Annotated in this window: 200 protein-coding genes, 3 tRNA genes and 1 pseudogene (2 of these 204 only partly in view); 122 read left to right on the top strand and 82 right to left on the bottom strand. The window is 70.6% G+C overall.

Going from position 1 to position 226,233, the window contains the following annotated elements:
* Window positions 1-39 carry the final stretch of a DUF6892 domain-containing protein gene (locus tag ACHFIV_RS31290; RefSeq protein WP_398975984.1) on the top strand. The gene continues 393 nt to the left of window position 1, outside the view, so only the last 39 of its 432 coding nucleotides appear in the window; the start codon falls outside the window, past its left edge; the stop codon is at window positions 37-39.
* 175 nt (window positions 40-214) lie between these two features.
* On the opposite strand, the gene ACHFIV_RS31285 is transcribed toward ACHFIV_RS31290, so the two are convergent.
* The 3 genes from ACHFIV_RS31285 to ACHFIV_RS31275 all read right to left on the bottom strand — a co-directional run bounded on the left by ACHFIV_RS31285 (window position 215) and on the right by ACHFIV_RS31275 (window position 2,847).
* A complete protein-coding gene (locus tag ACHFIV_RS31285; protein WP_398975982.1) occupies window positions 215-1,648 on the bottom strand; it encodes a flotillin family protein in 1,434 nt (477 codons plus the stop codon).
* 86 nt (window positions 1,649-1,734) lie between these two features.
* Window positions 1,735-2,256: a hypothetical protein gene (locus ACHFIV_RS31280; RefSeq protein WP_398976599.1), complete on the bottom strand. Its 522-nt coding sequence runs from the start codon at window positions 2,254-2,256 to the stop codon at window positions 1,735-1,737.
* Between the two features lie 105 nt (window positions 2,257-2,361).
* Window positions 2,362-2,847 carry a peroxiredoxin gene (locus ACHFIV_RS31275; protein ID WP_398975980.1) on the bottom strand — a complete coding sequence of 162 codons (486 nt, stop codon included), beginning with the start codon at window positions 2,845-2,847 and terminating at the stop codon, window positions 2,362-2,364.
* Window positions 2,848-3,007: 160 nt separating this feature from the next.
* Here ACHFIV_RS31275 and ACHFIV_RS31270 point away from each other — a divergent pair, with 160 nt between their 5' ends.
* The 3 genes from ACHFIV_RS31270 to ACHFIV_RS31260 all read left to right on the top strand — a co-directional run bounded on the left by ACHFIV_RS31270 (window position 3,008) and on the right by ACHFIV_RS31260 (window position 6,148).
* A complete protein-coding gene (locus tag ACHFIV_RS31270) occupies window positions 3,008-3,751 on the top strand; it encodes an alpha/beta hydrolase (protein ID WP_398975978.1) in 744 nt (247 codons plus the stop codon).
* Between the two features lie 75 nt (window positions 3,752-3,826).
* Entirely contained in the window at window positions 3,827-5,521 is a 1,695-nt protein-coding gene (locus ACHFIV_RS31265) for a SpoIIE family protein phosphatase (RefSeq protein WP_398975976.1), read from the top strand.
* 219 nt (window positions 5,522-5,740) lie between these two features.
* A complete protein-coding gene (locus ACHFIV_RS31260; RefSeq protein ID WP_398975974.1) occupies window positions 5,741-6,148 on the top strand; it encodes a YunG family protein in 408 nt (135 codons plus the stop codon).
* A gap of 53 nt (window positions 6,149-6,201) precedes the next feature.
* Here ACHFIV_RS31260 and ACHFIV_RS31255 read toward each other — a convergent pair whose 3' ends face one another.
* Window positions 6,202-6,420 carry a hypothetical protein gene (locus ACHFIV_RS31255; protein WP_398975972.1) on the bottom strand — a complete coding sequence of 73 codons (219 nt, stop codon included), beginning with the start codon at window positions 6,418-6,420 and terminating at the stop codon, window positions 6,202-6,204.
* Between the two features lie 564 nt (window positions 6,421-6,984).
* Here ACHFIV_RS31255 and ACHFIV_RS31250 point away from each other — a divergent pair.
* The 4 genes from ACHFIV_RS31250 (at window position 6,985) to ACHFIV_RS31235 (ending at window position 10,082) form a co-directional block, all read left to right on the top strand.
* The gene (locus ACHFIV_RS31250; protein ID WP_398975970.1) at window positions 6,985-7,329 is read left to right on the top strand and encodes a MerR family transcriptional regulator; all 345 of its coding nucleotides are present in this window, start codon (window positions 6,985-6,987) and stop codon (window positions 7,327-7,329) included.
* A gap of 305 nt (window positions 7,330-7,634) precedes the next feature.
* Complete coding sequence (locus ACHFIV_RS31245) at window positions 7,635-7,838, top strand: cold-shock protein (RefSeq protein WP_031090619.1); 204 nt, start codon at window positions 7,635-7,637, stop codon at window positions 7,836-7,838.
* Between the two features lie 302 nt (window positions 7,839-8,140).
* Entirely contained in the window at window positions 8,141-9,706 is a 1,566-nt protein-coding gene (locus tag ACHFIV_RS31240; RefSeq protein WP_398975968.1) for a DEAD/DEAH box helicase, read from the top strand.
* A 64-nt stretch (window positions 9,707-9,770) separates the two neighbouring features.
* The gene (locus ACHFIV_RS31235) at window positions 9,771-10,082 is read left to right on the top strand and encodes an SCO5918 family protein (RefSeq protein ID WP_398975966.1); all 312 of its coding nucleotides are present in this window, start codon (window positions 9,771-9,773) and stop codon (window positions 10,080-10,082) included.
* A gap of 71 nt (window positions 10,083-10,153) precedes the next feature.
* On the opposite strand, the gene ACHFIV_RS31230 is transcribed toward ACHFIV_RS31235, so the two are convergent.
* Together ACHFIV_RS31230 and ACHFIV_RS31225 are read right to left on the bottom strand one after the other, a co-directional pair.
* The gene (locus ACHFIV_RS31230; protein WP_398975964.1) at window positions 10,154-11,233 is read right to left on the bottom strand and encodes an acyltransferase family protein; all 1,080 of its coding nucleotides are present in this window, start codon (window positions 11,231-11,233) and stop codon (window positions 10,154-10,156) included.
* Between the two features lie 28 nt (window positions 11,234-11,261).
* A complete protein-coding gene (locus ACHFIV_RS31225; RefSeq protein ID WP_398975962.1) occupies window positions 11,262-12,170 on the bottom strand; it encodes a zinc-binding alcohol dehydrogenase family protein in 909 nt (302 codons plus the stop codon).
* A gap of 260 nt (window positions 12,171-12,430) precedes the next feature.
* Here ACHFIV_RS31225 and ACHFIV_RS31220 point away from each other — a divergent pair, with 260 nt between their 5' ends.
* A complete protein-coding gene (locus tag ACHFIV_RS31220; protein ID WP_398975960.1) occupies window positions 12,431-13,195 on the top strand; it encodes an SDR family NAD(P)-dependent oxidoreductase in 765 nt (254 codons plus the stop codon).
* Window positions 13,196-13,199: 4 nt separating this feature from the next.
* Here the strand turns inward: ACHFIV_RS31220 and ACHFIV_RS31215 are convergent, their stop codons facing one another.
* A complete protein-coding gene (locus ACHFIV_RS31215; protein WP_398975958.1) occupies window positions 13,200-14,126 on the bottom strand; it encodes a ScbA/BarX family gamma-butyrolactone biosynthesis protein in 927 nt (308 codons plus the stop codon).
* A gap of 90 nt (window positions 14,127-14,216) precedes the next feature.
* Between ACHFIV_RS31215 and ACHFIV_RS31210 the strand changes: the two genes are divergently transcribed.
* The 3 genes from ACHFIV_RS31210 (at window position 14,217) to ACHFIV_RS31200 (ending at window position 16,923) form a co-directional block, all read left to right on the top strand.
* Entirely contained in the window at window positions 14,217-14,861 is a 645-nt protein-coding gene (locus ACHFIV_RS31210; RefSeq protein WP_398975956.1) for a ScbR family autoregulator-binding transcription factor, read from the top strand.
* 93 nt (window positions 14,862-14,954) lie between these two features.
* Window positions 14,955-15,689: a peptidoglycan recognition protein gene (locus ACHFIV_RS31205; RefSeq protein WP_398975955.1), complete on the top strand. Its 735-nt coding sequence runs from the start codon at window positions 14,955-14,957 to the stop codon at window positions 15,687-15,689.
* A 403-nt stretch (window positions 15,690-16,092) separates the two neighbouring features.
* Window positions 16,093-16,923 (top strand): transglycosylase family protein, encoded by an 831-nt coding sequence (locus ACHFIV_RS31200; protein WP_398975953.1) that lies wholly within the window; start codon window positions 16,093-16,095, stop codon window positions 16,921-16,923.
* Between the two features lie 714 nt (window positions 16,924-17,637).
* Here ACHFIV_RS31200 and ACHFIV_RS31195 read toward each other — a convergent pair.
* A complete protein-coding gene (locus ACHFIV_RS31195; RefSeq protein ID WP_398975951.1) occupies window positions 17,638-17,856 on the bottom strand; it encodes a hypothetical protein in 219 nt (72 codons plus the stop codon).
* 175 nt (window positions 17,857-18,031) lie between these two features.
* Here ACHFIV_RS31195 and ACHFIV_RS31190 point away from each other — a divergent pair, with 175 nt between their 5' ends.
* Together ACHFIV_RS31190 and ACHFIV_RS31185 are read left to right on the top strand one after the other, a co-directional pair.
* The gene (locus ACHFIV_RS31190; RefSeq protein ID WP_398975949.1) at window positions 18,032-18,793 is read left to right on the top strand and encodes an HAD family hydrolase; all 762 of its coding nucleotides are present in this window, start codon (window positions 18,032-18,034) and stop codon (window positions 18,791-18,793) included.
* The gene (locus tag ACHFIV_RS31185; RefSeq protein ID WP_398975947.1) at window positions 18,793-21,222 is read left to right on the top strand and encodes a glycoside hydrolase family 65 protein; all 2,430 of its coding nucleotides are present in this window, start codon (window positions 18,793-18,795) and stop codon (window positions 21,220-21,222) included. The genes ACHFIV_RS31190 and ACHFIV_RS31185 overlap by 1 nt, the downstream gene beginning before the upstream one ends.
* Before the next feature lie 33 nt (window positions 21,223-21,255).
* On the opposite strand, the gene ACHFIV_RS31180 is transcribed toward ACHFIV_RS31185, so the two are convergent.
* The 4 genes from ACHFIV_RS31180 to ACHFIV_RS31165 form a co-directional block, all read right to left on the bottom strand.
* Entirely contained in the window at window positions 21,256-21,951 is a 696-nt protein-coding gene (locus ACHFIV_RS31180; RefSeq protein WP_398975945.1) for a class E sortase, read from the bottom strand.
* Window positions 21,952-22,030: 79 nt separating this feature from the next.
* On the bottom strand, window positions 22,031-23,695 hold the full coding sequence (locus ACHFIV_RS31175; protein WP_398975942.1) for an ABC-F family ATP-binding cassette domain-containing protein: 1,665 nt from the start codon (window positions 23,693-23,695) through the stop codon (window positions 22,031-22,033).
* 455 nt (window positions 23,696-24,150) lie between these two features.
* Entirely contained in the window at window positions 24,151-25,269 is a 1,119-nt protein-coding gene (locus ACHFIV_RS31170) for an NADH:flavin oxidoreductase (RefSeq protein WP_398975940.1), read from the bottom strand.
* A gap of 179 nt (window positions 25,270-25,448) precedes the next feature.
* A complete protein-coding gene (locus ACHFIV_RS31165; RefSeq protein ID WP_398975939.1) occupies window positions 25,449-26,195 on the bottom strand; it encodes a DUF1838 family protein in 747 nt (248 codons plus the stop codon).
* Between the two features lie 472 nt (window positions 26,196-26,667).
* Between ACHFIV_RS31165 and ACHFIV_RS31160 the strand changes: the two genes are divergently transcribed.
* Window positions 26,668-27,264, top strand: coding sequence for a hypothetical protein (locus ACHFIV_RS31160; RefSeq protein ID WP_398975937.1), 597 nt, complete (start codon window positions 26,668-26,670; stop codon window positions 27,262-27,264).
* 369 nt (window positions 27,265-27,633) lie between these two features.
* On the opposite strand, the gene ACHFIV_RS31155 is transcribed toward ACHFIV_RS31160, so the two are convergent.
* The 7 genes from ACHFIV_RS31155 to ACHFIV_RS31125 all read right to left on the bottom strand — a co-directional run bounded on the left by ACHFIV_RS31155 (window position 27,634) and on the right by ACHFIV_RS31125 (window position 34,070).
* Complete coding sequence (locus tag ACHFIV_RS31155) at window positions 27,634-28,074, bottom strand: hypothetical protein (RefSeq protein ID WP_398975935.1); 441 nt, start codon at window positions 28,072-28,074, stop codon at window positions 27,634-27,636.
* 316 nt (window positions 28,075-28,390) lie between these two features.
* The gene (locus ACHFIV_RS31150; protein WP_398975934.1) at window positions 28,391-29,224 is read right to left on the bottom strand and encodes a PIG-L family deacetylase; all 834 of its coding nucleotides are present in this window, start codon (window positions 29,222-29,224) and stop codon (window positions 28,391-28,393) included.
* A 374-nt stretch (window positions 29,225-29,598) separates the two neighbouring features.
* Window positions 29,599-30,357 carry an SDR family NAD(P)-dependent oxidoreductase gene (locus ACHFIV_RS31145; protein ID WP_398975932.1) on the bottom strand — a complete coding sequence of 253 codons (759 nt, stop codon included), beginning with the start codon at window positions 30,355-30,357 and terminating at the stop codon, window positions 29,599-29,601.
* 5 nt (window positions 30,358-30,362) lie between these two features.
* A complete protein-coding gene (locus ACHFIV_RS31140; RefSeq protein ID WP_398975930.1) occupies window positions 30,363-31,730 on the bottom strand; it encodes an MFS transporter in 1,368 nt (455 codons plus the stop codon).
* Between the two features lie 110 nt (window positions 31,731-31,840).
* Window positions 31,841-32,425: a TetR/AcrR family transcriptional regulator gene (locus ACHFIV_RS31135; protein ID WP_398975928.1), complete on the bottom strand. Its 585-nt coding sequence runs from the start codon at window positions 32,423-32,425 to the stop codon at window positions 31,841-31,843.
* Between the two features lie 264 nt (window positions 32,426-32,689).
* Window positions 32,690-32,905, bottom strand: a complete 216-nt coding sequence (locus ACHFIV_RS31130) for a DUF6243 family protein (protein ID WP_398975926.1) — start codon at window positions 32,903-32,905, stop codon at window positions 32,690-32,692.
* Window positions 32,906-33,296: 391 nt separating this feature from the next.
* The gene (locus ACHFIV_RS31125; RefSeq protein WP_398975924.1) at window positions 33,297-34,070 is read right to left on the bottom strand and encodes an SCO6745 family protein; all 774 of its coding nucleotides are present in this window, start codon (window positions 34,068-34,070) and stop codon (window positions 33,297-33,299) included.
* A gap of 43 nt (window positions 34,071-34,113) precedes the next feature.
* Here ACHFIV_RS31125 and ACHFIV_RS31120 point away from each other — a divergent pair, with 43 nt between their 5' ends.
* Window positions 34,114-35,025 (top strand): LysR family transcriptional regulator, encoded by a 912-nt coding sequence (locus tag ACHFIV_RS31120; protein WP_398975922.1) that lies wholly within the window; start codon window positions 34,114-34,116, stop codon window positions 35,023-35,025.
* 2 nt (window positions 35,026-35,027) lie between these two features.
* Here the strand turns inward: ACHFIV_RS31120 and ACHFIV_RS31115 are convergent, their stop codons facing one another.
* Entirely contained in the window at window positions 35,028-35,339 is a 312-nt protein-coding gene (locus ACHFIV_RS31115) for an NIPSNAP family protein (RefSeq protein ID WP_398975920.1), read from the bottom strand.
* Between the two features lie 88 nt (window positions 35,340-35,427).
* On the bottom strand, window positions 35,428-35,598 hold the full coding sequence (locus ACHFIV_RS31110) for a hypothetical protein (RefSeq protein ID WP_398975918.1): 171 nt from the start codon (window positions 35,596-35,598) through the stop codon (window positions 35,428-35,430).
* A 212-nt stretch (window positions 35,599-35,810) separates the two neighbouring features.
* Here ACHFIV_RS31110 and ACHFIV_RS31105 point away from each other — a divergent pair, with 212 nt between their 5' ends.
* Both ACHFIV_RS31105 and ACHFIV_RS31100 read left to right on the top strand, forming a co-directional pair.
* Window positions 35,811-36,452 carry an SMI1/KNR4 family protein gene (locus tag ACHFIV_RS31105; protein ID WP_398975916.1) on the top strand — a complete coding sequence of 214 codons (642 nt, stop codon included), beginning with the start codon at window positions 35,811-35,813 and terminating at the stop codon, window positions 36,450-36,452.
* Between the two features lie 369 nt (window positions 36,453-36,821).
* Entirely contained in the window at window positions 36,822-40,040 is a 3,219-nt protein-coding gene (locus ACHFIV_RS31100) for an FG-GAP-like repeat-containing protein (protein ID WP_398975914.1), read from the top strand.
* Window positions 40,041-40,647: 607 nt separating this feature from the next.
* Here ACHFIV_RS31100 and ACHFIV_RS31095 read toward each other — a convergent pair.
* The 10 genes from ACHFIV_RS31095 to ACHFIV_RS31050 form a co-directional block, all read right to left on the bottom strand.
* Window positions 40,648-41,319: a nucleotidyl transferase AbiEii/AbiGii toxin family protein gene (locus ACHFIV_RS31095; RefSeq protein ID WP_398975912.1), complete on the bottom strand. Its 672-nt coding sequence runs from the start codon at window positions 41,317-41,319 to the stop codon at window positions 40,648-40,650.
* Window positions 41,316-41,663, bottom strand: a complete 348-nt coding sequence (locus tag ACHFIV_RS31090) for a transcriptional regulator (RefSeq protein WP_398975910.1) — start codon at window positions 41,661-41,663, stop codon at window positions 41,316-41,318. The genes ACHFIV_RS31095 and ACHFIV_RS31090 overlap by 4 nt, the downstream gene beginning before the upstream one ends.
* Window positions 41,664-42,001: 338 nt before the next feature.
* Window positions 42,002-42,490 (bottom strand): hypothetical protein, encoded by a 489-nt coding sequence (locus ACHFIV_RS31085; RefSeq protein ID WP_398975908.1) that lies wholly within the window; start codon window positions 42,488-42,490, stop codon window positions 42,002-42,004.
* Window positions 42,491-42,531: 41 nt separating this feature from the next.
* On the bottom strand, window positions 42,532-43,095 hold the full coding sequence (locus ACHFIV_RS31080) for a hypothetical protein (RefSeq protein WP_398975906.1): 564 nt from the start codon (window positions 43,093-43,095) through the stop codon (window positions 42,532-42,534).
* Between the two features lie 217 nt (window positions 43,096-43,312).
* The gene (locus ACHFIV_RS31075; protein WP_398975905.1) at window positions 43,313-43,696 is read right to left on the bottom strand and encodes a DUF6193 family natural product biosynthesis protein; all 384 of its coding nucleotides are present in this window, start codon (window positions 43,694-43,696) and stop codon (window positions 43,313-43,315) included.
* Window positions 43,686-48,506: an RHS repeat-associated core domain-containing protein gene (locus ACHFIV_RS31070; RefSeq protein ID WP_398975902.1), complete on the bottom strand. Its 4,821-nt coding sequence runs from the start codon at window positions 48,504-48,506 to the stop codon at window positions 43,686-43,688. The genes ACHFIV_RS31075 and ACHFIV_RS31070 overlap by 11 nt, the downstream gene beginning before the upstream one ends.
* 790 nt (window positions 48,507-49,296) lie before the next feature.
* Window positions 49,297-49,698: a DNA-binding protein gene (locus ACHFIV_RS31065; protein WP_398975901.1), complete on the bottom strand. Its 402-nt coding sequence runs from the start codon at window positions 49,696-49,698 to the stop codon at window positions 49,297-49,299.
* A complete protein-coding gene (locus ACHFIV_RS31060) occupies window positions 49,695-49,943 on the bottom strand; it encodes a hypothetical protein (protein WP_398975899.1) in 249 nt (82 codons plus the stop codon). Before ACHFIV_RS31060 ends, ACHFIV_RS31065 begins: the two co-directional genes overlap by 4 nt.
* Window positions 49,944-50,070: 127 nt before the next feature.
* Complete coding sequence (locus ACHFIV_RS31055; RefSeq protein ID WP_398975897.1) at window positions 50,071-50,622, bottom strand: hypothetical protein; 552 nt, start codon at window positions 50,620-50,622, stop codon at window positions 50,071-50,073.
* A gap of 521 nt (window positions 50,623-51,143) precedes the next feature.
* Window positions 51,144-51,217, bottom strand: a tRNA-Gly gene (locus ACHFIV_RS31050).
* A 491-nt stretch (window positions 51,218-51,708) separates the two neighbouring features.
* Here ACHFIV_RS31050 and dcd point away from each other — a divergent pair.
* Both dcd and ACHFIV_RS31040 read left to right on the top strand, forming a co-directional pair.
* Window positions 51,709-52,284, top strand: coding sequence for a dCTP deaminase (gene dcd, locus ACHFIV_RS31045; RefSeq protein ID WP_033296629.1), 576 nt, complete (start codon window positions 51,709-51,711; stop codon window positions 52,282-52,284).
* A gap of 6 nt (window positions 52,285-52,290) precedes the next feature.
* Window positions 52,291-52,791 (top strand): phosphoribosyltransferase, encoded by a 501-nt coding sequence (locus ACHFIV_RS31040; RefSeq protein ID WP_398975895.1) that lies wholly within the window; start codon window positions 52,291-52,293, stop codon window positions 52,789-52,791.
* Window positions 52,792-52,863: 72 nt separating this feature from the next.
* On the opposite strand, the gene ACHFIV_RS31035 is transcribed toward ACHFIV_RS31040, so the two are convergent.
* The 3 genes from ACHFIV_RS31035 to ACHFIV_RS31025 all read right to left on the bottom strand — a co-directional run bounded on the left by ACHFIV_RS31035 (window position 52,864) and on the right by ACHFIV_RS31025 (window position 57,091).
* Window positions 52,864-53,790, bottom strand: a complete 927-nt coding sequence (locus tag ACHFIV_RS31035) for a Yip1 family protein (RefSeq protein WP_398975893.1) — start codon at window positions 53,788-53,790, stop codon at window positions 52,864-52,866.
* A gap of 206 nt (window positions 53,791-53,996) precedes the next feature.
* Window positions 53,997-56,264: a heterodisulfide reductase-related iron-sulfur binding cluster gene (locus tag ACHFIV_RS31030; RefSeq protein WP_398975891.1), complete on the bottom strand. Its 2,268-nt coding sequence runs from the start codon at window positions 56,262-56,264 to the stop codon at window positions 53,997-53,999.
* Between the two features lie 92 nt (window positions 56,265-56,356).
* On the bottom strand, window positions 56,357-57,091 hold the full coding sequence (locus ACHFIV_RS31025) for a sugar transferase (protein WP_398975889.1): 735 nt from the start codon (window positions 57,089-57,091) through the stop codon (window positions 56,357-56,359).
* Between the two features lie 295 nt (window positions 57,092-57,386).
* Between ACHFIV_RS31025 and dnaK the strand changes: the two genes are divergently transcribed.
* The 4 genes from dnaK (at window position 57,387) to ACHFIV_RS31005 (ending at window position 61,619) form a co-directional block, all read left to right on the top strand.
* Complete coding sequence (gene dnaK / locus ACHFIV_RS31020) at window positions 57,387-59,243, top strand: molecular chaperone DnaK (protein ID WP_398975887.1); 1,857 nt, start codon at window positions 57,387-57,389, stop codon at window positions 59,241-59,243.
* Window positions 59,240-59,893 carry a nucleotide exchange factor GrpE gene (gene grpE, locus ACHFIV_RS31015; protein WP_398975885.1) on the top strand — a complete coding sequence of 218 codons (654 nt, stop codon included), beginning with the start codon at window positions 59,240-59,242 and terminating at the stop codon, window positions 59,891-59,893. The genes dnaK and grpE overlap by 4 nt, the downstream gene beginning before the upstream one ends.
* Window positions 59,894-59,986: 93 nt before the next feature.
* Entirely contained in the window at window positions 59,987-61,171 is a 1,185-nt protein-coding gene (dnaJ, locus tag ACHFIV_RS31010; protein WP_398975883.1) for a molecular chaperone DnaJ, read from the top strand.
* A 1-nt stretch (window position 61,172) separates the two neighbouring features.
* Complete coding sequence (locus ACHFIV_RS31005) at window positions 61,173-61,619, top strand: heat shock protein transcriptional repressor HspR (RefSeq protein ID WP_033296623.1); 447 nt, start codon at window positions 61,173-61,175, stop codon at window positions 61,617-61,619.
* Between the two features lie 53 nt (window positions 61,620-61,672).
* Here the strand turns inward: ACHFIV_RS31005 and ACHFIV_RS31000 are convergent, their stop codons facing one another.
* Window positions 61,673-62,680, bottom strand: a complete 1,008-nt coding sequence (locus ACHFIV_RS31000) for a helix-turn-helix transcriptional regulator (protein ID WP_398976597.1) — start codon at window positions 62,678-62,680, stop codon at window positions 61,673-61,675.
* 189 nt (window positions 62,681-62,869) lie between these two features.
* Window positions 62,870-63,880, bottom strand: coding sequence for a helix-turn-helix transcriptional regulator (locus tag ACHFIV_RS30995; RefSeq protein WP_398975881.1), 1,011 nt, complete (start codon window positions 63,878-63,880; stop codon window positions 62,870-62,872).
* Between the two features lie 101 nt (window positions 63,881-63,981).
* Between ACHFIV_RS30995 and ACHFIV_RS30990 the strand changes: the two genes are divergently transcribed.
* Both ACHFIV_RS30990 and ACHFIV_RS30985 read left to right on the top strand, forming a co-directional pair.
* Window positions 63,982-64,236, top strand: coding sequence for a hypothetical protein (locus tag ACHFIV_RS30990; RefSeq protein WP_398975879.1), 255 nt, complete (start codon window positions 63,982-63,984; stop codon window positions 64,234-64,236).
* Complete coding sequence (locus ACHFIV_RS30985) at window positions 64,233-64,553, top strand: (2Fe-2S)-binding protein (RefSeq protein WP_398975877.1); 321 nt, start codon at window positions 64,233-64,235, stop codon at window positions 64,551-64,553. Before ACHFIV_RS30990 ends, ACHFIV_RS30985 begins: the two co-directional genes overlap by 4 nt.
* Before the next feature lie 189 nt (window positions 64,554-64,742).
* On the opposite strand, the gene ACHFIV_RS30980 is transcribed toward ACHFIV_RS30985, so the two are convergent.
* Window positions 64,743-65,144 (bottom strand): pyridoxamine 5'-phosphate oxidase family protein, encoded by a 402-nt coding sequence (locus tag ACHFIV_RS30980; protein WP_398975875.1) that lies wholly within the window; start codon window positions 65,142-65,144, stop codon window positions 64,743-64,745.
* A 137-nt stretch (window positions 65,145-65,281) separates the two neighbouring features.
* On the opposite strand from ACHFIV_RS30980, the gene clpB reads away from it, so the two are divergent.
* The 3 genes from clpB to ACHFIV_RS30965 all read left to right on the top strand — a co-directional run bounded on the left by clpB (window position 65,282) and on the right by ACHFIV_RS30965 (window position 70,107).
* A complete protein-coding gene (clpB, locus tag ACHFIV_RS30975) occupies window positions 65,282-67,882 on the top strand; it encodes an ATP-dependent chaperone ClpB (protein ID WP_398975873.1) in 2,601 nt (866 codons plus the stop codon).
* A 433-nt stretch (window positions 67,883-68,315) separates the two neighbouring features.
* Entirely contained in the window at window positions 68,316-69,491 is a 1,176-nt protein-coding gene (locus tag ACHFIV_RS30970; protein ID WP_398975871.1) for an MFS transporter, read from the top strand.
* 70 nt (window positions 69,492-69,561) lie between these two features.
* Window positions 69,562-70,107, top strand: coding sequence for a YbjN domain-containing protein (locus ACHFIV_RS30965; RefSeq protein WP_398975869.1), 546 nt, complete (start codon window positions 69,562-69,564; stop codon window positions 70,105-70,107).
* A gap of 158 nt (window positions 70,108-70,265) precedes the next feature.
* Here the strand turns inward: ACHFIV_RS30965 and ACHFIV_RS30960 are convergent, their stop codons facing one another.
* Window positions 70,266-71,447 carry a pyridoxal phosphate-dependent aminotransferase gene (locus ACHFIV_RS30960; RefSeq protein WP_398975867.1) on the bottom strand — a complete coding sequence of 394 codons (1,182 nt, stop codon included), beginning with the start codon at window positions 71,445-71,447 and terminating at the stop codon, window positions 70,266-70,268.
* 126 nt (window positions 71,448-71,573) lie between these two features.
* On the opposite strand from ACHFIV_RS30960, the gene ACHFIV_RS30955 reads away from it, so the two are divergent.
* The 15 genes from ACHFIV_RS30955 (at window position 71,574) to ACHFIV_RS30885 (ending at window position 86,479) form a co-directional block, all read left to right on the top strand.
* Complete coding sequence (locus tag ACHFIV_RS30955; protein ID WP_398975865.1) at window positions 71,574-71,819, top strand: hypothetical protein; 246 nt, start codon at window positions 71,574-71,576, stop codon at window positions 71,817-71,819.
* A gap of 304 nt (window positions 71,820-72,123) precedes the next feature.
* Entirely contained in the window at window positions 72,124-72,645 is a 522-nt protein-coding gene (locus tag ACHFIV_RS30950; RefSeq protein ID WP_398975864.1) for a DUF2617 family protein, read from the top strand.
* A 107-nt stretch (window positions 72,646-72,752) separates the two neighbouring features.
* Complete coding sequence (locus tag ACHFIV_RS30945) at window positions 72,753-74,324, top strand: polyamine aminopropyltransferase (protein ID WP_398975862.1); 1,572 nt, start codon at window positions 72,753-72,755, stop codon at window positions 74,322-74,324.
* Window positions 74,325-74,405: 81 nt separating this feature from the next.
* Window positions 74,406-75,377 (top strand): SRPBCC domain-containing protein, encoded by a 972-nt coding sequence (locus tag ACHFIV_RS30940; RefSeq protein ID WP_398975860.1) that lies wholly within the window; start codon window positions 74,406-74,408, stop codon window positions 75,375-75,377.
* Window positions 75,378-75,405: 28 nt separating this feature from the next.
* Window positions 75,406-76,200 carry an aldose epimerase family protein gene (locus tag ACHFIV_RS30935; RefSeq protein WP_398975858.1) on the top strand — a complete coding sequence of 265 codons (795 nt, stop codon included), beginning with the start codon at window positions 75,406-75,408 and terminating at the stop codon, window positions 76,198-76,200.
* Between the two features lie 30 nt (window positions 76,201-76,230).
* Window positions 76,231-76,770, top strand: a complete 540-nt coding sequence (gene pyrE, locus ACHFIV_RS30930; RefSeq protein WP_398975856.1) for an orotate phosphoribosyltransferase — start codon at window positions 76,231-76,233, stop codon at window positions 76,768-76,770.
* Window positions 76,771-76,936: 166 nt separating this feature from the next.
* Window positions 76,937-77,968: a class II fructose-bisphosphate aldolase gene (gene fbaA / locus ACHFIV_RS30925; RefSeq protein ID WP_398975854.1), complete on the top strand. Its 1,032-nt coding sequence runs from the start codon at window positions 76,937-76,939 to the stop codon at window positions 77,966-77,968.
* A 132-nt stretch (window positions 77,969-78,100) separates the two neighbouring features.
* A complete protein-coding gene (locus ACHFIV_RS30920) occupies window positions 78,101-79,600 on the top strand; it encodes an MFS transporter (protein ID WP_398975853.1) in 1,500 nt (499 codons plus the stop codon).
* A 3-nt stretch (window positions 79,601-79,603) separates the two neighbouring features.
* Window positions 79,604-80,017, top strand: a complete 414-nt coding sequence (locus ACHFIV_RS30915; protein WP_033296606.1) for a DUF3151 domain-containing protein — start codon at window positions 79,604-79,606, stop codon at window positions 80,015-80,017.
* A 153-nt stretch (window positions 80,018-80,170) separates the two neighbouring features.
* On the top strand, window positions 80,171-81,019 hold the full coding sequence (locus ACHFIV_RS30910; RefSeq protein ID WP_398975851.1) for a tryptophan 2,3-dioxygenase family protein: 849 nt from the start codon (window positions 80,171-80,173) through the stop codon (window positions 81,017-81,019).
* Window positions 81,012-82,199: a kynureninase gene (gene kynU / locus ACHFIV_RS30905; RefSeq protein ID WP_398975849.1), complete on the top strand. Its 1,188-nt coding sequence runs from the start codon at window positions 81,012-81,014 to the stop codon at window positions 82,197-82,199. Before ACHFIV_RS30910 ends, kynU begins: the two co-directional genes overlap by 8 nt.
* 116 nt (window positions 82,200-82,315) lie before the next feature.
* The gene (locus ACHFIV_RS30900; RefSeq protein WP_398975847.1) at window positions 82,316-83,191 is read left to right on the top strand and encodes an alpha/beta hydrolase family protein; all 876 of its coding nucleotides are present in this window, start codon (window positions 82,316-82,318) and stop codon (window positions 83,189-83,191) included.
* Between the two features lie 74 nt (window positions 83,192-83,265).
* Window positions 83,266-84,585, top strand: a complete 1,320-nt coding sequence (locus tag ACHFIV_RS30895; RefSeq protein WP_398975845.1) for a sensor histidine kinase — start codon at window positions 83,266-83,268, stop codon at window positions 84,583-84,585.
* On the top strand, window positions 84,582-85,247 hold the full coding sequence (locus ACHFIV_RS30890) for a response regulator (protein WP_033296601.1): 666 nt from the start codon (window positions 84,582-84,584) through the stop codon (window positions 85,245-85,247). The genes ACHFIV_RS30895 and ACHFIV_RS30890 overlap by 4 nt, the downstream gene beginning before the upstream one ends.
* Before the next feature lie 26 nt (window positions 85,248-85,273).
* Window positions 85,274-86,479, top strand: a complete 1,206-nt coding sequence (locus ACHFIV_RS30885) for a cytochrome P450 (protein ID WP_398975843.1) — start codon at window positions 85,274-85,276, stop codon at window positions 86,477-86,479.
* A 129-nt stretch (window positions 86,480-86,608) separates the two neighbouring features.
* Here the strand turns inward: ACHFIV_RS30885 and ACHFIV_RS30880 are convergent, their stop codons facing one another.
* Together ACHFIV_RS30880 and ACHFIV_RS30875 are read right to left on the bottom strand one after the other, a co-directional pair.
* Complete coding sequence (locus ACHFIV_RS30880; RefSeq protein WP_398975841.1) at window positions 86,609-88,267, bottom strand: ABC transporter permease; 1,659 nt, start codon at window positions 88,265-88,267, stop codon at window positions 86,609-86,611.
* Window positions 88,264-89,235 (bottom strand): ABC transporter ATP-binding protein, encoded by a 972-nt coding sequence (locus ACHFIV_RS30875; RefSeq protein WP_398975840.1) that lies wholly within the window; start codon window positions 89,233-89,235, stop codon window positions 88,264-88,266. The genes ACHFIV_RS30880 and ACHFIV_RS30875 overlap by 4 nt, the downstream gene beginning before the upstream one ends.
* Window positions 89,236-89,327: 92 nt before the next feature.
* On the opposite strand from ACHFIV_RS30875, the gene ACHFIV_RS30870 reads away from it, so the two are divergent.
* Window positions 89,328-89,846: a GbsR/MarR family transcriptional regulator gene (locus tag ACHFIV_RS30870; protein WP_398976595.1), complete on the top strand. Its 519-nt coding sequence runs from the start codon at window positions 89,328-89,330 to the stop codon at window positions 89,844-89,846.
* Between the two features lie 11 nt (window positions 89,847-89,857).
* Here the strand turns inward: ACHFIV_RS30870 and ACHFIV_RS30865 are convergent, their stop codons facing one another.
* Window positions 89,858-90,694: a diacylglycerol kinase gene (locus ACHFIV_RS30865; protein WP_398975838.1), complete on the bottom strand. Its 837-nt coding sequence runs from the start codon at window positions 90,692-90,694 to the stop codon at window positions 89,858-89,860.
* Window positions 90,695-90,880: 186 nt separating this feature from the next.
* On the opposite strand from ACHFIV_RS30865, the gene ACHFIV_RS30860 reads away from it, so the two are divergent.
* Window positions 90,881-92,164 carry an adenylosuccinate synthase gene (locus tag ACHFIV_RS30860; protein WP_325750047.1) on the top strand — a complete coding sequence of 428 codons (1,284 nt, stop codon included), beginning with the start codon at window positions 90,881-90,883 and terminating at the stop codon, window positions 92,162-92,164.
* 223 nt (window positions 92,165-92,387) lie between these two features.
* Here ACHFIV_RS30860 and ACHFIV_RS30855 read toward each other — a convergent pair whose 3' ends face one another.
* Entirely contained in the window at window positions 92,388-93,941 is a 1,554-nt protein-coding gene (locus ACHFIV_RS30855; protein ID WP_398975836.1) for a substrate-binding domain-containing protein, read from the bottom strand.
* 264 nt (window positions 93,942-94,205) lie between these two features.
* Between ACHFIV_RS30855 and ACHFIV_RS30850 the strand changes: the two genes are divergently transcribed.
* The 3 genes from ACHFIV_RS30850 (at window position 94,206) to ACHFIV_RS30840 (ending at window position 97,540) form a co-directional block, all read left to right on the top strand.
* Window positions 94,206-95,093 carry a glycoside hydrolase family 19 protein gene (locus ACHFIV_RS30850; RefSeq protein WP_398975834.1) on the top strand — a complete coding sequence of 296 codons (888 nt, stop codon included), beginning with the start codon at window positions 94,206-94,208 and terminating at the stop codon, window positions 95,091-95,093.
* Window positions 95,094-95,357: 264 nt separating this feature from the next.
* Window positions 95,358-95,732, top strand: a complete 375-nt coding sequence (locus ACHFIV_RS30845; protein ID WP_398975832.1) for a hypothetical protein — start codon at window positions 95,358-95,360, stop codon at window positions 95,730-95,732.
* Between the two features lie 350 nt (window positions 95,733-96,082).
* A complete protein-coding gene (locus tag ACHFIV_RS30840; protein WP_398976594.1) occupies window positions 96,083-97,540 on the top strand; it encodes a helix-turn-helix domain-containing protein in 1,458 nt (485 codons plus the stop codon).
* 5 nt (window positions 97,541-97,545) lie between these two features.
* Here ACHFIV_RS30840 and ACHFIV_RS30835 read toward each other — a convergent pair whose 3' ends face one another.
* From ACHFIV_RS30835 to ACHFIV_RS30825, 3 genes are all read right to left on the bottom strand, one after another.
* Entirely contained in the window at window positions 97,546-99,357 is a 1,812-nt protein-coding gene (locus tag ACHFIV_RS30835; RefSeq protein ID WP_398975830.1) for a serine/threonine-protein kinase, read from the bottom strand.
* 74 nt (window positions 99,358-99,431) lie between these two features.
* Window positions 99,432-99,917, bottom strand: a complete 486-nt coding sequence (locus ACHFIV_RS30830; protein WP_398975828.1) for a MarR family winged helix-turn-helix transcriptional regulator — start codon at window positions 99,915-99,917, stop codon at window positions 99,432-99,434.
* Window positions 99,914-100,561, bottom strand: coding sequence for a DJ-1/PfpI family protein (locus ACHFIV_RS30825; protein ID WP_398975827.1), 648 nt, complete (start codon window positions 100,559-100,561; stop codon window positions 99,914-99,916). Before ACHFIV_RS30825 ends, ACHFIV_RS30830 begins: the two co-directional genes overlap by 4 nt.
* A gap of 174 nt (window positions 100,562-100,735) precedes the next feature.
* On the opposite strand from ACHFIV_RS30825, the gene ACHFIV_RS30820 reads away from it, so the two are divergent.
* The 3 genes from ACHFIV_RS30820 to ACHFIV_RS30810 all read left to right on the top strand — a co-directional run bounded on the left by ACHFIV_RS30820 (window position 100,736) and on the right by ACHFIV_RS30810 (window position 103,697).
* The gene (locus ACHFIV_RS30820; RefSeq protein WP_398975825.1) at window positions 100,736-102,109 is read left to right on the top strand and encodes an aspartate aminotransferase family protein; all 1,374 of its coding nucleotides are present in this window, start codon (window positions 100,736-100,738) and stop codon (window positions 102,107-102,109) included.
* Window positions 102,110-102,200: 91 nt separating this feature from the next.
* Window positions 102,201-102,914, top strand: a complete 714-nt coding sequence (locus ACHFIV_RS30815) for a GntR family transcriptional regulator (RefSeq protein ID WP_398975824.1) — start codon at window positions 102,201-102,203, stop codon at window positions 102,912-102,914.
* A gap of 132 nt (window positions 102,915-103,046) precedes the next feature.
* Window positions 103,047-103,697, top strand: coding sequence for a hypothetical protein (locus ACHFIV_RS30810; RefSeq protein ID WP_398975823.1), 651 nt, complete (start codon window positions 103,047-103,049; stop codon window positions 103,695-103,697).
* A 115-nt stretch (window positions 103,698-103,812) separates the two neighbouring features.
* Here the strand turns inward: ACHFIV_RS30810 and ACHFIV_RS30805 are convergent, their stop codons facing one another.
* Entirely contained in the window at window positions 103,813-104,598 is a 786-nt protein-coding gene (locus tag ACHFIV_RS30805) for an SLATT domain-containing protein (RefSeq protein ID WP_398975821.1), read from the bottom strand.
* Between the two features lie 361 nt (window positions 104,599-104,959).
* Here ACHFIV_RS30805 and ACHFIV_RS30800 point away from each other — a divergent pair, with 361 nt between their 5' ends.
* The 7 genes from ACHFIV_RS30800 to ACHFIV_RS30770 all read left to right on the top strand — a co-directional run bounded on the left by ACHFIV_RS30800 (window position 104,960) and on the right by ACHFIV_RS30770 (window position 111,878).
* Window positions 104,960-105,301, top strand: a complete 342-nt coding sequence (locus ACHFIV_RS30800) for a YbaB/EbfC family nucleoid-associated protein (protein ID WP_398976592.1) — start codon at window positions 104,960-104,962, stop codon at window positions 105,299-105,301.
* Between the two features lie 61 nt (window positions 105,302-105,362).
* On the top strand, window positions 105,363-105,962 hold the full coding sequence (recR, locus tag ACHFIV_RS30795; protein ID WP_099173476.1) for a recombination mediator RecR: 600 nt from the start codon (window positions 105,363-105,365) through the stop codon (window positions 105,960-105,962).
* An 83-nt stretch (window positions 105,963-106,045) separates the two neighbouring features.
* Window positions 106,046-106,705, top strand: coding sequence for a DUF5063 domain-containing protein (locus ACHFIV_RS30790; RefSeq protein ID WP_398975819.1), 660 nt, complete (start codon window positions 106,046-106,048; stop codon window positions 106,703-106,705).
* Between the two features lie 427 nt (window positions 106,706-107,132).
* Window positions 107,133-108,404, top strand: coding sequence for an aspartate kinase (locus ACHFIV_RS30785; protein ID WP_398975817.1), 1,272 nt, complete (start codon window positions 107,133-107,135; stop codon window positions 108,402-108,404).
* Window positions 108,401-109,465: an aspartate-semialdehyde dehydrogenase gene (locus ACHFIV_RS30780; RefSeq protein WP_398975815.1), complete on the top strand. Its 1,065-nt coding sequence runs from the start codon at window positions 108,401-108,403 to the stop codon at window positions 109,463-109,465. The genes ACHFIV_RS30785 and ACHFIV_RS30780 overlap by 4 nt, the downstream gene beginning before the upstream one ends.
* 359 nt (window positions 109,466-109,824) lie before the next feature.
* Window positions 109,825-110,403 carry a SigE family RNA polymerase sigma factor gene (locus ACHFIV_RS30775; protein ID WP_398976590.1) on the top strand — a complete coding sequence of 193 codons (579 nt, stop codon included), beginning with the start codon at window positions 109,825-109,827 and terminating at the stop codon, window positions 110,401-110,403.
* Window positions 110,400-111,878 (top strand): hypothetical protein, encoded by a 1,479-nt coding sequence (locus tag ACHFIV_RS30770; RefSeq protein ID WP_398975813.1) that lies wholly within the window; start codon window positions 110,400-110,402, stop codon window positions 111,876-111,878. The genes ACHFIV_RS30775 and ACHFIV_RS30770 overlap by 4 nt, the downstream gene beginning before the upstream one ends.
* Before the next feature lie 418 nt (window positions 111,879-112,296).
* Here ACHFIV_RS30770 and ACHFIV_RS30765 read toward each other — a convergent pair whose 3' ends face one another.
* Complete coding sequence (locus tag ACHFIV_RS30765; RefSeq protein WP_398975811.1) at window positions 112,297-113,085, bottom strand: SURF1 family protein; 789 nt, start codon at window positions 113,083-113,085, stop codon at window positions 112,297-112,299.
* Between the two features lie 92 nt (window positions 113,086-113,177).
* The gene (locus ACHFIV_RS30760; RefSeq protein WP_398975809.1) at window positions 113,178-115,016 is read right to left on the bottom strand and encodes a S9 family peptidase; all 1,839 of its coding nucleotides are present in this window, start codon (window positions 115,014-115,016) and stop codon (window positions 113,178-113,180) included.
* Between the two features lie 88 nt (window positions 115,017-115,104).
* On the opposite strand from ACHFIV_RS30760, the gene ACHFIV_RS30755 reads away from it, so the two are divergent.
* Both ACHFIV_RS30755 and ACHFIV_RS30750 read left to right on the top strand, forming a co-directional pair.
* Complete coding sequence (locus ACHFIV_RS30755; RefSeq protein WP_398975807.1) at window positions 115,105-115,941, top strand: class I SAM-dependent methyltransferase; 837 nt, start codon at window positions 115,105-115,107, stop codon at window positions 115,939-115,941.
* Window positions 115,942-116,000: 59 nt separating this feature from the next.
* Window positions 116,001-116,411, top strand: coding sequence for a nuclear transport factor 2 family protein (locus ACHFIV_RS30750; protein WP_398976588.1), 411 nt, complete (start codon window positions 116,001-116,003; stop codon window positions 116,409-116,411).
* A gap of 103 nt (window positions 116,412-116,514) precedes the next feature.
* Here the strand turns inward: ACHFIV_RS30750 and ACHFIV_RS30745 are convergent, their stop codons facing one another.
* Both ACHFIV_RS30745 and htpG read right to left on the bottom strand, forming a co-directional pair.
* Complete coding sequence (locus ACHFIV_RS30745; protein ID WP_398975805.1) at window positions 116,515-117,309, bottom strand: SGNH/GDSL hydrolase family protein; 795 nt, start codon at window positions 117,307-117,309, stop codon at window positions 116,515-116,517.
* Window positions 117,310-117,701: 392 nt separating this feature from the next.
* On the bottom strand, window positions 117,702-119,615 hold the full coding sequence (gene htpG, locus ACHFIV_RS30740; RefSeq protein ID WP_398975803.1) for a molecular chaperone HtpG: 1,914 nt from the start codon (window positions 119,613-119,615) through the stop codon (window positions 117,702-117,704).
* Window positions 119,616-119,833: 218 nt separating this feature from the next.
* Between htpG and ACHFIV_RS30735 the strand changes: the two genes are divergently transcribed.
* On the top strand, window positions 119,834-121,084 hold the full coding sequence (locus tag ACHFIV_RS30735; protein WP_398975801.1) for a damage-control phosphatase ARMT1 family protein: 1,251 nt from the start codon (window positions 119,834-119,836) through the stop codon (window positions 121,082-121,084).
* Here the strand turns inward: ACHFIV_RS30735 and ACHFIV_RS30730 are convergent.
* A complete protein-coding gene (locus ACHFIV_RS30730) occupies window positions 121,059-121,703 on the bottom strand; it encodes a TetR/AcrR family transcriptional regulator (protein ID WP_398975799.1) in 645 nt (214 codons plus the stop codon). The genes ACHFIV_RS30735 and ACHFIV_RS30730 overlap by 26 nt on opposite strands.
* Window positions 121,704-121,818: 115 nt before the next feature.
* On the opposite strand from ACHFIV_RS30730, the gene ACHFIV_RS30725 reads away from it, so the two are divergent.
* Window positions 121,819-122,376 (top strand): NAD(P)H-dependent oxidoreductase, encoded by a 558-nt coding sequence (locus tag ACHFIV_RS30725; RefSeq protein ID WP_398975797.1) that lies wholly within the window; start codon window positions 121,819-121,821, stop codon window positions 122,374-122,376.
* Between the two features lie 404 nt (window positions 122,377-122,780).
* Here ACHFIV_RS30725 and ACHFIV_RS30720 read toward each other — a convergent pair.
* Together ACHFIV_RS30720 and ACHFIV_RS30715 are read right to left on the bottom strand one after the other, a co-directional pair.
* Window positions 122,781-122,854 (bottom strand) — tRNA-Pro (locus ACHFIV_RS30720).
* An 89-nt stretch (window positions 122,855-122,943) separates the two neighbouring features.
* On the bottom strand, window positions 122,944-123,882 hold the full coding sequence (locus ACHFIV_RS30715) for a metallophosphoesterase (RefSeq protein WP_398975796.1): 939 nt from the start codon (window positions 123,880-123,882) through the stop codon (window positions 122,944-122,946).
* Between the two features lie 79 nt (window positions 123,883-123,961).
* Here ACHFIV_RS30715 and ACHFIV_RS30710 point away from each other — a divergent pair, with 79 nt between their 5' ends.
* The gene (locus ACHFIV_RS30710; protein WP_398975794.1) at window positions 123,962-124,426 is read left to right on the top strand and encodes a GatB/YqeY domain-containing protein; all 465 of its coding nucleotides are present in this window, start codon (window positions 123,962-123,964) and stop codon (window positions 124,424-124,426) included.
* A gap of 84 nt (window positions 124,427-124,510) precedes the next feature.
* On the opposite strand, the gene ACHFIV_RS30705 is transcribed toward ACHFIV_RS30710, so the two are convergent.
* Complete coding sequence (locus ACHFIV_RS30705; protein WP_398975792.1) at window positions 124,511-126,742, bottom strand: transglycosylase domain-containing protein; 2,232 nt, start codon at window positions 126,740-126,742, stop codon at window positions 124,511-124,513.
* A 398-nt stretch (window positions 126,743-127,140) separates the two neighbouring features.
* Here ACHFIV_RS30705 and ACHFIV_RS30700 point away from each other — a divergent pair, with 398 nt between their 5' ends.
* Complete coding sequence (locus ACHFIV_RS30700) at window positions 127,141-127,506, top strand: WhiB family transcriptional regulator (RefSeq protein ID WP_398976586.1); 366 nt, start codon at window positions 127,141-127,143, stop codon at window positions 127,504-127,506.
* Between the two features lie 53 nt (window positions 127,507-127,559).
* Here ACHFIV_RS30700 and ACHFIV_RS30695 read toward each other — a convergent pair whose 3' ends face one another.
* Together ACHFIV_RS30695 and ACHFIV_RS30690 are read right to left on the bottom strand one after the other, a co-directional pair.
* A complete protein-coding gene (locus ACHFIV_RS30695; RefSeq protein WP_398975790.1) occupies window positions 127,560-129,002 on the bottom strand; it encodes an ArsA-related P-loop ATPase in 1,443 nt (480 codons plus the stop codon).
* Window positions 128,999-130,033 (bottom strand): ArsA family ATPase, encoded by a 1,035-nt coding sequence (locus ACHFIV_RS30690; RefSeq protein ID WP_398975788.1) that lies wholly within the window; start codon window positions 130,031-130,033, stop codon window positions 128,999-129,001. Before ACHFIV_RS30690 ends, ACHFIV_RS30695 begins: the two co-directional genes overlap by 4 nt.
* 71 nt (window positions 130,034-130,104) lie before the next feature.
* On the opposite strand from ACHFIV_RS30690, the gene ACHFIV_RS30685 reads away from it, so the two are divergent.
* From ACHFIV_RS30685 to ACHFIV_RS30670, 4 genes are all read left to right on the top strand, one after another.
* Complete coding sequence (locus ACHFIV_RS30685; protein WP_019992579.1) at window positions 130,105-130,263, top strand: DUF4177 domain-containing protein; 159 nt, start codon at window positions 130,105-130,107, stop codon at window positions 130,261-130,263.
* Window positions 130,263-130,733, top strand: a complete 471-nt coding sequence (locus ACHFIV_RS30680; protein WP_398975786.1) for a RidA family protein — start codon at window positions 130,263-130,265, stop codon at window positions 130,731-130,733. Before ACHFIV_RS30685 ends, ACHFIV_RS30680 begins: the two co-directional genes overlap by 1 nt.
* A gap of 115 nt (window positions 130,734-130,848) precedes the next feature.
* Entirely contained in the window at window positions 130,849-131,775 is a 927-nt protein-coding gene (locus tag ACHFIV_RS30675) for an NUDIX hydrolase (RefSeq protein WP_398975785.1), read from the top strand.
* Window positions 131,772-132,602 carry an MBL fold metallo-hydrolase gene (locus tag ACHFIV_RS30670; protein WP_398975783.1) on the top strand — a complete coding sequence of 277 codons (831 nt, stop codon included), beginning with the start codon at window positions 131,772-131,774 and terminating at the stop codon, window positions 132,600-132,602. Before ACHFIV_RS30675 ends, ACHFIV_RS30670 begins: the two co-directional genes overlap by 4 nt.
* A gap of 222 nt (window positions 132,603-132,824) precedes the next feature.
* Here the strand turns inward: ACHFIV_RS30670 and ACHFIV_RS30665 are convergent, their stop codons facing one another.
* Window positions 132,825-133,499 (bottom strand): Crp/Fnr family transcriptional regulator, encoded by a 675-nt coding sequence (locus tag ACHFIV_RS30665; RefSeq protein WP_014046869.1) that lies wholly within the window; start codon window positions 133,497-133,499, stop codon window positions 132,825-132,827.
* Window positions 133,500-133,752: 253 nt separating this feature from the next.
* Between ACHFIV_RS30665 and nth the strand changes: the two genes are divergently transcribed.
* From nth to ACHFIV_RS30650, 3 genes are all read left to right on the top strand, one after another.
* Window positions 133,753-134,595, top strand: a complete 843-nt coding sequence (gene nth / locus ACHFIV_RS30660) for an endonuclease III (protein WP_398975781.1) — start codon at window positions 133,753-133,755, stop codon at window positions 134,593-134,595.
* 163 nt (window positions 134,596-134,758) lie between these two features.
* Complete coding sequence (locus ACHFIV_RS30655; RefSeq protein ID WP_398975779.1) at window positions 134,759-135,496, top strand: NUDIX hydrolase; 738 nt, start codon at window positions 134,759-134,761, stop codon at window positions 135,494-135,496.
* 91 nt (window positions 135,497-135,587) lie between these two features.
* Window positions 135,588-136,793, top strand: coding sequence for a MarP family serine protease (locus ACHFIV_RS30650; RefSeq protein WP_398975777.1), 1,206 nt, complete (start codon window positions 135,588-135,590; stop codon window positions 136,791-136,793).
* A gap of 317 nt (window positions 136,794-137,110) precedes the next feature.
* Here ACHFIV_RS30650 and ACHFIV_RS30645 read toward each other — a convergent pair whose 3' ends face one another.
* The 6 genes from ACHFIV_RS30645 to ACHFIV_RS30620 all read right to left on the bottom strand — a co-directional run bounded on the left by ACHFIV_RS30645 (window position 137,111) and on the right by ACHFIV_RS30620 (window position 145,471).
* Window positions 137,111-137,314, bottom strand: coding sequence for a hypothetical protein (locus ACHFIV_RS30645; protein WP_398975775.1), 204 nt, complete (start codon window positions 137,312-137,314; stop codon window positions 137,111-137,113).
* 105 nt (window positions 137,315-137,419) lie between these two features.
* Entirely contained in the window at window positions 137,420-138,394 is a 975-nt protein-coding gene (locus tag ACHFIV_RS30640; RefSeq protein ID WP_398975773.1) for an alpha/beta fold hydrolase, read from the bottom strand.
* A complete protein-coding gene (locus tag ACHFIV_RS30635; protein WP_398975771.1) occupies window positions 138,391-138,921 on the bottom strand; it encodes a phage holin family protein in 531 nt (176 codons plus the stop codon). The genes ACHFIV_RS30640 and ACHFIV_RS30635 overlap by 4 nt, the downstream gene beginning before the upstream one ends.
* 39 nt (window positions 138,922-138,960) lie before the next feature.
* A complete protein-coding gene (nhaA, locus tag ACHFIV_RS30630) occupies window positions 138,961-140,370 on the bottom strand; it encodes a Na+/H+ antiporter NhaA (RefSeq protein WP_398975769.1) in 1,410 nt (469 codons plus the stop codon).
* 442 nt (window positions 140,371-140,812) lie between these two features.
* Window positions 140,813-142,780 carry an acetate--CoA ligase gene (gene acs / locus ACHFIV_RS30625; RefSeq protein WP_398975767.1) on the bottom strand — a complete coding sequence of 656 codons (1,968 nt, stop codon included), beginning with the start codon at window positions 142,778-142,780 and terminating at the stop codon, window positions 140,813-140,815.
* A gap of 186 nt (window positions 142,781-142,966) precedes the next feature.
* Entirely contained in the window at window positions 142,967-145,471 is a 2,505-nt protein-coding gene (locus ACHFIV_RS30620) for a SulP family inorganic anion transporter (protein WP_398975766.1), read from the bottom strand.
* A gap of 299 nt (window positions 145,472-145,770) precedes the next feature.
* On the opposite strand from ACHFIV_RS30620, the gene ACHFIV_RS30615 reads away from it, so the two are divergent.
* Window positions 145,771-147,099: a hypothetical protein gene (locus tag ACHFIV_RS30615; RefSeq protein WP_398975764.1), complete on the top strand. Its 1,329-nt coding sequence runs from the start codon at window positions 145,771-145,773 to the stop codon at window positions 147,097-147,099.
* A gap of 32 nt (window positions 147,100-147,131) precedes the next feature.
* Here ACHFIV_RS30615 and ACHFIV_RS30610 read toward each other — a convergent pair whose 3' ends face one another.
* Window positions 147,132-148,127: an ATP-binding protein gene (locus ACHFIV_RS30610; RefSeq protein ID WP_398975762.1), complete on the bottom strand. Its 996-nt coding sequence runs from the start codon at window positions 148,125-148,127 to the stop codon at window positions 147,132-147,134.
* Window positions 148,128-148,229: 102 nt separating this feature from the next.
* Between ACHFIV_RS30610 and ACHFIV_RS30605 the strand changes: the two genes are divergently transcribed.
* Window positions 148,230-149,054 (top strand): oxidoreductase, encoded by an 825-nt coding sequence (locus ACHFIV_RS30605; protein WP_398975761.1) that lies wholly within the window; start codon window positions 148,230-148,232, stop codon window positions 149,052-149,054.
* A gap of 490 nt (window positions 149,055-149,544) precedes the next feature.
* On the opposite strand, the gene ACHFIV_RS30600 is transcribed toward ACHFIV_RS30605, so the two are convergent.
* Window positions 149,545-150,384, bottom strand: a complete 840-nt coding sequence (locus ACHFIV_RS30600) for an HAD family hydrolase (protein WP_398975759.1) — start codon at window positions 150,382-150,384, stop codon at window positions 149,545-149,547.
* Window positions 150,385-150,881: 497 nt separating this feature from the next.
* Between ACHFIV_RS30600 and ssd the strand changes: the two genes are divergently transcribed.
* From ssd to ACHFIV_RS30565, 7 genes are all read left to right on the top strand, one after another.
* Window positions 150,882-152,018 (top strand): septum site-determining protein Ssd, encoded by a 1,137-nt coding sequence (gene ssd / locus ACHFIV_RS30595; protein WP_398975757.1) that lies wholly within the window; start codon window positions 150,882-150,884, stop codon window positions 152,016-152,018.
* The gene (locus tag ACHFIV_RS30590; protein ID WP_398975755.1) at window positions 152,015-153,163 is read left to right on the top strand and encodes a TadA family conjugal transfer-associated ATPase; all 1,149 of its coding nucleotides are present in this window, start codon (window positions 152,015-152,017) and stop codon (window positions 153,161-153,163) included. Before ssd ends, ACHFIV_RS30590 begins: the two co-directional genes overlap by 4 nt.
* Entirely contained in the window at window positions 153,160-154,017 is an 858-nt protein-coding gene (locus ACHFIV_RS30585) for a type II secretion system F family protein (protein WP_398975753.1), read from the top strand. Before ACHFIV_RS30590 ends, ACHFIV_RS30585 begins: the two co-directional genes overlap by 4 nt.
* Window positions 154,014-154,826 (top strand): type II secretion system F family protein, encoded by an 813-nt coding sequence (locus ACHFIV_RS30580; protein ID WP_398975752.1) that lies wholly within the window; start codon window positions 154,014-154,016, stop codon window positions 154,824-154,826. Before ACHFIV_RS30585 ends, ACHFIV_RS30580 begins: the two co-directional genes overlap by 4 nt.
* Window positions 154,827-155,132: 306 nt before the next feature.
* The gene (locus ACHFIV_RS30575; RefSeq protein ID WP_398976584.1) at window positions 155,133-155,333 is read left to right on the top strand and encodes a DUF4244 domain-containing protein; all 201 of its coding nucleotides are present in this window, start codon (window positions 155,133-155,135) and stop codon (window positions 155,331-155,333) included.
* Window positions 155,320-155,700 carry a TadE family type IV pilus minor pilin gene (locus ACHFIV_RS30570; protein ID WP_398975750.1) on the top strand — a complete coding sequence of 127 codons (381 nt, stop codon included), beginning with the start codon at window positions 155,320-155,322 and terminating at the stop codon, window positions 155,698-155,700. The genes ACHFIV_RS30575 and ACHFIV_RS30570 overlap by 14 nt, the downstream gene beginning before the upstream one ends.
* On the top strand, window positions 155,697-156,233 hold the full coding sequence (locus ACHFIV_RS30565) for an Rv3654c family TadE-like protein (protein ID WP_398975748.1): 537 nt from the start codon (window positions 155,697-155,699) through the stop codon (window positions 156,231-156,233). Before ACHFIV_RS30570 ends, ACHFIV_RS30565 begins: the two co-directional genes overlap by 4 nt.
* Here ACHFIV_RS30565 and ACHFIV_RS30560 read toward each other — a convergent pair.
* Window positions 156,151-158,664 carry a DEAD/DEAH box helicase gene (locus ACHFIV_RS30560; protein ID WP_398975746.1) on the bottom strand — a complete coding sequence of 838 codons (2,514 nt, stop codon included), beginning with the start codon at window positions 158,662-158,664 and terminating at the stop codon, window positions 156,151-156,153. The genes ACHFIV_RS30565 and ACHFIV_RS30560 overlap by 83 nt on opposite strands.
* Before the next feature lie 79 nt (window positions 158,665-158,743).
* Between ACHFIV_RS30560 and ACHFIV_RS30555 the strand changes: the two genes are divergently transcribed.
* From ACHFIV_RS30555 to ACHFIV_RS30505, 11 genes are all read left to right on the top strand, one after another.
* On the top strand, window positions 158,744-159,097 hold the full coding sequence (locus tag ACHFIV_RS30555; RefSeq protein WP_003967428.1) for an STAS domain-containing protein: 354 nt from the start codon (window positions 158,744-158,746) through the stop codon (window positions 159,095-159,097).
* A gap of 207 nt (window positions 159,098-159,304) precedes the next feature.
* Window positions 159,305-159,754, top strand: coding sequence for an ATP-binding protein (locus ACHFIV_RS30550; RefSeq protein WP_398975744.1), 450 nt, complete (start codon window positions 159,305-159,307; stop codon window positions 159,752-159,754).
* Window positions 159,755-160,657: 903 nt separating this feature from the next.
* Complete coding sequence (locus ACHFIV_RS30545) at window positions 160,658-163,054, top strand: sodium-translocating pyrophosphatase (RefSeq protein ID WP_398975742.1); 2,397 nt, start codon at window positions 160,658-160,660, stop codon at window positions 163,052-163,054.
* Between the two features lie 336 nt (window positions 163,055-163,390).
* Window positions 163,391-164,023 carry a small secreted protein gene (locus tag ACHFIV_RS30540; RefSeq protein ID WP_398975740.1) on the top strand — a complete coding sequence of 211 codons (633 nt, stop codon included), beginning with the start codon at window positions 163,391-163,393 and terminating at the stop codon, window positions 164,021-164,023.
* Window positions 164,024-164,312: 289 nt separating this feature from the next.
* Window positions 164,313-165,818, top strand: coding sequence for a DUF7059 domain-containing protein (locus ACHFIV_RS30535; protein ID WP_398975738.1), 1,506 nt, complete (start codon window positions 164,313-164,315; stop codon window positions 165,816-165,818).
* A 531-nt stretch (window positions 165,819-166,349) separates the two neighbouring features.
* Window positions 166,350-166,547, top strand: a complete 198-nt coding sequence (locus ACHFIV_RS30530) for a hypothetical protein (protein ID WP_398975736.1) — start codon at window positions 166,350-166,352, stop codon at window positions 166,545-166,547.
* A gap of 281 nt (window positions 166,548-166,828) precedes the next feature.
* Window positions 166,829-169,696, top strand: a complete 2,868-nt coding sequence (gene topA, locus ACHFIV_RS30525) for a type I DNA topoisomerase (RefSeq protein ID WP_398975734.1) — start codon at window positions 166,829-166,831, stop codon at window positions 169,694-169,696.
* Between the two features lie 332 nt (window positions 169,697-170,028).
* Window positions 170,029-173,100 carry a dTMP kinase gene (gene tmk, locus ACHFIV_RS30520; RefSeq protein ID WP_398975732.1) on the top strand — a complete coding sequence of 1,024 codons (3,072 nt, stop codon included), beginning with the start codon at window positions 170,029-170,031 and terminating at the stop codon, window positions 173,098-173,100.
* Between the two features lie 141 nt (window positions 173,101-173,241).
* Window positions 173,242-174,447, top strand: coding sequence for a DNA polymerase III subunit delta' (locus ACHFIV_RS30515; RefSeq protein WP_398975730.1), 1,206 nt, complete (start codon window positions 173,242-173,244; stop codon window positions 174,445-174,447).
* 123 nt (window positions 174,448-174,570) lie between these two features.
* Window positions 174,571-176,100: an alpha/beta hydrolase gene (locus tag ACHFIV_RS30510; protein WP_398975729.1), complete on the top strand. Its 1,530-nt coding sequence runs from the start codon at window positions 174,571-174,573 to the stop codon at window positions 176,098-176,100.
* A 98-nt stretch (window positions 176,101-176,198) separates the two neighbouring features.
* Window positions 176,199-176,272 (top strand) — tRNA-Thr (locus tag ACHFIV_RS30505).
* 11 nt (window positions 176,273-176,283) lie between these two features.
* Here the strand turns inward: ACHFIV_RS30505 and ACHFIV_RS30500 are convergent.
* The 5 genes and pseudogenes from ACHFIV_RS30500 to ACHFIV_RS30480 all read right to left on the bottom strand — a co-directional run.
* Window positions 176,284-176,503, bottom strand: a pseudogene (locus ACHFIV_RS30500) (hypothetical protein); the annotation flags it as partial.
* Between the two features lie 123 nt (window positions 176,504-176,626).
* Window positions 176,627-177,460, bottom strand: coding sequence for an energy-coupling factor ABC transporter ATP-binding protein (locus ACHFIV_RS30495; protein WP_398975727.1), 834 nt, complete (start codon window positions 177,458-177,460; stop codon window positions 176,627-176,629).
* Window positions 177,457-178,326, bottom strand: a complete 870-nt coding sequence (locus ACHFIV_RS30490; protein WP_398975725.1) for an energy-coupling factor ABC transporter ATP-binding protein — start codon at window positions 178,324-178,326, stop codon at window positions 177,457-177,459. Before ACHFIV_RS30490 ends, ACHFIV_RS30495 begins: the two co-directional genes overlap by 4 nt.
* Window positions 178,323-179,108, bottom strand: coding sequence for an energy-coupling factor transporter transmembrane component T family protein (locus ACHFIV_RS30485; protein ID WP_398975723.1), 786 nt, complete (start codon window positions 179,106-179,108; stop codon window positions 178,323-178,325). Before ACHFIV_RS30485 ends, ACHFIV_RS30490 begins: the two co-directional genes overlap by 4 nt.
* Window positions 179,105-179,845 (bottom strand): hypothetical protein, encoded by a 741-nt coding sequence (locus tag ACHFIV_RS30480; RefSeq protein ID WP_398975721.1) that lies wholly within the window; start codon window positions 179,843-179,845, stop codon window positions 179,105-179,107. Before ACHFIV_RS30480 ends, ACHFIV_RS30485 begins: the two co-directional genes overlap by 4 nt.
* A 359-nt stretch (window positions 179,846-180,204) precedes the next feature.
* On the opposite strand from ACHFIV_RS30480, the gene ACHFIV_RS30475 reads away from it, so the two are divergent.
* The 7 genes from ACHFIV_RS30475 to ACHFIV_RS30445 are packed head-to-tail and all read left to right on the top strand — an operon-like array spanning window position 180,205 to window position 187,546.
* Window positions 180,205-181,197 carry a thymidylate synthase gene (locus tag ACHFIV_RS30475; RefSeq protein ID WP_398975719.1) on the top strand — a complete coding sequence of 331 codons (993 nt, stop codon included), beginning with the start codon at window positions 180,205-180,207 and terminating at the stop codon, window positions 181,195-181,197.
* Between the two features lie 47 nt (window positions 181,198-181,244).
* Window positions 181,245-183,077, top strand: a complete 1,833-nt coding sequence (locus ACHFIV_RS30470) for a B12-binding domain-containing radical SAM protein (RefSeq protein ID WP_398975717.1) — start codon at window positions 181,245-181,247, stop codon at window positions 183,075-183,077.
* Complete coding sequence (locus tag ACHFIV_RS30465) at window positions 183,074-183,796, top strand: hypothetical protein (RefSeq protein WP_398975716.1); 723 nt, start codon at window positions 183,074-183,076, stop codon at window positions 183,794-183,796. The genes ACHFIV_RS30470 and ACHFIV_RS30465 overlap by 4 nt, the downstream gene beginning before the upstream one ends.
* Complete coding sequence (locus ACHFIV_RS30460) at window positions 183,793-184,605, top strand: HAD family hydrolase (protein WP_398975714.1); 813 nt, start codon at window positions 183,793-183,795, stop codon at window positions 184,603-184,605. Before ACHFIV_RS30465 ends, ACHFIV_RS30460 begins: the two co-directional genes overlap by 4 nt.
* A complete protein-coding gene (locus ACHFIV_RS30455; RefSeq protein WP_398975712.1) occupies window positions 184,602-185,153 on the top strand; it encodes a hypothetical protein in 552 nt (183 codons plus the stop codon). The genes ACHFIV_RS30460 and ACHFIV_RS30455 overlap by 4 nt, the downstream gene beginning before the upstream one ends.
* 50 nt (window positions 185,154-185,203) lie before the next feature.
* On the top strand, window positions 185,204-186,379 hold the full coding sequence (locus tag ACHFIV_RS30450) for a GNAT family N-acetyltransferase (protein ID WP_398975710.1): 1,176 nt from the start codon (window positions 185,204-185,206) through the stop codon (window positions 186,377-186,379).
* Window positions 186,380-186,427: 48 nt separating this feature from the next.
* On the top strand, window positions 186,428-187,546 hold the full coding sequence (locus ACHFIV_RS30445; RefSeq protein ID WP_398975709.1) for a hypothetical protein: 1,119 nt from the start codon (window positions 186,428-186,430) through the stop codon (window positions 187,544-187,546).
* A gap of 56 nt (window positions 187,547-187,602) precedes the next feature.
* On the opposite strand, the gene ACHFIV_RS30440 is transcribed toward ACHFIV_RS30445, so the two are convergent.
* Window positions 187,603-188,502, bottom strand: coding sequence for a phytanoyl-CoA dioxygenase family protein (locus ACHFIV_RS30440; RefSeq protein ID WP_398975707.1), 900 nt, complete (start codon window positions 188,500-188,502; stop codon window positions 187,603-187,605).
* Window positions 188,503-188,614: 112 nt separating this feature from the next.
* On the opposite strand from ACHFIV_RS30440, the gene ACHFIV_RS30435 reads away from it, so the two are divergent.
* Together ACHFIV_RS30435 and ACHFIV_RS30430 are read left to right on the top strand one after the other, a co-directional pair.
* Entirely contained in the window at window positions 188,615-189,931 is a 1,317-nt protein-coding gene (locus tag ACHFIV_RS30435; RefSeq protein WP_398975705.1) for an MFS transporter, read from the top strand.
* Between the two features lie 64 nt (window positions 189,932-189,995).
* Window positions 189,996-191,216 carry an acetyl-CoA carboxylase biotin carboxylase subunit family protein gene (locus ACHFIV_RS30430; protein ID WP_398975703.1) on the top strand — a complete coding sequence of 407 codons (1,221 nt, stop codon included), beginning with the start codon at window positions 189,996-189,998 and terminating at the stop codon, window positions 191,214-191,216.
* Window positions 191,217-191,237: 21 nt separating this feature from the next.
* Here ACHFIV_RS30430 and ACHFIV_RS30425 read toward each other — a convergent pair whose 3' ends face one another.
* Window positions 191,238-191,816, bottom strand: a complete 579-nt coding sequence (locus tag ACHFIV_RS30425) for a GNAT family N-acetyltransferase (RefSeq protein WP_398975701.1) — start codon at window positions 191,814-191,816, stop codon at window positions 191,238-191,240.
* Between the two features lie 530 nt (window positions 191,817-192,346).
* On the opposite strand from ACHFIV_RS30425, the gene ACHFIV_RS30420 reads away from it, so the two are divergent.
* Window positions 192,347-193,564 (top strand): aromatic acid exporter family protein, encoded by a 1,218-nt coding sequence (locus tag ACHFIV_RS30420; RefSeq protein WP_398975699.1) that lies wholly within the window; start codon window positions 192,347-192,349, stop codon window positions 193,562-193,564.
* A 119-nt stretch (window positions 193,565-193,683) separates the two neighbouring features.
* Window positions 193,684-194,553 (top strand): sulfurtransferase, encoded by an 870-nt coding sequence (locus ACHFIV_RS30415; RefSeq protein ID WP_398975697.1) that lies wholly within the window; start codon window positions 193,684-193,686, stop codon window positions 194,551-194,553.
* Between the two features lie 185 nt (window positions 194,554-194,738).
* On the opposite strand, the gene ACHFIV_RS30410 is transcribed toward ACHFIV_RS30415, so the two are convergent.
* Window positions 194,739-195,419, bottom strand: coding sequence for an aminoglycoside phosphotransferase family protein (locus ACHFIV_RS30410; RefSeq protein WP_398975695.1), 681 nt, complete (start codon window positions 195,417-195,419; stop codon window positions 194,739-194,741).
* Window positions 195,420-195,455: 36 nt separating this feature from the next.
* Window positions 195,456-196,511 carry a DUF2804 domain-containing protein gene (locus ACHFIV_RS30405; protein ID WP_398975693.1) on the bottom strand — a complete coding sequence of 352 codons (1,056 nt, stop codon included), beginning with the start codon at window positions 196,509-196,511 and terminating at the stop codon, window positions 195,456-195,458.
* 270 nt (window positions 196,512-196,781) lie between these two features.
* On the opposite strand from ACHFIV_RS30405, the gene ACHFIV_RS30400 reads away from it, so the two are divergent.
* Both ACHFIV_RS30400 and ACHFIV_RS30395 read left to right on the top strand, forming a co-directional pair.
* Window positions 196,782-198,152 (top strand): alpha-lytic protease prodomain-containing protein, encoded by a 1,371-nt coding sequence (locus tag ACHFIV_RS30400; RefSeq protein WP_398975691.1) that lies wholly within the window; start codon window positions 196,782-196,784, stop codon window positions 198,150-198,152.
* A 57-nt stretch (window positions 198,153-198,209) separates the two neighbouring features.
* On the top strand, window positions 198,210-199,091 hold the full coding sequence (locus ACHFIV_RS30395; protein WP_398975689.1) for a dioxygenase family protein: 882 nt from the start codon (window positions 198,210-198,212) through the stop codon (window positions 199,089-199,091).
* Between the two features lie 63 nt (window positions 199,092-199,154).
* Here the strand turns inward: ACHFIV_RS30395 and ACHFIV_RS30390 are convergent, their stop codons facing one another.
* The gene (locus tag ACHFIV_RS30390) at window positions 199,155-200,861 is read right to left on the bottom strand and encodes a bifunctional 3'-5' exonuclease/DNA polymerase (protein WP_398975687.1); all 1,707 of its coding nucleotides are present in this window, start codon (window positions 200,859-200,861) and stop codon (window positions 199,155-199,157) included.
* A gap of 154 nt (window positions 200,862-201,015) precedes the next feature.
* On the opposite strand from ACHFIV_RS30390, the gene ACHFIV_RS30385 reads away from it, so the two are divergent.
* The 4 genes from ACHFIV_RS30385 (at window position 201,016) to ACHFIV_RS30370 (ending at window position 205,851) form a co-directional block, all read left to right on the top strand.
* Window positions 201,016-201,945: an NADP-dependent oxidoreductase gene (locus ACHFIV_RS30385; protein ID WP_398975685.1), complete on the top strand. Its 930-nt coding sequence runs from the start codon at window positions 201,016-201,018 to the stop codon at window positions 201,943-201,945.
* Window positions 201,946-201,973: 28 nt separating this feature from the next.
* On the top strand, window positions 201,974-203,167 hold the full coding sequence (locus ACHFIV_RS30380) for a DUF2786 domain-containing protein (protein ID WP_398975683.1): 1,194 nt from the start codon (window positions 201,974-201,976) through the stop codon (window positions 203,165-203,167).
* Window positions 203,168-203,203: 36 nt separating this feature from the next.
* Complete coding sequence (locus ACHFIV_RS30375; RefSeq protein ID WP_398975681.1) at window positions 203,204-205,285, top strand: FUSC family protein; 2,082 nt, start codon at window positions 203,204-203,206, stop codon at window positions 205,283-205,285.
* Between the two features lie 323 nt (window positions 205,286-205,608).
* Window positions 205,609-205,851 carry a DUF397 domain-containing protein gene (locus ACHFIV_RS30370; protein ID WP_033296523.1) on the top strand — a complete coding sequence of 81 codons (243 nt, stop codon included), beginning with the start codon at window positions 205,609-205,611 and terminating at the stop codon, window positions 205,849-205,851.
* A gap of 50 nt (window positions 205,852-205,901) precedes the next feature.
* Here the strand turns inward: ACHFIV_RS30370 and ACHFIV_RS30365 are convergent, their stop codons facing one another.
* The gene (locus tag ACHFIV_RS30365) at window positions 205,902-206,462 is read right to left on the bottom strand and encodes an ATP-binding protein (RefSeq protein WP_398975679.1); all 561 of its coding nucleotides are present in this window, start codon (window positions 206,460-206,462) and stop codon (window positions 205,902-205,904) included.
* 318 nt (window positions 206,463-206,780) lie between these two features.
* On the opposite strand from ACHFIV_RS30365, the gene ACHFIV_RS30360 reads away from it, so the two are divergent.
* The 5 genes from ACHFIV_RS30360 to ACHFIV_RS30340 all read left to right on the top strand — a co-directional run bounded on the left by ACHFIV_RS30360 (window position 206,781) and on the right by ACHFIV_RS30340 (window position 211,877).
* The gene (locus ACHFIV_RS30360) at window positions 206,781-207,665 is read left to right on the top strand and encodes a helix-turn-helix domain-containing protein (protein ID WP_398975678.1); all 885 of its coding nucleotides are present in this window, start codon (window positions 206,781-206,783) and stop codon (window positions 207,663-207,665) included.
* A 54-nt stretch (window positions 207,666-207,719) separates the two neighbouring features.
* The gene (locus ACHFIV_RS30355; protein WP_398975676.1) at window positions 207,720-209,177 is read left to right on the top strand and encodes an aldehyde dehydrogenase family protein; all 1,458 of its coding nucleotides are present in this window, start codon (window positions 207,720-207,722) and stop codon (window positions 209,175-209,177) included.
* A 215-nt stretch (window positions 209,178-209,392) separates the two neighbouring features.
* Window positions 209,393-210,034 (top strand): PadR family transcriptional regulator, encoded by a 642-nt coding sequence (locus ACHFIV_RS30350; protein ID WP_398975674.1) that lies wholly within the window; start codon window positions 209,393-209,395, stop codon window positions 210,032-210,034.
* An 83-nt stretch (window positions 210,035-210,117) separates the two neighbouring features.
* Window positions 210,118-211,074, top strand: coding sequence for an ATP-binding cassette domain-containing protein (locus tag ACHFIV_RS30345; RefSeq protein ID WP_398975672.1), 957 nt, complete (start codon window positions 210,118-210,120; stop codon window positions 211,072-211,074).
* Window positions 211,071-211,877 (top strand): ABC transporter permease, encoded by an 807-nt coding sequence (locus tag ACHFIV_RS30340; RefSeq protein WP_398975671.1) that lies wholly within the window; start codon window positions 211,071-211,073, stop codon window positions 211,875-211,877. The genes ACHFIV_RS30345 and ACHFIV_RS30340 overlap by 4 nt, the downstream gene beginning before the upstream one ends.
* Before the next feature lie 17 nt (window positions 211,878-211,894).
* On the opposite strand, the gene ACHFIV_RS30335 is transcribed toward ACHFIV_RS30340, so the two are convergent.
* Genes ACHFIV_RS30335 through ACHFIV_RS30325 form a run of 3 tightly spaced genes read right to left on the bottom strand, consistent with a single transcriptional unit; the run spans window position 211,895 to window position 214,359 of the window.
* Entirely contained in the window at window positions 211,895-213,319 is a 1,425-nt protein-coding gene (locus tag ACHFIV_RS30335; protein WP_398975669.1) for a glutamate decarboxylase, read from the bottom strand.
* Between the two features lie 10 nt (window positions 213,320-213,329).
* The gene (wrbA, locus tag ACHFIV_RS30330; RefSeq protein ID WP_398975667.1) at window positions 213,330-213,953 is read right to left on the bottom strand and encodes an NAD(P)H:quinone oxidoreductase; all 624 of its coding nucleotides are present in this window, start codon (window positions 213,951-213,953) and stop codon (window positions 213,330-213,332) included.
* Window positions 213,954-213,993: 40 nt separating this feature from the next.
* A complete protein-coding gene (locus tag ACHFIV_RS30325; RefSeq protein WP_398975665.1) occupies window positions 213,994-214,359 on the bottom strand; it encodes a YbjQ family protein in 366 nt (121 codons plus the stop codon).
* A 149-nt stretch (window positions 214,360-214,508) separates the two neighbouring features.
* On the opposite strand from ACHFIV_RS30325, the gene ACHFIV_RS30320 reads away from it, so the two are divergent.
* On the top strand, window positions 214,509-215,897 hold the full coding sequence (locus ACHFIV_RS30320) for a DedA family protein (RefSeq protein WP_398975663.1): 1,389 nt from the start codon (window positions 214,509-214,511) through the stop codon (window positions 215,895-215,897).
* Between the two features lie 62 nt (window positions 215,898-215,959).
* Here ACHFIV_RS30320 and ACHFIV_RS30315 read toward each other — a convergent pair whose 3' ends face one another.
* Both ACHFIV_RS30315 and ACHFIV_RS30310 read right to left on the bottom strand, forming a co-directional pair.
* Window positions 215,960-217,669: a threonine/serine exporter ThrE family protein gene (locus tag ACHFIV_RS30315; protein ID WP_398975661.1), complete on the bottom strand. Its 1,710-nt coding sequence runs from the start codon at window positions 217,667-217,669 to the stop codon at window positions 215,960-215,962.
* 199 nt (window positions 217,670-217,868) lie between these two features.
* Window positions 217,869-218,363 (bottom strand): inorganic diphosphatase, encoded by a 495-nt coding sequence (locus tag ACHFIV_RS30310; protein ID WP_003968257.1) that lies wholly within the window; start codon window positions 218,361-218,363, stop codon window positions 217,869-217,871.
* Window positions 218,364-218,449: 86 nt separating this feature from the next.
* Here ACHFIV_RS30310 and dacB point away from each other — a divergent pair, with 86 nt between their 5' ends.
* The 7 genes from dacB to ACHFIV_RS30275 all read left to right on the top strand — a co-directional run.
* Window positions 218,450-219,937, top strand: coding sequence for a D-alanyl-D-alanine carboxypeptidase/D-alanyl-D-alanine endopeptidase (gene dacB, locus ACHFIV_RS30305; RefSeq protein WP_398975659.1), 1,488 nt, complete (start codon window positions 218,450-218,452; stop codon window positions 219,935-219,937).
* Window positions 219,938-219,985: 48 nt separating this feature from the next.
* The gene (locus ACHFIV_RS30300; protein WP_398975658.1) at window positions 219,986-221,131 is read left to right on the top strand and encodes a zinc-dependent metalloprotease; all 1,146 of its coding nucleotides are present in this window, start codon (window positions 219,986-219,988) and stop codon (window positions 221,129-221,131) included.
* Window positions 221,132-221,321: 190 nt separating this feature from the next.
* A complete protein-coding gene (gene tilS, locus ACHFIV_RS30295) occupies window positions 221,322-222,395 on the top strand; it encodes a tRNA lysidine(34) synthetase TilS (RefSeq protein ID WP_398975656.1) in 1,074 nt (357 codons plus the stop codon).
* 99 nt (window positions 222,396-222,494) lie between these two features.
* Complete coding sequence (hpt, locus tag ACHFIV_RS30290) at window positions 222,495-223,034, top strand: hypoxanthine phosphoribosyltransferase (protein ID WP_398976581.1); 540 nt, start codon at window positions 222,495-222,497, stop codon at window positions 223,032-223,034.
* A 210-nt stretch (window positions 223,035-223,244) separates the two neighbouring features.
* Window positions 223,245-225,296: an ATP-dependent zinc metalloprotease FtsH gene (ftsH, locus tag ACHFIV_RS30285; protein ID WP_398975655.1), complete on the top strand. Its 2,052-nt coding sequence runs from the start codon at window positions 223,245-223,247 to the stop codon at window positions 225,294-225,296.
* Window positions 225,297-225,479: 183 nt separating this feature from the next.
* Entirely contained in the window at window positions 225,480-226,085 is a 606-nt protein-coding gene (gene folE / locus ACHFIV_RS30280) for a GTP cyclohydrolase I FolE (RefSeq protein ID WP_398975653.1), read from the top strand.
* 140 nt (window positions 226,086-226,225) lie between these two features.
* On the top strand, window positions 226,226-226,233 hold the beginning of the coding sequence (locus ACHFIV_RS30275) for a VOC family protein (protein ID WP_398975652.1). It continues 343 nt past the right edge of the window; only the first 8 of its 351 coding nucleotides appear in the window; the start codon lies at window positions 226,226-226,228; its stop codon lies off the right edge, out of view.

The raw sequence follows: 226,233 nt of genomic DNA, 5'->3' as shown, positions 1-226,233 counted from the left end.
GAGGTCTTCGCGGCACGCGGTGTAGCGGTGGTCTGCTGAAGGCCGCCCCGGGCGTGCGGGCCCCCGGCACGGCCAGCAGCCGGGGCCGCCGACCGGTCGGGGCCCCGCTCGAGGTGCCGCGTCGCCTGCCGCCCGGGCGCCGTGGGGGGGGAGTGGACACGGCTGTGCCCGGCCGGACGAACGGATGCCCGGCCGGGCACGTGAGGACGTCCGGTCAGTCCTTGATCTCGATCTTCTCGCCGTCCGGCGCCGGGGCGGGGACCGTCGGCGCGGGGCCGCCCGCCTTGCCCTGCAGATTCCGGAGCAGGGCGCCCAGGTCGACCCCCGTGGTGGAGTTGAGGAGTTCCAGGCCCTGGACCACGTTGTCGGTGACCGTGCGGGACAGCTGCCCGGCGCCGTCCGTCGAGATGACCGTCATCTTGTCGATGGCGCTCAGGGGCTCGGACGCCTTGGCGACGACCTGGGGGAGCACCTCGACCAGCATCTGGAGCACGGCCGCGTCGCCGTACCGGGCGAAGGCGTCGGCCTTCTTGTGCATGGCCTCGGCCTCGGCGGCGCCCTTCGCGGCGATGGCCGCGGCTTCGGACTCGCCCTCGATGCGTACGGCCTCGGCCAGGGCGGAGCGGTGCAGCTTCTCACCCTGACCGGTCAGGCGCGAGCGCTCGGCGTCGGCCTCGGCCTCCTTGACCTGGGCGATGCGTCGGGCCTCGGCCTCCTGCTCAGCCCGGTAGCGGGCGGCGTCCGCGGGCTTGCGGACCTTCGTGTCGAGCTCGCGGTCGGTCAGGGCCGCCTGGCGCTGGGCGACCTTCTCCTGTTCCGCGAGGACCTCCTGCTGGCGGGCCGCCTCCGCGAGCGGGCCCGCGGCGTTGGCCTTGGCAGCCGCGGCTTCCGTCTCCGCCTTGATCTCCGCCTGCTTGAGGTAGAACGTCCGCTCGGCCACGGCGATCTCCTCGGCGGCCTTCAGCCGGGCCTGCTCGGAGGCGCGCCGGGCGATGGCCTCGGCGATGTCGGCCTCCTGCTTGGCGCGGGCGGCCTCGGGGCGGCCGAGGTCCTCGAGGTAGGAGCCCTCGGTGGTGATGTCCTGGATCTGGAAGGCGTCCAGGATGAGGCCCTGACCCGAGAGGCTGGCCTCGGCCTCCTCGGCGACCTGGCCGGCGAACGCGGCCCGGTCGCGGATGATGTCCTCGACGGACATGCGGCCGACGATGGCGCGGAGGGCGCCGGAGAGCACTTCCTGGGTGAAGCCGACGATGCCGTTCTGCTGCTGGAGGAAGCGCTGGGCCGCCGCGCGGATCGCGTCCTCGCTGCCGCCGACCTTGACGATCGCGACGCCTTCCAGGTTGGACTTCACCCCGCGCAGGGTGACGGCGCCGCGCACCGCGACGGGGATGTGCCGGCTGGAGAGGTCCAGGGTGAACTTCTGCTGGACGAACGGCACGACGAAGACGCCGCCGCCGACGACGACCTTCTGACCGCTGTTGTCGATGCTCGTGCGGCCGGTCACGGGATCGGTGGACTTCTTGCCGCGGCGGCCCGTGATGATGAAGGCCTGGCTGGGGCCCGCGACCTTGTACCGGGTGATCACGGCGAGGGCCAGGAGAACGACTAGTACGACGATTCCGATGATGGCGATCACTACTGGACTCATGAGCGGTTCCCCCCTGCCCTCCCGACGGGACGGCAGTGTGTTCGGCTGTACGGGTTTTCGGACAGGCGTCTGTGTGTCGGTGATGGTCAGCGCTCGACGGGGCGGACCGTGACCGCGGTGGTCGAGAGGGTGGACTCCACCCAGATCTCCGCGCCGCGTTCCACCGGGACGGCGCTCTTCGCGGAGAACTTGACGGTCTGGCCCGCGAGTCGCAGCAGCACCTCGCCGTAGCCGTCGGCAGGGATGGGCGTGACGACGGACCCGGAGGTGCCGACGAGATCGTCACCGCGTGGTGTGGCCGTGGTCTGGTCCCGCATCAGGGCCTGGCTGAACTTCCAGGTCAGCCAGGCCGCGACGAGGCCCGCCGCGGCACCGGCCGCGAGCGCCACGGGGATGCCGGCACCGGTGGTGCCGAGCACGATCGCGCCGCCGAAGCCGAGCATGGACAGGAAGCCGGCGATGACCGGCAGCGAGAGCAGGCCGTCGAAGAATCCGTTCAGCAGCCCGCCCAGCGCGTCACCGAGGAGCCCTTCCAGGATGCCGTCGAAGATCAGGGAGAGGGTGAGCAGCGCTATCCCCGCGATGCCCAGACCGAGAAGAACGGTCACGTGATCACTCCCCCGGTGTTCGCTGTCCCCCGACAGGCTTCCGTCGAACTGGCTGAATGGTCCCATGAAGGGCGTTGTGGGGGTACTGCCGGAGTCCGGCAGTTTTCACGGAGTTCCGATGCCGGAGAGATGTTGCGCGAGGGTGTCGAGCGACTGGAACGTGGCACCGAGCAGAGCGACGTGCTTCCACCGCAGCACGCCGTCCGGCCCGATCAGGAACACGGACCGGCGTACGCCGATGCCGGGAGCGGCGACCCCGTAGGCCCTGGCGGCCTCCCGCCCCGTGTCGGCCAGCAGCGGCATGCGCAGACCGTGCCCGCGGGCGAAGGACTCGTGGCTGTCCACACCCTGTGGACTGATTCCCCAGACCTCGGCGCCGAGGCCCTCGAAGGTCTCGAAGCCGGAGGAGTAGGAGCAGAGCTGCTTCGTGCAGACCGCCGTGTCGTCACCGGGATAGAAGGCGAGGACGACGGCCCTGCCGCGCGCGGCGGACAGCGTGAAGTCGCGCCGCTCGAAGGCGTCGTCGGCGAGGGTGCCGCCGGGAAGGGTGAAGTCCGGTGCGCTCGTGCCGATCCGGGGTCCTGCCGCCATGTCCGCACTCCTTGGGTCGCGTAGGTGAGGGGGCCGTTCCCCGTACAGTGAACGGCACGTCTGACGCATCGACACGCTCGCCCCGTCCGCGGGCCTTCCGGGCCCGAACACGGGGGGAGTGCGAGGGCGTCGGCCCCCGCACACCTGTCTGGAGGTACGTGTGGCCGGAAGACCGCCGTCGGCAGCCGTGCTCGTCCTCCACGGCGGATACGAGACGGGCCTGGCCGCGCCGGCGCCCGGAGCCCTGAACCTGCCCGGTCTGCGGATGCTGCCGGTCGCGCGCGTGGTGGCCCGAGCGGTACGCGGGGACTCCGGTGTGCGCGTCCAGCGGGTCCGCTACACGCACCGGGGCTGGAACGGCTTCCGCGAGGACCCCCTGCACGACGTCCTGCGGGTGCTGGACGCGCTGCGGCGTGAGGCGGGGGACATCCCCGTGGTCCTTCTCGGCCACTCCATGGGCGCCCGCGCCGCCCTCCACGCCGCGGGCCACCCGCTGGTCCGCTCCGTGGTGGGCCTCGCCCCGTGGTGTCCGCCCGGCGATCCGGTGACGCAGCTCGCGGGCCGGGACGTCGTCCTCCTGCACAGCACCCGGGACCGGGTGACGAGTCCTCTCGCGTCCCAGTCGCTGATGGCCAGGGCACGCCGCGCGGGTGCCCGGACCTGTCTGGTGACGATCCCGGGCAGTGACCACGCGATGATCCGCCGGGCGCCGGCCTGGCACCATCTGGCGGGCCTGCTGGTGACCGGACTGCTGGGACTGACACCGGTGCCGAAGCGGGTCGAGGCGGCGTTCGGACTGCCGCCGGGTGCCGCGGCCTCCGAGGGCACGCTGTCGCTGGACGGGCTCGACGCCGGCGGGCCCGGCCCGCGGAGATGCGGGGCGTGGCGGGGCGGGAAACGATGAAGGACCGGGTGCCGGACGGCCCGTGAGGGCCGACCGCTCCGCACACGTCGGGCACGTATCCCTCGGGAGGCTCCGTTGCAGGCCGAAGAGCACGCCGACCCGCCGCGCCCCGACGCGGCAGCGCTGGCCGCGCTGATCGGCAGCAGCCCGGCCGGGGTGGCCGTCTTCGACACGGAACTGCGCTACGTGTACGTGAACCCGGCACTCGAACGGCTCAACGGCGTCCCGGCCGCCGCGCACCTCGGCAGGAGTGTCGCCGAGGTGCTGCCGGACATGGACGTGCGGACGGACGTCATGCGCCAGGTGCTGGCCGACGGGCGGTCCCGCGAGATCACCACCAGCGGGCAGACCTGGGTGGACTCCGTCATCGAGCGGCGGTACTGGCGTGTCGCCCTGCACCGTGTCGAGGAGGAGGGGCGGGTCAGGGGACTGATCGGCATCGCCCAGGAGGTCACGGCCACCCGGGACCAGCGGGACGAGCTGAGAAGGGCCAGGAGCTACCTCGCGCTCCTCGACAACGCCGCCGTCAGCATCGGCACGACGCTCGACGTCGACGCGACCTGTCAGGAACTCGCGGAGTTCATGGTGCCCGTGATGGCCGACGCGGCCGTCGTCGAGATGATTCCCCAGGACGACGGGCACAGACGGCGCGAGCCGCCGGCCGGGGTGCTGCGGCTGCGGCGCGCCGGGGTGGCGTCGACCCCGGAACTCGCCGGAATCCTGGCCCGGTTCGGTGAGTCCGGCTCGGACATCGACTACCAGGAGGACGCGGCGGTGCCGCGCTGCCTGGCCGCCGACGAGCCGGTGATCGAGAACCTGGCGGGCGACGAGCGGTCCGGCCGTGCGGCGGACGCCGCCGAGCGGGCCGCGGCCTACCGTGCCGTCGGCCTGCACTCGGCGGTCGTCGTGCCGCTCACCGCGCGGGGGCGACCGCTCGGGGCGCTCAGCCTGCTGCGGGCCGGGGACTCACCGCCGTTCACCGAAGGGCTGGACGTCGTGGTCGCGCGGACGCTCGCGGGCCGTGCGGCCGTCGACGTCGACCACGCCTACCGCTACGCGCACGAGCACCACGTCGCCCGGGAGCTCCAGCGGTCCCTGCTCGCCGAGCCGCGCGGGCCCGACCCGGGCATCGAGATCGCGTCCCTGTACCTTCCGGCGGGCGAGGGGGCCGTGGTCGGCGGTGACTGGTTCGACGCCATCCCGTTGAAGGGGGGCCGCCACATGAAGGTGATGGGCGACGTGATGGGCCACGGCGTGGAGGCGGCCGTCGCCATGAGCAACTACCGCTCGATGCTGCGGCTCATGGCCGAGGACGACCTCCCGCCGCACCGTGTACTGGCCCGCCTCGACAAGGCCGTCGAACAGTCCGGCCTCGACCGGGCGGCGACATGCCTGATCGCGGTCGTCGACCGGCGGGAAGGAGTCTGCGAGGTGGCCAGCGCGGGACATCCGCCCCCGGTGTTCATCGACCCGGGGGCCGGCCACGCGCGGGTGGCACGGATGCCCGTCGGACCACCCCTCGGCACGGGTCTCGGCGGGTACACGACGACGGTGGTCCCCTGCGCGCCGGGGACGGTGCTGTTCATGTACACCGACGGGCTGGTGGAGCGGCGGGGCGAGGACATCGACGTGTCGATCGGGCGGCTCACGCGGCTCACCCTGCCGGCGAGCGGCCGGCTCCAGGACCTGCTGGACGAGGTCGTGGACCGGTTCGCGGAGACGGCCGAGGACGACATCGCGGTACTCGTCTCACGGAGCCGCGGCTACTGAGGGCCGCCCCGTGATCCCTGGTGGATCAGCGGGCGCGCGGCGTCGGATGCGCTACGCCGCAAGGCGGAGGGACGTCCGCACACCGGATGTATCCGGGCGTTCCGACAACACGGCGGGGTGCCGTAGCTGTCGTCGTGCACCCGCCGGGGACGACGGGACAGCCCTCAGGGCCCGTTCGCCGCGGGGGCGTTGTCAGTGGCGGGTGCGAGCATCCCGGTCATGGGACCTCTTCTCCTCACCGACATCGAAGCCGCGATCCGCAGCAGTTGGGGCGCGGACACCACCACCCCCGTGCACCGGGCGCACTGGGACCCGGGTAACCCGGCCCGGGACCAGTGCGGCGTCACCGCGCTCGTGGTCAACGACCTGCTGGGCGGGGAGCTGGTCCGGGGAGAGGTGCGGGTCGACGGCGAGCGCGTCGACTACCACTGGTGGAACCGGCTGGGCCCGCTCCTGGAGATCGACCTGACGCGGGAGCAGTTCGCTCCGCACGAGATGGTGTCCGGGGGCGTGGTCGTCGAGCGTCCGGCGGAGATCGCACGCCTCCGTGAGGAGTACGAACTGCTGAGCGCCCGGGTGCTGGAACGGCTGCGGGGAAGGGCGCACGCGCGGGCCGGGACGGTCTGAGAGCGCTGCCGCCTACTTCCCGCCCGGGAGCGCTCCCGGGCGGGACGGCCCGTTCAGCGGGAGTGCCGCCGGGACCGTCCGCGCAGTCGTCGCAGGACGATCGCGGCGGACGTGAGCAGCGGCAGGAGGCCCGTCACGGTGTTCGCGGCGGTCAGCCCTCCCTGGGTTGTCCTGGCCCGGCGCAGCTGCCTGACGGCGCGCGCGACGGCGATCACGCTGCTGCCCAGGCTCAGGAGCAGGCCGGCCTTGGAGTTCGCGGGTTTCCTGGACATGTGTCCTGCCTCCCGGTGACATCGCTGCGCCCCCGGTCCACGTAACCGGCTCCCGGGCGGCTCCGCAATCGGGCCCGGGCGGGCGCGGGGCCCGACGGCCGGACGGGCGGGAAGCCGGCCCCCGTCGCCGAACCCACCGCCGCGCCGGCGACCGCGCGGGCCATCGGGTGGTCACGCAGCGCGACGTGCGACCCGCACACGGCGAGGGCCGCCGCACCCGCGCACGTGTGTGCTCCGGGTCTCACGGGGCCGTGCGGGCCGGGACGCCGGTGCCCGCGCATACATGTAGCCCTTCACGACGGGGGATGCGTGAAGGGCTACCCGTGCAGTATGACCGGTGACGGGTCCGCCGACAACTGACCGGTCGGTCAGTGCCGTTGGGGTGTCCGGGCGGCTACGGAGGGCTTCCGGCCAGCCCCGCGCGGGAGGCCGTCCCGGCCCGGACGGCGCCCGGAAAGACCGAAACCTGTTCCGGTGGCGTTAGACATGACTTTTCCGTACGCCTAGGCTTTCTCGTGCAGCTGGACCATATCGGTGGCCCGGCGCGCAGCAGAAGAGGTGCAGATGCCCCCGGAGTCCCCGTCGCAGCCCACGGACCGTCTCGACGACGACGACTACCCCGCGTACACGATGGGTCGGGCCGCCGAGATGATCGGTGCGACGCCCGGCTTCCTCAGGGCGATCGGCGAGGCCCGTCTGATCACCCCGCTCCGCTCCGAGGGGGGCCACCGCAGGTACTCCCGCTACCAGCTCCGCATCGCCGCCCGGGCCCGTGAACTGGTGGACGGCGGCACCCCGGTCGAGGCGGCCTGCCGCATCGTCATCCTGGAGGACCAGCTCGAGGAGGCCTTGCGGCTCAACGAGCAACTGCGGCGGCCCGCGGCCGGCCGGGGCGGCACCGATTCCTGACCGGCGTACGGACGCATATCTGTTTCGGCGGGCACAGAAATACGCGCAAAGCGCAGTCAGAGTTTATGCCTCGCAGGATGGAGCGAAGGCATAGTGATATGGCGTACAGCTCACTTGTGCCCGAATCGTGCTACTGTTGATCTCAGTTGCAGTTGTGGTTCCCAAAACTTCAAGTGCACTCGTCGGGTTCACCCCGGCGGGCGCACTTTTGTATTTCCGGTCTCTTCCGGACGGGGCAATCATTTGCGGCGACGTAGGGCTCGCACAGTGTGGGCCCACGGGCAACGCCCCGAAGGAGATATGACATGGCTACTGGCACCGTGAAGTGGTTCAACGCGGAAAAGGGTTTCGGCTTCATCGAGCAGGAGGGTGGCGGCGCTGACGTCTTCGCCCACTACTCGAACATCGCCGCCCAGGGCTTCCGCGAGCTGCAGGAAGGCCAGAAGGTGAACTTCGACGTCACGCAGGGCCAGAAGGGCCCGCAGGCGGAGAACATCACCCCCGCCTGATCACTCAGGCGTACGGCGCAGCTGGGGCCCGCACCTTGGGGTGCGGGTCCCAGCTCGTTGTGTTTTCCCCGGCCGTTGTCACGGCCGTCACACCGGTGGAGTAATTCCCGGTGGGTACGCGTCATGACGCGTACGGTTATCCGCAGTCATATGGAGTGCCGAATCCGACTGGTTCACCCGGCGGACGGACTTCGTTTTTTCGTTATTCATCGGCTCGTTCTTGCGATTCTTGGCGCCGTACATGGCTGCAGCCGCCCGGAAAGAATCCCTCGATACGTGCCATTCGAGGGAAGGGTTCTTCTTTGAACCGCGATCGCACAGCTCGCACGAACGACCGATTCGCCCGGACGCGCTCCGGCGGTTCCACCGGCAGTCGCACCGCCAACGGATTCCGCTCGGCGGGGTCCGGCAGGCAGGGAGCCCCTGGCTCTCAGGGCCGGTCCGGCGGACCGAAGCGCTCCGGTGGCTACGGCCGCCGCTCCTCCTCCGTCACGGGCGAGTTCGCCCTGCCGGTGACCATCACCCCCGCGCTGCCCGCCGTCGAGTCCTTCGCGGACCTGGACATGCCCGCGCCCCTTCTGGCGGCGCTGGCCTCCGAGGGCATGACCGTGCCGTTCCCGATCCAGGGCGCCACCCTGCCGAACTCGCTCGCCGGGCGGGACGTCCTGGGCCGCGGCCGCACCGGATCGGGCAAGACGCTCGCCTTCGGCCTGGCCCTGCTCGCCCGCACCGCGGGCAACCGCGCCGACGCGCGGCGCCCGCTGGCCCTGGTCCTCGTCCCCACCCGGGAACTGGCCCAGCAGGTCACCGACGCGCTCACCCCCTACGCCCGCTCGCTCAGGCTCCGGCTGGCCACGGTCGTCGGCGGTATGTCGATCGGACGGCAGGCCAGCGCGCTGCGCGGTGGCGCCGAAGTCGTGGTCGCCACTCCGGGCCGGCTCAAGGACCTGATCGAGCGCGGCGACTGCCGGCTGGACCGGGTCGCCATCACCGTCCTCGACGAGGCCGACCAGATGGCCGACATGGGCTTCATGCCCCAGGTCACCGAGCTGCTGGACCAGGTCGGGCCCGACGGTCAGCGGATGCTGTTCTCGGCCACCCTGGACCGCAACGTGGACCTGCTGGTCCGCCGCTACCTCAACGACCCGGTGGTCCACTCGGTGGACCCCGCGGCGGGTGCGGTGACGACTATGGAGCACCACGTGCTCTACGTACAGGGCGCCGACAAGTACGCGACGACCACCGAGATCGCCGCCCGCGAGGGCCGGGTGATCATGTTCCTGGACACCAAGCACGCCGTGGACAAGCTCACCGACCACCTGCTGCACAGCGGTGTGCGGGCTGCCGCGCTGCACGGCGGCAAGTCCCAGCCGCAGCGCACCCGCACCCTGGACCGGTTCAAGACCGGTCACGTCACGGTGCTGGTCGCCACGAACGTCGCCGCCCGGGGCATCCACGTCGACAACCTCGACCTGGTCGTGAACGTCGACCCGCCGAGCGACCACAAGGACTACCTGCACCGCGGCGGCCGTACGGCCCGCGCCGGGGAGTCGGGCAGCGTCGTCACACTGGTGCTGCCCAACCAGCGTCGTGAGATGACCCGCCTCATGGCCGACGCCGGGATCACGCCGCAGATCGCCCAGGTCCGCTCCGGCGAGGCGGAGCTCAACCGCATCACAGGGGCCCAGGCACCGTCGGGTGTGCCCGTCACGATCACCTCGCCGGTGACGGAGCGCAGGAGCAGCGGTACCGGTCCCCGGGGCCGCCGCGGCGCGCGTCCCGGTCAGGGGCGTCGCTCCAACGCCAACACGGCCACGCCCCAGGCGCGTGCCGCGGCGGCGCAGCGCCGGTCCAACAAGGCCGCGTAGTCACCCGGCCGGGAGCCCGGCCGACCCTGTCCGGCTTTCTCCACGATCACCCTGTCGAGGCACCATGCGCTGCGTCATCGCCCGTTTCCCCTTCGACCTCTTCAAGAACGAGGTCGAGGAATCGATGAAGGGCGTCAAGCCCGAACCCGTCACCGGTGACGCGGTGGTCATCAGCCGCCGCGTCTACCCCGTCAAGCAGGTCGGCGAGATCATCACCCGGCAGGACCGCCGGGACTTCACCGCCGGCGAGGTGACCAGGGCGCTGACGCGTCTCGGCTTCACCTGCCGGCCGGCGGAGGTGCCCGCCCCCGCGGCGCCGCCCCTCACGCCGCTCGAGAACGCGTCCGCCCTGCTGGGGACACCCGGCGACGCCTGAGCCGCCGCACCGTCCCGCGTGCCCGCACCCCCGAGGCCTTCCCGGCCCGGGGGTGCGGTGCGTCCGGGGCCTCAGGGCGAGGGCGCGGGCTTCGGCTTCCTCGCCCAGTCGAGCCGGGGCTCGACGGCGTACCGGAACACCCGTCGGGCGGGGGGACTGCAGAGAGCCGTGACCATGGCGGCGGCGGCGACGGACACCAGGATCCGGCCCGGCTGGGTGGAGACGACGTCCGCCTCGTAGAGGCCCGCCTTGACCGCGCCCTTGATGACGAAGCCGTGCAGCAGGTAGCCGTAGAGCGTCCCCGCGCCCAGCGCGGTCATCCACAGCCTGCGGTTCGGCACCCAGGCGAGGAAGCAGGCGCTGAGCACGAGCGCGCAGGCGAACAGCAGCAGTGTCACCAGGGCGCCCGTCCAGGCGGGCGAGCCGAGCTCTTCGGCGCCGTACCGGCGGAAGAACCACGAGGTCGTCGTGCGCGGCACGGCCCAGTACGCGGCGGCCAGGGCCACCAGGCAGACGGGGACGGACGCGACGCGCGCGGCGCGGCGGCGTACGAGGTCGAAGTGCGCGGGCCGCAGCTGGAGGCCCAGGACGTAGTACGGCAGGAACTGCAGGATCCGCTGGAGGTGCAGGTCCCCGCCGATGTTGCTGGAGACCGCGCCCATGGCCGCGATGAGCAGGGCGACCGCCACCGGCCACCGGACCGTCTGCCAGAAGGGGGTGGTGAGGCGCCAGAGGAAGAGGGCCGGCAGGAACCACAGCAGCCAGTACGGCGTCAGGGGGCTCAGGGGGAAGGCGGGGGAGCCGGTCAGCCGCTCGAAGAGGGTGTAGGCGATCTCGAAGACGGCGTAGGGCACGGCCAGGCTGGTGACGAGCCTCCACACCCGGTCGGAGCGCAGCTCCAGGCCCCGCGAGAAGTAACCGGCGATGATGATGAACACCGGCATGTGGAACGTGTAGACGAAGGTGTAGACCGCCTCCACCACACGCCCGCTGCCGGGCAGGGGTTCCCAGCTGTGACCCATCGCGACGAGGACCATGGCCAGGTACTTCGCGTTGTCGAAGAACGGGTCACGACCGGGGCGGGGCGGTGCGGCGGTCCGGGCTCCGGTTCCGGCGGCCGGCCCCGGCGGGCGCGAGGTCAGGGAAGGCATCGGGCCACCCTAGTCCCGCCGGGTCTGCTCAGGGCGTGAGGACCACCTTTCCGGTGGTCCGGCGTGCGAGCAGGTCCTCGTGGGCGCGGGAGGCCTCGGCGAGCGGGTAGCTGCCGCCGGTGACCGGCTTGAGGCGGCCCTCGGCGACCAGGGCGAAGAGTTCCTTCAACGGTCCGCCGACCGCACCCGGAGCGGCGAGTGCGGGGCGCAGCCAGAAACCGACGACGGAGGCGTTGAGACGGCCCAGCCGGGCCGGATCCACCGGTGTGAAGCCGGTGCGGGCGGCGTTGCCGTAGCTCACCAGCCGGCCGAAGGACGCCAGCGAGTCCAGGGCACGGTCGAAGAGGTCCCCGCCGACGGCGTCCAGGACGACGTCGGCCTTCTCCGCGAGGGGGTAGGTGATCACCGCGTCGGCGCCGAGGTCCAGGACGAGCCGTTCCTTCGCGGGGGTGGAGACCTGGGCGAGTACCCGGCCCGCTCCGAACTCCCGGGCCAGCTGGACGGCGAGACTGCCGACGCCACCCGCCGCGGAGTGCACCACGACGCTCTCGCCGGGGCGCAGCCGGGCCGCGGACCGCAGCAGGTGCCAGGCGGTCAGCCCCTGCGTCATCAGGGCGAGGGCCTGGGCGGCACCGAGCTCCTCGGAGATCTCCAGGAGGCCGGACTCCCTGGCGGCCACCTGCTCCGCGTACCCGTGCGCGACCCGGGTGACCACCCGCCTGCCGTCAGGCGTGCGGCCCACGACCTCGCTGCCCGGGACGTGGGGCAGGGCGTCCGCGCCGAGGTAGGAGCCGTCCACCAGATGGGTGTCCGCGAAGTTCACCCCGGCGGCCTCGACGGTGAGGAGAACCTCCCCCGGGCCTGGCACGGGAGCGGAGAGCTCCACGGGGCGGAGCACTTCCGGACCGCCGAAGCGGTCGAACTGGATGGCGAGCATGCCGCACGATATCGCGAGCCGGTCAGGCCGCAGGAGCCTCCGGGCCCGCTGTCGGTCATGTGCGCGCGACGGGACAAAAACAGGACGTATGGTTTGTTATCGTCGTCACGCTGGGTCGGGGTCCGGGGGTGCGGAACGGGCAGGCGTCGCCATTTCGTACGGCCTCCCGCACGCTCAGGAGCCGCCGGTCGTCCGGGGAGGGAACGCGCGGTACGCGCACGGCTGTGGTCCGGGACCGGGCGGCCTGCCAGACTGCGGCCATGAGCGATCTTCTCCACAACAGAGTCGTCCTGATCACCGGGGCGAGCAGCGGTATCGGTGCGGCGGCGGCACGGGTGTTCACCGAGGAGGGCGCGACGGTCGTCCTGGCCGCGCGCAGGGAGGACCGGCTTGCCTCGCTGGTCGGAGAGTTGAGGGACAAGGGAGCCCAAGCGTCGTACGTCGTCTGCGATGTCACGGTGGCCGAGGACGCCGCCAGGGCCGTCGGTTTCACCGTCGACACCTACGGACGGCTCGACTCGGCCTTCAACAACGCGGGGCTGGGCGGTGACCGGACTCCTCTGCACCTCATGGGTGATGACGTCTACGACGCCGTCATGGACACCAACGTCCGAGGCGTCTGGAACTGCCTCCGGGCCGAGATAGCGGCCATGCTGGAGAACGCCGGGGGCTGTTCCATCGTGAACAACAGCAGTGTCGGCGGGCTGGTGGCCATACCGGCGGCGGCGCCCTACATAGCCGCCAAGCACGCCGTCGTGGGCCTCACCAGGGCTGCCGCGGACGAGTACGCCCAACAGGGCATCAGGGTCAACGCGGTGGCGCCGGGCACCACGCGCAGCGAGATCACGGCCGACTGGTTCGGGCGCAATCCGGGCCTGGAGGAGATGGTCAACAGCCGTACGCCTCAGGGGCGTACGGCCGAACCCGAAGAGATCGCCAACGCGGCGGCCTGGCTGCTCAGCGACCGCAGCCCCTTCCTCACGGGGACGGTCCTGCCGGTGGACGGCGGCTTCATCAACCAGTGAGCCGTCAGCCGCAGGGCCCGCTCAGCCGTCCCCGGAAGACCGTCTCCCCGTCCTGCTCCGCCGTGACCAGGACCGAGGTCTCCCCGGGTCCGGCGAGCAGGACCTCCGCCTCGATCCAGCAGGGCCGGTCGAACTCGGCGTACCGCTCGAACGCGCTGGTGACCGTCGTCGCCTCGAAGGGGGCGGGATACAGGGCGGCGTGCGCGGCCTGATGGGCGGCCTCCATGAGGACGAGTCCCGGGACGTGGTCGACCGGGTGGTCGTACAGCACCAGGTTGTGCACGTCGTTGCGGAGCAACCAGTGGCGCGGGTGGCCACCGGCCGCCAGGACCACGTCGGCCGTGGAGGACCGGCCCACCGTGCGGGGGTCGACGGGAGCGGGCAGTGGCCACGCGTTCCACGCGACCCCGGCGTGTTCACCGCGGAGGCGGCGGTAGGCGCGCGGAGAGATCCAGCCGAATTCGGAGTCCGCGCGGGCCACCATGCTGTCACCCTGGAACACGCGGACGTCCATACCGAGCGAACTGACGGACCGGCCACGCTTCTTGGGCTGGGTGACGGACACCTCGACAGCCAGGTCGCTGGGTCCGACGGGGGCGACGCCGAAACCGGGAGAGACGGTGAAGTCGAAGTAGTGGAGCAGGGTCTGGTCGCAGAGGGGAACGCCGTACTCCGCGTGCGCGATGACCAGGCCGCTCTGCCGGATGGTCTGGGTCAGCACCCTCGGGTCGTAGGGGAGCCCGTCGGCCGGTGCCGGCCACCTCGCCGCGAGCGAGAACTCGCCGTCCCCCCGACGCCGCCAGCCGGTGAGGAAGACCATGTCGGAGCGTCTGAGGTGGACGTACTCCCGGGGTACGCCGTCCCGGCCCTCAGCTGCGACATGCGGCGGGCGCGGAACAACAGGTATGTCGGGCACAGCCCTCCCGGACATGGCGCAAAATGGTCATTACGGCGCTGATATGATACCGGTTCACCGGTACTTTTTGAAGAAGCCTCAGGCCACGTTCAAGGGGAGCGCGAGTTGGCACGACAGCAACGGGCGATCCGCACGCGGCGGATCTTCCTTGAAGCCGCTGCCGAGGTCTTCGACGAGCACGGCTACGACGCCGCCACGATCGCCGCGATCCTCGACCGGGCCGGTCTCACGAGGGGCGCTCTCTACTTCCACTTCACGTCGAAGGAGGAGCTCGCCCGCGGGGTCCTCCAGGAGGCCGTGACCTCGGACGGGGTCACCCCGCAGACCTTCAAGCTGCAGGAGTGGGTCGACATAGCGCTCCTCCTCGCCTACAGGCTTCCCCGGGAACCCCTGCTCAGCGCCTCGATCCGGCTGTCCGTCGACCCACGGGCCCGGGGGCTGTTCGGCACCCGCTGGCCGGACTGGATCACCCTGGGCACGGAGATACTCACCGAGGCCAAGGAGCGGGGGGAGCTCCTCCCGCACGTCGACCCGGGCGCCACCTCCCGGCTCTTCGTCGGGGCCTGGACCGGTGTCCAGCTGGTGACCGAGTCCATGGCCGAGCCGCCGGAACTGGTCGCGGAGATCTCCGCGCTCTTCGAGCTCATCCTCCCCAACAACGCGGTTCCGGGCGTGCTGGCCCGGCTCGACACGTCCCCGCACCGCGCGGCGCGCATAGTGGAGCAACAGCGGGCGGTAGCCGCTTCCTGAGCGCCCGGATACCGCTGCGGGCCCCGTGGCGCCCTGTCACCCGATCGGGTGCGGGTCCCTGCGAAGTGGCTGGTCAGCGCGCATGGTGGCTCTATGTGGCTTCGCCGAACAGCCGTGTGCGCCATGGTCGTGCCGCTGGCGTTCCTGGTGTTCCGGGACGCGCCGGTGCGGCTCGCCGCGCCGGCGCGGGCCACCGCGAAGCCCGCGTCGCCGGCCGGGGCGGAGCGGCCCGCGATCGTCAGCCGGGCCGAGTGGCACGCGGACGAGAGCCTGGTGAAGGAGGACGCGGTGTACACGGGGACGGTGAAGGCCGTCTTCGTCCACCACACCGGCCACACCAACGCGTACGACTGCGCCGACGCCCCCGGGATGCTGCGGGCGATGGAGGAGGCGCACGTCCGGGGCGAGGGCTGGGACGACATCGGCTACAACTTCGTCGTCGACCGTTGCGGGACCGTGTACGAGGGCAGGGCGGGCGGGGTCGGACGCTCGGTGCGCGGGGCCCACGCCACCGGGTTCAACGCGCACAGCGTGGGAATCGCGGCCCTCGGGACCTTCGACCCCGGCGTGCCGGTGCCGAAGGCGCTCGTCGAGGGGATCGCGAAGGTGGGCGCCTGGAAACTGGACCGGGCCGTCGACCCGCGGGGCATCGTGCGGATGGTCTCGACGAACGACGAGAGCCTCTACCGGCGCGGTGAGGTCGTCTACCTCCATGCCGTGGCCGGTCACCGGGACACCTTCCAGACGTACTGCCCCGGTGAGGCCCTGTACGCACAACTGCCCGCGATCCGGGCGGAGATGGTCAGGCTGAGGGCCCTCAAGCGTTGACGCTGCGCCTGCTCTCCCCACCCGGCGGCATACCGGGTGAGGACGGCCCGCGCCGTCGTGGATGCCGACGCCCTCGGTGGACGCCTCCCGGACCGGCGCGCAGGAGCCACGGACCCGGATCTCCCGCTCGGCGTCCACGGCGGAGGGTCCCGCCCGTCGCCGCAGAGAGTGCGTGACGCTCCGGTACGGCACGCAGTGGTGCTCCGCCGGGGAGCCGTGCGCAGTCGCGCCGCGCGGCAGCCGGACCGACGGAGTACGCGAGGGCGGAGAGTGCCGTGAGGGGCCTCCACCCGGGTGAATGTGCGGGCGTTGGACGCGTCAAAGCCCCATAAAAAGATTATCGGCGGCTTATCTGTTCGTGCCCTTGCACACCTTCTGGAGCTCACAGCGGAGGAATACCGTCATGCCGGCATCACCCCTCGCCAAGCGGCCCGTCGAATCGGTGCTCGCCCTTCTGCTCGTCCTCCTGAGCGTGCTGGGCCTCTCCGGCCGCAGCGCCGCGGACGCCCCGGCCCAGGCTCCCGCCCAGGGCCCCTCCCAGGCGGTGCCGGCCCAGGCCGCTCAGACCCGGACGGTCACCGCGCCGACTGTCACGGCGGGCACGGACTGGGACCGCATCGCCGAGTGCGAGAGCAACGGCCGCTGGAACATCAACACCGGCAACGGCTACCACGGGGGGCTGCAGTTCGCTCCCTCCACCTGGAAGGCCTACGGAGGCGGTCAGTACGCACCGCGCGCCGACCTCGCCACCCGGTCCGAGCAGATCGCCGTCGGTGAACGCGTCGCCCGCTCCCAGGGAATGGGTGCCTGGCCCACCTGCGGGCGCCTCGGTGCGAACGGAACGTCGTCGGGCTCCTCGTCCTCCTCCTCGTCCTCGTCGAACGGCGCCGACCGGAGCGACAGCGCTCAGGCAGCCCCGGAACGGCACTCGACCGGCAGTTCGAACAGCGGTTCCTCGTCCGGCAGCGGTTCGTCGTCCGCCGGTTCGGCCGTCGGCACCGGTGGCAGCACGGACAGCGGTTCCTCCGGCAGCGACAGCGGCGTGACGCACCACTCCGAGGACCTCGTCGACGCGGAGACCTACGTCGTCGAACCGGGCGACTGCCTGTCGGTCATCGCCGAACGCGCGGACGTACCCGGTGGCTGGCACGCGCTGTACGAGCTGAACCGCGAGGTCCTGGACCGGGGACCGCACCTCATCTTCCCCGGTCAGCGCCTCCGTCTGAACGTCTGAGCGTCTGAGCGGTGACGGGTCACGGTGATCCACCGGACCGGCATCGCAGGAGCGTCCGCAGGGAGCAGCCGGCGCGCTACGCCGGTACCCGGGACCGGCGGGAAGAGCCGGCGGGCCTGAAGCGGACAGGCGTGAACGGCCGCGATGACGACGACGTCGTCACGGTGGCCCCAAGAACTTGAGCAGTGTCTCCACGGCTTCGCGACCGGAGCCGGAAGTCACCACACCACCCTCGGGAGTGAGGGCACGGACCTCGTCGACGACAGCACACCACCCAGGGCGCTTCGAAGAAATCCCCGGTGAACCGCGCGGTGCGGCCGAGGTACCGGCCGGCACGATCCGCGTACCACCGTCACCACCCGGCCCCGGGGCGGCAGAAGCTTCGGGAAGTGGACGCCAGACCGGCGCGCAGGCATCGGACTACAGCGGTCCGGCGGCCTCGTGGCGCCAGGAGAAAGCCAGGAGGGACATCAGGTGGTTGAGCTCGCGTTCGACCGCGGCCCCGTGAGCCACGGCGCAGGCCCCGGACAGGAGTCCGGTGGAACCCGGAACGTCCGTGGAGGGAACGAAGGCGCGGCGGACCGCACGCGTGTGGCCGGACCCGGCCCCGCGGAGCGAAGCGGCGCACGGACCCGTAGCCGGCGGACGACGTCGCGGAGGTGCTCTCCCGGTGCTGAGGCCGTCCCCGCCCCGGAACGGGACACGGGAGCGACCTCAACGGCCGACGGAACGCGCGTCCCGGGAGGAGCCGGACACGTCCCCGGCCTCCGCCTCGTAGCTGCGGCAGTCAGGGTTGTGACACGGCCCGGGGCCCCAGTGCGGGACGAAGACTCCGAGGGTCTTGTGCCGCGCCAGTACGGTCGCGACGGGCTGCTTGCAGGCCGGGCACACGTACTCCGCCTGCCGATCGGTCTGACGCTCGGTTCTGGCCATGCTTTTACGGTAGACCCGAAGGGGACATTCACAAACTTTTCCGGCTTTTTACCCGGACCGGACCCCTGTCCTGCCCCGGAGGCCGGAGAACCCGCTCCGTACGCCACGAGGAGCGGCCCGGCCCGGAACCTGGTGCCATGGAACGGGGGACGTCTCGACGAAGGGACCACCGGTCATGGCTCGCGCACCGTCACCGGCCGCTGTCCTGCTCTCCGTGCACGCCGTGGTCTTCGACACGGACGGCGTGATCACCGACTCCGCACCGGTGCACGCCGCCGCCTGGAAGAAGGCGTTCGACGCCTGTCTGTCCGCCCACGGAAGCCTGCGGCCCTTCGACGAGGGGGAGGACTACCGGCGCCACGTCGACGGGAAGTCCCGCCTGGACGGTGCCGCCGCCTTCCTCGCGTCCAGAGGCCTCCGACTCCCCGAGGGCACTCCCGACGACCCACCGGGCACCGCCACGGTCCGGGCGGTCGCCGCACGCAAGGACGAGGAGTTCACCAGGAGCCTGCGCACCCGGCCGATCGAGGTCTGGCCGGGAACCGTCCGCCTCCTGCACGTGCTGCACGACGCGCGGGTGCCGTTCGCGGCGGCGTCAGCGTCCCGGCACGCGACCGAGCTCCTGGCCGGGGCGGGGCTCCTGGACCTGTTCACCGCGGTGGTCGACGGCAACGAGGCACGTCGCCTGGGACTGCCCGGCAAACCGGATCCCGCCCTCTTCACCGAGGCGGCTCGGCGCCTGGGGGTCCCGGCCGGGGAGACCGCTGTCGTGGAGGACGCGCTCGCCGGAGTGGAGGCGGGGCGGCGCGGCGGCTTCGGACTGGTCGTCGGAGTGGACCGCACGGACACCCCCGAGGGAGCCGCGGGGCTGCGCCGTCACGGAGCCGATCTCGTCGTGGCCGATCCCGGCGACCTGCTGATCGACGGGGAGGAATGATGGCGCGCGGCTGGACCTGGGCGTACGAGGGCTACGAACCAGGGAAGGAGCGCCTGCGCGAGGCGCTGTGCACCCTCGGCAACGGCTACTTCGCCACCCGGGGGGCCGCGCCCGAGACGTCCGCGGGCACGACGCACTACCCGGGTACCTACGTGGCGGGCTGCTACAACCGGCTCACCTCCTCCGTCCAGGGGCGCCAGGTCGAGAACGAGGACATGGTCAACCTCCCCAACTGGCTGCCCCTGCGCTATCGCATCCGCCCCGCCGGCGCCGGTACCGGCCCGTGGCTGACCCCTGACCACGCGTACCTGGTGGACCACGGGCAGTGGCTCGACCTGCGCGGCGGGACGCTGACCCGTCGCTCGGTGTACGAGGACGAGGCCGGCCGGCGGCTGACCGTGGAACAGCAGCGTCTGGTCCACATGGGCGACCCCCACCTGGCCGCGCTGCACACCGTGTTCACCGCCCACGGCTGGTCGGGGGAGCTCGAGGTCGAGTCCGGGATCGACGGCGATGTCCGCAACTCCGGTGTCGCGCGTTACCGGGACCTCGCGAACCGCCACCTCACGGGCTGGGAGACCGGCACGGAGCCGAGGTCCGCGGTGTGGCTGCGCTGCCGCACGGTGGAGTCGGACATCGGGATCGCCCTGGCCGCCCGCACCACCGCCTCCTGCGGGCGGGAACGCGACGGGGATCACCGGGCGGAACCCCGGCAGGAGCCGCGCGCGGTCCATCAGACCCTGCTGCTGCCGCTGGCACCGGACGCCGAAGCGGTCGTCGACAAGACGGTCGCGCTCTTCACCTCACGGGATCCGGCGATCGGCAGTCCGCTGCGGGCCGCCGTGTCCGCGGTCGACGCGGCGCCGGAGTACTCCCGGCTGCTGACGTCGCACCGCCGGGCCTGGGCGGATCTGTGGCAGCAGGTCAAACTGGAGGTCCCGGGCGAGCCCGGACGCATCCTGCGGCTGCACCTCTTCCACGTGCTGCAGACCCTCTCACCGCACACCGCGGAACTCGACGCGGGCGTGCCGGCCAGAGGCCTGCACGGTGAGGCGTACCGGGGGCATGTCTTCTGGGACGAGCTGTTCGTCCTGCCCTTCCTGAATCTGCACCTCCCGGAGATCTCCCGGGGGCTGCTCGACTACCGTCACCGGCGGCTGCCCGCGGCCTGCGCCGCCGCCCGTGCCGTGGGCAGGGGCGGGGCGATGTACCCGTGGCAGAGCGCCGACGAGGGACGGGAGGAGACGCAGCAGGTCCACCTCAACCCCCGCTCGGGTCGCTGGCTGCCCGACCGGTCACGGCTGCAGCACCACGTCGGCTCGGCGGTCGCCTACAACGTGTGGCAGTACTGCCAGGCCACCGGCGACACGGAGTACCTGTACTCCAAGGGCGCCGAGATGGTGCTGCAGATCGCGCGCTTCTGGGCGGACAGCGCCGTCTGGGACGACTCCCTCGGGCGGTACCGCATCCGTGGGGTCGTCGGCCCCGACGAGTACCACGACGCCTATCCGGACTCCGACGCGGCAGGGCTGGACGACAACACGTACACGAACGTGACGGCGGCCTGGGTGCTGGCACGGGCCGGTGAGCTGTGCCGCGACCTCCCCGAGATCCGGTGCCGGCAACTCCTCGACCAGATCGGGACCGACCCGGCGGAGACGGACCGCTGGGACGACATCTCCCGGCGGTTGTACGTGCCCCACCACCAGGGTGTCGTCAGCCAGTTCGCCGGCTACGGGGAGCTGGACGAGCTCGACTGGGAGGGGTACCGCAAGCGGTACGGGAACATCCGTCGCCTCGACAGGATCCTGGAGGCGGAAGGCGACACCGTCAACCGCTACCAGGCGTCCAAGCAGGCCGACGTGCTGATGCTGGGCTACCTGTTCGCGCCCAGGGAACTCGCCGCGCTGTTCCGGCGGCTGGGCCACGAACTCGACGACGAGACCTGGCGGGCCACCGTCGACTACTACGTGCGGCGCACCAGCCACGGCTCCACCCTCAGCTCCCTCGTCCACGCCTGGGTGCTGGCCCGGGTCCACCGCGACGACGCCTGGGCGTACTGCGAGGAGGCACTGATCGGCGATGTCGCCGACATCCAGGGCGGTACGACGGAGGAGGGCATCCACCTGGGCGCGATGGCCGGCACCCTCGACTTCGTCCAGCGCGGCATGACGGGGCTGGACACCCGCGACGACGCCCTGTGGCTCGCGCCGGCCACCCTGCCGCAGCTCTCGAAGTTCCGGATGCGGCTCCGCTTCCGCCGGCACTGGGACGTCGACCTGCGCATCCGCGCCGAGCGCCTCAGGATCGCCGTGCCCGACTCGGAGCGGCCGGGGGTCCGGGTGAAGCTGGACGGCAGCGCGTACGTCATCGAGCCCGGGACGGCGCGGTGGCTCGAGCTGCCGACCGACATGCCCGGAGGGTCGTGAGGGCGCCCGCGCGGGCTTGCGGTGCCCGTCCGCTCAGGCGGGCCGTGAGGACACCAGGACACCGATCTTGTCGATGCGGTGCTCCGGATTGTGGTGGGCGTCGCGCCAATAGTTCCCGGCCGCGTCGTCCTCCGGGGTCGCGCAGGTGGAGAGGGTGATCATCGCCCGGGTCGGCTCCTCACCCGGTTCGCCCGGCACCTCGGCCCGCTGCTCGGCGAGCGAGCGTTCGGACCGGAACGACGTCTGGCGGGTCCCGGTGATCCGGTACTCGTACACGGTGCCGCTCTCCTCGACGAGGACGGCGTCGCCCTTCCCCAGTGACGGCAGGTCCCTGAGCGGGCCCCCGGCGGAGAGCCGGTGGGCCGTCACGAGGTAGTTCCCGGTCTCGCCCGGCCCGACGCCGCCCTCCGGGCCGTACGGACTGGCGGCCACGCCCCGGTCCTGGACACGGGTCCCCGGGCCGTCGTCCGTCGTGCCCTCGTACGGAACCACACGCAGCTCCGCCACGCCGATCGCCGGGATGGTGAGCTCCGCCGTCGCCGTACGCGGATCGGTCCGGTCCGACGGTGCCCCGGCGGGCTCACCCGCCACGGCCGGCGCGGCAGCGGGAGAGGGCGTGGGAGGTCCGCCGGCTGCCACTGCCACCGGACCGCCGGCGGCCAGCAGGACGACGACGGCCGCGCCCGCGAGTGACCGGGGAACGCCTGACAACGCGTGGAGTCGGTGCATGACGGGATCCGGGTCGGTGGCCGGCCGCTGCCGGGGCGAGCCGTGGAGCGCGGCCCGCACCCTTCCAGTACACCACCGGTCACACGCTCGCGTCGGGTGCGCCGAGCAGCTCCCGCACCTCCTCGGCCGCCATCTCGGTGAGCTCCTCGCCCACGAGCAGCCAGCGGGTGACACCGGCCGACTCCAGGAACGCCAGGTCGTGGCCGGCGATCATCAGCGCCCCCTCGTAGGACTCGAGCGCACCCGTCAGCTGCCGCACGCTCGCCAGGTCCAGGTTGTTGGTCGGCTCGTCCATCAGCAGCAGCTGCGGGGCAGGGGTGGCGAGCATCGTCGCCGCGAGGGCGGCGCGGAAACGCTCGCCGCCGGAGAGGGTGCCGGCCTGTTGCTCGGCGCGGGCTCCCTTGAACAGGAACCGGGCGAGCTGTGAGCGGATCTCGTTGTCGGTGGTCCCGGGCGCCATGCGCGCCACGTTCGCGGCGACGCTCAGCCCGTCGTCCAGCACGTCGAGGCGTTGCGGCAGGAAGCGCAGCGGAACGAAGGCCCTGGCCTCGCCGGACTCCGGCGCCAACTCCCCTGTGAGGGTGCGCAGCAGCGTCGTCTTGCCCGCCCCGTTGCGCCCGATGAGCGCGACGCGTTCAGGCCCCTGGACGTGGAGTTCACCGTCGCGCAGGGCACCGTAACGAGGGCGCAGGCCCCGCACGCTCAGGACCGTACGGCCGGCCGGGACGGCCGTGTGGGGAAGCCGCACACGGATCTCGGCGTCGTCACGGACCGCCTCCGCCGCCGTGTCGAGCCGCTCCCGTGCCTCCTGGAGCCGGTCCTCGTGCAGACCGCGGAGCTTGCCCGCCGCCTCCTGGGAGGACCTCTTGTGCTCGCCCGCGACGATCCTCGGCGCGCGCCGCTGTGCGTCCATCTTCTTGTTGTGCCGCTGGCGGCGGGCCACCTTGATCTGGGCCTCCTCCAGTTCCCGTTTCTGCCGGCGTACGTCGGACTCGGCGGCCCGCACCATGCGTCCGGCCGCCTCCTGCTGGGTGGCCAGCGCCTCCTCGTAGGCCGACCAGCCACCGCCGTACCAACTCACCGAACCCGCACGCAGATCGGCGATGCGGTCGACCCGTTCCAGCAGGTCGCGGTCGTGGCTGACCACGACGAGCACGCCGGACCGCCAGGAATCGACGGCCTCGTACAGCCGACGACGCGCAAAGACGTCGAGGTTGTTGGTCGGCTCGTCGAGCAGCAGGACGTCGGGGCGTTTCATCAGCAGCGCGGCCAGGCGCAGCAGCACGGTCTCGCCGCCGGACAGCTGGCCCACGGTGCGGTCGAGACCGACGTCGCCGAGGCCGAGCGAACCGAGGGTCGCCAGGGCCCTTTCCTCGACGTCCCAGTCGTCACCGACCGTCTCGAAGTGCTCCTCGGCCACGTCGCCGGCCTCGATCGCGCGCAGCGCCGTACGCCGCTCGGTGACACCGAGTGCGTCCTCGACGCGGACGTCCGTGTCGAGAGTGAGGTTCTGCGGGAGGTAGGCGAGGTGGCCTCCCGCGGTCACCGAGCCCGCGGACGGTTGCAGCCGGCCGGCCAGCAGCCGCAACAGGGTGGACTTACCGGAGCCGTTGGTACCGACGAGCCCGGTCCGGCCCCGGCCGAAACTGAGGGACAGCCCGTCGAAGACCTCTGTGCCGTCCGGCCACCGGAAGGACAGGGCGGAGCAGCTGAGGGAGGCGGCGGGCGCGGCGGGATGTGACATGTGATCCTCGCAGTCGAAAGCGTGTGAACAGGGGCTTCGTTTGCGAGCACCACGCGGCGACCGGCCGGGAGAGGGGAGGGTGCGGTCCTCCGGGGAGACGGGGGACGGCGTATGCACCGAGGTCGCATCCACGCGGGCGGGTCACGGGGCGGCAGGAGAGCCGACAGGACGTGACGGGCTACGGCAGGGGCCGTACCGCGCGATGATCGCGGACCTCAGATGCGCAACGTCCACCTCTATCGGAGACGACAGGACACGAAAACTGTACACCGAGCGCCGTCGCGGGGGCGGGAACATCGGTCCGGAAGGGACGTACGGGAACGGGGGCCTTCTCGCACGGCCCGCGCCCGCCACCGGGTACGGAGCCGGGGATCCGGGCCCGGGGCGGCCGCCGTGCGGGCGGCCCGCCCCGGGGCCACGGCAGGTGATCTCCGCGGTGCCCGGTCACCGTCCTGTCAGCGCAGGGTCTTGAGCATCTCCGCGCTGAACGGCGTGATGTCCTCGGTGCGTCCGCGCAGCGTCTTCGCCGCCCACTCGGGGTCGGCGATCAGCGCGCGGCCGACGGCGACCATGTCGAACTCGTCGCGCTCCATCCGCTCCAGCAGCTGACCGATGCCGGTGACCGAGGAGCTGTTGCCCTGGAAGGCGCTGAAGAAATCGCCGTCGAGGCCGACCGAGCCGACGGTGACCGTCGGCCGGCCGCTGATCTTCTTCACCCACCCGGCGAGGTTCAGGTCGGAGTCGTCGAACTCGGGCAGCCAGTAGCGGCGGGTCGACGCGTGGAAGACGTCGACGCCGGCTTCGGCCAGCGGCGTGAGGATGCTGTCGAGCTCCTCGGGCGTCCGGGCGAGCTTCGCCTCGTAGGCGTCCATCTTCCACTGGGACATGCGGAAGAACAGGGGGAAGTCGTCGGACACGGCCGCGCGGCACGCCGCCACGATCTCCGCCGCGAAACGGGTGCGCGCCACGATGCCGCCGCCGTACGCGTCGGTGCGGCGGTTACTGCCCGCCCAGAGGAACTGGTCGATCAGGTAGCCGTGCGCTCCGTGCAGTTCGACGCCGTCGAAGCCGAGACGCTCCGCGGCGGCCGCGGCGTCCGCGAACGCGGCGATGACCTCGTCGAGGTCCTTCTGCGTCATGGCGCGCCCCTTGGGCTCGCCCGCCAGGGAAACGCCCGACGGGCCGACCGGCTCCGCCTCCGCCACGGGCGGGGTGCCCTCGGCGCGGGTCACGCCGACGTGCCACAGCTGCGGGATGACCGCGCCGCCCTCCCGGTGGACGGAGTCCACCACACCGGCCCAGCCCGCCAGCGCCTCCTCGCCGTGGAAGAGCGGGACGCTGCCGCTGGTGCCCGCGGACGCGTGGTCGACGTAGGTGCCCTCGGTGATGATCAGCCCCACCCCTCCGGCGGCGCGGCGGGCGTAGTAGTCCGCCACGTCCTGACCCGGCACGCCGTCCGGGGAGAACTGCCGGGTCATGGGCGCCATGGCGATCCGGTTGCGCGAGGTCAGTCCGCGTACCGCGAACGGGCGTGAGAGAGCGTCTGCCGCACGGCCTGCATATTCGTCTGTCACTGTGTGTCCTGTTCATGGGGTGAGGAGTGGTGCCTCTGGCGCAACCGGCGGACGCCACCCCGGAATCCCGTGCGCACCCCGATGTGGTCAAACTCTCCCGGCCGCCGCCCCGTGCCGCCGTTCCCGACCCCTCCGGCAGCAGGTGGCCACTGCCTCCGCCGTGGTGGAAGGGCCCGGGGCTACTCCGGCGGGTGCAGCTTCCGGAAGTACGTCCAGCTGGTCTCGTTCGGCTCGCTCCACTCCTGCGGGGCGTGGGCGAACTCCGGGTGCCGGTCGGCGATGTAGGCACGGATGCGCTCGGGGGCCTCGGCGTACGAGCCGAGTTTCCGGCCCCGGCAGTGGAACGTGAGGCCGCCGGGCGCCTGGCCGCGCGCCATCCACGGGAGCCACGGGGACATCCGGGACCACGACATGGTGGCGGGGACGCCGGCCGCCGGACCGGCGAGAGCGGCCCGGTCGGCGAAGAACTGGAAGAGCTCCAGGGCCTTGTACGTGTCGCCGGACGAGTGGACCGGGTACTGGGCCACCGGCAGCGGAGAGGGGTAGGCCAGCGGGATCTCCAGGCTGAAGCAGACCTGTCCGCCGAGCTCGGTCACCGGGACGGGAAACGCCCCCCACCTCTGGTTCGCCGGGTCGTTCCAGACGTGCACCACCGGCAGGTCCTGCCACGTCTCCAGGATCCCGCGCGTCGCGGGGTCCAGATAGAAGGCCGCCTCACGGCTCAGCAGCCGGTAGGAGTCAGGGCCGGCTCCGGGGTCCTGGACCAGACGGGCGACGTTGAGCCCTTCGAAGCCGAAGACGCGCCGGTAGGGCTCCTCGGGGGCCCAGGAGTACACGTCTCCCGACCACCAGTACGTGACCTCCTCGCCGTCGAGCGAGGCGCGGGTACGGGCGAAGGCGCGGAGCCGATCTGCCGGTGTCGTCATACCGACCACTCTGCGCCGCCACCGAGGCGGCCGTGCGGAAACGCGCGGACCGGGGCGGAAACGACCGGAAGGAGCCGTTCCCCGGGCTCCGGGGCCGGCCGGAGACTCCGGGACCCGGGCCTGGTGAGGAACGACGGCCCCCGGCCCATGGGCTTCGTCGCCGGCGCCGGTCCTGCGGACGAAGAGCTGTCGGACGCGCCGACGAACCCGGCGGACCCCCGGCCCGGAAATACCGTACGAAACACTGCGCGGGCCGAATACGGTCTGGCCGCGAATATAGCCGCGCTTTCTACGGGTGCTGCTTTTATCCGGTGCAGGGGAAGGGGTGTGTGCCCTTCCTGGGGCGAAATTGTTCGGCGGGCAGAGATGCGCTGTCCTGGTCGTGAGAACATCGAGTAATAGTAAGTGGGTGATCGATTTCGTGATAGAGTCTGAATGCATTCACAGGACGCCACGATAAAAGGGGAATGGCGTGAACACCGAGAAGGTCACGGCTCGACGTCTTACGGCCGAGGACATTGCAGAATTGGGACTCCAGGACGGCATCTTCGTCTCGGCAGGGACGGACGGCCTTCCTCTCGACTGCTACGCCCCGGCTTTCCTCACCAAGCCGGGCAAGGAATTCGAGGGAGGGGCCTTCACCGCGAGGACGATCTTCGGTGAGGAGGTCCAGGTCCTGCCGGGCAACGCCGAGGAGGGCGGCATCTGGATCGCCGACAAGGCGGGGGAGGAGATCGAGGTACTGCAGAGTGCGGGCGTCCTCTTGAACCTCGCCCTGTTCGTTCCCGGCGGGAACAAGGAGTCCCTGGAGTCGCTCTACTCGGCCGCGCGCGACGCGTTCGGCGCGGGGGTCGTCCAGCGCTGGAGCGAGGAGATCGTCGCGGTGCCGGACGTCAAGGTCGACCTGTTCGAGGAGCCTGCCCGGGGCCGGAAGAGCAACAGCCAGAACCGGGACCGACGCGCCCTGGACATCTACCCGACCCGCGTGCGGTTCCTCGAGCCCAGCGAGGGCTGGAAGTTCGTCGTCGAACCGCACCAGGAGATCGTCGACGACACCCCGACCATCTGACCTGACGTCAGGTCGGACGCCGGTCGTCCACGGGAGCCCGTCAGCTCGCTGGCGGGCTCTTCCCCGGTCGAGCTGACCGAACTGCGGCTCAGGCAGGGCCCTCCCTGTGCTGTGCCATGTCCGCCCGCCCCTCTGCCGTCTCCGCCGATGCCGTGCACCCATGGGGACACACGTACGGCTGCGCGGGATGCCTCGGTTACCGAGCCCGGACGAACCCGCAGGGGACCCACGACAAACACCGAGGCGTCACGACAGACACGGAGGGGATGGCACGGCCGGCTTCTCGCGGCAGGACCTGACCGCCGACGCGAGGCAGCTCCGCCCGGTCAGGCCGTGCCTAGGTGCCCCTCACTCCGGCGTGACGCGTTCTCAGGGCGGCACAGGCGGAAGTGTGTCGGCGAAGGGATGGGAAATGCTTCCCCATGTGAAAACGAATCCGTGCTCTGCGGTGTCGTAGCGGACGCCGGCTCCCGAATCCCGCAAGGCGAACCGCTCATGAAGCCACCCGTTCATCGCGAGTGCCACTGCTTCGGACCGGTAATGGGCCGGCGGGCATTCCAGTGAGGAGACGTGGACGAGAATCCCCTCGGGAAAGAGTTCACCCAGCGCGGGGGCGTTGAGGGATACGCCGAACGCCAGCCAGGCCGCATCCTTCCAGTGCAGGCCCGACGCGGGAAGGCCGAGCCAGATGTTGCCGTGGATCTGGATGCTGTGCGGAGGGATGCCGTCTTCGGTTGCTCGGGTTTCTGCCCGCAGGTTCACCGCGAGCCCGCCCCTTGGCCCTCGATATCGAAAGGCGAATTCCTGCATCGCGTTCCCCTCCGGACTGTTCGTTCGCGACGGCTGCACATTCGCCTGTGAGTACAGGCTGCTGCAGCTGCTCGATGGTCGGGCGGAGGCCGTGCGGCGGTCGTTCCACCGGCCGGAAGGGCGGAGCCGTGTACGCGGCGCGGGGTGATACGGCGTCCCGGTGCGACGTGGCCTCGCGGCGGAGGGCCGGCGACCGGCTGAGTCACCTGCTCCAGCAAGGAGCCCCGGGCCGGCGGCCAGGGGCTCCCCTCCGTCGTCCGGCCCCAGGGCCGAGACCGATCACCCGGGCCGGGCCCCGGCCGGGTGAACGGGCCGGTCAGCGCAGTCCGGCGAAGAGGTCGCTCTCGGGTACCGCCGTGCCGGTGGCGTCCTTGACGCGGAGGAACGTCTCCGTGCCCATCAACTCGCCGAACCGCTCCTTGCCCATCCTGAGGAAGAAGATGTTCTCGCCCTGACTGGCGTGCGCGGCCAACGCGTCGAACTTCTGACCGCTGAAGGCGGTGGTGTCCACCCACGTGGTGATCTCGTCGTCGGGGAGGCCGATCTCGGCCATCGCGGCGGTCTCGGCGGGATCGGGCTCCGGCATGTCCTCCTGGAACTCGCGCATGGTCTCCCCGAACCGCCGCATCATCGAGCGGGGCATCGTCGTCCAGTACACCTTCGGTGTCAGGGCGGTCATCTCCAGGGCCGCCATCGTGATGCGGTGGGCCTGGATGTGGTCGGGGTGCCCGTAGAAACCGTTCTCGTCGTAGGTGACGACCACATCGGGCCGGTAGTGCCGCATGAGTTCCGCGAGCCGGGCGGCGCCCTCCTCCACGGGCGTCCGCCAGAAGGATCCGGGGGCGTCGTTGGTCGGCCAGCCCGTCATCCCGGAGTCGGCGTAGTCCAGCATCTCCAGATCGCTGATCTTCAGGACGTCACAGCTGGCCTCGAGCTCCTTACGGCGTATCGAGGCGACAGCCGCAGGATCGTGCCCGGGATCGCCTGGCTTGACACCCCCCGGTCCGTCACCGCATCCGCCGTCGGTACACGTCACGAGAACCGTGCGGACACCTTCCGCCGCGTACCGGGCGAGGACCCCTCCTGTCCCGGTGGCCTCGTCGTCGGGGTGGGCGTGTACTGCCATGAGCGTCAAGGGCCGGTCAGTCATGAAAAACAGTCCTCCTGCGGAACTACGTCGTCGTCCGGGTGCGCGGGCGGGCCACCGGCCCCAGGGGCCCGGTCTCGGGTGGGGTGGACGACCGCGCGGTGTCGGTGCGCCCCCCGCCCGTGCGGCGCCGGCCCCTCGGTCGGTGCAACCGCGCGGGCGGGGCCAACTGTTCCCGCCCCGCCGCCCGGCCCTCCATGCGTCTGCGTCCCGCAGTGAGGCGGCACCGGGGCCGCGCCCCGCACGGCTCGCCGCCGCGCCGCGCGGAGGTCACGGGCAGGGCACGTGCCGGCGGTGCCGCACGTGCTCCCGCGCCCCGGTGGAGCCTCAGTGGAGGTGTTCGTCCCGCCGGACGGGACGTGGCGTAAGGCGAACCGTCAGGCTGACGCCCCACTGTCGACGACCAGGTCGGTGCCGACCACCGCGCCGGCCATGGGCGAGGCGAGGTACAGCACCGCGGCCGCCACCTCCTCCGCCTCCGCGACCCGGCCGAGCGGGTTCTCCGACTTCACCCGCTCCGCACGGTCGGCCTCGCTCTCACCGGGCCGTAGTGACATGGGCGCGGCGGACGCGCCCGGGCTCACGGCGTTGATGCGGATGCCCTGGTGCACGTGGTCGAGGGCGGCGGCGCGGGTCAGCGCGGACACTGCTGCCTTCGAGGTGATGTACGCGGCGGCGTTCGGGACGCGCAGGTGTGCGCCCAGGTTGGAGGAGACGTTGACGATGACCCCGCCGCCGTTCTCCTTCATGTGGGCGATCTCGTGCTTCATGGCCAGCCAGACGCCGGTGACGTTGGTCCGCAGCACCGCGTCCCAGTCCTCCTCGCTGACCTCTCCGACCGGTACGGTGCCGCGGAGTATCCCGGCGTTGTTGACCGCGATGTCGAGCCCGCCGAAGCGGGTGACAGTCGCGTGCACGAGATCCCGGAGCAGGCCGGAGTCGGTGACGTCGGCGGTGACGGCGGCAGCCGTGCCACCGGCCGCCTCGATGAGGCCGACGGTCTCGTCCAGGGAGGCCGCGGTGCGGCCCGTGGCGACCACGGACGCACCCTCGGCGGCGAATGCGAGCGCGATGGCCCGGCCCAGGCCGGAGCCCGCGCCGGTGACGAGCGCGGTTCTGCCGGTGAAGCGGTTCATTTCCGTCAACTCCTTGGATCAGCGGATGAGATGGTGCGGTGGTTCAGGAGGGCGACGACGGCGAGGGAGACGCCCGTCGCGCCGAGGGACCAGGCGTCACTGCCGAGCGTGAGCAGGACGGCGAAGAGGACGGTCGGGCCGAGTTCCATCGCACTGTTCAGCACGCTGCCCGCCAGCCCGGTCTGCTGCTGAGGTACGTCGTCGGCAGCGAGTACGGCGGCGCCCCCGAAGGAGGCCGCGGCGCCGACCGGCAACAGCACGAGACCCGGCAGCAGCGCGTACGCGTAAGGGATGTGCGCGTGGAGTCCGGTGCAGGCCAGGAGAGCGATCCCGGCCGCGCCGGTGACGAGTCCGGCGGTCGTCACGGCACGGGCTCCGTACCGGACGATGAGCGGGCCGACTGCCCGGCCGGAGGCGATCAACGCGATGGCGAACGGCACGAAGGCGACGGAGGTCTGCAGAGGTGACCAGTCGCGTGTCTGCTGCAGGTGGAGTGAGAGGACCACGAAGGTCATCCCGGTCCCACACGCGCTCAGCGCGATGGCCGCGAGGGCGAGGGCCCGTCGCCGGTCGAGCAGGAAGGCGGCCGGTAACAGCGGGTCGCCGCTCCGGCGTTCGGTGATCACGAAGGCGACGAGCAGCGCGGTCCCGCCGAGCAGGGGCACGAGCACGCCGGCCGATGACCAGGGCCGGGTGTCGGTGACGACGAGCCCGTAACTGGTGAGGACGATCCCCGCTGTGGCGAGCACGGCACCCGGCACGTCGAGAGCCCTGCCCCGGTGCGGAGCGGTGGGCGGCAGTAACCGGGACGTGAGGGTGAGGGCCGCCGCCGCGACCACGAGGGGCACGGCGAAGGTCCAGCGCCACGAGAGCACCGACAGGATGACGCCCGAGAGCAGGTTGCCGGCGGTCGCGCCCAGTGCGGAGAGCCCGCCCCAGGTGGCCATGGCCCCGCGGTACGCCGTGGGGGAGGGGGATATCGCGCGCAGCACCGCCATGGCGGCGGGCGCGATGAGGGCCGCACCGGCGCCCTGTGCGAAACGGGCCGCGAGCAGGGCCCCGATGCCGGGAGCGAACGGGGCGACGGCGGAGGCGACGCCGAAGAGAGCGAGTCCCGCGGTGAGGACGCGGCGCCCGCCGCAACGGTCGGTGAGGCGCCCACCGAAGAGCAGAAGCCCGGCGAAGGTCAGTCCGTAGGCCGAACTGAGCAGGATCAGGTCGGGCCGCTGCAAGCCGAACTCCCGGCCGATGTGAGGCAGCGGCACGGCGATCGCGGAGAGCGTGAAGATCAGGGAGACCTGGATGCTGCCGAGGAGGGCGAAGGCGTGCCGGCGCCGCACGTCGACGACGTGGGTGGCTCCTTGGGCGGTCATGCCTCTCCCTCATATTTGAACGAACGGTCTAGTATTTGGGCATGGGCATGAGTCGCTGGCGTGAGTGGCGGGCGTGAGTGGCGGGCCGGAACCGGCCCGGCGCGCGTGGGTCAGTCCAGCAGGGTCAGTGCCTGTTCGGCCGCGTCCCGCACCCGGGCGGGATCGCTGGACGCCTTCCCGACGACGCGTACGCCTTGCAGCAGGACGAGCAGCATGCGGGCCAGCGCCCGGGGGTCGCGATCCTCGGGAAGCTCACCCTGGGCCTGGGCCCGTACGAGCGCTGAGTGCAGCGGGATCTCGAGGTGCTCCCAGCTGATTTCGACCCGCCGTGCCGCCGCGGAATCGTGCGGGGCCAGCTCGGCCGCGGTGTTGGTGATGAGGCAGCCGTGCAGCCGGCCTTCGGGGGAGCCGGCTTCCGAGGCGAAGCGGCGCACCACGGCCCGGACGGCGGGCAGTGCGGGCCCCGGTCGGGAGAGCTCGGCCAGGAGGATCGGATCGTGTCCCTCGGAGTACCGGTCCATGGCCTTCAGGTACAGCTCGTGCTTGTTGCCGAAGGTGGCGTAGATGCTGGCGCGACCGATGCCGAGGTGCTCGACGAGGTCGGCCATCGACGTCGCTTCGTAGCCGCGCTGCCAGAACAGCTCGACGGCCGCCTGCAGTGCGGCGTCCGGATCGAATTCCTTGGTCCTGGCCACATCGAGACCCTAGACCGATGCAGAACGATCGGTCAATAAAGGGGGCGCGTGACCGACACGTTCGCATGCCAAGGGTGCGTGAGGGCGGGGCACGGCGTACCGGCTCGGCCGGGACGGGAGGGGCCCCCGGGCCGGCAGAGACGCGGGTGGGGGGCCGGGAGCTGGGCCGGAATGGCCGCACCCGGACGTCGGCAGGGCCCGCACCGCTACGCGCGGTACGGGCCCTGCCGACGTGGTGCGGTGCCGCCGCGCGGCGGCGGTGCGTCAGCTCTGTGCGGTGTCGTCGTCCGTCTGCCCGGAGCCTTCGGCCGCGCCTGCCTTCTCGCGCATCTTGCGCACCAGCTCCGCCTTCTGTTCGGCCGCACCTCGGCGGTCGAGGTTGCGGTGCGGGCCGTTGTTCTGCCGTTCGGCGCGGGACAGCTTCTTGCGCTGGCCGCCGCCCATGCCCACGGGGTTGTTGATGTTCTTGCTCACGGTCACGGGTTCTCCCGGTAAAGAAGTGAAGTGGTCCACGGATTGATCGGTGGGGGCCGGGCGATGACGTCGAAGGGCGTCCGCGTGGCCCCTCATGGTCTCACCCGTGGTGCGGGCCGCCGGACTGGTCCAGATCACGCGGAAGGCCGTGACCGCGGCCAGGGATCCGATCACGGGCGGGTGACGAGGGCGGCAGCCGAGCCCCGAGCTCGGGAACCGACGGTGCGGGGGCATGGGCCGCGCCGATGCGACGGAGCCCGCCGGTCCCAGGTCCACCGGGCCGCGTCCGCTGCCCCGCACCGGGCGAGGGATCTGAGGGGCCTGCCAGGCGTGCCTTCAGCGCGGTCGGCGCAGTCCGCGGACGGGCTCGCGTTCCGTCGTTGCACCTGGGGTCCGGTCATGGGGTCGGAGGTGCGGTCAAGGCGTCGACCATCCGGGCGAACTCAGCGCGTTGCCGGTCGTTCAGCGTGCCGTACAGAGGCGCTTGCAGCTCGTCGGTGAGCTGCTCGGCACGCCGCCACCGGGGAATCAAGGCCGCGGTGACGGGGTGGGGCTCCTGCCAGCCGTAGTGGGTTGCCCGCTCGGCGCCGAGGTTGATGATCATGGCCGCGCGGGCGCTCAGCCCGCACAGGCGTACCGCCGCCAGGTGGCAGGCGCCGCGGTGCTCCCGCAGCACGTGGACGCGCTGCATGGCCGTGCCGACCGGATCGTCCGCAGGGCAGGGCTGCGCGCGCCAGCCGGCGAACAGAGGCAGTGCGTCCCCGTCGGCGGCATCGATCAACTGCTGTGCCAGGCGGTTGAAGTGCTCCACGTCGACGCGGGCGGGGATGTGGTCGCGCCCCCACGTACGGACGGCCTGTGCGTAGCAGGAGGCGGCTTCCTCCGCCGGCATCACGGCACGTCCGTCCAGCCAGCCCGCGGTGACCAGGTGGGGGCCGAGGAAGCCCTGCACCGCCTGTACCACCGGGGCCGGAGCCTCGCCGAGCACCCCGAACCGGCCGCGGCAGTAGAAGCCGCGCCCTGGGGAGAACCCGGCACGCAGCCCCAGGGCGGCGGTCACCTCGTCGGACATGAACTCATCCCCGAAATCGTGGATGGGCCGGGCAACCGCGGCGATGCAGTCGAAGATCTCCATGCGCTGACGGTCGCCCACCGTGACGTAACAGGTCAAGGGGGTATTTCCTGAGGGGACCTTTTAGTTAATCTATTGATTCATGTGGGATATCCGCCGTCTGCACACACTCAGGACCGTTGCCGCCCGTGGCTCGATCACCGCGGCCGCCCAGTCGTTGGCGCTGACCGCCGGTGCCGTGTCCCAGCAGCTGTCCGCGCTGCGGAACGAGGTGGGCGTCGATCTGCTGCGCCCTGACGGGCGGACCGTGGCACTGACGGAGGCGGGCCGGGTGCTCCTCGAGCACGCCGACGGGATCTTCGCGGCCGTGCACCAGGCCGAGAACGCCGTCGCGGCGGTCAAGGGCACAGTCGGCGCCGCCCTCACTCTCGCCGCGCTGCCGTCGACCGTCGCCCGCATCGTGGCACCCGCACTGACCGCGCTGGGTTCGCACCACCCGCAGCTGACCGTGACCTGCCTCGTCACCGACCAGGCGCAACTGCGGGAACTGACGCTCGGCACCGTCGACGTGGTGCTCGGGCAGAGGTACCACCACCTGCCCGATACCGCACCCAGGGGCATCGACGTCACGCCGCTGCTCGACGATCCGTTGCTCGTCGTCACGGCGGCGGACCAGGGCGATGAGCGGCCCGTCGCCTTGCGGGAACTGGCCACGCACAACCTCGCCGTGCCACCTCCCACCACGGACTGCGGACAGGCCGTCCAGCACGCCTGTCAGCAGGCAGGCTTCACCCCCACGGCGCGCTACCTCACCGCCGACATCGCCGCCCAGCTCACCCTCGCACAAGCCGGCCTCGCCACCGCGCTCGTTCCCCGGACGGCCATCGCCCCGGACACACCCGGAATCCGCAAGGTGCCCATCGGCGATCATCCGATCCTTCGCCGGCTGTTCGCCGCGACGCGTCACACCGGGACCGCGAACCCCACGACCGCGGCTGTCGTCGCAGCGCTGGACGCAGCCGCGCGGCGGGACAGCACCACCTACCTTCCGTAGACCTAGGACAGACCGTCGAGCGGCCTGAGGAAGCGGCGCTCGTAGCGTTTGATGCAGCGGGTCTCACGCGCCAGTTCGAACGCCTGCTGGCACTCCGGGTCGGTCATGCTGTCCGACCGGTACTGCTCGTACGTGGCCAGACTGGGGAAGGAGAACAAGGCGTACGCGATGTCGCTGTCGCCCTCACTCGGCAGGAAGTAACCGTGGTGCGTCCCGCCGAAGCGGTTGACGAGCCGGACCCAGCGACGACCGTACTCCTCGAAACTCTCGAGCTTGTCGACGTCGATCTCGTACTTCAGATGAATGGTGATCACGCCTGCATGATGCCGCGTCCCGCACGGGCAGCAGCACGGCCGCCCACCGCCACGACGCCACGGGGCATGAGGGGGATGTCCTGGACGCTCACGGCGCAGGTTCCAGCACCCCCCGTACACCTGGCGCCGTCAGGCCCCTGATGGCGCGGACTCCTGAACCGGAAGCCCGGGTGACGACGATCTGCGGGTCGGCGTGGCGGCGCAAGAGGGTGTGGACGAGCGAGCCGCGTCCGCCCGTCAGATCCACGAACTGGGCCACCGGGGGCTCATGGAGGCCAGCAGCGGACGGTCGTCCAGTGCGGGAGCGAGGCGTCGGGCGTCACTTGCCCAGAAGTACGCGTCTTCGGCAGTGACCGGTTCCGCACGGACACGCCTCACCGGGCCACCGCCTGTCAGTCGGAGGCTTCCAGGCACAGCCGCCGAACCGCTGTGCCCGGAGGCTGTCAGTCCCTGGTGGCAGGATGCCGTGCCATGGCATCACCGATCAGTGAGTCGTGGACGCGCATCGAGAACTGGCTGGCCGAGCACGCGCCGACGACCTACGCCGCGCTGGCACCGCCCGCAAACCCGGCGGACATCGCCGCGACCGAACGCCTCGTCGGGCGCCCGCTCCTGAGGCCTTTGGTGACGTCACTGCTCCGGCACGACGGACTCCTCGACCGCTGGTGCTCGCTGCTGCCAGGGTCCTACCGACCGATGAGCGCACGTGAGATGGCGGATGAGTGGAAACTCCTCACCGGCTTCTACGACAAGCGCACGGCGGACGAACAAGGAGAGGAGGTGGACCACGACTTCATGACCGTCGGGTCGAGCAGCGTCCTGTACGGACATCCGCAGTTGATCCCCATCGCGCGGGAGTCCGGCGGAGGTTACCTGGTACTGGACCACCGTCCGGAGCCGGACCGGGGGCGCGTCCACGAAGCCGAGGCGACGGACGGTGTGCTGCGTCGATCACACCAGGTGTGGACTTCCTTGCCGGTCCTCATGGAGGCGATCGCCACCTCTTTCGAGACCGCCCGGCCTCTCGACGACTACACGCCCGTGGTGGACGAGGAGCAGAGACTGCACTGGAGCTTCACGCCGTTGCATGCCCGGACCATGCGCCCGTCATGACCCGGCGGCGGACCATTGCGACGTCTGAACGCCCACCCTTCCTCGTACGGAGGTGCTCACCGCCCATCGCCGCCTCGCACGTGACTACGAGACCAGTCCGGCCGCTCTCGTCCGGTACCACCGCCCGCCCGGGAAGGCGGTCGTCCTGCGTGTCGACGTCAAGGCCCGGATGCAGCACTGGACCCGTCCCAGCGCGTGCTGCCGTCCGGCAGGCGGCCCGGGACAGACCGGCTGCGACCAGTTCTTGAACGGGTTCGAAACCAGCTGCCGTGTGATGATCCCCCCTGGTACTGTCGCCCTCTCGCGCGGGGACGAGTGGCCGTTCCACTGGCGCCCCCTGCGGTGATCACCTTGGGGAGGGGCTCTTTCATGATTCGTTCGCTGCACAGACGGGCCACGCGCCGGAAGCGCGTGCTCGGCCGTATCGCTCTCACCGTCACGCTTGCTGTGACCGCCGGAATGGGCACCGCTGTGGGAGCGGCTGTCGCCGAACCCGGCGGCGCGTCCACCGATGCCGTCGTCGTCAGCCCAGGCGCACGTTTCGTGCCCCGTGCCACCATCGTCCTGAACGCCGGCGAGACCGGATTCCTCACCGCGCAGGAGGGAGACGACCGCCTCCGTTGGATCGACTACGCCACCGGTGCGACGACCGTCCTCGACCACCGGCTGCCCGAGCCGCTCGCCTACGACGTGGACGAGTTCCGCTTCGCCCAGTACCCGGCGGACTTCGGCCACGGCTCCGACACCGTCGCCCTCTACGCGGAGTCCCCGACTCCGCACGTGTCGCTCCAGCAGCGGGCCGACGGCGGATCGTCGACCACGGTCGCCATCCCGGAGGGCCAGACGTACGTCGCGACCTACGGCGACACCGTCATCACCCGGACCGGTACCGAGAAGGCCGTGACGGGCCTGCACCTCCTGCGCCTGGAGAACGGCGAGGTGCGGGACCGGAGCCTGGAGGGCCTGCCGGAGGGATGGAACCTGTCCATCAGCGAGGGTGACGCCCGGTCCGTGGCCGTCCGCGGCATCAAGTGGGAGGACACCACGATGTCCCAGGGGTGGTGGGTCGTCGACCTCGCCACCGGAAGCGTGAAGGCGCTCTCCACGCAGGGAGAGAGCGTCTCCTTCGACCGCGACACCGTCTTCCACGTCGGCGCCCCGTCCAGCGACGCCGCCCAGGTGTACCGCCGTGACGACCTGGACGCGGAGCCGGCCACCGTCGACCTGCGGGACGTGGCCTCGTACGACGACGTCGTACGGCGACTCGGCGACGGCTTCGTCACCGTGACCCCGCCCAGCCCGGGCAACGAAGGCGGGTACCGGGGGAACCACCTCGTCCTGCGCGACGCCGGGGGGAGCTGGGAGTCCCTGCTGGCCGTCGCCTCCCCCTCGGTGCACCGCACGCCCGACGGCTCGCTCATGGTCGCCGGCGCGGAGGAGAAAGCCACTTACGGTGCCCTCGACTGGGGGTACTACCTCTTCACCCCCGCCGCGGACGGCACCGTCACGCGCAAGCGCCTGGCGGACATAGAGGACCGGGAAGCCAAGCCGGCCGGCATCTCGCTGGGCAGCGGCATCCTCACCACGGCCGATGACTCGAAGCACTACGACCCCGGTACGACCATCGGCGGCTACCGGAGCACCTGGCTCAAGACCTCCGGACGTCCGGAGGAGCTCGAATCGACCGTCGACGGGACTGTGTCCGGCCGGGACGAGGACTGCAGCCCCACCCAAGGCATTCACTGTGTGACCATGTTCGCCGGCGGCGACGGGCATCACGGCCGCAGGGCCGGGACCGAGCAGGACGTCACCATGCTCTACCGGAACGGCGCAGCTCCGTGGGGGCCGCAGGTGGACTCCGGACTCTTCAGCCCGCAACTCATCGACCTCTCCGGCCGGTTCGGCGTCGTGAACCAGGCATCGGGCGGCCGGCAGGCGATCCTGCACTTCAAGGACGCCGCCACCGGGGAAGTGCTCCAGAAGCGGGAGCCGGTCGCGGCCTCCGTCTGGGGCAACACGCTGTGGAGCGCCCTCGGCCGGTGGGACGACACCAGCTCGGGCGTGCCGACCGGGGTAACGGCGCAGAACCTCTCGACCGGTGTCGCCGGTGAGTCCTTCGATCCGGGTTGTGTCGCCAGTGACGTGCAGGCCGTGGGCCGTTGGGTGTACTGGCGTTGCAGCAACTACTGGCACGACTTCAAGGGCGCCGGCGTCTACGACCGTCAGGCCAAGCGTTCCCTGAAGCTCGGGCCCGACGAGACACTCCTCGGCGACGGCTACCTGGTCCACCGCTCGGAAGCGGCCGGCCTCACCCTCGTCGACCTGCACGACGGACTCCCGGCCAGCGGCAATGAGGCCGACCTGCCGCGGCGCGTGGTCGCCACCGCAGCCGAGCTTGGTGACCGCACCGGCCGACGCTCCGGGTGGACCGTCGACCGCTTCGGCGGTCACGTCGCGTACACGGGCGCGGATCGCCGGGTGCGGGTCGTCCCGTCCGGCGTTCCGGCCTCCCCCATCGCCGTCATCGACGCAGACACCCCCGCCATGGACATCAACGCCGGTGCGTGGAAGCCGCGCTGGTGGCTGTCGAAGCCTGCGGGGTCGTGGACACTGACGCTGAAGAACAAGGCGACCGGGCAGACCGTACGGACGCTCTCCGGTGGGGAGGCCCGAGGGCTGGTCGCGCCGTCGTGGGACGGCAAGGACGCGGCCGGCAGGTACGTAACGAGCGGGGACCACACCTGGACCCTGACCGCGAATCCCGCTGACGGTGTCCAGGCGGAGCTTTCCGTCCTCGGGACGGTGCCGGTGACCGGCGGTGCGGCCGTGCGCCGCGACTATGTCGGCGACGGCGGCCACCCGGACCTCTACGCCCGCGGCACCGACGGCTCCCTGCTCGTCTACCAGGGCAACTCCTCCAGCACGGTGTCGGCGAAGGCCGACGGCGGCATCTGGCCGACCACCTCCACCATCGTCCCCTTCGGCGACTCCGTCGGCGACGGCGCCAACGACACCCTGGTCACCGACCAGGACGGCTACCTGTACCGCTACTCCCCCGAGCGCGGCAAGGTCGTCACCCCGGGCGCCCCGCACACGAAGATCGGCAGCGGCTGGAGGGCCTTCGACGGCCTGACCTACTCGGGCGACCTCACCTGCGACGGCATCCCGGACCTGGTGGCCCGGCAGACCGCGACGGGTGACCTGTACCTCTACGCGGGCACCGAGGCGGGCGGCTTCACCCGCACCGGCCGGATCGGCACCAGCTGGAACAGCCTGACCATCGTCGGAGCGGGTGACCTCAACGCCGACAAGCACGCCGACCTCGTCGCCCGTGCCACCAACGGCGACCTCTATCGCTACTACGGCACCGGCAAGGGCACCATCTCCTCCGGTACGAAGATCGGCTCCGGCTGGGGTGGCATGGCCGACTTCGTCGGCATCGGCGACCTCACCGGCGACGGCAGGGACGACATTCTCGGCCGCACCAAGACCGGCTATCTGTACCGCTATGCCGGCAACGGCACCGGAGGCATCGGCTCCGGCGTCAAGATCGGCAGCGGCTGGACGAGCTTCTCCAGCGTGCGATAGGGCACCAAGGCGTAGGTCCCGCTGGACGTCCGTCCAGCGGGACCTACGCCTTCTCTGCGGCTGCTCGGCTCCGCCTGGGTGGAAGACAGCCGGGACGGGAGCCCACCACTCTCGTCACGTATCCGCCGATCCTCCCGGACGGCACCCCTCCTATGCCGGGGTGGGAGCGACCCCACCCGACCTGAGGCCGCATGGCGCCTGTCCGGGGGGCAAAGGGGTCTGTCCATCCACCGCCGTAAGTGCCGCCGATCACCTGCATTCGGTGACGAAGCGCGCAACGTCGCAGGGCCGATGGCGTCGAGGTGGTGTGCGTTCCCCTGGCTGGGGCGTGGTCGGGATGAAAGCCCCCGGCCACTGGCCTGGGGCTTTTTCATGGAGCGGGTGACGAGAATCGAACTCGCGCTCTGATCTTGGGAATCAACGGTTCTTGAACTGCTGTGCGGCTCTGACCTGCATGTTTGCTTGGATCGGTCGAGGCTTACGTGGTCTCTGGGCGCTGTGCTTGACCGCTGTTGTCCGCTCCGAAGGGCACGGATGGGGCACAGCCGTTGTGGGCTGAGCAGCATGAGGTGCGTCCTGCCGAGCGTGGCCGGTCTGTGTGCGGCCCTCAGTCTTCGTGCGGAGCCTCCTGCTCCTGGAGTCGTTCGCCGATGTCGCCGGCCCATGTCTGTGCCCACTGCCGCAGCCTGGTGATTGTTTGCTCGTTGAGTCCGTAGGCGGCGAATTCCGTGTCGTCGATCCAGTCGGCTCCGCCCAGTCGAGCTTGCAGCTCGCTCAGGTCGAAGGAGTCGCGGGCATGGCGCCGTCCGAGCTCCTCGAGTTCGACGTGACTCCAGTGGTTCGCTGCGGCCTGAACGTCGATCAGGTCTCTGGCGAGCCCGCGGTCGGACAGTGCGCGGACCTTGGTTCCAACGACATCTTCGAGTGACAGCACCAAGCCGTGCTCGGTGTGCACAGGCGGTCGCCAGAGGGCTTCCTTGAGGATGTCGACTTCGCACTCTTCACGGCTGGTGGGATCGGTGACGATCAGGCGCGCGGACAGCGGGTCTGTTTCCAGAGCGCTGACCTGCCACCCGCGCTGCTCCAAGCCGATGCGCACAGCAGTCGCAATGTCCTCCATGCGCTCGGGGTTCTCGGTCGCGACGTCGAGGTCCTGGCTGAGTCGGTCGACCAGGCCGTGCGCTTGGACCGCGTAGCCACCGGTAAGCGCCAGAGGGTATGCACCGCCTACGGCAAGCACGTCTGCGAGCAAGCGACGGTGCAGGTCGGTGAGGTTCACGCCGCGGCCCGGGCGCTGTGAGCCAACTCGTCGAAGGAGCGTTCCCAGACTTCACGAACATCACGGCTGATCAGTGTGCGCAATGTGGGCCACAAGCTGACTAGGAGGCCACGATTGAGATATCGGACCAGATCATCGTGCTGGCCCTCGGCCAGCACGATGCGGTAGTAGCTCATCCGCAGCCGCGGCTGATCGAGGTCGAAAGTGGTCAGTCCCGACCACGCCAGGTGGAGTGGCAGGCTCACTGTGCCGTGCTCGGGGCCGGCGAGCTCGGAGAGCGCCGCAGGTGCGCGCCGGGCAAACTTGGCACGGCGGAGATCGGAAGGGCTGGGCTGTGATGCCATACCCCGATTATCCAGGGAGGAGGCGCTGGGGGCCGACCGGACGGTGACAAGGTGCCGCATACAAAGAAGCCCCCGGCCACTGGCCTGGGGCTTTCATGGGGCGGGTGACGAGACTCGCACTCGCGCTCTGACCTTGGAAATCAACGGTTCCTGGGTAGCCAAAGCAGCTCTGAGCTGGATGTTTGCCCCGGGTGGGCGTGGTTGGTGTGGTCTCTGGGCGCCGTACACGACCCCTGTTGTCCGCTCTGCTGGGCACGGATGGGGCATGAGCGGGGGCGCCTGGGATGTCCGCTGCGGTGCGCACCGGCGTCGGTGTGGACGCCGGTGCGCGCTCACGCTCACCACCAGTGAGAGCAGTCCTCCGCAGAGAGCTCCGCGACCGCTGCGTCAGTCACGCCCTCGAGGTCCGGGATGTATGGGCGGACTTCGGGCAGTGGTGTGCAGAAGGTGACGTTGGAGGTCAGGTGTGCCTCGTCGGTGTCGGCGAAGGAGAACGAGACGTAGGACTTCACCGCTGTGTCGCCGAAGTGCTCCTGTGCGGCATGCAGGCAGGCGGCGACGTAGGCCAGGCACCTCCGTACGAGAAGCGGCGCGCGTTCGTCCGTCGCAGTGGGCAGGTCGTAGTCCGTCATTCCCCTGCCGTTGACCGTGGTTTCCTGCGTGAGCCTGTCGGAGTACTCCGGGAGGTTCTCAGGGAGGAGGTCGGTCAGTACCCGCCCGCCGGCGGGCGTCAAAGACCATCCTCGCTCCGCGACTTCACGGAACATGGGAGGGATGTCCTGGACGCTCAGTCCTGCGGTGTCCGTCTCCTGCAGGAGCGCCCTCATTCGAGCATTGCTTCGCATATACCAGTCACCGCCGAGCGGTGTCAGCGCGTAGGTCCCCGCTCTGCAGACCACACCGCCAACTTCTGGAGCACAGGGCCCTCGACCCGGACCGCGCCCGCGGTGTATGCGGCCCAGAGCAGTTCCTGGCAGCCGAAGAAGGATTCCCCCCAGCTGTCCACCCAGATGTGGACGAGGGACGATCCGGCCGGTGTGGCGTCCCACCACTCCCAGCCCCGGGAGTCTTCGTCAGGGTCGAAGCGGTACAGCCAGTCCTGCAATTCCCACGGCCGGCCTCCCCCCGTGTGCTCCACGTATCCCTCGAAACCGGTTCTGGCGAACTGCGGGGCGCGCTCTTCGTTCCGGGAACTGACGGCCGCGAACCAGACCGGAACATCGTCGACCGGCAGGCTCTCCTGCTCGAAGTCCGCAGTGGCCCCCAGCCGGACAGCAGGCGCAAGGGCGGAACGCAGACGCTGCCCGTACTCCGCGGCGTCGCCGGAGACATCGACGACGAAGAGAGAAAGGACGGGCGGAGCGGAGTCCCCACTCGGCCGCTCCTGGAGCCGCCGGAATTCTTCGGCCAGGCTGTCGCTCGTGTGCATCATTTGAGAAATTTACCCTTCTTGGACCACGCGTCCCGAGCCCGGAATAACTTGCTGGTGTTTCAGCAGCGGCATGAGGACTGCATGGGCGTGCACCGGATCGTCGGTGCGACGATCCGGAGCCCATCCACGATGCGCTCGGCCTCTTCAGGCCGCCAAAACAAACAAGCTGCCTGGGGCCGCGAGGAGTGCTGCCCTTGTTGCCTTACGGAGGCTGGGCTCACAGGTCGTCAACCGTTCCCTCGGTTGCAGGCCCCCAGTCCCCGGGCACGGTTGCGGCAAGTAGCGCGACCGCCTCCGGGGCCGTGTCCGCCACACCTACTTCGCGAAAGCCGGACTCACCCGTTTCCCACATGCGAATGACGGAGTAGCGCCCGTCGCGCCGCCTGAAGAGGGAGGGTACGTCCCGGGACCACGGGTACCGCGTGCAGCGGCTGAACTGAAGAGATCCGTGACTGATGAGCGGGAAGAGTGAACGCAATTTTGAATTCGCGAAAGCTGCTCGCGTAAGGGTCGGATCGATCACGCTTGATGGTTCCGAAAGTACGCTTTGCCACTCCCTGGCAACTGATTCGGGGACGCTGGCATCAATCTCATCCGCCATTCGCTTGCTCTCTCTTGAGTCTGAGGTACTCGGGATCCAATTCCATGATGTTTGGTTTATCGATATGGATGGGCTCGTTGCCCGAGTACCAAGATCTTTCTTCCCATGGGCGCCCGTCGGGTTTGGCGTAACCATCGGCCACGTCGGTTTCGTAGGCTCGAACCGCACGGGCCACCACGCTCATCTCCCATGCCGTGCCATTACCTGCATCGGGCCAGCGGTCTCTGTTCCCCAGGCCGTATTTATCCCCTTGCTCCACGGCTACTCTGAATGCTTCGACAATGGTTTCCGGCGTATTCCAATTTCCGGACTCCTTGGCTCGATTGGGCATTCCGTCCAGGGTTATGGAAAGTGTCGTATCGCGGTCATTCACCGCAGAGGTGACATTCGTCATCCATACAGGCCCCCCGGGCCCTTCGTCGCCATAGTTGCTGTCATTGTATGTGTGGGCGCCGGGATCTCCATTATCGCGCAGGTGTGCGGCGAGGTTGTTGGAATGCCCACCAGGGCGGTTGACGCCGAGCACCACGCTGTGCCGGTGCTCTCCGCTCCGGTGGGGGCAGCCTGCCAGCCCCAGCGGGTCGATCCACCGGGTCGGGTTGTCGACGTAGGTGACCGGGTTCGGGGCCGGGATCAGGCCGAGTGGGTCCGGGGAGAGGTAGCGTCCCGACTCGGGGTCGTAGTGGCGGTGGCGGTTGTAGTGGAGGCCTGATTCCGGGTCGAAGTACTGGCCCGGGAAGCGCAGCGGGGTGTAGGCGTCGGCGCCGCGGTTCCATGAGGTGGCTCCCCACAGGGTGGCGCGGGTGTGCCACGCGATCTCGCCTTGCTCGTCGATGAGTTCGCGTGGTGTGCCGATGAGGTCGGTGACGATCGCGAAGAAGCGGCGGTCGACCTCCCCCCGGCCCAGAAGGCGGCGCTCCACCTGGGTGACCGGCTTCACCCCGTCGTGGTCCCAGGTGAGGGCGACGGAGTCCGTGGAGCCCGTGATGGTGGTGGTCTGTTCGCAAAGGGTGTCGCCGTCCCAGGTGAAGGTCACTTCCTCGGTGACCGTCGTCCCGTCCGTCGACAGGCGCTGTTTCGTCGTGCGGCGTCCCAAGGCGTCGTAGTGGTAGCGCCAACGCGTGCCGTCCGGTGTGGTGACGGAGACTAGGCGGTCCTCGGCGTCCCAGCCGTAGTGCCAGGTGTCGGGCTTGCGGGAGAGGCGGGCCTTCTGGCGCAGGGTCACGCGCCCTTGGACGTCGTGTTCGTAGCGGACGCGGCCCGCTCGGGTGATGCGGGTGCCGGCGTACTCGCGTGGACCGGTGGCGTCGTCCGCGCCGGGCCAGGTGGCGGAAGTCTGGTTCCCGGCCTCGTCGTACGCGTATCGCTCCGACCAGTTCTCCGCTGTGACGCCCGTGACGCGGCCCTCACGGGTCACTTCCAGCTGCTTGTGCCCGCCGGTCAGTTCATCGACCGAGGTGAGGTGGCCGTCGGCGCGATACGTGTACGAGCGGCGCTGGAGAATCCGGTCGCCGCGGGCGCGGACACGCTGATCGGTGAGGCGGCCCGCAGGGTCGTAGGCGTGCTCTACGGTCAGGGCGTCGCCGATCCGGCGGGTCGTCTCGCGGCCCGTCTCGTCGAAGGCGAAGACGACCTGATGGCCCGAGGTGTTCAGCTCGGCCTGCGGACCGGTTGGGAAGGACCAGGTGCTGACCGCGCCGGACGGGGTGACCCGGCGGGTACGGCGCCCGGTCTCGTCGTAGGTGTTGGTCAGTGTGCGGCCGTCGCAGGTTTCGCTCAGGACTCTGCCCGAGCTGTCCCGTACGTACGAAAGTTCGGTGTCCGGGCCCGTCGCCGAGGCGAGACGGCCGTGGACGTCGTAGGTGAATCGGGTGACCGCGCCGTCGGCGTCCTTGGCGGTGACGCGGCCCGCCGTGTCGCGCTCGTAGCGGACTGTCTGGCCCGCGGCGTTCGTGCGGGAGGTGAGCTGTCCGCAGGCGTCGTGTGCATAGCGGAGCGAGCGGCCGTCGAAGTCGGTTTCCGAGCTGAGGCGGCCTGCCGAGTCGTAGGTGTAGCCCCAGGTCAGCCCCTCAGGGTCGGTGACACGGGAGATGCGCAGCTCGGTGTCGTGCGTGAACTCTTGGCGCACTCCGTCGGGTGTGGTGCGGGCGGAGACCAGATCGAAGTGCGTGTACTCGAAGCGGGTCTCACCACCGGCCGCGTCGGTGTGGGTGAGGCAGTTGCCCTCGCCGTCGTACGTCCAGGACTGCTGTGCGCCGTCCGGGTCAGTACGTCGGGCGAGTTTGCCTTCGAGGGTCCATTCCAGCTCGGTGGTGCGGCCCTGGGGATCGGTGATGGTTATCGCGCGTCCGAAGGCGTCGCGGGTGTAGTGGGCGACCGCGCCGAGCGGGCCGCGGATGGCCAGGGGGAGGCCGGCCGCGTCGCAGCGCAACCGGTCCAGCGCGCCCAAGGAGTCGTCGACGCCGGTGAGGTGGCCGTTCGGGCCGTGGGAGAGTCGAGTGGTGGACCCGTCCGGCCGGGTGAAGAGCGTCGGGTTGCCTCGGTCGTCGTACTCCTGCCGTGAGGTGGCGCCGTCCGAACCGGTGACAGCGGCGAGCTGGTTCAGCTCGTTGTACTCGACCGTGGCCGAGCTGCCGTCGGGGTGCTGGATGCGGGTGGGATTCCCGTGGTCGTCGTAGGTGTAGGTGGTGGTCCGGCCGAGCGGATCCGTCCGGGAGAGGAGCCGGTCGTAACGGTCGAAGGTGCGGTGGGTGACACAGCCCAGCGGATCTGCCTCCGCGACGGCCTGCAGCCGGTCGTTGAAGTGGTGGACCTTGGTCGCCCCGAGGGAGTCCGTGTACCGGGTGACGCGATCGCCCGTCTCGGGGTGGGTGTCGTACGTGAATGTGGACGAGAGGTAGCCGTCCGGGCCGGTCGTGCGGACGACGCGGCCGGCATCGTCGTACACGTAGCGGAACGTGGAGTCGTTGCGGTCGGTCCAGGAGGTGATCCGGGCGTCCGGGTCGTACGTGAAGCGAAGCGGCAGCCCGGAGGAGTTGACCACGCCGTCAAGATTGCCCGGAGCGTCGTAGTAGTAGCGCATGACGGTGACTAGGCCGTCCGGGGTGCGCAGCGCCAGTTCGCGCACCCGGGCGTCCTCGATGACCAGGGCGACCCGGTAGCCCCCGGAGTGGACGACTGCTGTGGGACTGCCGTCGCTGAGGCGCGCGAAGCTGATGCGGTTGTGGTTGCGGTCCTCGATCGCCCGGAGCCAGTAAGCCGGGGACGCGTTGTACGGTCCGCCCTGGAAGGAGCGGGTCAGGCCCGAGTGCGGGTCGGTGACGTAGTAGGTGGTCTGCCCGTTGTACTGGCCTCCGTGCAGCAGGGGCAGCCGAGCGCCCTCCACGGGCATGACGCCGCCGGTGTCGTCGGGCAGCGGCAACTGCGGATAGATGAGAAGCGAGCCGTCCTCACGGGCCCAGACCGCACCGGCACCGAGCGCGTCGAGCTCGATCCCTTCGTCCAGTGTGGATGCCCAGCTCCGGCCGAACCACTGACCGTACCGGTAGGCGGAGAGGTGAGTGCGACGGAGGACGAGAGGAAGGGTCCCCGGCAGTGACAGGTCGGTCTGGGGCAGGGTCATCTCGCCGGTGGCGACGTCTACCGGGTCGTTCTCGCAGGTCTTCTTCTCCAGCGATATGGCATTGCGCCGGGGCTCGTCCTTGGAATTGTTCAGAGCGTCCGGCTTGGTGCGGGTGGAGTCCCGGCGTTCCTCGGGGCGGTGGTCAGTGGCGTCGCCCTTGTCGCGAACCTTGCCCGGGGGGCCGATCCCGTCCTTGATGTCGAGATCGATCTTCTTCTGGATGGTGGAGATCTCTTTGACTGCCTTCGGCAGTGATTCGCCGAGGTGATCTCCCATCGCTTTGTTCGCCTTGCCGAGGGCTTTCATCGCCTTGTCGATCACCGGGTCGAGCGCACCGGCGATGTCGTCCTTGCCCCGGGTCCGGCCATGGTGGGACTTCGCAGTGGCCAACCTGCCCGCGGTCTTGCCGTGCATGTCGATGCTGACCAGGTGCAGCTTCGTGCCCGCGCGGTCGTGCTCCGAGTGCTCGATATGAACACCCTTGCCGGACACAGGACCGGGCGCCGTGCCGGCGGAAGCGAGCTGCAGGGAATCCTTGGCGCCCTCCACGCCCTCCTTGAAGCCCTCTTTGCCCGACTGGCCGACCTGGTTCATGTCGACGCCGTTCTGGAGCCCCATCGCGTTGGCGCCGATCTGCACCACCAGGTCCGCGGCCATGTTCTCCAGGGCGGCGACGGCGGGCTCGGTCATCGCGGAGACGATGTAGCCGACGACCTCTTCCATGCACTCCTTGATGATGCGGCGGATGGCCTGCTGGGCGACTGCGATCGCCGCTCCGCCGATGAGCATGGACAGCCCACCGGTCACCGGTATCAGCGCCATTGAGATGCCGGCCTTGCCGGCAAGGACGCCCAGGTGGACGATCGCCGCATACTTCATGGCCTCGATAGCCATTGCCGCGTTGTCGAGGGCGCCTGCGATCGTGCGGGCGGCGCCGGCGATGTCCTTGATGTGCTTGTCCTTGACCTTGCCCCAGTGACCGCTGAGCGCATCAAGGGCCTCGCCGTGGCCGGACGACAGCAGACGCTGCACATGCTGGTTGGCGAGGAAGCCGTCGTCCTCCATGTCATCTGCGAACTCACGCAGGGAGACGGCCATGTCCCGATATGCGTCCTCGTCGACGTTCGGCCAGTTGATGCCGATGACGTCGAGCATGGTGTCGGCCCAGTCGGGCACAGTTACGGCCACAGTGTGAAATCCCCCCGTACCAGACTGCGTTCGCAGAATGCGTAAGCGAACAGGATGTCATTCTGACGCTGTGAGGCCAAGGTCGTTCTTGGCCTACCCGCACCGGCAGGTGATGCGGTGGTGTCTGCGTCTCGGCGAAGCGGACCACGTCTTCATAGGACCGGGCGCCGAAGCGCGGCTATGTGCACTTTCCGTGAGAGTCTGCCGGATGGCCTATGGCCGAGCTGGCAGCCCGAGTGGCCCTTCAGCGGGGTCGTGGTCGAGCGGCGACGAAGGCCCGAAAAGTGTCCTCACAGTGCATTCGCTAATGGCCAAGGCGCTCATAAGCCGTGCTGACGGTTCCAGAGGGCAACGAGCTGACGGCTTGCGCTCCGCGGTCTTCGCGAGATCCGTCGCGCCCTGTTGGTCGGTGCCATTCCGCGGAACGCTGTGTGCCGGTGGCCTGGGTGACCCCGCGCACACCGCCGGGCGAAGGCTGACGAAAAGACTTCAGGTGTGGGTATGGCACGAGGTGCCTAAACTGGTCCGGACAACAAAGAAGCCCCCGGCCGCTGGCCTGGGGCTTTTGGTTCGAGCGGTGGAGCGGCTGACGAGAATCGAACTCGCGCTCTGAGCTTGGGAATCAACGGTTCTTAAACGGTTGCAGGGGCTCTGACCTGCGGTTTCGGATTGGGCAGGTGGATGGCTCCCGGTCTCTGGGAGCCGTATCTGACCGCTGTGTCCGCTCTGCTGGGCACGGATGGGGCACGAGAGCTGGCAGTGCGACGCGTGCTCCGGGCGTGCGGACTGGTCACAGGGGGATGATGCGGACGTGGTTGCCGCAGAGCTTGGTCATGTCATCGCTGTCGGATGTCAGCAGGGCGAGGGGCTTCGGCTGGCGGAGCGCGACCTCGGCGACCGTGGCGTCGATGGCGTACTTGTGCCCGTGCAGCCCGGCGGCTTTGAGGAGCTCAGCCGCCGCTTTCGCCGCTTGCTCGGTGACGGGCTCCACCTTGATGCGGGAGAGGGCCCAGTTCAGGCGGGGCATGTTGGTGCGGGAGTGGGTGGCTTCCACGATGGTGTTGGCCCCGATCACGAGGTCGGCTCCCATGTCGTGGAAGACCTGAAGCATCGCGAGGAGCTTGCGGTCCTGCGCGATCCAGGCAGAGAGTCCTTCCGAGTCCAGGACAACGGTTTCGATGCGCTCGCTCACGCGGCATCCGCGCCCGTGGAGGTGCCGGCGGAGCCGAAGATCTTCGCGCGGGCCTCGGCGAGCTCCTCGTCGCTGAAGCCGCCGTGCTCTTCCTCGTGACGGCGGAGGTCGTCGCCCAGAAGCTGGTGGCGGATCTGGCGGGCCACGGCTTCCGCTACATAGCCGGAGACGTTGTCCGTGAGCTTGCGGATCTCCGCCACCTGGTCGCTGGGGAGCGTGACGGTGATGCGAGTCGTTGAGGACATGCGGTAAGCATACTGGAGTATGCGTGCAGGCATTTTGCGGCACCGACCCTTCTGGTCAAGGTTTCGCGACCGGAGGGTGCGGTTTCCGGCGCCGGGAGTACGAGCCCGCCGACCATGCGCGTATCGGTCAGAAGGGCGGTTCGAGATAGCTGCGGCCATCACCGTGCGGCCCCCAGTCCCAGGACTCCTCCAGGAAAGGCTCGGAGTCGGGGGCTTCGTGGCCCCACGCTTCGAGCGTCCTCCGGGCAACACGCCGGTTGGGGTCGTCGCCGCTGGTGTCCAGGATGGCGCGCGCGTGCACGGCGAGGTGATCGCGGTGTTCGGCGAGCGCGGGGTGCTCGGCGAGGATGAGCGCGGCGATAACGGCGGCTTCGCGCACGTCCTCGTGGCTGTCTCGGAGGAAGGGCGAGACCGCCCGGTAGAGCATCGGGCGCAGGTCCCAGAAGGACGCCACGACGGTGCCGGGGGTCAGGAAGCCAGGGAAGTACTGTTCCATGCGGCTCGCAACCTCGTCGGAGGCGTCGTAAGCCGTGGAAACCAACCAGTTCAACAGTGCCGCGCGGATGGGGACCTTGCGATAGGGCCGGGGGGTCGTAGCCGACGGGTGGGTGAGGATGCCGGCGACATACATGGCGACGGGAGCGGTGGCTTTGTAGATGGTGTTCTGGTGGCCGACCATCTCACCTAGCTCTGACAGAGCGTTGACCTGGGCCCTGGGGTCGGGTGTCAGCAGCCGTGTAAGGACCTCGGGGAGGTCCTCACCGTTCCCGAAAGGCGTCTCGAGCGAACCCCAATCAGTCTCCGACAGGACTATCTGGTAAGGCGGCAAGTCGGGCTCGCGGGGTGCGCCGCCGGCAGCTGTGGTTCACAGGCAAAACCTAGACCAGACGGCGGATGCAATTCTCATGGTCTACGGCGGTGCGGACGGACGTCGCCGTCTGTGCCAGGCAGGCCGCGGAGTTGACCACGGGCAGGCCTGCTGAAGGGGCCACCACGCCGGAAGCGGGCATGCGGGCCGTCGTTCTGTTGGCCTTTCTCGCCTGGAGCGGCAGCGCGAGGTGGCGGCCGGCCTCGACCAGCTCGTGCGAGCCCGGCGTGAAGCGGCGGATGGCCAGGCATCTGGCACGGATATGGCACGAGGTACCTGAACTGATCCAGAGAACAAAGAAGCCCCCGGCCGCTGGCCTAGGGGCTTTTTCATGGAGCGGGTGACGAGAATCGAACTCGCGCTCTGAGCTTGGGAAGCTCATGTTCTACCATTAAACTACACCCGCGTAGCTGCCGGTGATCGGCGATGCATCGTCCCACACTGTACCCCATCGCAGGCCCCCGGCGTGGCCGCCGCAGGGTCCCGGGGTCTTTCCGGAGTGTGGATGCGGGTGCGGCCCGGGGGAGTTGGGGGCGTAGCCTGGGCGACCGGAGAGCCGCCTGGAGCGGCGTCCTGTTCATCCCCTAATGTGGCGGTCTCGTCCAAGGCTGGTTGGGGAAGGGACTTGATGTCGTCGATGGAGCGCACCGTCGTCCGCTGTGCCGAGGGGCACGTGTTCACCACCTCTTCGTTCCCGATGCAGCAGCTCGGGTCCGAGCGGATCGGTCCCGGGCGGCTCATCCGCTGTCCGCGCTGTGCGCGGTTGAGGCAGGCCGTCCCCGTGGTGCTCGGGGAGCGGTAGTTCCTGTGGCGTTCGAGGAAGCGCCGCAGGTGTGAGTCAGGCGCGCGGGGCGGTCCGGTTGGGGTCGGCTCGCGCGTTCTGCGTATCCTCGGTGCGTGCTTCTCTCAGATAAGGACCTCCGGGCCGAGATCGATGCCGGGCGGGTTCGCATTGACCCGTTCGACGCTTCGATGGTGCAGCCCTCGAGCATCGATGTGCGGCTCGACCGCTACTTCCGGGTGTTCGAGAACCACCGCTATCCGCATATCGATCCCGCCGTCGAGCAGGTGGACCTGACCCGTCAGGTCGAGCCGGACGGTGACGAGGCGTTCATCCTCCACCCCGGGGAGTTCGTCCTGGCCTCGACCTACGAGGTCATCTCGCTCCCCGATGACCTGGCGTCGCGGCTGGAGGGGAAGAGCTCGCTGGGGCGGCTCGGGCTGGTGACGCACTCCACGGCCGGGTTCATCGACCCCGGGTTCTCCGGGCACGTCACCCTGGAGCTGTCGAATCTGGCGACGTTGCCGATAAAGCTCTGGCCGGGAATGAAGATCGGGCAGCTGTGCATGTTCCGGCTGACCTCCTCCTCGGAATTCCCGTACGGATCCGAGCGCTACGGATCGCGCTATCAGGGCCAGCGAGGGCCGACCGCCTCGCGTTCTTACATGAATTTCCACAGGACTCAGGTGTGATGCGGCATGGCTGGTGAGACGCGGGAGAATCTGACGTACGAGGCCTTCGGGCACGCCGTACGGGAGCTGGCGCAGGCGGTGGCCGACGACGGCTACGAGCCGGACGTCGTGCTGAGCATCGCGCGGGGTGGTGTGTTCGTCGCGGGCGGGCTGGCGTATGCCCTGGACTGCAAGAACATCCATCTGGTGAACGTCGAGTTCTACACCGGGGTGGGGACCACGCTGGAAATGCCGGTCATGCTGGCGCCCGTCCCGAACGCGATCGACTTCACGCGGAAGAAGGTCCTCATCGCCGACGACGTCGCCGATACGGGCAAGACGCTGAAGTTGGTCCGCGACTTCTGCATCGACCACGTGGCCGAGGTCCGCAGCGCGGTCATCTACGAGAAGCCGCAGTCGCTCGTGAAGTGCGAGTACGTGTGGAAGAAGACCGACCAGTGGATCAACTTCCCGTGGAGCGTGGAGAAGCCCGTCGTGCGCCGTGAGGGCCAGGTCCTCGACTCCTAGGCGGGACCGGACGCGGAACGGGAGGGACCCCGGTGCGACGCACCGGGGTCCCTTCCACGCGTCGGGCCCGGATCAGATCGTGCCGAGCTTGATGATCGAGAGCAGGGCGATCAGCTGGATCGCGGAGGCGCCCAGGGCCTTCGGCCACGGCAGGTCGTGCGACTTGCTGACCATCGAGGTGAACAGCGCTCCGGCCGCCAGCCAGGTGATCCAGCCGAGGATCTGGACCAGGGAGTTCTCGCCGCCGAGGAAGAGGGCGAAGATCAGGCGGGGTGCGTCCGTGATCGACATGATGAGCATGGACAGGCCGACGGTCGGCTGCCAGGAGCCCGTGCCGCCCAGCTGGCGGGCCAGGGTGTGGGTGACCGCGCCGAGGACCAGTCCGCCGATGACGAAGCCGACGCCCGTGAAGATCACGTACGGGGCGGCCGTGGAGACCTCCGCGTGGATCGCCTCGTCGCGCGCCTGGTCGAACCCGAAGAGCGCGAGCAGGCCGTAGACGAACGTGACGACGATCGCGGTGCCCCAGACGGGGTAGTCGCGCATCTGCCAGAACGTCGGGCCGGGCCGCATCACGATGCCGCTCAGGAGCTGCTTCCAGTGCAGCCTGGGCCCCGAGGGGTGCGCGGGGGCCTGGCCGGCCTGGTAGGTGCTCCCGTCGCCGTACGGGTCCTCGTTGATGCTGAACGCCTGGGTGTGACCCGGGGCGTTGGCATACGGGTCCTGCTGCGAGGGCCGGTGGTGCGGGTCGCCGAAGTACTCCGGTTCGCCGTGCCCGCCTGCGTTCCCGTTCCCACCCCCGTGTCCGTTGCCGCGTTGCCCGCCGCCGTAGGAGGCGCCCTGAGGGCCTCCGTACGGTGCGCCGGTGCCTCCTGCCGGGGGCCACGACTGCCCGCCGTACGGCGGCGGTGAAGCCTGTGCGCCGTACGGCTGTTGCTGCTGCGGGTGTTGTTGCGGTGTGCGGTTGTCCCGGCCGCGTCCGATCCTGAATCCAGCCACACATCGAACGTACCTGGTCCGTGCGGGTGCGGTGTGGGGGCCGGGGGAACGCGGGGCCCTTTGCGGCCTAGCTGTGACATCCCCTAGGGGAACCCCGGGGGGCCCGCACCACCTCCCGGAGGGGTCCCCGGCAGCCCCCGGGCACACACGGAAGCGGCCGGTCCTGCCCCCGAGGCAGGTCCGGCCGCTTCCGTGGTGGGAGACAGCTACTGGACGGGTTCCGGTTCCGGCTGGTCGGCCGTGTCCGTCTCCCCGGCCGGGTCGGCGGGCGTCTTCACCGACTCCAGGAGCAGCTGGGACACGTCGACGACCTGCACCGATTCCTTCGCCTGGCCGTCGTTCTTCTTGCCGTTGACCGAGTCGGTCAGCATGACGAGGCAGAACGGGCAGGCGGTGGAGACGATGTCCGGGTTGAGGGAGAGGGCTTCGTCGACGCGCTCGTTGTTGATGCGCTTGCCGATCCGCTCCTCCATCCACATCCGGGCGCCGCCTGCGCCGCAGCAGAAGCCGCGCTCCTTGTGGCGGTGCATCTCCTCGTTCCGCAGACCCGGGACCTTGGCGATGATCTCGCGCGGGGGCGTGTAGATCTTGTTGTGACGGCCCAGGTAGCAGGGGTCGTGGTACGTGATCAGACCCTCGACCGGCGTCACGGGGATCAGCCTGCCCTCGTCCACCAGGTGCTGGAGGAGCTGCGTGTGGTGGATGACCTCGTACTCGCCGCCGAGCTGCGGGTACTCGTTCGCGATGGTGTTGAAGCAGTGCGGGCAGGTCGCGACGATCTTCTTCGTCGCCTTCGCCTTCTTGGTCGAGTCGTCCTCGTCGTCCTCGCCGAACGCCATGTTCAGCATCGCGACGTTCTCCTGGCCGAGCTGCTGGAACAGCGGCTCGTTGCCGAGGCGGCGGGCCGAGTCACCGGTGCACTTCTCGTCGCCGCCCATGATCGCGAACTTGACGCCCGCGATGTGGAGGAGCTCGGCGAAGGCCTTCGTGGTCTTCTTGGCGCGGTCCTCGAGAGCGCCCGCGCAGCCGACCCAGTAGAGGTAGTCGACCTCGCTGAGGTCCTCGACGTCCTTGCCGACGATCGGGACCTCGAAGTCGACCTCCTTGGTCCACTCGACGCGCTGCTTCTTGGCGAGCCCCCAGGGGTTGCCCTTCTTCTCCAGGTTCTTGAGCATCGTGCCCGCCTCGGACGGGAACGCGGACTCGATCATCACCTGGTAGCGGCGCATGTCGACGATGTGGTCGATGTGCTCGATGTCGACCGGGCACTGCTCCACGCACGCGCCGCAGGTGGTGCAGGACCACAGCACGTCCGGGTCGATGACGCCGTTCTCCTCGGCGGTGCCGATGAGGGGGCGCTCGGCCTCCGCCAGGGCGGCGGCGGGAACGTCCTTGAGCTGCTCCTCGGAGGCCTTCTCGTTGCCCTCCATGTCCTTGCCGCCGCCGGCCAGCAGATACGGGGCCTTGGCGTGCGCGTGGTCGCGCAGGGACATGATCAGGAGCTTCGGGGAGAGCGGCTTGCCGGTGTTCCAGGCGGGGCACTGCGACTGGCAGCGACCGCACTCGGTGCACGTGGAGAAGTCGAGGATGCCCTTCCAGGAGAACTGCTCGACCTGCGAGACACCGAAGGTGTCGTCCTCTCCCGGGTCCTCCCAGTCGATCTCCTTGCCACCCGTGGTCATCGGCTGGAGGGCGCCGAGAGCCGACGAGCCGTCCGCGTTCCGCTTGAACCAGATGTTCGGGAAGCCGAGGAAGCGGTGCCAGGCGACACCCATGTTGGTGTTGAGCGAGACGGTGATCATCCAGATCAGCGACGTGCCGATCTTGATCATCGCGGTGAGGTAGATCAGGTTCTGGAGCGTGCCGAGGGCGAGTCCCTTGAAGGCGAGCACCAGGGGGTACGAGACGAAGTAGGAGGCCTCGTAGCCCTCGACGTGGTGGATCGCGCCTTCGAGGCCGCGCAGGGCCAGGATGGCGAGGCCGATGATCAGGATGATGTACTCGACGAAGTACGCCTGCCAGGCCTTGGAGCCGGCGAACCGGGACTTGCGGCCGGCCCGTGAGGGCAGGTTCAGCAGTCGGATGGCCATCAGCGTGACGATGCCGAGCACGGTCATGATGCCGATGAACTCGATGTACATCTCGAACGGCAGCCAGCCACCGACGACCGGCAGCACCCAGTCGGCCTGGAAGAGCTGTCCGTACGCCTGGAGCAGCGTCGGCGGCAGTGTCAGGAAGCCGATCGCGACGAACCAGTGGGCGAAGCCCACGATCCCCCACCGGTTCATCCGGGTGTGGCCGAGGAACTCCTTGACCAGGGTGATCGTGCGCTGCTTGGGGTCGTCGGTGCGACTGCCTGCCGGCACCGGTTGTCCGAGACGGATGAACCGGTAGATCTGCGCGACGGCTCGGGCGATGAGCGCAACGCCGACGACAGTCAGCACCAGCGACACGATGATCGCGGCGAGTTGCATTTGGGGGCTCCTCGGGCCTGCGAGGGTGGGATCCAGCGCGTACAAGCGATTACTAAGCAGTAACTTAATCAGTCTGTGCTGACACTATCCACTTATTCCGCCACGCTGTAGCCGGGCAGGCGGTGATCTGTGTCGCTCAGGTGAGCCTTCCCCCGGCGTAGCGGGCGGTGGAGTGCCGCACGCAGGGCGATGCGTGCGGATCGCGCCAGGATCGCCAGGTCGAGTCCCGTCCCATGATGCTCCGCGTAGTGCGCGTCGAGGAGGGCGGGTTCGTCCCAGGGCATTCCGGAGCGGGCGCGTACCTGGGCCAGCCCGGTCAGGCCCGGCCGCAGTGCGTGCCGCCGGCGCCCGGCGGAGGGGTCGAGCAGAGCGGCATCGCCGGGGCTGAGCGGCGGCGGGCCGACCAGGGAGAGTTCCCCCCGTACGACGTGGGGCAGCCGGGACAGCAGGTCGAGCCGGAGCCGGCGGGTGCGCAGCGAGCGCAGCTCGAAGGGGTGGCCGCCGAGGCCGACTCTGGTCTCGCGCCGCAGGACGCCTCCCGGGCCGCGGAACTCCCTGAGGGCGAGGGCCGCGGCGGCGACGGCGAGGGCGGGAGCCGCCAGGAGCAGGAGCGCCGTGCCGAGCAGCACGTCCAGGCTCCGTTTAACGGTCAGGGCTTGCAGCAGGCCTGCGGCCCGGGCGGCGGTCAGCGCCGTCAGGCGTCCGGCGGCCCGCCCGGCGGTGCCGGCCGCCGAGGCGGCGTGAACCCTGGAGGGCCCCGGTGCCCAGGCCGCCGTGGCGGGGCGGCCGCGCTTCCTTCGTGCCGCAGTCTGCTTCGCGTTCCGCATTGCACCTGCCCGGAGTCGAATGGAGTGACGGTATGACCGTCTCGGTCCATTTTGTGACAGAACGATCCCACGGTGCGAAGGTGGGAGTCGTGTGTGCGACGCGCCGCGCACGCCAGGTGTCGCGGATCGAGCGGCCCCGGCGGGTCCCGGTAGTCGTCCGGAGTTGCGTCATGCCAGGTCAGCGCGGGTGTGAGCATTTAAGTTGAGCGTAAGTGGCTCAGGTCCTTTGACTCCGGGGCGGGTGTGATGCATCCTTGAGCCAGATCCACTCAAGTAGTCAGTTGGAGGAATTGAAATGGCACGTGCGGTCGGCATCGACCTGGGCACGACTAACTCCGTCGTCAGCGTTCTCGAAGGCGGCGAGCCCACCGTCATCACCAACGCCGAGGGCGCCAGGACCACGCCGTCCGTCGTCGCCTTCGCGAAGAACGGCGAAGTGCTTGTCGGTGAGGTGGCCAAGCGCCAGGCGGTCACCAACGTCGACAGGACGATCCGTTCGGTCAAGCGCCACATGGGCACTGACTGGAAGATCGAGCTCGACGGCAAGAACTTCAACCCGCAGCAGATGAGCGCCTTCATCCTGCAGAAGCTGAAGCGGGACGCCGAGTCCTACCTGGGCGAGAAGGTCACCGACGCGGTGATCACCGTCCCGGCGTACTTCAACGACTCGGAGCGCCAGGCGACCAAGGAGGCCGGCGAGATCGCGGGTCTGAACGTCCTGCGCATCGTCAACGAGCCGACCGCCGCCGCCCTGGCGTACGGCCTCGACAAGGACGACCAGACGATCCTCGTCTTCGACCTCGGCGGCGGCACCTTCGACGTGTCCCTGCTCGAGATCGGCGACGGCGTCGTCGAGGTGAAGGCCACCAACGGTGACAACCACCTCGGTGGTGACGACTGGGACCAGCGGGTCGTCGACTACCTGGTGAAGCAGTTCGCCAACGGGCACGGCGTGGACCTGTCCAAGGACAAGATGGCTCTCCAGCGTCTCCGCGAGGCCGCGGAGAAGGCCAAGATCGAGCTCTCGTCCTCGACCGAGACCACGATCAACCTGCCCTACATCACGGCGTCCGCCGAGGGCCCGCTGCACCTGGACGAGAAGCTCACGCGCTCGCAGTTCCAGCAGCTGACCTCGGACCTCCTGGACCGCTGCAAGAACCCGTTCCACAACGTCATCAAGGACGCGGGCATCCAGCTCTCCGAGATCGACCACGTGGTCCTCGTCGGTGGCTCGACCCGTATGCCGGCCGTCGCCGAGCTCGTCAAGGAGCTCACGGGCGGCCAGGACGCCAACAAGGGTGTGAACCCGGACGAGGTCGTCGCCATCGGCGCCTCGCTCCAGGCCGGTGTCCTCAAGGGCGAGGTCAAGGACGTCCTGCTCCTCGACGTGACCCCGCTGTCCCTCGGCATCGAGACCAAGGGAGGGATCATGACGAAGCTCATCGAGCGCAACACCACGATCCCGACCAAGCGTTCCGAGATCTTCACGACGGCCGAGGACAACCAGCCGTCGGTGCAGATCCAGGTCTACCAGGGCGAGCGCGAGATCGCGGCGTACAACAAGAAGCTCGGGATGTTCGAGCTGACCGGTCTGCCGCCGGCCCCGCGCGGTGTGCCGCAGATCGAGGTCGCCTTCGACATCGACGCCAACGGCATCATGCACGTCGCCGCCAAGGACCTCGGCACCGGCAAGGAGCAGAAGATGACCGTCACCGGTGGCTCCTCGCTGCCGAAGGACGAGGTCAACCGGATGCGTGAAGAGGCCGAGCAGTACGCCGACGAGGACCACCGCCGTCGCGAGGCCGCCGAGTCGCGGAACCAGGGCGAGCAGCTCGTCTACCAGACGGAGAAGTTCCTCAAGGACAACGAGGACAAGGTCCCCGGTGACGTGAAGACGGAGGTGGAGACCGCGCTCACCGAGCTGAAGGAGAAGCTCAAGGGCGAGGACACCGCCGAGATCCGCACCGCCACCGAGAAGGTCGCGGCCGTCTCCCAGAAGCTGGGCCAGGCGATGTACGCCAACACCCAGTCCGAGGGCGCGACGCCGGGTGCCGAGGCGCCGGGCGACGGCGAGGCCAAGGCTGCCGACGACGACGTCGTCGACGCCGAGATCGTGGACGACGAGAAGGACACGAAGGGTGGTGCGGCGTGACCGAGGAGACCCCGGGCTTCGAGGAGAAGCCTGACGTCCCCTCCGGCGCCAGCCCCGACGACGCCGAGCCGAAGGAGGCCGCCCCCTCCGAGAAGGAGGAGGCGGCGGCCCCGGCCGGGGACGTACAGCAGACAGCGGCTCTGACGGCTCAGCTGGACCAGGTCCGTACCGCGCTCAACGAGCGTACGGGCGACCTCCAGCGGCTCCAGGCCGAGTACCAGAACTACCGCCGCCGGGTCGAGCGCGACCGGGTCACGGTCAAGGAGGTCGCCGCGGCGAACCTCCTGACCGACCTCCTGCCGGTGCTCGACGACATCGGCCGGGCGCGGGAGCACGGCGAGCTGGTCGGCGGCTTCAAGGCGGTGGCCGAGTCCGTGGAGACCGTCGTCGCGAAGATCGGCCTCCAGCAGTTCGGCAAGGAGGGTGAGCCCTTCGACCCGACGATCCACGAGGCCCTGATGCACTCGTACGCGCCGGACGTCACCGAGACGACCTGCGTGGCGATCCTGCAGCCCGGGTACCGCATCGGGGAGCGCACCATCCGCCCCGCACGGGTGGCCGTGGCCGAGCCGCAGCCGGGTGCCACGCCCGCGGCGGCGAAGGAAGAGAAGGCAGACGACGAGGAGAGCGGTGGCACCGAAGAGGTCTGACATTCCGTCCGACCACTGCGGTGAACGCCGACGGGGCGTGCGGCCGGCCGAGGGGCCGGCCGCACGGCCGATCGTCCGGAAGGAGGGACGTCGATGAGCACGAAGGACTTCGTCGAGAAGGACTACTACAAGGTCCTCGGCGTCCCCAAGGACGCCACCGACGCCGAGGTCAAGAAGGCCTACCGGAAACTCGCCCGCGAGTACCACCCGGACGCCAACAAGGGCGACGCCACGGCCGAGGCGCGCTTCAAGGAGATCTCCGAGGCGAACGACGTCCTCGGTGACCCCAAGAAGCGCAAGGAGTACGACGAGGCGCGCGCCCTCTTCGGCAACGGGGGCTTCCGGGCGGGTCCCGGTGGCGCGGGCGGCAACTTCAACTTCGACCTGGGCGACCTCTTCGGCGGAGCCCCGGGCGGTGGCCAGACCGCGGGTGCCGGCGGCTTCGGCGGCGGCGGCCTGGGCGACGTGTTCGGCGGACTGTTCAACCGCGGTGGTGCGGGCACACGTGTGCAGCCGAGGCGCGGCCAGGACATCGAGTCCGAGGTGACGCTCAGCTTCACCGAGGCGGTCGACGGGGCCACGGTCCCGCTGCGGATGTCCAGCCAGTCGCCCTGCAAGGCGTGCTCGGGCACCGGTGACAAGAACGGCACCCCGAGGGTCTGTCCGACGTGCGTCGGCACCGGCCAGGTGTCGCGCGGCACCGGCGGCGGGTTCTCGCTGACCGATCCCTGCGTGGACTGCAAGGGCCGGGGCCTCATCGCCCAGGACCCCTGCGAGGTCTGCAAGGGCAGCGGCCGGGCGAAGTCGGCCCGCACGATGCAGGTCAGGATCCCCGCGGGGGTGCTGGACGGCCAGCGGATCCGGCTGCGCGGCAAGGGCAGCCCGGGCGAACGCGGTGGTCCGGCGGGCGACCTGTACGTCGTCGTCCACGTCGACGCCCACCCGGTCTTCGGCCGCAAGGGCGACAACCTCACGGTCACCGTGCCCGTCACCTTCCCGGAGGCGGCTCTCGGCGGCGAGGTGAAGGTACCCACGCTGGGTGGGCCTCCGGTCACCCTGAAGCTCCCTGCCGGCACCCCCAACGGGCGTACGATGCGGGCCCGGGGCAAGGGCGCCGTGCGCAAGGACGGCACCCGGGGAGACCTTCTGGTCACCGTCGAGGTGGCCGTCCCCACGGACCTCGGCGCGGACGCTCTGGACGCGCTGGAGGCCTATCGGAAGTCGACCGCGGGGGAGGACCCGCGGGCGGAGCTGTTCCAGGCCGCGAAGGGAGCTTGAGATGGACGGCCGTCGACGCAATCCGTACCAGCTGACCGACGAGTCACCGGTCTACGTGATCTCCATCGCGGCTCAGCTCTCGGGCCTGCACCCGCAGACACTGCGCCAGTACGACCGTCTCGGCCTGGTCTCGCCCGACCGCACGGCCGGGCGGGGCCGGCGCTACTCGGCCCGTGACATCGAGCTGCTTCGCACCGTCCAGCAGCTGTCCCAGGACGAGGGCATCAACCTCGCGGGCATCAAGCGCATCATCGAGCTGGAGAACCAGGTCGCCGCGCTCCAGCAGCGCGTCGCCGAGCTCTCGGCGGCGGTGGACGGCGCGGCCGTGGCCATGCAGCAGCGCGAGGCCCAGGTCCACGCCTCCTACCGGCGTGACCTGGTGCCGTACCAGGACGTGCAGCAGGCCGGCGCGCTGGTGGTCTGGCGGCCCAAGAGGCCCAAGGACTGAGCCGGCGGCGGCCGACGGACCGAGCCGGCCCGGAAGGGGCCCGCCCGGGAGTCTCACGACTCCGGGGCGGGCCCCTTCCCGGTGGCCGTGGTGGTGTCCACGATGCCGGACCGCATGATCAGGACGCCGAGGTGGGTCCGGCTCGTCGCGCCCAGGGTCTGCATGAGCTTGGCGATGTGGGAGCGGCAGGTCCGGACGCTGATGCCCAGCTTGCGTGCCACCACGTCGTCGACGTGGCCCTCGCCGAGGAGCCGGGCGATGCTCTGCTGGACGGCCGTGACCTGGGCGCCGGGGGTGGGAGCGGGCAGCTGCTGCGCGAAGGGTGTGGCCTGGGCCCAGAGGACCTCGTAGACCTGTATGAGGTAGTCGACCAGGGCGGGGTGCCGTATGCGCAGGGCTGTCCGGCGGTCGGGCGCCGCCGGGATGAACGCGACGGTCCGGTCGAAGATGAGCAGCCGTTCCACGGTCTGCTCGGTGGTGCGCACCTGCAGGTTCTCGGACGGTATCTGGTCGAGGTAGGCCCTGATGGTGGTGCTGTAGCGCGCCGGGTGCTGGTAGATGTGCCGCAGCCGGGCGCCCCGCGCGATCGCCGTCAGGGCGTTGGCTGTACCCCGCCGCATCCCGTTGAGGGGCCGGTCGCTGCCCGGCTGGGCCGTGAGGACCTGCTCGGTGACGGCGGAGGTCGCGTCGCGCAGGGCAGCCTCGATCACCGGTTGCCCCTCCAGGACCGTGAACGCCAGATCGGGGTCGGCGCTGGCGACGGACGACAGGGGGGTCAGCGCACTGCTGAGCGCGGCGGCGAGCTGTACGCGCTCGTCGAGTTCGCGGGTGATCGGCTGGAGCAGGTGCGCCAGGGCGGCGGACGGGGGGACGGGGCGCATCCACGCGGAGTCGGCCGGCTCGGGCTGGACAAGGCCCATGTCGGCCAGGCAGGGGGCGGCCGTGAGAGCGGTGCGGGGGATGCGTCCCGCGACGACTGCTTCCTCGTAGAGCCTCAGACCGGTGGCACAGAGCTCTCTCGGCCCGTGCGAATGCTGTGTGTTTGCGTCATCGGTAGTGATTTGACGACCCCTCACTTCCTGCACTGCAACAAGATGACCGTGGCGCGTGGGCGGCTGCGGGGGGAGTGTGGAGCTGTCGGGAGGGAGCGGGGGGCTCTCCCGGTCCGTTCCGGACGTGCCGTGGCCGTCACTCCGCCTGCGCGGTGGTACCCGTCGGCCCGGGGCGGCGGCGCTCCGGGTGGCGTGCGGTCAGGAGTCCTGGTCCAGGATGCCTGACCGTGCGATGAGATAGCCCAGCTGCGCACGGCTCGTGCTGCCGAGGGTGGCGGACAGCTTCGCGACGTGCGCCCGGCAGGTACGCACGTTCATGCCGAGCCGGCGGGCGATCGAGTCGTCCACGTGCCCTTCGACCAGGAGTTGAGCTATGGAGCGCTGAACACCGCTGATGCCCTTGGTCGGTGGATCGTACTGCAGCTCTCCGAGCAGGGGGGACGCACGGCTCCACAGCTGCTCGAAGACCTTCACCAGGTAGTTGACGAGCCCCGGGTGACGGAGTTCGAGGGCGACCTGGTCGTCGTTCTGGGCGGGTATGAAGGCCACGGTCCGGTCGAAGACGAGGAGGCGTTCGATGAGCTCCTCCAGGGTGCGGATCTCCACCTTGTCGTTGGCCAGGCGCGCGGCGTAAGCGAGTGTGCCCTGGCTGTGCCTGACGGTGTGCTGGTACAGCGTGCGCATGCTGACGCCCCGGTCGACCACCGACAGGGCGCGTTCCAGGCCCTCACTGAGACGGTCCTCGCCCCGGTCCCCGCCCGGCTGGACGGTGAGCACCTCCGTGTGGCACTCGGCGGTGGCGAGATCGAGCGCGGCGTTGATCCTGTTGCCGCCCTCCAGCACGGTGATGGCGTGGGTGGTCGGCGGGTCCTGGGCACTGATGTCCATGAACGGCTCGAACGACTCCGCCAGCTCCACGGAGCGCCTCCTGCGCTCCTTGATCTCCCGTTCGATCGGGTGCAGTCGCTGGGCCAGCGCAGCGGACGGAGGGACGGGCCTGAGCCAGGTCGTGTCGTCCGGGTCCGGATGCAGGAGGGCGAAGTCCATCAGGCAGGGGGCCGGGCCCACCTCGGCGCGGGAAATACGGCCGGAACGCAGCGCACTGGCGTACAGGCGCTTTCCGTCGTCGCATAGGTCGGTGACCCCGTGAGGATGTGTCCCAGTTGTGCCGCTTGTGGTCATATCTCCACCCCCCAGGTTCCTGAACATGCAGGAACATGATGCATCGTCCCGGTGGCGTTGTGTGGCCTGGGTGAGACATCGTCGTGGATGCGGGGGAGAGGAATCCACAAGTGAGGACGAAGCCGACTATGGATAAGCGAAAGCTTCGCTCGGTGCTTGCTGCCGCTTTCGCCGCGGCCCTGGCCTTTGGCGTGGCGGGCGGCGTGGCCGGCAGCGCATCCGGGCCCGGTGAGATCAGCTGGTCGGAGCAGGCGGCGGGGGCGGGTGAGATCAGCTGGTCCGTGCGGGCGGCAGATGCGCCGGGCGAGATCAGCTGGGGTATGCCCACGAAGGCTGGGGACGAAATCAGCTGGAGTGCTCCGACGGGCGCAGCGAGCGCATGACCACCCCTCCGGACGACCGCACCTTCCGGCGGGAGATGGCCACTGCCTACCGCTCAGGGTGGCACTTCATCGATCTGCTCACGGCACTCACCCGCCAGGGCGATTCGTTGATGGTCACCCTGTTCGGAGAGCCCGTCGTCGTCGTGATGGAAACGGATGACGACATCCGTGCCTATCGCTGTCTTCGCCGGCCGCGCGGAGCACCGCAACCGGTTCGCTGTGCCGTGAGGTACGGCATGATTTTCGTAAATCTCGATCAGCGCGACCATGAGCTGTTCGACCAAGAAGCCATTTCCGCCACCCCCCGCAGTGCCTGAACGATTCCCCCGTCGTTCCATATCGTTCCGGCACTTCCCCCACACAGCGGCGCCATCGTGACCTGAACACGATGGCGCCGTTGTGCTGTCCGGAATCAATTCCGCATTCCTGGAGACTTTCCGTCGTCCCCGACGGGCGCGCGCGACGGCATCAGGCATTATGGGGCATCAGGAATTGCGGGATAGCCCTCAGGCGTTTCCGAGAGCCCTGTCGACGGCGATCTCGATGACGATCCGCTCCGGATTGTGCCGAGGGGTGCGCTCGTAGCGCTCCGCGTAGCGGCGCACCGCGTCCTCGACCTCCTCGGGCTCCGCGCGGACGACGGCCCTGCCCTCCAGGGTCGCCCAGCGGCGCCCCTGCATCTGACAGACCGCGACCCGTGCCCCCTCCGGGCCCGCCGCCAGGACATGGGCGGCCTTCCTCGTGTTCCTGCCGGTGATGACGCGGGCGAGCCGTGTCCCGGGGTCGTACGTCACGCCGACGGGCACCACGTGGGGCGTGCCGTCCGGACGGAGCGTGGTCAGGGTGCACACGTGGCGTTCCCGCCAGAAGGCGAGGTACTCGGGGCCGGGGTTGCGTACGTCAGGCATGGGTCCAGCCTAGAGACCTGGGGCGGCGGACGGCCGGGGGAGGCGCCGAAACCCCCTTGAGTGGAATAGACTCAACTTTGTACCCGTTGTTCGAGTCATAGTCCCGAAGCACCAGACACGAGGAGGAGACAGCGCCCGTGGACGCCGAGCTGACCAACAAGAGCCGGGACGCCCTCAACGCGGCCACCAGCAGGGCCGTGAAGGACGGACACCCCGATCTGACCCCCGGGCACCTGCTGCTTGCGCTGCTCGCGGGCGAGGACAACGCGAACATCATCGATCTGCTGGCCGCCGTCGAGGCCGACCAGGTGGCCGTGCGCACGGAGACCGAACGGCTCCTCGGCTCCCTGCCCAGTGTCACCGGGTCGACGGTGGCACCCCCGCAGCCCAACCGCGAACTGCTCGCCGTCATCGCCGACGCCGACCAGCGGGCCAAGGAGCTCGGCGACGACTACCTCTCGACCGAGCACCTGCTCATCGCCGTCGCGGCGAAGGGCGGCCGTGCCGGTGAGATCCTCGACGGGCAGGGAGCCAGTGCGAAGAAGCTGCTGGACGCGTTCGAGAAGAGCAGGGGAGGGCGCCGGGTGACCACTCCCGACCCCGAAGGGCAGTACAAGGCGCTGGAGAAGTTCGGTACGGACTTCACGGCCGCCGCCCGCGAGGGCAAGCTGGACCCGGTCATCGGCCGTGACCAGGAGATCCGCCGTGTCGTGCAGGTGCTGTCGCGCCGTACGAAGAACAACCCCGTGCTCATCGGCGAGCCCGGTGTCGGCAAGACGGCCGTGGTCGAAGGGCTCGCCCAGCGCATCGTCAAGGGTGACGTCCCCGAGTCGCTGCGGAACAAGCGGCTCGTCTCCCTGGACCTCGGAGCGATGGTCGCCGGCGCCAAGTACCGAGGTGAGTTCGAGGAACGCCTGAAGACCGTCCTCTCCGAGATCAAGGAGAGCGACGGCCAGATCATCACCTTCATCGACGAGCTGCACACCGTCGTCGGCGCGGGCGCCGGCGGCGACTCCGCGATGGACGCGGGCAACATGCTCAAGCCGATGCTCGCCCGGGGTGAGCTCCGCATGGTCGGTGCCACCACCCTGGACGAGTACCGCGAGCGCATCGAGAAGGACCCCGCGCTGGAGCGCCGCTTCCAGCAGGTCCTGGTCGCCGAGCCGTCGGTCGAGGACACCATCGCGATCCTGCGTGGCCTCAAGGGGCGCTACGAGGCACACCACAAGGTCCAGATCGCCGACTCCTCGCTGGTGGCCGCAGCGACCCTCTCCGACCGCTACATCACCTCCCGCTTCCTCCCCGACAAGGCCATCGACCTCGTCGACGAGGCGGCCTCCCGGCTCCGCATGGAGATCGACTCCTCGCCCCTGGAGATCGACGAGCTCCAGCGCTCCGTCGACCGGCTGCACATGGAGGAGCTGGCGCTCAAGAACGAGACCGACGAGGGCTCCAAGCAGCGCCTGGAAAAGATCCGCCGCGACCTCGCCGACAAGGAGGAGGAGCTGCGCGGTCTCACCGCCCGCTGGGAGAAGGAGAAGCAGGGCCTGAACCGCGTCGGTGAGCTCAAGGAGCGCCTCGACGAGCTGCGCGGCCAGGCGGAGCGCGCCCAGCGCGACGGTGACTTCGACACCGCCTCCAAGCTGCTGTACGGGGAGATCCCCGGCCTGGAGCGGGAGCTGGCGGAGGCCGACGAGGCCGAGCAGGAAGCCTCCAAGGACACCATGGTGAAGGAGGAGGTCGGCCCGGACGACATCGCCGACGTCGTCGGAGCATGGACCGGTATCCCGGCCGGACGCCTCCTGGAGGGCGAGACCCAGAAGCTCCTGCGGATGGAGTCCGAGCTGGGCAGGCGGCTGATCGGCCAGGCCGAGGCCGTGCGCTCCGTGTCCGACGCCGTACGCCGCACGCGCGCGGGGATCGCCGACCCCGACCGGCCCACCGGCTCGTTCCTCTTCCTCGGTCCGACCGGGGTCGGCAAGACGGAGCTGGCGAAGGCGCTCGCCGATTTCCTGTTCGACGACGAGCGGGCCATGGTCCGCATCGACATGAGCGAGTACAGCGAGAAGCACAGCGTCGCCCGCCTCGTCGGTGCCCCGCCCGGCTATGTCGGCTACGAGGAGGGCGGCCAGCTCACGGAGGCGGTCCGCCGCCGCCCGTACAGCGTGGTGCTGCTGGACGAGGTCGAGAAGGCCCACCCCGAGGTCTTCGACATCCTGCTCCAGGTGCTCGACGACGGCCGGCTCACCGACGGGCAGGGCAGGACGGTGGACTTCCGCAACACCATCCTGATCCTCACGTCGAACCTCGGCAGCCAGTTCCTGATCGATCCCCTGACGGAACCCGAGGTGAAGAAGGAACAGGTCCTGGAGGTCGTACGGGCGTCGTTCAAGCCGGAGTTCCTCAACCGGCTCGACGACCTGGTCGTCTTCTCCGCCCTGTCCGGCGACGAGCTGGCCCACATCGCGGGTCTCCAGGTGGAGCGCCTGGCCAAGCGGCTGGCCGACCGGCGCATCCACCTCGACGTCACCCCCGGGGCGCTGGCCTGGCTGGCCGTGGAGGGCAACGACCCGGCGTACGGCGCGCGGCCCCTGCGCCGGCTCATCCAGACCGCCATCGGGGACCGGCTGGCGAAGGAGATCCTCGCGGGCGAGGTCAAGGACGGCGACACGGTCCGGGTGGACCGGGCCGGGGACGGGCTGATCGTGGGGACCGCCGCCGCGGCGAAGACGCTGTAGCGGGTGCCCGGGTCCCCGGCCGGGAGAGGTGGTCTCCCGGCCGGGGACCCGTGCGGGCGGTTCCTTCCGGGACGGCGGGTGCATCCGACACATAAGGCTCGAGCGGGCTGCCCTCGAAATCGAGCCGAAAATTCGCATTCCGTGGCTGAACAACGGATGTGACGACGTCCTGACCGCCTTTTTTTGTACCGCGCCGATACATATCCGCACCCTCGGTCCCCATCGGTGCGAGGGGTGCTCCGAGTGATCGCGTTCCCCGTCAATACCGGGACACTCCGGGGCCTTTTCCTTTTGCGGCAGCAGCGTCTGCGGCGAATTCGGAAACCGGTAGGGTACGCGCATGACGGAGCGGATACCCGGCGAGGCGAGTGCGGAGCCGAAGGACGGAACAAGCGGCAGTCTCATTCGTCTGAGCGAATTTCGCACATTGTGGGTGGCTTTTGCTCAGTCGGTCCTGGGTGACCAGTTGGCCCGGGTCGCGCTGTCGCTGCTGGTGTTCGAACGCACCGATTCGGCCGGCTGGACCGCGGCGACCTACGCGCTGACGACTCTGCCCGCCCTGGTGTCCGGGGTGCTCCTCTCCGGTCTCGCCGACCGCTTTCCCCGCCGTACGGTCATGATCGGGTGCGACCTGGTGCGTGCGGTCCTCGTCGGACTGATGGCCCTGCCCGGAACACCCCTGCCGCTGCTGGCCGGGCTGCTGGTGCTGGCACAGCTCGCCGAGTCGCCGTTCGGGGCGTCGCAGGGTGCCCTCATGCCCGCCGTCCTGGGCGAGCGCCTGTACGAACGGGGGCAGCGGGTCATGCTGATCACCCACCAGGCCGGACAGCTGATCGGGTTCGCCGTCGGTGGCGTGCTCGTCGTGTGGCTGGGCAGCCACCTCGCGCTGGGGCTGAACGCGGCGACGTTCCTGATCTCCGCCGTCCTGATCGGAGTCGGCGTCAAGGCGCGGCCCGTGGACCCGGGCACCGACGCGCGGCCGAAGCGGGTACGCACCCAGGTGGGCAGGGCGGCCGCACTGATCTGGTCGGACCCCCGGCTGCGGTCGCTGGTCGCGCTCGGCTGGCTGGCGGGGTTCATCATGCTGCCGGAGGGCCTCGCGGCGCCCTTCGCCGAGGAGGCCGGCGCGAGCGCCGCGGCGGTGGGACTCCTGCTCGCCGCGCATCCCGCCGGGATGGTCCTGGGGGCGGCTCTCTTCGGGCGTGCGGGCTTCGGTGCCGAGCGGCGCCGGCGGCTGCTCGGACCGCTGGCCGTGGGCGCGAACCTTCCGCTCGTCGTCTACTGGGCCGGACCCGGCGTCGGGGTGGCCCTGCTGGTCCTGCTGGTGTCGGGGGTCTGCTCGGCCTACCAGATCACCGCGGGGGCGACCTTCGTCCTGCTCACCCCTGCCGATCAGCGCGGCCAGGTACTGGGACTCGCCAGGTCGGGGCTGACCGCCATGCAGGGGATCGGTGTCGCGGCGGGCGGTCTGGCGGCGGAGCTGTCCGGTTCCACGGCCCGGACGATCGGCGGTGCGGGCCTCCTCGGCACGCTCTGCGCCGTCCTGGTCGCGGTTTCCTGGGCGCGGGCCGGAGGGAGGAGAGGGGGGACGATTCCCCTGAGCGCGTAGGACTACCGGCCGCGATCGCGGCTAGGGTCGAAGCCAGGAAACCACGTGCGATCCACAGGAGTACCCAGCGATGTCTATCGACCCGTCCTCGATCCCCAACTTCGGGGGCCAGCCCGAACCGCAGGCGGCCGGACCCGAGGGCCCCGTGGTCCCCGACCAGGACCTCGTCAAGCAGCTTCTCGAGCAGATGGAGCTGAAGTTCGTCGTCGACGACGAGGGCGACCTCGCCGCGCCGTGGGAAGACTTCCGGACGTACTTCATGTTCCGCGGCGAGGAGGAGCAGCAGGTCTTCTCGGTCCGCACCTTCTACGACCGTCCCCACGCCCTGGACCAGCGCGCCGTCCTGCTCGAGGCGATCGACGACTGGAACCGCCGCACCCTGTGGCCCAAGGTCTACACGCACGCCCACGAGGGCGAGGAGGGCACCGCGGCCTCCGTGCGGCTGGTCGGTGAGGCGCAGATGCTCATCGGCACCGGCGTCAGCCTGGAGCACTTCGTCTCCTCGACGGTCAGCTGGGTGCGGGCCTCGATCGAGTTCGACAAGTGGCTCGTGGAGCGCCTGGGCCTGGAGCCCGCGGAGAAGAAGCCCGAGGGCGAGGAGCCCACGGAGGCCTGACCCGGCGGACGAACGGCAGAGGCCCGGTCAGGAGCGCGGCAGGCACACGGCCCGCGCCCCGGCCGGGCCTCTCCTGTGCGGCTCCCGTGTGCGAGGGGGAGTCCGGGCCACTCCTGTCCGCGGCGGCCTGACCGGTCCTCCGGCCCGGCCGCCGGAGGTCAGGACACCCGGAGGGTCTTCAGCCGGGTGACCGCCTCGGTGAGCACGTCCGTACGCTTGCAGAAGGCGAAGCGCACGAAGGGCGCGCCCTGCTCCCGGTGGTCGTAGAAGACCGCGTTCGGGACGGCGACGACCCCGCAGCGGCCGGGGAGCGCACGGCAGAAGGCGAAGCCGTCGGGCCCGCCGCCGAGCGGGCGGATGTCGGTGGTGACGAAGTACGTCCCGGCGGGTCGGTAGACCTCGAAGCCGGCCTCCGCGAGACCGGTGCTGAGCAGGTCCCGCTTGGCCCTCATGTCCGCGCGCAGTTCCTCGAAATAGCTGTCGGGCAGGCGCAGCGCCTCGGCGACCGCGTACTGGAGGGGGCCGCCCGAGACGTACGTCAGGAACTGCTTCGCGGAGCGGACCGCGGTGACCAGCTCCGGGCTCGTGGTGATCCACCCGATCTTCCAGCCCGTCAGTGAGAACGTCTTTCCCGCACTGCTCACGGTGACCGTGCGCTCCCGCATGCCGGGGAACGAGGCGAGGGGGATGTGCTCGCCCTCGAACACGAGGTGTTCGTAGACCTCGTCGGTGACCACCAGGAGATCCCGCTCGCAGGCGAGCGCGGCGACGGCCGCGAGTTCGTCCCGGGTCAGGACGGTCCCGGTCGGGTTGTGCGGCGTGTTGAGGAGGATCAGCCGGGTGCGGGGGGTGACGGCGGCGCGCAGCTCGTCCAGGTCCAGCCGGTAGGCGCCCTCGTGGGGGCGGAGCGTGACGGGGACGCGGGTGCCGCCCGCCATGGCGATGCAGGCGGCGTACGAGTCGTAGTACGGCTCCAGGGCGATGACCTCGTCGCCGGGCTCCAGGAGGGCCAGCAGGGAGGCGGCGATCGCCTCCGTGGCGCCCGTGGTGACCAGGACCTCGGCGTCGGGGTCGTACTCCAGGCCGTAGTGCCGCCGCTGGTGCTCCGCGACGGCGGAGCGCAGCTCGGGGATGCCGGGGCCCGGCGGGTACTGGTTGCCGTGGCCCGCGCGAAGGGCCCGGACCGCGGCCTCCAGGATCTCCCCGGGGCCGTCGGTGTCGGGGAATCCCTGGCCGAGGTTGATCGATCCGGTCCGCACGGCGAGCGCCGTCATCTCCGCGAAGATCGTCGTGCCGAACTCGGTGAGGCGGCGGTTGAGCAGCGGTCGTCCCTGTGTCATGGGCGCCATCCTGTGCCGAACCTCTGGATTGGCTCAAGTCTGCTTTGGGCCCGGCGCGGCTCGGGAATCCCACGGTCAGCCGAGAAGCGGGGACCTCGCTTCGGGGGAGAGAAGGATGTGAGGTCGATGGAGTTGTTCGTCTTCATCGTGTTCCTGGTGATCGTGGTGGTGGGGATCGCCGCGCTGGCCATGGGATCGGGGGGCCGCAGGAGGGCCCCGTCCGGACGCGCCGGGCGCCGTGGCTCGGACAGCGGCGGCGGCGGGGGCGGGGGCAGCTGGTGGGCCGGCGACAGCGGCGGTGGTGACTCCGGCGGGCATTCCTGCGGCGGCGGCAGCAGCAGCTGCGGTGGTGGCGGTGGCGGCGGTAACTGAGACGGGTCCACCGCTCCGTGCGGGACGAGTGGGTCAGAGGTGTCCGGTGGGAGTGAACTCCCCCCGGGCGCCTTTTTGTTGGGGTCACGGGGAACAGGTGAACCGTCCTGTCCCCTGAGGGATGGAAACCACGGCAAGTTGGGTAAAAGCGCTGTGAGCGCGACGTACTTCGTGATTGCATCGATGTAGAGAACATTCAGCCCCCGGGCCCCAGTTGGGCCGGATCGGGCTCCCCCTCCCCCACGTGCGCCGCACGGGGGTACCTCCTGTCCACGTGTCCCTGTGTGTCCTGCGGAGCCGATCCATGCTCACGACCCTTCAGACCGCCTATTCCGACACCCGAGCCGCTGATCTGGCATGGACCCTCGGGCGGGAGCCGCTGCCCGCCCTCGCCGTCCTCAACCTCGAACTAGCGGGCGCGAAAGTGCAGTTGCGGCTGCTCGGCGCCTCTCATCAGGTCCTGTTGGAGGAGGAGCGCCGCACGTGCTCCGAGACCGTCGCCTGCCTTCCGGGCAGCAGCACGCCGCTGCCGCTGGGTGTCGCCGAGAGCCTGGGTGACTGGGACTACGAGTTCGCGGCCCGCGTCGAGACGCTCTCGGAAGGCTCGTTCGCGGGGCGCGCACAGGAGTTGCTGGCGCTGGTCGCCGACCATCCGCACGGCCTGGCGGGGACGTTTCCCGGCAGCCCCTACGCCTTCACCGCGATGCTCGCCCAGCGGGCGGAGGGCCAGGTGCGCTGGCGGACCTGGCACGCGTACCCCCAGGAGGGGCAGCTGGTGGTGACCAGGACACGGGTGGGGGCGCGGGTGCCGGCGGCAGTGGCGTGAGGGGGGTGCGCGGGCCTGTCCGGGGCGGCGCGCCGGGGGCGGGCGTGCGTCACTTGCACCCTTGTGGGTGACAGGCGGCGCTCGTCCCGTCACGTAGCGTTCGTTTCATGATCGACCAGCAGACGCGGCTGCGAGGGGGCGCGGCGCGGCTACCCGTGAGGCCGAGGACCGGCCGGTTCCTCGTTCTGGCCGTGGTCTTCGTCTGCGCCGCGTGCGGTCTTGTCTACGAGCTGGAACTGGTCGCGCTGGCCTCCTACCTCGTCGGTGACTCCGTCACGCAGGCATCGGTCGTGCTGTCCGTGATGGTGTTCGCGATGGGGATCGGGTCGCTGCTCGCGAAACGTTTACGCAGTCGCGCGGCCGTGGGGTTCGGGCTGATCGAGGCCGCGCTCGCGCTCGTCGGAGGCACCTCGGCGCTCGTCCTGTACGCGTCCTTCGCCTGGCTCGGGGAGTCGCGTCACGCGCTGGTCGGCTTCTCGCTCGCGATCGGGATCCTGATCGGCGCGGAGATCCCGCTGCTGATGACGCTGATCCAGCGGGTCGACCGGCAGGACGCGGGCGGGGCGGTCGCGGACCTCTTCGCCGCCGACTACGTCGGCGCGCTCGTCGGGGGGCTGGCCTTCCCGTTCCTGCTGCTGCCGACGATGGGCCAGCTGACCGGGGCCCTGTTCACCGGTGCGGTCAACGCGGCGGTGGGCGGGGCGCTGGTGCTGTGGGTGTTCCGACGCGATCTCAGCCCGCGCTCCCGCCGGCTGCTGATCGTGGTCAACGGCGCGGTGATCGCCCTGCTGGCCACGGCCTCCGTCCTCGTCGACGACTTCGAGCGCGCGGCGCGGCGCGCGGTGTACGGGGACGAGGTACGGGTCGCCGTGCAGACCGAGGTCCAGGAGGTCGTCCTCACCGGTCCGGGCCGTGGTGCGCTCCAGCTGTACCTGGGCGGCCGGCTCCGGGTCAGCTCCCGGGACGAGCACCGCTACCACGAGGCACTCGTGCACCCGGCCATGAACGGGGCGCACGGGCGGGTGCTGATCCTGGGCGGGGGCGACGGCCTGGCCGCCCGCGAGGTGCTGCGCTATCCGGATGTCACGTCGGTCGTGGTGGTGGAGCTCGATCCGGTGGTCACCCGCTTGGCCCGCACGGACCCGGCGCTCTCCGAGTTGAACGCGCACGCGTACGACGACCCCCGGCTGACCGCGGTCACCGGGGACGCCTTCGCCTGGCTGCGTGCCGCGCGCGTCCGCTTCGACGTGGTGATCTCGGACCTCCCCGACCCGGGGATCTCGGCCAGCACCAAGCTCTACGCCGCCGAGTTCTACGGGCTGGTCGCCGGGGTTCTGGAGCCGGACGGGCGGCTGGTGGTGCACGCAGGGCCGCCGAGCACCCGGCCGACGACGTTCCGGACGGTGGAGGCGTCGGTGCGGGCGGGTGGTCTGGCGGCCCGGACCTACCGGGTGGAGGGGCGCACGGGTGGGCCCGTGGCGGGGGCACCGCGGGACTGGGGATTCGTGCTGGCCGCCCGGCAGGCGGTGGGGCGGATCGGCATGGACCCGGGCGCGCCGCCCCTGCGGACGCTGGGGGAGCGGGAGCTGCTGTCCGGACGGCGGGCGGCGGAGCGGGTACCGGCGCGCGGTGTGCTGCCGTCGACACTGGTCCACCCGCGGTACCGGGAGGAGCCATGAGCGCGACCGCGGGGCGCGGTCCGCCCGGCCCGGGGGTGGAAGCGCTGACGGGACGGCCGGGGCTGAGTAGGCTCGGGCGGTATGGAGCATGAGGTGTTCGTTCCGGTTCCGGTTCCGTCCCTGCGGGAGACGCTGGGTGATCCCGCCCGCGTCGCGCGGTGTGTGCCGGGACTCCAGCGGGATGCCGACGCGTCGGCGGGGCCGTTGGCGGGCCGGCTGAGATTCCGGGCCGACGGCCACACGATCACGTACCGCGGGGCACTGACGCTGCGGCCCTCCGGCGGGGGTTCCTTCTCGGTGTCCGGGGAGGGGTCCGAGGCCCGGGGCGCGGGGTCGGCGAAGCTGGCACTGACCGTCGGACTCACGGAGACGGACGGCGGGACGACGATCCGGTTCAGCGGCACGGCGAGCGGCGACGGGCGCATCGTGGACCTGGACGCCTCCGCGGCGCTCGCTGCGGCGCAGCGGTTGCTGGACCGTTTTACGCAGCAGCTGGTGACGGAGTCGCTGGCGGCGCGTGGCGGGGCGACGGGGCCCGACGGGCCGGCCGCGGAGCCGGAGCCGGCGTCGTCCTCGGGGCCTCCGGCCGCGGAGCCGCACTCCCCGGAGCCGGCGTCCGGACAGGAGCCGTCCCCGGAGGCGGGACCGGCGTCGGATACCCGGCCCACCGAGTCGCCCTCGCCCGAGTCACCGTCCACCGAGTCGCCGTCACCCGAGTCGCCGTTCTCCGAGGGGTCTGCCGAGCTCCCGTCGGACGACACGAACTCCGTGTTCGACGGGCCGGTGCCTCCCCCTTCACTCGACCCCTCCGCGGAAATGGAGTTCACCGTGCCGGACGAGCCGCCCGCCGAAGCCGCGCACGCCCGCCGCACCATGATCGGTCGCAGCACGGAGGAGGTCGACCACGCCCCGCCGCGCGGCCGGTACGCCCCCGTGCCGTCGCCCGAGGCGGGCGCCGCGGGCATCACGCTGCGCTGGGCCGCCCCCGCAGCCGCTCTGGTGATCGCCTCGGCCGTGGTGGTCGGCAGGGCTCTGCGGCGAAGGAGGCCGTGAGCAGCCGCCCCGCCAGTAGTGTCGGGGGGTGAGCAGAGTTGTGAAGAACGCACGGCTGACCGCCGGCGCCGTCGAATTGACCGTTGACCCCGTGAACGGCTGCCGGATCAGCAGCCTGTCGATCGGGGGCACCGAACTGCTGCGCCAGGGCGAGCGGTACGGCTGCTTCCCCATGGTGCCGTGGTGCGGCCGCACCGAGAACGGCCTGTTCCGCAACGGTGGCGAGCTCCATCGGATGCCGCTGAACTCGCCGCCCCACGCCATCCACGGCACCGGCCGCGACACCGCCTGGAAGCAGGCCCGCCATGGCGACGCGGAAGCGGCCTTCTTCTACGATCTGGCCGACCCGTGGCCGTACGAGGGCCGGGTGACGCAGTCCTTCGAGCTGACCGAGGAATCCCTGACGCTGAGCCTCGGCATCGAGACGTACGGCGACTCCTTCCCCGCCCAGGCCGGGTGGCATCCCTGGTTCCTCAGGAACCTCGGTGGCCAGGACGTGCGCATCGCCTTCGACGCGGAATGGCAGGAGGAGCGGGGTGACGACCACCTGCCGACCGGGCGCCGGATCGATCCTCTCCCCGGCCCCTGGGACGACTGCTTCGGGATGCCCGCGGGCGTCGACGTGCGGCTCACCTGGCCCGGACAGCTGGATCTGACCGTCAGGAGCAGGGACGAGTGGGTGGTGATCTACGACGAGCAGGCGGAGGCGGTCTGTGTGGAGCCGCAGTCCGGGCCCCCGAACGGGCTGAACACGGCCCCCCGGCTCGTCACCCCGATCGAGCCCCTGGAGATCACGACGACCTGGAGCTGGGTACGGCTCTGACCTCCCGCACCAGCCCTTACCCTCGTTGACATGACTGACCTACGCGCTGAGCTGCTCCAGCAGATCAAGGACAAGGCCGTGGTACACGGCAAAGTGACCCTCTCCTCGGGTCTGGAAGCCGACTGGTACATCGACCTTCGCCGCATCACGCTGGACGGCAAGGCCGCGCCACTGGTCGGCCGGGCGATGCTCGACGCGACCGCCGAGCTGGACTACGACTGCGTCGGCGGACTGACCCTGGGCGCCGACCCGGTGGCCACGTCGATGCTGCACGCCTCGGCGGCACGCGGGAAGAGCCTGGACGCGTTCGTCGTCCGTAAGGCGCAGAAGGCGCACGGGATGCAGCGCCGCATCGAGGGCACGGACGTCAAGGGCCGCCGCTGCCTCGTCGTCGAGGACACCTCGACGACCGGTGGTTCGCCGCTGACCGCGGTCGAGGCGGTGCGCGAGGCCGGCGGTGAGGTCGTGGCCGTCGCCGTGATCGTGGAGCGCGGCGCCGCCCCGGCGATCGCGGAGGCCGGACTGCCGTACGTCCACGTCTACTCGGTGGCGGACCTCGACCTGTCCTGACCTGGGATTTCACGTTACCGCTCCCTGTTTCACGTGAAACAGGGAGCGGTACCCGACGGGCAGCGCGGAGCCGAAGCGAGAGTCTGGGATGATAAGGGCGACGATGACGTCGCCCCCAGGTCAGGGACCAAGCACTGCACACCCGCACATCCCAAGGAGCGGACAGATGCCCATCGCAACCCCCGAGGTCTACGCCGAGATGCTCGACCGGGCGAAGGCAGGCAAGTTCGCCTACCCGGCCATCAATGTGACGTCGACCCAGACCCTGCACGCTGCACTGCGCGGCTTCGCGGAGGCGGAGAGCGACGGCATCGTCCAGATCTCCACCGGTGGTGCCGAATTCCTGGGCGGCCAGCACAACAAGGACATGGTGACGGGCGCCGTCGCCCTGGCCGAGTTCGCGCACATCGTCGCCGCCAAGTACGACGTCACGGTCGCGCTGCACACCGACCACTGCCCCAAGGACAAGCTGGACGGTTACGTACGTCCGCTGCTCGACGTCTCCGCGGAGCGCGTCGCCAAGGGCCTCAACCCGCTGTTCCAGTCGCACATGTGGGACGGATCGGCCGAGACCCTCGCCGACAACCTCGCCATCGGCCAGGAGCTGCTGGCCAAGGCCGCCGCCGCCAAGATCATCCTTGAGGTCGAGATCACCCCGACCGGCGGTGAGGAGGACGGCGTCACGCACGAGATCAACGACGAGCTGTACACGACCGTCGACGACGCGCTGCGTACGGCCGAGGCGCTCGGCCTGGGCGAGAAGGGCCGCTACCTGCTGGCAGCGTCCTTCGGCAACGTCCACGGCGTCTACAAGCCGGGCAATGTCGTCCTGCGCCCCGAGCTCCTCAAGGACCTCCAGCAGGGTGTCGCCACCACGTACGGCAAGCCCGCAGGCAGCCAGCCGTTCGACTTCGTCTTCCACGGCGGGTCGGGCTCGACGGCCGAGGAGATCGCCACCGCGCTGGAGAACGGCGTCGTGAAGATGAACCTCGACACCGACACCCAGTACGCCTTCACCCGCCCGATCGTGGACCACGTGTTCCGCAACTACGACGGCGTGCTGAAGGTCGACGGCGAGGTCGGCAACAAGAAGGTCTACGACCCGCGCAGCTGGGGCAAGTCCGCCGAGGCGGGCATGGCCGCGCGCGTCACCGAGGCCTGCGTCAACCTGCGCTCCTCCGGCACCAAGCTGAAGTAACCGCGTCACAGGCGCACGGACGGGCCCGGCCTCCCTCGCGGAGGTCCGGGCCCGTTCCATGCCCGGGGGCGGGCGTGCGGCCGGGTGGGGGCATGAATGGCCGCCCGGTCCGGCAGCGGAGATGCTGCTCGTATGACTGACGCGGAGGGTGCGGACGGCGACGGGATCCGGGTTGCCTCACCCGTGGGGCGATGGGTGGTCCTGACCACCGTGCTCGGGTCCAGCATGGCCCTCCTCGACTCCACGGTCATCAACGTGGCCCTGCCCCGCATCGGCGAGGATCTCGGCGCCGATCTGGCCGCCCTGCAGTGGACCGTCAACGCCTACATGCTGACTCTCGCCGGACTGATCCTGCTCGGCGGCGCGCTCGGGGACCGGTTCGGGCGGCGGAGGGTCTTCGTCGTCGGCGTGGTCTGGTTCGCCGTGGCCTCCCTGCTGTGCGGGATCGCCCCGAACGCCGAGGTGCTGGTCGCCTCGCGGGCGTTGCAGGGGGCAGGGGGCGCGCTGCTCACGCCCGGCTCGCTCGCGATCATCCAGGCGAGCTTCCACCCCGACGACCGGGCGCGTGCGGTGGGGCTCTGGTCCGGACTCGGTGGGGTCGGGGCGGCCGTCGGACCGTTCCTCGGCGGGTGGCTGGTGGACGGGCCGGGATGGCGGTGGGTGTTCCTGCTCAATCTGCCGCTGGCCGCCGTCTGCGTCCCCGTGGCCCTGCGCCACGTGCCGGAGTCCAGGGACCCGGACGCCCACGGCCGGTTCGACGTGCTCGGCGCCGCCCTCGCCGCGTTCGCGCTCGCGCTGGTCACCTATGCGCTGATCGAGGTGCCCGAGCAGGGCGCGTCCGTGAGGGTGATCGGCGCGGCCCTCGGCGGTGTGGCCCTGGGCGCGGGCTTCGTGCGGGTGGAGCGGCACCGTGCCGATCCGATGGTCCCCCCGTCGGTCTTCGCGTCGCGGCAGTTCACCGCCGTCAACATCGTCACGTTCTGTGTGTACGCGGCACTGGGCGGGTTCTTCTTCCTGTCCGCGATCCAGCTCCAGGTGGTCGCGGGTTACTCGGCGCTCGGCGCGGGCACCGCGCTCCTGCCGACGACAGTGCTCATGCTGCTCTTCTCCGCGTCGGCGGGCGACCTGGGCCGGCGCATCGGGCCCCGTGTCCCGCTCACCGTCGGCCCGCTGCTGGCCGCCGCCGGGATGCTGCTGATGCTGCGGGTCGGCCCCGGCGCCTCCTACCCGCTGGACGTCCTTCCCGCCGTACTGGTGCTGGGCCTCGGCATGGTCACCCTCGTGGCGCCCCTCACGGCGACCGTGCTGGCCGCCGTGGAGACAGGCCGGGCCGGTCTCGCCAGCGGCATCAACAACGCGGCCGCTCGTGCCGCCGGACTGCTCGCGGTGGCCGCGCTCCCCCTGCTGGCCGGCATGGGCCCTGAGGCGTACCGCGAGGCGGGGGAGTTCGCCTCGACGTTCCGGCGCGCCATGCCGATGTGCGCCGGTCTGCTGGTGGCGGGCTCCGTGATCGCCTGGTGGGCCGTACGGAAGCCTGCCGAGTCCCGGCCGGAGCGCCGTCCGGAGTGCTCGGTGCACTGCGGGGTCACGGCCCCGCCATTGGAGCCGGACCCCCGCCCCAGGCACACTTGAACCATGTCCATCCACGAGAACCTTCTCGGGGGCCCTGCCCCGACCCATCTGCCCGACGACCCGGAGCCGCGCGAGCTGCTCGCGAGCGGCACCGCGCCCGCCGATGTCGCGGCGAAGTACCCCACGTCCTCGCTGGCCTGGGCGCAGCTCGCCGACGAGGCGTACGAGGGCGGCCGGGTCGTCGAGTCGTACGCGTACGCGCGCACCGGCTACCACCGCGGCCTCGACGCCCTGCGCCGCGCGGGCTGGAAGGGCCACGGCCCCGTCCCGTTCGAGCACGAGCCGAACCGCGGTTTCCTGCGGGCCCTGCACGCCCTCGCGCGCGCCGCTCAGGCGATCGGTGAGCAGGAGGAGTACGAGCGCTGCTCGTCGTTCCTGCGCGACTCCTCGCAGACCGCCGCCGACATCCTGGGCTGAGACCGGGCCGCCTTCGGGCCCCGCGGGCCGCGGCCCGCGGGGCCCGACGCGTTCCGCGGAAGGCCGTTAGGATGCCGAGCAGGGGACCGGAGCTCCACCACCTCAGAGGAAGGGGCGGACCGCTACCCGGAAGCTCGTGTCGAGGAGACAGAAATGTCGACCAACCACCCCGACCCCGAAGCCACCGGTGCGGAGAACCCGCACCTCGACTTCGCGGGAACGACTCCGTACGAGGACTACGTCCAGGCGGACGTCCTGACCCACCTCCAGCATCTGCGCTCGGACGATCCCGGCGAGATGGTCTTCCTGGTCACCACCCAGGTCATGGAACTGTGGTTCACGGTCATCGTCCATGAGTGGGAGACGGCGGCGCACGCCCTGCGCGAGGACCGCATACCGGTCGCCCGCGACGCCCTGAAGCGCTCGCTGCGGGAGCTCGAGGCGCTGAACGCCTCCTGGAAGCCGCTGGCCGGCCTCACCCCCGCCCAGTTCAACTCCTACCGGGGCTCGCTCGGCGAGGGGTCCGGATTCCAGTCGGCGATGTACCGCCGGATGGAGTTCCTGCTGGGCGACAAGTCCGCCTCCATGCTCGTGCCGCACCGGGGCGCGCCCCGGGTCCACGCCGAGCTGGAGAAGGCGCTCCACGAGCCCGGACTGTACGACGAGACGCTCGCGCTCCTCGCCCGCCGCGGATACGCCGTGCCCCAGTCGGTGCTGCAGAGGGACCTGTCGCAGAAGTACGAGCCGTCACCCGCCGTCGAGGCGGTCTGGGCCGAGATCTACGCCAACGCCGACCAGAACGACGAGCTGGTCCGGCTCGGTGAGGTGCTGACCGACGTCGGCGAGCTGGTGTGGCGATGGCGCAACGACCATCTGACCGCCACCCGGCGGGCGATGGGGTCCAAGACGGGAACCGGCGGGTCGGCCGGGGTCGCGTGGCTGGAGAAGCGGGCCACCAAGAGCGTGTTCCCCGAGCTGTGGACGGCGCGTAGCCATGTCTGACTTCAAGGAGCGCGCCGAGGCGCTCGACACCGCCGACGAACTGGCCGCGCTGCGTGAGCTTTTCGTCCTCGACGACACCGTCTACCTCGACGGCAACTCGCTGGGTGCGCTGCCCCGCCACGTGCCCTCGCGCGTGCAGGACGTCATCACGCGTGAGTGGGGCGCGTTGCGCATCCGCTCCTGGGACGAGAGCGGCTGGTGGACCGCGCCCGAGCGGATCGGCGACCGGATCGCCCCGCTGGTCGGGGCGGCCGCCGGACAGATCGTGGTGGGGGACTCCACCAGCGTGAACGTCTTCAAGGCCGTCGTCGCCGCGACCCGCCTCGCGGGCGAGGGGCGCGACGAGATCCTCGTCGACGCGACGACGTTCCCCACGGACGGGTACATCGCCGGGTCGGCGGCCCGGATGACGGGCCACCGCATCGTCCCCGTCGCTCCGGCCGACGTGCGGGCGGCGCTCGGTCCGCGCACCGCGGCCGTCCTGCTGAACCACGTCGACTACCGCTCGGGCAGGCTGCACGACCTGCCCGGTCTCACCGCCGCCGTGCACGGGGCGGGCGCGCTCGCGGTCTGGGACCTGTGCCACAGTGCCGGTGCCCTGCCGGTGGGTCTCGACGCGCACGGCGTGGACCTGGCCGTCGGCTGCACGTACAAGTACCTCAACGGCGGCCCCGGTGCTCCCGCCTACCTGTACGTCGCCGAGCGTCATCAGGCGGCTTTCGACTCGCCCCTGCCGGGGTGGACCTCGCACGCCGACCCGTTCGCGATGACCCCCGGCTACGCCCCGGCGGACGGTTCCGTACGGGGCCGGGTCGGTACTCCGGACATCCTGTCCATGCTGGCCCTGGAGGCGGCGCTGGACGTCTGGGACGGGGTGTCGGTGGACGCCGTACGTGCCAAGTCCCTCGCGCTGACGGACTTCTTCCTGGAGTGCGTCGCCGCCTACGCGCCCGGGGGCCGGGTCGCGCCGGTCACCCCGGCCGCCCACGCGGAGCGCGGCAGCCAGGTCTCGCTGCGGTGTGACGACGCGGAGGCGGTGATGCGTGAGCTCATCGGGCGCGGCGTGGTCGGCGATCTGCGCCGCCCGGACATCCTGCGCTTCGGTTTCACCCCGTTGTACGTCGGTTTCGCCGACGCGGAGCGGGCCGCACGGATCCTCGCCGAGGTGCTGGCGGTCTGAACCCCCCGCCGCCGTACGGGCCCGCCGTCCGGGCCCGTACGGCGGCGGTCCGGCGTACTGGTACCGTCCCCGCAGGTCAGGCGAGTTGGGCACAGGCCCAGGACGGTTGGTGCAGCATGTCGGATTCTGCCGCGCGTGATCGCGACGCCGCCGAGACGGAGTCGGCGTTCGCCCATCCGGTGGTCGCCCCCGACGGGTCCGCGGCCTACGGGAGCCACCCCGACCAGGTGATCGACTTCTTCGCGCCGCGGGACGGCCGCGCCGGGGCACCGCTCGTCGTGCTCCTGCACGGCGGCGCCTGGCGGGCGCCGTACGACCGGCAGCACGTTTCGCCCTTCGCGGACTTCCTCGCTCGGCGCGGCTTCGCCGTGGCCAGCGTCGAATACAGGCGCGGTGGCGGCACCGCTCGGCAGGGCACGGCCGGCCCGGTGGCGGGGCGCTGGCCCGAGACGTTCGACGACGTGGCGGCGGCGATGGACGCCCTGCCGGAGCTGGCGGCCCGGGAGCTGCCGGGGGCCGATCCGCGCAAGACCGTGGTGACCGGCCACTCGGCGGGCGGCCAGCTCGCCCTGTGGGCAGCCGCCCGGCATGTGCTCCCGGAGGGTTCGCCGTGGCGGCTGCCGGCCGCGCCGCCACTGCGCGGGGTGGTCGCCCTGGCACCGATCGGTGACTTCGCGAGCGCGGTCGAGCTGGATGTCTGCTCGGGTGCGCTGCACCAGCTCCTGGGCGGCGAGGAGAACGCCGAGGCGCGGGCCGCGCACGTCGATCCGGCCCTGCTGCTGCCGACCGGCATCGCGACGGCCGTCGTGCAGGGCGTGGACGACATCACCGTGCCGCAGGCCGTCACGGACGCGTTCGTCGACGCGGCGGCGAAAGCCGGGGAGATGGTGGGGCTCACGCTGCTGGACGGGGTGGGGCACTTTCCGCTGATCGATCCGTCGGCGGACGCCTGCGCCGTGGTGGCCGAGGAGATCGCCCAGCTGGCCTGGTAGTACTTGTGACGGACGGCCGAGGATCCGCATCACTGCTGACGACCGGGGCACAGGACGGCGCCTACCGTGTGAGCGTGACCGAGACGAAGACCAGAAGCCCGGAATTCCGGCTGGCCGCAGGGGCGATAGACGGCCTGCGGCAGGACCTCTTCCACCATGTGCTCGACTACCGTCCGATGGGGCCGCTGGGCTCCGACGGCCCGGTGATCCGACGGCTTCCGAAGCCGGTCAGGACGCGGGCCGTCTGGTTCCCGCACGCGGTGGTGGCCGCGGTCGCGCTGATCGCGCTGCTGGGAGGCGTCTTCTCGGCGAACACCTACTCCCCGTTCGGCATCGCGACACTCATCACCGCTTTCCTGCCGGCCGCCGTGTTGCTGATGACGCTGCTCCGCCCCGTCCTCGCCTTCTGGGCGTCGATCGCCCTGGTCCCGGTGACGGTCGTCGTGGGCGGCGGGGACTGGCCGTGGTCGCCGCACACCTTCGTGTGCCACCTGGGCGTCCTGATCGTCGTCGCGGCGCGGACCAGGCCGCGTACGGCGGCCTGGATGTGGGCGATCACCCTGCTCCCCGGCTTCCTCTCGGCGGCCCTCGGCCCCTACAACCCCTCGTCGACCGCCGGGGGCATGGCCTTCACGTCGGCGGTCGCCCTGCTCGTCGTGACGGTCGTGCAGACCCGCCGCGAGGCCCAGCGCGAGGTGACCGTGCAGCGCACCGTCACCGCCGTCGAACGTGACCGGCGCACGCTCCTGGAGGAGCGCACCACCATCGCCCGGGAGCTGCACGACGTCGTCGCCCACCACATGTCCGTCGTCGCGATCCAGGCCGAGGCCGCCCCGTACCGGGTGGAGAACCCGCCGCCCGAGCTGGAGCAGGCCTTCGTCACCATCCGGGAGAACGCCGTCGCCGCGCTCACCGAGCTGCGCCGCGTCCTCGGTGTCGTACGGGCGGAGGACTACGAGGCGCCGGACGCCCCGCAGCCCACCCTCGCCGAGATCGGCCGGCTGCTGGACAACGTCCGCGAGACGGGTCTGGAGACGGAGAAGACGGTCACCGGCGCGATACGCGAGCTTCCCCAGGGCGTCGAGCTGTCGGCGTACCGGATCGTCCAGGAGGCGTTGAGCAACACGCTCCGGCACGCGCCGGGCGCCACCGCCAAGGTGGAGATCGGCTACGTGCTCGGCGGGCTGGGGCTGCGCGTCGTCAACGGTCCGCCCAGGGGGCTGGTGAAGCCCTCGCCGGGTGCCGGGCACGGGATCACGGGGATGCGGGAGCGGGTCGCGATGCTGAACGGCGAGATGACGGCCGGGGCGACGGAGGACGGCGGCTACGAGGTCGCCGTGTTCCTCCCCGTACCGGCGGCCGAGACCGCCACCACGAAGGGCGGGACGGCATGAACGACACCATCCGGGTCCTGATCGTCGACGACCAGATGATGGTCCGCGAGGGCTTCTCCGTGCTGCTCAACGCGATGCCCGGCATCGAGGTCGTCGGAGAGGCCGTCGACGGGCGGCAGGCCGTCTCGCAGGTCGCGGCACTGCGGCCCGACGTGGTCCTGATGGACATCCGGATGCCGGAGCTCAACGGCATCGAGGCGACGCGCGAGATCGTCGCCGCCGACGCGGACGCCAAGGTGCTGGTCCTGACCACGTTCGACCTCGACGAGTACGTCTACCAGGCCCTGCGGGCCGGGGCCTCCGGCTTCCTGCTGAAGGACGCGTCGGCCCGGCAGCTCGCCGAGGGCGTGCGGGTGGTGGCGTCCGGCGAGGCGCTGTTGGCTCCGACGGTGACCAGGCGGCTGATCACCGAGTTCTCGAAGATCGCCGAGGCGCCCCGGCCGCCGGCCATGGCCAGGATCGGCGACCTCACGGAGCGGGAGACGGAGGTTCTGGTGCTGATCGCGCAGGGGCTGTCCAACCTCGAGATCGCCTCGCACCTGGTGGTCGCCGAGTCGACGATCAAGACGCACGTCAGCCGCATCCTGGTGAAACTGGGTCTGCGGGACCGGACCCAGGCGGCCGTGTTCGCGTACGAGGCGCGGCTGGTCACCCCCGGATAGCGCCACCCCCCGGATAGCGTCGGCCCATGCATGTGTCCTTCGACCCCTGGTCCCCGGCGTTCGTCGCCGATCCGTACCCGGCCTACGCCGCGCTGCGCGCCACCGGCAGGGCGCACTACTTCGAACCGACGCGGCAGTGGCTCGTCCCGCACCACACCGATGTGTCCGGGCTGCTGCGCGACCGGCGGCTGGGGCGGACGTACCTGCACCGTTTCGGCCACGACGAGTTCGGCGTGACCGCCCCGCCCGCCGCCCACGAGCCGTTCCACACGCTCAACGGGCACGGGATCCTCGATCTGGAAGCCCCCGACCACACCCGGATCCGGCGGCTCGTCGCCAAGGCCTTCACGCCCCGCAGGGTGGAGGCGCTCGCCCCGACCGTGGAGCGGCTAGCCGCCGGGCTCGTCGAGGACTTCGTCGGGGCGGGCGGCGGGGATCTGCTCAGCGCGGTCGCGGAGCCGCTGCCGGTGGCCGTCATCGCCGAGATGCTCGGTGTCCCGGGGGCCGACCGGGCTCTGCTGCGGCCGTGGTCGGCGGCGATCTGCGGGATGTTCGAGCTGAACCCGCCGGAGGAGACCGCGCGGGCGGCCGTACAGGCGTCGGTCGAGTTCTCCGGCTATCTGCGGGAACTGATCGGGGCACGGCGAAGGGATCCGGGGGCCGATCTGATCTCCGGGCTCATCGCCGCCCATGACGACGAGGACCGGCTGACCGAGCAGGAGATCGTCTCCACCTGTGTCCTGCTGCTCAACGCCGGTCACGAGGCGACCGTCAACGCCACCGCCAACAGCTGGTGGATGCTCTTCAGGCACCCGGAGCAGCTGGCAGCCCTGCGCGGTGACCACAGCCTGCTGCCGACCGCCGTGGAGGAGCTGCTCCGCTACGACACCCCGGTCCCGATGTTCGCGCGGTGGGTCCTGGACGACATCGAGGTCGACGGCACCGTCATTCCGCGCGGCTCGCAGGTCGCGCTGCTCTTCGCGTCGGCCAACCGGGATCCGGCACGCTTCGCCGACGCGGAGACACTGGACCTGTCCCGGAAGGACAACCCGCACATCTCATTCGGCGCGGGCATCCACTACTGCCTGGGCGCCCCACTGGCCCGCCTCGAACTGGCCGCGTCGTTCGGCGCGTTGCTGCGCTCGGCCCCCGGCATGCGGCTGACGGCCGAGCCGGAGTGGAAGCCCGGCTACGTGATCCGGGGGCTGCGGGAGCTACTGGTCGAGATCTGAGGCAGCAGCCCCCGGAGCCGTTGCGGGCCGGGGTCGCGCACCCGCCGTACCCCGCCGGGTCAGGTGTCCCCGGACGCGGGACGGCCGGACGCGGGGGCGGACGGTTTCCCGCTCGGCCCGCGTGCCCCGTCACTTGGTCTGGAGGTCACGTCGCCGGAATCCTTCCAGGCCGAGCAGGACCAGAGCGGCCGCGACGACCGTGAGGACGGCCAAGGGCGTCCAGCTCATGGGGGACGCGGGAAGCCGGGGGACATGGCCGAAGGGGGAGAGGTCGCTCATCCAGGCCGGGAACCGGAGGAGCGGGCCCAGGTAGCCGGTCACGAACGCGTACACCGGGACCGCCCAGGCCGCGTGGGCCGCGCCCGGCAGCCAGCCGAACAGGACCGCGGCGATCCCGGCGGTGACCCACAGCGCCGGTGCGTAGGCGAGCGCCGCGCCCACGAGGGAGAGCACCAGCCCGGAGTCGCCGGTCGACGCCGCCCCCGCGAGGCCGGACCCGAGTCCTGCCAGCAGGAGCAGCGCCGTGCCTCCGGCCAGGGCGACCGCGAGGTGGCTGCCGGCCCACCGCGCACGGGAGAGACCGGTGGCCAGGAGGGGCTCGGCGCGGCCGGCGTTCTCCTCGGACCGTGGCCGGAGGGCCGCCGTCACGACGTGGACGGAGGCGGCCACCGCGAGGATCACCATGATCATCGAGGCGAACGACTCGGCCGTGCTCGCGCCGCCGGTCCTCCGGAGCGCCTCCTGGAGGCCGTCGATGTTCTGCAGCATGGCGTCGGCCTCGCCCAGGATCGCCCCGTACATCGCGCCCATCAGGAACAGACCGGCGCCGAACCCGGCCAGCAGGGAGCGGTGCAGCCGCAGCGCGAAGCCCACCGGACGCACCAGCGCGCCGGACGCCCTCGGGCTGCCGGGCCGTGGGGCGCGTAGCCCCGCACCCACGTCCCTCCGTGTCGACAGGAGGAATCCGGCACCGGCGCCGAGGACGGCGAGTGCCACGCAGAGCAGCAGCGGCCACCAGCGGTTGTCCACGTACGGGTAGGTGCGCTGGACCCATCCGATCGGGGAGAGCCAGGAGAGGACGTCGTCGCCGCCCGCGTCACCGGCTGCCCGCAGGGCGTAGGCGACACCGATCGCGGCCAGGGCCATGCCGGACGCGCCCCGGGTGTGGGCGGTGAGCTGTGTGGTGATCGCGGCGACACCCGCGAAGACCAGGCCGGCGGCGGCGTGCGCGAGGCCGTAGAGCAGTGCGCCCGTGGGACCGCCGGGGGCCAGGTCCATGGCCCCGAGCCCGGCGGCGAGCAGCAGGGCGAGCGCGAGGTCGGCGACGACCGCCACGCAGAGCGCGGCGGCAAGAGGCGCGTGACGCCCGACGACGGTGGAGCGGACCAGCTCGGCTCGGCCGGTCTCCTCCTCGTCGCGGGTGTGGCGGGTGATGACCAGGACACTCATGAGGCCGGCCAGAACGGCCGTGAAGCCGAGCATCTGGTGGCCGAGCATCGAACCGAAGGTGTAGTCGGCCAGGTAGTGCCGGGGCCCGGTCATGGCGAGCCCGGCCGGGCTGTCCATGGTGCCGAGGACGGAGGCGCGGTCCTCGGGGGTGGCGTACAGCGTCCTGAACTGGCCGGCCGTGGACAGCGTGCCGAGGGCCAGGGCGAGGATCCAGGCGGGCAGCCGGACACGGTCCCTGCGCAGGTTGAACGCGACCAGGGCGCGGGTCCCCGTCAGTGTCCCCATGCCCGCGGAGGCGTGGGCCGCCGAGGGGGTGCGGGTGGCGGTGGCGGCGCTCATCGCCTGCTCCCGTGCGCGGCGGCCCCTGGGCCGAAGACACCGGCCGGGGTGTGGCCGTCGGCGGCGAGCTCGTCGCCGTAGTGGCGGAGCATGAGCTCCTCCAGGGTGGGCGGGTGGCTGGTCAGGCCGCGGACACCGAGTTCGGCGAGCTTGCTCATGGCGCCGGCGAGATGGCCACCGTCCACGGCGAACCGCACCCGGCCCCCGCTCCCGGTCCCGTCGTCGGTGACCTCCAGGGAGTGCACGCCGGGCAGTCGCCCGAGTTCTCCGGCCGGCCGGTCCGTCTCGGCCTCGATCGTCGTACGCGTCAGATGCCGCAGCTCGCTCAGCGAACCGGACTGCACGGTCCTGCCGAGCCGGATGATGCTGACCCGGTCGGCCAGTTTCTCGACCTGGGCGAGGACGTGGCTGGAGAGCAGCACGGTCCTGCCGGCGGCCTTCGCCTGAAGGATGACGTCCTGGAAGACCACCTCCATGAGGGGGTCGAGGCCGGCGGTCGGCTCGTCCAGGAGCAGCAGCTCCGCGTCCGAGGCCAGCGCGGCCACGATGGCCACCTTCTGGCGGTTGCCCTTCGAATACGCCCGGCCCTTCTTCGTCGGGTCGAGGCCGAAGCGTTCGATGAGCTCGTCCCGGCGCCGCCTGTCCGCGCCACCGCGCAGACGGCAGAGCAGGTCGATGGCCTCGCCCCCGGTGAGTCCCGGCCACAGCTCCACGTCGCCGGGCACGTAGGCGAGGCGCCGGTGCAGTTCCACGGCGTCGTGCCACGGGTCCCCGCCGAGCAGCTGTGCCGCGCCCGAATCGGCGCGCAGCAGCCCCAGCAGGACTCGGATGGTGGTGGATTTCCCGGCGCCGTTGGGCCCGAGGAAGCCATGGACCTCACCCGTCCCGACAGTGAGGTCGAGGCCGTCCAGTGCGCGTGTCCTGCCGAACGACTTGTGCAGTCCGGCCACGGAGAGTGCCTTCGTCATGTTTCTGAACGTACGCGTATTTCATAAACTTGTGAAGTTAAGGAAGCGTATAAAGTTGGCTCGTGATCGGAGCAGGGGAGACGGCAAAGACCATGGCCAGCGGGACCGGGGAACCGGGGAACACGGCGGGGAGCAAGGACGCCGGGCGCGACGGAGAGGCGGTGGCACGCTTCGTCGAGCGTTTCGCGGCCGAGATGACCGAGGCCGGGATGCAGCGGATGGCCGCCCGCGTCTTCGCGTCCCTCCTCGCCGACGACGACGGTTCCATGACCTCGGCGGAGCTCGGCGAGCAGCTGCGGATCAGCCCGGCGGCGGTGTCCGGTGCGGTCAACTACCTCACCCAGGTCAGCATGGTCGGCCGCGAACGCGACCCCGGCTCACGCCGCGACCGCTACCGCCTGCACGACGAGATCTGGTACGCCACCTTCGCCAACCGCGACCAGGTGCTCACCCGCTGGGAGCGCACGCTGAGGGACGGCGCGCGTTCCCTGGGCGAGGACACCCCGGCCGGTGCGCGGCTCGTGGAGACGGCGGACTTCTTCGCGTTCATGCAGGCCGAACTCATCGGCGTGCTGGACCGGTGGCGCGAGAGCCGCAAGCCGTCCGCGTGAGGCGCGGGGCCTCAGGCGTCCGCCGCGGGGAGCACCAGCCCCCAGGCACCCGCCCGCACCGTCCATGTGCGGGTCCTCACGGGACCCGCGACCTGTATGTCCGCGCGGTAGCGGAAGTCCGGACCGGAGACCGTGACCGCCTTGGCCTCCACCGTGTACGTCTCGCCGGAGGCCGTGTGGATCACCACGTCCGCCAGGCCTCCGTCTCCCTGGGCGGTCACCGAGACGTCCCCGACGAGCCGGTCCAGGTCGTTCAGCAGGGCTCCGTCCGCCTCGACCCGGAGCCTGTGGGCACCGGAGGCGCCGGAGGGGGAGGGCGGGGCCGGGCGGACGAGCGAGGCCACGAGCGTGCGGCACGTGCCCCAGACCGTGTGGGGCGCGCCCGGTGAGGGCCTGACCGCCGGGATGCGCAGTTCGCCGAGCACGACCCCGTCGCTGTCGTCGACGAGCAGGTCCAGCCTGCGGGCGGTCCCGTCGAGCGCCGTGCGCGCCGCCGCGACGGCCCCCCGGGGCACGCCGAGGGCGTGGGCGAGTTCCAGCGTGTGCGCCGCGCCGACCGGGATCAGGGAGAGGGTGCTGTCCGCGAGCTCCCGTTCACGGTGGAGCTGGGACACGGCGCGCAGCAGCGCGTGGTCGTCGCCGACGACGACCGGCCGCCTGGAGCCCCGCCGCGACAGGGCCCTGGCGAACTCGTCAGGGCCGTCCGCGAAGCAGATCTTGGCGTGCGCGCCGGCGCTCAGCACGTCCTTCGCGATGCGCACGGACTCGCCGTCGTAACGGCGGGCAAGGGGGTCGATGAGCACGAGTAGCTGGTGGTCGCCGTCGCCGGGGGGCTCTGCAGCCGACACCTCGGTCCTTCCTCGGGTAGCATCTTGGTGCAAGAGCCCCTTGCGCTATTGCGCCAGGGGCTTCGTCTATTCCGGGGCACCCGGTTCGACGGCTCAGGCTTTGCCGTACATCGTCGTGCGGCAGGTACGACCTTTACGTACGCCCCCTGACCTTGGACATGCCCCGCCCGGAAGGGGTGTACGCCTGTGCCCGCACTTGTGCTGCTCGGTGCTCAGTGGGGTGACGAGGGCAAGGGGAAGGCCACCGACCTCCTCGGTGGATCCGTTGACTATGTGGTGCGTTACCAGGGCGGCAACAATGCCGGCCACACGGTCGTCGTAGGCGACCAGAAGTACGCACTGCATCTCCTCCCCTCCGGAATCCTGTCGCCGGGGTGTACCCCGGTCATCGGTAACGGTGTCGTCGTCGACCCGGCGGTCCTGCTCTCCGAGCTGAGCGGTCTGAACGAGCGAGGCGTCGATACGTCCAAGCTCCTGATCAGCGGCAACGCTCATTTGATCACTCCGTACAACGTCACCGTCGACAAGGTGACGGAACGCTTCCTCGGGAAGCGCAAGATCGGCACGACCGGGCGCGGTATCGGCCCGACCTACGCCGACAAGATCAACCGCGTGGGCATCCGCGTCCAGGACCTCTACGACGAGTCGATCCTGGAGCAGAAGGTCGAGGCGGCGCTGGAGCAGAAGAACCAGCTGCTCGCCAAGGTCTTCAACCGGCGTGCGATCGAGCCCGGCAAGATCGTCGAGGAGATGCTCCAGTACGCGGAGCAGATCAAGCCGTACGTCGCCGACACGACGCTGATCCTGAACGACGCCATCGACGAGGGCAAGGTCGTCCTCTTCGAGGGCGGCCAGGGCACTCTGCTGGACGTCGACCACGGCACTTATCCCTTCGTCACGTCGTCGAACCCGACCGCGGGCGGCGCCTGCACCGGAGCCGGCGTGGGCCCGACGAAGATCAGCCGGGTCATCGGCATCCTCAAGGCCTACACCACCCGGGTCGGTGCCGGACCCTTCCCGACCGAACTTCTCGACGAGGACGGCGAGGCGCTGCGCCGGATCGGCGGCGAGCGCGGTGTCACCACCGGCCGTGACCGCCGCTGCGGCTGGTTCGACGCCCCGATCGCGCGGTACGCGACGCGGGTCAACGGCCTGACCGACTTCTTCCTCACCAAGCTGGACGTACTGACCGGCTGGGAGCAGATCCCGGTGTGCGTGGCGTACGAGATCGACGGCAAGCGCGTCGAGGAGCTCCCGTACAGCCAGACCGACTTCCACCACGCGAAGCCGGTCTACGAGATGCTGCCGGGCTGGTCCGAGGACATCACGAAGGCCAAGACCTTCGGCGACCTGCCGAAGAACGCGCAGGCGTACGTGAAGGCGCTGGAGGAGATGTCCGGCGCCCCGATCTCCGCGATCGGTGTCGGCCCCGGCCGTACCGAGACGATCGAGATCAACTCGTTCCTGTAGGGACTCCGGTAGGGACCCCGGTAGGGACCCCCGCAGGAACGGATGGGGCACGACCGCGGCGGCGGACGGCGGGCACGACGCGTCGACCGCCGCCGTACACCCCCGGCCCGGACGCGGCGCACGAGGCGGATGCGGGGTGAGGTGCGGTCGTCGGCTGCTCACGGGGGCGGATGCCGGAAGCGGGTCCGATCGCACCGCCGGACACCGGGTGTCGCTTCGCCCCCTACTCAGGCACGACCCAGCCCTCCCCGCAGAGCCTCATCCCCTCGGGCGTCGCGCAGGGCAGGTGTCCGTTGGTGCGCATGATCTCCTCGCCGTAGTTGTCCAGGTAGTTAAGGAATCCGGCCACCAGGGAGTTCGCGGGCGGCGACCCGTAGGTGTACGCGTACTCGATCTCCCGGTACGGGTAGCTGCTGGTGGCGATCGACTTCAGGGACGGCGTGGTGCCGTCGATGGCTGTCCGGTGGGCGCCGTCGGGCACCGCACCGCCCCGCAGTTCGGTGTAGCCGATCGCTCCGTCGAGCTCGGCCACCTCGCTCAGGACCTGGTCCGTCCCGTCGAGTTCGCAGCGCAGGACCGGGGCATCGGCGTAGTCCTTGGTGACGCAGTCGCGCGAGGACGTGGCGAGCTCGTTGGCGCCCAGCACGCGTCGCTGGAACACCTCGCGGGTCCCGGAGTCGGCGTCCCGGCTGACGAGCCGGATGTCGAGGTCGGGGCCGCCCTCGACGACCTCGTTCCAGTTGCGGACCTCACCGCGGTAGATCCGTCTGATCTGGTCGAGGGACAGGTCCTTCACCGGCACGGTGTCGTTGACGACGAGCGAGAAGAGCGAGATCGCGACCCGCTTCCCGTGCAGCTCGGTGAGGGCGGCAGGCCTGGGGCCGTCGGACAGGGCGATCATGGAAGGGGAGCCGTCGGAGCCGGCCTCGAGGCCGGTGGCGGCGAGCTTGCGCACACCGGCGTTGCTGCCGTGGATCTCCAGGCGGATGCCGGCGCCTTCGCACTCGTCCTCGTACTTCTCCTTCAGTTCCTCCATGACCGGCTCGAACGCGGTGGAGCCGGTGACCGTGAGGGTGCCCTGGGCGCAGTCCATCGGGGGCGGGGAGTCGTCCCGTACGAGGATGATCCCGGCGAGTGTGACGACGCAGGTGGTGAGGGCCACGGTGATGATCCTGGCCGCCGGGCCGAAGAGCGGGGGCTTCTCGTCGGGGCGGGCGGCCTTGTTCCGCGCCACGACACCGTCCCTGATGCCCCCGGAGACCCTGATCGGACCGCCCACGTGCGAACCGGTGAGCAGGACCAGGAGCTTGAAGTGCTCGTTGCGGTTGAGGGGGACGCGCGGCAGCCGGATCACCGAGCCGTCGTGCCGCAGGCCGGCCGCCGGGGTGAAGTGATCCATCAGGTGCTCGGCGTCCGGGGAATGGGTCACGGCGATCCCGCGGACCGTCCGTCCGGTGAACTCCGCCGTGAGACCGTTGAGTTCACCGCGCCCGGTGTAGTCCTCGTCGCCGATCGACTGCGAGCCGTCGTTCTCGACGCGCAGCAGGACGAGGGTGGCGTCGGCCATGTCGGGGGTCTCGTTGAAGAGACCGAGCCGCACACTGGCCCGGCCCTGGCTGACCTCGCTGCCTATGGGGGTGTCCATCTGTACGCGGTAGCCGATGCGTTTGCGGCGCGGGACGCGGCGTTCGTACCAGAGCACGCCCGCCGAGGTCGCGACGCCCAGGAGGGCGGTGAGGAGGGCGATGACGTTCTCGGGGGTGAACAGCGAACCCATGGTGCTCGCGCTCCCTCGTGGGTGCGGTGTGCCGGATGGCTCACCGTACGGCGGGAGGTCCTGTGGTGGGTGCGCCTCCGTTTTCCTTCCGGTGAAGTTCGCCTCGCGTTCAATAAGCCTGCTGTTCCGGTCAGTTGGGGTGCAGGGAAAGAGGCCGAGTTTTGGTCTAGACCTTGACAGGTCCAGACCATCGACGCTTGAGTGGCCGCAACCCCCCATGACGGCGCCCGCTCAGCGCGGGCTCCGCGCCGAAGGAGTGATCACGTGGCCAAACGTGTCATGAGCCTGATCGTCGCGCTGGGCGCACTCATCGCGACGTTCGTCTTCCTCCCCGTCTCCACGGCCTCGGCCGCCGCCTGCGCCCCGGCCTGGAGCGCCTCCGCCGTCTACTGGGGCGGTGGCACCGCCTCGTACAACGGGCACAACTGGTCGGCGAAGTGGTGGACCCAGAACGAGCGGCCCGGCACGGTCGACGTCTGGGCCGACCAGGGCAGTTGTGGCACCGGCGGCGGGACCGACCCGGGGACCCCCTCGGGCTTCGTCGTGAGCGAGTCGCAGTTCAACCAGATGTTCCCGAGCCGGAACTCCTTCTACACCTACAACGGCCTCAAGGCGGCGCTGAGCGCGTACCCCGGATTCGCCAACACGGGCAGTGACACGGTCAAGAAGCAGGAGGCGGCGGCGTTCCTCGCCAACGTCAGCCACGAGACCGGCGGTCTGGTGCACATCGTCGAGCAGAACACCGCGAACTACCCGCACTACTGCGACACCAGCCAGTCGTACGGCTGCCCTGCCGGTCAGGCCGCCTACTACGGGCGCGGTCCGATCCAGCTCAGCTGGAACTTCAACTACAAGGCCGCCGGTGACGCACTCGGCATCGACCTGCTCGGCAACCCCTGGCAGGTGGAGCAGAACGCGGCAGTGGCCTGGAAGACCGGCCTCTGGTACTGGAACACCCAGTCGGGCCCCGGCACCATGACGCCTCACAACGCCATGGTCAACGGCGCCGGCTTCGGTGAGACCATCCGCTCCATCAACGGCAGCCTGGAGTGCAACGGCGGCAACCCCGGCCAGGTCCAGAGCCGCATCGCCAAGTACCAGGCCTTCGTCCAGATCCTCGGCACCACACCCGGCTCGAACCTGAGCTGCTGACCCGGCCCCACCCCGGGGAGAGGGGGCGCGCCCGGCTTCGGCCGGACGCGCCCCCGTTTCGTGCTTCCGATCCACCGTCCGGCCGGCACCCGGGCGGCCCGCCCTGGCTGTGCCGCCCCCGGCCGGTCCTCCCGTACGGGAGGTCGGCAGGATCACGCGCCATGAACCCGGACAGCGCCACGACCCGCCCATGACCGCCTCGCCCTGATCGACAGCACCCTCGTCCTGCCGTTCCCGGCGGGGGAGGAGAGCGAGGACGTCGGCGTGCGCAGCGGCGGCCCCGGTCGTCATCCGCTGGTCCTGATGGCGAGCCGGGACTTCTGGGACGACCGGTCCCGCGAGCTCGTGGAGCCCGCCCAGCTGGAGATCGAGGCGGAGTCCAGCGCCCTGGCAGGCGCGTTGAGCGAGCGGTGGGGCGAGCCGGAGTCCGTCGGACTCCGGCCGTACCTGGAGCGGGACGAGGGCGTGGACGCGGCTCCGGAGCCGGTGCGGCGGCTCAGCAACCTGGCGGGCAGCATGCAGGTCTGGCGCGCACCCGGCGCGTCCCGCCGGCTCGGTCTGGCCGTGGGCCAGGCGGATCCGCAGTTCCCCGTCCGGCTGCTCGCCGCCGTCGGGGAGACGGCGACGCTCCCTGGGTGAGGCGGCCTTGCCCCTGTGCCTCGGGCCGCTGGGCCGCGCGGAGTCCGGTGCCGCCGCGGGCCGACGACAGCGACCACCCCCGTGAGCCGCTGCCGCCGTGCCGTCCGGACGTCCCCCGACGTCCTCCGGCCCCCGGGCCCGGGGTGTTCCGACGTCCCCCGACGCCTCCCGGACTTCCCGGAACATGCTGGGGACTCTAGGGGGGATGAGCGCCGGGCCGGGAGCTTCAATTCGCACTGCGGGGCCCGCGACGGGTATCAAACGGCACAGCCGGACCGGTACTCTGCACTCCGGTTCCAGGGAGGAGCGGAGACGTGCGTGCGCGCGAACGGGCCGACGACGTACTGCTGATGTACCGCCTCGCGCGGACCGGCGGATCGCCCGAGCTGCTGCGCAGGCTGGCCCAGCGGGCGGAGGGCTGGGCAGGGATCCTCGACGGCGGGGGCACGGTGCTCCAGGCCGTGGCCGGGAACGTCCGGTGGCCCGGGCACGAGGCGGCCGGGCTGGCCTCCACGGCGGCGCGGGAACTGGCGGCCCGGGGAGCCGGTTCGTACTCCCTCGACTCCGACGAGTGCTCCGCGCTGCTGCTGCCCCTCGACCGCACACCCCGGGACGGCGGCCCGGTCCTGGCACTCGTCGCACCGAAACCGCTGCCCGGCGGGCTGACCACGCTGATGGCCGACGCGGTGATGCCCCTGGCCCTGGCCTGGGCGTCGGAGAGCGTCGAACGCAAACGGCGGCGGGTGGACCTCGCCGAGTCCCGCGGCCGTGAAGCCGTGCTGCACCTGCTGATGACGGGTCAGCTCTCCATAGCCCACCAGGTGGCAGGTGCCCTGCGGCCGAAACTCCCCGATCCCGTACGCGTCTGCGTCGTCGAGTGCTCGGGCGGACAGCGGGACGAGGTCGCCCGGATCTGCGCGGACGTCTCCGGCGGCCGGACCTGGATCGTGCGCTGCCCGGTGTACGCCCGTCATCTGATCCTGATCGTGCCGGCGGACGAGGAGACGCAGGCGGAGGGGCAGGACAGCGGCCGCACCCTGGGTCTGGTGGTCGCCGGGCTCGTGGACGACTGCGTCGTGGGTGTCAGTGAGGAAGTGCGGCTGCCGGACACGGCGACCGCCTACCAGCAGGCCTTCCACGCCCTCGCCGTCGCCCGTGGGGTCCCGGGGCGCCACGCCAGGTTCGGAGCGGCGCAGGAGCCCGCACTGGTCGTAGGGGCCGCCGGAGCGCGGTGGGCCGACGCCCTCCTCGGACCGCTCCTCACCCATCTGCCGCGCCGCTCGCAGGACCCCGGCAGTCAGGAGCTGTCGGCGACCGTCGCGTCCTGGCTCGCGTTCTCCTCCCACGCCACCCAGCACCTGAAGATCCACCGCAACACCCTGGCCTCCCGGCTGAAGCTCGTCGGTGAACTCCTCGGCCTGGACCTGAACCGGGTCGCGGACCAGGCTGCCGTCGACCTCGCCCTGCGGATCAGGGCCACCCCCGCGCTGCACCGCACGCGCCCCGGCGATCCCGTGGCGTCCGCGGACCTCGACACGGTTCTGCGCGCCCCCGGCGTCCGGGACTGGGCCGTCCAGCAGCTGCGGCTCCTCGGCCCGGCCGGGCCCACGGGCGAGGAGACGCTGCGCACGTGGCTGCGCTGCGAGGGCCAACTGAGCCCGACCGCCGCCGAGCTGGGCATCTCGGTGCCCGGTGCGCGCAAGCGCCTCACCCGGCTCGAGGCACTGCTGTGCCGGTCGCTGCTCCGGACGCCGAGCGCGAGGTACGACCTGTGGCTCGCCTTCCGGGCCGTGGACCTCGCGGCCTGAGCCGCTCAGCCCGTCCTCGTGTACGTCAGGCTCTTGCCGGTGGTCGTGCTCTCACGGTGCAGGGTGCCGTCGGGCAGCAGCGTCAGGACGGTGGGTTCCCCCGGGGCGCACGACGACATCGGTTCTCCCTCGGTGACCCGGGAGGGGCCGATGCGGACCGGCCCCCCGGAGGGCGGCTCGCTCTCCAGGTCGGCCTGGAACACGCAGTGGTAGGTACCGCCCGTGCCCAGCGGCCCCTCGGCGGTGAGGGACAGGACGGGGTCGCCCACCCCGCCCTGCTGGACGACGAGTCGGCGTGTGGATGCTCCCGAGCCGCCCTCGATGGCCCCGGACCAGGTGCCCAGGTATCCGGAGGGGACGGTACCGTCCGTGCCCGGGGAGCCCTCGCCGTCCGGGGTCGTGGCGTCGTCCCCCTTCGCGCCCGAACGGGAAGGGGAGACGGTGTCCACCGTGGTGCCGCTGCCGTCCCCGCTCCGCAGGAAGGCGTGGACCCCCCAGCCCGCCCCGACCGCGACGAGCAGCGCGACCGCCCCCAGCAGCAGGACGGAACCCGCTCCGCGGCGGCTCCCGGGGCCCGGAGGGGCGAACCGGGCCTGCGGGACGCCCGGTGGGGTGGACCCGTAGCCGTATCCGCGGGCGTGCTGCTGCGGACAGCCGTACGAGGGCGGTGGGGCCGGCTGAGGCGTGGGCGGCCCGACCAGCGTGGGAAGCGCGTGCACGACGCCGGGAGGGCGCACCGGCGCGGGGGGAGCGTGCCGTGTGGGTGTGGGCGGCACGGATGCCCCCGACGGCACGGGTCGCGTGCCCTGCTCAGGTCGGACGCCCGCTGGTCCGGCGCCCGCAGGACCGGTGCCCGCTGGTCCTGTGCCCGCAGGACCGGGCTCCTCCGGGTCCTCGGAGTCCAGCAGTTCCACGGCGTGCCGGCCGAGTTGGGCGATGAGCGCACCCGGCAGCCACGGCTCCGCCGTGTCCGTATCGCCCAGCCGCTCCAGGACGGCGTCCGTCGAGGGCCGCGCGGCCGGGTCCTTCGCCAGGCAGTCCCGGATCAGTTCGACCAGGTCGACCGGTACGCCGGTGAGGTCGGGGTCCTCCTGCGCGATCCGGAACATGAGTGCGTGGATCCCGCTGTCCGCCGCGCCGAACGGCATACGGCCGGTCGCCGCGTACGCCAGCACGGAGCCGAGACAGAACACGTCGCAAGCGGTGGTCACACGCTCGCCCCGCACCTGCTCGGGCGCCATGAACCCGGGGGAGCCGATCATCGCGCCGGTACGGGTGAGGCCGCCGTCGGCGACGGTATCCAGGGCACGCGCGATACCGAAGTCGATGACCCGGGGCCCGTCGATCGTCATCAGGACGTTGGACGGCTTCAGGTCCCGGTGGATCAGCCCCGCTCGGTGGATGTCCTGGAGAGCCCCGGCGAGCCCGGCGCCCAGGATGCGGACGGAACGCTCGGGCAGCGGCCCGTACGCCCCCGACTCGGCCACCGGGGCGCCCGGCCGGCCCGAGACGATGCGGTGCAGCGAGGGACCGGCGATGTAACCGGTGGCCACCCAGGGCACCGCGGCGTCGACGCCGGCGTCGAGCACCGGCGCGGTCCACGACCCGCCGACCCGCCGGGCGGCCCGCACCTCGGCCCTGAAGCGGTCGCGGAAGTGCTGCTGTTCGGCGAGCTCGGGGCGGACCAGTTTGATGGCGACGGTGCGCCCCCGGGCCGAGCGGGCGAGGAACACCTGCCCCATCCCGCCGGCTCCGAGGCGCCCGAGCAGCCGGTAGGTGCCGATGCGTTGCGGATCGCCGGAGCCCAGTTCGTCCATGGTGCGCTTCCCTCCCCCGTACGGCCGTGGCGGACCGTGGGTCGAGAATAGCGGCGCGTCCCCGGAGGCCGGCCTCAGTCCGCGGAGGGTTCCGGTGGCGCTCCGGCGGAGGACGTCAGGGTGTCCATGGCGGCCGAGAGCCGCTCCAGCACGTGAACGGTCCGGGCGAACTCCTCCTCGCCCAGTTCCTTCGCCAGCCGTTCCGCGAACTCCGCGTGGGCAGGGTCGATCCGGCGGACCGCGGCCCGTCCCTCGGCAGTGGGGCGGAGCAGCTTGGCCCGCCGGTGAGCCGGGTTCGCGACGTACTCGGCGAGGCCGTGGTCCACCAGCAGATCCGCGATCCGCTGCACGCTCTGACGGGTTATCCCCATGGCGCGGGCGACGGCGGACACGGGGAGCGGCTCTGTCAGGACCGCGCCGAGGACCTGCCACCGGGACGCCGTGAGGCCGGCGGGCCCTGCCAGTTCATCGGCGACGGACAGGAACCTGCCGTTGAGCCGGAACACCGCGAGCGCGGTGCGGCTGAACCGGCCCGGGTTTCCGGAGTGCTCCCCGCTCATCCCGCGAACACCTCGTAGGCGCTCGCGTCCGAGTCGTGGAAGAGCCGGTACCAGGCGTCCAGCTTCTCCGGCCCGAACACTCCGAGCAGGGCGAGGATCTCGCGGGCGAAGGCGATCGGTTCGGTCGGCCCCGCCGTGACGACAGCCCCACGCGCCGACCCGCCGGAGCCGGTGCCCGTGCCGGAGTCCGTGTCTCCGCCGGCGTCGGTCACCGCGTCGGCCTCCACGTAGTGCGCGCCACCCGCGTATCCCGTGGCCGCGAGGTAGAAGGACACCGCGCTGGTGTGGGCGCGGTCGTCGAGCAGCCCTTCGCGGGCCAGCCCCGCGGTCGCCCCGCAGATGGCCGCCACGGGCACGCCGGCGTCCAGGAAGGCCCGCGCCGTCCGGGCGAACGGGGCGAGGGTGTCACCGGTGTCCCAGAGGGCGGCGCCGGTGAGGATCAGCAGCTCGCTGTCCCCGGGGTCCAGTCCGCCGAGCGCGAGGTCGGGCTGGACGCGCATCCCGCCCATGGTCGTGACGGGCGCGGTGGTGAGGCCGACGGTGCGCACGGTGTGGCCCTGCTGGGTGAGCTGGGTCGTGGCGAAACCCGGCTCGCAGTCGGCGAAGGTGTCGTAGACGGCCAGGTGAACGGTCCTGCTGGTCATGATGACCTCCGGTGGCGAAGCACGGAACCTATGACAGCAGAGTGTCATGATGACAACATGCTGTCAAACGATGCCGCTGATTCCGGCGGGGACCCGACACCCTGCCGAGCCGGGCGGCCCACGCCGTACACAGTGGCCATGGAGGACCGCCGTACCGCCGCCTACGCTCGCCGTATGAGCCCCGATGCCTCTCGCGCCCCCTACACCGACCCGGCGGCGGGCGCGGCCGTGAAAGCCGCCGACCGCGCGCACGTGTTCCATTCCTGGTCCGCCCAGGGCCTGATCGACCCGCTCGCCGTCGCCGGCGCCGAGGGGGCGTACTTCTGGGACTACGACGGCAACCGCTACCTCGACTTCACCAGCGGCCTCGTCTTCACCAATATCGGCTACCAGCACCCCGCAGTGGTCGCCGCGATCCAGGAGCAGGCGGGCAGACTCGCCACCTTCGCCCCCGCGTTCGCCGTCGAGGCGCGTTCGGAGGCCGCGCGCCTCATCGCCGAGCGCACCCCCGGCGACCTGGACAAGATCTTCTTCACCAACGGAGGTGCCGAGGCCGTCGAGAACGCCGTCCGCATGGCCCGGCTGCACACCGGGCGCCACAAGGTGCTGTCCGCCTACCGCTCGTACCACGGCGGCACCGCCACCGCGATCAACCTCACCGGCGACCCGCGCCGCTGGGCGTCCGACACCGGGTCGGCGGGCGTCGTCCGCTTCTGGGCCCCGTTCCTCTACCGGTCGCCCTTCCACGCGCGGACGGAGGCCGAGGAGTGCGCCCGCGCCCTGCAGCACCTGGAGGACACCCTCGCCTTCGAGGGCCCGGCGACCGTGGCCGCCGTCGTCCTGGAGACGATCCCCGGCACGGCGGGGATCATGTCGCCGCCGCCCGGATACCTCGCAGGCGTCCGCGAGATCTGCGACCGGTACGGGATCGTGTTCGTGCTGGACGAGGTGATGGCCGGCTTCGGCCGTACCGGCAAGTGGTTCGCCGCCGACCACCACGACGTCGTACCGGACCTGATGACGTTCGCGAAGGGCGTCAACTCCGGTTACGTGCCGCTCGGCGGCGTCGCCATCAGCGCGGAGATCGCCGCCACGTTCGAGACCCGCCCCTACCCCGGCGGGCTCACCTACTCCGGTCATCCGCTGGCCTGCGCCGCCGCCGTCGCCACGATCAAGGTGATGGAGGAGGAGAACATCCTGGAGAACGCCGCACACCTCGGCGAGCACGTGCTCGGCCCCGGTCTGCGCGCGCTGGCCGAGCGCCATCCCTCCGTCGGCGAGGTGCGGGGGCTCGGCGCGTTCTGGGCGCTGGAACTGGTCCGTGACAGGGAGACCCGCGAGCCCCTGGTCCCGTACAACGCGACCGGCGAGGCGAACGCCCCGATGGCGGCCTTCGGCGCGGCCTGCAAGAAGAACGGGCTGTGGCCCTTCATCAACATGAACCGCACCCACGTCGTCCCCGCCTGCAACATCACCGAGGCGGAGGCGAAGGAGGGTCTCGCGGCCCTGGACGTGGCTCTCTCGGCCGCCGACGCCCACACCGTCTAGACGACACCGGACGGGACGCCCTCACCCGTGCCCGGTTCCGGGCACCCGCCCTGGCTTATGGTGACCCAAGCCGAGAACGGGAGGGGGCGTCGTGGGTGCCAGCGGAGGCGTGACCCGCAGCACGCTGCGGCAGCAGATCGCCGACGCACTGCGTGACGAGGTGCTCGCGGGACGTCTGCGGCCACGGCTGGAGTTCACCGTCAAACAGATCGCCGAGCAGTACGGCGTCTCCGCGACGCCCGTCAGGGAGGCGCTCTTCGATCTCTCCGCGCAGGGACTGCTCGAATCCGACCAGCACCGCGGCTTCCGGGTCCGTGAGTTCACCGTCGCCGACTACCGGTCGATGGTGGAGGCCCGCGCCCTGGTCATAGACGGGGTCTTCCGGTCCATCTTCGACGGGACCGGCTCGGCGCCCGCCGTGCTCGGCGCCCACCGGACCGCCCTCGTCTCCGTACGCCGACGGGCCGAGGAGGCCGCGCGGGCCGCGCGCAGCGGCGACCTGGACATCCTCATCGGCTACGACCTGCGGTTCTGGCGGGAGCTCGGCGCGGTCATCGGCAACACCTACATCAACGAGTTCCTGCAGCGGCTGCGGATGCAGGCCTGGGCCTTCGCCGTTCCCTATCTGCGCGGGGACACCGACGTGTGCGACTGGCTGTGGAACGGCCACCGGGAACTGGTGGAGGCGATCACGGCCGCCGACGGGCCCGCCGTACGGGCGGTGCTGGACGACTACTACGCCCACGGGCTGAACTGGGCGGACCGGCTGGCCGCCGGCGATCCCCCGCACCCGGGCCACGGCTGAGCGCACACCGCCCCCGCCTGGCTGCCCCGGCCCGCCCGTACGTCGCACTCGACCGCCCGCACCCTGTGCGCGCGGTGCCGTCCGCATTACGCTTGCCCGACCATCGCACGAACCGTTGGAGAGCGAGACTTCGTGGCCTGTGACCTGTGGCTGGTCCCCCTCGTCGATGTGCTGTGCCACAGCCCCGACAACCCGTTCGCCGAAGAGATCGCCGTCTACGACAAGGCGCTGACCGAGGCGGGGCTGCCGCCCGTACCGGTCTACGCGTACATGCCGGGACTCACCGGGGACGTCGCCCCGGTCGCGGGCTTCGACTACGACGCCCTGCACTTCCTGCGCCGCGCCTACCTGCTCCAACTGAGCGGTCTCGCCGTCACGCCCGTCGGCGAACTGGGCGGGGACTACGAACAGTTGCTGGAGATGTTCGAGCAGAGCGCGCAGGAGTCGCACCTGGTCTGGCACTACGACCACGCCGGGGCCTACGTCCCGGTGGACTTCCCCCATCCGCTCTCCGACGACCAGCTCCTGGAGGGTGGCGGCCCGCTGGGCTCCTCCCACGGCTTGCTGCGGGAGCTCGAGTTCGTCGCCCCGTCCCTCGGCATCGACCCGGCCAACCCGCCCCCGGCACCCCTGCCGCCGGCCGGTCCGACCACGCTGGAGGAACGGGCCGCCCCGGTTCCGTACGACGACAGCCCCTTCGCCCGGGAGCGGCACGTCTGGCTGGGTCTGCACGCGGCGGCCACCCGCAGCCTCGCGCAGGGCTCGATGATCATCTTCAGCTGACCCGCACCGCCCGCCGCGCCGCCCGGCTGACGAGCACCGCCCGCCGCACCCGGCTGCCGTCCCGCCGCCCGGCCGGCTGCCGTCCCGCCGCTCCCGCGACGGGTGGTGCCCGGGCTCAGCGGGGCGGCTCCGGAGGACGCTGGCGCGGCATGTTCGGCCGGGCCACCGGCAGGGTGAGCCGGCCGGGGGCGGCCCCCGGCTCGGGGCGGCCGCCGGGCCCCCCCGACACCAGCGACTGCATTCCCATGGGTGCGGGCCCGGCCCGGAACTCCACCATCCAGTCCGCCGTCTCCATGCGGACGAGTTCGGTGATGTCCTCGGAGAAGCGGCGCAGGACTCCCAGGCACCGCTCCGCGGCCTCGCTCGCGGTGCCCTCCGTGGGACCGAGCACCTCCCGGACGCACTCGGAGGACCAGTCGAACTGCAGCACCTGCAGGCGCCGCTGCACGGCCTGTGCCGTCGCGAGGTTCCTTATCCAGCCGGACGTCAGTCCGAAGTACCGGTCGCACGCCATGCAGGCCGCGCCCAGCAGCAGCGACAGGTAGCCCCAGCCCGCCGAACCGTGCAGTTCCCCGGTCAGGTCGAGCAGCGGGAGAGCCGCACCCGCGACCACACCCGCCGCCGTGCCGAGCCGGAGCAGTCTGGCCGTACGCCGCTTACGGACCCGGTCACGCAGGTACCAGTCGGCGGTCTCCATGGCCCCGGCCTCCACCCAGCGGTAGAGCTCGTCGAGCCGTTCGGCGGGCTCGCCCCAGTCGCCGAGGGGGAAGGCGCGGCCGGTCAGGTCCCGGGGGCTCGCACCGCTGCGCGGACCGGACCGATCGGTTCCGGTGCCTGCACCGGATCCCGCGCCGGGCTCCTTGCGGGGCGGCCCTTCGGGCTGCATCTCCGGCTGACTCACCGGGGCACTCCTCTGCACTCTGCGTTCGGCGCGTATCGACGCGGGATCGGCACGGTTCTCGGTCACGGGAGGACGTCTACCGGCATATGACCGGGGTTCCCGCCCGTGTAACTCTGCGTTACCTTCACTATGTGTATGGGTACGGATACGCATGCTCTTCCTACCGCCGAATGGTGGGCCGCGTGGTCGAAATCGCGGGATTCCCGGATGGGTACGGCCTCTGGTCAGGTATAGGAGCAGGGCAGGCAGTTTCCAGAACTCACCCGAAAGAGTTGGTCCCCGGCGGGTGGGGCGCGGCGTCCGGCGAACACGTAGGCTCGGCATACCGAAGCATTCCGTCGTCGATGTGCCAGGAGTGACCGTGATTCCCGGTGGTGGCCAGCCCAACATGCAGCAGCTGCTCCAGCAGGCCCAGAAGATGCAGCAGGATCTTGCCGCGGCCCAGGAGGAGCTGGCCAGGACCGAGGTCGAGGGACAGGCGGGCGGTGGCCTCGTGAAGGCGACCGTGACCGGTTCCGGCGACCTCAGGGCCCTGGTCATCGATCCGGGCGCGGTGGACCCGGAGGACACGGAGACGCTCGCCGATCTCGTCGTCGCGGCGGTCCAGGCGGCGAACGAGAACGCGCAGCAGCTCCAGCAGCAGAAGCTGGGCCCGCTGGCCCAGGGCCTCGGCGGCGGCGGCATGCCGGGCCTTCCGTTCTGACCCTGTAGCTACTCAGGCGTTCCGGATACGGTACGAGCAGGAAAAAAGGAAAGGCGTTCCGTTGTACGAAGGCGTGGTTCAGGAGCTGATCGACGAGCTGGGCAGGCTGCCGGGCGTCGGTCCCAAGAGCGCGCAGCGGATCGCCTTCCACATCCTGCAGGCCGAGCCCACCGACGTGCGCCGCCTGGCCCATGCCCTCCTCGAGGTCAAGGACAAGGTCCGCTTCTGTGAGATCTGCGGCAACGTCGCACAGCAGGAGCAGTGCGGCATCTGCCGGGACGCGCGCCGCGACCGGTCGGTCATCTGCGTGGTGGAGGAGCCCAAGGACGTCGTCGCCATCGAGCGGACCCGTGAGTTCCGGGGTCGCTACCACGTGCTCGGCGGCGCGATCAGCCCGATCGAGGGCGTCGGCCCCGACGACCTGCGCATCAGGGAACTGCTGGCCCGGCTCGCGGACGGCTCCATCACGGAGCTGATCCTCGCCACGGACCCCAACCTGGAGGGCGAGGCCACCGCGACGTACCTCGCCCGGATGGTCAAGCCGATGGGGCTGCGTGTCACGCGGCTGGCCAGCGGGCTGCCCGTGGGCGGCGACCTGGAGTACGCGGACGAGGTCACCCTCGGACGCGCCTTCGAGGGAAGGCGGCTGCTCGATGTGTGACCCGGCGTCTGACTGTGGCTTTACGTGTGGTGGCGCTATGTTCTACCCACCGTTCGCGACCCTGCCCACGGGAGGTCCCCTCGATGTCTGACGCCACGCTGAACACCGTCACGCAGGATCCGGACGACTTCGCCGTCCAGATCGCGGATCAGATCAAGACGTTCATCGTCGCGGTCACCGAGGTGTCGAAGGCCGAGGAACCCGAGAAGGCCGTCCCGGTCCTGCTCCTCCAGGTCTCCCAGCTCCTGCTGGCCGGCGGGAGGCTCGGCGCCTACGAGGACATCCTCCCGGACGAACGCTACGAGCCGGACCTGGACGACGAACCGGACGCCGACGGGCTGCGTGAGCGCTTCGCGGAGCTGCTGGAGCCCATCGACGTCTACTCCGAGGTCTTCGACCCGTACGAGCCCCGCAAGGCCCCCGTGCCCCACCGCATCTCCGACGATCTGGCGGACCTGGTCACGGACCTGGGCCACGGACTCGCGCACTACGAGGCGGACCGCACGGCGGAGGCCATGTGGTGGTGGCAGTTCTCCTACTTCTCCAACTGGGGCTCCACCGCGTCGGCCGCCCTGCGCGCGCTCCAGTCGCTGATCGCCCACATCCGGTTGAACCAGCCCCTCCAGGAGCTCGACGGCCTGGACACGGACCAGGATCCGGACGACGGGGACCTGGCCGAGGAGGCGGGACGTGTGATGGCGGAGGAGATCGCGGGGCCGCTGGGCCTGCGGCCGGTCCTGTAGCTCCTCCAACCCCTCATGCCGTCCGTCCGGGGCGCTTCCGGCGCCGTCCGTGCGGGGCGGGTGGGGCTGCGTCCCCGTTCGGCGGTGTGCGCCCCGGTGGGCCCCTTGAGCGGCCCTGTACCGCCTGAGTCCCGCCCTGAGCCTTGGCCGGGACGGCTTCGTGACCGCTGAGCCTGCTCGTGCGGCCCTGTGCCGGTGTGCGGTGGCCTGCGGAGTGCGGCTCTGCGCCTCGTCGGTGCCCGCTGTGTCCTGAAACACAAAAGGCGTGCGGAGGGGGTAAGAGGGCAGCAGCCCCCGTACGAGCAGTTCGGGACGACGGTCCGTACCAGGTGGTGGGCGGGACATCTCACCATCCGGTACCGACGGGTTGATTCCGGGCTGCTCGTTAGACTGAGCCGACCGCACCATTATTGAGCGAGGAGCGCACGTGGGCCTTGTCGTGCAGAAGTACGGAGGCTCCTCCGTAGCCGATGCCGAAGGCATCAAGCGTGTTGCCAAGCGAGTCGTCGACGCCAAGAAGAACGGCAACCAGGTGGTTGTCGTGGTGTCCGCGATGGGCGACACGACGGACGAGTTGATCGATCTCGCCGAGCAGGTATCCCCGATGCCGGCCGGGCGTGAGTTCGACATGCTGCTGACCGCCGGAGAGAGGATCTCCATGGCGCTGCTGGCCATGGCGATCAAAAACCTGGGCCACGAGGCCCAGTCGTTCACGGGCAGCCAGGCCGGTGTCATCACCGACTCGGTCCACAACAAAGCGCGCATCATCGATGTCACGCCCGGTCGCATCCGGACCTCGATCGACGAGGGCAACATCGCCATCGTCGCCGGGTTCCAGGGTGTGAGCCAGGAGGGCAAGAACATCACGACCCTCGGTCGCGGTGGTTCGGACACGACCGCTGTCGCCCTGGCCGCCGCGCTGGACGCCGAGGTCTGTGAGATCTACACCGACGTGGACGGTGTCTTCACCGCCGACCCCAGGGTCGTGAAGAAGGCCCGGAAGATCGACTGGATCTCCTTCGAGGACATGCTGGAGCTGGCGGCGTCCGGTTCCAAGGTGCTGCTGCACCGTTGCGTCGAGTACGCACGCCGTTACAACATCCCGATCCACGTCCGCTCGTCCTTCTCCGGACTGCGCGGCACCTGGGTCAGCAACGAACCACAAGGGGACCAGCAGGTGGAGCACGCCATCATCTCCGGAGTCGCCCACGACGTCTCCGAGGCCAAGGTCACGGTCGTCGGTGTTCCCGACAAGCCGGGCGAGGCCGCAGCGATCTTCCGCGCCATCGCGGACGCCGAGATCAACATGGACATGGTGGTGCAGAACGTCTCCGCCGCCTCGACCGGGCTGACGGACATCACGTTCACCCTGCCCAAGGCGGAGGGCCGCAAGGCCATCGACGCCCTGGAGCGCAGCCGCGCGGGCATAGGGTTCGAGTCCCTGCGCTACGACGACCAGATCGCGAAGATCTCCCTCGTCGGTGCGGGCATGAAGACCAACCCCGGGGTCACCGCGGGCTTCTTCGAGGCGCTGTCCGAGGTCGGAGTGAACATCGAGCTGATCTCGACGTCGGAGATCCGTATCTCGGTGGTCACCCGCGTCGACGACGTCAACGAAGCCGTGCGCGCCGTGCACACGGCCTTCGGTCTCGACAGCGACTCCGACGAGGCCGTCGTCTACGGCGGCACCGGCCGATGACAGGACGCCGCCCTTCGCTCGCGGTCGTCGGCGCGACCGGGGTGATCGGCGGCGTCATGCTCCAGATCCTTTCGCAGCACGAGGACGTCTGGGGCGAGGTCAGGCTGGTCGCCTCCCCCCGTGCGGCCGGCATGAAGCTGGTCGTCCGGGGCGAGGAGACGGAGGTCCTCGCGCTCGCCGAGGACGTGTTCGACGGGGTGGACGTCGCCCTGTTCCTCGTGCCGGACGAGGTGTCGGCGCAGTGGGGGCCGGTCGCCGCCGCCCGGGGTGCCGTGGTCGTGGACGACTCGGCGGCGTTCCGGCTGGACGAGGACGTGCCCCTGGTGGTCCCCGAGATCAATCCCCATGCCGCGCGGCTGAGACCGCGCGGCATCGTCGCGTCGCCGAGCTGTACGACGTTGTCCCTGATCGTCGCGGTCGGCGCGTTGCACGCCGAGTTCGGACTGCAGGAGCTGATCGTCTCGTCCTACCAGGCGGTGAGCGGTGCAGGCCGGGACGGTGTCGCCGCACTACGTGAGCAGCTGGCCCTGGTGGCGGGCACGGAGCTGGGCACGCGCCCGGGAGACGTGCGGCGGGCGCTGGGGGACGGGGACAAGAGTCCTTTCGCCGCCCCTGTCGCGCTGAACGTGGTGCCGTGGGCCGGGGCCGACGCCGGCGACGGCTGGTCGTCCGAGGAGTTGGCGATCCGCCAGGAGTGCCGGAAGGTCCTGGGCCTGCCGGATCTGAGGGTGGCGGCGACCTGTGTCTACGTACCCGTCGTCGCGACGCACTCCATGTCCGTGCACGCCCGGTTCGAGAACGAGGTGTCCGTGGCCCGGGCACACGAGATCCTGGCGACCGCCCCCGGAGTGGTGCTCTTCGACAGCCCGGCGGCGGGCGACTTCCCCACGCCGTCCGACGTCGTCGGCACCGATCCGACCTGGGTGGGCCGGGTCCGCCGGTCGATGGACGATCCTCACGCCGTCGAAATGTTCATCTGTGGCGATAATCTCCGAAAAGGCGCGGCTCTCAACGTGGCCCAGATCGCCGAGTCGGTGGCCGGGGAATTCTCTCGTACCTGATCGAACCTGTTTTGTAGGATCTGTGTGCGCCCTGTGGGCAAGTTGCCGGTCTGAATCTCTTGAGCTGGGGCGTTGTCGTATCCGACGATGATCTCCTGGCCCCCCGCAACCGCTAGACGGATGCGAAGCGTCTAAGCCGTCACTTCTTGCGTGGCTGGATACGTTTTCGGGGCATTCGGGGAAGAGCAGGTACGAATGAGGGCATGTCGCACAGCATCCAACGCGGTGCCGTACGCGTACAACCCTGACGGGGGGAAGCGTGTCCAACTGGCGTGGCAGAGGTTCTCGACATCACAGTGGCGGGCCCGTTGCGAGGCGCTTCGGTGCGTCCGCTCCGGCGGCCCCGCGCAGCCGGCGGTATGCCGGTGATCGCGCCCATGCCCGCCGCACGACCCACCCGGCTGCCGTCGCAGCGCGGCGGGGGCGTTGAGGAGACCGTGGCGGCAGGAACGACGGTCGACCATCTCACCGAGACCTACCGCGCCCACTACCGCTCACTGCTGGGCCTCGCCGCGCTCCTGCTCGACGACACCGCGTCGTGCGAGGACGTGGTGCAGGAGGCGTTCATCCGGGTGCACTCGGCGCGGAACAGGGTGCGCGATCCGGAGAAGACGCTCGCGTACCTCCGCCAGACCGTGGTCAACCTGTCCCGCTCCGCGCTGCGCAGGCGCATCCTCGGGCTCAAGCTCCTCTCCAAGCCGATGCCCGACATGGCCAGTGCGGAGGAGGGCGCGTACGACCAGCTGGAACGGGACGCGCTGATCAAGGCCATGAAAGGGCTGCAGCGCCGCCAGCGTGAGGTGCTGGTGCTGCGCTACTTCTCCGACATGACGGAGGCCCAGGTCGCGGAGACGCTGGGGATATCGCTCGGCTCGGTGAAGGCGTACGGCTCCCGGGGCATCGCGGCACTGCGCGTCGTGATGGAGGCGCAGGCATGAGCGGGCCCGAGCACAGGCACGACGATGACCGGACTGGAAACGACATTGTGAACCACGCGCCGGATGACACCCCGAACACCGAACCGGAGCAGGACGGTGAACGGAAGCAGGATCAGGACGCGGTCGACAACGGGGAAGCCGCCTCAGAGCCCGCCGCACGAGGTGCGGACTCGCCCGACGCCGGAACGGGCACCCCGGCCCCCGGTAGCCGGGCGTCGGACGGCGAGGCGTCGGAAGTTGAGGCGCCGGACGGCGGGATCTCGGACGGCGGGGTCTCGGACGGCGGGGTCTCGGACGGCGGGGTGTCGGACGGCGAGGATGTCGCCGCACCTGCTTCGGGCGGTCGGGCCGCCGGGTCCGACGGCGGCACGCTGACCGATCTGTTCGCAGGCACAGGAGCAGGCACAGGCGGCGGAGGCGGGAAAGGCGGCCCTGCTGCAAGCGGCTCCGGCGGCATGAGCGGCGGCGGCAGCGGGGACATGGACGAGGTCGCGCTGCGCCGCATGCTGCGCGGGGCGGTCCAGGGCCTTGAGCCTGCCGACGGAACCCTCGATCATCTGCACCGCGCGGTGCCCGCCCGGCGCGCCAGGCGGCGTCAGGGAGTCGTGGGTGCGGCGGCCGCGGCGCTGCTGATCGGCACGGCGGTCCCCGCTTTCGTCCACGTGGCGAACTCGGACGGTGCGGCCAACGCCAACCCCGCCATCGCCGGTCATGGTCAGCAGGCGCAGGGGGGCAGTGGCGACGACGCCGGCGCCGAGGCCGATGGAGGAAAGACGGCGGGTCCGGAGAACCGCCAGAGCGAAGGTGCCGAAGGAGAGACCGGTAACCCGACGGCGCCGACGCGAGGAACCGTCCCGGGATCCGAGAGCAGCGGCGCCGAGGGCCGTGACGAACCTCCGGGCGCCGAAGCGGCCGCCACCACGGCCTGCGATCCCGACCAGCTCGGGGTCGCCTCAGCGGACGCGGGTGCGGCCGGCGCGGACGGCACGGTGTACGGGACCTTCAGGATCGCCAATGTGTCCGGCGACGCGTGCTCGGTCACCAGCAACGGCACGGTCGGCTTCCAGGCGGCGGGCGCCGCCGACCCGATGAAGATCACGGTGGTGCAGCACACTGCGGGCGACCCGGCGGGCGGGCTGCCCGATCCCTCGCTGGAGCCGGGAACCGTGTTCCTGAAACCGGCGATGACGTACGAAGTGCGCTTCGCCTGGGTGCCGTCGGACACCTGTCCCACCAGCGGCGGCTCCCCCAGCCCGACGCCCACGGACGGCGGTGGGGGCGGTGGCGAGGGCACCGGGACGGACGCGGGTACGACGGACACCGCTGTGCAGTTCGGCAGCACGGACGACGGCCCGGCGGACGGCAGCATCGCGGTCACACACACTCCGGAGGCGGGTGCGCCGACCGCGGAGACCACGATCGCCAATGCGTGCGCCGGCACCATCTACCGCACAGGTGTGCTGGACCCCTCATAGCGGAGTTTCGAATTCCGGGTTCGGTACGGGGCTCGGAGACACAGAAACACGGAGACGGGCGGGCCCCGCCAGGCACTCACGCGCCACGGTGGGCACGCCCGTTCCGTCCTGGTGCCGTCCGTCCGGTTCCGTGGCCGGCGGCCCCGGCGGGTGCAGCGGCGATGCAGGCACTTCGGCGCAGAACCCCGGTTGTGCGTGCTTTCAGTCAGTCGCAGGTCCCGACGACTCGCCTGCCGCGAGTGATCCCTGCGGTGCCTGCTGAGTTCGGCGTTGCCCTTGCGTGTCTGCTGGGTGCGGCGTGATCCCTGCGGTGTCTGCTGGGTGGGGCGTGATCCCTGCGGTGTCTGGTATCTGTCGGGGGTCCCGATGGTCTCTGCTGTGCGTCGCGCAACCCCGGCGGTGTGCGCCCCGGGGTCCGTCAGTCGGCGTCGGCGGCGAGTCCGAGCTGCACGTCGCGAGCGGCTTCCGCCTCGCGACGCATCAGCCGGAACCACATGAAGAGCACGAAGCCGCCGAAGACGAACCACTCGCCGGTGTAGCCCAGGTTCTGGAAGGCCTTCAGGTCGAGCCCACTGCCCTGCGCCGCCGCCGCGGGCACGGGTCGCAGGCCGCCGCCGTCCGTGCCCCCCGCCTTCGCCTCCGACGCGGGCAAGGTCACCCAGGCGTCGTAGACGTCGTACGGGACGAGGTTCACGAGGGACGCCGCGCTGATCATGCCGAGCTGCCCCTCGGGGAGCCCGCCGTCGAGGTCGACACCGGTGGTGCCGCTGTTCTCCGAGGCCTGCAGATCACCGGTCACGGTGACTTCGCCGGCGGGCGCCGGGGGCACCGCGGTGCTGTCCGGCGTACCCGGCAGCCAGCCCCGCACGACAGGCAGTGCCTTGCCGCTGTCGGTACGCAGCAGATCCAGTACGTAGAAGCCGCTACGGTCGTCCAGCTCGCGCCCGGGGACCAGGAACTGGTCGGCGTACGTCCCGCTCGCCACGGCCGGACGGCCGGAGGTCTCCGTACTGACGGGGAGGAGATCGTCCAGCGGCTCCGGGGAGCGGGTTCCTGGATCGGGGCGTTCCTCCGCCTCCTCGTGCGTCTGCACACGGTCCTCGAAACGTCCGAGCTGCCATGTGCCCATGAACACGCAGAAGGGGATGGCGAGCACGACGAAGAGGTTGATCCCCCACCACCGCGGGGTCAGCAGGAACCGGTACACCCCTCCACGGTACGGTTCCCCGCTCCGGGCCCCCGGAGCGGGGTGCACCATTTATCCGGTCCTTATGCCGTAGGCCACTGCCCTTCGCGGCGTCACCCCTGGTCCCCGGCCTGCACCGGCCCGAGGTGGCGCAGCGCGAAGTCCAGCTCCAGCCGCACCTGCTTGATCCGCTCCTCGACGACGAGCGAGCCGTGGCCAGCGTCGTAGCGGTAGACCTCGTGGACCGCGCCCCGGGCCGCTAGGCGGTCCACGTAGTTCTCCACCTGACGGATCGGGCAGCGCGGGTCGTTGACGCCTGCGGAGATGTAGACCGGGGCGCGCACCGCGTCCACGTAGGTCAGCGGCGACGAGGCCTCGAAGCGTTCGGGCACTTCCTCCGGCGTCCCGCCCAGAAGTGTGCGGTCCATCGCCTTCAGGGCTTCCATCTCGTCGTGATAGGCGGTGACGTAGTCGGCGACCGGGACAGCGGCCAGCCCGAGGGCCCAGGCATCCGGCTGTGTGCCGAGTCCGAGCAGGGTCAGATAGCCGCCCCACGAGCCACCGGCCAGCACCAGGCGTTCCGGGTCCGCGAGCCCTGACTTCACCGCCCAGTCCCGGACAGCCGCGATGTCCTCCAGCTCGATCAGCCCGACCCGGTGCTTCAGCGCGTCCGTCCAGGCGCGGCCGTAACCCGTGGAACCCCGGTAGTTGACCCGCACGACGGCGAAGCCGTGGTCCACCCACGCGGCCGGGCCCGAAGCGAAGGCGTCACTGTCGTGCCAGGTGGGCCCACCGTGTATCTCGAAGACCGTGGGGAACGGGCCGTCGCCGGTGGCCGGAGTCTGCACCAGGGCGTGGATGCGGCCCCCGGGGCCGTCCACCCAGGCGTCCCGCACGGGCACCGAGGCCGGAGCCTTCGCACCCGGAGGATCGAGAACGACCGAGCCCGTGGTGGACCGCACGGCGGGCGGTTGTGCGGCCGAGGACCACAGGTACTCCACCGTGCCGTCCGGGCGGGCCGTGGCGCCCGACACCGTCCCGGGGGGAGTCTCGACCCGGACCGGCCCGGGGGCGCCCGGCTCGTACCGCCACAGCTCGCTGCGCGCCTCGAAGCTGTGCTCGATCAACAAGGCTGATCCGTCCGGATACCACTCGGCACCGGCGTCACCGGGCAGATCGACGTGCAGGTCCGTCTGCGTCCTCGCCACCGGGTCCCAGATCATCGGCTCCCACCGCCCGCGCCGCTGGTGCCCGATCAACAGCCGGGTGTCTCCGGCGACCGGCGCGAAGCCCAGCACCGAGAGGCCCAGTTCCTTCGTGCCGCCCTCGGTGTCGTCCAGTTCGGCGACCGTCGAACCGTCGGCGCGCACCACCCGCACCGCGGAATGCATCGCGTCGCCGTGCTCCGTGTGTTCCAGGGCGATCAGCGATCCGTCGTGGGACAGGTCACCGACCCCGGCGGACTCCCTGTGGCGGTAGATCTCGACCGGCTCCTTCCCGGGGCGCACCAGGTGAACGGTCGTGCCGTCCTCGTCCGTGGAGCGGCCCACCACCGCCGTACCGTCACGGCCGATCGCGAGGCCGGCCGGGTAGGAGGGCTCCAGGCCGGGTGTGGCCGGCTCGTCCGCACCGCCGTCGAACGGCTGCCGCATCCACACGCCGAACTCGTCGCCGTCGGTGTCGGCGAACCACCAGATGGCCTGGCCGTCCGGTGTCAGCACTCCGTCCGTCGTCCCGTTTGGCCGGTCCGTGACCTGGCGCTGCCTGCCGGTCGCCCGGTCCCAGGCGTACAGCTCGTACGTCCCGGTGGCGTTGGAGACGAAGAGTGCCCGGTCAGGAGCGTCCTCGGCCCAGTCGGGCAGAGAAACCCGCGCAGCGCGGAAACGCTGTTCCCACTTCGGAGGCCCTTGCTCCCGCTCCGGCACGGACGCGTCGTTCTGTGTGTCGCTCATGCCCCCATCCAACCCGATGTGACGCATCACCGGGCGGCCTGTGGATAACCGTTCGCACGCGTCCCGGCCTGTGGGTAACTTTCCCGGCATGTACTCATCGACGCCCGACGACTGGCGCGAGGCCAACCGCGCCCGCTGGGACGAACGCGTCCCCATCCACGCGGCCAGTGACTTCTACGACCTGGACGCCTTCCGGGCTGGCAAGGACGCGCTGCGCGACTTCGAGCTCACCGAGGTCGGCGACGTCACGGGCCGGACGCTGTTGCATCTGCAGTGCCACATAGGCCTCGACACCCTCTCCTGGGCACGCCAGGGCGCCGCCCAGGTCGTGGGCCTGGACTTCTCCGAGCCCGCGGTCGAAACCGCCACCGGGCTCGCCAGGTCGCTGGGCCTCCCGCCGGAGCGGGCCGTGTTCGTCACATCCGATGTGTACGACGCCGCCCAGGCCGTTCCGGACTCCGCGTACGACATCGTCTACACCGGGCTCGGTGCGCTCAACTGGCTGCCGGACGTGGACCGCTGGGCAGAGGTCGCCGCCTCCCTGGTCGCACCCGGCGGTTTCCTGTACCTGGCGGAGTTCCACCCGCTGACCGACTGTCTGGACGACGACACCGGCTCCACGGTCGCGTACGACTACTTCAGCGGCGACCCGTGGGTCGATGACACTCCGGGCACGTACGCCGACTCCGACGCGGCCACCGTCCACAACCGCAGCGTCGAGTGGCAGCACCCTGTGGGACAGGTCGTCTCGGCTCTCGCGGCGGCAGGGCTCCGGATCGATTTCCTGCACGAGCACGATGCCTCCCTCTTCGCCCGCTATCCCACGCTGGTGCGCCATGCGGACGGCTACTACCGCTTCCCCCGGGACCGTCCGCGCATTCCGATGATGTACTCGATCAAGGCATCGCGGCCGGTCGGCGGCTGACGCCGGCCTCCGCCCGGGCAATTGTCAGTGCCGGGCGCCACACTCGGGGAATGACTGACATGCGCGACAGCGCCGGCGCGGCGTGGGGTACGGCAGAGATGCGTGCCGCTCTGAAGGCCTACTGGGCGGCGGCGGACGCCCGCGACTGGAGCGCGTTCGCCGACACCCTCGCCGAGGGGGTGGTCTACGACCTGCCGCAGAGCCGCGAGCGGATCGTCGGCAAGGAACGCTACGTGCAGTTCAACCGGGAGTACCCGGGGGACTGGCGGGTCAGGATCGAGCAGATCGTGGCCGACGGGGAGGCCCGGCAGGCTGCCGTCAGGACCCTGGTCACCGTCGGGCCGGAGGAGGTACCCGCGATCCACTTCTTCGCGTTCGACCCGGACGGCAGGATCACCGCGGTGACGGACTTCTGGCCCGAGCCCTACGAGCCCCCGGCGGGCCGCGGGCATCTGGCCGAGCGGTACTGAGCCCGGCCCCCCTCCGGCACGGCGCCCGCCCGCCGCACCCGGCACCTCCGGCAGATGACCGGTGGGGCGCCGTCGCGCGTCGGACGGGTCGGTTAGGAGCGGTCTATCCAGCGGAGTTGAAGGCCGGGAGGTAGCCGTTCGACTGGCCGACGGCCTTGGGATGGTACGAGTTGGTGATGGGGATCGACACGCTGTGGATCCACGCGTCTCCCGAGCACAGCTCGTGGCCGGTGAATTCGTCCACCACGCTGGAGTAGGTGAACCCCGCGTCCGCCGCCCGCTTGGCGAGCACCCCGTTCAGCACGTCCGAGGCGTTGTTGATGGCTCCGCGCTCCGTCTCCGTCAGGCCGGCGATGCAGGTGCCCGACAGCTTGTAGAAGCGCGGGTAGCCCAGGACGACCACGTGGGCTTGGGGAGCGCGCGAACGGATGCCCGCGTACAGGGAGTCGAGCCTCCCCGGCAGCGAGTTCCGCATCGCGGAGACAGCCGTGTTCACCCTGCTGACGCAGTTGGCCTCGCTCTGCAGGACGCATGTCTGCATGACGTCCGCGAACCCGACGTCATTGCCTCCGGCCGTGAGGCTGACGAGGGTGGTCGACGACCTCAGAGCGCCCAGCTGGCCGCTGGACACGGAGGCCGTCGTCGCACCGGAGCAGGCGACGAACGCGAACGACGAGGGAGCGTTCGCGTTCCTCCACAGGTAGGGGTAGGCGTTGGTGCTGCGCATGCAGCCGCCGCTCTCCGACGTGTAGCTCCCGGCGCCGACGCCCGAGGAGTAGGAGTCACCGAGAGCGACATAGTTGTCGCCGGCGGCGGCTGCGGGTTGCGCGACGCCGAGTGCGGCCACGGCGGCGATCGCGAGAGCGAAGACGGACGCCCGGAAGGTTCGTACTGACATGGCTGCCAGCCCTTCGAAATGTGGGGGGTGAGTGGGGAGTTCGTGGGGCGAGCACGTTTGTAGCAGCTCCCGGTACCCGGCGGTAATGGCCTCGTCGAAAGTCGTCTGATATGCCCGAAGGATCGTTCGGTAGACGGTGCTCCGCGCGTAGATAAACCCTGAACAGGTCCTCGAAATGGTGAAGTTACGTGTCGCTCCGGGACCCCTTGTGACTTCTCTCCGTCACTTTGGGGGGAGGGTCAGCCGTTCGAACGACAGCCGTGGCCGTGTCCCTCGCGCCCCCCACGCGCGCCCGCCCGGCAGCCCGGGGACCGCCCTGACGGTAGGCGCCGCGCACGCCACTGCGGCCGCCAGGAAACCTGGCGGCCGCAGTGGATGGGAACGGTCGGGGACTACAGCGTGCGCTCCAGGCGGTCCGCCATCAGCCTGCTGAAGCGCGAGGGATCACTCAGTTCGCCGCCGTCCGAGAGGAGCGCCAGCCCGTGGACGAGCTCGGCCGTCTCGGCCAGTTCGGTGCCGGGGCCCTCCTCGCCGCTCTGCTCGGTGTACGCCTTCTTCAGCCCGCTGATCAACGCGTGCGAGGGATTGAGTTCGAGGATGCGCTTGATCTGCGGCACTTCCTGGCCCATGGCGCGGTACATGTTCTCGAGGGCCGGCGTCACATCGTGCGTGTCCGAGACGATGCAGGCAGGCGAGACGGTGAGCCGGGAGGAGAGGCGCACCTCCTTCACGGTGTCACCGAGCTGCTCCGTCATCCAGGTCAGAAGGCCGGCGTAGTCCTGCTGCTGCTTCTCGCGCTCGGCCTCGACCTCCTTCTTCTCCTCGTCGGTGTCCAGGTCGACCTCGCCCTTGGAGATGGACTGGAGCGGCTTTCCGTCGAACTCGGGAACGGACTGGACCCAGACCTCGTCGACGGGGTCGGTCAGCAGGAGGACCTCGAAGCCCTTGGCGCGGAAGGCCTCCATGTGGGGCGAACTCTCCATGGCCGCACGCGACTCGCCCGTCATGTAGTAGATCTGCTCCTGGCCCTCCTTCATCCGCTCGACGTACGAGCGCAGGGTGGTCAGGCCTTCCTCGTCCTGGGTCGAGGCGAACGAGGAGATCTCCAGGATCGCGTCGCGGTTCTCGAAGTCCTGGAAGAGCCCTTCCTTGAGAACCCGGCCGAATTCCTTCCAGAACGTCGCATACTTCTCCGGGGCGCCGGACCTCATGTCCTTCACCGTGGAGAGCACCTTCTTGACGAGGCGGCGCCGCATCATCTCGATCTGGCGGTCCTGCTGAAGGATCTCGCGCGACACGTTGAGCGACAGGTCCTGTGCGTCGACCACGCCCTTGACGAAGCGCAGATACGTCGGCATCAGCGCTTCGCAGTCATCCATGATGAACACGCGCTTCACATAGAGCTGAACTCCACGCTTGTGGTCCTGCATGAACAGGTCCTGCGGGGCGTGGGACGGCAGGAAGAGAAGAGCCTGGTATTCGAAGGTGCCTTCCGCCTGCATGCGGATGGTTTCGAGCGGCTCGGTCCAGTCATGGCTGATGTGCTTGTACAGCTCGCTGTACTCCTCATCGGTCACGGAGTCCTTCGACCGGGCCCACAGGGCCTTCATCGAGTTGACCGTCTCGACCTCGGGTTCGGCTCCCTCCTCGCCACCCGCCGCCGCCATGCGGATGGGCCAGGTGATGAAGTCCGAGTAGCGCTTGACGATTTCCCGGATCTTCCAGGGCGAGGTGTAGTCGAAGAGTTTGTCCTCGGCGTCCTCGGGCTTGAGCCGCAGCGTGACCGAGGTGCCCTGGGGTGCGTCGTCGACTGCCTCGACGGTGTAGGTCCCCTCGCCGCTGGACTGCCAGCGGGTGCCCGTGTCCTCGCCCGCGCGCCGGGTCAGCAGGGTGACCTCGTCGGCGACCATGAAGCTCGAATAGAACCCCACACCGAACTGTCCGATCAGTTCCTCGGAAGCGGTGGCGTCCTTGGCTTCCTTCAGTTCCTGGAGGAATTTAGCGGTACCGGAATTCGCGATCGTCCCGATCAGCTGCACGACCTCGTCGTGCGACATTCCGATGCCGTTGTCGCGCACGGTCAGCGTGCGCTTCTCCTGGTCGGCCTCGATGGCGATATGGAGGTCGGACGAATCAGCCTTGAGCGTGTCGTCGCGGAGAGTTTCCAGTCGCAGCTTGTCCAGCGCGTCCGAAGAGTTGGAAATGAGCTCACGCAGAAATACATCCTTGTTCGAGTAAATCGAATGGATCATCATCTGCAGGAGCTGGCGCGCTTCTACCTGAAACTCGAACGTCTCGGCCGGCATGGGTGCGGGTTCCCTTTCCTGGGGTAAGTAATCTGAGCCGTTGCATATCGTAACCAAGTGCCGTGCCGCGCATGTGCCGGATCGGCCAAGGCCGTTGTGCTCACAGGCAGCGGGCGCTCGCAGCGCGCACGGGTCCGGCAGCGGGCGCGGGTTCCGCTGCGGACACGCGCACACCCGCCCCGGGGCGACGCGGCCTCCTCGCCGGGCAGACTGGGCTCATGGGCGACACACGAGCGACTTCGCGGGCCGGGCGGGACCGCGGCCTCCCACCTGTGATCACGTGCAGGGAGCCCGGCAGCTTCGCTCGGGGCGTCATGGCCGAACGCCATCCGGCGCTGATCGGGCAGGTACGCGAAGCCTTTCCGTACGGCCCCCGGCAGCGGCGTGCCCTGGACGCCCTGCTGCGCGAGATCGTCCACGGAGTCGTCGAACCGCTCGCTGCCGGGAGCCCGGACCGCGAAGTCTGGCTCGAACAGGGACGGGAGCACTTCGGGCGCCCGTGGTTCGAGGCCCCGTTCCTCTGGGCCGAGAGCTACTTCTACCGCAGGCTCCTCGAGGCCGTCGGTTACGTCGAAGAGGGGCCGTGGCAGGGAATCGATCCCTTCGCCCCCTTCAAGCGCGCCGAGCTCCGCGGCGCAACGGTCGAGGAGGAGCTCCGCTCGCTGGACGACCTCGCCGGCGCGCCCGCGGACAAGCGGGCGACGGCCCTTCTCCAGGCCTCCCTGTGGGGCAACCGGGCCGACCTCGGTTTCCGGGGGCCGACGGGCGGGACCGCTCCGGGAGCGGCAGTCTCCCGTCTGGTCGCCGACGACAGTGCGGTGCTCTGGTCGCTCCTGGCCCCGGAGGCCCCGGCCACCGCCACCGTCGCCGTGATCGCGGACAACACCGGCCGGGAGCTGATCCCCGACCTCGTCCTCATCGACCATCTCCTGGAGCACGGCCACGCAGGCCGGGTGGTGCTCCACGTGAAGCCCGGCCCGTACTACGTCTCCGACGCGACGACGGCCGACGTCGTCGACTGCCTGCGCCGACTGGGCCGGGCTCCCGGCGAGGCGGGCGCGATCGGCGGACGGGTCTGGGAAGCCATGGGTGACGGCCGTCTCGATGTCCGTACCCACGCGTTCTTCTGCGCCCCGTTCCCGTACGAACGCATGCCCGAGGACCTGCGGGCGCAGTTCGGCACCGCGACACTGACGATCCTCAAGGGGGACCTCAACTACCGTCGTCTGGTGGGCGACAGGATGTGGCCGGCGACCACGTCGTTCGCCGACCTCACGGCGCACTTCCCGGGCGCCGTCGCCGCTCTGCGCACGCTGAAGTCCGACGTCGTCGTGGGCCTGGAACCGCGGACCCTGGACAGCCTGGAGCGGTCCGGCAGCGCCTGGCGTACCAGCGGCACGCACGCGCTGATCCAGGTGCGGGCGCGGCCCGGTGGCGCCACCCTCAGCGCGTCACTCCGTACCGGGTGAGCAGATCGTGCCAGCCCTGCTCCAACCTTTCGGCGGCTACGCCGCGTTCGCACGTCAGATGGTGGACCAGGGGAGTGTCGATCGATCCGAGCAGGGTGTGCGCGAGGAGTTCGGGCTCGCCTTCCGCATGTGCCTGACGCAGCAGGAGGGCGACATGGCTGAGCCTCAGACGCTGTGCGGGCACGGCGTAGGTGCGCAGGGGATCGGTGCGGGACGCGAGGATCAGCTCGTGGTGCTCGTGTTCGTGGCGCATCACGGCGGGCCCGAACGCGTGCAGCCGCTCGGCTGCGGGGGCGCCCGGGCCCATCGGGGGCGGCCCGGAGAGGAAAGCGGCCTGCAGCAGCGCCTCACGGTGGTCGAGCAGCGCGATGAGCAGGCCGGTGCGGTCCTTGAAGCGTCGGAAGACGGTGCCCTTGCCGACTCCCGCGGCGGCGGCCACCGATTCCATCGTGAGGCCGGCCGCCCCGCAACGGGCCAGGAGGCGGGAGGCGGCGTCCAGCAGCAGCACCCGGTTACGCGCCGCGTCCGCCCGCAGCGGCTCCGGTTCGCCGGCGGCGGCGAGCGTGAGAGCCGTCCGCGCCGCGCCGGGGTCGGGCGGCGGGGGCAGAGGAGTGGTCATGGCTTCAGAGTAGCGCGGGACGACCCATAAGTGGACCGCGGTCCGTTTAGGTGGTACAACTTTAAACGGACCACGGTCCGCTTACTTCTGCCGTCTCCGTCACCCGGGAGCCCTCATGTCTGTACGCATCCTCGCCCTCGTCGGCAGCCTCCGCGCCGGATCCCACAACCGTCAGCTCGCCGAGGCCGCCGTCAAGCACGCCCCCGAGGGCGTCGAGGTCGTGCTGTACGAAGGCCTCGTCGACGTCCCCTTCTACAACGAGGACATCGACGTCGAGGGCGGTGTTCCGGCTGCCGCGGCCCAGCTGCGCGAAGCGGCCGGCCGCGCCGACGGGTTCCTGCTGTTCTCGCCCGAGTACAACGGCACCATGCCGGCTGTCCTGAAGAACGCCATCGACTGGCTGTCGCGCCCGTACGGTGCAGGCGCTCTGACCGCCAAGCCGGTCGCCGTCGTCGGAACCGCCTTCGGCCAGTTCGGCGGCGTGTGGGCCCAGGACGAGGCCCGCAAGGCGGCCGGTCTCGCGGGTGGGGCGGTCCTGGCCGACGTCAAGCTCTCCATCCCCGGCTCCGTGACGCGCTTCGCCGAGCTCCACCCGGCGGACGACGCTGAGGTCGTCACCTCCCTGACCGAGGTGCTCCGCCAGGTCGCCCAGGGTGCTGCGGCGGCAGCCTGACCCGCCTTCGGCGGCCTGCCGAGCGCCACGCCGCCGACCCCTGCCATCCGGCACCGTCCTGCGGGCCCGGCCCGGTTCCTCTCCCGCGAGAGGCCCGGGCCGGGCCCGTACGTCATTGGCCGGCCTTGCTCGTGAAGGCTCTGCCGGGCCACCGCCGCCACCGTCCGGCGACACCACGTCCGTGCGGGGCAGGTCGCGCCGGCGCCCCCGTCGGCACCCTTCGCTGTCAGTGACCGTTCGCGCACCAGCCGGTCCCCGTGCGGCAGCGATCGGACCTGTATGCGCGCGGCGCGCTGGTGAAGGATCCGGCCCCTGGCTCCCCGCTCAGCCGTGAAGGAGCTCCAGGTACGGCAAAGGGCACGTACTGGAATCAGTACGTGCCCTCTGACCTGCTATTTCAGCTGTCGGGGTGGCGGGATTTGAACCCACGACCTCTTCGTCCCGAACGAAGCGCGCTGCCAAGCTGCGCTACACCCCGATGTCCACCGAGTGTCCCGGCGACATCGATTACTTTAGCCCACCCACGCCCGGAGGCGAAATCCGGTTTTTGTGCCCGGGCGGCAGACGTCAGTCGCGCGGCGTCAGAGTCAGCAGGGTCGCCTCGGGCGGGCAGGCGAAGCGGACCGGGGTGTAGCGGTTCGTGCCGCAGCCCGCGGAGACGTGGAGGTAGGAGCGCCGTTCTCCGACCGTGTGGCCGGAGAGGCCCTTCACCCGGTCCGTGTCCAGGTCGCAGTTGGTGACGAGGGCGCCGTAGAAGGGGATGCACAGCTGGCCGCCGTGGGTGTGACCGGCCAGGATCAGTGGGTAGCCGTCGGCGGTGAAGGCGTCGAGGGAGCGCAGGTACGGGGCGTGGACCACGCCGATCGAGAGGTCCGCGCCCGTTTCGGGGCCTCCTGCGACCTCCGCGTAACGGTCCCGCTTGATATGGGGGTCGTCCAGACCCGTGAACGCGATCTCCAGCCCGTCCGCCTTGATCCGGCCCCGGGTGTTGGAGAGGTTCAGCCAGCCCGCCTCGTCGAAGGCGTCCCGCATCGGCTCCCACGGGTTGTGGACGACGCCCACCGCCGGAGCGTTCCCGTTGAGCCCGTGCTTGCCCTGCGTCTTCTCCAGGAGGTAGCGGACCGGGTTACGCAGTTTCGGGCCGTAGTAGTCGTTGGAACCGAAGACGTAGACCCCGGGGAACTCCATCAGCGGGCCCAGCGCGTCCAGCAGCTCCGGCACGGCTTCCGGGTCGGAGAGGTTGTCGCCGGTGTTCACCACGAAATCCGGGCGCAGCCCTGCCAGGGACTGCAACCAGGCGCGCTTCTTGCGCTGGCCGCTCACCATGTGGATGTCGGAGACCTGGAGCACGCGCAACGGGCGTGCTCCGTGCGGAAGTACGGGAATCGCGATCCGGCGGAGGCGGAAGGACCGTGCCTCGAATCCGGCCGCGTACACGAGGCCGGCAGCACCGACCGCTGCGCCGACTGCCGTTGCTTTCAGGGGTACTCCGTAGCGTGCGCGCATGCGCCCATCGTCGCAGAAACGGTGCGGTGGGAGGAAAACAGGCGGGCGGGAGGAGCTCCGTACCTGTCACAATCGCGGCATGACCACGCTCAAGTCCAAGCTCAAGGAAGACCTCACCACGGCCATGAAGGCGCGTGACGAGCTCACCTCGTCCACCCTCCGGCTCACCCTGACCGCGATCACCAAGGAGGAGGTCAGCGGCAAGTCGTCGCGCGAGCTCTCCGACGACGAGGTGCAGAAGGTGATCGCCAAGGAGGCGAAGAAGCGTCGTGAGGCGGCCGAGGCCTTCGCGCAGGGCGGCCGGACCGAGCAGGCCGAGCGTGAGAGGGCGGAGGGTGCGCTGCTCGACGCGTACCTGCCCAAGCAGCTCTCCGACGACGAGCTGGACGCGATCGTCGCGCAGGCCGTCGCGGAGGCGAAGGCGGCTGGTGCCGAGGGACCGCGTGCGATGGGCGCCGTGATGAAGATCGTCAACCCGAAGGTGGCTGGACTCGCCGAGGGCGGCCGGGTGGCCGCCACGGTCAAGAAGCTGCTCGCGGGCTGAGAAGCCGGTACATGACGTGAAGGCGGGGTGCCCCGGCCCGGGGGCACCCCACCTTCACGTCATGCCGTCGTGTGACCCGGACGGTCAGGGACCGTTGCCGCCGCGTCCGCGACCGTCGTTACCGCCGATGATGCCGGGCGGCAGGGTGATGCCGCCGATCGGATCGGCGCCGGGCTTGCCGTTGTCGTTCCCGCCGCCAGCGCCCCCGTCGCGGCCCTTGTCCTCCTCCTTCTCCTTCTCCTTGCCTCGCGGCACCGCGATCGGGTTGAAGGAGGGGGTCTCGGAGGCGTCCAGGGCGCCGGTCATCGCGGTCTTCCAGATGGGGCCCGGGAGACAGCCGCCGCAGACCTTGTCGTAGTACCGACCACCGATGGTGATGTCGTACATCTTGGTGGTCTTCTCGCCGATGTCGTCACCGACCCAGACCGCGGTGGAGAGATTCGGTGTGTAACCGACGAACCAGGCGTCGAGGCGGTCGTTCGTCGTACCCGTCTTGCCCGCGTTGTCGCGGTCGGTGAGACCCGCCAGGGTGCCGGTGCCGTCCTCGACCACGCCCTTGAGCATCTGGCTGATGGTGTCCGCCGTCGGCTCGCTCATGGCCCGGGAGCACTCGGTCTTCGGTACGCCGACCTTCTTGCCGTTGGCGTCGGTGATCGACTCGATGGCGATGGGGGAGCAGTAGGTGCCCCGGTTGGCGAACGTGGCGTACACGGAGGCCATCGACAGCGGGGTGCTCACTTCACCGCCGAGGGTGATCGAGGCGTTCTCCTCGATCTCCTTGCCGTCGCCCCGCTCGTAGCCCATCTTCTTCGCCATCTCGACCGTCTCGCAGAGTCCGGTCTTCTGTTCCAGCTTGGCGAAGTAGGTGTTGATGGACTTGCCGAGCGCGCTCGTCATGTCCCAGGAGCCCTTCTCGGACTCCATCTCGTTCTGCAGGTCCCAGTTGTCACTGCCGGTCGGGGCGCCCGAACAGTCACGGAAGGAGCTCTTGGGCAGCGAGATCTTCCAGTCGGTGGCGTAGCTCTCGGCCGGGCTGATGCCCTTCTCCAGGGCGGCGGCGGCGGTGATCGGCTTGAAGGTGGAGCCGACCTGGAAGCCGTAGGTGCTGCCGCCCATCTTGTTGTTGACGCCGAGGTTGAGCATCGTCTCGTGCTTCTTCTGGTCCAGGCCGTAGGGCCTGGACTGGCCCATCGAGAGGATCTTGCCCGTGCCGGGCTCGACCTGCACGACCGAGGCTGCCACCTTGTCGTCCTTGTGGACCTTCGAGGTCGCGGCCTCGTTCGCCGCCGCCTGGGCGCGCGGCGACAGAGTCGTCCTGATGGACAGACCGCCGAGGTTCCAGAGCTTGGCGCGCTCCTCCTCGGTCTTGCCGAAGGTCGGGTCGGTCAGGATGACCTTGCGCACGTAGTCGCAGAAGAACCCGGCGCCGCTGACGGCGGTGATGCAGCCGTTCTTCGGCCTGCTGACCTTCAGTTCGAGAGGGGCGGCGATGGCCTTGTCGGCCTCGCGCTGCGAGATGCTGCCGACGGCGGCCATGCGCTGCAGCACGACGTTGCGGCGTTTGGTCGCCTCTTCCGTGTCGTTGACCGGGTCGTAGCGCGTCGGCGACTGGACGAGGCCGGCGAGCATCGCGGCCTCCCCGACCTCCAGGTCCTTCGCGGGCTTGGAGAAGTAGCGCTGGGATGCGGCCTCGACCCCGTACGCCTGCTGCCCGAAGAACGTGATGTTGAGGTAGTTCTCCAGGATCTTCTTCTTGCCGAGCTCTTCCTCGACCTGGATGGCGTACTTGAGCTCCCGGACCTTGCGGCCCAGTGTCTGCTGGGTGGCCTCGGCGACCTTGTCGGGGTCGTCGCCCGCCTCCTCGACGAAGACGTTCTTCACGTACTGCTGGGTCAGGGTCGACGCGCCCTGCGCGGCACCGCCCTCCTGCACGTTCCGGTTCATCGCGCGCAGGATGCCCTTGAGGTCCACCGCGCCGTGTTCGTAGAAACGTGAGTCCTCGATCGCGATGATCGCGTCCTGCATGTACGGCGAGATGTCCTTCAGCGGGACGACGGTGCGGTCACGCGAGTACACCGTGGCGATCGCTCCGCCCTCGTTGTCCAGGATCGTGGTCCGCTGGCTCAGCGGCGGTGTCTTGAGGTTGGAAGGGATCTCGTCGAATCCCTCGACCGTCCCTTTGGCTGCGAGCCCGAGTGCGCCGGCGGCCGGCAGCGCGATGCCTGCCAGCACAGCTCCGGAGAGCGCGGCGACACCGAGGAACTTGGCGGCCTGCTGGGTCGTCGTCAGACCCCCGCCTGAGCGCTTCTTTGGCATGGGGGCAGCCTACGTTCTCATTCGCCGGACACGCGTATAGGCCTTGGCCTAAGCTGCTCTCAACTGTCACAGCAGTCGGATTTTGTATCAACCCCCCTGCATGGCTCTCAATGGAATTCAGCCACCTGTCGAGGCGTTCCCGAAATCGCCTTAGATGTCACTGGATGTCCGTTGCGACTTGCGCTTATCGTCCCGATTTAGTCGGGATGGTCACGCATGTCCTTGCGTCACTCCCCTGGGTGATCTGCCGCATACGCATAGTCCGTTCGGGCCATCCAAGATTGGGCCCGAAGGGGGTGTTGTGGTGTCGCCACCTTCCGTAACGTCCTCAACTGGCAGCGGTGAATATGCCGCTGCCGCCGTGGGGGAGCCTCGATTCGGGAGAGGACGGCGCCGGAATGGGCTGGGTAACCGACTGGAGTGCGCAGGCAGCCTGCCGCACTACCGATCCGGATGAATTGTTCGTACAAGGGGCAGCGCAGAACAGGGCCAAGGCGGTGTGCACCGGATGCCCGGTGCGGACCGAGTGCCTGGCCGATGCGCTGGACAATCGCGTCGAGTTCGGCGTGTGGGGCGGAATGACGGAACGGGAGCGCCGCGCGCTACTGCGCCGACGGCCCACCGTGACGTCCTGGCGCCGCCTGCTGGAGACCGCGCGCAGTGAGTACGAGCGGTCCACAGGCTTGCTGCCCGCAGGGGTGGGCCTGGACGACGACGCGCTGCACGACGACGAACTGCACGAGACGTTCGCCGCCGTGGGGTGAGGGGGCCGTGGGATAAGGGGGCACGGGCTGCCCCCTTGTGACCAGGCGTTGCCCTACACAGCTCCGGCCGGGGTGGAAGCGGAACCGGCCGCGAGCAGTTCTCCGATGGCCCTGAGGCCGGAGAGGTCGTGCACGTCACCGGGCAGCGCGGCCACCTCGGCCACCCGGACCTCGGGGTGGCGCGCGGTGAAGCGGGCGCGCGTGTCCTGTTCGCGTGCGACGACCTGCATCCGCTCGGCGTGCAGGCGCAACAGGCCTGCGGTCAGCTCCTCGACGGACACCTCGACGGATGCGCCGTCGGAGGGTGTGCTGTCCTCGTCCGTGCCCGTGGATGGCCCGGACGGGTCAGACGACTTTCGGCCACGGCCGTGCTGCTCGGGGGTATGCGCTGTCAGGTCGTGCTGAGGCGACTCCTGCTGTGGCTGCTCGTGTGGGGAGAGCTCGTTGCCGCGCTCGGGGGAGGACGGCGACTCCGGGGCTTCGGGAGAGGTGGCGGTCACCGGTTCCGCCGACTCACCAAGGCCAGCCTTCCCGGGCGTCTGATCCACAATGCCGACGCCTTCAAGATTTTCCGCAGCCGCCAGCGCCTGCTCCGCGGACAACCGTGAGGCGTCGCTGCCGTGCACACGGTTGAGGACCATGCCGGCCAGCGGCATGTCCTCCGCGGCCAGCCGTTCCACGAAGTACGCGGCCTCACGCAGCGCGTCCCGCTCCGGCGTCGCCACCACGAGGAACGCCGTACCGGGCGCCTGGAGCAGCTTGTACGTCGCGTCGGCCCGGGTACGGAATCCGCCGAACATGGAATCCATCGCCGCGACGAAGGTCTGTACGTCGCGGAGGAACTGACCGCCGAGCAGTTTCCCGAGCGTCCCCGTCATCATCGACATCCCGACGTTGAGGAACTTCATCCCCGCCCGCCCGCCGATCTTCGCCGGGGCGATCAGCAGCCGGATGAACTTCCCGTCCAGGAAGGAGCCGAGACGTTTCGGCGCGTCCAGGAAGTCCAGCGCCGAACGGGACGGCGGGGTGTCGACGATGATCAGGTCCCACTCGTCGCGCGCCCTCAGCTGCCCGAGCTTCTCCATCGCCATGTATTCCTGCGTGCCCGCGAAGCCGGCCGACAGCGACTGGTAGAAGGGGTTCTCCAGGATCGCGCGCGCCCGCTCCGCGTCCGTGTGCGCCTCGACGGTCTCGTCGAAGGTGCGTTTCATGTCGAGCATCATGGCGTGCAGCTCGCCCTGGCCTTCGATGTCCTCGACCCGGCGCGGGACGTTGTCCAGCCGGTCGATGCCCATGGACTGGGCGAGCCGGCGGGCCGGGTCGATCGTGAGGACGACGACCCTGCGCCCACGCTCGGCCGCCCGCACACCCAGCGCCGCCGCGGTCGTGGTCTTGCCCACGCCGCCGGAGCCGCAGCACACGACGATGCGGATATCCGGGTCGTCCAGGAGCGCGTCGGTCTCCAGTCCCGGTGCGATGTCCGTGCCCAGTGTCATGACCCCACCCCTCGTCCGGAGCCGCGTCGCTCCCCGCTCGGGGGCTGCTGCCCCGCAGCGTCCGCGGTCTCGTCGCCGACACCTTGTTTGCGGAACTCCTCCGCCAGCTCGCGCAGCGCGGGCAGGGTCACTCCCTCGCCCATCAGCGGAAGCTCGGCCATGGGCAGTCCCAGCCCGGCCAGCACCGCGCGCTGCTCACGCTCCAGGCCGACCCGCTGGGCATGCTCGGAGGCCTGGGCGACCAGCGGTCGCACCAGTCCGGCGGAACCGGTCACGCCGGCGCGGGTGAGCGTCTTCGCGATCTCCTTGCGGCGGCCCCCCGAAGCCGTCCGGAGCGCGTCCTCGTCCAGCAGGTGGGGCCGCACCATGTTCACCACGACCCTGCCCACGGGAAGGTCCGCGGCCCGCAGCTCGGCGATGCCGTCCGTGGTCTCCTGGACCGGCATCTCCTCCAGGAGCGTCACCAGGTGGACCGCCGTCTCGGGGGACTTCAGTACCCGCATGACGGCCTGCGCCTGATTGTGTATCGGGCCGATCCGGGCCAGCCCCGCCACCTCGTCGTTCACGTTGAGGAAGCGGGTGATGCGCCCGGTGGGAGGCGCGTCCATGATCACGTAGTCGTAGACGAACCTGCCCTGCTTGTCCTTGCGGCGCACGGCCTCGCAGGCCTTGCCGGTCAGCAGGACGTCCCGGACCCCGGGGGCGATGGTGGTGGCGAAATCGATCGCGCCGAGCTTCTTGAGCGCCCGGCCGGCACTGCCCAGCTTGTAGAACATCTGGAGGTAGTCCAGGAGCGCGCGCTCGGCGTCGATCGCCAGCGCGTGGACCTCTCCGCCGCCGGGCGCCACGGCGATCCTGCGTTCCTCGTAGGGGAGGGCCTCGGATTCGAAGAGCTGGGCGATGCCCTGCCTGCCCTCGACCTCGACGAGGAGAGTGCGCCTGCCCTCGGTCGCGAGGGCGAGCGCGAGTGCGGCGGCGACCGTGGTCTTACCGGTCCCGCCCTTGCCGCTGACGACCTGGAACCTGCTCACGTCTTCGAGCCTAACCAGTCGGCAGGCAGGCTACGCACGAGGCCGCGTGTGCCAGGCATTACAGTCGGCTCATGACCAAGTGGGAATACGCGACCGTGCCCCTTCTCGTGCACGCGACCAAGCAGATTCTGGACACCTGGGGCGAGGACGGCTGGGAGCTGGTCCAGGTCGTTCCCGGCCCGAACAACCCCGAGCAGCTCGTGGCCTACCTGAAGCGGGAGAAGCCGTAGTGGCGGGCGCCGTCGAGGCGAAGCTCGCCGAACTCGGCCTGACGCTCCCGGACGTCGTGCCGCCGCTGGCCTCCTACCAGCCGGCCGTGGCGTCCGGGGTGTACGTCTACACCTCCGGCCAGCTCCCCATGGTGGACGGCAAGCTCGCGGTGACCGGCAAGGTCGGCGCCGAGGTGACCCCGGACGAGGCCAGGGAACTGGCGAAGACCTGCGCGCTGAACGCCCTGGCGGCAGTGAAGTCGGTCGCCGGTGACCTGGACCGGATCGCGCGGGTCGTGAAGGTCGTGGGCTTCGTCGCCTCGGCCTCCGACTTCACCGGCCAGCCAGGTGTGATCAACGGGGCCAGCGAGCTGCTGGGCGCGGTCCTCGGTGACAAGGGCGTGCACGCGCGCAGCGCCGTGGGCGTCGCCGTGCTGCCGTTGGACGCACCGGTCGAGGTCGAGGTCCAGGTCGAGCTCGTCGACGCCTGATCCGTCTCTCTCCGATCCCGTCCGGTCCCCCGACCGGGCGGGATCATGCGTGTAAGGGGCAGACGGTGATGGCCGGGCTCTCGAACATCGTCGCGGTTCCGGATAGCCTCCGGCCATGTCCAACGGTCAGTGGTACCCACCGGAATGGCCCGCCCGGATCCGGGCCCTCGCCAGCGGAGAGCTGACGGCTGTGACTCCCAGGCGTGCCGCCACGGTGATGCTGCTCCGCGACGACCCGGGGGGACCGGACGACGCCGGTCCCACGGTTCACATGCTGCGCCGGCGCACCTCCATGGCGTTTGCCGGGGGCGCGTACGCCTATCCGGGTGGCGGGGTCGACCCACGGGACGACGACCACCTCGTGGGCTGGGCGGGGCCGTCCCTGGAGACCTGGGCCGCCCGTCTGGGCGTCGGTACGGCCGTCGAGGCCCAGGCCGTCGTCTGCGCCGCTGTCCGTGAGACCTACGAGGAGGCGGGCGTCCTGCTGGCCGGGCCGACCGCCGACTCCGTCGTGAGCGACACCACGGGCGCCGACTGGGAGGCCGACCGCGAGGCCCTGGTGGCCCGCGAGCTGTCCTTCGCCGGGTTCCTGGACCGCCGTAACCTCGTTCTGCGCTCCGACCTGCTGGCCGCGTGGGCGCGCTGGATCACCCCCGCCTTCGAACCGCGACGTTACGACACCTGGTTCTTCGTCGCCGCGCTCCCCGAGGGCCAGCGCACCCGCAACGTCTCCACCGAGGCCGACCGGACGGTCTGGGTCCGGCCCGGTGACGCGGCCGACGGCTACGACAAGGGCGAACTGCTGATGATGCCGCCCACCGTGGCCACCCTGCGGGCCCTGAGGCCGTACCGGACGGCCGCGGAGGTGTTGGAGGCTGCGGACTCCCAGGACCTCGCCCCCGTGCTGGCAGAAGCCCGTATGGAAGGCGACGAGCTGGTGCTCAGCTGGCCGGGCCACGACGAGTTCACCCGACACGTCCCGACTGCCGGGCATCCCGCGTCTCCCGTGGCAGGGGACGGCGCGGACGGGAACCGCTCATGAGTGACGCGGCCGCACTGCCCGGCCAGCCCCGTGGCGGGGTCCTCTCCGGGCCTGCCACCACCCGTACGGTCAACGTCCTGGCTCCCAACGCCTCAGCGATGACCCTGGACGGCACGAACACCTGGATCGTCGCGGAACCAGGCTCCGACCTCGCGGTCGTGATCGATCCGGGCCCCCTCGACGACGGGCATCTGCGGGCCGTGATCGAAACCGCGGAGAGGGCGGGCAGGCGTGTCGGTCTCACCCTGCTCACGCACGGGCACCCCGATCACGCGGAGGGAGCCGCCCGGTTCGCCGAGCTCACGCGCACGAAGGTGCGCGCTCTGGACGCGGCGCTGCGTCTGGGCGACGAGGGGCTCACGGCCGGTGACGTCATCACCACGGGAGGACTTGAACTCCGGGTCGTCGCCACACCGGGCCACACCGCGGACTCCCTCTCCTTCCATCTGCCCGCCGACCGGGCCGTACTGACGGGCGACACGATCCTGGGGCGTGGCACCACCGTCGTCGCCCACCCGGACGGCCGGCTGGGCGACTACCTGGACACGTTGCGCCGCCTGCGGTCGCTGACGGTCGACGACGGGGTGCACACGGTCCTGCCGGGGCACGGGCCGGTGCTGGAGGACGCGCAGGGAGCCGTCGAGTTCTACCTCGCCCACCGCGCACACCGCCTGGCCCAGGTGGAGACGGCCGTGGAGGCGGGGCACAGGACGCCTGCCGAGGTCGTGGCGGCGGTCTACGCGGACGTGGACCGCTCGCTCTGGCCCGCCGCGGAGCTGTCCGTACGAGCCCAGATGGAGTACCTGGCCGAGCACGGCCTGATCTGAGCGGCACCCGGCCGGGAGGACGCACGCGAAAGGCCCCACCGTGCGGTGGGGCCTTTTCGGGTCTGCCGTACTGCGGCCGGTCGCGGCAGCCGTCCGGCCGCTGCCCGGGACCGCGGTCGGCGACCTGGCGTCACGGCACCGGCGGCGTACGCCGCGGGGCGTCAGCGGGCGGACGCCGCCCGGGCGTGTCAGCAGACATGCGGGGCCGGAGGCCGCGCGGCGTCAGCGGGACCGCTTGGCCAGCCGCTCCACGTCCAGCAGGATCACGGCCCGCGCCTCGAGCCGCAGCCAGCCCCGTCCCGCGAAGTCGGCGAGCGCCTTGTTGACCGTCTCGCGGGAGGCGCCGACCAGCTGGGCCAGCTCTTCCTGCGTCAGGTCGTGCACGACGTGGATGCCCTCCTCCGACTGCACACCGAAGCGGCGCGACAGGTCGAGGAGCGCTCGGGCGACACGTCCCGGCACATCCGAGAAGACCAGGTCGGACATCTGGTCGTTGGTCTTGCGCAGGCGCCGGGCGACGGCGCGCAGCAGCGCGGTGGCCACCTCGGGCCGGGCGTTCAGCCAGGGCTGGAGGTCTCCGTGGCCGAGGCCGAGCAGCTTGACCTCGGTGAGCGCGGTCGCGGTAGCGGTGCGCGGACCCGGGTCGAAGAGCGACAGCTCTCCGATCAGCTCGCCGGGGCCGAGGACGGCCAGCATGTTCTCCCGCCCGTCCGGAGACGTGCGGTGGAGCTTCACCTTCCCCTCGGTGACCACGTACAGGCGGTCACCCGGGTCGCCCTCGTGAAACAGCGCGTCACCGCGTGCGAGGGTCACCTCACTCATCGAGGCGCGGAGCTCCGCGGCCTGCTCGTCATCGAGCGCCGCGAAAAGCGGGGCGCGCCGCAGAACGTCGTCCACGAGTTCTCTCCTTGTCGGCCTGTTCAGGGAAGCGTGGTTTCCATGATGCCGGACGGTAAAACAGTGCGATCGATCACAAACCAGTTTGACGCACGAGCGTGCCGGACCCTACGGCAGGGGGCCGATCGGGCGTGGATACGCGGTGACCGGGGCAGATGTCAGCCCCTGGCTCTAGGCTGGCCGGGTGTCCGGAACGTCGGTGAGAGCGCAGGCCGAGGGGGCTGATGGGGTGTCGGGAGACAAGGATTCCGCTGTGGGCGAACAGGATGTACGAAGTAAGAAAAAAGCCGCACATCGCCTGCCGGGGGCGGCATCGGCCAAGCCCGCGAAGCCGGAGTCGCGTCTCGCGATGGTCCGCCGTGCCCGCCGGATCAACCGTGAGCTCGCCGAGGTCTATCCGTACGCCCACCCCGAGCTGGATTTCCGCAATCCCTTCGAACTCCTGGTGGCCACGGTTCTCTCCGCCCAGACCACCGACCTGAGGGTCAACCAGACGACCCCGGCGCTCTTCGCCGCCTACCCGACGCCTGAGGACATGGCCGCCGCCGTGCCCGAGAAGCTCGAGGAGATCATCCGGCCGACCGGCTTCTTCCGGGCCAAGGCGCGGTCACTCATGGGTCTGTCGGCCGCCTTGCGGGACGACTTCGGTGGAGAGGTCCCGGGCCGCCTCGCGGATCTCGTGAAACTGCCGGGCGTCGGGCGCAAGACGGCCAACGTGGTCCTCGGCAACGCCTTCGGCGTTCCCGGCATCACGGTGGACACCCACTTCGGCCGGCTGGTCCGCCGCTGGAAGTGGACCGAGCAGGAGGACCCGGAGAAGGTCGAGGCCGAGGTCGCCGCCATCTTCCCGAAGAGCGAGTGGACGATGCTCTCGCACCGCGTGGTCTTCCACGGCCGCCGCATCTGCCATTCCCGGAAGCCTGCGTGCGGCGCCTGCCCGATCGCCTCCCTCTGCCCCGCCTACGGGGAGGGTGAGACGGATCCCGAGAAGGCCAGGAAACTCCTGAAGTACGAGATGGGCGGCTATCCGGGCCAGCGCCTCAGCCCGCCCCCGGACTACCCGGGCAGTCCCGCACCGCCGCTCGGAGCCGGGTGAGCGGCAGACCTCCCATGGGCCGGGTGACGAGCGGCGCCCTCCCGTCCGTAACGGGGCCGGGGGGCGGCTGCCGGCCTCATCGGCCCGTGTGGCGGGTCCGCGCGGAACGAATCCGCGCGGAACGAAATAGCCGACGACAGGCGTTGGAAAGACGGGGGTGCCCATGACGCACGCACAGAGCACACGGGCCGCTGCCGACGCGGCCGCCACGGAGACAGCCGTGCCCGGCCAGGACGCGCTCACCGTCTCCGCCGACGGCCTGCCCGCCTGGCTCGAACCCGTGGCCCGGGCGGCGCGGACCGTGCGGGCCCAGCAGCTCAGCCGTTTTCTGCCGCCGGAGAGCGGGGCGGGCCGCCAGTCCGCCGTCCTGGTCCTGTTCGGTGAAGGCGAGCGTGGTCCGGAGCTGCTCCTGATGGAGCGTTCCGGCACCCTGCGCTCCCATGCCGGCCAGCCGTCCTTCCCCGGAGGCTCCCTCGACCCCGAGGACGGCGACCACATGACGACCGGGCCGCTCAGGGCCGCACTGCGGGAGGCCGAGGAGGAGACCGGCCTCGATCCGAGCGGTGTCCAGCTCTTCGGCGTGCTGCCCCGTCTCTACATCCCGGTGAGCGGCTTCGTCGTCACGCCCGTCCTGGGCTGGTGGCGGACGCCCAGCCCGGTGGGGGTCGTCGACCCCGCCGAGACCGCGCGGGTCTTCACCGCGCCCGTGGCGGATCTCACGGACCCTGCCAACCGTGTGACAGCCGTCCATCCGAGCGGCCACCGGGGCCCCGCGTTCCTGGTCGAATCGGCGCTGGTCTGGGGGTTCACAGCCGGTGTGATCGACAGGATCGTGCACTACGCGGGGTGGGAACGCCCCTGGGACAGGACCAGGCAGGTGCCGCTCGACTGGCACGCATGACAGGCTGGCTCCCCTGCTGCGCTGTTCCGGGCCTCGCCCGGACCCCGTCGAACCTGACGGGCCTGGTGACGAATCTGCGAGGCTATAGACGGTGAACGTGCTGGACATCCTGCTGCTCGTCGGCGCCGTGTGGTTCGCGGTCATCGGCTACCGCCAGGGTTTTGTCGTCGGCGTCCTGTCCGTGATCGGTTTTCTGGGGGGCGGCCTCGTAGCCGTCTACCTGCTGCCGGTCATCTGGGACCAGGCGACCGACGGATCGGAAGTCTCCTCCGCCGCCGCCATCGTCGCGGTCGTGATCGTCATCGTGTGCGCTTCCGTGGGCCAGGCGTTCACCACTCACCTCGGCAACAGACTCCGCCGCTACATCACGTGGTCGCCGGCGCGTGCCCTCGATGCGACGGGCGGCTCCTTGGTCAACGTGGTGGCCATGCTGCTGGTGGCCTGGATGATCGGGCTGCTGCTGGCCGGTACCTCGTTGCCGACCGTCAGTAAGGCGGTCCGCAACTCGTCCGTCCTGCTCGGAGTTGCCCGGGTGATGCCCCAGCAGGCACCCACCTGGTTCCAGGACTTCTCCTCCGTCCTGGCACAGAACGGCTTCCCCCAGGTCTTCAGCCCGTTCGCCAACGAGCCGATCACCGAGGTCGAGCCCCCGGACCCGGCCCTGGTGGGCAGTCCGGTCGCCGCCCGTGCCAAGAAGTCCATCGTCAAGGTGGTCGGTATGGCGCCTGGCTGCGGGAAGGTCCTCGAAGGTACCGGCTTCGTCTTCTCCGAGCGCCGGGTGATGACCAACGCGCACGTCGTCGGCGGCGTCGACGAGCCCACCGTCCAGATCGGCGGCGAAGGCCGGCTGTACGACGCCAAGGTCGTCCTCTACGACTGGCAGCGCGACATCGCCGTCCTGGACGTCCCCGATCTCGAGGCGAGGCCGCTGGAGTTCACCGGCACGGACGACGACGCGGCGAGCGGCGACAGCGCGATCGTCGCGGGCTTCCCTGAGAACGGCGCGTACGACGTGCGCTCCGCCCGGGTCCGCGCCCGCATCGACGCCGACGGCCCGGACATCTATCACCGGAGCACGGTCCGCCGCGATGTGTACTCGCTCTTCGCGACCGTCCGCCAGGGCAACTCCGGGGGCCCGCTGCTCACCCCGGACGGCAAGGTGTACGGCGTCGTGTTCGCCAAGTCACTCGACGACCCGGACACGGGTTACGCGCTGACGGCCGACGAGATCCGCGAGGACATCGAGCTCGGCGAGTCCACGGCCCAGGAGGTCGACAGCCAGGGCTGCGCGCTCTGAGGTGCGGTGTCCGGCTCATACCGGACAAGCAGCCCGCACCTCTTCTGGCGTGCGTGACGCGGATCCCGGGGAGGGGAGCCCGGGTGGCAGCAGTGCCTCGGGCCGGTCCCAGTTCCCTGGAGACCGGTCCGGAGCCCGCCGTCGGCCGGCTCGGAGGGGGCGGCGGACGGCACGGGTGAGATGTCGGCGGGTGTGGCAGGCCGCCCGGAAGCAGAAACCTCCTGTTCCCGGGCTGCTGTTGCACTGATGCCACGCGGGGCCCTGGGTCTCAGCGGCCCCAGAACCGGCGCGTGGTGTGTTGTCCGGCCGTTTGTGCGTCACCCACGGGTATGGCGCAGGCGCGCCGAGACCCAGCGGGCCCGGCGGTGGAGAATACGCGGAATGCCCAGCCGGAGATCATGGAGATCGCCCATCTCGTGCACCCGGCTTGAGGAGTCGCCCCCCTCGTGAACGCTCGGACCGACAGGAGCGGTCGAGCGGCGGTTGCGTGCTACGTCATTGAAGTCGCGCGTCCAGCCCATACCTCGACGTCTGCCCGTGACCCAAGGTCGGTAATCGCGCGTGAGTCAGCCAATTGGCTTATGCGGCGGGCAATTGGCTGTTCGTCGGACACCCGTTCCCCTCGACTACCGGTCGGGCTCGGGGTCCTTGAGCCAGTTGATGAGTTCGGTCGAGAAGCCGACCGGGTCCTCCTCGTGCGGGAAGTGCCCCAGACCGTCGAAAAGTCGCCATCGGTAGGGCGCCTCGACGTACTCGCCGGACCCCGCGGAACTGCGGGTCCGGATCGCCGGGTCGAGCGAGCCGTGGAGGTGCAGAGTCGGGACCCGCACCGGACGCTTCATCCGCCGGTTGAACTGCACGCCGTCGGGGCGTGCCAGGGAGCGCACCATCCAGCGGTACGGCTCGATCGAGCAGTGGGCCGTCGACGGGATGCACATCGCGCGCCGGTAGACGGCCACCGTCTCGTCGTCGGGGAAGTCGGGACTGCGCGGCCCCGACCAGTCACGGATCAGCCGCCCGACCAGAGTCGCGTCGTCCGCGACGAGCTGGCGCTCCGGAACCCACGGCCGCTGGAAGCCCCAGACGTGCGATCCGGCCCGGGACTGCGCGAAGTCGGAGAGCATCGAGGAACGCCAGCGACGTGGATGGGGCATCGAGGAGACCACGAGCCGTCGGACCAGCTTCGGCCGCATCACGGCTGCGGTCCAGGCGAGATAGCCCCCCATGTCGTGCCCCACGAGGGCCGCGTCCGGCTCGCCGAGGGAGCGGATCACACCCGTGACGTCGAGCGCCAGGTTCGCGGGGTCGTACCCCCTGGGTGTCCGGTCGCTGCCGCCGACCCCGCGGAGGTCCATCGCGACCGCGCGGTAGCCGGCATCGGCCAGAGCGGTCAGCTGATGGCGCCAGGTCCACCAGAACTGCGGGAAGCCGTGCAGCAACAGCACCAGTGGCCCGTCACCGAGCTCGGCGATGTGGAAGCGCGCGCCGTTGGCCGCGACGTCACGGTGAGTCCACGGCCCGTCGAGGCGGACGGGGCTGCCGGAACCGGAGGCCGGTCCCGGCAGCTCCACCGGGCCTGATGCGAAATCGGGGTCGGTCATGTGGACGAGCGTGTCACAGGGAGCGCCTCGTCCTGGACAGGGCGGTTCTCGATGGCCTTGTCGGCGAGCGTGCTGCCCTGTGCCTGTTCGATCGCCTGCGCGCTGACGGAGGGGCGAGGATGCGGCTTGACGCCCTGCAGAACCGCAGCGGTCTGCTTTGCCGAAGCGATCGACTTCTCCGGGGGCTTGACCTTCTTGAACTTCGCGAGGCCGAAGAGGGCGAGCAGGATCCCGAGCAGGATGAACGCCCCGCCCACGATCAGGAACGACCAGGCGAGACCGAGCCCGAGGTTGTGGATGCCGTAGGCCGCGGCGAAGCTCAGCACCGGGATGGCGAACAGGATCAGCACTCCGGTGACGATGAATGCCACGCTGCCGATCACGCCGCGTTTGACGTCCTGACGTACCTCGGCCTTGGCCAGGGCGATCTCGTCGTGCACCAGCGCGGACATCTCAGCGGTCGCCGAAGCGAACAGCTGTCCGAGACTACGGTCGGTGCTGCCCGCGTAGTTGCCGGGGTCGCTCATCCCTGACTCCCTCTCCTCTTCCGTACATCCGATGTCAGATCATGCCGGACTGTCCGGCTTGCTGCTCGCTGCCCCCGCCCGTTCGGCCCGTTCGGCGAGGCGGCGGTGCTCGGCAGCCTTCCTCTCGTAGATCGCGGCCATGCGCAGGTGGTACCCCGGGTCGTCCTGCTCGTAGACGTCGGGCACTCCCGATTCGTCCGCGTCGAGTTCCTCGGCCTCGTACAGCGCCCTGTATCTGCGTACCCGCAGTTTGAGCAGTACACCGGAGAGTACGGCGGCGATCAGCGAACCGATGAGCACCGCGGCCTTCACTTCGTTGATCATGTCGTCCTCGCCCGAGAAGGCGAGCTCGCCGATGAGCAGCGAAACGGTGAAGCCGATACCGGCCAGCGTGGCCATGGCGAAGACATCGGCCCAGGCCAGGTCCTTGTTCAGCTCGGCCTTGGTGAAGCGGGCGACGAGCCAGGTGCCGCCGAAGATGCCGATGGTCTTGCCGACCACGAGTCCGAGCACCACGCCGAGCGTCTCGGGCCGCGTGAAGACCCCGGCCAGGGCGTCGCCTGTAAGGGTGACACCGGCGGAGAACAGGGCGAACAACGGCACCGCGATGCCGGCGGACAGCGGGCGCACCAGGTGCTCGATGTGTTCGCCGGGGGACCGTGTCTCACCTTCGCGCCGGGTACAGCGCAGCATGAGGCCCATGGCGACGCCGGCGATCGTCGCATGGACGCCGCTGTTGTACATCAGTCCCCAGATGGCCAGGGCGAGCGGCAGGTAGATGTACCAGCCCCGCACTCCCGTGCGCAGCAGCACGTAGAACACGGCCAGACCGGCGAGGGCGCCGCCGAGCGCGAGGAAGTCGATGTTCTCGGTGAAGAAGACGGCGATGATCAGGATGGCGAAGAGGTCGTCGACGACGGCGAGAGTCAGCAGGAAGGCCCGCAGCGCCGCCGGCAGAGAGGTGCCGATGACTGCGAGAACGGCGAGTGCGAACGCGATGTCCGTGGCTGTGGGGACGGCCCAGCCGGCGAGGGACCCTCCACCCAGCACAGCGGTCAGCGTGTAGACGACTGCGGGTACGGCCATGCCACAGAGCGCGGCGGCGACGGGCAGAGCCGCGGCCCGGGGATCGCGGAGTTCCCCGGCGACCAGTTCACGCTTCAGTTCGACGCCCGCGACGAAGAAGAACACGGCGAGCAGGCCGTCGGCCGCCCAGTGCGACACCGAGAGGTTGAGGCCCAGTGATTCGGGGCCGAAGTGAAAATGGCTGACGGACGCGTAGGCGGATCCGAAGGTGTTCGCCCAGATCAGCGCGGCGACGGCGGCGACCAGCAGAAGGACCCCGCCGACCGTCTCTGTGCGCAGCGCCTCGGCGACGTAGTTGCGTTCGGGGAGGGAGAGCCGGCCGAGCAGAGTACGGCGGTCGGAAGGAGGGACGGACGGGGTCACGAGGAAGTCCTCCGGGTCGGGTTACGGCAGTGGTGGCATGGCGGACACACATGCCGACCAGACTTCCCGGCGCCCCTGTGTACTTCTTCTATGAGGTTGTCGCTGGATGCTCGTGCGCGTTCCGATGTGTGCACCTGTGTGCACCTGGCGCGCTGACGATCGTCCACGAACTGACCATGCTACCTGGGGCACCGAAACGTGCCCGCGTCCTCCCGGGCCCTCAGCCCGGCGACCTGCACCGCCTGGTCCTGTCTCCCGGCGCCCGCTTCCGACCAGGGAACCGTGGCACCGCGCCGACGAACGGCAGAGGGCGCCCGGGTCACTTCCGGGCGCCCTCCGAGGACAACGGCGTGGAACGGGCCTTCGACCGGGACCCGTGATCGACGCCCCGGCGGCCCTCCCCCGACCGTCCTCCGCCGTCCTGCTCCTACCTGTACCGCCCTCAGTCCTCGGCGGAAGCTGAGGGGAGCTGGGTCTGGATGAGGGACATGACCGAGGAGTCCGTGAGCGTGGTGACGTCACCCAGCTCGCGGTTCTCGGCGACGTCACGCAGCAGACGACGCATGATCTTGCCGGAGCGGGTTTTCGGCAGCTCAGCCACCGGCAGGACGCGCTTGGGCTTCGCGATCGGCCCGAGCGTGGTGCCGACGTGGTTGCGCAGCTCGGCGACCAGTTCGTCGGAAGTGGTGGCAGTGCCGCGCAGGATCACGAAGGCGACGATGGCCTGACCGGTCGTCTCGTCGTTCGCGCCGACCACGGCCGCCTCGGCGACTGCCGGGTGCGAGACGAGGGCCGACTCGACCTCGGTGGTGGAGATGTTGTGGCCCGACACGAGCATGACGTCATCGACCCGGCCGAGCAGCCAGATGTCGCCGTCCGTGTCCTTCTTGGCACCGTCGCCGGCGAAGTACTTACCTTCGAAGCGCGACCAGTAGGTGTCGATGAAGCGCTGGTCGTCGCCCCAGATGGTGCGGAGCATCGACGGCCACGGCTCGGTGAGGACGAGGTAGCCACCCCCGCCGTCCGGTACCTCGTGTGCCTCGTCGTCGACCACCGTGGCGCAGATGCCGGGGAGCGCCCGTTGGGCCGAACCGGGCTTGGTCGCGGTGACCCCCGGCAGCGGCGAGATCATCATGGCGCCGGTCTCGGTCTGCCACCAGGTGTCCACGATCGGGCAACTGTCGGCACCGATGTGCTTGCGGTACCACATCCAGGCTTCGGGGTTGATCGGCTCACCGACCGAACCCAGGACACGTAGCGACGACAGGTCGAACTTGGCGGGGATGTCGTCACCCCACTTCATGAACGTACGGATCGCGGTCGGCGCGGTGTACAGGATCGTGACCCCGTACTTCTGGACGATCTCCCAGAAGCGTCCCTGATGCGGGGTGTCGGGCGTGCCCTCGTACATCACCTGCGTCGCGCCGTTGGCCAGCGGCCCGTAGACGATGTAGGAGTGGCCGGTCACCCAGCCGATGTCGGCGGTGCACCAGTACACATCCGACTCGGGCTTCAGGTCGAAGACCGCGTGATGGGTGTACGCCGTCTGGGTCAGATAACCACCGGAGGTGTGCAGGATCCCCTTTGGCTTGCCCGTCGTCCCCGACGTGTAGAGGATGAAGAGCGGCTGCTCCGCGTCGAATGCCTCTGGCGTGTGCTCGGCAGACTGCCGGTCCGTGATCTCGTGCCACCACACGTCCCGGTCTTCGAACCAGGCGGTGTCCTGCCCGGTGCGCCGGACCACCAGGACGTGCTCGACGCTCTCGATGCGCGAGACGGCGTCGTCCACGGCGGGCTTCAGCGCGGACGGCTTGCCGCGCCGGTATCCGCCGTCCGCGGTGATAACCACCTTGGCGTCGGCGTCCTGGATGCGGGCGGCGATGGCGTCCGCGGAGAACCCGCCGAAGACCACCGAATGCGCTGCGCCGATGCGGGCGCAGGCCAGCATCGCGACGGCGGCCTCCGGGATCATCGGAAGGTAGACGGCGACCCGGTCGCCCTTGCCGACACCGAGCTCGGTGAGGGCGTTGGCCGCGCGGGAGACCTCGTCCTTCAGCTGGGCGTAGGTGATCGCGCGGCTGTCGCCGGGCTCCCCCTCGAAGTGGATGGCGACCCGGTCGCCGTTGCCTGCTTCGACGTGACGGTCCACGCAGTTGTACGCGACATTGAGCTTGCCGTCCGCGAACCACTTCGCGAACGGCGGGTTGCTCCAGTCGAGCGTCTCGGTCGGCTCCGTGGCCCAGGACAGGCGGCGGGCCTGCTCGGCCCAGAAGCCCAGCCGGTCCGCCTCGGCCTGCTCGTACGCCTCCACAGTGACGTTGGCGTTCGCGGCCAGATCGGCAGGCGGTACGAACCGCCGCTCCTCCTTGAGCAGATTGGCCAGACTTTCGTTGCTCACGACATCTCCCATTCCCAGGGTGTCCGTTGTGTCCCGGAGGACAGCTCATCAGGCCGCGGGCCGAGTGACAAGTGTCTGCCGGGAATTGGTTTAGACCTGTGTCCTCCTGTAAGGAGCCACAGGTCCCGCTTCCGTCAGCAAGGCTGTGCCAGGCGAAAGCGGGACCACAAGGTCTCACGGACCGGGTGGGGCGGTGGTTCAGGCGCCGACGGGTGTACCGGGGGCCGCGAGCAGTGTCTCCGTGCCGGTTTCCGCACCCCACGCGGCGCCTGGGGCGACCCGCACGAAGACCTCGTCGGGCCCCGTTCCGCTGCTGGCGCCCTCGGTCAGCAGATAGGCCTGTGCCTCACCGACATGGAAGTACATGCCGTGCAGCTGCAGTGTGCCTGCGGCCAGTCGTCGAGCCACCGAGGCGTGCGCCCGCAGGTGCTCCAACTGCTGCACCACGTTGGTCAGGCAGAGTTGCTCCACCGCATCCGCGGGCAGCCGGCCGGCGATACGCGCCCAGGAGTGCTGACGGGAACGCATGCGCTCAAGGCTCGGCAACCCGTGCTGCAACCAGCGCAACAGAGGCGTTCGAGGCGTCTCGGGGTCGGCACCCAGCAGGGCCTGCATGGCCCCGCATCCGGAGTGGCCGCAGACAGTGATGGACTCGACCCCGAGTACGTCCACCGCGTACTCGATGGCGGCGGCCACGGAGTCGTCGGTGCTCGTCGCGCCGGTGTCGGGCGGTGGCACCAGATTGCCGACGTTCCGCACGGTGAAGAGATCGCCCGGGCCGCTGGCGGTGATCATGCTGGTGACCAGACGCGAGTCGGAACAGGTGAGGAACAGCTGCGAGGGCCGCTGGCCCTCGGCGGCCAGCCGTGCCAGCTCCTCACGGACCAGGGGAGCGGTGGTCCGCTGGAAAGAACTGAGGCCGCTGAGAAGCCGGTGAGCACCGTGCCGCTGCCCTGGGGAACCTCCCGAGGCTGCGTCAGAGGCGGCCTCCGGGGCGACATGCGGGGCGGGGTGGGCGGTGGTCGGTGGCTCGCCCTTCACACGGTCGTGGCAGTGATGGTTGCGCCACGGTGTCCAAGGGCGACAGCACGAATGGGCCGCCGACGCGGGCTCGGCGATCCGGCCACCGGATCGCCCGGTGAATTCGATCGTGCCGCCCAGCGCCGTCTGCGCCGTGTACCAGTCCTGGATCGTCTCGTACGCCGCGTGGTCCATGAAGGAGCCGTCCAACTCGACCACTGCGTCGACGCCTTGCGGGAGCCTCCCGAGCAGTCGACTGAGACGGGGAACGGCGAGGAACGTCAGCTGACCCCGAGCCGACACCAGGTAGCGGCCGTCCTGCTCCGTCACGGTGATCCGCGTGCGTGCCAGCCGGTGAAGGGCGACGGCCACCGCCACGACGATGCCGATCGCGACTCCCTCGAGCACCCCGGCGAAGACCACGCCGCTGATCGTCGCGCCGTACACCAGGAATTCCCGGTGTCTGTGGACCTTACGGATGTGCGCGAAGCTGACCATCTGGATGCCGACCACCATCACCAGAGCACCGAGCGCCGCCAGTGGGATCATCTCGAGGGCCGTGACGAGCAGGAGGGATGCCAGCAGCACCCAGACGCCGTGCAGCACGGTGGAGGCGCGGCTTTCCGCGCCCGCCCGCACGTTCGCGGAACTGCGCACGGCGCCTCCCGACACGGGAAGCCCGCCGGCAAGCCCTGACACCGCGTTGGCGACCCCCTGGGCGCGCAGCTCCCGGTCGAGGTCGGATCGCTTGACGGACCCCGGCCCTGCCGGCCCGGTGCTGCTCGCGGCCATGGACCTCTCCGCGGCCAGCTTGTCCACGGAGACCGCGGCGAGCAGGGATTCGAGGCTGGCCACGAGCATGACCGTGAACACCGCCGTCGCCAGCGCGGCCACCGGGCCCCGGGGCAGCTCAGGCAGCGCGTGCGAGTGCCACGACGGTAGATCCACCCGGGCGATTCCGGGGGTGGCCACGGCCGCCACAGCCGTCGCGATGACCACTGCGGCGAGCGCGGCAGGAATTCTGCGCAGTGTCGCTCCACATCGTCCGGGCAGGCGCGGCCACGCGACGAGAAGAACGATCGTCAGTGCTCCGATGAAGGGGGCGGCCGGCTCGAGCTCCGCCAGGTGGGAGGGAAGCGACGAGACGTTGTCGAGCGCCGAGCTCCGGGGTGCTCCTCCGAGGACGATGTGCAGCTGGGCGAGGGCGATGGCCACCCCGATGCCGGCAAGTGTGCCGTGCACGATGGCCGGGCTGACGGCAAGAGCGCTCCGGGCCGCCCTCAGCGAGCCCAGCAGGATCTGCAACAGCCCCGCGCCGATGGTGATGGCGCAGGTGGTGCGCCAGCCGTAGATCTGGATCAACTCGGCTGTCACCACGGTCAGCCCGGCGGACGGGCCGCTGACCTGAAGGGGGGTGCCGCCCAGCAGGCCGGCGACGATGCCGCCGATCGCCGCCGAGACCAGGCCGGCGGCGAGGGGGGCGTCCATGGCGACAGCCAGCCCGAGCGACATGGGAACAGCGATCAAAAAGACGGTGATCGATGCGGACAGATCCGCGCCAGACAGGCGGAGACGTCCGCGAGGCGGCGGTGGCGGACTGTGAGGACGCTTGAAACCCGAGGCGCGGGAAGGGCGCGAGCTGCGGGATGAGTGATCGTTGCGGGTGGGGACGCAGGCAGACATGTTCCCGTCTCCTCCGGGGCAGCGCGGTCGCGGTATGGGAATGACGGCGGCCGTGGGTCACGGCGTGCAGCGGTGGGGTACAACGGCGGGATTTCTCAACTCTCCGTAAACGAATCGTAATGGAGAGTAAAGAATGGTGTCCATGTTTTCGAGCAAATAGCCCTTTGCCTCACTCGTTCAAGTGAATAAGCAGCTTTTCATCCGGCTTGTCGTACAAATCCCGGCAGTGCTGTGTGTGAGGTTGACCGCGCCGTGTCAGCACGTCAACGCACGAATCCTGCAAGGAAGAGGGTGGACGGATGATGGCCGCCACGAAGAGGATCGCCCTGGGTGCCGTGGTCACGGCGCTGATCGCCGGCCTGGCCGGCTGCTCGGGTCCCGGAGGGGGGTCCGCTGGCCCCGCTCCCGGTGCTGGGGAGAAGTCGGCTCCCGGTGCGGAGGGGAACTCCCCGGCTGCCGCGCCGAAGGGGGCGGTCAACCTCATCGGCGACGGTTCCACGGCCTTCACGGGGGCCCAGCCGAAACTTCCCCGCGCCAAGCGGCTCAAGCCCGGCCAGAAGCCCCCGCAGTTCGTGGTGTTCTCGTGGGACGGGGCCGGCGAGGACAGCCAGAAGCTGTTCTCTCACTTCCGCGCGGTCGCGAAGAAGTACGACGCCAGAATGACGTACTTCCTCAGCGGGGTGTACCTCTTGCCCGAGGAGAAGAAGGAACTCTACGAACCGCCCCAGCGTGCGGCGGGCCGCTCCGACATCGGGTTCAACGACGCCGAGGGAATTCGCGACACGCTGACGGAGCTGCGTGCCGCCTGGCTGGACGGCAACGAGATCGGAACCCACTTCAACGGTCATTTCTGCGGACCCGACGGTGTCGGTTCCTGGTCGGTCGAGGAGTGGAAGAGCGAGATCAGCCAGGCGAAGTCGTTCGTGAAGAGCTGGAAGACCAACGCCCCGGCCCTCAAGGGCGAAGCGCCGCTGCCCTTCGACTACGAGAAGGAGCTGATCGGCGCCCGAACCCCCTGCCTGGAGGGGCAGAAGAACATGGTCGCGGCAGCGCGGACCATGGGGTTCCGATATGACTCCAGCGGCGTCGGGAACCAGGTCTGGCCCGCGAAGAAGGAAGGGCTCTGGGACCTCCCCCTGCAGCTCGTCCCCGTGCCGGGCCGCGCTTTCGAGACGCTTTCCATGGATTACAACTTCATGTTCAACCAGTCAGGGACCACGCAGGGAGACCCGGACAAGCACCAGTACTGGGGCAATCAGATGCGGGACGGTCTGCTGCAGGCATTCGACCGCGCTTACAACGGGAACCGCGCTCCCCTGATCATCGGCAACCACTTCGAGTCGTGGAACGGTGGAACCTACATGCGCGCGATCGAGGAGACGATCAAGACGGTGTGCACCAAACAGGATGTGCAGTGCGTCTCCTTCCGCCAGCTCGCCGACTGGCTGGATGCCCAGGACCCGGAGATGCTCGCCAGACTCGGGACGTTGAAGGTCGGCCAGAAGCCCGAGCCGGGCTGGACGGCGTTCCTGGCGGGCACGACTCCGGGTAAGGCCGCCGGCAGCCCCGTGCCTGCCAGGCCGGCGGACCAGCCTGCAGACAAGGGCTCCGAGGGGAACGCGGGCTAGGTTGTCCTGGCCGGGGAGCCGTTCCTTCCGGTTCAGGCCGGCTGGCTGGCCCCGACCTGCCCGCAGTGCTCATGCAGGACGAAGGCGGGGTCGACCTGGGCAGCCAGGTCGGCGCCCGTCTTCTCGTTGCCCCAGCTCTCCGCGTTCCTCAGGTGGAAGTGCACCATCTGGCGCGTGTAGCGCTCCCAGTCGCGCAGCTCGTAGGAATCCTCCGCGGTGTCCTGCAGAGCCTGCAACGCCATCCGGTTGTCCGCCTCCAGCAGGTCGAACGGGGCCGGACGGCCCTTCTCCATCGTCCGCACCCAGTCGGACTGGCCGACACCTACCAGCAGATCGTCACCGACCTCCGCGCGAAGGAAGTCGAGGTCGTCGGCCCCCTGTACCTTGTTGCCCACCACCTTCAGCGCGATCCCGAAGTCCTGCGCGTACTCCTTGTACTGACGGTAGACCGAGACGCCCTTCCTGGTCGGTTCGGCGACCAGGAACGTCATGTCGAAGCGCGTGAACATCCCTGAAGCGAACGAGTCCGACCCCGCTGTCATGTCGACCACCACATACTCCTCCGGGCCGTCGACCAGGTGATTGAGGCAGAGCTCGACTGCCCCGACCTTCGAGTGGTAGCAGGCGACCCCGAGATCGGACTCGGTGAACGGCCCGGTGGCCATCAGGCGGATCTCTCCGTCATCGAGACGCACCGTACGGGCGCAGGCCTCGTAGACCGGGTTGTCCTCGCGGACGCGCAGAAGCCTGGATCCTTCCCCCGGCGGTGTGGTCTTGATCATCGTCGCGGAGGAGGTGATGCGAGGGTTGGTCCCGCGGAGATAGTCCTTGATGAGAGGCAGCTGGGCGCCCATGGCGGGCAGGGAGGCGGCCTCGTCCTCGTCCAGGCCGAGAGCGGCTCCGAGGTGCTGGTTGATGTCGGCGTCCACCGCGATGACATGGGCTTCATTGGCGGCGAGGTGGCGGATGAAGAGCGAGGACAGCGTGGTCTTGCCGCTGCCGCCCTTCCCTACGAAAGCGATCTTCATGTTCACCTAGGGTAGCGGTGTAATCGCTCAGTGCTGTCATCCTTCGTGAAGAAGACCACTCGCGGGCGGTATCCGTACCGGGGGCGCGTAGCCTCCTTACTTATGAGTACGACTTCCTCGGATCCGCTTGCCGCCCTGGGTGACCTGCCGGGCGTCGCCGACGCGGTGGACTCCGTACGCAAGGCCGTGGACCGGGTCTACGGGCATCGGGTCATGCGGCGCCGCAGTAACGAGGTCACCGCGGAGGCGGCCTTGCGGGGAGCTCGCGGTTCGGCGGCGCTCGCGGGGGCCGACTGGAACCTGGAGGAGGTGCGTCGGCGTACGGACTTCAGCGGTGAGAGCGAGTCCCGTGCCATCGGTGCGGCTCTGAGGCTCACCGCTGAGGCGGGGCAACTGCTCTCCATCTGGCGGCAGTCGCCACTTCGGGTGCTTGCCCGGCTGCATCTCGTGGCGGCGGGCGGTGCGTCTCCGGACGACGCGGTCGGCAGGCCGCGACTGGAGGGTGAGCCGGTCGACGAGCCGTTGATCGAGGCTCCGGTCCCGAGCGCGGGCGAGGTGTCAGGGCGCCTCGAAGGGTTGTCGCGACTGATCATCGCCGGCGGTTCGGCGCCCGCCCTGGTGACGTCCTCGGTGGTGCACGGTGAACTGCTCGCGCTGCGCCCCTTCGGCTCGCACAACGGTCTGGTCGCCCGGACCGCCGAGCGGATCGTGCTGATCGGCAGCGGCCTCGATCCGAAGTCGATCTGTCCTGCCGAGGTCGGTCACGCGGAGCAGGGGCGTGCCGCTTATGCGGCTGCGTTCGAGGGATACCTGTCGGGCACGCCCGAGGGGATGGCGGCGTGGATCACCCACTGCGGGCGCTCGGTGGAGCTGGGTGTCAGGGAGTCCACGGCGGTGTGCGAGGCGCTGCAGCGAGGCGCTGCGTAGAGGCCTGTCGACTGGGCCCGGTGGGACGAATTTCCGCTCGCATGCCCATGTGGGACGAGGGCGTGGCGCGAGCAGGGTACGGGCCCCGGACAGGGTTGCGGCGGTACCGGTGCCGGTACCGCCGCTGGCATGTCCGCCCAGTTACCAAGCGTCCTCGATAGGTGCCCATCAGGTCGGGTTCCTTGCCCGTCACCTGGTGCGGCTGGCCCGTAATCGACGGGTCGACGTCGCGTGGGTGCTCGACTTCCATGCGCGGTCCGTGGGGCCTTCTGGCGTGAAAGGTGATCCTCTCGGATGTCCTTGGTCTCGCGGGCCGTTGAATCCTTTGTACTCCTGCAGCCGGGCAAGCGGAAGACCTGCCCTCACTTCTTTACTTTCATGTTCAAATACGGTCAGGTCGGACATCGGTACGTGGGCGTGGCCGGCTGAGCGCACAGCTATGACGCTGCTGGGCCGCGCGCAGGCGCGGCTCGACGGTCAGGCCACACCGTCAGGTGGTGAGTGCGGAGGCGCGGCGACGGTTGGCGTACCAGACCAGGCCGGCTGTTACTGCGGCCGCTCCCAGTGCGGCTGCGGCAACGAGCGCCGGCCGCGGAGGCATCGAGAACGCGGGCAGGCGTTGCTTGAGCCTGACCGGGCGGTCGAAGACGAGAATCGGCCATTCTCGGAGGAGAGCTTCGCGTCGCAGTGCCCGGTCGGGGTTGACGGCGTGGGGATACCCCACGGACTCCAGCATCGGCACGTCGGTGGCGGAGTCGCTGTACGCGTAGCAGCGCGAGAGGTCGTAGCCCTCCGATTCTGCGAGAGCCCTGACGGCCTCCGCCTTGGTCGGTCCGTAGGCGTAGTACTCGATCTCGCCGGTGAAGCAGCCGTCGTCGCCCACCACCATCCGGGTCGCCACGACCCGGTCGGCGCCGAGGAGTTCGCCGATCGGCTCGACGACTTCGGCGCCGGAGGTCGACACGATGACCACGTCGCGCCCGGCGGTATGGTGCTCCTCGATGAGGGTGGCGGCCTCGTCGTAGATGATCGGATCGATCAGGTCGTGCAGGGTCTCGGCGACGAGGTCCTTGACCTGTTGGACGTTCCACCCCTTGCAGAGCGCGGAGAGATACGCGCGCATCCGCTCCATCTGGTCGTGATCGGCACCCCCGGCGAGGAACACGAACTGTGTGTACGCGGTGCGCAGTACGGCACGGCGGTTGATCAGCCCGCCTTGGTAGAAGGACTTGCTGAAGGTCAGAGTCGACGACTTCGCAATGACCGTCTTGTCCAGGTCAAAGAAGGCTGCTGTGCGAGGCGAGAAGCAGTTTTCCACAAAGGTGAGCATAGGGGCCCGCCATTCGGCGTAAAATCCGGCAGGCGGGTTTGCTTGAGAAGGCGCTCGGGTACACCATGGAAGTCACGGATCGTTCGCGACCGTGCTAACCCCGGTCCGACTCCTCCCCCCCCCGAGTCGGCCGTGGGGACGACCCCCGCTCTCCCCCCCGGCGGGGGTCGTCGCATGTCCGGATGCATTTGTCCGCAGGCGCACCTGACCTGCCCTCGCGCATCGGTGCCAGTGGCGGCCCCTTCTGCACGTGTACTCCGATCATGCCTCGTCACCGTACGTAGCGGAAGGGCTGCGCTGCGAATGTCCCCTGTACGAGCTACCGGGATATTCACAACCAGGGCGCCGTCCACAGTTTTCGAGCAAGATCCACAAGTTTTCCCGTACCGATGCATGTTGATTCCACCCGCGAAGTCCGCGGGTTCCGGAATCGCGCATCTCGGAAGTGGGATCGCCGCGAAACCGCACTGATGGGGCAGTGGGAGAGGGCGGAGATCGTGGCTGGATCTTTCGCGGGCGAAGGCCCGCCGAGCGCCGAAGGGCGGCGGGACGGACCGCTGATCGTGACCGAGGACGCGGATTTGCTGGACGATCTCCTCAGACTGTGCGCGGCGGCGGGGGCGGTGCCCGAGGTGCATCACGGGCCGCCGGAGGCCAGAGGCGGCTGGGAGCGGGCCCCGATGATTCTGGTGGGCGACGATGCGGCGCACAGGTGCCGCAGGGTGTCCCGCAGGCCTGGTGTCATGCTCGTGGGCCGGGATCAGGATGATCCCGATGTCTGGCGCCGCGCGGTCGAGATCGGGGCCGAGTACGTGCTGAGGCTGCCCGACTCCGAGGGTTGGCTCGTCGACCAGATCGCCAATGCGGTGGAGGGCGTCGGCCGGCCCGCTCTCACTGTCGGAGTGATGGGGGGACGCGGCGGTGCGGGTGCGTCCACACTCGCCTGTGCGCTTGCTGTGACGGCGGCACGGTCGGGCCGACGGGCCCTGCTGATCGACGGTGACCCCTTGGGGGGCGGCATCGACGTACTGCTCGGTGGCGAGGAATCCGAAGGCGCGCGATGGCCTGATTTCGCCCGTTCGAAAGGAAGGTTGGGCGGAGGTGCGCTGGAGGAGTCATTGCCCGCGCTGCACGGCCTACGCGTGCTCAGCTGGGGGCGGGACGACCAGGTGATCGTTCCACCGCAGGCCATGCGGTCGGTGCTCGCCGCAGCCCGCCGGCTCGGTGGGGTGGTGGTCGTGGATCTGCCGCGGCGGGTGGACGAGAGCGTGGCGGAGGCGCTGGCGCAACTGGACCTCGGGCTGCTGGTCGTGCCCGGGGAGCTGAGAGCGGTCGCGGCAGCCCAGCGCGTGGCGTCTGCCGTTCGCATGGTCCTTGAGGACCTGCGGGTCGTCGCTCGGGGCCCCTACACGGCCGGCCTGGATGAGCAGTGGGTGGCGCAGGCCCTCGGGCTGCCGCTGGTCGGCGATCTGCCCCCGGAGACCGGGTTGCCATCGGCTCAGGACAATGGCGTGCCCCCGGGCGGAAGCCCCCGCGGCGCACTGGCCCGCTTCTCCGCGGCGTTCTGGGATCTGGCGGATGCCCCGGGCCGTGTGCACGTCCCGGCCCGGCCCGGTGGGGGAGGGGTGTCATGACCGAGGCCTTGCTCGATGCCGTGCGTCAGCGGCTGGCCCGAAGTGGTGCGGCCCCCACCCCAGCCGGAGTGGCGGCCGCGTTGAGGGAGCAGGGCCGTCTGCTGGGTGATACGGAGGTTCTCGGCGCGGCCGAGGAACTGCGGGGTGAACTGGTCGGTACGGGCGTGCTGGAGCGGTTGCTGGCGGACCCGGCGGTGACCGATGTGCTGGTGTCCGCTCCGGACAGGGTGTGGGTGGACCGTGGTCGCGGCCTGGAGCTGACCCGGGTCACCTTCCGGGATGCCGCGGCCGTCCGCAGGCTGGCCCAGAGACTGGCTGCGGTGGCGGGGCGCCGTCTGGATGACGCCCGGCCGTGGGTGGACGCCCGTCTGCCCGACGGGACACGTATGCACGCGGTCCTGCCACCTGTGTCCGTCGGCTCGACGTGCCTCTCACTGCGGGTGGTCAGGCCCAGAGCCTTCACACTGGCGGAGCTCGTCACGGCGGGAACGGTCCCGCCGGGCGGCGACCGGATGCTGAGAGCTCTGGTCGAGGCCAGGGTCTCGTATCTGATCAGCGGAGGTACCGGCGCTGGGAAGACGACTCTGCTGTCGAGCCTGCTGGGAGCGGTCGGTGAGCGGGAGCGGATCGTGCTGGCCGAGGACTCGGCCGAATTGCGCCCTGATCACCCGCACGTGGTGCGCCTTGAGTCACGACCCGCCAATCAGGAAGGCGCTGGGCGGGTGACGCTGCGGGACCTGGTGCGCCAGGCCCTGCGTATGCGTCCTGACCGGCTGGTGGTGGGGGAGGTCCGGGGTGCCGAGGTGACGGAGCTCCTGGCGGCTCTCAACACAGGACACGAGGGCGGGTGCGGCACGGTGCACGCCAACGCGGCCGAGCATGTTCCGGCACGGCTTGAGGCACTCGGGACGGCTGCGGGCCTCGATCGGGCCGCGCTGCACAGCCAGTTGGCCGCGGCGTTGTCCGTAGTCGTCCACCTCGCACGGGACCGGGACGGGCAGCGGCGACTGGCTGAAGTACACGTACTGGAGCGGGATTCCGCCGGCCTCGTCGTCACCGTGCCCGCGTTGCGGTGGGGCGTCGGGGGCTTCGAGGTACAGCGGGGATGGGAGCGGCTCCGGACGCTGATCGGAGGGGCTTCATGACGGCGGTGGGCTCCGACGCGCTGGCGTGGACGATGGCGGGATGCGCGGGCCTGGCGGGTGGGCTGGCCGTGGCGCGGGACCCGGGGGTGCGGAGGGCCCGGACACTGATGGCTCGGCGGCGTGAGGAGCCGTGGATGCCGCTCCTGCGCACCAGAGCCCGCGCGCACTTCGACGGGCGGCGGGAGTGGCTGTGTGCGCCGGTGGCGGCGCTCGTCGCGGTGCTGGGCGAGTCGGTGCTGCCGCTGTTGGTGGGAGCTTTAGCGGTGCCGCTTGTGAGGCGCTGGCTGCGGGGGCGGGCCCGGCGGCGTGAACGTGAAGTGGCGGCTGACGCGGTGACGGCGCTCTGTGGGGCGGTGGTCGGCGAGCTGCGGGCAGGGCGGGAACCCGGGCAGGCTCTGCTCGCCGCCGTGCGGAGCGCCGGCGCGTTGGGTGGTGCCGAGCCAGCGGTGCTGGCTGCTGCACGGTTCGGCGGTGATGTGCCGGGCGCGTTGCGGCAGGCGGCGGCAGGGCCCGGCCTCGACGGGTTGGCGGGGATGGCGGCCTGCTGGCGGGTGGCGGTGGACGGCGGAGCCGGGCTCGCGGCAGGTCTCACGCGGCTTGAGAGCTCACTACGGGGCGAGAAGCGGAGGCGGGACGAGCTGAGGGCACAGCTGGCGGGTGCGTGGTCGACCGTTGTGGTCCTGGCACTGCTTCCCGTGGTGGGGCTGGGGCTCGGCGCGGCACTCGGAGCAGATCCCTTGGGAGTTCTGCTGCACAGCCCGGGCGGGCTCGTCTGCCTCGTTACGGGCAGCGTGCTGGAGGCTGCGGGGTTGCTCTGGGCCTCCCGGATCGTGCGGGCGGGGGAGGCGGCGTGAGTGGGCTGCCCGGTGCGGCGGCGCCGTTGCATCCGGCCGGGGCGCTGGGGGCGGCACTGGGCACAGTCGCATTCGTCATCCTCGAGCTGATCGTACGGCGCCACGGGCGGACGATACGCAGGCGTGGGGCGCTCCTGACCGGGGCCTGGGTAAGCGGGCAGCGGCGGGAGTGGAGGGCCCTGCGGGTGTCGGGCGGGAGCGGTTTCCCGCACTGGGCGGTGTTCACGGCCGTGTGGGCAGCCGGCTGGGTTCTCGTGGGCGGGCCGGCTGGATGCGGGGTCGGTCTTGCGGCGGCTGTCGGGGTTCGGCGATTTCAGCGCTCCGTGAGGCGGCGTGGCTCCGCCGACCGAGAGGCCGAGGACGTCCTGATCGCCCGGCAACTGCCGATCACCGCGGATCTGCTGGCCTCCTGTATCTCTGCGGGTGCAGGGCCACGGGAAGCGGCGGAGGCGGTTGGGGAGTCCATCTCCGGTCCGGTCGGCGAGCGGCTGGCTCGCACGGCGGCCGAAATCCTGCTCGGGGGAGAACCGGCTGAGGCCTGGGGCCGGTTCGGGGAGTTGCCGGGCGCCGCGCCACTGGCCCGCTGTCTGGAGCGTGCCGCATCGACGGGCGCACCCGCGGCGGAGCCGGTTTCCAGGCTGGCCGACGAGATGCGCGCCGAGCGGACGAGCGCCGCTGTGGCGCGTGCACAGCGAGCCGGTGTGCTGATCACCGCGCCGGTAGGGCTCTGCTTCCTGCCCGCCTTTCTGGCGGTGGGAGTGGCGCCGGTGGTGATCGGCCTGGCGTCCGGCTTGCTGCACCGCAGCTGAACGGACGCCGGTCTCAGTCGGCCTTCGGACCAAGAAGACCGGCGCCGGAGGCCTGCTGAACGGGAACCGGCGGGTAGCGCAGCTGGAATCCGGACCGTGCCCTGGCAGGTCACCCCTGAGGGAAGCCCTGGCCGGTACCGAGCGGAGGGTGCCGGCATCCGGTTCGCCCGGAGCGCCGGTCGACGTTCCGGACGAGACCAAGAGACCACGAGACCACGAGACCACGAGACCACGAGACGACGTGGCGTTCTGACCATGGGGGTCCAGATGAGCATGTTGAAGGCGACGGAGCAGTCCTTGGGCACGATGTGTCGGGCCGGGAAGGCCTGGTTCGTCAGGCGTGCCCGGTCCAGCGTCCTCGACCGGGGGATGACGACGTCCGAGTACGCGGTGGGCACCATTGCCGCCTGTGCGTTCGCGGCGGTGCTCTACAAGGTGGTCACCAGCGGAGCAGTGTTGTCGGCGCTGCAGTCGTTGATCAAGGACGCTCTCGATGCGAAATTCTGAAGCTCCACCGAAGGGCCGGAGGGGTGAGCAAGGAGCGGTCACGGCGGAGGCGGCTATGGCTCTTCCCGTGCTGGTGGCGTTCGTCGTTGCCCTCGTCTGGGCGCTGGTGGCCGCATCGGACCAGATCCGCTGTGTGGACGCCGCGCGTGCCGGAGCGCGGGCAGCGGCTCGATCGGAGCCGGAGGGCGCGGTCCGGTCCGCGGCGCTGGAGGCGGCGCCCGGCAGGGCCCGGGTCGCCGTCGAACGGACCGGTGGACTGTGGCGGGTGCGGGTGGAGGCTCCCACGCCGGGTCCAGGGTCGCTGGGCCTCACCCTGAGTGCGGAGGCCGTCGCGGCGGCCGAGGACGTGGTGGGGACGCGGCCATGAGGAGGCCGGGAGAGGGCTTCCAAGTCGGAGACCGAGGGCTGGCGACGGTCTGGGTGGCCATCACGACGGCGACACTCTGTGCGGTGTTCGCGATGGTGCTGGCCCTCGGCCAGGCCGTGTCCGCCCGACACAGGGCGGGCGGCGCGGCGGACCTGGCCGCGCTCGCCGCAGCCGACCAGGCTTTGCGGGGAGCGGAGCTGGCGTGTGGGGCGGCCGGTGTGGTCGCCGATGCCCAAGGGGCGGAGATCGTGCGCTGCGACGTCGTGGGCGAAATCGCCGACGTGACTGCCCGTGCGCGCTTCGGCCCGTACGCACCCGAGGTCAGATCGAGAGCCGGGCCTCCGCACATATCGCCGCCTTCGTCGCGTGCGGCGGTACCGTCGCCTCCGTCGTCTCCGTCGCGTGCGGCGGTGCCGTCGTCCGTCGGCGGGCCCGCTCGCACGCGCGGCCTCACCCCTCTTCGCGTTTCGGCCGTGGGCCCTCCGGGTTCTCTGCCGGGTGGCCTTCCGCCGGTTCCGTCGGCGCGGTTCTGAGCAGTTCCGTCAGCAGACGTACGGCGCCTCGTTTGTGCAGAGGGTCGTTGCCGTTGCCGCACTTGGGGGACTGGATGCAGGACGGGCAGCCCGCCTCGCACTCGCAGGACGCGATGGCCTGACGTGTCGCGGTGAGCCATGAGCGGGCCGTGTGGAAAGCACGCTCCGCGAAGCCGGCGCCACCGGGGTGGCCGTCGTAGACGAACACCGTCGGCAGGAGGGTGTCCGGGTGCAGTGGGACGGAGACCCCGCCGATGTCCCAGCGGTCGCAGGTGGCGAAGAGAGGGAGCATCCCGATGGAAGCGTGCTCGGCGGCGTGCAGGGCGCCTCCCAGGATCTCCGGAGTGATCCGGGCGGTATCGAGCTGGTTCTCGGTGACCGTCCACCACACAGCACGGGTGCGCAGGGTCCGGGGCGGCAGATCCAGTCTGGTCTCGCCCAGGATCTCGCCGGTGATCAGGCGGCGGCGCAGGAAGGAGACGACCTGGTTGGTCACCTCGACGGAGCCGAAGCAGAGCCGGCCGTCACCCCAAGGGATCTCGGTGTCGGTCTCCAGCACGGCGATCGCGGTCGTGTCGCGGGCATTGGTCGAGTAGGGAGGGGTGGCTTCCTCCACCAGGGCCACCGAGTCCTCGAGGTCCAGCTTCCGGACCAGGTAGGTCCGGCCCTGGTGGAGGTGGACGGCGCCCTCGTGCACGGCGGTGTGCGCGGCCGATTCGTCAACGGTTCCCAGCAGCCGGCCGGTGCCTTCCTCGACGATCTGGACCGGGCGGCCTCCCCCACCGCGGATGTCGGTGAGGTCGGCGGCGCGTTCACGGCGGGTCCAGTGCCAGCCGGTGGTCCGCCTGCGCAGCAGCTTCGCGGCCTCCAGCTGTGGCAGAAGCCCGGGTGCGGCGGGGCCGAAGAGCGCGAGGTCGAATTCCGTGAGGGGGAGTTCCGCGGCTGCCGCACACAGGTGTGGAGCAAGGACGTAGGGATTGTCGGGGTCCAGGACGGTTGACTCCACGGGCTGCTGGAACAGCGCCTCGGGGTGGTGGACGAGGAAGGTGTCGAGCGGGTCGTCCCGGGCCACCAGGACGGCGAGGGCGCCCTGCCCGGAGCGTCCTGCGCGGCCCGCCTGCTGCCAGAGGGAGGCGCGGGTGCCGGGGTAGCCGGCGATGACGACGGCGTCCAGGCCTGAGACGTCGATGCCGAGCTCGAGGGCGGTCGTGGCGGCGAGCCCGAGCAGTTCTCCGGAGTGCAGCGCGCGCTCCAGAGCCCGGCGCTCTTCGGGCAGGTAGCCGCCCCGATAGGCCGCGACACGTCCGGGCAGGGAGCGATCCACCTCGGCCAGCCGCTCCTTGGCGATGACCGAGACGAGCTCCGCTCCGCGTCGGGAGCGGACGAAGGCGACCGAGCGCACGCCCTGGAGAGTCAGGTCGGTCAGGAGGTCGGCTGTCTCAGCCGTGGCGGTCCGGCGTACCGGGGCTCCCTTCTCGCCGTGCAGATCGGTCAGCGGCGGCTCCCAGAGGGCGAACACCATCTCTCCCCGGGGCGAGGCGTCGTCGGCGACCTCCTTGACAGCCAGGCCCGTGAGACGGCCCGCCGCGACCGAGGGTTGTGCCGCGGTGGCGGAGGCGAGGAGGAAAACAGGTTCGGAGCCGTAGCGGGCGCAGAGGCGGCGGAGGCGGCGCAGCACCTGGGCGACGTGAGAGCCGAAGACGCCTCTGTACGTGTGGCACTCGTCGATGACGACGAAACGGAGGGAGCGGAGGAAGGAGGCCCAGCGGGGGTGGGAAGGAAGGATGCCCCGGTGCAGCATGTCGGGGTTCGTCAGTACGTAATTGGCGTACTGACGCACCCATTCGCGTTCTTCCACCGGCGTGTCGCCGTCGTAGACCGCCGGCCGGATCGCGGAGCCGAGAGGTGCCGCGAGGGCCTTGACGGCGCGGCGCTGGTCGGCGGCCAGGGCCTTGGTAGGGGCGAGGTACAGGGCGGTGGTCCCACGGCCGTTCGGGGCATGGGCGCCATCGAGGAGGGTACTCAGTACCGGGGCGAGGTAGGCGAGGGACTTGCCGGACGCCGTTCCGGTGGCGATCACGACGGATTCGCCGTCCAGGGCGTGCTCGGCGGCAGCGGCCTGATGCGTCCACGGATGGTCGATCCCGGCCTGACCGATTGCCGTGATCACTTCTGGCCGGATGCGATCCGGCCAGATGGCATGGGTTCCCGCGCGCGGGGGCAGGTGCTCCGTATGAGTGATGCGCGTTGCCCGGCCCGCCGTTGCGGCGAGCCGGTCGAGAACCACCCTGGGAGAGGGGCGCAGGCCCGCGTTCTCGGGTGGTCGACTGGGGCGGTGATTCTTGGCCATCGGCACCGAGTGTGTCACTGGCGTGACGGACAATGGTCCCAAGGCGTCGTGCATGGCTGCTGGTAAGTGATTGAATGCCATCGCGGCTGGCGATCCGTCCCCTGGCCTCCGTCGGGGAGACCGAGGGGCGACCGCTCGATAGCAAGGTGCTGGAGGATCCGTGGACCTGTCCCTGTCGACTCGCAATGTGTCCGGGCCTGGTGGCGACCGTACGGTCGTCGAGGTCGGTGGCGAGATTGATGTGTATACCGCGCCCAAGCTGCGCGAGCAGTTGGTCGAGTTGGTGAATGACGGCAGCTACCACCTGGTTGTCGACATGGAAGGCGTCGACTTCCTCGACTCCACCGGCCTCGGCGTGCTCGTGGGCGGCTTGAAGCGTGTCCGGGCCCATGAGGGCTCACTGCGTCTGGTGTGCAACCAGGAGCGCATTCTCAAGATTTTCCGGATCACAGGTCTGACCAAGGTGTTTCCCATCCACACCACGGTCGACGAGGCTGTCGCTGCTACCGACTGAGGCGTCGGGTGCGGGTCGGCGAGTTCCATGCCGACAGGCACGTAGTGACAGACCGGCAGGCGGCAGCAGACGGGCCGCCACAAGCAGGCGGTCGGCCAAGTGGTCGGCTGCCGGCTTCGTCGGTCTCCGGAGGAGAATGAGAGCAGGGGTACCGGGCGCCACGCCCGGGCCCCTGAGATGCACACCCATACGTTCGAGGGGGATGGCATGCCAACCGTTGAACTCCGCTTCAGCGCTCAGCCTGAACACGTCAGGACGGCCCGCCTCGTGGCAGCCGCCGTGGCGCGCCGGGCCGGCGTGGACGAGGCGGTGCTCGACGAGGTCAGGCTCGCAGTCGGCGAGGCGTGCAGTCGCGCTGTCGGGCTGCACCGGAGCAATGGCATCACTTCCCCGGTCACGGTCGTCCTGACCGAGGAGGAGAAAGCGTTCTCCATCGAGGTCGGCGATGGGCTTCCCGCCCCGGGAAGTGCCGCCTCGGCGTCGGGAGCGCCCGGCGGTGGAGGCCCGGACGAGCCGGAAACCGACGCCGACAGCGAGGACGAGATGGGCCTCGCGGTCATCAGTGGCCTGGTGGACGACGTCGAGGTGAGTACGGGTGCGAACGGCGGAGTGATCCGTATGACCTGGCCGACGACTCCGGCCGTAGTTCTTCCTTGATCTGCCCGCGCGCTCCGCTCCCTTCCCGCCGGAAGGCTCTGACCTGGCCCGGCGCCTTCCGTTTCGGGGTGCAGTAGCTCTCCGAATCCGAAGTGGCCCAGCGCATTTCGTTCGGGCCGAGCTGTACCTCCGAACTGCCTCAGCACGTTCTGCCCCCCGCCCGCACGCCACGCGTCCTGACGGCTGTGGGGCTTCCCGCGCGCCGCTCGGTGCGGCTTCTTCTGCCTGAGAGGTCCAGGGCGTCTTGTGCGGCACCGTCCGCCGTCCGCCTGCGGCACCGTCCGTCGTCCGCCTGCGGCGCCGTCCGCCTGAGCTGCCAGCCCTGCCGGCTGCGGTGGTCCGTCCGTCCGGTACGGCCCTGCTGTTCCGCCCCGCGTGCCCGCTTCGGTGGGTGTTCTCCGTCCTCCTCGGGATGGTTGTTCTCGGGGGTTACCTGCCCACTCGGCGCATACCGCTCCTGGCGACGTGGGCTGCCGGGGTTCGGAGCGCCTGCCCGGAGCCAGTCAGGCGGCCCCACGGCTCGTGTTCCTCATGCGACGCACCGGTCCCGCCATGGCCAAGACCTTCGAAAAGTCCGTCTCAGCCCGTGTCGAGTGGTCGCGTTCGTCCCCGTGCCCTGGCCGTACCCTGGCCCTCCCCTGGCCGTGCCGTCTTCGGTGGCGCCGAGAGCGCTGATCTCGGACCGTACTGAGCAGGTCCTTTTTCCTTTCGCCTGATCAGTGATCTCTCGAATTCGGTGGGTGCCGCGCGTCTGCCCCATTACTGCATTCGGGTCCACGGGGCGGCGAGATCGTTTGCCATTGGGTGGACGAAAGTCGATTTCATTGACCACCCACTGTTTTGATCAGGTTCCTCTCCCTACAATCCGTCCACGTCTTGAGCGCTCAGCGTCAAGGAGGACGTATGGCGGAGTTCTTCAACACCTCAGTGGCAGAACTGACGCACGTTTCCGTACCTTCCGGCCGGTCCACCTCATTCGCAGCCGCAGTTCTCACCGATGGCAACCGGTTGATCGTCGTTGCCGTCGCGGTCGTCGCCCTGGCCGCACTGATCGTCGCCCAGCTGCTCGCACGCCAGGTCCTGGCGGCCGGTGAAGGCACCGAACGCATGAGAGAGATCGCGGCGGCCGTCCAGGAAGGAGCAAACGCCTATCTGGCTCGTCAGCTGCGTACCGTCGGCATCTTCGCCGCAGTCGTGTTCTTCCTGCTTCTGCTGCTTCCGGCCGACAACTGGTCGCAGCGCGCAGGACGCTCGCTGTTCTTCCTGGTGGGAGCGCTGTTTTCGGCGGCCACCGGATACATCGGTATGCGGCTCGCCGTCCGCAGTAATGTGCGCGTGGCCGCCGCCGCGCGCGAGGCGACTCCCGCCGAGGGGGGACCGGAAAAGGATCTCACCACCGTTTCGCACAAAGCGATGAAGATCGCTTTTCGCACAGGTGGTGTGGTCGGCATGATCACGGTGGGCCTCGGACTCCTGGGCGCCTCCTGCGTGGTCCTCGTGTATGCCGCCGACGCGCCCAAGGTGTTGGAGGGGTTCGGCCTCGGTGCCGCGTTGATCGCCATGTTCATGAGGGTCGGGGGCGGCATCTTCACCAAGGCCGCCGACGTGGGTGCCGACCTCGTGGGCAAGGTGGAGCAGGGCATCCCCGAGGACGACCCGCGCAACGCCGCCACCATCGCCGACAACGTGGGCGACAACGTGGGGGACTGCGCGGGTATGGCGGCAGACCTCTTCGAGTCCTATGCCGTGACGCTCGTGGCGGCACTCATCCTGGGCAAGGTCGCCTTCGGCGACGCGGGGCTCGCCTTTCCGTTGATCGTGCCGGCGATCGGGGTGGTCACCGCGATGATCGGCATCTTCGCTGTGGCTCCCAGACGCTCCGATCGCAGCGGGATGAGCGCCATCAACCGCGGGTTCTTCGTCTCGGCCGTGATCTCGCTCGTCCTCGTGGCGGTGGCGGTCTTCGTCCATCTGCCGGCCTCGTACGCCGGACTGGACGGGGTCACCGACGTGGCCATCACCTCGCACGGCGGCGATCCGCGCGTCTTCGCCCTGGTCGCGGTGGCCATTGGAATCGTGCTCGCCGCCCTGATCCAGCAACTCACCGGCTATTTCACCGAGACCACCCGGCGCCCCGTCCGGGACATCGGGAAGTCCTCGCTCACCGGTCCGGCAACCGTCATCCTCGCGGGTATCTCCATCGGCCTGGAGTCGGCTGTCTACACCGCGTTGCTGATCGGCCTCAGCGTCTACGGGGCCTTCCTGCTCGGCGGTACGTCGATCATGCTGGCGCTCTTTGCGGTCGCCCTGGCGGGAACCGGCCTGCTCACCACCGTCGGCGTCATCGTCGCGATGGACACCTTCGGCCCGGTCTCCGACAACGCCCAGGGCATCGCCGAGATGTCCGGCGACGTCACTGGCGCGGGGGCCCAGGTACTCACGGACCTGGACGCCGTCGGCAACACCACCAAGGCCATCACCAAGGGCATCGCCATCGCCACGGCGGTCCTGGCGGCCGCCGCGCTCTTCGGCTCGTACAGGGACGCCATCGCCACGGCCGTCGACGACGTGGGGGCCCGGGCGGGAGAGCTCGGGCTGAGTCTGGACATCTCGCAGCCGAACAACCTGGTAGGCCTGATCCTCGGGGCCGCGGTCGTCTTCCTCTTCTCGGGGCTGGCCATCAACGCGGTCTCCCGCTCTGCGGGGGCCGTGGTCCACGAGGTGCGGAGGCAGTTCAGGGAGCACCCCGGGATCATGGACTACACGGAGAAGCCCGAGTACGGCCGCGTCGTCGACATCTGCACCAAGGACGCGCTGCGCGAACTGGCCACTCCCGGGCTGCTCGCGGTGCTGGCGCCGATCGCCGTGGGGTTCACCCTGGGGGTCGGGGCCCTCGGTTCCTATCTGGCGGGTGCGATCGCCACCGGCACGCTGATGGCCGTCTTCCTCGCCAACTCCGGTGGCGCGTGGGACAACGCAAAGAAACTCGTCGAGGACGGCCACCACGGCGGCAAGGGCAGCGAGGCGCATGCCGCCACGGTCATCGGCGACACGGTCGGCGACCCGTTCAAGGACACGGCTGGGCCGGCCATCAACCCGCTTCTCAAGGTGATGAACCTCGTGGCGTTGCTCATCGCCCCCGCGGTGGTGCAGTTCAGTTACGGCGATGACGCGAGCGCGGGGGTGAGGGCGGTGGTGGCCGTCATCGCCCTCGTCGTCATCATCGGCGCGGTGTATGTGTCCAAGCGGCGAGGAATCGCCGTCGGTGACGACGACGGCCCGAGCGGCAGCGGGGGGTGACGGCGGCGGTGGCGGCCCCACCGAGTCCTCCGGTCCGGCCGCTGTTTCATGAGGCGGGCGGTCGCGGGGCGGACGGGCTGATCGCGTAACCCCTGCTCAGGAAGGCTGCGGACGACGCACGCTGACGTGTCGTCCGCTTCTCCGCCCCCCCAGGCCGGCCGCAGCCTCGGGAGGGGATCCCACAGGGGTGTCCTGGCGCGCAGGTGAGTTGTATCTCCCTCATTTCCCTTGGTGCAAATGGCTTCAAAAGAATACATATCGGATGCACGGCGCCTGATTGTCGCCCACTTGGCGTGTAAGTTCCGGGGCCGAGAGCCTTGGAAGGGACCCAATCCGGTGAACAAGAAGCTTGCAGCCGCACTGTCCGGCGGTGCGGTACTCGTACTGACGCTGTCGGGTTGCAGCGACGACAGCGACAACAAGGTGAACGACTGGGCGAAGAAGGTCTGCGACCAGGTCCAGCCGCAGTTGCAGAAGATCGCGAACGCCAATGCCGCGATTCAGCAGCAGACGGCCGACAACAGCAAGCCCGCCGACGTGCAGAAGACCGACTCGGCGGCCTTCCAGCAGATCTCGCAGGCCTACAAGGCCCTGGGCGCGGCAGTGCAGTCCGCGGGCGCGCCGCCCGTGGACGACGGGGAGACCACGCAGAAGGAGGCCGTGAAGGAACTCAACGCCTCTTCGGTCGCCTACGCGAATCTGAAGACGAAGGTCGACGCGCTGGACGCGAAGGACCAGGCGAAGTTCGCCGACGGTCTCAAGGACATCGCGGACCAGCTGAACAAGATCAGCACCAATGGTGACCAGGCACTGAAGAAGCTCCAGTCCGGCGAGGTCGGCTCCGCGATGGCGAAGCAGAAGGGCTGCCAGAAGCCGACGGCCTCGGCGCCGCCCGCCTCCGCTCCCTCGGCCCCGGCCCCGGCGTCGACGTCCGCATCGCCTTCGGCCTCCGCGACGAAGAAGGCCTAGCTGTTCCGTCCGGGAAGGCGCGGGAACGCGTGGCGCGGGAGGGCGTGGCGCGGGAGGGCGTGGACCGGCCACGGCGCTCGTGCGTGGAGTCGTGGGCGGCCGTGACGGCGGTCGTGCGTGCAGGCGTCACGCCGGGTCCGCAGCTGGCCGCGCCGACCGGAGGGCCTCACCGCCGAACGCTGTGAACGGAGCCCGGACGTGGCGGGGGAGCCCCTCCGCCAGTGGCCCGGCCGCCCCTCTCGGGCGCCGGGCCGCTGCCGTTGTCGTCGGGAGCGGACACAATGGGCGGGTGAGTACGACCAGCCTCCCCGCATCCGACCGTGCCCCCCGGCTCCGCGAAGCCCTGATCGCCGCCGCCTTCACCGCCGATGGCCTCCTCGAACGGCTCGGCGCGCCCGCGTACGCCGCCCTCGCCCGTAACGAGACCGTCCCGGCGCTCCGCGCCACCCGCGGTGATTCGCCGCTCGACACGCTGGTGCGGCTGTTCCTTCTGCAGCACGCTGTGCCGGCCGCCGCGGCCGCCGCGGCCCTCCCGCTCGAACAGTGCGTGGAGGACGGCTGGACGGTCCACGACGGCAGCATGGTCAGAGCGACCGTCGACGTACGGCCGTACGGCGGGCCTGAGGGCCAGGACTGGTTCATCGTCTCCGACCTGGGGTGCGCCGTCGGTGGCGCCGGCGGCATCGGCTCGCACGAGGAGGGCGTGGTCCTCGGCGTCGGTGGAGCCTCCACCACGCTCGCCGGGATCACGGTGCGAAAGCCCGTGACCTCCGCCCTCGACCTCGGTACGGGTTCCGGCATCCAGGCCCTGCACGCAGCCCAGCACGCCACCCGGGTCACGGCCACGGACGTCAATCCGCGTGCTCTGGAATTCACCCGACTCACCCTCGCCCTGTCCGGTGCGGCCCCCGCCGAGCTGCGGGAGGGCTCCCTCTTCGAGCCGGTCGGTACGGAGAAGTACGACCTGATCGTGTCCAACCCGCCCTTCGTCATCTCGCCCGGCGCCCGGCTGACGTACCGCGACGGCGGCATGGGCGGCGACGACCTGTGCCGGACACTCGTGCAGCAGGCCGGGGACCGGCTCGAGGAGGGCGGGTACGCGCAGTTCCTCGCCAACTGGCAGCACGTGGAGGGTGAGGAGTGGCAGGACCGGGTGCGTTCCTGGGTGCCCGCCGGCTGCGACGCCTGGATCGTGCAGCGTGAGGTGCAGGACGTCACGCAGTACGCCGAGCTGTGGCTGCGGGACAGCGGTGACCACCGCACCGACCCCGCCCTCTACACCGAGCGGTACGAAGCCTGGCTGGACGAGTTCGAGGCCCGCAGTACCAAGGCCGTCGGCTTCGGCTGGATCACGCTCCGGAAGTCCGCCGCTGCGGCCTCCGGGGTTCCCTCGCTCGTGGCGGAGGAGTGGCCGCATGCGGTGGAGCAGCCTCTCGGGCCGGCCGTCGAGGCCCATTTCGCACGGCAGGACTACCTGCGTGAGCACGACGACGCGGCGCTGCTCGCCGCGCACTTCACCCTGGCCGAAGAGGTCGTCCAGGAGCAGGTCGGGCTACCGGGTGCCGAGGACCCCGAGCATGTGGTGCTGCGTCAGCACCGTGGGATGAGGCGGGCGACCAAGGTCGACGCCGTCGGGGCGGGGTTCGCCGGAGTGTGCGACGGCTCGCTGCCCGCAGGCCGGATCCTGGACGCCATCGCCCAGTTGATGGCCGAGGACCCGGTGCTGCTGCGCGACCGCACCCCGCAGGCCATCCGGCTCCTGGTGGAGGAGGGCTTCCTCGACCCCGTACGGTGACGCGCCCCGTGCGGTGGTGATCCCGTGCGGTGACGTGCCCGTACGGTGCGTGGCCCCGTGCGGCAGGCGTGCCGGCACCGAGGCGTGGCGCCGCGTCACCGGGGGTGCCAGGTCACGGGGAGTGTCAGGCCCGGAGTACCAGGCGCAGGGGGTGCCAGTGTCCCGGGGGTACCAGGCCCCGGGCGTACCGTCCTGCTCCTGGGATCCCGTACACCGGAGCGGTACCCTCCCGCACTCGACGCTCCCGTGACCAGGGCCTTCTCGTCTGCCAGCAAGGTGTTCCGGTCCGGCCCGCGCGGTTCCGCCCACAGTCGTTCAGCCGGGCGGTCGCGCGCGTCCAGCGGTCCGTGGACGGCAGTTCCCCGGGCGGCTGCGCGGTGTTCATCCGGGGTTCGTGCCGGTGACGTCGTGGGGTGGCAGCCTCCCCTCTGCCGAGCCGCCCGCACAGGGCGGCGGCACCGCGGCCACGGGCAGCCCCCGGCGCACGAGCGCCGCGGTGGCGGCCGGGCGGAGAGCGTGAGGGGTACGGACATGGAGAGTGTCACCGGAGCCTTCGCCGGTGCGGCCTTCGCGCTGTTCGGTGCCGCCCTCCTCGTCTGGACGGGGGCGCGCACCATCCAGCGTGCGCCGGTGGCTCTCGGTGTGAGCCCCGTCGCCTCCGCCGCTCTCGCCACGCTCTTCGGCGTACTCTTCCTCGTTCTCGGCGTGTGGTGCTTCACCCGCATCTGATCCACGTCTCCGGCGCGGACCCGTGGTCGTCGGCCGGCCGCCCGCAGGCCCTCCGACAGGACGCAGGAAACCGGCAGGCGACAGGCCCGCGAGGAGCGGACCGGGCAGTCCGGGCGGCAGGAATGGCGGAAGTCGGGTTACCGTTCGAGTGGCCGTTGCGGGCTTTTGCCGTTTGACACGGGGGCGGGTTGTACCGTCACACTCCGCAGCGACAGCACCGCAGGCAGCGTAAGAGCGCTGCCCGGATGCCCCATGAGTGTCGACCGGAGAGAAGAGCGAAGTTGTCCCCGACCAGCGAGACCGCAGGCCGCCGACTCGTCATTGTCGAGTCGCCTGCCAAGGCGAAGACGATCAAGGGCTATCTCGGCCCCGGATACGTCGTCGAGGCGAGCGTCGGGCACATCCGCGACCTGCCGAACGGCGCCGCCGAGGTGCCGGACGAGTACACCGGTGAGGTACGCCGCCTCGGCGTGGACGTCGAAAACGACTTCCAGCCGATCTACGTCGTCAACGCAGACAAGAAGGCCCAGGTCAGGAAGCTGAAGCAGCTCCTCGCCGAATCCGACGAACTCTTCCTCGCCACCGATGAGGACCGCGAGGGCGAAGCCATCGCGTGGCACCTGCAGGAAGTTCTCAAGCCCAAGGTCCCGGTCCACCGGATGGTCTTCCACGAGATCACCAAGGACGCGATCCGGGCAGCCGTCGCCAACCCGCGTGAGCTCAACCAGCGGATGGTCGACGCCCAGGAGACCCGCCGGATCCTCGACCGTCTCTACGGCTACGAGGTGTCGCCGGTCCTGTGGAAGAAGGTCATGCCGCGGCTCTCCGCGGGCCGTGTCCAGTCCGTGGCCACCCGCCTCGTCGTCGAGCGGGAACGCGAGCGCATCGCCTTCCGTTCCGCCGAGTACTGGGACCTGACCGGCACCTTCGCCACGGGCCGCACCGGTGACGCGTCCGATCCCTCGACGCTCACCGCGCGCCTCAGCGCAGTCGACGGGCGTCGCATCGCCCAGGGCCGCGACTTCGGTCCGGACGGGCAGCTCAAGCAGGGTTCCGCCCAGACGCTGCACCTGGACGAGGCGAACGCCCGCGCCCTGGCCGCGGCGCTGGCCGACTCCGCGTTCGCGGTCCGGTCCGTCGAGTCGAAGCCGTACCGCCGCTCGCCGTACGCGCCCTTCCGCACGACGACCCTCCAGCAGGAGGCGAGCCGCAAGCTGGGCTTCGGGGCCAAGGCCACGATGCAGGTGGCACAGAAGCTGTACGAGAACGGCTTCATCACCTACATGCGTACGGATTCCACGACTCTCTCGGACACCGCGGTCTCCGCGGCCCGGGCGCAGGTCACCCAGCTGTACGGGGCGAACTACCTGCCCGACAAGCCCCGCACCTACGCCGGGAAGGTCAAGAACGCGCAGGAGGCGCACGAGGCGATCCGCCCCTCCGGCGACCGCTTCCGCACCCCGGCCGAGACAGGCCTCACCGGCGACCAGTTCCGGCTCTACGAGCTGATCTGGAAGCGGACCGTCGCCTCCCAGATGAAGGACGCCACGGGGAACTCCGTCACCGTGAAGATCGGTGGACGGGCGAGTGACGGCCGCGACGCAGAGTTCTCGGCGTCCGGCAAGACGATCACCTTCCACGGCTTCATGAAGGCGTACGTCGAAGGCGCGGACGACCCGAACGCGGAACTGGACGACCGCGAGCGGCGTCTGCCGCAGGTCGCCGAGGGTGACGCACTGACCGCGGACGAGGTCACGGTCGACGGCCACGCCACCAAGCCGCCGGCCCGTTACACCGAGGCCTCGCTGGTCAAGGAGCTGGAAGAGCGCGAGATCGGCCGGCCGTCGACGTACGCCTCGATCATCGGGACCATCCTGGACCGCGGCTACGTGTTCAAGAAGGGCACGGCCCTGGTGCCGTCGTTCCTCTCCTTCGCCGTGGTCAACCTGCTGGAGAAGCACTTCGGCCGGCTCGTGGACTACGACTTCACCGCCCGCATGGAGGACGATCTCGACCGCATCGCGCGGGGCGAGGCCCAGTCCGTGCCGTGGCTGCGGCACTTCTACTTCGGCGCCGGTGACGACACGACCGGTGCGGGTGCCGCCTCCGCCGCGGGCAACGGTGACGGGGACCACCTCGGTGGCCTCAAGGAGCTCGTGACGGACCTGGGCGCCATCGACGCCCGCGAGATCTCCTCGTTCCCCGTCGGCAACGACATCAAGCTGCGCGTCGGACGTTACGGTCCGTACATCGAGCGCGGTGAGAAGGACTCGGAGGGCCACCAGCGCGCCGACGTGCCGGAGGACCTGGCACCCGACGAGCTGTCCGTGGAGCTCGCGGAGGAGTTGCTGGCCAAGCCGAGTGGCGACTTCGAGCTCGGAGCCGACCCGGTCAGCGGCAACCAGATCATCGCGAAGGACGGGCGCTACGGCCCGTACGTCACCGAGGTACTGCCCGAGGGGACCCCGAAGACGGGCAAGAACGCGGTGAAGCCGCGGACCGCGTCCCTCTTCAAGTCCATGTCGCTCGACACGGTGACCCTGGCCGACGCGCTCAAGCTGATGTCCCTGCCGAGGGTCGTCGGTGAGGACGCCGACGGCGTCGAGATCACCGCGCAGAACGGCCGCTACGGGCCCTACCTCAAGAAGGGCACGGACTCGCGTTCCCTGACGTCCGAGGACCAGCTCTTCGACATCACGCTCGAGGAGGCCCTGGCGATCTACGCACAGCCGAAGCAGCGCGGCCGGGCAGCCGCCAAGCCTCCGCTGAAGGAACTGGGCACGGACCCCGTGAGCGGGGCTCCGGTCGTCGTGAAGGACGGCCGCTTCGGCGCGTACGTCACCGACGGCGAGACGAACGCGACGCTGCGGACCGACGACAGCGTCGAGGACATCACGCCGGAGCGCGGCTACGAGCTGCTCGCCGAGAAGCGTGCCAAGGGGCCGGCGAAGAAGAAGACGGCCAAGAAGGCCCCGGCCAAGAAGGCGACCGCGAAGAAGGCCACGACGGCCAAGAAGGCCACTGCGAAGAAGACGGCCGCCACCAGGACGACGGCCGCGAAGAAGGCGACCGCCGCCAAGAAGGCGCCTGCCAAGAAGGCGGCCACCGCCGCGAAGGGGACGGCTTCGGCTTCGTCCGAGGAGAGCTGACCGCCTGACCTCGGACGCGGGGAACCGGCCGGCCAGGGACCGGCGCGGGGACCCGCCCGTGTGCACTGCCGTCGGCTGCGCGGTGACGAGGAGCTGACCGTCGGCCTCGAACGCCGGAAGGGCCGGGACGACCCCGGCCCTTCCGGCGTCCGTGTGTGGTGCTGGGACGCTGCGCCTCCGGCGTCGGCGTGCGGTGCTGACCGCGCGTCCGGCGTCCATGTGCGGTGCGGCCCGCGCATCCGGCTTCGGCGGGCGGTGCTGACCGCGCATTCGTTGGGCATATGTTCGGACGCGGCCCCCGGGCACCGCGCGGCTGCCGATAGGCTGGGCGGATGACGCGAGCCGAGCAGCCATTGGTCGTGAGCCCCACCTCCGACACACTTGCCGCAGACTCACGCGAGCGCGCCGTACGGGCCCTGTTGCGCGTCCCCCCGCTCAGGCGGTTGTGGAGCGCCCAGCTCGTCGGCAGTATCGGCGATTCACTCGCCCTTCTCGTGCTTGTGCTGTTGTCGCTGCAGGCGGCGGTCCTCGAGGGCTCCTTCGGGGCCGGGTACCGCGGGGCGGCCTTCGCCGTCGCCGCCGTGTTCGGTGCCCGGATTCTCTCCACCGTGCTCTTCGGAGCCGTACTCCTGGGGCCTCTGACGGCGCTCACCGCGCCCGGTGGTCCGGTCGACCGGCGCTGGCTGATGATCGGGGTGGACGGGCTGCGGCTCGCTCTGCTGGTCGTCGCCCCGCTGTGGATCGACTGGATGCCGGACAAGGCCCTCCTGATGATCCTGATCACCGTCTTCGTGGCCGGTGTCGGTGAGCGGCTGTGGACGGTGGCCAAGGAGAGCGCGGCTCCCGCCCTGCTTCCCGCCCCGCCTCCGGAGGGTGCCGCCGTGCGCCCTCTGCCGGACCACCTCGACGCCCTGCGCAGGCTCTCCCTGCGGACGAACTTCCTGGCGGTCCCCGCGGCCGCCGCCGTGCTGGTGGTCGCCGCTCTGATCGGTGAACTTCTCGGCACCGGCTTCGACTGGTTCTCCTTCCACCAGGCCGCCCTCGGCGCCTACGTGGCGGCGGGGCTCTTCTCCGCCTCGGTCTCGACCCTGTACTTCCTGGAACTGCCGGCCACCCAGACGCCCCGCCCGCGCTCTCCCCTGGAGGGCCTGCGCCGTCCGGCCGCCGCCACGGGGTCCGACAAGGGCCGCACCGGCAGCATCCCGCTGGTCGTCGCCGCGTGCTCCGCCGTCGCCGGGGCCATCGCCGCCGCGGCCGCCGTGTCCGTGCTGCACGCCGCCGACCTCGGTGGCGGGCCCGCCACCTTCGCCCTGCTGATCCTGGCGCTGACCGGCGGTACCGCACTCGGCATCCGCACCGCGCGAAAGGTGCTGCCCGCCCTGTCGCGGCGTCGGCTGCTGTCCCTGGCGGTCGCCGTCACGGGCCTCGCGCTCCTCGCGCTCGGCCTGGTGCCCGACACCGCGACCGGTCTGCTGATCGCCCTGCTCGCCGGTTACTCGGCGGGGGTCGCAGCCCACATCGGGCATGCGGTCATCGACCAGGAGACGGAGGCCTTCCGGCAGGCCAGGACCACCGAGCACCTTCAGGCAGTCGTCCGTGTGCTGGTCGCGCTCGGTGCGGTGGGCGGTCCGCTGCTCGCCGCCGCCATCGGACGGCACCGTCTGGGGTCCGGTGACTTCGTCTTCGCGCACGGTGGCGCGGCCTTCGCGCTGATGCTCATCGGTGCACTGCTGCTGCCCGTCGCGGTGATCGTCCTCGCCAGGACCGACGACCGGGCCGGTGTGCCGCTCCGCCGTGACCTGCGTGAGGCACTGCGCGGTGGCGACCCGGCCGTCGCTCCTGCTGCGAACGGTTTCTTCCTCGTCCTGGAGGGCGGTGACGGGGCCGGCAAGTCCACCCAGGTCGAGGCCCTCACGGAATGGATCCGTGCCAAGGGCCACGAGGTCGTCGTGACACGCGAGCCGGGGGCCACTCCGGTCGGCAAGCGGCTGCGTTCGATCCTGCTGGACGTCTCGTCGGCCGGTCTGTCGAACCGGGCCGAGGCACTGCTGTACGCCGCTGACCGGGCCGAGCACGTGGACTCGGTCGTCCGTCCCGCCCTGGAACGCGGCGCGATCGTCATCTCGGACCGCTACATCGACTCGTCCGTCGCCTACCAGGGCGCGGGCCGGGACCTCGCCCCGACCGAGATCGCCCGTATCTCGCGCTGGGCGACGAGCGGGCTCGTCCCGCATCTGACGGTGCTTCTGGACGTCGATCCGGAGACCGCACGGGAACGCTTCACCGAGGCACCCGACCGGCTGGAATCCGAGCCGGCCGAATTCCACACCCGGGTGCGGTCGGGTTTCCTCACTCTCGCGGCGGCCGACCCGGCCCGCTACCTGGTGGTGGACGCGGGGCAGGAACCCGAAGCCGTCACCACCGTCGTACGCCACCGGCTCGACCGGCTCCTGCCGCTCTCCGAGGCCGAGATCAAGGCCCAGGAAGAGGCGCGCAAGGCGGCCGAGGAAGAGGCCAGGCGCAAGGCGGAGGAAGAGGCGGCACGCAAGGCGGAGGAGGAGCGGCTGGAGCGGGAGCGGCAGGCTCAGCTCGCGAAGCTCCGTGCCGAGGAGGAGGAGCGCAAGCGCCGCGAGGAGGAAGAGGCGCGGCAGCGCGAGGCCGAACGGCAGGCGGAGGAGGCCCGGCAGCGTGCCGAGGAGGCGCGCCGCCGTGCTGAGGAGGAGCGGGCCCGCCTGGAGGCCGAGGAGCGGGAGCGCGAAGCCGAGCAGGAGAGGCTGCGCCGCCAGGCCCAGGAGGAAGCCCGTCTGCGCAAGGAGGCGGAGGAGCTGCGCCTGGAGAAGCAGCGCAAGGCGGAGGAGGCGCTGGTGAGGGCCGAGGAGGCCCGCCGCCGCGCGGAGGCCGAGGCAGCAGCCCGGGCCGAGGAGGCCGCCGCTGCCGCGCGGCGATCCCCCGGACCGTCCGCGCCGGACAACGAGCTCACCGTCCCGACCCCGGTCGTCAGTCCGAACGAGATCACGCAGCCCGTGCCGGTCGCCAGGCCGGACCGCCCTGCGGACGAGACTGCTGTTCTGCCGCCCGTGCGCGACGCGGACGAGACGGCCGTGCTCCGGCCCGTGCGGGACGAGGATCCGTCGGACCGCGTGCCGCCGGGTGTCTTCCGTGACGAGCGTCGCGCTTCCGCCGCCGAGAGCGAGAACGAGCGCACGCGTGAGCTGCCTCAGATCGACGACCCGCAGGCCGGGCGGACGGCCGAGGACGCCGCCGGCCACCGGAAGCGGCCGCGTTCCGACTGGGCCGAGGAGACACCGCTCGACGATCTTCCTTCCCTCGCCGACGAACTGCTCGGAGGGCAGGACGAGGAGCAGGGCGGCTCCGGACGCGGTGGGCGCCGGCCCCGCCGCTGACGGGCGTGTGCGCCGGGCCGGCCGTCGGCGGACGGTGGTGAGCCCGAGGACGGGACGCCGGGATTGTCAGCCCCTTCCCGCACAATAGGGAGGCGCTGGGATCCCGGCGTTCCGCAGCACGCCACCGGAAGGGCGGTGACCATGACCGTTTGGGACGACCTGGTCGGACAGGACCGGGTGCAGGAGCAGCTCGGTGCCGCCGCCCGGGACGCGGATGCGCTGGTCACGGCCAATTCCGCGGGGGAGCCGGTCCCCTCGGGCTCGAAGATGACCCATGCCTGGCTGTTCACCGGTCCGCCGGGCTCCGGCCGGTCCACGGCCGCCCGCGCCTTCGCCGCGGCGCTCCAGTGCACCAGCCCCGACCGGGCCCTCGGCGGGGCCCCGGGCTGCGGCTTCTGCGACGGCTGCCACACGGCGCTGATCGGCACCCACGCCGACGTCGAGGTGATCCGCACGGACCTGCTCTCCATCGGTGTGAAGGAGACCCGTGAGCTCGTCCGACGGGCTCAGTTGTCCCCCGCCGTCGGCCGCTGGCAGGTCATCGTCATGGAGGACGCGGACCGTCTCACGGAGGGGGCGGGGAACGTCCTGCTGAAGGCGGTGGAGGAGCCCGCGCCCCGCACGGTGTGGCTGCTCTGCGCTCCTTCCCTGGAAGACGTGCTGCCCACCATCCGCTCCCGCTGCCGGCACCTCACGCTGCGCACGCCTCCCGTGGACGCGGTGGCCGACGTGCTGATCAGGCGCGACGGCATCGACCCCGATCGGGCTGCGGCCGCCGCACGCGCCACTCAGGGGCACATCGGCCGGGCGCGCCGTCTGGCCACGGACGAGCGGGCGCGCGCCCGCCGCGCCGCGGTGCTCAAGCTGCCGTTGCGCGTCCACGACGTCGGAGGCTGTCTCAAGGCGGCCCAGGAGCTGATCGACACGGCCACCGACGACGCCAGGCAGCTCGCCGAGGAGGTCGACGTCAAGGAGACGGAAGACCTGAAGGCCGCGCTCGGGGGTGTGGCCGGGGGCCGGATGCCCCGCGGCACGGCGGGCGCGATGAAGGAGCTGGAGGACAGGCAGAAGCGCCGCAGGACGCGTACCCAGCGCGACAGCCTCGATCTCGCGCTGAGTGAGCTCACCGGTTTCTACCGTGACGTGCTGGCCCTCCAGCTCGGCTCCCGGATCGCCCTCGCCAACACCGACGTACGGGACGCCCTGGACCGGATCGCCGAGTCGTCGACCCCGGAACGGACCCTGCGCCGGATCGAGGCGGTGATCGCCTGCCGCCGTGCCCTCGACCGCAACGTCGCGCCCCTGCTCGCCGTGGAGGCGATGGCGGTGGCGCTCCGGGCGGGCTGACGCCCGGCGTCAGCCCGCACGACCCGTGGTCCCGCCCGTTCCGGACGGTCCATGCGGCTGAGTGAATTCACCCGTATGGGCAGGGAATCGATTGAGTCGTCCTACGGCGGCTAGGCTCCCGGGATGGACTCCAGGCGCCTGCTCCGTATCTTCGCCACCGCGCTCGGCACGGCCGGCCTTCTCGTCTCCGGCTGCAGCAGCGGGGGTTCGACGCCGAGTGCGTCGGCGACGGGTTCGGCCGTGGCGGAGGAGCTGAAGCCGTACTACGGGCAGAAGCTGCGCTGGCGGGACTGCGGTGTCGAGGGTTTCCAGTGCACCACGATGAAGGCCCCGCTGGACTACGGGGAGCCGGACGACGGAGACGTCAAGCTGGCCGTCTCCCGCAAGAAGGCCACCGGGCCGGGGAAGCGGATCGGCTCCCTCCTGGTGAATCCCGGCGGCCCCGGGGGCTCGGCCGTCGACTACCTGCAGGGTTACGCGGGCATCGGGTACCCCGCTCCCGTCCGCGCCCGGTACGACGTGGTGTCCGTCGACCCACGCGGGGTCGCCCGGAGCGAGCCGGTCGAGTGCCTCTCCGGCAAGGAGATGGACGCCTACACGCAGGTGGACCAGACCCCGGACGACGAGGGCGAGGTCGCCCGGCTGAGCAAGTCGTTCAAGAAGTTCGCCGAGGGCTGCCAGAAGCGGTCCGGCAAGATCCTCCCGCACGTCTCCACGGTCGAGACGGCGCGCGACATGGACATCCTGCGCTCCCTGCTCGGAGACGAAAGACTGCACTACGTCGGTGCCTCGTACGGCACCTTCCTCGGCGCCACCTACGCCGAACTGTTCCCCTCCCGGGTGGGCCGTCTGGTGCTGGACGGGGCGATGGACCCCTCGCTCCCCGCGATCGACATCAACCGCGATCAGACCGCGGGCTTCGAGGGAGCCTTCCAGGCCTTCGCGGCGGACTGTGTGAAGCAGGCGGAGTGCCCGCTCGGCACCACGTCGACGGCCGACGCGGCGACCGCCCTGAAGAAGCTCTTCGCCGACCTGGACTCCGAGCCCGTGCCGACCGGCGAGAAGCGGCAGCTGACCGAGTCCCTGGCGACCACGGGTGTGGTCATGGCGATGTACGACGAGGCGGCCTGGCCCCAGCTCCGCGAGGCTCTGGCAGGCGCGCAGCAGGGTGACGGGTCCGGCCTCCTCTCCCTGGCCGACAACTACTACGAGCGTGAGCCGAGCGGCGAGTACGCCAATCTGATGTTCGCCAACGCCGCTGTGAACTGCCTCGACCTGGCCCCGGCCTTCACCGGCCCCGGTGCGGCGGAGAAGGCACTGCCCGAGTTCGAGAAGGCCTCCCCGGTCTTCGGCCGGGGTTTCGCCTGGGCAGCGCTGAACTGCGGCTCCTGGCCCGTGGCTCCCACAGGCGCCCCGCACCGCACCGAGGCGAAGGGAGCCGCCCCGATCGTCGTGGTCGGCACCACCCGCGACCCCGCGACGCCGTACAAGTGGGCCGAGTCCCTCGCGGACCAGCTCTCCTCCGGCACCCTCCTCACCTACGAGGGTGACGGGCACACGGCGTACGGCCGGGGCAGCGACTGCGTCGACACGGCGATCAACACGTATCTGCTGGACGGCACCCCGCCCAAGGACGGCAAGAAGTGCACGTGACCTGCGGATACGGCCGTGCGGGCGGGTGGTGCGAAGCACCCCTGGAAACTGTGTAGACTTGGCGTCGCTGCTGACCGCACCATGGTGCGACAGAGCGTGCCGCCTTAGCTCAGTTGGCCAGAGCAACGCACTCGTAATGCGTAGGTCTCGGGTTCGAATCCCGAAGGCGGCTCTGTGGAAGCCTCAGGACTCACTCGCCGTGACCTGGGGCTTTTGCTTTTGTCGGATGCGGCGACGCCGCCGGGCGCGTGCTGTCCGGGTCTCGGTGATCTCGGTTCCGGTCTCGGCCAGGATCCGGCTTCGACGGCGCGGGGACGAAGAACTCGCCCATGCGCCGCCCGGCGTCCTTCGGCAGGTGTGACCGCCCCTTCACGTACCGCCGGGTCTGACTGATCCGGGTGTGCGAAGGATCTCCCACGAAGTGTCGTCCTCGGTAGGTCAGCGCCGCCGCACTTCGGGAGAGGACGACAGCGGCGCGCCCGGTCCAAGGAGAGGGGCCGGACGCGATGGCCCGGGGCGCGTCGTGTCAGGGAGCGGTGGACACAACCGGTGCGGGGCCGGCCCCGGGGGCGAGGTGTTCCAGGAAGCCCGTCACGGTCGACACCGATCCCTCCCATCCCAGGCGGCGTCCGAGCCGGGTCATCTGGGGCAGTTCGAATGCCTGGCCGGCCGTGTCCGCGGCCTGCGCCAGCCAGCGGTCGACCGGGCCGTCCCAGGAGATCCGGCCGTCCTCCAGAAGGATCACCCGGTCGAAGTGCTCGGCGCAGAAGTCCATGTCGTGCGTGATGGCGAGGACGGTCCGGCCGTCGGCGCCGAGATCGTCGACCAGCTTCCCCAACAGGACCACCGAGGCGTGGTCCTGTCCGGTCGTCGGCTCGTCGAGGACGACGACCGGGGTGTCCATGGCCAGGACCGCGGCCAGGGCGACCCGTTTGCGTTCGCCGAGAGACAGGTGGTGGGGGTGGGCGTCGCGCGACTGCGCCAGTCCCGTCCTCCGCAGGGCGGACTCGACCAGCTCCTTGCGGCGCGCGGCGGGGAAGCGGAGGTTGCGCGGGCCGAACTCCACCTCCTTGGTGATGCTTGCCGCGTGGAGCTGGTCGTCCGGGTTCTGGAACACGAACCCCACGGTGCGGGCGAGTTCGGCGATGCTGAGCCCGTCGGCCCGCCGCCCGGCGATCTCGATGGTTCCCGAGGCCGGGCGTTCGATGCCGACGAGGTGACGGGCGAGGGTGCTCTTGCCCGCGCCGTTGGAACCGACGATCGCCACCCGCTCACCGGCCGCGACGGAGAAGGACACCTCGTCCAGCGCCGTGGTCCCGTTGGGGTAGCGGAAGGTCAGGGAATCGATCCGCACGATCATCGCCGGTCTCCTCGGTCGAAGTGGGCCACCGTCGCGCCGAACCCCTCGGCGGCGGCGTCGAGCGTGACCGGCAGCGGCCTGGCGTCCGGCCAGAGTCCCCGGGACGCGGCACGGCGCGCGGCCACGGTGTAGCGCAGTGGGGCGACCCCCCATTCCTCCAGCCGCTCGTCCGCCAGCACCTCGCCGGGTGAGCCCTTCGCCACGATCGTGCCTCCGTCGAGGACGAGGACATGGTCGGCGGCGCGGGCCAGGCGCTCCATCCGGTGTTCGATCAGCAGGATGGTGACGCCCTGCTCCCTGAGGGTGCCGAGCGCTTCGAAGACCAGAGCGCTGCCGGCCGCGTCCAGCTGCGAGGTCGGTTCGTCGAGGACCATGACGGCCGGACGCATGACCATGACGGATCCGATGGCCAGCAGTTGCTGCTGTCCGCCCGAGAGCTCGTACGGTGACCGGTCGCGCACCTTGGTGAGCCCGAGGTCCTGCAGGACGGTGTCGACCCGGGCCGCCATCTCGTCCCGGGGCACCCCCATGTTCTCCAGGCCGAAGGCGATTTCCTCGCGTACGGAGAAGCGGGCACCGGATATCTGGTTGAACGGATTCTGCATGACCAGCCCGACCTCGCCCACCAGCCCGGACAGCGAGGTGTCGGCGAGATCCCGGCCGTTGACCTGGACCAGCCCTTCTGCCGAACCCCCGGTGAGATGGGGAATGGTGCCGCTCACCACGCCGGCCAGGGTGCTCTTGCCCGCGCCGCTTCCGCCGACGACGGCGCAGAGTTCGTGCGGCCCGACTTCGAATCCGATGTCGTGGAGGGCCGGCCGGGAGTCGGTCGGATAGGTGAAGGAGAAACCCTTGACTTCGATCAACGCATTACTCCCCACACGTTCACGGTGACCGCGACCACGGCACAAAGCATCATTGCGGCGCGCGCGCTCCGCTGCACCGCGCTGTCAGGAACCGTGATGAGGCTCGTAGGGCGCCGGGTGGCGCCGAAGCCCCGGGTCTCCATGGCGGCGGCGCGCTCACCCACGTCGGTGAAGGCGCCGAGAATCAGCGGGCCCACCAGGGGCACCAGGGCACGCACCCGTCCGCGCAGTCCGCGGATCACCTGGCCGCGTGCCTGCTGGGCGTGGAGGATGCGCGTGGCGCGCCGGCTGAGTGCCGGCACGATCTGCAGTGCCGCCGACACGATGTAGATGAGACTCGGCGACACATTGCGCTCGCCCAGTGCGCTCATGAGGGTCGCGGCGTGCGTGGTGAGGAGCAGCAGGAAGAATCCGCTCATCAGCACCAGGATGTGCAGTGCCGTCAGGAGGGCGTAGTCGACCCCCTCGCTCTTGAGTTCCAACGGGCCGAATCGGGCGATGACGTCATGTGCTTCGGGGAAGAAGAAACCTTGGACCACGAAGAGAACTGCGGCCACCGGAACCCAGAACGTGGCGAGCATGAGCACGAAACGGCGCAACACTTTTGCGTAGATCGCAGCCGGAAGGAGCAGAGCGCAGAACAGAAGTAGGGGCCACCGGTAATCCACCACGGCGAAAGCGCAGACGGTCACGGTGACGGCGAAGGTCAGTTTGGTCAGCGGGCTGAGCCGGTGGACAAGTGAATTACCCGTTGTGTGAGGGCTGGCATGCACGGCGCTCATCCCGCCCTCACCAGGTCGGGCCGGGGCGCCAGGACATGCCGGTCGCGGGCGAAGGGGAAGCGGTGCAGGAAGCCTGGTGGCAGCCCTTTGAGGATGGCCATCGCGAGTACCACCGTCAGCGCCTTGTCGAGGGGGTCCGCCACAAGTCCTTGCAGCGTGGCGGCCTTGAGCATCCCGTTACCGAACGCCTGGAAGGTCGCGATCAGCGCGGACTGGCCCACTGATCCGCTCGCGTTGCCGAAGACGAAGGCGGTGATGGGGGCGGAGACGACTCCCGCGACCACCCCGATCAAGCCACCGGCGAGCACCGCGGTGGGCAGCCGTCGGAACAGTCCCGAACGTGCCAGCATGCCGGCGGTGAAGCCGATCATGGCCGCCGTCACGGCGTACGGCAGGGCGCCGGGCGTGATCGTCATGCCGACGATGACGCTGGCGAGTGCCCCGGTCGCGGCACCCGCGGCAGGTCCCGCGATCACTCCCACCAGCACGGTCCCGATGGAGTCGAGTTGCAGGGGGAGGCCGCTGAAATAGACGACCTTGCCCATCACGATGTTCACCGTGATGGCCACGGGCAGCAGGGCCACGGTGGTGGCGGGCAGCCGTGCCACGGCGCCGGAGACGATCAGCAGAGCACCGAGCGTGTAACCCACCAGAGCCAGCAGCGCGATCGGGCCACCCACCCCGTGCTCCGAGGCGGGGCGGACGGCGATGAGCCCGGCGTAGGTCAAGAGCACCACGCCGGTGCCCCACCCGATACGCCATCGTTCATCCAGCCATGACCGTGTGAAACGGCTGAAATCAGGCACTGTTTGACCTCATTCCCCCGACAGTGAGGTAGCTACGGGAAATTCAAGCGCGCACACTAGCAGTGTCTCTCCCGTGGATGTCAATGGCGTAAACGAATCTGCCGATTTCGGCGCCTGCCAGGTCACGACGATGTCAAAAGGCTGTCTACCAGAGCTGGTTGACAACGATGAACGGCTGGTGTGGGATCGATCGGGCAAGTGATCAAGAGGCCACGATGCTTTGTCCGAACTGTGCGAGGTGAAATTTCGCGCTGCCCTCGCGCGGCTCTCACCATTAGGGGGAATGCGACATGGACGTTTTCCATTCATTTGCCAATTCTTATACTTCCGGTCTCCAGGCCGTTTTGGATGAGGGGCTCGACGTCGCCTCCGTCCGCGATCCGCTCTCGAAGGCCTCGGACTTCGGTCGCAACGACCGCCCTTACCGCGAGCTGATCGCCCACCGCAGCACGGTCGAGGACCCCACCTCCTGTCTCGCCGTCACCCCGCACCTGCCGGTGAACCTCGCGTACTGCTTCGGGCTCCTCGCCTGGTCGCTCGACGGGCGCAACGACGTGGAGACGCCCGCGTACTACCGCCGGGGCGCCCACGAGTACTCGGACGACCAGCACACCCTCAGCGGAGCCTTCGGCCACCGGCTGGTCACGGCCAACGGCAACCAGCTGGAGGAGGTCGTGGGCCGCATCGAGCGCGACCCCGCCCACCGCCGGGCCTTCGCCCTGGTCCTGGAGCCGCAGGACAACTTCCGCCAGTCGCGGGAGTACCCCTGCGCCGTGGGAGTCCACCTCTTCCTGCGGGACGGGGCCCTCATCTGGCTCACCGTGATGCGTGCCCAGCAGGCGCTGACCGTCCTGCCCTACGACGCCTTCCTCTTCATGGGCATGCAGCAGTACGCCGCCGGTCTGCTCGGGGTACCCGCGGGCCGGTACATCCACCAGTCCGGCACCTTCCACTTCTACGACAACGAGAGCGCGCTCGCCCGGAAGATCGTCGGCGACCCGGTCGTCCCGGCCTCCCTGCCGGCCTTCCCCACCACCCCGGACGGCGCCCGCGAGGCGGCGCGGGAACTCGTCGACCTCGAATCCCGGCTGCGTCTGGCCGCCCAGGCGCAGGACACCGCCACCGTGGACAAGATCGCCGGGGCCCCGGCCGCCACCGACTACGCGGACGTCGCCCGGGCCTGCCTGGCCACCCACGCCTACCGCAAACTCGGGGACACCACCTCCCTGGTGACCAGCAGGGCGGCCGAGCCCGCCGTGGCCGGTCTGATCTCCGCGATCTGATCGCAGGAAGCGCAGGGCTCTCCGTGATATTGACGCTTCGTCCGCCCTTGGAAGAACGATGTCCGGCCCCACCCGACCCGTCGGTCCTGGCCGGCCGTCTCAGCCGCCGGCGTGAACTCTTCGAGCGGGCCGGCGGCACCTCCGGCGCGGACCACTACCTCTTTCCGGTCATGGCCGCTCTGGTCCCCGTCGCCACCAGCCGCGGCGGAGAGGTCGCCTACCCCGGCGATCCCATGTGCCTCTACTCGGCACTCTCGCTCACCGTCGAACGCTCCGTCACCCGCCTGGAACGCGGGCTCGCCCCGCAGCCGTCGCTGGACGACGTCGTCCCCGACTGGGGGCGCTACCCGGACGCCGCCTACCGCCGCGCCGAGGACGGCCCCCGCTCCGTACTCATCGCGGACAGCCCCACCACCGACGGCCACGTCTTCGATCCGCGCATCTGGGACGACGTGGCCCGTCAGGCCTTCATCACCGAACTCTTGGCGCTGCGCCCCAAGGTGCTGCTGCTCAGCTCGGTGTCGGCCGGCCACCGCTACGCGCTGGAGATGGCCGAACTGGCCAGGGAACACGCACCGCACTGCTTGGTGGTCCTCGGGGGGAGGCACGCCGACGAGACCGTCCGCTACCAGCACGCCAGCGGCACGGCTGACCTCTCCTGGAGCAGTACCGTGGAAGTCATCCGCGACGGCCGCGCCCGGCCCGTGGTCGACTTCGTGGTGGCGGGGGACGGAGCCCCCCTGCTGGACCTGCTGCTACGCGTGGTCGGACTCGTCGCCACCCCCGGCTTCGGCCCCACCCCCGTGGAGGAGGTCCTCGACGCGCTCCCGCTCGTCGCCGGCCACGACGGGACGACGAAGGGCGTCGGCAGTATCGTCGGCCTCACGGCGGATGAAGCCGTGCTCGTCCCGGTACGGGGAGAGCGCGTGAACGCGGTGCAACTCCCCTCACCCTACGAAGCGTTCTCCGTACGGGCCCGGTTCGGGATCTTCACCCGCGCGGGGAGTTCGCCCCTGGGCAGCCGGACCGCGCACGTGATGACGCTGGACGCCTGCCCGTTCAAGTGCACCTTCTGCTCCGAGAGCATCCAGGTGTCGCAGCGGCCCACGCGCTTCGCGGTGTCCGAGACCGAGCACGTCGCACGGCGCATCGGCCAGCTGGCCGACTGGGGGGCTGAGGCGGCCTTCTTCGACGATCCGGTCTTCTGGGGCGGCAACTGGAAGGCGATCACCGACTTCTGCCACGACCTGGCGCGCCTCCAGGACAGCAGGCCGGAGCTCCGGTCGTTCGAGTGGGGCGCTCAGCTCACCGTGGACGTCGTCCTCAACCGCGCCAAGGCGGACGAGGTCGGTGCGGCCCTCGACCTCATGAGGGAGAACGGCTGCACCTACATCTACATCGGCATCGAGAGCATGGCCCAGCAGGTCATGCGGAACGTCGGCAAGAACCTGCTGCGGCGCAACCCCGAGGCATGGGTGAGCAAGGTGCGCGAAGCCCTGAGCACCATCAGGTCCCACGGGATCCGCGTCGGCAGTTCCGTCCTCTTCGGACTCGACGGCGAGGACCGGGGGACCATCGAGGAGACGATCGAGGAGATCGGCCGCCTCATCGACGACGGGCTGCTCATCATGGCCAGCCCGAACATCCTCACCTACCACCCCGGGACCGCCATCACCGCGGAGCACGGGCAGGACCGGCTCGACTACCACTCGCGGAAGGACAACCGGCCGCCCTACACGTACTTCGAGGAGGCCTACCCGGAGGTGGTCTCCCGGCTCCTGGACGAGGACGACATCTGGTTCATCCACGAGGCCTCGGCCAAACGATGGGGCAGTACCCGCAACAGCGCCGCCGAGTCGGTGGCCTCCATCGGCGCATGACGCACACCACCGAAGGGAATGTCTTGGAAGGCCATGTGCTGGACGTCGACGCACAGAGCTACTGGGGGCCGTACTACTCGTACTTCCCCGCGCTCGCCCGCTACATCCCGCTGGGCGAGTACGCCCGCCGGGTCCGCCCGAGGGCCTGCGTGCTCGGTGCCTCGGACGGCAAGTTCGCCCTCCCCCTGCTGCGCGCCGGCTGGGAGGTCGTCGGGGTGGAGACCGACGCGCTCTTCCTGAACGGCGGCGAGTTCGACCTCGTCGACGGCCACCACGAAGTCGTGGGACTGCGGCAGAGGCTGTCGGCGGAGGGCCTCACCGAGGCCTGCACCATCGTCGAGCAGGACTACATGACCCTCCCCGCCTCGGGAGACTTCCAGCTGGTGATGGGCAGCGGCCTCTGGTCGATGCCCCCCAACCGGGCCCACACGATGGAAGCGCTCATCCACCATGCGATGGACATGGTCGCCCCGGGCGGCATCTTCTTCGGCGAGTACCTGATCGGGCTCAACGACGAGGAGCGCCAGTGCGGCTACTACCCGCCCCGGGAGGAGATGGACCGTATGGTCGACCGGCCCGGCTGGCACCTCTTCGAGAACGCCGACCTCGGCATCCGCGGCGAGAGCCACCTCGGCTACGAGCAGTGGCACTACCACCGGTACGCCGCCGCCATCACGCACCGCATGCCGCTGCGCACCACCCCTGAACCGTCCCCGTGACCTCCACCGACACCGCACGCACCGGCGGGCGCCCCCATCTTCCTGGGGGCACCCGCCCCGCAGTCGTGGTCTCGGACCTGGACGGCACACTGCTGGACGCGGACCGTGAGGTCGGCGAACGGACCCGCCGGGCTCTCACCGCCGCCGTGGCCGACGGCGTACATCTGGTGCTCGCCACCGCACGGCCCGACTGGTCGGCCCGGCGGGTGCTGGAGCCCCTGCGCGGACTGGGCGCGTCCCTCGTCTCCTCCAACGGAGCCGTCACCGGCTGCCTGGACGACCCCCGGCCGCGGCGGGTCCGAGCCATGGACCCGGCCCGGGTGCGCGAGGCGCTGGCCCTGCTCGGACCGGCTCCGTGGGCGGTGGACCGCCCCTCCGGGCGGCTGCTCGGGCCCGGCTGGCCGGACATCCTCAGCAGTGGCGGCGCGGGGGCGCCCCGGGTCGCGGAGGTGCCGTACGGCGAGGAGGTCCTGTGCCTGATGTCCCGGCGCCCCTGCCCTCCCTCGCCTGCCTTCCTCGCCCCCGCGGGGCTCACCTGGACCTCTTCGGACGCGGGCCTCGTCGAGGTCTCGGCGCCCGGGGCCGACAAGCGGTCCGCCGTCTCCTGGCTCCTCGCCGGCCGGGGTCTCGACTGGAGCGCCGTCGTCGCCTTCGGTGACGCGCCCAACGACATGGCCCTCCTCAGCGCGGCCGCCACAGGCGTGGCGATGGCCAACGCCGCCTCTGACGTACGGTCTTCGGCAACGGAACTGACGGATAATCACGACGAGGACGGGGTGGCCAAGTGGCTGGAGAGGAACCTCCTGTGAACGAAGTGAACCCTCCCGGCGGCCCGCCGGCGGGGAAAGTGTGGATAGTCGGCGGGCCGGGCTGCGGCAAGTCGACCCTCGCCGGGCTGCTTGCGGAGCCAGGCGCGCCTCCGGTCCGCCTGGACGCCCTGTTCTGGGGACCGGGCTGGACGCCGGTGCCGGAGGACAGGTTCCTCGCGGAGATCCAGAAGGCGTTGGAGGCCCCGCGCTGGGTGGTCGACGGCCAGTTCCCCGCCGCCGTCGCGGCCTACGCGCACACCGCCGACTGCGTGGTCTGGGTCGACCCGCCGCTGCGCGTCGCCTGGCCCCGGCTGCTGCGCCGCACACTGCGCCGCTGGATCAGCCGGGAGGAGCTGTGGGGCGGCACCCGGGAGACCCTGTGGACGGTCGTCGGCCCCCGGTCGATCCTCTGGTACGCCCTGAAGGTGCGGGCGGAACAGCGGCAGGCCAACCTCGACCTGTTCGCACGCCTGTCGGGAACCGGCGTGCGCCTCATCCGGTTCCGCGGCGGCGATGTACGGAACCTTGTCGGCCGGATCGCCCGGTGATCCGCTTCAGGCCGACGGAACAACCCTCTTGTCAACGTCGGGAGTCACCCATGGATGTCCGCACCTACGACACGGTCGGCGCGCTGCCCGCCGCCGACTGGGAGGCCCTCACCTCCGGGTCCACCCTCTACTCGACCACGGGCTTCCAGAGCGTGCGGGAGGAGGAGCTGCCCCAGGGCGCGCGGGCCCGCCGCATCACGGCCCACGGCACCGAGGGCACCGCGGTGGCCGGTCTGGAGACCTACACGTTCACCAGGCCTCCCCACGCGCTCTACACGCCCGCCGATCTGCTCGCCGGCCTCGTCGGCGAAGAGCGCCACGCCGCTGTCGCCTCACGCCCGCTGGCGATCGGCGCGGGCTGGTCGGAGTTCCGCGGCCAGGTCGTCCACCACCCGGACGCCGCACCCCAGCAGCGAACGGGGGCTGTCGAGGCGCTGGCCGTCGAGGCCCTGAAGTTCGCCAAGGAGGCCGAGGCATCCGTCCTCGCCTACTACTACCTCCCCCGTGAGGACGCGCTCGACCTCGCCCGCGCCCACGAGCACGAGGGGGCCGTAGCCCTCTTCCACGACGTGGAGACGGTGCTCCCGATCGGTCTCTGGGACGGCCTGGACGACTACTACGCCTGGCTCCCCGCCAAGCGGCGCCCCCGCGCCCGGCGCGAGGTCCGCACCTTCCGTGACAGCGGGCGCACCATCCGGGAGGTGGCTCTGCCCGAGGTCGTCGACCGCATAGCTCCGCTCAACAGCGCCCTCATGCGCAAGCACGGCCACGACTACGGGGTCGAGCGGGCGGCGGAGGTCTACGGCCGGCAGGGACGGCACCTGGGCGACCGCAGCACCCTGCTGCTGGCCGAGGAAGGCGACAGCCCCGTCGGCTTCGCCCTGCGGTACCACCACCAGGACATGCTCTACGCCCGAGTGGCGGGCTTCGACTACGACTTCGCCAACAAGGCGGACTACTTCAACCTGGTCTTCTACCACCCGATCGACCAGGGGACGGGGCGGTCCACCAGCGCCATCCACCTCGGCCAGGGGACTTTCGAGGCGAAGCTGACCCGGGGCGCCCAGCCGGTCCCCCTGTACACGGTGCTCGTGGGCGTGGACCAGCCGCTCAAGGCCGATCCCGACGTCGTACGGGAACGCAACCGGCAGGAGACCGAGGCATTCGGGGACGCGTACGCGCGGCATGTCGTCGGTGGGCTCGACACGAAGGAATGGCTGCTGTGAACAGGCGCACCGCCCCGAGGACCGGATCGAGCGGGAGGAGGCCCGGCCGTGACTGAGACCAGGCACCTGGCGTCGATCGGCGAGATCGACCGCGCCGCCTGGGACTCCCTGGCGCCCGTCTCCTGCTTCTACCAGAGCCACGGCTGGCTCGCCGGGCAGGAGCGCCCCGACTTCGCCGCCGCCATCTACACCGTGGTGTCGTCGGGGAGCGGACTGCTCGCCGCCACCCCGTCCTACGACTTCCCGGCCGAGTACGCCCCGCCTCTCCCGCCGGTCGCCGCCGACCGCGAGGTCCTGCGCGTGGGAACCCGCACCGGATACCACAACGAGTTCCTGCTCGCCGGGGACGAGTCCGAACGGCGCTCCGCCCTGGCCGAGTTGGTCGAGGGGCTCGCGGACCACGCCGCCGGCCTCGGCCGCGACGCCCTCCTCTTCGACTTCCTCACCACCGACAGTCTGCGGCTGCTCGCCGGTCTGTTCCCGGTCCGCGCCCAGCTGCGCAGCGCCGAGGCCGTGGTCCACAACGAGGAAGGCACCTTCGAGTCGTACCGGCGGCTGCTCGGACGGAACGTCCGCAAGCGCGACTACGAGGTGCGCAAGTTCGACCGGGCCGGGCTGCGGCTGGAGACGGCGCCCCTGTCGGCGTGCGTGGACGAACTCGCCCCACTGATCGGCCAGACCATGGACCGCTACGACGCCTCCCTGGACCTGGCGGAGATCCGGACGTTCCTCCAGGCCCAGGCCGATCATCTGGACGGCCTCAGCACGGTGTTCCGCGTCGTCGACGCGGAGGGCGGCCTGGTCGGCGGGCACATCGCCTTCGCCTGGCGGGAGATGCTGTACGCCCGGGTGGCCGGCTTCGACTACACCCGGACCAAGGACGCGTACGAGTACTTCAACGCCGTCTACTACGGACCGCTGCGCCACATGGAGCGGCACGGGCTCAACGCCCTCCACCTCGGCCTGTCGGCAGTCGAGGCCAAGGTCAGGCGCGGGGCCCGGCTCCACCCCGTATGGGCGGCGGTGCTGCCTCTGCCGCTGGTCCGGGGCGCCGGCCTGACCCGCGACGCCGCCGCCGACCAGGCCATGGCCGACTCGGTGCGGGCCGAGGCGGGCGGCGGGATGGACGACGAGGAGTGGGAGCTGAGCCGGGTCACCCCGCTCTGACACCCGCGGCGGTCACCGCGGGGCGCCGAAGGACAGCGGCACCCCGCGGCACGGTCTCACCCGCGGGCGGGCCAGAGAGTGGGGCAGAAGTCCGGGTCGGCGTAGTCCGGCTCCCCGGCCGGGGTCCGCCGCACCAGGGCGTCGTGCTTGTAGGGCTGCTGGCGGCCTTCGGAGTTCCGGTAGTGCTGGTAGGCGTTGGTGCCGTCCTGGAGGTGGAACGAGATCGCCCGCCGGGGCTCAGGACTGCGGTTCGGGCCACTGCCGTGGTAGAGCAGGCAGTGGTGGAAGGTCATGTGGCCCCGGGGGATGTGCACGGGGACCCGCTCGACGCTCGCGCCGTTGCGCTCCGCGTCCCCTTCCAGCAGGTATTCGCGGGCCACGTCCGCCGGGTCACCGTTCGGCCGCTCGGCGCCGTGACGCCGCTTCCACCGGTGGCTTCCCGGCACCATCGTGATGGTGCCGGTCTCCTCCGTGCAGTCATGGAAAGGGATGAAGGCGGTCAGCATATTGTCGGACGAACAGGTGGGCCAGAAGTATTTGTCGAAATGCCAGGAGACGATGTTCGACATTTCTTCGGGGGCTGCCGGCTTGTAAATGAGAGTCGCCATGAAAGTGCGTATCTCGGGGGTTCTCGCAAGGCGCGCGGCCACGGCGGCCACCACGGGTTTGCGGAGAATTCCGGCAATGGTTTCATCCCGGTAATGGATGTAGTCGTTGTTGCGCTGGATCTCGCCGTCGGCGGGGGACCAGTCGGCCAGTCGATCCGGTCGGGTCGGCAACTCGCGGTCGCGTTGACCTGCATAGAAGCGTTCGCTGGCCTGAGTCAGGGCCTCGGTCTCCGCGTCGTCGAGCAGCTTCTGCGAAAGGTACCAGCCACTTTCCTCATAGCGCAGGACATCCTCGTCCGACGGTAGTAGCCGCAATTCTTCTTCCGTCAGTACCGAATACTCCGACATCACATCCTCATCTCTCCGAACCTCTGTCGGATCGTCGGGTCTGAGCACACCCTAGCGAACGGATGGGGCGTGTGCTAGGTTCATTTCCCAACTGGTTCGATCGGGGGACGGGATGGCGATTCTGGACGAGGAAGTCCGGGTTCTCCTCAAGGGGAACAGGGATTTCCGTAATGTATGGGTGGGGGAGTCGGCCGCCCATTTCGGGACCCAGCTGACCAATTTCCTGTTGCCTCTGGTCGCGGTGACCGCCCTGCACGCCAGCGGCACCGAGGTGGGCCTCATCTCCGCCGTGCAGTTCATCCCGATCGTCCTGCTGTCGCTGGTCGCCGGGGTGGTGGTCGACCGCCACCCGCCCCGCCGCACGCTGGTGATCACCAGCGTGGCCCGCGGCGCCGTGCTGGCGCTCCTCGGCGTCGCGCAGGCCACCCAGGGGCTGACGATCACCCATGTGGTGGCCGCTGCCGCGGTCGTCGGCACCGCGACCGTCTTCTACGAGGTCGCCTACCAGTCCACCATCCCCAAGATCGTCTCCGTGGACTCCATCCCCTCGGCCAACGGACTGCACCAGGCCACCTACTCCGTCAGCCAGCTCGCCGGTCCCTCGGTAGCCGGCTTCCTCGTCGGCAAGACGGGGCTCTCCCCCACCTTCGCCGTCGCCGCGGCCTTCTTCGTCGGAGCCACTCTCGGCGGAGCACTGCTGCGTGACGTCAAGGCGCCCGGCGTACCGCGGCAGTCGGCGCTGCACACGATCGCATCAGGGCTGCGGTACACCTGGTCCCTGCGTCCCCTTCGCGACCTCTGCACGCAGGCGGGCCTGTCCAACCTGCACGAGCAGTGCTTCCTCACCGTCTTCCTGATCTTCGCCGCCCGTGAGCTGGGCCTCAGCGGCACGGCGATCGGTCTGGTCATCGGCGTCGGCAGCGTCGGCGCGCTGGCCGGCTCGCTGGTGGCCGCGCGCATCGGCGCCCGGACGACCGTGGGCCGTACCCTGACCGGCGGTGTGGTCCTCGCCGCCGCCGGTCTCCTCCTCGTCCCGCTCGTGGTCGTCCCCGACCTCGGTGCCGTCGTCCTGGTGGCCCTCCTCGCCCTCGCCTTCGTCGTGAACGGCTTCGGGGTGGCACTCTTCAACGTCTTCGCGGTGAGCCTCCGGCAAGCCATCCCGCCCGAGCACCAGTTGGGCGCGGTCACCGCGAGCTACCGGCTGGTGGCCCTGGGGACGCTGCCGGTCGGCGCGTTCGCCGGCGGGGCCCTCTCGGATGCCCTGGGGGCCGGCCGCGCCATCTGGGTCGTCGGGGTCTCGTACCTGTGCGTCTCGTTCTGGCTGATGTTCTCGCCGCTTCGTTCCGCCACCACCCTCCAACAGGCGCGCGCGCTGGGCGTGCGGCCGGGGTCCGGGGAGACCGTCGACGAGCAGACCCCCGCCCCCTGACCGGCCTGGCACCACCCCGATCACCCCGCATCGCGTTCCCCAGAGGCAGAAAGCGAGCAACGACGTGGCTGAAGAGAAAGACGTACTGATCTACTCCAAGCGCTTCGAGGGCGGGGTGCGCCTCGTCTCGCGCATGCTCTCGGACATGGGACGCCGCCCGGTCCTGGTCTCCGACGAGCCGGAGGACGTCAACCGCGCCCACTGCGCGGCCCACGTCGTGGTCGACTGGGAGACGGCGAGCCTGGAGGAACTGGTGGCGGCGCTCGGGGCGGCGGACGTGGCGCCGACAGCCGTCGTCAACTTCGTGGACTCGCTGATCTCCTGGCAGGTGCGCACGGCGCGGCATTACGGACTGACGGGCGGCGAGCACGGCCGCGAAGTCCTGCTGAGCAAGGCACGGGTGCGGGCGGCCATGGCGGACCGGGGCCTGTCCTCGCTGGCCTTCGCGGCCGGAACCGCCGCCTCCCTCGACACCGACGCGGTCACCTCGTACCCCGTCATCGTCAAGCCTGACCAGGACTCGGGCGGTTCACGCCTCGTCCGCCGTGCCAAGGACGCTGCCGAGCTCGTCTCCTGCCTGAAGGAGCTGGCCGCTGCCGCGGGTCCGGAGACGGACGTCATCGTGGAGGAGTACATCGACGGGATCGAGTTCTCCGTCGACGGGCCGGTGCTGGACGGCCGGTTCCATCCGCTCTTCGAGGTCGAGAAGACGGGGCACGACGACCGGCGGCACCACGACGCGGGACTCCTCGTCTCGCCTCCGGTCTCCGCGCGGGTGCGTTCTGCCGCGGGCGAGCTGTCGGAGCGGGTCGGGGCGCTGTGCGCCTCCCTCGGCCTGGGGGACAGCTGGCTGCACGTCGAAGGGCGGACGCGCGCGGACGGCACCTGCGAACTGGTCGAGATCAATCCGCGTCCCGGCGGCCGTATGTACCGGTCGGCCACCCAACGGGCCTGCGGTGTCGACTCCATCGACATGTCGGTACGCATGGCGCTCGGGGAGCGCCTGGACGGCGTCCTGGCCGAGGCGGCCACCGGCGGCACCGAGCTGCTGGCCATGCTTCCTTTCGAGGCCGACCGCGTCGGCACCCTGGCGAGCGCGACCTCCGTCGAGGAGCTCAAGCGGATTCCCGGGGTGGTGGACGGCTACCTGTTCGAGAACTTCCGCGTGGTGACCATGGACCGGGAGAACTTCTTCGCCGAGGCCATGATCGCCGCCGACAGCGTCGCCGAGCTGCACAGGACAGCCGAGCAGGTCCGCTCGGTCTTCACCTTCACCTTCGAGTGACCCGCACGGGCGGAGGCACGCTCACGCCCCGCACGGGCCTTGAGCGGGTCCGGGAGTGACGGGCGCCGCGTAGCAGTGCACCGCCACGGTCCGGTCCGGGCCCCATCGCTGGTCGACGGTGGCCAGCCAGGTCCACCCCAGGCGTTCGTACAGGGCGACGGCCGACGCGTCGGAGGTCAGGACGTCCAGGACCGGATGCAGTCCGCGCAGCCGGGCCTCCCGCGTCGCACGTTCCATCAGCAGGGCGCCGGCACCGTGGCCGCGTGCGACGGGGGAGACGAACAGACGGCTCATCACGGCGGCCTTCTCGACGGGTACACCCGTACGACGGCTCCACAGGCCCGGCGCCCGGTCCTCCGCCCCGCCCCTCGTCAGGCCGACGTGGCCGACGATCTTCCCGTCCAGTTCGGCCACCCAGGCGGCGCACAGAGAGGGCTGGGCCAGCCACTCACCGGGGCGTTCGGGCCACTCCTCCGGGTAGCCGTCGCACTCGTGCACGTCGGCCAGCACCTGCACGCAGGCGTCGAGGTCGGAGCCTTCACGCCATCGGACCCGGCAGCCGGGCGCCTGTTCCGAAGGAGAGTCGGTCCGGTTTCCCACCGCAGCATGAAATCACGCTTCGACCGCCTTCGCGCGGAGGCCGGTACGGGGTGGAAGCCGCAGGACTCACTCGCCGTGCCCTGGGGCTCCTGCCTTTCCGGGTGCTGCTGCGGCCCTTATCCGCGGTCGCAGGCGCGCACGGCAGCGGTGAGAGCCGACCCGGCGCCCTGCCGGCCCTGGCCCCCCTGACCTGGGCTCACCGGGCGCGGTGGTGTCATCGTCTGGACGCCTCCACATGCCCCCGGGACACGGAGGGATGATCGTGGAGCCATGTCCGGCACGGCGTTCGGCGTCCTCCGCGCGGTCAGGACCCGTGCACTGCGGGGAGGGCCCGCGTCGCCCGGCGCCGGCCCGCGGCGATGGAGGGTGTCGCCGGGGCGTGCGCGGTGCCGGGCGGGAACGGAGGCCGGTTGCGCGCCGGAGGGAGCCGGATTCCTCCGGGAGGGCTTCGACCGCGTTTCCCCGGGCACTCGAACGAGCGCAGGTGACCGGGTGGGGACGATGCCGCCCGGACGACGGAGGACACGCGAATGACACAGGCGACCGAGGGGGCGGACACGGGGCGGACCGGCGCCGTGGTCCAGTGGTGGCGACGGGCCTTCTCCTACGCGGGGGACGAGCGCGAGACGCTGCTGGTGATCGGGAAGAGCACGCTCGCCGCCACCCTGGCCTGGCTGGTCGCCTACGACCTCCTCGACGCCCGCTCACCCGCCTTCGCCCCGTTCTCGGCGGTGCTGATCATGCAGGTGACGGTCTACCGCTCGATCGTGCAGTCGCTGCGCTATGTCGGTGCCGTCGTCGCCGGTGTCCTGGTGCAGGCCGCTCTCGGGTTCCTCGCGGGCCCTGACCTGCTGACCTTCGTGCTCGTCGCCCTCATCGCCCTCACACTCGGGCGATGGCCGGTGCTGGGTGCCCAGGGACCGCAGGTCGCGACCGCCGCCTTCTTCGCCTTCTCGACGTACACCTCGTCGTCCGGGGACGCCCAGCGCGTCTTCCGGCTGGGGGAGATCGTGCTGCTCGTCCTCGTCGGCTGTGCGATCGGCACCGCGGTCAACGTCCTCGTGGCCCCGCCACTGCGCTACCGCAGCGCCGAGTACGGCATCCGAAGCCTCGCCCACACCCTGCACGACCTGCTCGCCGACATGTACCCCCAGCTCGCGGAGGGCGTGCCCGACCAGGACACCACGGGCGGGTGGCGGGCCCGGGCGCAACGGACCGAAGGGACGATCAACCAGGCGAGGTCGGGCCTGGAGACCGCCAAGGAGAGCCTTCAGCTCAACCCGCGGCGGTTGCTGCGCCGGTACCGGGCGCTGCCCGGCTTCCAGGGCTACGAGTCCGTGCTCGGCGCACTGGAACGCACGCTCTACCAGGTGGCCGCGCTCGTCCGCGGTCTCGACCGGTCCCGCGAGGACGACGAGGCCGTCCGGCCGTTCCTGCGGCGCTACGCGGCGTTCCTCGAGTCCGCCGCCGCGGTCGCCGAGGTGCTGACGACGCTGGACGAGACCACCCTGCTCCCTCAGGCGAAACGGCTGGAGCGGCTGGCCGGCGAGGCGGAGGTGCGCCGGGACGAAGTGGTCGAGGAGACCCGCCGGCTGTCCTTGTCCCTGGCCGACCCCTCGGCGCCGTACGGCATGCTCGTCACGGAGGCCACACGGCTGCTGGAGGAGTTCCAGTACACCGGTCAGGTCCTGCTGGAAGCCGCGCAGAACGCGAACGTGTACCGCGGGCCGGGCTCGCCGCGGCGGTAGGCGGTCCGCGACCGGCCGGGGCGCCCGCCCCCTCTCTATGCTGAGCGGGCCGCGACGGCCGGGGGACGGATGCCGTACGCGGCACGGATACGCGACAGCGCGACGCGGGGGGTTCGTTCATGACCGGTGGGCAGGGGAGCACAGCCGCTGACGACGGGGCGGAGGGCCCGCCCGGTCCGCTCGTCGACGCGGCGTGGCTCGCGCGTCGGCTCACGGCCCCGGGGACCGTCGTCCTGGACGCCTCGGTGGGGGCGCACCGCGCTGTCGGACGGCGCGTCCCGGGAGCCCGGCGCTTCGACATCGACGGGGCCATGTCCGACCAGGCCGTACAGCTGCCGCACACGATGCCGCAGGCGGAGGTGTTCGCCGAGGAGATGCGCGCCCTGGGGGTGCACGACACGGACACCGTCGTCGTCTACGACACCGCCGGGATCTACTCCAGCGCCCGCGCCTGGTGGATGCTCCGCGCGATGGGCTCGGACCGCGTCGCGGTGCTCGACGGAGGGCTGCCCGCCTGGGAGAGGGCCGGCTTCCCGGTGGAGGCACGCGCGCCGGGGGGAGCCGAGCGGGCGGGGGACTTCACCGCCCGGCCGCGCCCCGGGGCGTTCGTCGGCAGTGAAGCCGTCGTCAGGGCGCTGGCCGACCCGCGCACGGCCGTACTCGACGCGAGGTCCCGAGAGCGGTTCGCCGGTACGGCCGCGGAGCCCCGGCCCGGGTTGCGGGGCGGCCATATGCCGGGGGCCGTGAACCTGCCCTTCCCCGAGATCCAGCGCGACGGCCGCATGCTCCCCGTGGGGGAGCTCCGCTCCGTGTTCGAGGCGTCGGCGGGGGGCAGGGAGCGGCTGGTCGTCAGCTGCGGGTCCGGTGTCACGGCGTGCGTCCTGGCGCTCGGGGCGGAGCTCGCCGGACACGGCGAGGTGTCCGTGTACGACGGGTCCTGGAGCGAATGGGGACTGCGCTCGGAACTGCCGGTCGAGACGGGTACCTGACCCGGCGGAGGCCGTCAGCTCCTCCGTTCGCCTGTGTCCGCCTCACCCTTCTCCGGCCGTGGGGCGCTCGGTCCCGTGGCCGCGCCGTCGTCGCACCGTCCTCCACCCGCCGGGCCTTCCGCAGGCCGACGCGACGAACCGCCGGACCGTGCCGCTAGGTCTGCCCGGGGGAGAAGAGCGGCGCGTCAGGCCACCAGCGAGGCGACCAGTTCCGCCGCCTCGTCCAGCTCCTCCACCGCGTGCGCGGTGAGCCGCGGGTCGGCGGCGCGCAGGGCGGTGGCGTGGGCGAGCGCGTCGGCGGACACGCCGCCGTCGTCCGAGAACCGGGAGAGCAGCGCCGTGAGCAGCTCCCGGGCCGGAGGGCGCCCGGGGTGCTCCGGGCCGAGGGCGGGCAGGGCGAGCATCAGTGCGGTCATGGCGCGGTCCAGGGCGGGCGGTCCCTCGTCCGCGGTCAGCCAGTCGGTCACCACGGCGCCCTCGGAGGCCAGGACCACGGTCTCCGGACGCAGGCACAGGTGCAGGATCCGGTCGCCGGGGTCCTGGGACAGACGCGGAGGCATCGCGTGCAGCTCGCGCAGGAGCCGGGCGAGCAGGCCTGCCCCGTCATCCCCGGTGACGGAGCCCGTCCGCAGGGCCTCGGCCAGTGTCGGACCGGTCAGCCGCTGCAGGACCAGGTCCGTGGGGAGCGCCCCGTCGGCGGGCGGACCGATACGCGGGACCGGGAAGCCGGAGGCCGAGAGGTACGACATCACGGCCAGCTCCCCGGTGGTGTCGATGCCGGGACGGTAGCGGCGCAGGACCCACGAGCCGTCGAGTGCGTACACGTCGGCGGTGCGTCCCGATGCCAGGAGCGGGCCTATATGCATGGGGGAAACCTACCCGCGCCCTCCGGCCCGGGGGAGTTACCAGCGCATGTGAACGTCCTCGGCCCAGCCCAGGAGGTGTTCCACGGCGATGTCGGCGCCGTCGTCGGTGCGGATCCGGCCGTCGTAGTACCCGAAGCGCTGGTCGGTGCGGTTGGCGATCAGGCCGACGTCCGTGTGCACGGCCCGGTTGTGGAACGGCGTGAACGTCAGGTCCACCTGGCCGGACAGGGGCGTCCGGAGTGTCCAGGGGGCGAGTGGGTCGGAGGCGGACCACCCCCAGTCGAGCTCCTCGCCGATCTTCGTGAGCCGGCCGTCCACGCAGAGGCCGTTCTCGGTGGAGCCGGTGCCCTCGGTCCAGCGGCCGCCGAACTGGAGGCCGACCGTGTGCCCGCCCGTACGGCCGGACGCGGCGGCCCAGTTCCACGCGACGGTGCGTGGCCAGCGCCCGCGCCCGTGGTCCAGGACGGCCCACGTCTCGTCGTCCTCCCCGCCGAACGTCAGGAGCTCGCTGCCGATGCGTACCCGGCCGGTGGCGGGGAGCGCCGTGTGCTTGGAGGTGTACTGGAAGCGCTGCTCGCTCCACGGCACGACGACGGAGAGCGACTCGTGTCCCTCCGGCCTCGACACCAGGAGGCCGACCTCGAGCGGCAGCCGCTCCGGGGTCAGGCAGCGGGCCCGCAGCCTCGTCCCGGCGTTCTCGTCCCGGATCTCGATGCGTACCTTGCCCCTCGTCGGCCGGGCGGGACCGACGACCACGTCCTCGGAGCCCGGCGCCCCTGCGACGGTGTCCGGGAGACGGACGCCCCGGCCGGCGGGGACGATCGAGGAGCACTCGAACTCGCGTCCACCGGGGCCGAACTCCAGGACGTACACCGTGTTCAGTGCCAGAAAGTCGAGATCGCTCACGGTCAGGGCCACCAGATGGGTGGGTGTGGTCACGCACCAGTGCTCCCACCGCTTCGTCCGGCCCCAGCCCTTCAGATTGGCGCGGTGCAGCGGCTTCCGGGACCAGCCGACGGCAGCCGGGTTCAGGCTGCCGTCGGGCAGGCAGAGGTCGACGGGCTCGGTGATCTCGTGCTCGTGCGTCGCCATGGCCGGAGCCTATAGCGGCACGGCGTCCCGCCAGGTCACGGCTCCACGCGCGCCGGGTGGGGTCCGCCCGGCCCTGCGCGGGCGGCCCGGACCGGCTTCCGGAGCCCCGCGCGGGCGGCCCGGTTCCGGTGGCGGGGGCACCCCATAACGCGGCGGTAGGGGACGGACGGGATCTCCTGTGCCGGAAGGCGCGCCGCTACGTTTTCGGCAGTTCCCCCGCCGGCTCCGCTCCCCCGGAGCCGGAAGCCCCCTGCATGCAAGGAGAGTGACGTGGAGACAGCCATGCTCCGCAGACGCGCGTTCGCCGCAGGAGCCGCCACCGTGGCGGTCGGCGCGCTCGCCCTCGCCGGTCTGACCGGTGTCGCCTCGGCGGGCCAGACGGACGGCGCCGCGCCCGCGACCGCTGACCGGCTCTCGCCGGGACTGGTCGAGGCGATGAAGCGCGACCTGGGTCTCGACGCGGACGAGGCCAGGGCACGGATAGCCGGCGAATACCGGGCGGCGGCCGTGGCGGCGGCCCTGGAGAGGAGCCTGGGCGCGGACTTCGCCGGAGCCCGTCTGAGTGAGGACGCGGCTGTCGTGACCGTCGCCACCACCGACCGCGCCGACGTCCCCCGGATCACCGCTGCGGGAGCCCGCGCCGAGGTCGTCGGCCACAGCCTGGACCGCCTGGAAGCGGCCAAGGCGGCGCTGGACGAGGTGGCACTGGACAACGCGCCGCGGGACGTGCCCTCCTGGTACGTCGACGTCCGCACCAACCGCCTGGTGGTCAACGCCGCCAGGACAGCGGCGGCGGACCGTCTCCTCACCGCCGCCGGGGTGGCCCGTGATCTGGTGCGCATCGACCGCTCGGCCGAGCGGCCCCGCGCCTACGCGGATCTGCGGGGCGGCGACGCGTACTACATGAACGGCTCGGGCCGGTGTTCCATCGGCTTCCCCGTCAAGCGCGGCACGCAGAACGGCTTCGTCACCGCCGGGCACTGCGGGACGCCCGGCGTCACCACCACGGGGGTCAACCAGCAGTCACAGGGGTCCTTCCAGGGCTCCACCTTTCCCGGCCGTGACTACGCCTGGGTCGCGACGAACGCCAACTGGACCCCCCGGGCCCTGGTGAACGGGTACGGCAAGGGCGACGTGACCGTGGCCGGGTCCACCCAGGCGGTGGTGGGTTCCTCGGTCTGCCGCTCGGGTTCCACCACGGGCTGGCACTGCGGCACCATCCAGCAGCACAACAGCAGTGTCACCTACCCGGAGGGCACGATCTCCGGCGTGACCCGCACCAGTGTGTGCGCCGAACCCGGTGACTCGGGAGGCTCCTTCATCTCCGGCAGCCAGGCGCAGGGCGTCACCTCCGGCGGCTCCGGGAACTGCTCCCAGGGCGGTACGACGTACTACCAGCCGGTCAATCCGGCGCTGGCCGCGTACGGACTGACCCTCGTCACCAGCGGTACACCGACGGATCCGCCCACCGACCCGACCGACCCGCCGACCGAGCCGGGCGGCACGTGGGCCGCGGGCACGACCTACGCCGCCGGTGCGGTGGTGACCTACGGCGGTGCGAGCTACCGCTGTCTGCAGGGGCACCGGGCCCAGTCCGGCTGGCAGCCGCCGAACGTCCCCGCGCTCTGGCAGCGGATCTGACGGCCCCGCCCTCGCACCCGCGCTCCGAGGAATTCCGTCGACCCCGAGGAATCAGCCATGACCGAGAGTTCAGCCGTGCCCCCGGAAGCCATCGGTGGGGGCTCGCACGGTGCCGCCGACGCCGGCCCGGCCGGCCGCCCGCTCAGCCGTAAGAACCTCCTGCGGGCCGCCTTCGCAGCCGGTGCCGTGCCCCTGATCACCGGCGGGAGCATCGCCCTGGCCCGTGACACCGGCCACCGGGGCACCCCCTTGCCGCTCACGCCGGCGTGCGACGACGGGGACGACCCGACCCCCGCGCAGATGGAGGGCCCCTACTTCAAGCCCGACTCCCCGCTGCGAACCAGCCTGGTGGCCCCCGGCACCTCCGGCACCCCGCTGACCGTGAGCGGTTACGTGTTCGGCCGTGCCTGCAGGCCACTGCCGGGGGTGCTGCTCGACTTCTGGCAGGCGGACGCCCGCGGCTCCTACGACATGAGCGGATTCGCCTTCCGCGGGCACCAGTTCACCGGTGCGGACGGCGCCTTCACGCTCACCACCGTGGTGGCCGGTCTGTACCCCGGCCGCACCCGGCACATCCACGTGAAGGCACAGGCACCCGGCCGGCCCGTGCTGACCACGCAGCTGTACTTCCCGGGTGAGCCGCGCAACGCCACCGACGCCCTCTACGACCCGGCGCTGCTGATGTACGTGCGCACCGCGGGATCCGGACGGCAGGGCACCTTCGACTTCGTGCTCGACGTCGCGCAGCAGCCGGACCCCACCGACCCGCCGACTGATCCCCCTACCGGGCCGCCGGGCCGTATCTGGGCGGCGGGGACCTCCTACCGTGCCGGTGACCGTGTGACCCACGGCGGCCTCCCGTACCGCTGTCTCCAGACACACGCGGCCGTCGCCGGGTGGGAGCCGCCGCTGGTCCCCGCGCTGTGGGAGCGCGGGTAGAGACGCGGCACCCGTCCGGGCCGGGGCTCAGCCCCGGCCCGGACGTCCGGCCGCCGGCCTGCGTCATTTGGCGTCCGAGTAGCGCTCGACGACCGCCGTGCTGAATGGGAAACGCACCGGTGTCCGACCGAACGCGACCCGGCCCGCCAGCTCCCCCGCCTCGCGGATCGCCCCCACGACGGCGGGTGCCTCCCCGGCCGGGCAGTGCACGATCACCTCGTCGTGCTGGAAGAACACCAGCTCGGCCCGCATCCCTTCGGCGGCGAGCGTCCGCCGCAGCGCCGCAAGGAGCAGCAGCGCCCAGTCCGCGGCGCTGCCCTGGACCACGAAGTTGCGGGTGAACCGGCCGCGCGCCCGTGCGTTCGACGAGGCGTAGCCCGGAACGAACCCGTACGTGCTCGCGCCGTCCCCGGCCGGTGTCTCCTCGCTCTCCTGGGGGATACCCGCCTCCCCGTCCTCGCCGGCCCCGGCGGCGGGCGGGCTCGTGCGGCCCAGCCAGGTGCGGACGAGGCGTCCCTCCTCGCCGGCCTTCGCCGCGTCGTCCACGTAGGCGACGGCATGCGGGAACCGCCGCCGCAGGGCCGCCAGGTTCTTGAGGCCGTCTCCCGACGTCTGTCCGTAGATCGCGCCCAGCAGTGCGATCTTGGCGTGGTCACGGTCACCGTGGAACGCCCGGTCCGACAGGGCCTTGTAGAGGTCGCCCTCGTGCCCGGCCACCTCCATCAGTCCCCGGTCGCGGGAGATCGCGGCCAGCACGCGGGGCTCCATCTGGTCGGCGTCCGCCACGACCAGCCGCCAGCCCTCGTCGGCGACGACCGCCTGGCGTATCACCTTGGGGATCTGGAGGGCCCCGCCGCCGTTGGTCGTCCAGCGTCCGCTGACCGTGCCGCCCGGCTGGTACTCGGGGCGGAAACGGCCTTCGCGTACCCAGTCCTGCAGCCAGCTCCAGCCGTGCGCCGTCCACACGCGGTACAGCTTCTTGTAGCGGATCAGCGGCTCCACCGCCGGGTGGTCGAGCTCCTCCAGCTCCCACCGCCGGGTCGACCTGACCTTGATCCCGGCCTGCGCGAACGCCTTGATGACATCGGCCGGCAGGTCAGGCCGCACCCGTCTGCCGAAGGCCGCCGACACCTCGTCCGCCGCCTCGGCCAGCCTGCGTGGTTCGCCCCCGCCGGCGTACCGCTCGCCGAGCAGCTCGTGCAGCACCTCCCGGTGGACGTCGGCCCGCCAGGGGAGCCCGGCGCCGTTCATCTCGGCGGCGACCAGCATGCCCGCGGACTCGGCCGCCGTGAGCAACCGCATCCTGCCGGGGTGCTCCGCCGCGTCGTGGCGGCGCAGCTGCTCGGCGTAGACCTGGAGCAGCGCGTCGAACGGCAGGTCGGTCCCGGAGCGCGGTTCGAAGAGGGAGGACTGGGAGCCGGGCTCCGCCGAGCGGGGCGGCGGATCGGGTGGGACCGGCGCGTGACGCAGACGTGCCCAGGCCGAGGCGGCGGAGCGCGGCTCCCCGAGCCGCCCCTCGTGGCCGAGCAGCAGGAGCTCGGCGCACTCGATGTCGTAACACCGCTCGACCCGCACGCCGGCCGCGAGCAGCCGGGGGTAGATCCCCGCGGTCGAACGCCACACCCAGCGGACCACTCCGGGGCGGGAGCGGACGGACTCGACGAGGTCGGGCTCGGCCAGGACGGGGCCGGCGGGCAGACCGTCGCGCGTCAGCGGCGCGAGGAGTGCGCCGCCTCCTTCCGCGGGGGCCAGAGCCCAGCGTTCGGTCATGCGGCCGAGTCTCGCACCCCGCACTGACAGCGGCCCGCGGCGAGGGACGCCGCGCCGCGCCGCTCACCGGGCGGGCCCGCGCGACTGCCGGGAGGATCGGGGTGCGGTGCGCGCGGCGCGCACGGGGATCCGGCAGGCGGTGGAGGAGACGGTGATGGAAGCGATCGTGTTCGAGGAGTTCGGCGGCCCCGAGGTCCTGCGCCTGGCCCAGGTCGAGGACGTGCACGCCGGCCCCGGGCAGATCCGGGTGGAGGTCAGGGCGGCCGGGGTCAATCCCATCGACCACAAGATCCGCAACGGGTGGATGGAGGCGGCGTTCCCCACTCCGCTGCCCGCCACACCCGGCAGTGAGTTCGCCGGGGTCGTCGACGAGACCGGCGAGGGCGTCACGGAGTACGCGGTCGGTGACGAGGTCCTCGGCCGGAGCACGACCGGGGCGTACGCGGCGTACGTCCTGGCCGACGTGGGCGCGGTCGCGCCCAAGCCGGAGGGGCTGGGCTGGGCGGAGGCCGCCGCGCTGCCCGTCGCGACCGCGACCGCCGTCCGCGTGCTCGACGAGCTCGCGGTGTCGGCGGGCGAGACCCTGCTGGTGCACGGGGCGTCCGGCGCGGTCGGTTCCGCCGCCGTCCAGCTGGCGGCGGTCCGCGGGGCAACCGTCGTCGGGACCGCCTCACCGGCCAATCACGATTACCTGCGGGTGCTCGGCGCGGTCCCGGTGGCGTACGGGGAAGGGCTGGTGGACCGGGTGCGGGAGGCCGCGCCGCAGGGCGTGGACGCGGTGTTCGACGTGGCGGGCAGGGGCGCCCTCGCGGACTCGGTGGAGCTGCGCGGCGGGACGGCCGAGCGGATCGCCACCATCGCCGACCCGGAGGCGGCCCACTACGGGGTGGCCTTCTCGGCGGGTGGCGGGAGCAGCCCGGACGAGGGGAGGCGGCTGGCGGAGCACGCGGAGGCGGCGGCGGTGGGCGGCCTCCGGATCCCCGTGGAACGGACCTTCGCCCTCGGGGAGGCGGCGCGTGCCCAGCAGCTCAGCGAGGCCGGGCATGTGCGCGGCAAGCTCGTCCTGCTCCCCGGGGAGGGCTGAGCGGCCGGCCGCCGCCTACCCTGGCCGGATGGAATCGGTGATCGACCGGGCGTGCGCCGCGGCCCTGTACTCGGACGGCGACGCGGGCCTGGACACCGGCGCCTCCCTCCTCGCCGCGGACCCGTCCGCCGACGAGGAGCTGCACCGCCGGGGTGAGGAGTTCGTCCGGCGGGCCTGGGAGCGCGGCTGGCAGCCGGCCGACGTCGTACGGACCGTCCGGCGCGAGCTGGACGAGGCCGGGGCCGCGCTCGCCGCCGGGCTGATCGCGTCGGAGACGGCGGGGTACGGGGCGCTGCCGGCGCGCTGGGCGGACCAGCTCGCCGCGATGCCCGACCCGGCGCCCCGCAACCGGCCCGACCGCTTCACGTACGCCTCCGCCCTCCTCGAACTGTTCCGGCTGTTGCTGCGGCTCCCGGTCATCGAGCCGGTGGGTCCGCCGCCCGGCACGGCGGCCGGCGCCCCGCACCGGCCGCCGGCCCCTGGCGAGCCCCGCATGCTCACCAGGATCCGGGCCCTGCTGGCCAAGGCGGAGGCGACGGGTTTCCCGGAGGAGGCCGAGGCGCTCACCACGAAGGCGCAGGAGCTGATGGCCCGGCACAGCATCGACGAGGCGCTGCTCGCGGCCCGTACGCACAGTGCCGATACGCCGGGAGCCCTGCGGATCGGGGTCGACGCCCCGTACGAGAGCGCGAAGGCCGTCCTGCTCGACTCCGTCGCCTCGGCGAACCGCTGCCGTGCCGTCTGGAACAGCGATCTCGGCTTCTCCACGGTCGTGGGCTTCGAACCGGACCTGGAGGCCGTGGAACTGCTCTTCACCTCCCTGCTGGTGCAGGGCACCGCCGCGATGACGAAGGCGGAGGCAGGGCAGCGGGCCGGCGGACGCAAGCGGACCAAGGCCTTCCGGCAATCCTTCCTGATGGCGTACGCCCAGCGCCTGGGCAGCCGTCTCGCGGCGGACACCGCACGGGTCACCGCGGCGGCCGGCTCGGCGGCCGGCCCCGGGGGCGGTGAGCGGGAAGCCGGCGCCCTGCTTCCGGTCCTGGCCGCCAGGGACGTCGCCGTCACGGGTGCCGCGGAGCGGATGTTCCCGAGGACCACCACGACCCGGCTGCGCGGCGCGACGGACGCCGAGGGGTGGACGCACGGCACGGCTGCCGCCGACCGGGCCCGGATGGGGCGCGGGGAGCCGGAGATCCGCCGTCAGGCCGACGGTGCGGCATAAGCCGGGATTGTCGGAGAAGCCCGTTACGCTCGCTCCATGAGCTGGCTCAGGGCGCTGAGGGACACCGCCCGCTCGGGGCTGACGATCGAGCGGCGACGTCTCGAACCGCTCATCGCGCTGCGGGGTGCCGCCGGTCTCGCCCTCGTCGTCGGGGTGAGCCTGGCGCTCTTCGGCCCGGCGATCGCCGCCGGCTCCGCGTTCGGCGCGTTCCAGGCGGCCATCGCGACCTTTCAGCGCAGCTGGCGCCCCAGGCCGGTACTCGCGCTGGTCTCCGGAGCCAGTCTGGCGGTGTCGACCTTCGTCGGTTACGTCACCGTCTCCCACACCGTCCTGTTCCTGGTCCTGCTGGTCCTGTGGACCTTCGCCGCGGGGATGACCTGGGCGGCGGGCCCGACCGGCGGCATCATCGCGGGCTCCAACGTGGCGATCATGCTGGTCACGATCACCCTGCCCACATCCGTCGCCGACGCCGCCGCACACGCCGCGATGATGGCGTTCGGCGGGCTCGTCCAGGCGGCCCTGATCGTGCTGTTCCCGGTCCGCAGGTGGGGGGCCCAGCGCGACGCCCTCGCCGACGCCCTGGCCGGCGAGGCGGACTACGCCCGCAGGCTGCGGCACGACCCGGTCGCGCCCTTCGACCCCGTACCCCTGATGACCGCGCGCAACGCCGCCGCCGTCACCCCGCGCCAGGCCCGGCGCCGCCCCGCCGACCTGCACGGCGCGCGCGGGGTCGCCGAGCGGCTGCGGCCGGTCCTCGCCTCACTGGCGGACCCCGCCCTGGGCGTCCCGGCCGAGGGACCCGAACGCTACTGGGCGCGGGAGATCCTCGGCGCGGCCGGATCCCTGCTCGACTCCGCGGCCCGTGCGGTCCGCCACGGGGACCCGGTGCGGCTGGACGAGACGGCGCTGTCCGTACTCAAGTCACCCGACACCGAGGTCATCCTCACCGGCCCTCCCCGCCGGGCCGCCGACCGGCTCACCTCGCTGCTCGCCGACGTCGTCGAGATCGCCGAGGGGACCGGTACGGACGACCGGACGCCCGGCGAGCCGCTCGTACCGCACCGTCGACGGCCCACCCTGCTGCGGCTGGTCCCCGTCATCTACCGCTCCATGCGCCGCGAGCTGCACCGGGGGTCGACGATCCTGCGCCACGCCCTACGGGTGTCGGCGGTGACGGCGGCGGGCTATGTGATCGGGGGTGTGCTGCCGCTCGGCCACGGCTACTGGGCACCCATGACCGCCGTCATGGTCATGCGCCCGGAGTTCACCCAGACGTACTCGCGGTCGGTGGCCCGCTTCCTGGGCACCGTGCTCGGCGTGGCCGTCGCCACCGGCATCGTGCAGGCCGCCCACCCGGACGCGGAGCTCTCCGCCCTGCTCGCCGTCGTCAGCGCCGGGCTGATGTACCTGCTGATGCGCACCGGGTACGCGGTCAGCCAGGTCTGCGTCTCCGCCTACGTCGTCTTCCTGCTCGGCATGGCGGGCGACGACTGGTCGCAGACCGTGCCCGAGCGGGTCGTCCTGACGCTCGCCGGAGGGCTCCTCGCCATGGCGGCGTACGCCCTCTACCCGGCCTGGGAGACGCCCAGGCTGCGCGACCGGCTCGCCACCTGGGTGATCACGGACGGGCGCTACGCGGCCACGGTCCTCGACCGGTACGCCGATCCCGCGTCCAGGAGTCCGGACGACGTGCGCGGCGCTCTCCTCACCACCCGGGAGGCCCGCGTCGCCTGGCAGGAGGCGCTGGAGACGGCCCGGCACGAGCCCGTACGCCACCGGGGCATCTCCAGGACCTCCGCGGCGGACGCCCAGGACGCGCTCGCCCAGTTCGGACGGGTCGCCATGCTCATGGAGGCCCATCTCCCCGCCGCCTCCGCCACGCCCGTGCCCGAGGCCGCCGGACTGGCCGAGGCGCTTCGCCGGTCCACCGAGGAGGGAGCCAAGGCGGTGCGGGAGCGTCGCGTGCCGGACTGGGAGCGGGTCAGGGAGGTGCTCGCACGCCAGGACGCCGCCCAGGGGCCCCCACCCGATTCCTTCGTGCGCAACGGGGCCACCCTGCTGCTCCGCGCGCTGGAGGACTTCTCCCGGGCGCTGGAGATCAGCAGCGGGCGGGCGTAGGAGGCAGCCGCGAAGAGCGCCCGGCAGGGGGCGGGTGGTGCGGCGAGTGCGGAAATCCCCGGGGATTCACGGCCGGAGGGACGTGTCCGGTAACCAGGGCGCACTGAACAATCTCTGTGAACGGGAGCCGAATTGGCGTTCCGTGCGTCTGTTCCTCATAGAGGTGGGGAGAGGGGCGGACGCAGGAGCGCGCGGATCAGTGGGCGACGCTGTAATCGCGTGCGCACCCGGCGTGCACGTGCATCTGCTCATGCATTGGCATATGAACACAGCTATGATCCGAGCTAGTTGACATTTGCACCTTGCAACTCGGGGAGCGTCCTGTGCACCACGTGTACAACGGCATGGCGGCCACAGAGCTTCGCGGGGTCGTCTGGCAGAAGAGCAGACACAGCAACTCCCAGGGCTCGTGCGTGGAGTTCGCGAAACTGCCCGGCGGAAATGTGGCGATGCGCAACTCGCGCCACCCTGACGGGCCCGCGCTGGTCTACACGCCGGCCGAGATCGAGGCGTTGCTGCTCGGCGTCAAGGACGGGGAGTTCGACCACCTGGCCGCGGGCGGCTGACCGCTACGGAGTTCACCGCCGACCCGGCCGCACGCCGCCGCCGGTGGTGACTACAGGCTGTCGGAGAACGCGTCGAGCGGGCAGGGGCGTTCCGGCGCCGTCTGGTCCGTCAGCCGGAACAGGGCCCAGACCACCTTGCCGAGTCCGCCGTCGGGCGGCGTGTCCCCGGCCGGCACGGGGGAGGGGTGCCAGCCCCAGCTGTCACTGAACGACTCGACGAGGAACAACCCCCGGCCGGACTCGGCCGAATCGGGCGCCTCGCCCGCCACCGGACCCCTCTCGCTGGGGTCGCGCACGGCACAGACCAGCCGTGACGTCCAGCGCATCAGGTGCAGCCGTACGGAAGTGTCCTGGCGCCCCCGTGCCGCCTCGGCCGGGAGGGCGTGCCGGAGCGCGTTGGTGACCAGCTCGGACACGACGAGGGCGACGTCGTCGAAGTGGTCGCCCAGGTCCCAGGAGGTGAGTGTCGTGCGGGTGAACCTCCGTGCCCCGCCCACCGCTTCGAACCTGGCCGGGAGCGTGCAGGAAGCCGAGCCCGCGACCGCCGAGAGGTCGATGGGGGGAAGCCCCTGCCGTAACGGCTCGAGCGTCGTCGATCCATTCGTCCCCATGCGAGGCACTCCCGGGATTCGCGGCTGTAGCGGCACTGCTTCTGGCGGGCACTGCGGGTACAGCGGCACTGCACGAACGAGCACGTAGGTGCGCGAGGACCATGGTTCCCAATGCGCAGAGCAGATGCAAGGGCAGATGCACGTGCACGCGGCGGTTCTGCCCGGTAGCGTGCCGGTTCGGACTCATTTCTTCCACTTCACAGTTTTGGAGCTTTCGGAAAGTCTTGCCATCTCTGTAATCGAATGAGTACGGGCTGAAGCGTTTTGGTGGCAGAATCCGCCTCCGGGGTTCGGGGGAACCCCGGAGCAAGGGAAGCGATGGGGAGGGTTGGGAAGCCGGTGTCGGCAGGCGAGTCGAGTGGTTCTGTGGTGCGGCGCATCCTTCTGGGCTCACAGCTCAGGCGCCTGCGCGAGTCGCGCGGCATCACCCGTGAGGCGGCCGGCTACTCCATCCGCGCCTCCGAATCGAAGATCAGCCGCATGGAGTTGGGACGGGTGAGCTTCAAGGCCAGGGACGTCGAGGACCTGCTCACGCTGTACGGAGTCACGGACGAGGCGGAGCGGGAATCGCTCCTGGGCCTGGCCCGTGAGGCCAATGTGGCGGGCTGGTGGCACAGTTACGGTGATGTGCTGCCCGGCTGGTTCCAGACGTATATCGGTCTGGAGGGGGCGGCCTCGCTCATCCGGATCTACGAGGTCCAGTTCGTGCACGGTCTCCTGCAGACCGAGGCCTACGCGCACGCGGTCGTCGCGCGCGGCATGCCCGGCGCGCCCGCAGCCGAGATCGACCGCCGGGTCGCCCTACGGCTGGCGCGGCAGAAGGCGCTCGTCTCCGAGCGCGCCCCCCGCTTCCACGCCGTGCTCGACGAGGCGGCGCTGCGCCGTCCGTACGGCGGACGTGAGGTGATGCGCGCCCAGTTGCGACACCTGATCGACATGTCGGAGCAGCCGAACATCACCCTCCAGGTGATGCCTTTCAGCTTCGGCGGCCATGCCGGTGAGAGCGGGGCATTCACCATGCTGCGTTTTCCGGAATCCGATCTGTCGGACATCGTCTATCTGGAGCAGCTGACAAGTGCGCTCTATCTGGACAAGGCCGAAGAAGTCGCCCAGTACGAAAAAGCCATGGCCCGGCTTCACGAGGACAGCCCGGGCCCCGAGGAGAGCCGGGATCTTCTCCGGGGTCTCCTTCAACTGGCCTGATTCGCCAGTACGATGACAGACCGACAGGAGTCTGCGCCTGCAGTAAGGGATTGCATGTCCTTCCCCAGTGAACTGGCCCGCCAGTACATCGACGGCGAGTGGCTGACCGGCAGCGGCGCGTGGGACATCATCGACATCAATCCTTTCAACGGCGAGAAACTCTGCTCGGTCACCGTGGCCACCACGGCCGAAGTCGACCTGGCCTACCGCGCCGCCGAACGCGCCCAGCGGACATGGGCGGCAGTCAGTCCTCATGAGCGGCGGGATGTCCTCGACAACGCCGTGCGGCTCGTGGGGGAACGCAGTGCCGAGATCACCGAGCTGATCATCGACGAGCTCGGTGGCACGCGGGCGAGGGCGGAATACGAGGTCCGGGCGGCGCAGGAGTTCCTCCGGGAGGCCGCCGGGCAGGCTCTGCGCCCGGTGGCAGGGCTGATGCCGTCGATGGCCGACGGCAAGGAGAACCGGGTCTATCGGCTTCCCGTCGGGGTCGTCGGAGTGATCAGTGCGTTCAATTTCCCCTTTCTGGTGACGGTGAAGACCGTCGCCCCGGCGCTCGCCCTCGGCAACGCGGTCGTGGTGAAGCCCCACCAGAACGCCCCGATCGCCGGCGGCGGACTGGTGGCCCGCATCTTCGAGGACGCGGGGCTGCCCGCGGGGCTCCTCAACGTCCTGGTCACCGACAGCGCCGAGATCGGTGACTCGTTCATCGAGCACCCCGTGCCCAAGGTGATCTCGTTCACCGGCTCGGACCGGGTCGGCCGCCACGTCGCCGCCGTCGCCGCCGGACTCTTCAAGAAGACCATCCTCGAACTGAGTGGCAACAGCGCCCTCGTGGTGCTCGACGACGCGGACCTCGACCACGCGGTCCAGGCGGCCGTCTACAGCCGCTTCCTGTTCCAGGGCCAGGTCAGCATGGCCGCCAACCGCATCCTGGTGGACCGGTCAGTGGAGGAGGAGTTCACCGAGCGCTTCACCGCCGCGGTGTCGGCCCTCCCGTCGGGAGACCCGCGCGACCCCGGCACCCGCATCGGGCCGGTCATCAGCGCGTTCCAGGCCGAGGCGCTCACCGCGCTGGTCGACGGGGCGCTCGATGCCGGTGCGACCGCTCTCGTGCGCGGCCGCACGCGGGGGAACCTCGTCGAGCCGACCGTCCTGACGGGGCTGCCGGAGGGGTCACCGCTGCTGGAGCAGGAGATCTTCGGCCCCATAGCGCTGCTGCTGTCCTTCGACGGTGAGGACGAGGCCGTGCGCATCGTCAACGACAGCCCCTACGGGCTGAGCGGCGCCGTGCACACGGCGGACGCCGAGCGCGGGGTGCGGTTCGCCCGGCGTGTCCGGGGCGGGATGTTCCACGTCAACGGCGCGACGGTGCAGGACGATCCGGCGGTCGCGTTCGGGGGCGAGAAGAGGTCCGGCATGGGGCGCCTGAACGGCGAGGCCGCCGTGGAGGCGTTCACCACCCGGAAGTGGATCTCGGTGCAGCACGGGCGGACCGTCTTCCCCTTCTGAAGTCCTGAAGCGGCCGGACCCAGGACCTGCCGCTGCCCCGGCGCGCCAGGCGTCGCTCCGTGCGCCGGCCGCTGTGCCGTCCGGGCGAGGAGGCCGGCCGCCAGGCGGGGCAATGCCGACCTCTCCGGGGGACCCTGGGCGGCGGGAAGGCCCTCGGCCTGGTCCCGAGGCGGCGGGCTACTCTGGTCAAAGTTGAATACACAAGGGTGGTTGGTATGTCGGCGATCCGACTCCTGGTCCTCGGTGCCGTGCGCCAGCACGGCCGCGCGCACGGTTATCAGGTGCGCAACGACCTGGAGTACTGGGGCGCCCACGAGTGGTCCACCGCCAAGCCCGGATCGATCTACCACGCACTCAAGCAGATGGCCAAGCAGGACCTGCTGGTCGCCCATGAGGTCGCTCCGTCCACGGCCGGCGGCCCGCCCCGCACCGAGTACGAGATCACCGAGCGCGGCACCGAGGAGTTCTTCGCCCTGCTGCGTGCCTCGCTGACCTCCTACGACCAGAGCGTGGACGTACTCTCGGCCGGCATCGGCTTCATCGTGGACCTGGGCCGCGCCGAGGCGGTGGCTCTCCTGCGGGAGCGTGTCGCCGCCATCGAGGGCTGGCGGACGGCGGTGACGGAGCACTACACGCCGGAGGACGGGCCGGAGCAGCTCGGGCACATCGGCGAGATCATGAACATGTGGGTCCACTCGGCGGACGCGGGTGCCGAGTGGACCCGCGGGCTGATCGCGCGGATCGAGGCGGGCGCCTACACCTTCGCGGGAGAGGGCGAACCCTTCGTGGGGGTTCTCTCGGAGGGCCAGGAGAACCCCTACGCCACCGGGGAACCCGACCCGGGGGACCTCCAGTAATCAAGTTTGACGAATGGACTCGCCGGGTCTACCTTTCGCTTGCTAGTCAAGTTTGACTACAGAAGCGGAAGGCTGGTGGCGCCGTGAGTGACGCAATCGTCGTCGAGGGAGCACGCAAGCGGTACGGGGAGAAGCGGGCCCTGGACGGCCTCGATCTCGCCGTCCGGCGCGGAGCGGTGCACGGGGTGCTCGGCCCCAACGGGGCGGGAAAGACCACCGCCGTGCGCGTTCTGACCACCCTGCTGCGGCACGACGAGGGACGCGTGGAAGTGGCGGGCTTCGACGTGCGGTCCGAGGCGGCCGAGGTCAGGCGCCGGATCGGGCTGCTCGGGCAGCACGCGGCGGTGGACGAGGAGCTGGGCGGCCGCCAGAACCTGGAGATGTTCGGCCGGCTGTACCACCTGGGCGCGCGCCGGGCGGGCCTGCGGGCCGACGAACTGCTGGAGCGGTTCGGGCTCGCGGACACCGGGCGCAAGGCGGTGAAGCAGTACAGCGGCGGCATGCGGCGCCGTCTCGATCTGGCCGCGTCCCTGATCACCGACCCGGACGTGCTCTTCCTGGACGAGCCCACGACCGGGCTCGACCCACGCGGGCGGAACGAGGTCTGGAACGCCGTGCGCTCCCTGGCCGCCGGCGGGACCACCGTCCTGCTGACCACGCAGTATCTGGAGGAGGCGGACCAGCTCGCGGACCGGATCTCGGTGATGGACGACGGCCGGGCCATCGCGGAGGGCACGGCCGATCAGCTCAAGGCGATGGTCGGTGGTGACCGCGTCGACGTGGTCGTCCGCGACGCCCACCGGCTCGGTGAGGCGGCGTCGCTGCTCGGTGAGGAGGTGACCGTGGACGCCGACCGGCGGCTGATCGGCGCACCCGCCCCCGACCGCATGCGGGCTCTGACCCGCACCGTGCGGGTGCTGGAGGAGGCGGGCATCGAGGCGGAGGACATCGCGGTGCGCCGCCCCACGCTGGACGAGGTGTTCCTGGCGCTCACCGGTGCCGGGACGTCCGCAGCCATGGACGCGGAGGTGGCGGCATGAGTACGGCGACGGCGGGGCTCGGGCGCGTCGGCTGGGCGCTGGCCGACTCCTGGACGATGACCAGGCGCGAGCTCGCGCACTGGGCGAGGCAGCCCGTCCAGGTGGTCGTCGGCCTGGTCTTCCCGGTGATGCTGCTCCTGATGTTCAACTACCTGGTCGGCGGAGGCAGCGGGGTCGACGGGGACAACACCGAGTTCCTGCTGCCCGGGATGCTCGCGCTCACCATGGCCTTCGGCCTGGAGGGCACGATGCTGGCCGTCACCCAGGACCTGAACAAGGGGGTCGTCGACCGGTTCCGGTCCATGCCCATGGTCTCGGGCGCTGTGCTCGTCGGCCGGAGCGCCGCCGACATGCTCCAGTCGGTGGCCGCGCTCGCCGTGATGACGGGCGTCGGATACGTCCTCGGCTGGCGTTGGCACAACGGCGCGGCCGCCGCTCTCGGCGCACTGGGCCTGCTGCTCCTGCTGCGGTTCGCGATGCTGTGGGCGGGGATCCAGCTCGCGATGGTGGCGGGCAGGCCGGAGATGGTGCAGGCCGTGCAGTTCCTCGTGTGGCCGGTGGGTTTCCTCTCCAACGTCTTCGCGTCACCGCAGTCGATGCCGGGCTGGCTGGGCACGGTCGTCGAGTGGAACCCGATGTCGGCCACGGCGACCGCGGTACGCGGCCTGTTCGGCAACCCGGGTGGCCCGTCGGGTTCCTGGGCGGCCGAACACGCCGGACTCCTCGCGGTCCTCTGGCCGGTGGCGCTGACCGCGGTGTTCTTCCCGCTGGCGGTACGGAGGTTCGCCCGGCTCAGCCGCTGACCGGCCCGCCCGGGGCGTCAGTGGTGGAAGGCCGTCCGGGCGCCCACGTCCCGGGTGGCCGGGTGCGCCTGGGAGCGCAGTTCGGGCAGGAGCCCGCGCAGATCGTCCATCAGCATCTCCGCGAGGTCCGAGGAGAAGCCGTTGCGGCAGACGACGCGCAGCACCGACAGGTCCTGGCGGTTGGCGGGGAAGGTGTACGCGGGCACCAGCCAGCCGCGCTCGCGCAGTCGCCTCGACACGTCGAAGACGTCGTACGCCTTCACTTCGGGTTTCGTCGTCACCGCGAACACCGGAAGCTCGTCGCCCCGGGTGAGCAGTCTGAAGTCGTCCAGGTCCTCGAACTCCACGGCGAGCCGTCGCGCGATGTCCCGGGACGCCTGCTGGACCGCCCGGTAGCCCTCCCGGCCCAGTCGCAGGAAGGTGTAGTACTGCGCCACGACCTGCGCGCCGGGCCGGGAGAAGTTCAGCGCGAAGGTCGGCATGTCACCGCCCAGGTAGTTGACCCGGAAGACGAGCTCCTCGGGCAGCTCGGCCGGCGAGCGCCACAGAGCCCAGCCCACACCCGGGTAGACCAGGCCGTACTTGTGCCCGGAGGTGTTGATCGAGGAGACCCTGGGCAGCCGGAAGTCCCACACCAGGTCCTGGTCGAGGAACGGCGCCACCATCGCCCCGGACGCCCCGTCCACATGGACCGGGATGTCGAGCCCGGTGCGCTCCTGGAGGTCGTCCAGCGCCGCGCAGAGTTCGGCGACCGGTTCGTAGGAGCCGTCGAAGGTGGAGCCGAGGACGCCGACCACGCCGATGGTGTTCTCGTCGCACAGCTCGGCTGCCGCCTGCGGGTCCAGGTGGAAGCGCTCGCCGTCCATGGGGACCTGGCGGGGCTCGACCTCCCAGAACGTGCAGAACTTGTCCCAGCAGACCTGCACGTTCACGCCCATCACGAGATTGGGCCGCGCGGTGGCCGGATAGCGGTCGGTGTTCCTGGCGGCCCAGCGGCGCTTCAGCGCCATGCCCGCCAGCATGCAGGCCTCGCTGGAGCCCGTGGTCGAGCAGCCCACCGCCGACGACGGGTCGGGAGCGTTCCAGAGGTCGGCGAGCATCGCCACGCAGCGCCGCTCCAGCTCGGCGGTGCGCGGGTACTCATCCTTGTCGATCATGTTCTTGTCGCGGCACTCGCTCATCAGCACACCGGCCTGGGGTTCCATCCAGGTGGTGACGAACGTGGCGAGATTGAGCCGGGAGTTCCCGTCGAGCATCAGCTCGTCGTGGACGAGCCGGTAGGCGGTCAGCGGGGGCAGCGGGCCGTCAGGGAGCTGGTGCGTCGGCGGCGCCGCGACCATCGGGGCGGTGGGGTCGGCCTCCCCGAAGAACGGGTTGAGGGCGAGTCGGCGGTGCTCGTCGGACGGAGCGGCCGCGGCGTGCGAACCCTTGTGGAGCGCCATGACGTCCCTCTCAGTTCCCGGCCGCGAGTCCGGCCTTGACGGCCCGGGCGAACCTGACCACGCGCTCGGCCTGCACCCGCGCGGCGGTCAGGGTCTGCTCGGCGACGGGGATGTCACCCTGCCCCGATACGTGGGAGGTGCCGTACGGATTGCCGTCGACGAACTTCGAGGGGTCCGTGTAGCCGGGAGGGACCAGGATGCCGCCGAAGTGGTAGATCGTGTTGTACAGCGCCAGCAGGGTCGACTCCTGACCGCCGTGAGTGGTGCTGCTGGAGGTGAATCCGCTGTAGACCTTGTCGGCGAGCCGCCCCGCCTGCCAGAGGCCTCCCAGCGTGTCGAGGAACTGCTTGAGCTGGGCCGTGACATTGCCGTACCGGGTGGGTGTACCGAAGATCACCGCGTCCGCCCAGACCATGTCGTCCGGCGAGACCTCGGGGATGCCGGCGGTCGCCACGGCGTGCTCCGCCCAGGCCGGGTTGGAGTCGATGGCGGCCTGGGGCGCGAGTTCGGCGACCTTGCGCAGGCGCACCTGCGCGCCGGCCTTCTCGGCGTCCTTCGCGAGGGCCTTGGCGATCGTGGAGACGGTGCCGGTGGAGGAGTAGTAGATGACGGCGACGTTGACGGACGTGGACATGCTGGGACCTCCGTGCGTGGGATCGGGTGAGCGGAACCGGTCAGGACTTGTTGATCACGGCCGCCGTCCCGTAGGCACACACCTCGGTGCCCACGTCCGCCGCCTCGCTCACGTCGAAGCGCATCATCAGCACCGCGTTCGCGCCGCGCGCTCTGGCCTGGTCGACGAGCCGCTCCATCGCCTGGTTGCGGGTCTCGACGAGTGTCTTGGTGAGCCCTTTCAGCTCCCCGCCGATCATCGACTTCAGGCCGGCGCCGATCTGGCTGCCGAGGTGGCGGGAGCGGACCGTGAGCCCGAACACCTCGCCGATGACCTCCGTCACCTGGTGACCGGGTACGTCGTTCGTGGTGACGACCAGGACGTCCGCCCGGGGCGTCTGACCGCCGCCGTAGTCCTCAATGCCCATGATGTGGCACCTCCTGCGGACAGCTTTGCCCCGGTTCGTACCGCGCGCATCCTTGCTTACGCCAGTGGAACCCAGGCGTCCACGACAGCGTTGATAGCTTGGGGCGGCCACGCAGCCGCGCACACCGACCAACCCTGGAGCCCGGACCCTTGAATACGCTTGCGCTCGGCCCGAGCTGGCTGGACCCGGATTATCTGCTCAACACCTTCGGGCTGCCCGGCCTTCTGCTCATCGTGTTCGCCGAGTCCGGACTGCTGATCGGCTTCTTCCTGCCCGGCGACTCCCTGCTGTTCACCACGGGTCTTCTGGTGACGACGGGTGACCTGAAGTACCCCCTGTGGCTGGTCTGTCTCCTGGTGGCCCTCGCGGCGATCATCGGCGACCAGGTCGGCTATCTCTTCGGACGCAAGGTGGGGCCGGCCCTCTTCAGGCGCCCGGACTCCCGTCTCTTCAAGCAGGAGAACGTCGAGAAGGCCCACGAGTTCTTCGAGAAGTACGGCCCCAAGTCCTTGGTGCTGGCCCGCTTCGTGCCCGTCGTCCGGACCTTCACGCCGATCATCGCCGGTGTGAGCCGGATGGACTACCGCGCGTTCATCACCTACAACATCGTCGGTGGCGTGCTCTGGGGCGTCGGGGTGACGGTGCTCGGAGCGGCCCTCGGCAAGATCGACTTCGTGCACGAGAACATCGAGATGATGCTCATCCTGATCGTGCTGATCTCGGTGCTGCCGATCGTGATCGAGTTCCTGCGGGCCCGCGGCAGGTCCAGGAAGGAAGGCGCCGCCGCGCCGCGGGGGGACGACCACGGCCCCTCGGACGGCGGCCCGTCGGCCGGCCCCCGGGAGGGAGCGGGGAACGACGGCCAGGATTCCGCCGCCCACCGGTACACCGGCGAACAGACGGCCCCGTACGACGGCGGTCAGTACGACCACGGCCAGTACGGCGGTCAGTACGGCGGTCAGTACGGCAACGGCCAGGCGGGCGGCCAGGCCACCCAGTACGGTGCGGGCCAGGGCGGCCAGTACGGCAACGACCAGTACGGCGGCGGTCAGCAGCAGTACGGCGCCCCCCAGGGCGGCCAGTACGGCGCGGGCCAGGCCGACCAGTACGGCGGCGGTCAGCAGCAGTACGGCGCCCCCCAGGGCGGCCAGTACGGCGCGGGCCAGGGCGGCCAGTACCAGCAGCAGTACGGCGCCCCGCAGAGCGGCCGGTACGACGGCGGTCAGCAGCAGTACGGCGCAGACCAGGGCGGCCAGTACGGCGCCCCCCAGAGCGGCCAGTACGGTGCGGGCCACGGCGGCGGTCAGCAGCAGTACGGCACGGACCAGGGCGGCCAGTACGGCGCACCCCAGGGCGGCCAGTACGGCGGCGGTCAGCAGCAGTACGGCACGGACCAGGGCGGCCAGTACGGTGCGGGCCAGGGCGGCCAGTACGGCGCGGGCCAGGCCGACCCGTACAACGGGGAACGGCCAGCGGCCGGCCCGGACGGCGGCCAGGAGGACGACCCGGAGCAGTACGGGTGGCAGCACAGGCGCTGAACGCACACGCCCAGGCGCCCCGGTCCCGGTGAGGGGCCGGGGCGCCTTCGTGCCGGGAGCCGTCAGAAGCCGCGGGTCCGCTTGGCCGCCCGGCGGGACGGGCCCTCGACCGCGCCCGGCACCCGCATGAACAGCCGCGAGATCTCGCTTCCCAAATTGACCCCGATGGCGATCGCCAGCGCCGTGGCGACAGCCGTGAAGAGTGAGGTGAGCCCGTCGTTCACCTCGTTCTGCGCGACGCCCAGCAGACCGAAGTAGGTCGCCGAACCGGGGAGCAGCGGTCCGATGGCGGCGGTGATGTAGGGCAGCGACGAGGTGTAGCGGTAGCGCGAGAACAACTGCCCGAAGAGTCCCACCAGACCGGCCGCCACCGCCGTCGCCGCCACCGGGGAGATGCCACCGGTGCGGGCCATGGCCCCGTAGATGATCCAGGCCACCCCACCGTTGAGGGTCACCGCGAGCACCGTGGAACGCTCCTGCTGGAGCAGGATCGCGAAGGCGAAGGTGAGGGCCATCGAGGCCAGGATCTGGAGCACCGGCCGGTCGTCGGCGATGAACCGCGCCTCCGGATTGAGCTGGGCGCCGAGCTGTACCCCCAGGTAGAGCATCAGCAGCACGCCCGCCACGATGCCGATGAAGAAGTACATGACCTCCAGCAGCCGGGCCCCGGCGGTCAGGTAGTAACCGGTCAGGCCGTCCTGCACACCCGCGACGAGGGCACGCCCGGGCAGCAGTGCGAACAGACCACCGGTGATCACCGCGGAGGGACGCACATCAGTCGAATGGGTGAGGGTCAGCGCGATGCCCATCGCGGCCGGGGGCATGGCCGCAGCCGTGAACTGGTAGAACTCGGGCAGTCCGCGCCCGGCGCAGAGCCAGGCCAGCCGGTCGCCGAGCATCGCGCCCGCCGCCGCCACGAGGAAGACCAGCACACCACCGCCGACCAGCACCGACGCCGAGCCGGCGAGCAGGCCGGCGGAAGCCGTGAGGACCCAGCCCGGATACGGGTGCCGATTACGGCGGATCTCGGCCAGACGCCGGTAGGCCTCCTCCAGCGAGACCTCGACGTGCTCCGCCGTGGTGATGTCGTCGATGAGCCGGAAAACGGCGGCCAGCCGCGTGTAGTCGGTGCCGCGCCGGCGCACGGTGCGGCTGGCCGTCACGGGGTCGTCGACCAGCGACGGCTGGTAGGAGATGGACAGCAGGGTGAAGGTGACCGTCGGTTCGGAGCGGTCGAGCCCGTACGAACGCGTCACCGCGAACATGGCCGCCTCGACGTCCTCGGCACCCTCGCCGCCGGCGAGCAGCAGCTCCCCGATACGCAGCGTCAGGTCGAGCACGCGCGGCACGGCGGGGCCCGAGTCGTCGGTCCTCTGCACGCTCTCCGGAGCCGGGCGCTCCGTCACCGGCATCCGCAGCATCGTGCGCATCCGGTCCTGCCAGGGCGCCTCCTTGGTCAGCCGGACCATCGGAATGCCGTGGGCGGGTGTGAAGGCGGGCGGCTGGTGCTGCGCGGTGTACCCGCTCGGCGGGACGAAGGCGGATGTCAGTGTGTCGGACCCCGGGCCGCCCCCCGGCCCGGAAGCGGAACCGGGGCCGGACGATGCGGACGGATCGGTGTGCAGACCGGCCGGAAGGGCGAATTCCGATGTCGGGTGGTCGTCCTCGGGCGGTGCCGTCGGCTGCTCCACGCCGGTCGGTGGGACGAACGCGCTGTGCGCCTCGTCGGACTGTGGCTTCTGGTCCTCGGGACCGCCCTGCTCCGCCACCACTCGACCTCGTTCCTCCTGGACCGCTCGTTCCTGGGAGCGCTTCTGCCCAGTATGTGCACGGACATGGGCCACCACACGCCACGGGCGGCGCACCGGTGGAGGTGCGCCGCCCGTGGTCCGTACGGTCAGCTGGGCCGGTCGGCCCCGTGTGCCGCGATCCCCGCGGTCCCGCCGTCAAGCGGAAGCCGGAGGGACGACGTCAGTGCGCGCCGCCCTGAGCCTCGAGGCGCTTGTAGGAGGCCTCGATCTCGGCCTCGGCCTCGGCGCGGCCGACCCAGTCGGCGCCCTCGACGGACTTGCCCGGCTCCAGGTCCTTGTAGACCTCGAAGAAGTGCTGGATCTCCAGGCGGTCGAACTCCGACACGTGGTGGATGTCGCGCAGGTGCTCGACCCGCGGGTCGGACGCCGGGACGCACAGCAGCTTGTCGTCGCCGCCGGCCTCGTCGGTCATCCGGAACATGCCGATGGCACGGCACTTGATGAGGCAGCCGGGGAAGGTCGGCTCGTCCAGGATGACCAGCGCGTCCAGCGGGTCGCCGTCCTCGCCGAGGGTGTTCTCTACGAAGCCGTAGTCGGCCGGGTAGCTGGTCGAGGTGAAGAGTCGACGGTCCAGGCGGATCCGACCGGTCTCGTGGTCCACCTCGTACTTGTTCCGCGAACCCTTCGGGATCTCGATGGTGACGTCGAACTCCACGGGTGGCTCCTCCATGATCAACACATACGACTGGTGGTTAAGTGTCCCTCACGCAGACGAGTGCTCGCGAAAGGGGCTGGTCAACGGTGGCCGAGCCGGTGGACAGACCGACGGACGAACCGTTGAGCCGGTGGGGCAGGTGGAACGCCCCGAAGAACCTGAAGCGTGGGAGCGGACCTGAAAGCCTCCGGCTGGCCGCAGGCTCCGCGGTGCTCGGCCTGGCGGTCGCAGCCGGAGCCGTCCTGGCCGCGGGTCCCTGGGACTCCGGTCAGCGTAAGGCCGAGCGGGACCGGGTGGCCGTCCAGCAGCGCGCAGGTGGCGCACATCACGAAGGGACCGCGCCGGACGGGCCGGAGCCGGCTCCCAGCGCGCCCGCCGTCCTGAGCCCACTCGGAGCCACCGGGGGCCTCACCGCCCCGGCGGGCGCGAGCGGCCTGGAGGCGGCGCTCGCTCCCCTGCTGGACGCGCCCGCACTCGGCACCGTGCGCTCCGCCGTGGTCATCGACACGGCCACCGGCAAGCAGGTGTACGCACGTGGCGCGGCGACCCCGATGACCCCCGCGTCCACGGTGAAGATCGCCACGGCTGCCGCCGCGCTCTCCGCGCTCGGCCCGGCTCACCGCATCGCGACCACGGTCGCCCTGTCCCCGGACTCCCGGACACTCACCCTGGTCGGCGGCGGCGACCCCACCCTGGACAAGGCCGCCCTGCGCGCCCTGGCCGCCGGCACGGCGCGCTCCCTGCGCGACGGCGGCACCGGGCCGGTGCGGCTGACGTACGACACCTCGCGCTACTCCGGTCCGGCCCTCCACCCCATCGGCCCCGACAACGAGAACATCGCGCCCGTCAGCGCGCTCATGGCCGACGAGGGCCGCCTCGACGGGAGTGACCGGGGGACGGCCCCCCGTACCGACGATCCCGCGGGTGACGCCGCGCGTGCGTTCGCGGACGCTCTGGGCGACGCCGGTGTCACCACCCGGCCGGCCCCCGCGCGGGGGCGTGCGCCGGCCGGGGCGCGGACGGTGGCGACACACCTGTCGAAGCCGCTCTCCGCCCTGGTCGAGCGGGCCCTGACCAACAGCGACAACGACATCGCCGAGGCCCTGGCCCGGCAGACCGCGATCAAGGCGGGGGAGCCGGCCTCCTTCGCCGGCGGCCGGCGTGCCGTCACCGCCCGGCTGAAGGCGCTCGGGCTGCCGCTGGCCGGCGCCCGGCTCGCGGACGGCAGCGGTCTCGACCGCGCGGACAAGGTGACGGCAGGACTCCTGGCCCGGCTGCTCGCACTCGCCGCCGGGCCGGACCATCCCGAGCTCCGGCCGGTTCTCACCGGCCTCCCGGTCGCCGGATTCAGCGGCACGCTCGGCGACCGCTACACCGCGACGTCCCCGGCGACCGGCCTGATCAGGGCCAAGACGGGCACCCTCACGGGGGTGAACAGCCTCGCCGGCACCGCGGTCGATGCCCGGGGCCGGCTGCTCGCCTTCGCGTTCCTGGCCTCGGGCACCACGTCCGAGGGCGAGGCGGAGGCCGCGCTCGACACCCTGGCCGTCGCACTCACCAAAGGCACCAGGTGAGCGGCTGACACCCCACCATGGAGCGACCACCTCACGTACGGTTGACGCATGACGAGCATCGGTGGTGCCGAGATGGTCGACTGGAATCTCGCGGTCGCGACTGCGACCCGGTTCGTGCGACCGGGTCCCGAGATCAGCCGCGAGGAGGCCCGCGCCGTCGTCGCGGAACTCCGCCGGCATGCCAAGGCCTCGGAGGAGCACGTTCGTTCGTTCACCCGGATGGTCCCCGACGGCCACGAACCCGAGGACACCCCGGTCCTGGTCGTCGACCGGGCCGGCTGGATCAGGGCCAACGTCGCGGGGTTCCGTGAGCTGCTGCGCCCCCTCCTCGGAAAGATGCAGGACCGCCGCGGAAGCGGCCCGGGCAACGCCGTGCTCGGCGCGGTGGGCGGCAAGGTGACCGGCGTCGAACTGGGCATGCTGCTGTCGTTCCTGGCCTCCCGGGTCCTCGGGCAGTACGAGACCTTCGCCCCCGCCGGCCGGGAGCTTCCCGCCTCCTCCAAGGGGGGCGGAAGGCTGTTGCTGGTCGCCCCCAACATCGTCCATGTCGAACGGGAACTCGAGGTGGACCCGCACGACTTCAGGCTCTGGGTGGCCCTCCACGAGGAGACGCACCGCACCCAGTTCACCGGCGTCCCGTGGCTCCGCGACCATCTGCAGGGCGAGATCCAGTCGTTCCTCGACGAGACCGACGTCGACCCGATGACGGTGCTGGAACGCCTCCGCGAGGCCGCGCAGGCCTTCTCGGGAAGCAGCCGCCCCGAGGGCGAACGCGGGGAGGAGGGCGATGACCGTGGGCGCAGCCTCGTCGAGATCGTCCAGACGCCCTCCCAGCGCGAAATCCTGGGCCGTCTCACCGCGGTGATGTCCCTGCTCGAAGGGCACGCGGACTTCGTGATGGACGGAGTGGGCCCCGACGTGGTGGCCTCCGTCGCCGAGATCCGGGAGAAGTTCCAGCAGCGCAGGGCGCGCGGCGCGAGCCGGCTGGACCTGGCGCTGCGCAAGCTCCTGGGGCTCGACGCCAAGCTGCAGCAGTACCGCGACGGCGAGAAGTTCGTCCGGGCCGTGGTGGACGAGGTCGGTATGGACGGCTTCAACCGGGTGTGGACCTCTCCCAACACCCTGCCCACCAAGGCCGAGATCGCCGCACCCGCGGACTGGGTGGCGCGGGTGCACCGCAGGACGGACATGTGATCCCGGCCGGCCCGGTGGCAGAAGATTGCCCCTCCAATCACCCATCCGAGGGACCGTAGGGGCATGGGAAGGCGTGCAATGCTCGATGAACAGCTTGGCTCTGTCACCATCGACGCACTCTGAGTGACGGGACGTCGTCCCGCGCACTCGGAGGCACCCCCCCCAGAACTTCACCCGAAGGGCACCGGACATGGGTCCCCATCCAGCGGTCGCGGCGATACGCCTGGCGGTCCGCCGCGTACTCCACGACGTCGTCACCGAACACAACCGTCACACCGAGCAGGCCGGACACGCCGAGCTCGCCGAAGCCGGGGCGGGCGCGCGCCGGTCCGGACTCCCCGAGCGGCCCGACACCCCGCTCGTGCTCGTCGCGTGCTCCGGGGGAGCCGACTCCATGGCCCTCGCCTCCGCCCTCGCCTTCGAGTCGCGCAAGCTCCCCGTACGCGCCGGCGGCATCACCGTCGACCACAACCTCCAGCCCGGATCAGGACTGCGCGCCGACGAGGTCGTCGCCCGTCTCGCCGAGATGCGGCTCGACCCCGTCGAGGCGGTCGCCGTGCGGGTCGGCCGTGACGGCGGGCCCGAGGCCGCCGCCCGGGACGCCCGCTACGCCGCCCTGGACGCCGCGGCGGAGCGCCACGGGGCCACCGCCGTACTCCTCGGCCACACTCGTGACGACCAGGCCGAAACCGTCCTGCTGGGTCTCGCCCGGGGGTCGGGCATCCGCTCGCTCTCCGGGATGGCCGCCGCCTCCGGCCCCGCCGGCCGCTACCGCCGCCCGTTCCTCCAGCTCGACCGGCAGACCGCCCGCAAGGCCTGCCTGGTCCAGTCGATCCCCGTCTGGGACGACCCCCACAACATCGACCCCGCCTACACGCGCTCCCGGCTGCGCCACGAGGGTCTGCCCGCCCTGGAGAAGGCGCTGGGCAAGGGCGTCGTGGAGGCCCTCGCCCGTACGGCGCAACTCTCCCGCGACGATGCCGACGCCCTCGACACCTGGGCCGCCGAGGCCGCCCGCTCGGTCCGCGACGACGCCGGCCGGCTGGAGTGCGCCAAGCTCTCCGTCCTGCCGCCCGCCGTGCGCCGCCGGGTGCTGCGCCGGGCCGTGATCGACGCCGGGTCCCCCGCCGGTTCGCTCTTCGCCCGCCACATCGAGGAAGTCGACCGGCTGATCACCGGCTGGCGGGGCCAGGGCGCCATCAACCTGCCCGGCCGCGTCGAGGTGCGACGGCAGGGTGGCAGACTGGTGATTCGGCAGAGCTGAAGCGCAAGCGGCTGAAGTGCAGGCGAAACGCCGGTCCGGCCCGGGGATCAGTCCGGGTCCGGCAGGGCAGAGAAAGAGACGCGGGTGAACGAGAAGGACATGGGCGCCGACCTCGAGTCGGTGCTCATCACCAAGGAAGAGATCGACGCGAAGCTCGTCGAGCTGGCTGCGAAGATCGATGCGGAGTACGCGGGCAAGGACCTGCTCATCGTCGGCGTCCTCAAGGGCGCGGTGATGGTCATGGCGGACCTGGCCCGTGCGCTGTCCACCCCCGTCACCATGGACTGGATGGCCGTCTCCTCGTACGGCGCGGGCACCCAGTCCTCGGGCGTCGTCCGGATCCTCAAGGACCTCGACACCGACATCAAGGGCAAGCACGTCCTGATCGTCGAGGACATCATCGACTCCGGTCTCACACTGTCCTGGCTGCTGACCAATCTCGGCTCCCGCGAACCCGCGAGCCTGGAGGTCTGCACGCTGCTCCGCAAGCCGGATGCCGCGAAGGTCGCGATCGACGTGAAGTGGGTCGGCTTCGACATCCCCAACGAGTTCGTCGTCGGCTACGGACTGGACTACGCGGAGAAGTACCGCAACCTCCCCTTCGTCGGCACGCTCGCCCCCCACGTCTACGGCGGCTGAGACGGCCGTGCCGACGGGCCCCGGCCGAACCCGGCCGGACTCCCGGGAACCCTGGTGGCGTTCGGGCCGTTGGAGCCTTCGGAGACGGGTTTGTCAGTCCTCCCCTGCGGTCACGGGTGACAATGCTGGGGTACCGTCCGAAGAACAGTCTTTTCTCACAGCAGCATTTACCTACGGGCAGGAGGGACGGGGCGACTTCGCTCCGTATGGATGGACGTGAAGCGATACTTCCGTGGGCCGGTCATGTGGATCGTGCTGGCCGTCCTCGCCGTGGTCGTGTTGATGCAGGTCGTCGGCTCGTCCGGCGGCTACAAGACGGTGGACACCGGCAAGGTGATCCAGGCGATCAGTAAGAACCAGGTGGAGCAGGCCAAGCTGACCACCGGTGACGAACAGATCCTGAAGATCGAGCTGAAGGACAAGGAAAAGCTCCAGGGCGAGTCCGGCAGCAAGTTCCAGGCGAGTTACATCGGCAACCAGGGTGTCGAGCTCGCCGACACGCTGCAGAAGAAGTTCGAGAGCGGTGACATCGAGAAGGGTTACACCGTCTCGCCGTCGAAGCAGTCCCCGTTCGTCTCGATCCTTCTCTCCCTGCTGCCCTTCGTCCTGATCGTGGTCGTGTTCCTGTTTCTGATGAACCAGATGCAGGGCGGCGGCTCGAAGGTCATGCAGTTCGGCAAGTCCAAGGCCAAGCTGATCACCAAGGACACGCCGAAGACGACGTTCGCCGACGTGGCGGGGTCGGACGAGGCCGTCGAGGAACTGTACGAGATCAAGGAATTCCTCCAGGAGCCGGCGAAGTTCCAGGCCGTCGGCGCCAAGATCCCCAAGGGCGTCCTGCTGTACGGGCCGCCCGGTACGGGTAAGACGCTGCTCGCCCGCGCGGTCGCGGGCGAGGCGGGCGTCCCGTTCTACTCGATCTCCGGTTCCGACTTCGTCGAGATGTTCGTCGGTGTCGGTGCCTCCCGTGTCCGTGACCTGTTCGAGCAGGCCAAGGCGAACGCTCCGGCGATCGTCTTCGTCGACGAGATCGACGCCGTCGGACGGCACCGCGGTGCCGGCATGGGCGGCGGCCACGACGAGCGCGAGCAGACGCTCAACCAGCTGCTGGTCGAGATGGACGGCTTCGACGTGAAGGGCGGCGTCATCCTGATCGCCGCCACGAACCGGCCGGACATCCTGGACCCGGCACTGCTGCGTCCGGGACGTTTCGACCGGCAGATCGCCGTGGACCGGCCGGACATGCAGGGCCGTCTGGAAATCCTCAAGGTGCACCAGAAGGGCAAGCCGGTCGCGGAGGACGTCGACCTCAACGCGGTCGCCCGTCGTACGCCCGGCTTCACCGGTGCCGACCTGTCGAACGTGCTGAACGAGGCTGCGCTCCTGACGGCGCGCAGCAACAAGAAGCTCATCGACAACCACATGCTCGACGAGGCCATCGACCGAGTCGTGGCGGGCCCGCAGAAGCGGACCCGGATCATGTCCGAGAAGGAAAAGAAGATCACCGCGTACCACGAGGGCGGACACGCCCTGGTCGCGGCGGCCTCACCCCAGTCGGACCCGGTCCACAAGATCACGATTCTCTCCCGCGGCCGTGCCCTCGGTTACACGATGGTGCTCCCGGAAGAGGACAAGTACTCCACGACGCGCAACGAGATGCTCGACCAGCTGGCTTACATGCTGGGCGGGCGCGCGGCCGAGGAGCTGGTCTTCCACGACCCGACGACCGGTGCTGCGAACGACATCGAGAAGGCCACCGCCACGGCCCGCGCGATGGTCACGCAGTACGGCATGACCGAGCGTCTCGGTGCGATCAAGTTCGGTGGAGACAACACCGAGCCGTTCGTGGGCCGGGAGATGGGCCATCAGCGCGATTACTCGGAAGAGGTCGCGGCGCTCGTCGACGAAGAGGTCAAGAAGCTCATCGAGACCGCGCACAACGACGCGTGGGAGATTCTCGTCGAGAACCGCGACATCCTCGACGCACTGGTCCTCGAGCTCCTCGAGAAGGAGACGCTCGGCAAGGAGCAGATCGCCGAGATCTTCGCCCCGATCGTGAAGCGCCCGGCCCGCCCGGCGTGGACCGGTTCCTCCCGGCGTACCCCGTCGACGCGTCCCCCCGTGCTGTCTCCCAAGGAGCTGGCCCTCACCAACGGCTCTGCCAACGGTTCGGGCACTCCGGAGATCGCACCGACGGACATCACGTCGAAGAACACCGGCACCTCCCCGGAGGCGCTCCCCGAGGATCGTCCCGAGAGCTAGCCCCCCTGCCCGACTCGGTGTGGCCCCTGTCACGGGGGCCTCACCTGGCCCGGAATGGATGCCGCGCCCCCCAGGTTCTAGCCTGTGGGGGCGCGGCTTTTCCGTATGCCTGCGCTGTGCCTGCCGTGCCCGTGAGGTCCGGGTGGGTCCGCGCATGTGACTGCACAGAGGAACGAGGCACAGATGACCGACCCGGTGACGCTGGACGGGCAGGGCTCGATCGGCGTATTCGACGAGAAGCGGGCCGAGTCCGCCGTGCGCGAGCTCCTCATCGCCGTCGGAGAGGACCCTGACCGCGAGGGACTGCGCGAGACCCCGGGCCGGGTGGCACGTGCGTACAAGGAGATATTCGCGGGCCTCCACCAGGAGCCCGAGGACGTCCTCACGACGACGTTCGACCTCGGTCACGACGAGATGGTCCTGGTCAAGGACATCGAGGTCTTCAGTACCTGTGAGCACCACCTGGTGCCGTTCCGCGGTGTCGCGCACGTCGGCTACATCCCGGCGACGACCGGCAAGATCACGGGGCTGTCGAAGCTGGCCCGGCTGGTCGACGTCTACGCCCGGCGGCCGCAGGTCCAGGAGCGGCTCACCACGCAGATCGCCGATTCCCTGATGGCGATCCTGGAGCCGCGCGGGGTCATCGTGGTCATCGAGTGCGAGCACATGTGCATGTCGATGCGGGGCATCCGTAAGCCCGGTGCCAAGACGATCACGTCCGCCGTCCGCGGCCAGCTGCGCGATCCGGCGACGCGCGCCGAGGCGATGAGCCTCATCATGGCGCGCTAGAAGGGGCGGGGGCGGGCGCCCGGGCTGACAATGCCTGGGACGGCGGGTGCGCCGGCGCGGCGGCGGGAGTGCGCGCGGTGGGCCGGGTCGACCGCAGCGGATACGGCAGTGCGCCGTGTCCGCCAGGAGAGGAGCGCCCCATGTCCTT

The organism is Streptomyces sp. ALB3 (assembly GCF_044385685.1).
In the GTDB taxonomy this organism is placed as follows: Bacteria; Actinomycetota; Actinomycetes; order Streptomycetales; family Streptomycetaceae; genus Streptomyces.
The sequence above is the reverse complement of the archived record's forward strand: the minus strand, read 5'-3'. Positions and strand labels throughout refer to the sequence as shown.

Excerpts from the sequence above, each read along its gene's own strand:
- ACHFIV_RS31055 (WP_398975897.1), bottom strand. The coding sequence starts at position 50,622 with ATGGTCGGCCACCAGAACACCATCTACAAAGCCACCGCTCCCGTCGCC.
- ACHFIV_RS31080 (WP_398975906.1), bottom strand. The coding sequence starts at position 43,095 with ATGATGCACACGAGCGACAGCCTGGCCGAAGAATTCCGGCGGCTCCAG.
- ACHFIV_RS30730 (WP_398975799.1), bottom strand. The coding sequence starts at position 121,703 with ATGACCACTCCTCTGCCCCCGCCGCCCGACCCCGGCGCGGCGCGGACG.
- ACHFIV_RS31040 (WP_398975895.1), top strand. The coding sequence starts at position 52,291 with ATGGCTGGTGAGACGCGGGAGAATCTGACGTACGAGGCCTTCGGGCAC.
- ACHFIV_RS30685 (WP_019992579.1), top strand. The coding sequence starts at position 130,105 with ATGACCAAGTGGGAATACGCGACCGTGCCCCTTCTCGTGCACGCGACC.
- ACHFIV_RS30915 (WP_033296606.1), top strand. The coding sequence starts at position 79,604 with ATGTCCATCCACGAGAACCTTCTCGGGGGCCCTGCCCCGACCCATCTG.
- ACHFIV_RS31190 (WP_398975949.1), top strand. The coding sequence starts at position 18,032 with ATGGCTCGCGCACCGTCACCGGCCGCTGTCCTGCTCTCCGTGCACGCC.
- ACHFIV_RS30750 (WP_398976588.1), top strand. The coding sequence starts at position 116,001 with ATGCGCGACAGCGCCGGCGCGGCGTGGGGTACGGCAGAGATGCGTGCC.
- ACHFIV_RS31075 (WP_398975905.1), bottom strand. The coding sequence starts at position 43,696 with ATGGCGGATGAGATTGATGCCAGCGTCCCCGAATCAGTTGCCAGGGAG.
- ACHFIV_RS30920 (WP_398975853.1), top strand. The coding sequence starts at position 78,101 with ATGACTGACGCGGAGGGTGCGGACGGCGACGGGATCCGGGTTGCCTCA.
- ACHFIV_RS31105 (WP_398975916.1), top strand. The coding sequence starts at position 35,811 with ATGGCATCACCGATCAGTGAGTCGTGGACGCGCATCGAGAACTGGCTG.
- hpt (WP_398976581.1), top strand. The coding sequence starts at position 222,495 with ATGGGCGCCGACCTCGAGTCGGTGCTCATCACCAAGGAAGAGATCGAC.
- ACHFIV_RS30735 (WP_398975801.1), top strand. The coding sequence starts at position 119,834 with ATGGGCGACACACGAGCGACTTCGCGGGCCGGGCGGGACCGCGGCCTC.
- ACHFIV_RS30890 (WP_033296601.1), top strand. The coding sequence starts at position 84,582 with ATGAACGACACCATCCGGGTCCTGATCGTCGACGACCAGATGATGGTC.
- dnaK (WP_398975887.1), top strand. The coding sequence starts at position 57,387 with ATGGCACGTGCGGTCGGCATCGACCTGGGCACGACTAACTCCGTCGTC.
- ACHFIV_RS30910 (WP_398975851.1), top strand. The coding sequence starts at position 80,171 with ATGTCGACCAACCACCCCGACCCCGAAGCCACCGGTGCGGAGAACCCG.
- ACHFIV_RS30835 (WP_398975830.1), bottom strand. The coding sequence starts at position 99,357 with ATGGACGAACTGGGCTCCGGCGATCCGCAACGCATCGGCACCTACCGG.
- ACHFIV_RS30820 (WP_398975825.1), top strand. The coding sequence starts at position 100,736 with ATGAGCCCCGATGCCTCTCGCGCCCCCTACACCGACCCGGCGGCGGGC.
- ACHFIV_RS31260 (WP_398975974.1), top strand. The coding sequence starts at position 5,741 with ATGGGACCTCTTCTCCTCACCGACATCGAAGCCGCGATCCGCAGCAGT.
- dnaJ (WP_398975883.1), top strand. The coding sequence starts at position 59,987 with ATGAGCACGAAGGACTTCGTCGAGAAGGACTACTACAAGGTCCTCGGC.
- ACHFIV_RS30365 (WP_398975679.1), bottom strand. The coding sequence starts at position 206,462 with ATGGGGACGAATGGATCGACGACGCTCGAGCCGTTACGGCAGGGGCTT.
- ACHFIV_RS31255 (WP_398975972.1), bottom strand. The coding sequence starts at position 6,420 with ATGTCCAGGAAACCCGCGAACTCCAAGGCCGGCCTGCTCCTGAGCCTG.
- ACHFIV_RS30640 (WP_398975773.1), bottom strand. The coding sequence starts at position 138,394 with ATGACCGACCCCGATTTCGCATCAGGCCCGGTGGAGCTGCCGGGACCG.
- ftsH (WP_398975655.1), top strand. The coding sequence starts at position 223,245 with ATGGACGTGAAGCGATACTTCCGTGGGCCGGTCATGTGGATCGTGCTG.
- ACHFIV_RS31140 (WP_398975930.1), bottom strand. The coding sequence starts at position 31,730 with ATGACCGCCCAAGGAGCCACCCACGTCGTCGACGTGCGGCGCCGGCAC.
- tmk (WP_398975732.1), top strand. The coding sequence starts at position 170,029 with ATGACGCGAGCCGAGCAGCCATTGGTCGTGAGCCCCACCTCCGACACA.
- ACHFIV_RS31185 (WP_398975947.1), top strand. The coding sequence starts at position 18,793 with ATGGCGCGCGGCTGGACCTGGGCGTACGAGGGCTACGAACCAGGGAAG.
- ACHFIV_RS30435 (WP_398975705.1), top strand. The coding sequence starts at position 188,615 with ATGGCGATTCTGGACGAGGAAGTCCGGGTTCTCCTCAAGGGGAACAGG.
- ACHFIV_RS30675 (WP_398975785.1), top strand. The coding sequence starts at position 130,849 with ATGTCCAACGGTCAGTGGTACCCACCGGAATGGCCCGCCCGGATCCGG.
- ACHFIV_RS30355 (WP_398975676.1), top strand. The coding sequence starts at position 207,720 with ATGTCCTTCCCCAGTGAACTGGCCCGCCAGTACATCGACGGCGAGTGG.
- ACHFIV_RS30760 (WP_398975809.1), bottom strand. The coding sequence starts at position 115,016 with ATGAGCGACACACAGAACGACGCGTCCGTGCCGGAGCGGGAGCAAGGG.
- ACHFIV_RS30465 (WP_398975716.1), top strand. The coding sequence starts at position 183,074 with ATGACGCACACCACCGAAGGGAATGTCTTGGAAGGCCATGTGCTGGAC.
- ACHFIV_RS30855 (WP_398975836.1), bottom strand. The coding sequence starts at position 93,941 with ATGGGTTCGCTGTTCACCCCCGAGAACGTCATCGCCCTCCTCACCGCC.
- ACHFIV_RS30670 (WP_398975783.1), top strand. The coding sequence starts at position 131,772 with ATGAGTGACGCGGCCGCACTGCCCGGCCAGCCCCGTGGCGGGGTCCTC.
- ACHFIV_RS30485 (WP_398975723.1), bottom strand. The coding sequence starts at position 179,108 with ATGAGCGCCGTGCATGCCAGCCCTCACACAACGGGTAATTCACTTGTC.
- acs (WP_398975767.1), bottom strand. The coding sequence starts at position 142,780 with ATGGGAGATGTCGTGAGCAACGAAAGTCTGGCCAATCTGCTCAAGGAG.
- ACHFIV_RS31005 (WP_033296623.1), top strand. The coding sequence starts at position 61,173 with ATGGACGGCCGTCGACGCAATCCGTACCAGCTGACCGACGAGTCACCG.
- ACHFIV_RS30655 (WP_398975779.1), top strand. The coding sequence starts at position 134,759 with ATGACGCACGCACAGAGCACACGGGCCGCTGCCGACGCGGCCGCCACG.
- ACHFIV_RS30610 (WP_398975762.1), bottom strand. The coding sequence starts at position 148,127 with ATGAAGATCGCTTTCGTAGGGAAGGGCGGCAGCGGCAAGACCACGCTG.
- ACHFIV_RS30710 (WP_398975794.1), top strand. The coding sequence starts at position 123,962 with ATGACCACGCTCAAGTCCAAGCTCAAGGAAGACCTCACCACGGCCATG.
- ACHFIV_RS30405 (WP_398975693.1), bottom strand. The coding sequence starts at position 196,511 with ATGGCGACGCACGAGCACGAGATCACCGAGCCCGTCGACCTCTGCCTG.
- ACHFIV_RS31245 (WP_031090619.1), top strand. The coding sequence starts at position 7,635 with ATGGCTACTGGCACCGTGAAGTGGTTCAACGCGGAAAAGGGTTTCGGC.
- ACHFIV_RS30510 (WP_398975729.1), top strand. The coding sequence starts at position 174,571 with ATGGACTCCAGGCGCCTGCTCCGTATCTTCGCCACCGCGCTCGGCACG.
- ACHFIV_RS31180 (WP_398975945.1), bottom strand. The coding sequence starts at position 21,951 with ATGCACCGACTCCACGCGTTGTCAGGCGTTCCCCGGTCACTCGCGGGC.
- ACHFIV_RS30840 (WP_398976594.1), top strand. The coding sequence starts at position 96,083 with ATGTACCGCCTCGCGCGGACCGGCGGATCGCCCGAGCTGCTGCGCAGG.
- ACHFIV_RS30515 (WP_398975730.1), top strand. The coding sequence starts at position 173,242 with ATGACCGTTTGGGACGACCTGGTCGGACAGGACCGGGTGCAGGAGCAG.
- ACHFIV_RS30615 (WP_398975764.1), top strand. The coding sequence starts at position 145,771 with ATGATGGCCGCCACGAAGAGGATCGCCCTGGGTGCCGTGGTCACGGCG.
- htpG (WP_398975803.1), bottom strand. The coding sequence starts at position 119,615 with ATGCCGGCCGAGACGTTCGAGTTTCAGGTAGAAGCGCGCCAGCTCCTG.
- ACHFIV_RS31165 (WP_398975939.1), bottom strand. The coding sequence starts at position 26,195 with ATGACGACACCGGCAGATCGGCTCCGCGCCTTCGCCCGTACCCGCGCC.
- ACHFIV_RS31230 (WP_398975964.1), bottom strand. The coding sequence starts at position 11,233 with ATGCCTTCCCTGACCTCGCGCCCGCCGGGGCCGGCCGCCGGAACCGGA.
- ACHFIV_RS30575 (WP_398976584.1), top strand. The coding sequence starts at position 155,133 with ATGTGTCGGGCCGGGAAGGCCTGGTTCGTCAGGCGTGCCCGGTCCAGC.
- ACHFIV_RS30605 (WP_398975761.1), top strand. The coding sequence starts at position 148,230 with ATGAGTACGACTTCCTCGGATCCGCTTGCCGCCCTGGGTGACCTGCCG.
- ACHFIV_RS30340 (WP_398975671.1), top strand. The coding sequence starts at position 211,071 with ATGAGTACGGCGACGGCGGGGCTCGGGCGCGTCGGCTGGGCGCTGGCC.
- ACHFIV_RS30830 (WP_398975828.1), bottom strand. The coding sequence starts at position 99,917 with ATGAGCGGGGAGCACTCCGGAAACCCGGGCCGGTTCAGCCGCACCGCG.
- ACHFIV_RS31060 (WP_398975899.1), bottom strand. The coding sequence starts at position 49,943 with ATGTCCTCAACGACTCGCATCACCGTCACGCTCCCCAGCGACCAGGTG.
- ACHFIV_RS30325 (WP_398975665.1), bottom strand. The coding sequence starts at position 214,359 with ATGGGCATTGAGGACTACGGCGGCGGTCAGACGCCCCGGGCGGACGTC.
- ACHFIV_RS30870 (WP_398976595.1), top strand. The coding sequence starts at position 89,328 with ATGGCCAGCGGGACCGGGGAACCGGGGAACACGGCGGGGAGCAAGGAC.
- ACHFIV_RS30900 (WP_398975847.1), top strand. The coding sequence starts at position 82,316 with ATGTCGGATTCTGCCGCGCGTGATCGCGACGCCGCCGAGACGGAGTCG.
- ACHFIV_RS30875 (WP_398975840.1), bottom strand. The coding sequence starts at position 89,235 with ATGACGAAGGCACTCTCCGTGGCCGGACTGCACAAGTCGTTCGGCAGG.
- ACHFIV_RS31030 (WP_398975891.1), bottom strand. The coding sequence starts at position 56,264 with ATGCAACTCGCCGCGATCATCGTGTCGCTGGTGCTGACTGTCGTCGGC.
- kynU (WP_398975849.1), top strand. The coding sequence starts at position 81,012 with ATGTCTGACTTCAAGGAGCGCGCCGAGGCGCTCGACACCGCCGACGAA.
- ACHFIV_RS30395 (WP_398975689.1), top strand. The coding sequence starts at position 198,210 with ATGACCGAGAGTTCAGCCGTGCCCCCGGAAGCCATCGGTGGGGGCTCG.
- ACHFIV_RS30565 (WP_398975748.1), top strand. The coding sequence starts at position 155,697 with ATGAGGAGGCCGGGAGAGGGCTTCCAAGTCGGAGACCGAGGGCTGGCG.
- ACHFIV_RS30350 (WP_398975674.1), top strand. The coding sequence starts at position 209,393 with ATGTCGGCGATCCGACTCCTGGTCCTCGGTGCCGTGCGCCAGCACGGC.
- tilS (WP_398975656.1), top strand. The coding sequence starts at position 221,322 with ATGGGTCCCCATCCAGCGGTCGCGGCGATACGCCTGGCGGTCCGCCGC.
- ACHFIV_RS30420 (WP_398975699.1), top strand. The coding sequence starts at position 192,347 with ATGACACAGGCGACCGAGGGGGCGGACACGGGGCGGACCGGCGCCGTG.
- ACHFIV_RS30965 (WP_398975869.1), top strand. The coding sequence starts at position 69,562 with ATGTCTATCGACCCGTCCTCGATCCCCAACTTCGGGGGCCAGCCCGAA.
- ACHFIV_RS30700 (WP_398976586.1), top strand. The coding sequence starts at position 127,141 with ATGGGCTGGGTAACCGACTGGAGTGCGCAGGCAGCCTGCCGCACTACC.
- ACHFIV_RS30335 (WP_398975669.1), bottom strand. The coding sequence starts at position 213,319 with ATGGCGCTCCACAAGGGTTCGCACGCCGCGGCCGCTCCGTCCGACGAG.
- ACHFIV_RS30725 (WP_398975797.1), top strand. The coding sequence starts at position 121,819 with ATGTCTGTACGCATCCTCGCCCTCGTCGGCAGCCTCCGCGCCGGATCC.
- ACHFIV_RS31175 (WP_398975942.1), bottom strand. The coding sequence starts at position 23,695 with ATGTCACATCCCGCCGCGCCCGCCGCCTCCCTCAGCTGCTCCGCCCTG.
- ACHFIV_RS31285 (WP_398975982.1), bottom strand. The coding sequence starts at position 1,648 with ATGAGTCCAGTAGTGATCGCCATCATCGGAATCGTCGTACTAGTCGTT.
- ACHFIV_RS30990 (WP_398975879.1), top strand. The coding sequence starts at position 63,982 with ATGGATAAGCGAAAGCTTCGCTCGGTGCTTGCTGCCGCTTTCGCCGCG.
- ACHFIV_RS31085 (WP_398975908.1), bottom strand. The coding sequence starts at position 42,490 with ATGAGGGCGCTCCTGCAGGAGACGGACACCGCAGGACTGAGCGTCCAG.
- ACHFIV_RS30940 (WP_398975860.1), top strand. The coding sequence starts at position 74,406 with ATGGAGCATGAGGTGTTCGTTCCGGTTCCGGTTCCGTCCCTGCGGGAG.
- ACHFIV_RS30415 (WP_398975697.1), top strand. The coding sequence starts at position 193,684 with ATGACCGGTGGGCAGGGGAGCACAGCCGCTGACGACGGGGCGGAGGGC.
- ACHFIV_RS31250 (WP_398975970.1), top strand. The coding sequence starts at position 6,985 with ATGCCCCCGGAGTCCCCGTCGCAGCCCACGGACCGTCTCGACGACGAC.
- ACHFIV_RS30945 (WP_398975862.1), top strand. The coding sequence starts at position 72,753 with ATGATCGACCAGCAGACGCGGCTGCGAGGGGGCGCGGCGCGGCTACCC.
- ACHFIV_RS31150 (WP_398975934.1), bottom strand. The coding sequence starts at position 29,224 with ATGACTGACCGGCCCTTGACGCTCATGGCAGTACACGCCCACCCCGAC.
- ACHFIV_RS31195 (WP_398975951.1), bottom strand. The coding sequence starts at position 17,856 with ATGGCCAGAACCGAGCGTCAGACCGATCGGCAGGCGGAGTACGTGTGC.
- ACHFIV_RS30985 (WP_398975877.1), top strand. The coding sequence starts at position 64,233 with ATGACCACCCCTCCGGACGACCGCACCTTCCGGCGGGAGATGGCCACT.
- ACHFIV_RS30960 (WP_398975867.1), bottom strand. The coding sequence starts at position 71,447 with ATGACACAGGGACGACCGCTGCTCAACCGCCGCCTCACCGAGTTCGGC.
- ACHFIV_RS30695 (WP_398975790.1), bottom strand. The coding sequence starts at position 129,002 with ATGACACTGGGCACGGACATCGCACCGGGACTGGAGACCGACGCGCTC.
- ACHFIV_RS30590 (WP_398975755.1), top strand. The coding sequence starts at position 152,015 with ATGACCGAGGCCTTGCTCGATGCCGTGCGTCAGCGGCTGGCCCGAAGT.
- ACHFIV_RS30495 (WP_398975727.1), bottom strand. The coding sequence starts at position 177,460 with ATGATCGTGCGGATCGATTCCCTGACCTTCCGCTACCCCAACGGGACC.
- ACHFIV_RS31275 (WP_398975980.1), bottom strand. The coding sequence starts at position 2,847 with ATGGCGGCAGGACCCCGGATCGGCACGAGCGCACCGGACTTCACCCTT.
- ACHFIV_RS30755 (WP_398975807.1), top strand. The coding sequence starts at position 115,105 with ATGTACTCATCGACGCCCGACGACTGGCGCGAGGCCAACCGCGCCCGC.
- ACHFIV_RS30950 (WP_398975864.1), top strand. The coding sequence starts at position 72,124 with ATGCTCACGACCCTTCAGACCGCCTATTCCGACACCCGAGCCGCTGAT.
- ACHFIV_RS30635 (WP_398975771.1), bottom strand. The coding sequence starts at position 138,921 with ATGAGCGACCCCGGCAACTACGCGGGCAGCACCGACCGTAGTCTCGGA.
- ACHFIV_RS31145 (WP_398975932.1), bottom strand. The coding sequence starts at position 30,357 with ATGAACCGCTTCACCGGCAGAACCGCGCTCGTCACCGGCGCGGGCTCC.
- ACHFIV_RS30585 (WP_398975753.1), top strand. The coding sequence starts at position 153,160 with ATGACGGCGGTGGGCTCCGACGCGCTGGCGTGGACGATGGCGGGATGC.
- ACHFIV_RS30550 (WP_398975744.1), top strand. The coding sequence starts at position 159,305 with ATGCCAACCGTTGAACTCCGCTTCAGCGCTCAGCCTGAACACGTCAGG.
- ACHFIV_RS30300 (WP_398975658.1), top strand. The coding sequence starts at position 219,986 with ATGACGAGCATCGGTGGTGCCGAGATGGTCGACTGGAATCTCGCGGTC.
- ACHFIV_RS31215 (WP_398975958.1), bottom strand. The coding sequence starts at position 14,126 with ATGTCCGGGAGGGCTGTGCCCGACATACCTGTTGTTCCGCGCCCGCCG.
- ACHFIV_RS31205 (WP_398975955.1), top strand. The coding sequence starts at position 14,955 with ATGTGGCTTCGCCGAACAGCCGTGTGCGCCATGGTCGTGCCGCTGGCG.
- ACHFIV_RS30790 (WP_398975819.1), top strand. The coding sequence starts at position 106,046 with ATGTCTGACGCCACGCTGAACACCGTCACGCAGGATCCGGACGACTTC.
- ACHFIV_RS30380 (WP_398975683.1), top strand. The coding sequence starts at position 201,974 with ATGGAATCGGTGATCGACCGGGCGTGCGCCGCGGCCCTGTACTCGGAC.
- ACHFIV_RS30705 (WP_398975792.1), bottom strand. The coding sequence starts at position 126,742 with ATGCCAAAGAAGCGCTCAGGCGGGGGTCTGACGACGACCCAGCAGGCC.
- ACHFIV_RS30880 (WP_398975841.1), bottom strand. The coding sequence starts at position 88,267 with ATGAGCGCCGCCACCGCCACCCGCACCCCCTCGGCGGCCCACGCCTCC.
- ACHFIV_RS30885 (WP_398975843.1), top strand. The coding sequence starts at position 85,274 with ATGCATGTGTCCTTCGACCCCTGGTCCCCGGCGTTCGTCGCCGATCCG.
- ACHFIV_RS31220 (WP_398975960.1), top strand. The coding sequence starts at position 12,431 with ATGAGCGATCTTCTCCACAACAGAGTCGTCCTGATCACCGGGGCGAGC.
- ACHFIV_RS30360 (WP_398975678.1), top strand. The coding sequence starts at position 206,781 with ATGGGGAGGGTTGGGAAGCCGGTGTCGGCAGGCGAGTCGAGTGGTTCT.
- ACHFIV_RS30600 (WP_398975759.1), bottom strand. The coding sequence starts at position 150,384 with ATGCTCACCTTTGTGGAAAACTGCTTCTCGCCTCGCACAGCAGCCTTC.
- ACHFIV_RS31200 (WP_398975953.1), top strand. The coding sequence starts at position 16,093 with ATGCCGGCATCACCCCTCGCCAAGCGGCCCGTCGAATCGGTGCTCGCC.
- ACHFIV_RS30825 (WP_398975827.1), bottom strand. The coding sequence starts at position 100,561 with ATGACCAGCAGGACCGTTCACCTGGCCGTCTACGACACCTTCGCCGAC.
- ACHFIV_RS31235 (WP_398975966.1), top strand. The coding sequence starts at position 9,771 with ATGCGCTGCGTCATCGCCCGTTTCCCCTTCGACCTCTTCAAGAACGAG.
- ACHFIV_RS31025 (WP_398975889.1), bottom strand. The coding sequence starts at position 57,091 with ATGCGGAACGCGAAGCAGACTGCGGCACGAAGGAAGCGCGGCCGCCCC.
- ACHFIV_RS30645 (WP_398975775.1), bottom strand. The coding sequence starts at position 137,314 with ATGGGCTGGACGCGCGACTTCAATGACGTAGCACGCAACCGCCGCTCG.
- ACHFIV_RS30770 (WP_398975813.1), top strand. The coding sequence starts at position 110,400 with ATGAGCGGGCCCGAGCACAGGCACGACGATGACCGGACTGGAAACGAC.
- fbaA (WP_398975854.1), top strand. The coding sequence starts at position 76,937 with ATGCCCATCGCAACCCCCGAGGTCTACGCCGAGATGCTCGACCGGGCG.
- ACHFIV_RS31155 (WP_398975935.1), bottom strand. The coding sequence starts at position 28,074 with ATGCAGGAATTCGCCTTTCGATATCGAGGGCCAAGGGGCGGGCTCGCG.
- ACHFIV_RS30385 (WP_398975685.1), top strand. The coding sequence starts at position 201,016 with ATGGAAGCGATCGTGTTCGAGGAGTTCGGCGGCCCCGAGGTCCTGCGC.
- ACHFIV_RS30620 (WP_398975766.1), bottom strand. The coding sequence starts at position 145,471 with ATGTCTGCCTGCGTCCCCACCCGCAACGATCACTCATCCCGCAGCTCG.
- wrbA (WP_398975667.1), bottom strand. The coding sequence starts at position 213,953 with ATGTCCACGTCCGTCAACGTCGCCGTCATCTACTACTCCTCCACCGGC.
- ACHFIV_RS30570 (WP_398975750.1), top strand. The coding sequence starts at position 155,320 with ATGCGAAATTCTGAAGCTCCACCGAAGGGCCGGAGGGGTGAGCAAGGA.
- ACHFIV_RS31225 (WP_398975962.1), bottom strand. The coding sequence starts at position 12,170 with ATGCTCGCCATCCAGTTCGACCGCTTCGGCGGTCCGGAAGTGCTCCGC.
- ACHFIV_RS30410 (WP_398975695.1), bottom strand. The coding sequence starts at position 195,419 with ATGCATATAGGCCCGCTCCTGGCATCGGGACGCACCGCCGACGTGTAC.
- ACHFIV_RS30980 (WP_398975875.1), bottom strand. The coding sequence starts at position 65,144 with ATGCCTGACGTACGCAACCCCGGCCCCGAGTACCTCGCCTTCTGGCGG.
- ACHFIV_RS31100 (WP_398975914.1), top strand. The coding sequence starts at position 36,822 with ATGATTCGTTCGCTGCACAGACGGGCCACGCGCCGGAAGCGCGTGCTC.
- ACHFIV_RS30530 (WP_398975736.1), top strand. The coding sequence starts at position 166,350 with ATGGAGAGTGTCACCGGAGCCTTCGCCGGTGCGGCCTTCGCGCTGTTC.
- ACHFIV_RS30955 (WP_398975865.1), top strand. The coding sequence starts at position 71,574 with ATGGAGTTGTTCGTCTTCATCGTGTTCCTGGTGATCGTGGTGGTGGGG.
- pyrE (WP_398975856.1), top strand. The coding sequence starts at position 76,231 with ATGACTGACCTACGCGCTGAGCTGCTCCAGCAGATCAAGGACAAGGCC.
- ACHFIV_RS30390 (WP_398975687.1), bottom strand. The coding sequence starts at position 200,861 with ATGACCGAACGCTGGGCTCTGGCCCCCGCGGAAGGAGGCGGCGCACTC.
- ACHFIV_RS30545 (WP_398975742.1), top strand. The coding sequence starts at position 160,658 with ATGGCGGAGTTCTTCAACACCTCAGTGGCAGAACTGACGCACGTTTCC.
- ACHFIV_RS30745 (WP_398975805.1), bottom strand. The coding sequence starts at position 117,309 with ATGTCAGTACGAACCTTCCGGGCGTCCGTCTTCGCTCTCGCGATCGCC.
- ACHFIV_RS30475 (WP_398975719.1), top strand. The coding sequence starts at position 180,205 with ATGGACGTTTTCCATTCATTTGCCAATTCTTATACTTCCGGTCTCCAG.
- ACHFIV_RS31090 (WP_398975910.1), bottom strand. The coding sequence starts at position 41,663 with ATGGCATCACAGCCCAGCCCTTCCGATCTCCGCCGTGCCAAGTTTGCC.
- ACHFIV_RS30775 (WP_398976590.1), top strand. The coding sequence starts at position 109,825 with ATGCCGGTGATCGCGCCCATGCCCGCCGCACGACCCACCCGGCTGCCG.
- folE (WP_398975653.1), top strand. The coding sequence starts at position 225,480 with ATGACCGACCCGGTGACGCTGGACGGGCAGGGCTCGATCGGCGTATTC.
- ACHFIV_RS30995 (WP_398975881.1), bottom strand. The coding sequence starts at position 63,880 with ATGTTCAGGAACCTGGGGGGTGGAGATATGACCACAAGCGGCACAACT.
- ACHFIV_RS30780 (WP_398975815.1), top strand. The coding sequence starts at position 108,401 with ATGACAGGACGCCGCCCTTCGCTCGCGGTCGTCGGCGCGACCGGGGTG.
- ACHFIV_RS31120 (WP_398975922.1), top strand. The coding sequence starts at position 34,114 with ATGTGGGATATCCGCCGTCTGCACACACTCAGGACCGTTGCCGCCCGT.
- ACHFIV_RS30375 (WP_398975681.1), top strand. The coding sequence starts at position 203,204 with ATGAGCTGGCTCAGGGCGCTGAGGGACACCGCCCGCTCGGGGCTGACG.
- ACHFIV_RS30560 (WP_398975746.1), bottom strand. The coding sequence starts at position 158,664 with ATGGCATTCAATCACTTACCAGCAGCCATGCACGACGCCTTGGGACCA.
- ACHFIV_RS30440 (WP_398975707.1), bottom strand. The coding sequence starts at position 188,502 with ATGTCGGAGTATTCGGTACTGACGGAAGAAGAATTGCGGCTACTACCG.
- ACHFIV_RS30715 (WP_398975796.1), bottom strand. The coding sequence starts at position 123,882 with ATGCGCGCACGCTACGGAGTACCCCTGAAAGCAACGGCAGTCGGCGCA.
- ACHFIV_RS30450 (WP_398975710.1), top strand. The coding sequence starts at position 185,204 with ATGGATGTCCGCACCTACGACACGGTCGGCGCGCTGCCCGCCGCCGAC.